This window comes from Pseudoalteromonas sp. CST2 (assembly GCF_028599385.1).
Lineage (GTDB): Bacteria > Pseudomonadota > Gammaproteobacteria > Enterobacterales > Alteromonadaceae > Pseudoalteromonas > Pseudoalteromonas atlantica.
Genome location: NZ_JAQREO010000004.1, coordinates 57672 through 288357 on the forward strand (window position 1 = coordinate 57672; position 230686 = coordinate 288357).

Consider the following 230686-nt stretch of genomic DNA (forward strand, 5'->3'; position numbering starts at 1 on the left):
TAAAGTATTTCAAAAAATGAAACGTAGAGGCATGTAATGGATCATAAGCATTTAAATTACTTTTTAGCGTTAGCTAAAACGCTCCATTTTGCCAGGGCGAGCGAGCTGTGCCATATAAGTGCACCTACTTTAAGTCGTAATATTAAGCAGCTTGAAGATGAGGTCGGCGTTGCTTTATTTATACGCGATAACCGAAGTGTAAAATTAACTAAAGAAGGGGAGTCGTTTATTGATTACGCCACCTCTACACTGGCTAATTGGCAGCGCTTTAAAGCGAATGTGAAAGACCCAACCCAGCATATTTACGGTAATGTGAGTATTTATTGCTCAGTCACCGCCTCGTATAGTTTTTTGCATCAAATATTAGAACAACTCCGCGCGCAGCATCAGCATATAGAAATAACGCTAAATACCGGCGATCCGGCGTTGGCAATAAACCGAGTACTGGATGCCCATGAATCAATGGCTATTGCTGCACGGCCAAGTAAACTGCCTGCCCAAATTGCTTTTGTTAATATAGGTCACTCTCCACTGGTTCTTATTGGACCTAAAATTCAATGCCCGATCAGCGAAAAAATAGCGAAAAACGCCTCACATATTGATTGGTCAGAACTGGAGTTTATTGTACCTGAGCAAGGTTTTTCTAGGCAGCGGTTAGAGCAGTGGTGGCGGAAAAATAATGTGCATGGAAAAATTTATGCACAAGTAGCAGGGCACGAAGCTATGGTGTCTATGGTGAGCCTAGGATTAGGTGTCGCCATGGTTCCCAAAATAGTGCTAGATAATAGTCCGCTACAAGACAAGGTACACGTACTGCCCAGTGAAAATTACCAGCCAGAAGGGTTTGATATTGGTTTGGCGGTGCTAAAAAAAGAACTTAACGACCCTGCAATCAGTGCATTATGGAATATTGCACAAACTTTAGGCGCAAATGTTATTTAAGCTTTTAACGATTAATATAATTCAGTAAATAGTATGATTAACAGTTGCGTATGAGTTTACTATTACTTAACATGAAAGCTTAATAATAAAAAATAATGACGCACGAGAGTTTATAATAATTATGGATCATGCTGTATCGCTCGCTCATTCTGCTCAATGTTTAAAAAAAGCAATTCCTCTGATGGTAAAATACCGAATGCCGGTAACGCCTATCAATTACGCTATTTGGTATTGCTATGTACAAGGCAGTAAGCCAGCATTAAATGCTGAGCTTGATCACGTCATTGCTGAGCAACAAACATGTACTCAAAATAAAGCAAAAGAAATTTTTGATAAGCATTTAAGCGAAGATGACTTAGTGTTTTTTCAAGAAATGGCTGATCGCTTCCATGGCACTATGGAGCAAGTACAGCATGATATAAGCGTTACCCTCGATCATTCTAAAAGCTTTACCACGTCGTTGGTAGATTCTCAAAATGAGTTGGCAAGTTTAGCTAATGTAAATTCGTTTAATGAAATACTCGGTTGTGTTGAACGCTTAACCGACGAGTCGGTGGCTATGCAAGACTATGCGCGAGAATTTCAAACTAAGCTTGCGGTAGCCTATAACGAAATTAAAGATTTAAAAGAAGCACTTAACCTTTCTCAAGAAGCAGCTGATACAGACCCCCTGACAGGCTTTTTTAATAGAAGAAAGTTTGATGATGATATTCAGCAGTTTTGTCAAACCTATTCAGAGCAAGCTGACGAGAGCGTATTGGCGGTACTAATCATGTTTGATATTGACCACTTTAAGCGTTTTAACGACGATTTTGGTCATCAAAAAGGCGATGAAGTACTTAAATTAGTAGCCAAAAAAGTTTCGCAAAATATTTCCGATAGCCTGAATGTTTACCGCTATGGTGGTGAGGAGTTTTGTATTACCGGGTATTTTGACAGCATCAACGAGATTATGGTGTTTGCTGATAAAATTCGTTTAGATATTGCCTCATTAACTATCCGTAAAAAAGACGATGTAAATTCTAAACGTGCAATTTCTGCAAGTTTTGGGCTCGCTATTTTACGTCCATTCACGAAAGGTTCGGTACTTATTGAGCGCGCCGACCGAGCTTTATATATAGCTAAAACACATGGTCGCAACCGTATTGAAATAGCCCCTGACATTTAAATGTGATACGCATGTATAAAAATTGTGAATGATTGTAACCAGGTGGCGCACATTTGTGCTTACCTTGCTAGTATGGGTCACTTACTTATTTACTCATTTAGATTAGGTTAATGCGGCTCAATACTTTTATTTACATTTTTTGCTTTGTGGTGTGTCTTGTTTGCGTGCCTAGCACAGCTTCGCAGGCCTATAACGAACAAGAGTATGCGCAGCAACATATTACTGTTAAAAAGTGGCATGTAAATCTAAGTGTCGGCGCGGGTGTTATTACCAACCCTCTGCATGGCGGAAAAAACGTCCCGCTCCCTGTGATCCCACGCATTGCTTTTTATGGCGAGCGCTGGTTTTTCGATAATGGTCGCCTTGGCTACACACTTGTAGAAAATCAAAAGCATCATTTTAATATCGTTTCAGAACTTAACGCAGAGTCACGCTTTTTTATTGATTGGCATCCTAATAACCTCTTTGTTTTACCAGCAACCGCAGGTGCTTCTGCATTAGCGCAAAATAATCCCCAGCCTAAAAAAATAAATATCGATAATATTGATAATCGCCATTTAGCCCTAGATGCCGGGGGAAGCTATCATTATGTGCAGCAAAACCATGTGCTATCGATACAGTTATTACACGATATAAGTAATGTTTATAACGGTACTCGGGGCGCTATACAATGGCAGTACCACAGTGAAGTAGGGCGTTTAAAGTTAAAGCCAACGCTTGGGGTTAACTATAAATCAGCTGAATTAAACAGCTACTATTATGGTTTAAAAGCACACGAAACCTCATTAGGTAAAATTGACGTTGGTAGTAGCTGGCAACCTTATGCTAAAATCGACGCCAGTTGGCCATTGAGTGAGGCTAACAGTCTTCGTTTTCATGTAGCATATTACGACTATTCAGCTATGGATGGCAGTCCGCTTTTTGAACGTAACTATTCAATGACTGCTTTTATAGGATTCGATCATACTTTTTAATATGAAGTATTTAATGTTGATTGTGCTTACAGTTTTTCTGTTTAGCCCTCCCGTTGTAGCGCAAAATGCGTCTTTAAAGGTCTCTCCCAAAGTGTGTGTTGTGTCTGAGCAGCAAGCGTTTTGCGATCTCGATTTAAAGTTTAATTGGCAGCAACCATCGCCAAGCGATGCATGCCTGTACCAACAAAACAAACTGATTAAATGCTGGCAACAGCAGGCTGTTGGTGAGTTTGAGTATAAAGCGCGTGTTCAGGTAGAGACCATATACTCCTTAATCAATCCTCATACCGGTGTGTTAATTGCTAAAACACACGTTGAAGTGCAAAGTGCTGATGCTAAAAAAAGTAGGCGCAGGCTTCGCTCTCCATGGAGCTATTTTTAATTTAGGAGCAACTCATGCCAAAAATTTTACTTGTTGAAGATGACCTAGGTTTACAACAACTAACAAAAGATTATCTTAAACATAATGGCTTAGAAGTAGACGTATTAAGCCGTGGTGATGAAGTATTTAGTTATCTTGAGAATAACGCTGCTGATTTAATGATTTTAGATATTATGCTGCCAGGTAAAGATGGCTTTAGCGTATGTCGACAAGTACGTGATAAGTTTTCGTTGCCAATTTTAATGCTTACTGCAAAAGGTGAAGACTTTGATCAGGTGATTGGCTTAGAGCTTGGCGCAGATGACTATGTGGTAAAACCTGCAGAACCGCGTGTTTTACTGGCGCGTGTAAATGCATTACTGCGTCGCGGGCAACCCGTGGTTAAGGCCGCAGAAGAGATTCAGTTTGGTGATTTAGTCATTGATAAAACCAGCCGAATTGTTAAATTAAACGAAAACGAAATAGTACTTACATCGCATGAGTTTGAGTTACTATGGCTACTTGCCTCAAATGCAGGCGAAGTACTAAGCCGTGAACATGTTCATCAACATATGATTGGTCGTCAATACGATGGGCTTGACCGTACCGTTGATGTACGCGTGTCACGAATTCGTAAAAAGCTAGGTGATAACAGCGATAAACCTTACCGTATAAAAACCGTGTGGGGGCAAGGTTACTTGTTTGTATCAGACGCCTGGGAAAAATAATATATGAAGGTAAATAAGGAATAATGGGCAAACTATTTATAAGTTTATATGTTTATATCATTGTTTCTTTATTTATTGTTAGTGGTGTTATAGAACAAATTTGGCCTTACGAAGAGACGCAGCAGCAAGTGCTGTTAGATGATGAGTTTGGCCAAGCACTTTGGTTATTATCGCAAACCGATGATGGTCTAGATAAGCTAAAACACAGCTTTGAAAGCCAAGTTATTGCCCGCAAAGATCTTATTTTACCCCTTAAGCAGCAAGCCTCATTAGATAAAAACCATTACCTGTATCTGTATGATAAAAAGCAGCGCATAGTGTGGTATGTTGAGCTTGGTGATAACAAACTACTTCAAATTGGTCCTGTAGGCGTTATAAAAGCACCTGAAAGCTCTGTTATTCCGTATTTAATGTTACTGGCTATTGTAGGGTTACCTGTGGGGCTGTGGAGCTTTTTACTATGGCGTGATTTTTCTAAATTAAGCCATGCGTGCGAAGCGGTAGATGGCTCGCAAGACTTTAACTTAAGCAGTCCTTCTAAATCGTTTTTTTTACCCGTTACTGATACTCTAAAAGTAATGCAGCAGCGCATAGAGCATCTTCTTAGTGCGCAACAAGAACTGACCTCCTCTGTATCTCATGAATTTAGAACGCCCCTTGCACGATTAAAATTTGGTATAGCCATGTTAGAAGAAACACTGCAATCGGAAAAAGGGCAACATTACCTAACTAATATGCAGGCAGATATAAGCGAACTTGAAGCGCTTGTGTGTGAAATGCTTGAATATGCTCGGCTTGATTCGCAGCAACCAAGCTTAGCTAGAAGCGACGTTGATTTGGCTGCCTTAACACAATCGGTCATTAATAAGCTAAATTTTGCAAGCGGCATAGAGTTTAATGCGGTGTTACCACAGGCTCTAGTGTACAAGTGTGATGCGCACTTTATTGCGCGTGTAATGCAAAACTTGGTGGGCAATGCGTTAAAGTACGCTGTTAGTCGTGTTGATGTCACACTCAAAGCGCAGGGTGATGCAATTTACTTTATTGTGGAAGATGACGGAGAAGGTATTTTAAAAAGCGACAGAGAAAGCGTATTTAAACCTTTTACTCGTTTAGATAAAAGCCGTGATAAAAGCACAGGGGGCTTTGGTTTAGGCTTAGCAATAGTGGCAAAAATTGTATCGTGGCATAAAGGGCACTATTCAATCACTGACTCATCGATTGGTGGCGCTAAGTTTATAGTTACCTTACCTAATACCTATCCACAATAATATTTAATCATTTTGTGGGGCCAAATGTGTCGCTACCTACGTTAAAAATTCTCATTTACGATTGCATGGATGCAGAAGGTAGAGCAATGCAGGAGCAATTGCCGAGAACAACTAAATAGCAAATTTTTTGCTTAGCTATCAACACGTTTTTCCATCCTCAAAATAGATCACTTTATTATGCGGATTGGTATAAAAGCAACTTACCTAAAAACGCCAGACATAAAAAAAGCGCCTAAGGCGCTTTTTGTGGTTAAAAACCAAAATCAACAAGTAGCAAAATAGTAGACCCGGCTACGTGGAAAAAGTTCTCAATTATTTTTTATTTTTTTTAAGTAGGGGCATCAGCATTTGCTCAAGCCCGTTTAATTTAACCTCGTACATCATTGCAAGCTGCGCTCCGAGTTTACTTTCTGGAAACCCTTGCTGTTTAAACCACACTAGGTAGGGCTCTGGCAAAAGCAATAAGGGTCTGCCTGCGTATTTTCCAAAGGGCATAATTGTATTAATAGCGAGCTTGAGTTCGGCTGTATCCATAATAAGTCAGTAATTGATAAAACGTATAATAGTAATACTACTGCTTATTAATAATAAACGCATTAAATAGCGGCTGGGTAAGCGGGCAAGTAAACAGAAATAAAATAGGCTGTGACGGGCAAGAAACAGCCTATTGAACGAGGGAGTAGGCCCTCTGATTGAATAAATTTGTGTTGATAAATAAATGCTTACCTTGCATTAATTAGCTGGAGTCTAATTATGCGACATAGGTGCGAAGGCGTTTATTTAAACAACACCGGTAGTTTATCTGTTTTTTTTACAGATAGAGAGAAGTAATGTAAAGGAATGTAAATAAAATGAGTTTTTAAACTAAAACTAATAAAAAAGCCTTATTAAAAATAAGGCGTTTTCATTTGGTTGTTTTTATTGTTTAGTATAAAAGTGCTATTTTTCGAATAGCTCTTGCTTTACGTGCTCGGCAAAACCACTTCCTGCTTCTAAATAAAAGTTATAGGTCGAGTTTACGCCCATTTGTTCAAGCTCTTTTTGTTGATCAGGGTAATTGGCGATAGCTGTTACTTGGCCGTTATAGCCTGAGGCTTGTAATTGCTCTAGTGCAAAAATATTTTGCATATGCTTTGGCATAGCTAACATCACCATTTCAACATGAGAGTGGTTAACGCGCTGCCAAAAGTCAGGGTCGGTGGCATCGGCAAGGAGTACCTTTCTATTGCGTTTAATATGTTTTTCTACCACCTCTGGTTTAATATCAATGCCCGCCACTACATTAGGGTGAGTCGCATTTATTGTTTCGTATGCACCTGTACCTATGCGTCCCATACCAAATATAACGATTTTAGTGTCGTTTAGATTAACGGGTAGCTCTTCAGCTAAGCGGGTTTTGCTTTCGAATTTTAATAACCAGCGCTCAATTTTTACGTATAACTCGTTTGAGCGTTTATTAAGAGGCGATGCAATAACAAAGGTAATAGACACCGCAATAGCCATTACCGCCAGCCACTCTGAGGTGATCATGCCTGTAGAGGCTGCCACAGCACACACAATAAGGCCAAACTCACTAAAATTAGCAAGGCTAAATGCAGTGAGTAACGAGGTGCGTGCTCTGAGCTTAAAGGTATTCGTAAACACATAATAAAGTAAGGTTTTAACTGGCAGCACAAATATAAGGATTAACGCTACAATTAATGAATTCGCTGTAAGCTCTGCGTTTAAACCAATGCTTAAGAAAAAACCGACCAGCAAAATATCTTTTAAATTAAGCAGCGACTTTGAAAGCTCTCCCGCCTTTTTATGTGGCGCAAACATCATCCCCATAATGAGCGCGCCTAAATCGCCCTTTAAACCTGCAAAATCAAAAGCGTTATAACCGGCTACCAACGCAAAGAAAAAGCCAAATAACGGCAATAGCTCACCATGTTTAGAGTGGTTAAGCACTGCATACATAAGTGGGCGCACTAAAGGGAGTGCAATAATTAAAGCAAGAGCCCACATATTAGGTACTTTGCCGGTGCTAATGGCTAAAAATATAACCGCAAAAATATCCTGCATAACTAAAATGCCAATGGCTATTTTTCCGTGTAGGCTTGCCATTTCACCGCGCTCTTCAAGTACTTTTACCGCAAATACAGTGCTTGAAAAGCTTAGCGCAAACCCAACTAATAAGGCACTTTGCCAGCTTAAATCAACAAACATAGGCACAGCAAAAATACCTAGCAGTAACATAAAGCCACTAAATAATGCACTGCTAAAAATAATGTGTAGGGTAGCGGGTGCCCATACTTGGGGCTTGATTAAGCTGTTTACTTTAAGTTTTAAGCCAATACTAAATAAAAGAAGTGTTACACCCAGTGCCGCAATGGTATCGAGTAGTTCGGTGCTTTTATAGCCTGATAAATTTAATGCAAAACCGGCAAGTAAAAAGCCAATAAGGGGAGGAAGTTTTAATTGATAAACACCAAAGCCACAAACAAACGCGGCGGCAAAATAGATTAGTTCCATAATTCTTAATATCACTTCATTTGGGATTGCAGTGTAGCGAAAATTTTATACCATTGAAAATAAAAATAGCCCTAAAAATGAGCGCGTTTAATCAATTACTTGCCCAGCTACGTATAAAAAATGCACATTAAACACGTATTTAATCGTAAATAGCATGTAAATAACATTTTTTCACTGACATTGGCTTTTAAATATGGTTAAGATGCTCTAACGAAGGAGTTTAAGCTTGAGCAACAAACTGAGCCGCTCAGCTTAAGGAGATAGATATGTTTAAAAAGATTTTAGCGTCGGTAGGTATTGGCGCTGCAAAAGTAGATACAATTTTAGAAACTGAGCATCTTCAGCCAGGGCAACTTTTTAACGCTAATATCGTTATAACTGCAGGCGATGTGGCTCAAGAAATTGCTGGCCTTGATTTGTTTTTAATGACTCGCGTTAAAGTTGATGGCGAAGAAGGTGAGTACTTTACTAATCACGTAATTGATCAGTGGCGTATAACCGACATAGGCACCATTGAGCCAGGTGAAGTTAAAAGTATTCCATTTGAAGCGCGCCTTCATCCAGAAACGCCAATTACTGAAATTAATGCCGGTTACAACCAATCACATGTATGGATTGAAACAGGCCTTGATATTGATTTAGCACTAGACCCTACAGATAAAGACCACTTGCATATTTACCCTAACGAAGCTGTTAAAACCTGTATGCAAGCAATGGATAAATTAGGGTTTAGTTTATTAAAAGCTGATGTTGAAAAAGGCCATTTACGTGCGCCTACTTTTCAGTCGGTATCGGGGTGTTATCAAGAGTTAGAGTACAAGCCTAATAGCCGCAGCTTATTTGGTATTCAAGAAATTGAATTATCGTTTGTACCAGAAGCACACAAAACGCATGTTTTAATTGAGCTGGATAGAGCATTTAGAGGCGATGGTTATGTTGATTTAACCATAGAGCACGACCATGTGAATTTATCGCAGTTGTGCGACCAATTAGAGCGTTTGTTTGCCTAAGTGATGCGTAATTTAACTAAACCCAGCTTAGGCTGGGTTTTTTATTTTAGGATTTTATATGTCGTTTAAATGTGCGCATTTTGATGCGCTTGATACGCGTACTTTATTTACGATAATGCGAGGTCGTGTTGATGTATTTGTAGTAGAGCAAACATGCCCTTACCCTGAGCTTGATGAAGTAGACTTTAACCCTAGTACTCAGCATTTATATGCAATTGCAGATAATAGTTTATTAGCTTATGCCCGCTGCTATGAAAAAAATGAGCAGTACAGTGCAATAGGCCGTGTACTGGTTTGCAAAAGTGAGCGAGGTAAAGGGCGGGCTACTGAGCTTGTAAATGCGGCCATAGCATGTTGTAAAAAGCAGTGGCCAGAGCGTCATATTTATATAGGCGCACAAACCTATTTATTAGCATTTTATCGCTCTTTTGGCTTTACAGAAGTAGGGGAGCAATACCTAGAAGATGGCATCCCTCATCAAGATATGGTGTTAAATACACTAAGCTAATTTATTACGAGTAAATTTAAGCTATTAAAAAGCCCACTTAACGCGTGGGCTTTGCTTAATTTAGTACTTAACTTGAACTCGGGTTAGTTAAAAATAACGTTTTAACTTAACACCGAATGTAAAAACACAGCACCAATAGCTATAGGGCACACAAACTTAGTGTATACAGGCCATACTTTCCAAAATAGTGTGTTATGAACCTCAGGGTTACCTTGCTGTATTGCTTTTAGTAGTGAGCCACGGTACCAAATCCAGCCAACAAAAATACAACACATTAAGCCAAGTAAAGGCTGAGCAACTTTAGTTGTTAGGGTGATCACTAAACCAAATAAGCTTCCTAAGTTACATACTATGGTAATGCTTACTGCGCTTATTAGCGCGCCTATTAGCCATGTTGCCTGCAGGCGGCTCATTGCAAAGCGCTCCACAGTATACGATACCGGCGCCTCTAACATTGAAATAGAGGAGGTAAGTGCGGCTATACTCATTAGGGCAAAAAATGCAAAGCCTATAAATAAACCCACAGAGCCCATACCATCAAACAATGCAGGTAGCACTTGAAACACCAGTGTGTCTTCAGAGAGAAGTTTGCCTGTAGATGAAAAAATTTCTACGCCATGAGCTTGTGCGACATACATGGCTGGTATAATTAAAAGGCCCGCTACAAACGCGATAAACACATCAATTAATGTTACATATGCGCCTAGCGTGACTAGGTTTTCTTTTTTACTTATGTAAGAGCCATAAATAATCATCACACTGGTGCCTAATGACAAAGAGAAAAACGCTTGGCCGAGTGCACTTACGAGTAAATTTGCATCAAATATAGATGAAAAATCAGGCACTAAATAGGCTTTAAGCCCTTGCATAGCACCTTCTTGGGTCATAACGTAAGCAATTAGGGCAAATAAAATACCTAAAAGCGCAGGCATCAGACGCTTAGACCATTTTTCTATGCCGTTTTCTACGCCACGACTAATAATAGCCACGGTGAGTATGATAAATACCACTGTAAAAATGATGTTTCGTGTAAGTGACTGCTCACTTAACCACGTTGAAGCTTGATTTGCACCAGCTAATGTAGTGATAGGTTCAATTGTTGCGCTGAGCATCCAGCCTGCCACAATGGCATAAAAACTTAAAATAAAGCCCGCACATAAAATCCCGCCAAAACCCACGATAAAAGCAAAACGCTTTTGCCACGCGTGTGATGTTATTTTTGTTAAAGAAGACACCGCATTAGCTTGTCCGTGGCGGCCAATTATAAGCTCAGCCATAAGTGCGGGGTATGCTAAAAAGAACGCAAGTACCAAATAAGCGACTAAAAAAGCGGCACCACCATTACTTGCTGTTTGGGTAGGAAACCCCCAAATATTACCTAAACCTACTGCAGAGCCTGCGGCGGCCATTATAAATCCAAAGCGAGAGCTAAACTCACCTCTAACTGCGCTCATATTGTTGTACTTCTCTATTTTTTGACGGCGCTGACAATCTACTGGAATTGCAAATAAATAAAAAGTACTTATTTGCCCAATTGTGACAATAATTATCGTCTGGTGTGTCTATCATGCGATGCATTTAATTAATGTTATCAACAGGTTTAGAATAAGGAGTTGATTTTGTGTAATAAATTTTAGGGCCTGTTTACCTTTCGAGGTTAAATTTGCAGCAGTCTGTTTGGTGTTTAGGCAAGGCAGAGCCTATGTAGTGTGGTTGTTCCCCATAAATAGGCGATAACGACGTATAAATGCCAAACAGGCGCTGCCCTAAGGGTTCTGCCTAGGGGCTATTTACTCTTTGTTACTCGGTTTTTACGTAGCCCACTAGGTTACAAACCTCGCGCCGCGATTAAACAGCCCCTAGATAGAACAAATTATAACCCTAAAAGGCCAACAGGCCCTAATTACAGTTGTGTAAATAATATTTTACGAATCGTGATGCTGGCCAATTTTAAGGGTAAAACACGCCCCTTGAAGCCGCGCACTTTTACTAACGCTTACACTGCCGTGATGCCAATCTGCCACTTTTGCAACAATGGCTAACCCTAAGCCATAACTTTTATCAGCACGGTTACGGTGGCTTTCTTCTCTAAAAAACGGGCTAAAAACGTTATTAAAGTTCTCTGGTGCGATGCCTGGGCCATCATCTTCAACCGTAATATATAAATAATGCTCATCGCGCTTTGCACTGACGTAAATAGTGTCTTTTGCAAAGTCGCAGGCATTGCCAATTAAATTACTAATAGCCCGAGCAAGCCAATGTAAGTCAGCAAAAACCATATCGTCACTACTGTTTAGTTGTATTTTAAGTTGGCTGGTTTCAATTTTAGGCGAAAGCTGTGTAAGTAAATCTTCTAGATAGTGCGATAAATTAGTTTGCGAGTAGGTGAGCTGGTTGGCATTTTGCTCAAGGGTTGCAAAGGCTAAATAGCTTTTAAGCATCGATTCCATATGATCGAGATCGTTTTCCATACGCACAAGGTATTGTTTAACTTTAGGCATATCTGCGCTGTCGAGCGCAGCATCTAAGCCAAAGCGTAAACATGCGATAGGGGTTCTAATATCGTGCGATAAGCTCGATGCCATTAATTTGTTCTCCGCCACGAGCTTTTCTATTTGGCTAGCCATGCGGTTAAATGTAAGCTCAACATCTCTTATGTAGGTAAAGTGAGAGACCTTTATCCTCGCTTGCACATCTCCTGCGGCAAATTTTTTAGCCGCATCGTTTAATACTGTTAAGCGTTTAGCAAGTGGGGCAATAATAAAGCCCATAAAAATGCAGAGCCCAGCATAAAACAACAAAGTTAAAATAATATCGTTGCGCTGATCTGTTTCAAAGCCTTTATCTAGGCGCATGGAAAGATGATAAGGCGACAATACTTCGCTACTGTAGAGCATATAAAAACCTTGCTGGTCTTCTAAAATAAGGCCGCTTTGGGTATGCATTTGTAGTATTAATGACGGCGGCAGGGCTAGGGATTCATTATTTTTGTAATCAAGCTTTACATTAAAGTCGTTTGCCAATTGCTTTACATAAGCTGCGCGCTCTGAGGTCGCTACACTACTCAAATGTTTACTAAAGCCGTTGATCATTTGGCTTTGAAGGCTAAATTCATCATGCGGTGTTTGAGTTTGTTGGCTAAATGCATCGATTAGCCAGCCCAATACAACAATAGAAAGCAGCGCACTACCGAGTAGTGAAATGTAAAATTTTTTCATTTAAACCGCCACGGTTACTATTCCCACGCAGTGGCAACAAGTAAATAACCACGCCCCCAAATAGTTTTAATTTTTTCTGGGTTTTGCGGGTCATCATGAAACTTTTTGCGCAGCGCAGATATTAGTACATCAACACTTCTATCAAGCCCATCGTATTCACGGCCTTTGGTTGCTTTAAACACAGCATCACGCGAGACTACTTGCCCTGCATTACTGGCTAAATAGTGCAGTAGGAGGTACTCAGCACTAGAAATAGCCATATCTTGATTATTAAGCGTTACACTGCGTGATTGAGTATCAATACTGAGTGCGCCTACAGTAATCACACTCTCGTTAGTGGTTACTTTAGTCGGTTCGCTGGTAAGGCGCAGCGCTGCTTTTATACGGGCCAGTAATGCGCGAGGGCGCACAGGTTTCATGATGTAATCACTCGCACCTACTTCTAAACCAATTACTTCATCCATTTCATCATCGCGGGCGGTTAGCATAATAATGGGCGCGGTGTAAAAGCTACGTAGCTCTCTGCACACACTTATACCGTCTTGGCCTGGCAGCATAATGTCGAGCAACACTATGTTAGGGTTTAAGTTTTTTACCTGGCTTATTACTTCATCGCCGCGGTGGCAAACATGGGTGGTATAGCCTTGCTCGGTTAAGTACTCTGCAACCCATTGGGCTAAAGAGGTGTCATCTTCAACTAATAAAATAGTGCCGTAATTATCCATAAAGCTTCCTTAGTGCTAGTGGGTTGCCGTGTGTGGATTGAAACTCGCCCTTAAATAACCCTAAGGGCTGCATAGGTTTGGGATTTATGCTGCATTAGTGCCTATATAGGTAAACAACCACACTTTATAAGCGCTGACTTACTTAATTACCAAACACACATTGCTGTAAAATCAATCACGAAGGTCACACCTCTAATTAGAACAAGCGCCAGCGGCGTTTTTTTTGTCTATTTTGATAAACCCACTGCAGTTTAACCTCTGTTGTGGCAATAACTTGGGCTGTATTACTATCAAACAATTCAAAAGAAATACTTTGCTGGGAGTCGAAGGTATATTCAAATACGCCTTGTTGCTGCTTTAACCAGCATTGCATTATATATTTTGATGTTGCGTCTCTTAGGCAGTAATTACCAATAGTTGGTTGCTGCCAGCTAAGCGTTACATCAGCGTAGCAATTACGGCCCTCACGTAGTGCAACACAAGTGTCGGGCAGCGCAATTAATGGGGCCGTTTTATCTGTTGTTTTAGCAGATGAAATAGCAGGGAAGATCAATAATAAACAGATCCATCTAAAATACATAACGTAGGCCTACCTTGGCTTTATGTTGATACCCTTGAGAAATAATGGGGCTGTCGTCTATTTCTTTTGAAAACCACGTTGTTAACCAGCCAGACAAAAATACCCAATCTTGAGAAATAGGGTACTCAGCATGAAACTCAAACATAATACTGGTACTGCCATTAGGGGTGTAAATAGGGCGATTAGCGGTGGCTTCGTCTGCATCTATACCAAAGTAATAGTTAGTAAAACTGCCCGAATAAGCGCTAATACCCACCCCAGATCTAAACTCCCAATTACGCCATGGCAAAATATGGCTAAAAAAGGTGTTAAACACCCAGCCATTATGTGTACCTGTAATATCATGTAAAAACTCAAACGAAATTTGCGAGTTTTCAAAGCGGCGCGTTAATCTTAGCCCAGCATCAAAATCGTAATTACGCGATTTTATACCCGCAAGCTCTTCTATTACACCGTGGTTGTAAAAACCTAAACCTTTGTCATCAAAGCCAGCCTGAGTATTGGTGCCTAATATATCCAAGCCCCAATCAAATTTATCTATAAGGCTGTAACCCACAACTAAGCCGCCGCTTAATTGGTTATGATCAAAGTCGAGATAAAAGTTTTCGTAGGAAATAGCCAGGCTTAAATCGAGTTCAATGCCATCGTCATAGGAATCAAGGCCAATTAGGTAAGAGTCTTCTACATAATAACCAGCCCCAGCGCTCCAATCCCACGCAAAGCCTTGGGTGGGCTCTAGCGTGTTATCAGCATAGTATCGATTGCTTGCCTGGCTTTGAAAGCTCAAAAAACTGGCGCAAAGCAATACGCTATTAATAAAAGTATGCTGTAAGAAAGCGTTTTTCATCCCTGGGGACCTAATTATTATTTGTTATTAAGCGTATTATATTGGTAAGTGAATCCTTGAATCTGTAAAAAAATGTAGTTTTTTACGTTATTGCACTTTTATTTTGTCAATTAAAATACTGCTTAAGTAATATTGCATCATAGGCGTTAAGGCACTCACCTCTGTACGCGTACATGGGCCTTGTAGTTTAGTTAAGCTGCTTAATTTAGTAATAGTTTTAAAGGGCGGTACAGTTACTTCCTTACCTGCGCGCGCTATACGGGCTTGCTCGGTATTTTGTTGATGTACAAATGTTGCCACTTCTAACTCATTAGTAATTTTTTGCTCTTGGGCAAAGCTAAACAATAAAGGCTCACGGTGGAAGCTTGCGCTGTCTATTGATGACTTTGCAAACCATACCACATCGCCAGAGGCGCGGTGCGTAATGCGCATGCTCACTTGCGCTAGTATGGTGGCGCATTGCTGGGTAGGGTATTGCTGCGCTACTTTGGCAAATAAAGGATAAGGGTTTTCAGGTTGAGTTAACGCATATTTTGTATCGTCAGTAAAAGCTAAATCTAACTGATGAATAGCTAACGTGTAGTCACTGTTTTTGCTATCAGTCACTTCTAAGCCTTTATCGTTCAAGGCTTGGGTTATTTGCTTTAATAGCGTGTCTGTTACGCTTGCTTTATCGGTTGTAATACGCACTGTTTGACCGCGTGTTACTTTGTGCGCCGGTAACTGTACAGACTTAACTTTTGGCGATGCGTGCTCTGTTTTATACTCAAGCTGGTAAGTTTCGCTCTTTAATGTTGGCTTTAACGGTAAAGCCAAAGGCTCGGCCGGCTGTTTGGTAATTGCACAACCTGCTGATAATAATATAAAAAGTGATACAACTATAAAACGCATAAATACTTAACATCCACTTAAAAAGCCAATAATCGCAACATTGTACGTTAGTCCTATCAAAACTTCATGATATTATGCACATAGATGTAGTTAAAAAAGAATAAATTTGTAACGAATGAAGTATCTCACTAATTTTATGTATGTTTGGGTCTCTATTTGTCTATCTTTACCGCTTCAGGCAATAGCTAAAGCAGACTCAAGCTGGGATGGATTCGTAAAACAGTATGGACGCTACGCAGAAAAAAAACTCAACAGTAAAGGTATTCCTGGCGCTGCGCTTTCGATAGTGAGTATTGGTAACGCTGATTATATCCACACCATGGGCCGCACTAAGGCAAGAAGTGGCACACAGGTTAACCGCCACACCCGCTTTAGGTTGGCTTCTGTGTCAAAAACATTTGCAGGGTCGTTAACTGCAAAGCTTGCAAGTGAAGGGTTAATAGATTTATTTAAACCGGTAAGTGAGTATATACCTGCCTTTAAAGGCACGGTTTATAAAGATAATTTAAAAGTATTTCACTTATTAAGTCACTCCAGCGGTTTGGTTCCTAATGCGTATGACAATTTAATTGAATCAAGAATGAATTACCCCGATATTGTCGAAAAGCTATTAACAGTAAAGCCCATTTGCGAACCAGGCCAATGCTATGGCTATCAAAATGTGATGTTTAGTTTAATTGATGATGTAATTTACAGCAGTACCAATAAAAAATATGACCAGTGGTTGCAAGAGGGAATTTTTACACCATTAAAAATGAGCGATACCAGCTTAGGCTACGATGCAATGGTGCAGGATAAAAATTATGCGTTGCCGCACGTTAGAGGCAAAAAACGTTGGTACACAGCCAAGCTGAAAAAAAATTATTATAAAGTCGGCCCGGCTGCGGGCGTAAATGCAAGTGCCACCGATATGGCAAAATGGTTAAATGCGCAATTAGGGCAAAACCTAGATGTACTCTCTTTAGATGCACTTGCTACACAAACACGTCCTTATACACTTACAAAAAAAGAGCGTTATAGACGAGTATGGAAAAAGGAATTAGAACAAGCTTATTATGGATTAGGCTGGCGTGTTTATAACTACAACGATGAAACGCTTTATTATCATAGTGGCTGGGTGCAAGGCTATCGCAGTGACTTAGTGGTTATACCGCATTTAAATGTGGGTTTTAGTTTGATTGTTAACGCGGAAACAGGCGTGATAAATGAATTAACTACTGAATTTCTAGACCGTTTATTAAAATACAAACGCACTAAATAAAACAGGCCTAAAATTGCCTAAAATTGCCTAAAAAGCGCCGTGCTTTAAATTTATTGTTTAAAGGTAAAAAGCATAAATAAGTACATATAATAAAAAAACCAGCTTAATGCTGGTTTTTTTATAAAAAGCTCACTGCACAATTAACTTATGCGCGTGGTAATTGAATCTTTTTTTCTGCACTTTGACGATACAATACAACAGTGTGACCTATTGTTTGTAGCTTAGTAGCGCCGGTTTCACGAACGATTGCATCAAAAATAAGTGCTTTTGTTTCACGATCGTCAGTAGGTACTTTTACTTTAATCAATTCGTGAATTTCTAATGCACTTTGAATTTCGACTACTACGCCCTCGGTTAAACCGTTAGAACCTAGTAAAACTACAGGCTTAAGGCTATGCGCCTGACCTTTTAAAAACTGCTTTTGTTTGTTTGATAATGTCATGTTTATACAAATTTTGCTGAATATGGCTTGAATTAAGGGTATTCTAACGCCATCTAAAGAATATTACTAATTAGTTGCGTGTTAATTTATGACAAATAAAAAACATTCAGCCAGTTCAAAGCGATGGCTGAAAGAACATTTTGATGATCAATATGTTCAGCAAGCGCAAAAAAAAGGCTGGCGTTCTCGAGCTGTTTTCAAATTAGATGAGATCCAAAATAAAGATAAACTGCTTCGCCTTGGTATGACCGTTGTTGATTTAGGTGCTGCACCTGGCAGCTGGTCACAATACTTAGCCGAGAAAGTATCTGATAAAGGTCAGGTTGTTGCGTGTGACATATTACCTATGGACTCACTTGCGGGGGTTGACTTTTTACAAGGCGATTTTCGTGAAGAAGCCGTACTTGATGCATTGTTAAAACGCATTGATGGTAAAAATGTTGATGTGGTACTCTCTGACATGGCACCAAATATGAGCGGTAATAACTCGGTAGATCAAGCGGGTAGCATGTATTTGGTAGAATTAGCACTTGATATGTGTCATCAAGTATTAAAGAAAAATGGTGCATTTGTTGTTAAAGTGTTTCAAGGTGAAGGCTTTGATCAATACTTGCAAGACGTTCGTAATAGTTTTAAGGCAGTGAAAATACGCAAACCTGATGCCTCACGTGCCCGTTCTCGGGAAGTATATATAGTAGCGACCGGCTACAAACTGTAGTACAGTTGCTTGGCGTTTAGTTGAATTTAAATTAATTGGATACAAGAGGTTAACCCCTTGAGCGATATGGCGAAAAATCTAATACTCTGGCTGGTTATTGCAGTTGTGCTAATGTCAGTATTTCAGAGCTTTAATGGCGGCGATCAAGTTGATCGTCAAACAAGTTACACTCAATTTGTAAAAGACGTGCGTAGCGGCTCTTTACAAGAAGTTATTATTGACCGTGGAACGGGTAATATTACAGGTACTAAAAGCAGTGGTGAGCGTTTTCAAACCACAATGCCAATGTACGATGAAGACTTAATTAATGATTTACTTAAAAATGATGTAAATGTGAAAGGCGTTCAGCCTGAAGAACAATCGTTTTTAGCAAGTATTTTTATCTCTTGGTTCCCAATGTTGCTGCTTATAGGTGTATGGATATTCTTCATGCGTCAAATGCAAGGCGGTGGCGGTAAAGGCGCAATGTCGTTTGGTAAAAGCAAAGCGCGCCTGATGAGCGAAGACCAAGTTAAAACAACTTTTGCTGATGTAGCAGGTTGTGATGAAGCAAAAGACGACGTAACAGAGTTAGTAGACTTTTTACGTGACCCTTCTAAGTTCCAAAAACTTGGTGGTAGTATTCCTAAGGGCGTACTAATGGTGGGTCCTCCTGGTACAGGTAAAACATTACTTGCAAAAGCCGTAGCCGGTGAAGCAAAAGTACCGTTTTTCACCATTTCAGGTTCTGACTTTGTTGAAATGTTTGTTGGTGTGGGCGCATCGCGTGTACGTGACATGTTTGAGCAAGCTAAAAAGGCTGCACCCTGTATTATCTTTATAGATGAGATTGATGCTGTAGGTCGTAAGCGTGGCGCTGGCATGGGTGGTGGACACGACGAACGTGAACAAACACTAAACCAAATGCTAGTAGAAATGGATGGTTTTGAAGGTAACGAAGGTATTATCGTTATAGCGGCAACTAACCGCCCTGACGTACTAGACCCTGCATTACTTCGTCCTGGTCGTTTTGACCGTCAAGTAGTGGTTGGTTTGCCTGATATTCGTGGCCGTGAGCAAATTCTCAAAGTACATATGCGTAAAGTGCCATTAGGCGATAACGTAGAAGCGGCAGTTATTGCACGTGGTACGCCTGGTTTCTCTGGTGCTGATTTAGCAAACCTTGTAAACGAAGCCGCACTTTATGCCGCACGTGGTAATAAACGTGTTGTAAGTATGGCTGAGTTTGATGCTGCTAAAGATAAAATCATGATGGGTGCAGAGCGCAAGACCATGGTGATGAGTGAGCAAGAGAAAGAAATGACGGCTTACCATGAAGCGGGCCATGCTATTGTTGGCCGTATGGTGCCAGAGCACGACCCAGTTTATAAAGTGTCGATTATTCCACGTGGCCGTGCCCTTGGTGTAACTATGTACTTACCTGAACAGGACCGTGTTAGCCATTCTAAAGAGCTTTTAGAGTCAATGATTTCAAGCCTTTACGGTGGCCGAATTGCTGAAGCACTTATTTATGGCGAAGACAAAGTAACAACGGGTGCGAGTAACGACATTGAGCGTGCAACAGATATTGCACGTAAGATGGTAACGCAGTGGGGCTTGAGTGAAAAACTAGGTCCGTTACTTTACGCTGAAGATCAAAACGAGATGTACATGGGTGGCGGCGGTGGTCGCGCAATGAGCATGTCTGATGAAACAGCTAAAGTAATTGATGCCGAAGTACGCTTATTCTCGGACCGTAATTATCAAAGAGCAGAAGATATATTAAAAGAAAATATTGATATTCTTCATGCGATGAAAGATGCATTAATGAAATATGAAACAATTGATGCTAAACAAATTGATGATTTAATGGCGCGTCAGCCTGTGCGTGAACCACGTGATGCACACGACCGTTTAGACGATAAGCCAACTAAAACAGTCGCACCTCAAGAAAAGCCGGTTGATGAAAGCCAAAAACCGGATGATTCATCGAAAAAAGATGAAACAAACCTTGATGATAAAGCTGAATAATCGTTAAAATAATACTTTAAAAGCCCCGTACTTCGGGGCTTTTTTGTATCAAATAACTAAAAGGTTGGCGATGACTAACATAATAAACCTTCCCCGTGGGCGTAAACTTAATTTAGAAAAACCATGTGTGATGGGTATTTTAAATGTGACCCCAGATTCATTTTCTGATGGTGGAAAGTTTTTAGATACAGCGCACGCGGTGCAACAGGCAATGCAGTTGTTAGACGAGGGTGCAACTATCATTGATATTGGCGGGGAGTCTACACGTCCAGGCGCGCCAGATGTTAATTTAGACGATGAACTTAATCGTGTGATACCTGCAATAAAAGCCATTAGAGCTAAAAGTGACTGCGTTATATCGGTAGATACCAGTAAAGCACAGGTCATGGAGCAGGCGATTTTAGCAGGTGCTGATATAGTTAACGACGTACGTGCATTACAAGAGCCCCACGCACTTAGCACACTCGCTAAGTATCCCGATGTAGCAATTTGTTTAATGCATATGCAAGGGCAGCCACGGACAATGCAAAGTGAACCCACTTATACTGACTTGCTAGCGCAAATTAACCTCTTTTTTGAGCAGCGTATAAGCGCATGCGAAACAGCGGGTATTAAGGTGGAGCAACTTATCCTCGACCCAGGTTTTGGCTTTGGCAAAACCCTAGAGCATAATTTTGAAATACTTGCTAAATTTAATGCATTTAATAAATTTGAACTACCGCTTTTAGCAGGTCTTTCACGCAAGTCGATGATAGGTACTTTGCTAAACAGAAAAACAGATGAGCGATTAGCGGGCAGCTTAGCCGGTGCGCTAATTGCCGCGCAAAATGGCGCAAAAATTATTCGTGTACACGATGTAAAAGAAACAGCAGATGTGCTTGGTGTACTCCAAGCTTGCGAAAAAGGAGCTTTATAATGAGCGAAAGAAAATATTTTGGTACCGATGGGGTACGTGGTTTAGTGGGCACAGCTCCAATTAACCCTGAGTTTGCAATGAAATTAGGCTGGGCCGCAGGTCGAGTTTTGTCTCTAAGTGGAACAAAAAAAGTAATTATAGGTAAAGATACCCGTATTTCAGGTTACATGTTAGAAACCGCGCTTGAAGCTGGTTTAATTGCCGCAGGAATAGATGTCGTACTGCTTGGGCCAATGCCAACGCCCGCTGTAGCATATTTGGCGCAAACGTTTAGAGCCGAAGCAGGTATTGTAATTAGTGCATCGCATAACCCTTATTACGATAACGGGATTAAGTTTTTTAATGGCCAAGGCTTAAAATTGGATGACGACGTTGAGCTACAAATTGAAGCGATGCTTGATGAACCAATGACCTGTGTTGCCTCAGATAAACTTGGTAAAGCCTCGCGCTTAGTAAGTGCTGATGGGCGCTATATTGAATTTTGTAAAAGCCAATTTCCACAAGGCTTATCACTTGAAGGTTTAAAAGTTGTACTAGATTGTGCCAATGGCGCAACCTACCATATTGCACCGTCGGTAATGCGTGAGCTAGGTGCTGAAGTGATTACTCATGCATGTGAGCCTAATGGGGTGAATATAAACCATGAATGTGGTGCTACACACGTTGATACGTTAAAACGCAAAGTGCTAGAGCACAAAGCTGATGTGGGTATTGCTTACGATGGTGATGGTGATCGCGTAATGATGGTTGATCACAACGGTCGCGTATTTGACGGTGATGACTTAGTTTATATTATAGCGTGCCAAGCGGCTGAAGATCATATGCTAGGTGGTGGTGTTGTTGGCACGGTTATGTCGAACATGGGGCTTGAAAATGCATTAAAAGCAAAAGGAATTGAATTCGCGCGCAGTAAAGTTGGTGACCGTTATGTAATGGAAATGCTGCAGCAAAAAGGGTGGAGAATTGGCGGTGAAAGCTCAGGCCATGTATTAAACCTTGATTTAATCACCACGGGCGATGGTATCATTTCAAGCCTTCAGGTATTGGCTGCAATGGTGGCTCAAAATCGCACATTACAAGATTTAGGGGCTGGTTTTACAAAGTACCCAATGAAAATGATTAATGTACGTTACACACCTGGCACAGACCCTACACAAGCACCAGAAGTACAAGATGCGGTTGCGCAAGTAGAGCAAGCTTTAGGCGAAAAAGGCCGTGTTTTACTTCGTAAATCAGGCACTGAACCGGTAGTACGTGTTATGGTTGAAGCCGAACAAGAAAAAATAGTCATAGACAGTGCGCAAAAAATTGCAGCAGTTGTCGAATCTATGAGCAAATAAACTGATTGAGAACAATAACCTCTTGTAACTTAGGGCGAGAAAAGTTAATATCTCGCCCGCTTTCTAATCTGGAGTGGAAAATGGCAATACGTAAGGCAATGGTCGCAGGCAACTGGAAAATGAATGGCTCTTTAGAGCTTGTCACTCAACTATCTGATGCCATTAACAGTGTTAAATCAAATGAGATAGACATTGTTTTATTTCCTCCATTTCCATTAGTATCAGCATTGGTTGACAGTGGTGTTACCACGGGTACCCAAACGCTAAGTGAAAATACCCCAGGCGCCTTTACCGGTGAAGTGGATGCTCAGCTTATTAAAGATTTAGGTGCTAAGTACGTACTCGTAGGTCATTCAGAGCGACGCAGTATTTACAAAGAAAGCAATGCAACCGTAGCCGCAAAATTTGCCCGTGCGCAGCAAGTGGGACTAACACCTATCTTGTGTATTGGCGAAAGCGAGAGCGAACAAGAAAACGGTCAAACCGAACACGTGGTTGCTGCACAAATTGATGCAGTAATTGAGAAATTAGGTGTAGCAGCACTGAAAGATTCTGTGATAGCATACGAGCCCGTTTGGGCCATAGGCACAGGTAAGACTGCATCGCCAGAACAGGCACAAGCTGTTCATAAATTTATCCGTGACAAAATTGCATCATTAGATAGCGATTTAGCACAAGGGCTTACCATCTTATATGGTGGTAGCGTTAACGAAAAAAATAGCGAATTATTATTTGCACAACCAGATATAGACGGCGGCCTTATTGGCGGTGCTAGTCTAAAAGCAGATTCGTTCACTGCAATCTGTAACAGTGCAAAAGGGACCGTATAAGATGTACGAAATTTTATTAGTAGTTTATTTAGTTGTTGCTTTAGCTTTAGTTGGTATGGTTTTAATCCAGCAAGGTAAAGGCGCAGACATGGGTTCTTCATTTGGCGCCGGTGCTTCGGGCACAGTTTTTGGCTCATCAGGTGCAGGTAACTTCATGACCAAAACAACAACAAGCTTAGCAACAGTGTTTTTTGTTTTAAGTATTGTGTTAGGTAACTTAACTGCCGGTCAAATTAAAAAGACCGATGAGTGGGAAAACCTTGAAGCAGCACCTGCAGTAGAAACTGTAGCGCCAGCAGAAGAAGACGTACCTGTTACTCAACAGCAGAGCTCTGACGTACCAAACTAATTTAGCGTAAAGCTAACGTTAAACGACTTATACTCCTCAAGTAAGTCAATAAGTTTAACACCAAAGCGAAAGCTTAAAAATGCGGATGTGGTGGAATTGGTAGACACGCTACCTTGAGGGGGTAGTGCTTTCGGGCGTGGGGGTTCAAGTCCCCCCATCCGCACCAAATTATAAAACCAGTAGCAGCAATGTTACTGGTTTTTTTATGGGAAATTTTCAATTTGCTCACTTATTAATCGTTTGATCCTTTTTGCGTTTATTAGTTGTTTAAAACTCGCTGTATTTGTAAAAAAAACTAGAAATATTACAAATTTAGTTAACACTTATAGGTAATAAGCCGATAATAGATATAGACAACAAAATAAGGTATACACAATGGCTTCAGGCTTCTCTTTTCAAAACCTCAGCATAAGTAAAAAAATACATGCGATTACCAGTATTGCGGTTGTAGCATTTTTAGCAATCGTTTTGATTAATTACTTTGCAATGAATGACAATAGAATCGCACTTGATGAAATGGAAAAGTCTTCATATCAGGTTGTTAAGTTAACATCAGCAAATGTAAGTCTTTTAGAAAAGCTCGATGAGCTTTATACGCAAGCAGTTACATTTGGAGAGCAGGAGTTAGTAGAGAAAGCAGCTGATACATACAATGCACTAAGCAACAACATAAATGCGGTTGAGCAAATAAACGCTTCGTATATTCATAGTGACACGAAAGTTCAGTTAGCAAATTACGAAAAAATATCAGCCAGTATTGCCAATGGCATGGTAAATGGAACAGCTGACTTTAGTAAAATTCAGCAACAAGCACAAAGAAAAACAGCACTGTATAATGATGTGCTTGAAAGGTTTAAAACCGCTCAAGCAAAAGCAGACGATCGCTTTTTTGAATTAGTTGCAAGTACTAAAGAGCGTTCTGATCACGCACTAACACTTATGTTGGTGGTATCTATTGTTTCGTTAATTTTACTGCTATTTATGGCTATTTGGATTGCTAAACGTATTGCTGCCTCTGCAAGTGATGCCGCTAATAACCTGAGTCTGCTCGCAAACGGTAAAGGGTCGCTGAGCACTAATCTGAGCGTAAATTCGGAGGATGAAATTGGTCAAGTATCAATTAACTTCAACTCCTTCATCGCTTTGCTGAAAAAAACAGTACTTGAAGTAATCGCGGTATGTGAGCCTCTAATGGAAAACTCAACTCGCTTAGTGCAAGGAATGGAGCAGGCTGAACGCGCAACCACAAAGCAAACAACAGAGGCTGAGGTGGTTAAACAGTCTATGGAAGAGATGAAGCAAAGCGTGGGTGATATTTCTCAATCGGCGGCAAGTGCATCAAATGCAGCGCAAACCGCAGAAAAAGAGGTAGAACAAAGCAGAACTCAAGTTCAAATGTCGGTCACCGCCTCACGTACGTTAAGTGATGAAATAAATCAAGCTGCCTCAACTATCAATAAGTTAGCTGATGATACAAAAAATGTGTCTCAAATTCTTAATGTGATCACATCTATTGCTGAGCAAACTAATTTATTAGCACTAAATGCTGCTATAGAAGCGGCTCGTGCAGGTGAGCACGGTAGAGGCTTTGCTGTGGTTGCGGATGAAGTAAGAGAGCTTGCATCACGTACAGCACATTCAACGAATGAAATTCGTGAGTTACTAAGCACCTTGACTGAGGCTGCAAATGAGTCTGTGACGGCGATGACATCAGCGCGAGATATGGCCACAGATAATGCAACAGCCGCAGAGAAAACTGGCGTTTCGATAGAAAAAATTGCAGAGCAAATGTTAGAAATAAATGGTATGAACTCACAAATCGCCGCTGCAACAGAAGAGCAAACATCGGTTGCTGCGATGGTTGTAGAAAATGTGACGAATATGCATGAATCGTTTGAAGACACCATGGACTCACTCGCGGCGGTAAGGGATGTAGCGAAAAACCTACACTACCTTTCAGATAACCTTTTAGATGCCACTGCGAAATTTAAAATTGAGTAATATTAACCTGCAATAATACTTAATCATTTTAGAGGCTAAGCTAGGCGCTCGCTGCATAAAAAAATCGTTATTTAGAGCAACTAAATAATAATTTTTTGCTTAGCTTACTACACACTTTGTCTGCCTCTCAATTGCTTATTTATTTAAGGGTATTAGTATAAAGCCGTAATATTTAGATATAAAAAAACCACCTAATCGGTGGTTTTTTTATATCTAGCTACCGCGCTTAAAACGTAGCAACTACCTTAACTTTATCTGTTGCCTTACTGCTGTCTATGTAACCAATTGAGTCGCCATTACTAGCAACAAAATCAATAACAGCCTGGTCAGAATCAAATTTCTCTGGTGGTGTACCTTTACCGGTAAAAACAAGTTTTGACCAATAGGCATTTAATTGGCTACTTGATTTACCAACTACTTTAGAATTGAATTCATCAGCAACAGCGGTACCATTTTGAGTAGCTGGGTTTACTTTATTACCGTCAGCAAATGACTTTGCTTTTCCTAGGTAAATCTTTTTAATAGTATCGGCATCAAGTGCACTTGCATTGCCAGGGTTTACTATTACCGCAACTTCAGCATAGGCGCTAAACGCACTTACCGACAGTACACTGGCTAGGATTAATTTTTTCATATTTCGCTCCAATTAGAATACTAAGTCAACGCCAACAGCTACTACATCAGTGTCAATATCAGTTACGTCATCATCAAAACGACTAAAATCAATTTTAAATGCAGCCGATGGGTGGAAGTCGTATCGTGCACCAATGGTGTATACATTGCTTTGCGCGCGCATACTTTCTAATGCGTAATTTACAGTAGTATTTAATAATGGAATTGACTCAAGCGTATTGAAACGTGATGAATCGTGTTTATCATCATTATTCTCATAAGTTACATGAACAGTTACATCATCGAATCGGTAACCTCCAGATACATAGTATTGTGACTGTTCAGCTAAAATACTGCCTTCTACTTCAAATTGAGTGTACTCAGCATCAAATAAGAAGTTGTCATAATCAACTGAGAAACCAATTCCGAAAAACGTGGTCTCGTCCTCATCAGTTACAAGATCATTGGCAGTATCGGTCAATCCACTCGTGTTTAGAACGTCGATAAGTTGAATTAGGTCGCTGTCATCAGAAGAGATTGAAGTATCAGCAACAATGTATGCGGCTCTCGCACTAAACCAGTCGTAAGAAACACTCCAGTTAACACCACCTAAGTTATTTAACTCAGCAGGTAAGCTATCTCCAAATACATCAATATCACCGTCGAAAGCGCCGTAAAAGCCTTGTAATGTAGAATCCCAGTCACCTAATTGGCTGTTGTATACTACGCTAAGTCCTTCATAAGTAGAAAAAGGAATACCGTATACAGATCTCGGTGGGCGAACCCAGCGATAAGCATAGCCAACGTCTAAAAAGTCAGAGTACTTGTAAAAAGGGACACGCATTTTACCAGCGCTTAATTGCAGTTCATCGCTGTATTCATAGGTAACATAGGCCCATTCGAATGTTGCGTCAAAGTCATCCTCTCCACGCGCAATAATTTGCGCTGTAGCTGTTAGCTTTTCTTGAAGGTCAGCAGAGAGTTGTAAGGCGAACTTACTCTCATTTTTAAATGAGATATCGTCATCATATCCGTATAAAGTTTGATCACTGTCTAGACTTTTGCCACCCACTATAGATGCAAAGCCATTTATACGAACTTCAGCACTCGTGTAACTAGATGCAAGTGCGGCACATATTGCTACTGCTACAGATAGCTTTTTCATATGTATTTCCTATTTGTTATTTAGATGTTGATTTCATGGGGATTATAGAAGTGATTTTAGTTTTTATCTAATAATTTTAGCTAGTTAGTAAAAAAGAAGTGAGCATTTAGTTTATATTGAAGTTTACAATTGTTAATTTTGAGGTTTTTGTAATCAAAGTTGTTGATTTAATTAAAGTTAAAAATTATTTAAATTTATTAAAGTTGTTTAGCTAATAATTTATAAAATAGTAATTGCTGTTTAATTGGTTGTTTATCTCTTATTTATCTTATGTTTTGCTTGTTTATAAACATTAAACATAGCGCTAAAGCGGACTTTAAGAGAGTGATAATAATAAAGAGGCTACCTTTATCGATTACGAGTCACTGAAATGTTTATACCAAACGGTATGCTTAGCTACAGTGTATTTAGTCTTACCCTTTGTTTTGTAATCAAATAACAACTTTCTAAACCTGAATTTTACCTTAACATTACCACTGTATTAGCAAGGTAGTTCAAAGGAAGTGACAGTGATGAAGAGGCTAGCATGGTTAGTATTATGTTGCTTTGCATCCTATGCATATAGTAACGATGAAGTAAGTATTACATTGGTGGGGCATATTTCTCCGGTGTGTGAATTTACCTCACAAAATAATAACCTAGAATTTTCTTCTGATGGCGTTGCTAATACAACATTAGAGATAAACTGTAATTCGCCAATGCGAATATCAATGCAGTCACTTAATGGCGGTTTGAGTCATGAGCAAAGCAGTAGAATAAGTTCATATAATATTAACTGGAAGTTGGAAGGTGCCAACAACAATGTGTCTGTATCGGCACAGGCAACCAAATCGACATATAGTTTTAATATTAATGATATTTTATTTGATAGCATTGCTGAGATTCAGTTAACTCTAGATGAACCCTTGATATATGCAGGAAGCTACCAGGATGTGATCCGCATAGAAATGACACCATCAGTAGTATCGGGTGGCGTGCTTTAAACGCACATTTATTAAACATAACAAACTATATGTCACATGGATAAGGAATATAACAATGAATAAACTAATCGTAATTTCAGCAATCGCAGCACTATCTTCAGGTTCAGCACTAGCAGAAAACTTAAATGTAGGTGGTGCCGTTGAGTCTGTATGTGAAGTAAGCAATATTGCAACAACACACTACTTTCCAGCTCTTGCGTTGGGGAATACAAAAACAGTTAATTTTGACTTGAAATGTAATGATGTGGATGGTGCAACACTTACTTTAACTACTTCTGAGGGACACCTTCAAAACGCTGATCACGAAGACAGAGGTGTAGGATACACTGCTCATTTAACAGCAGGTCCTTATGACTTTACTTTGTCAGCTGAAGATGGAACGAATGATCAGAGTGCTTTTCAAAGCAATGGTGGAAGTAACACATTAGCAACGACAGGCGTAACAGGAATGATTGACCTAGAAGTTACTCAGACTCCTGTATATGCAGGTACGTATGCAGATACTTTAATGCTAACTGTAACAGCAAACTAAAGTTAAATAGAAAAGGCAGTGACTATGCACTGCCTTTATTCAGGAGGGAATTCTATGCATATTTTACTTATCTTTATATTTTGTTTGCTTTCATTTTCAGTCAATGCCTTTCAAGTGAGACCTATGGTAGCCGATCTCAGCTCTCAAGGTAGTCAGTCGCAGCAAACACTTCGAATAATAAACCCATCGGATAAACCCTTAACTATTGATGTTTCTGCTTTTAATATGAGTATAAGTGATAATGGCGTTGAGTCTTTAGAGGTAAACGAAGAAGACTTCTTAATTATTCCTATGACAACGATTATCCCACCGGGAAATAGTCAATCGGTAATCGTTCGATATATTGGGGAGCCCATTATTAACCACTCTAAGTCTTATCGAATCACCGTAGAACAAGTGTCAGTTAACTTGAACGAAAATGCCCAATCTGGTGTTGGTATGTCACTTAGTTTTAGAACGCTATTTAACGTTGTTCCCGATAATGCTAAAGCTAACCTAATAATTAAAGAAAAAAAACAATTAGCAGAAAATCAATGGGGTGTGTCGTTAGAAAACCAAGGGAACAAATATGTACGCCTTTCAAAAGGTCAGTGGAATATTAAATCTAAGGGTAAAGTATTAACTTTAGAAGGAATGGATCTGAGTAGAGCCCTATCAGGTAAAATTTTACTTCCAAATTCAAAAAGTAATATTTCAATTTCAATACCAAAAGAGTTTCAAGCTGCTGATAGTGAGTTAGAGGTTATATTCTAATGTTTTGTGTTCAGTGGCTCTCCCGATGTTTAATGATACTAATATGTAGTATTTCTATATCGGTAGAGGCTCTGGAAGTAACACCTATGGTGGTTACATTATCCCCGGAGAAGCCTTCAAAAATACCTTCCAGTCTAATTTTCAATCAACTGCCTAGAGAGATTGCATTTGACATTGAAATATATGAAATCGATTTTTCTACATCGAGTCCTTCTTTAATTAAGCTGGAAGATTCTCCATTATGGGTATTCCCTCCCTCACTATTTTTACAAGAAGGGCAAGGTCAGAGGATTCAATTTAGATGGATTGGACAGAGGCTCCCACAGCAGGATAAGAGTTATCAGGTCAGTTTAATAGAGCAGCCTTTGGCTTCTAATATCGGAAGTGGTACCTCGCAACTTAAAATATTAATGAATGTAAATTTAGTTGTTCACGTAGACAGGGATATATATTTACCTAACTTAAAAATACTGACTTCTAAAATAGAAAGTGGAGAGGTTTTAGCCCAAGTCAAAAATGAAGGAGAGGGGGCTGCGCGGCTCAGTGACTATAAAATTAAAGTAACTACAAATAAATCCGTTGTAACTACTTTTGAAAAACAAGCTTTATTGGAGAAGGGGTACGATGTTTTTTTTGCGCCTTATGCCACACAGACCATAAAAGTTAAGCTACCTGAACATATTGAAAGCCGTGAGGTAGAGTATTTAAGTTTAGATCTGGTGCAATGAAAACTTTAGCAGTGTTCCTCTTTGCTGTATTTTTTTTACCACTTAGCGTGTTAGCAAAAATAAACCCTTCTAGTAAGACAATTGAACTTAATGTGTCAGTTCAATTAAATAAAAGCCCTATAGGTCAAGTCTCCCTTAAAGTTGATAAAAATGATGCCCTTTTTTTAAAGTGGGACGAATTAGAGCCACACCTTCGCGAAATTTTACTTGAAGAAAAAGAGAGGGAGCTATTTAAGGTATTAAAAGGCAATACTTTAGCGGTAACTTCATTAAGGGAACTAGGTTTTAGTGTTGTGTTTGATATGAGTGATTTTAGTTTGGACGTTGTTGTTCCCGTAGAATTAACCCGCCCGCAAAAATTAAGTGCGCAAATGCAAAGGAAAAGGTTGAAGGCTATTGAACCAGCCAATGCGAGTGGGTTTGTTAACGCATATGCAAGCTACGTTCATCAAGATGATAAGGAGCAACAGCAAGTTCAAGAGCAATACGCATTACGATCCGAAATTGTAGCGAGTTGGCAAGGCTGGGTGGTAGAAAATGAATTCGAATATAATAAAATATCGCAGCCTGCCTCATCAAGTTTTAAGCGGCGAGGAACTCGGCTTATTCATGATTTACCAAATTTAGGTATGCGTCTTTCTCTTGGAGACAACTTTAGCTCTGGTGGCTATTTCCAGAACTCTTCTCGTTTGTTAGGCTTTTCAATAGCACATGATTTTTCTCTATTATCAGACAGGCCCATAAGGCCAACCGCTTCACGTAGCTTTACTCTTCAAAGCCCTTCAAGTGTAGAGGTATATGTCGATGAACGAATTATTCAGCGCCTTAATTTGGTTGCGGGTATTTATTCTTTAGATGACATACCTTTGAGCGAAGGCAGCAATAATATCTCTCTAAAAATTACTGATATAGCTGGCGTTGTACGCTATGTAAACTTTGATGTTGCGACTGGCTTAGATTTATTTGCACAAGGGCAGCTTGAATATGAAATTCACTTAGGCGTTCCTGCTGAGGCTGGCGATAAACTCGAGTATGAACCAGATTCTCCCTTCCTCAGTGCCTATCTGGATTATGGCCTGACCCCAAGTTGGACTGCAGGGGTTACAGCGCAGGGAGATAAATATGCGCAACAAATTGGCTTTAAACAAATCTATGCAGCTCAAATAGGCCAACTGGCATTTGAGGGCGCATTTAGCTTCGCGGAACGCCAAGGATACGCTTACCGTACTGTTTATAGTAGCTATAATATGAGCAACTTAGGAAGTGAGCTAACGCTCGGTTATGAATACAGTTCAAAAGACTTTACAGCTTTAGGTTATCGGTCTCAAGATACGTTTAATAACCGCTATAGAGAACACTATGCACAGGCGAGTTATAGTTATTATGTTAACGATAGAACATTAGCCTCTTTTTTTACAAATATTTCCCGAGATCATCAAAGTGTTCAATTTGATAAATCGCTGGGAGTCAATTTCTCAGGCGACTTGGTAAATAGTCAGTGGAGATATACTGCAGGGGCGCAATGGGATGAGTTAAAAGGTGAGCGAGAGTGGGGTATAAATTTATCATTTACCTATAAATTTAATAACCAGCATAGAGTTAAACTATCCCACCAGTCTAGACGTGATAAAACGAGACTAGAATTTACCCAAGACAGTAATCAGCGTTTTGTCGGTGCTTTGAACTTTCGAGCTGGTTTAGAGAGCAACGAATTAAATAAAACTATCTTTGATTTAAACATGCAATATAACGCAAACCGTTTTGCTGCTAACCTTGAACATGCAAGTTTTTATAAAGATTTAAATGCTCGCTCTGCTTATCATCAAAGTCGTGTAAGCATCTCATCTAGCATAGCTTTTGCAGATGATGCATGGGCATTTGGAAAGCCTATATACGATAGCTTTGCTTTGGTTAACGCCCACAAAAGTTTAGAAAATAAAGTGATTACATTAGGCCGAGTTGAAAATGACTATAGAGCTGATAATAGAGATTTCAAAACTATATTACTTAATGATTTGAGCTCATATGACAATATTAACATTCCTGTTGATATTGATGATCTAGCCCCTGGCTATGATATGGGCTCTGGCATGCTTAGCTTTTACCCTAAATACAAAACTGGACATAAGGCAATAATTGGGACTGCAGCAAATATTTCTGTTATTGCAACTCTTCGAAGTAAGGACGAGAGCCCCTTAGCCTTAATGGTTGGAAAGGCTATTTGTCAAGATAAAGCATCGGCCAAAGAGTATACATTCTTCACAAATAAGCGGGGCCGCTTTGCAATAACTGGCCTTGCTCCTTGTCAGTATAAAGTGACCTTACAAAATAAAGATAGTACTACATTTTTAATAGAGGTTCATGATGCAGAGCAACTTCAACGAAAAGGGGTTATTTATGTTCATTAAAATTGTGTATTTAGCAATAAGTATATTTTTACTAACTATGGCAAGTAGAGTTAATGCTCAGTGTGATGCAAGTATTGGTGAAATTGAATATTTGTTTGATGACCTGTCATTTTATCACGTAAAATCACAAGTCGATGCTGAGAAGACAATTCGAGTAGACACAATAAATACGTCGGATTGTACTTTGTATTTTAGTCTTTCTTCGCAAAACCAAGGATACCTTAAAAGTAAGTCTCAATTTATTGACTATCAAATTCGTCTAGAAAATCAGTTGTTAAGTAGGAGCATTAATCAGGTTAAGCTTAACAATAGCAAAGTAGATATCAGGCTAGTGATCCCCGCAGGGACGCCAGTAAAAGCAGGGCATTACACTGATAGGCTTGAGTTGAGACTCTATGATGAAAATAAGCAAACCGTAGATGAAATAGAAATCGAGATTGAAACTAATATCCAACCCCGAACTAGTTTATCTTTATTAGGTTATAACACTTTTTCTAATACTGTTTATTTGGGAGAATTGAAGCCAGCAGAAAAATACACAATGTTACCTAGCTTACAAATAGTGACGAATACGGATGTTCAACTTAATGTAACCTCAGAGAATAAAAGTCGTTTATTACACTCTATTTTTAGTAATAAGTATGGTATTAGCTATACATTGCAATTAGGCTCAGAAGAAATTAACTTAGTAAAAGCTTCAAGTCTAAACTTTTCGTATTCCGGCCAGACTGAGTTTTTCATTCCGCTTAGCATTCAATTGGAGGACTTCACACGTCAAGCCGCTGGAGAGTATTCGGACGTTATTCGTTTTCAAATAAGCCCACTTAATTATTGACTTTACTTAAGTTTTTTTGGCACCACAGCAATGCTTGTTGTTTGTTTTTTACAGATATTTTTTGATAAATTTTATGTAAATGCACTCTGACCGTGGCTTCACTTATAAATAAGCTATCTGCAATAGCGGTGGAGTGTAGACCGGAGAAAAGCAAGTTTAATACTTTGATTTCTTTACAAGTAAGGTTACTTGATTGCAGGGTGGTTTGCTGTTCAGTGGCTAACATTTGTCTCATCCAGCTGTCTGTCACATCACGGGGAAACCAGAGCTTACCTTGTTCAATAGCTTCAAGGCCTTGTTGAAAAAGGGAGTCATCTGAACTTTCGTAAAAAAGTCCCTTTAAATTAGGCCATTCTTTTAAAGCTAATACGTCACTATTTTTTGGAACATCAAAAATAACTAAGCTTTTATAACCGTTATCTTGCATAAACTTATTGATAAGTTCATAAGTTGTGATTACATTAAGTGCTTGGTAATTAACTAATAAAATGTTGTAGTTAGCTGCTACACAGAAAAGTGAAGTATAGTCTGGACTATTAAAGCACTTTATATAGCGTATTGGAGTATTTTTAATATCCATAATTTCTGTCCGTAGATGCAATAGTAATACTATATTGCTATTTTTGGTTAATATCAATCATAGTGCATAGTTCGATAAGCTATACGAAGCTTTAATTAATGTGCTTTATGGAATAATGGTTCTCTTATATGTAAACATAAAAGGTGCACAAAATTAGAGTGTGTGTAACGTGATTACTTTTTAGCAAAAGGCCCATTTTTTTGTGTAGGTTATCCAACAATAATCAAAAATTATAATTAATTTGTACCTGTATGTTTATTAAATGAAAATTTTTATACATTTCTTCACAAATATGTAATATAATACCCTTCCAGAGGAAAGATGCTATTAGGCGTCTTTTTTTATGCCCAAAACTTATTGCCCAAGCCAATAAGTTCGCATAACTAAATTATACGGTATCCTTTGGAGAATATTTTGAAACTACGCAAACTCTCACAGTTAAGCCTCGCAATTGTCGCTGCACTAACTACCTCAGTAAATGCTGAAGAAGCTAAAACAACAGCAAAACAAGACGCGTTTGAAAAAATCGAAGTTACAGCTCGTAAACGTACAGAGAGCTTGTTTGAATCTCCAACCGCTATCACATCAATTGGTGCTAACCTAATTGATAAAGCCAATATGAGTAACCTAGAAGATATTGGTAAATACGTTCCAAACTTAAATATCACTCGCTACGGTGTAGGTAATGCGGCGCATGCCTCTGTGTTTATTCGTGGTATTGGTCTACAAGATCACATAATTACAACCGATCCGGGTGTAGGTGTTTATTTAGATGGTGTTTACTTAGGTCGTCAAATGGGGTCAAACTTATCGTTACCAAATGTAGAGCGTGTTGAAGTTCTACGTGGACCTCAAGGTACATTATATGGTCGTAATACCTTAGGTGGCGCAGTAAATGTAATTACTAAGCAACCAGGTGATGAAGGGATTGTTTCAACTACAGCTAAAATTGGTAGCCGCGGACGTATTGCTGGCGATGTATACTTTAATAACTCGCTAACAGATGAAGTAAGTATGTCTGCAAGTGCATCATACAAAACGCGCGATGGTGTGGGTGAAGCTGTCAATTTAGCTAACCCAGAAAAAGAAATTGGTGAAGAAGAAGAGTTTAGCGGTCGCGTAGCCCTTAAATGGCAAGCCAATAGCGATTTAGCGTTTACTTTTTCACTTGACGGTGTTGATAATGAGTCGGGTCAATCGCCTTACACTATCGAGTTAACTGAGCCGCTTGATGCAAATGATGTATTTAATGGTGACTTTCCTTTATTAACACAGGATATGATCCCATCTGACCCAGATGATTTAGGCACTACCGTTGCTGGTATTGAATCTACGTCTTACTCAGGGTGGGGTACGTCATTTACTGCTGATTGGGCAATTGATGATACGTACACGGCTAAATTTATTTCAAGTTACCGTACTTCTGAATACGAAGGTGGACTTGATGATGATGCCTCACCACTTAATTTATCTGAGTTCCCAGAAGAGGGTGGTGCAGACCAATACTCGTTTGAAATTCAACTAAATGCGACTTACGATAATATGGACTTTGTATCAGGCCTTTACTTCTTTAATGAAGATGGCTTTACACGTTCAGGTCCATTTGTATTTAGCCCATTCAATACACCTAATGGCTTATTAAACGATGGTGTTACACCTTCATTTGGTGGTTATGGCGATTTTGAAATTAACCAAGAAACAAACTCATACGCTGTATATTTTAATACAAGTTACGATTTAACAGATGATTTAAGTATTGGTGGTGGCCTTCGTTACTCAAAAGATGAGAAAGATGCCGATGCGATTTTCCCAACATTTGCTGAACGTAAATACGTAAGTGCAGAGTTTGACGCTGTAACATGGGATGTAAACGCATCATATCAAATCAGCAATAACATGAATGTTTATGGTCAAATTCAAAAAGGTTACCAAACAGGCGGTTTCCCTCCACGTCCGTTTGGCGGCCCCGATCAGTTTGTATCGTTTGATGAAACTAAAGCAATTAACTACGAAATGGGCTTAAAAGGCCAAGTACATGAAAATGTATCTATGATGTTGGCTGTATTTGTAACAGATTACACTGACCTTGCTTTACCATTTTCTGACCCTACTGCAGGCGGTGGTTTTGTAACGATTGTTGAAAATGCAGGTGAATCTAAAGCGCAAGGTATTGAGCTTGAAACTACCGTTGCCATTACAGACGATTTCACAATTCGCAGCTCTGTAGGTTACTTAGATTCTGAGATTACAGAAGTAGATGCAGGCGTACAAGGTATTGGTAAAGGTGATTCACCAGCATTAACACCACGTTGGACTGTAATGATTGCCCCTTCTTACTTTATGGATTTAGATAGCGGTGCAACCGTTGCATTTAACGCTAACTACTCTTTCAGAAGCGAAATGCAAGGCCAGTCGGTTTACAATGAAAGCGAGACTATTGATTCGCGTGAGTTAGTTGGTTTTAATATTTCTTACACTAACCCTTATGGCGATATGGAAGTAACCTTATACGGTGAAAACGTATTAAACGAGGTTTACGATGTAGGTCGTTTACAGCAGTCAGGTTTTGTTGGTGTAATGCGCAGTAATGACCGTAGCGAGTTTGGTTTAAAATTCAAAAAAGACTTTGAGCTTTAATAACCCGCAATGAGTTAATTAAAAGGTAAGCTTAGGCTTACCTTTTTTTTCGCCTGTAAAAAGAAAAACTTAGATCAACAGCGAATCTTTTTGTAACAAGCGCTATACAATCGTGTAGTGCAATTGCTATTGATATATTTAGTGTGGTGCGAAGGCTAATCGCTAAGTATTAAAAAGCGCCACAGGCATCAACTAGCCTTATTTTTAGGCAATAAAAAAGCCCTCATAGAGGGCTTTTAAACAATCAACATAGGTTTAAATAAAAACCTCTGCCATTCTTATTTGTTAGATTCATTGTATTCACGCGTTAGTCTTGCGTGCTCACTTAAATCTGTCAGGCCAAGCTTTTCGTAGCTTTTTTCCATCATCTCAAGTGCAGGCTCTAAATAGCTGCTTTGCGAGTAATGCTCAACAACGTACTTACCACGATTAGCGGCCGCCAGGTAAGCTTCACGTTCGTAGTAGTAATTAGCCACTTTTAGCTCGTAACGCGCCATGCGGTTTAAAAGCCACACTAAACGACGTTTAGCCTCTGGTGCGTAATCACTCTTTGGAAAGCGTTTTACAAGCGTTGATAAATCGGTAAATGCAACACGTGTACGGTTTGCATCGCGGTCAGCTCTGTCTATGCCAAAATACTCTTGGAAGGCATTTTTATCTGCTTTAATGTTAACCAAGCCACGCATGTAGTACATGTAATCTAAATCTTTGTGGTTTGGGTTTAAACGAATAAAGCGGTCAATGGTCGCTAATGCTTGCTCTGTATTACCTGATTGGTAATGGGCATACACTAAATCCATTTGTACTTGTTTTGAGAAAGGGCCAAATGGGTAGCGTGAATCAATAGCGGTTAACAGCTCAATTGCACGGGCGTATAAACCTGAGTCGAGCGTTTGTTTTGCATCTTCATACAAAGCGTGTGCAGATTTGTTAGGAACGCGTTGGATATCTTCTTGGTCAGGCGCAGAAGAACAGGCCCCTAAAGTAAGTACAGAAGCTGAAAAAACAATGGCGAATGCACGTTTCCCTATTTTATTTATCATTTTATTTGTTACCTTCGATGTCTTCGGCTAGGCCACGGCGGTAAAACCGAGTAAACTATGCGTATTATATTATGCTTTTATTAAAAGCGATTCTAACCCAGTCAGGCACAGCTTGCACTGGTAAATTGGGTAAAGTTACTAATGTCAGAACAAATTTCACTTCAAGCCGAGGTTCCTACCGAGTTAGGTGGTAAACGTCTAGACCAAGTATTAGCGCAATTGTTCCCTGATTATTCACGTTCACGTATAAAAACATGGATATTGGATGATAAAATCACCGTTGACGGTGAAATCTATAACACACCACGAGAAAAACTTCTCGGTGGTGAAGTTGTAAATGTTGAAACCAGCATTGAAGCACCACGCGAATACGAAGCACAAGATATCAAATTAAACATTGTTTATGAAGATGATGATATTTTGGTTATCAACAAACCTATGGGCCTAGTCGTTCACCCAGGTGCAGGTAACCCAGATGGCACAGTGCTAAATGCATTGCTGCATCATTTTCCGGATATTATTAACGTACCGCGTGCTGGTATTGTGCACCGTCTAGATAAAGACACCACAGGCTTAATGGTGGTGGCTAAAACTATTCAGGCGCAAACACATTTAGTTAAAGCACTGCAAAAACGCGAAAACTTTACGCGTGAATACGAAGCTTTATGTAATGGTACTATGACCGCAGGTGGCATGGTTGAAAAGCCGATTGGCCGTCATCCAACGCAGCGTACACACATGGCAGTTCACGAAATGGGTAAGCCTGCCATTACACATTACCGTGTTGCTGAAAAATTCCGTGCTCATACACGTTTACGCCTTCGTCTTGAAACCGGACGTACACACCAAATTCGTGTTCATATGGCGTATATAAACCACCCGTTAATTGGCGATAGAGCCTACGGCGGGCGTCCGCGTCCACCTAAAGGTGCTACGCCAGAGCTGTTTGAAATGTTACGTACATTTAATCGCCAAGCCTTACACGCAGTAAAATTGAGTATTGCGCACCCTATTACGGGCGAGATGATGACCTGGCAAGCGCCTATTCCAGATGACATGGTGGCAATGACTCAGGTGCTTAGAGAAGATACGAAAGCTAACCCTAACATAGAGTATTAATGGCTTTTTTGTCAGCACCTTGGCCTAATTTAACCTCGGTAGGTACGCTCAGTACCACACGAAAAGGCGGCGTGTCAAAGCCGCCTTTTAATAGCTTAAATTTAGGCCTACATGTTGATGATGATCCAGAGCATGTGCTAAAAAACCGTGCTTTGGTTGAGCAATCCCTGCCAAACCCGCCACTGTGGCTTAATCAAGTGCATAGTGGCGATGTGCTCTGCGTTGATGCAGATTTTAATTTTCAAACATTACACAGTGCTGATGCGTTGTATACAAAAGTTAAAAATCAGCCTCTTGCTATTATGAGTGCAGATTGCCTGCCTATTCTGTTTGCAAGTCATGATGGCCATGAAGTTGCAGCAGTGCATGGTGGTTGGCGCGGCCTTGAAAAAGGGATCATAAAAAATACGCTTGCCTGTTTTAGCGCGCCTAGTAAGCAAATATATGCGTGGCTTGGGCCTGCTATTGGTTCTGAGCAATTTGAAGTTGGTGCCGAGGTTGCTACGCGATTTATTGCAAAATCTCCGTTGTTTAAAGAGGCGTTTAAATTACAAAGCAATAATAAATACTTGTGCGATATTTACCTAATCGCTCGCATTGAGCTTGAGCAATTAGGTGTTATTAATATTAGCGGAGGCGATTATTGTACTGTTTCTCAGCCATCATTGTTTTTCTCTTATCGGCGAGAAGGTAAAACAGGGCGTATGGCAAGTTTGATCTGGCGCAAATAAAACACTATTTCCCCACAATATTCTTCTTAACACCTTGAACAATTCTATTAACATACCCATTTATTAAGCAATTAGTTTATTAAATAGGTAAACCCTCATGCGTTTAGATAGATTCACAAGTAAATTTCAATCTGCGCTTTCAGATGCTCAGTCGCTAGCATTAGGGCGCGATCATCAATTTATTGAACCCGTACATTTAATGTATGCGCTTTTACAGCAAAATGGCTCTAGCGTGCGCGCCTTGCTTGCACAAGCCGGCGTGAGTGCGGATGAGCTTAACACCAAGCTTTCTCAAGAAATAGAAAAGCTGTTTAAAGTCGAAGGAGTAGGGGGCGACGTACAGCTTTCTAATAATATGGCTTCGCTTATTAACTTATGTGATAAGTACGCGCAAAAGCGTAAAGATAAGTATATTTCGAGCGAATTATTTGTATTAGCGGCCTGTGACGACAAAGGCCCTTTAGGTGATATTTTTAGAGCGCTTAATATCACTGCAACTAAAATAGAAAGTGCTATAAAAGCAATTCGCGGTGGCCAAAAGGTCGATGACCCTAACGCCGAAGAAACCCGACAAGCACTTGAAAAATACACCATTGATTTAACCGAGCGCGCAGAGCAAGGTAAGCTCGACCCCGTTATTGGGCGAGATGACGAAATCCGTCGCACGATTCAAGTTTTGCAGCGCCGTACTAAAAATAACCCCGTGCTTATTGGTGAGCCAGGGGTAGGTAAAACGGCCATTGCAGAGGGGTTAGCGCAGCGCATTATAAATGGCGAAGTGCCAGAGGGCCTAAAAAGTAAGCGTGTTTTATCGCTAGATTTAGGCGCGCTGGTGGCGGGTGCTAAATACCGCGGCGAATTTGAAGAGCGTTTAAAATCGGTGCTTAACGAGTTGGCTAAAGAAGAAGGCCAAGTGATTTTATTTATTGATGAAATTCACACTATGGTGGGCGCAGGTAAAACCGATGGCGCTATGGATGCTGGCAATATGTTAAAGCCAGCGCTTGCTAGAGGGGAGCTACACTGTGTGGGCGCCACTACGCTTGATGAATACCGCCAATACATAGAAAAAGATGCCGCACTTGAGCGTCGTTTTCAAAAAGTATTGGTTGAAGAGCCCTCAGTTGAAGACACCATTGCCATTTTACGTGGCTTAAAAGAGCGCTACGAGTTACATCACTCGGTGGATATTACCGACCCGGCAATTGTCGCCGCTGCGCATTTATCGCACCGTTATATTAGTGACCGACAATTACCAGATAAAGCTATTGATTTAATTGACGAGGCTGGCTCGTCAATTCGTTTGCAAATAGATTCTAAGCCTGAGTCTTTAGATAAGCTTGAGCGCCGTATTATTCAATTAAAACTTGAAGATAACGCTTTAGCTAAAGAAAAAGACGATGCAAGCCAAAAGCGGCGCAGCGAAATGCAGCAGCTCATCACCGACTTAGAAGCGCAATACCGAGAGCTTGATGAAGTATGGAATGCAGAAAAAGCCTCGTTACAAGGCACGCAAGTAATTAAAGCTGAGCTTGAACAAGCGCGCCTTGATTTAGAGGTTGCCCGCCGAGCGAGCGATTTACAGCGTATGTCGGAGCTGCAATACGGAAGAATTCCAGAGCTTGAGCGAAAACTTGATTTAGCCTCGCAAGCTGAAATGCAAGAAATGAGCTTACTAAAAAACCAAGTAGGCGAGGACGAAATTGCAGAAATACTTTCTCGTTGGACCGGGATCCCAGTATCGCGAATGCTGCAAGGTGAGCGAGAAAAACTGTTAAAAATGGAAGAGCAACTTCACAGTAAAGTGATAGGGCAGGACGAAGCAGTTGTTGCGGTCGCGAATGCGATACGACGCTCTCGTGCGGGGCTTGCCGATCCTAATCGACCAATAGGGTCATTTTTATTTTTAGGACCCACTGGGGTGGGTAAAACAGAGCTTACTAAAGCGCTTGCAGGTTTTATGTTTGATACAGAAGATGCCATGGTGCGTATCGACATGTCAGAGTTTATGGAAAAACACGCGGTAGCACGTTTAGTGGGCGCGCCTCCCGGTTATGTTGGTTACGAAGAAGGCGGCTATTTAACCGAAGCCGTTCGCCGTAAGCCTTATTCTGTAATTTTGCTTGATGAAATAGAAAAAGCGCATCCCGATGTATTTAATATTTTATTGCAGGTACTCGATGATGGCCGCCTTACTGATGGACAAGGGCGTACGGTTGATTTTAAAAATACGGTTATTATTATGACCTCAAATTTAGGCTCGGATATTATTCAAGAGCAAGCGGGCACAAACGACTACGCAACGCTTAAGAGCAAAGTTATGAATGTGCTCGTCAATGAATTTAGGCCAGAATTTATAAACCGTATTGATGAAACCGTCGTATTTCATCCACTTGCCAATGAGCATATTAAAGAAATTGCCGATATTCAGCTTGTTAAATTGCGTGAGCGTTTAACAGAAATGGGCTATTTACTAGAGATAAGTGATGCGGCGCTTGAAAAAATTGCCTCTAGCGGGTTCGATCCTGTTTACGGTGCTCGGCCATTAAAACGAGCTATTCAGCAAACAATTGAAAACCCACTGGCTCAGCTGCTATTAGGGGGAGAGTACAACCCTGGCGATATTGTCGTGATAGATGCAAATGAGCAGGGCCTGATTTTTTCAAAACGCTAATACAGACGCACAATAAGCCGCCAAGCAGGCGGCTTATTGTCTTGCTTTATACTTTAAATGTATACAGTAGGTTGTTTACTTTTTGAGAGCCGGCAACTAATTCTGCAGCATCTTTAGCAACGTCATAACTTAAAGCTAAGTTTTCGTTACTCACCTCTTTTATATTATCTACATTATTAGCAATATCGTGGCTCACCATCTGCTGCTCCTCTGCAGCCGTCGATATACTGTTTGTTAGCAAAGCTATTTCACTAATTTGATTGAATATACTATCGAGCTCTTGGTGTGTTTGCTCGGTTGTTTGTACGCAGCCCTCAGCTTGTAGTTTTGTACTTTGCATTACCTTTGACCAATTAACCAATGTATCCTGTATATCTTTAATCGAGCTGTGAATTTGCCCCGTAGCACTTTGCGTACGAGAAGAAAGAGCACGTACTTCATCAGCAACTACGGCAAAACCACGGCCATGCTCGGCTGCTCTTGCGGCTTCTATTGCAGCATTAAGCGCTAGTAAATTGGTTTGCTCAGCAATACCTTCTATCTCATTCATTACTTGGCCTATTTTATCTGCTTCCTGCGCGAGGTTATTAGCCGTATTGGCAGCATGATCTACGTGAGTTGCCAGCTCAGATACCATTTTTTTGTTATCAGCAATATGTTGTTTTATATCCGCGCAGCTGTACTGAGTCGAATTAACTTTGTCGGCGGTAGTTGTTGTACTGTTCGAAATCTCACCAATAGTGGCGGTCATTTGCGCCATAGCAGTGGCGATTTGTGTAAGCTGTGTGCTTTGTGCCTCAATGCCTTTTTCGGTGAGCGTCGATTTATCATCTAGGTTTTCAGCAATGTTATTAAAGGCATAGGTAGCATCTTTTACGCGCCCCAATACAGTTCTGAGCTTAGCAAGTAACATTTGCTCTTTATAGTCACTCACACTTAGCGGTGAGTTATCGCAAAAAACATAGCGCGAGATAGAGTCAGAATGCTGTTTATAGGTGTTTAATTTAGCAGGGGTTGCCACTAGCTCTTGATAATTTAAGGCCAAAATAAACACGCAAATTAATACGTTGATAACCGCTGCCATGGCTGAAAAGGCAAACCCACTCATTATTAGCCAGCTAAATACAACGGCTAACGTAAGCATTTGGCGCAAGTGTGTGCGCTCTTTAAAATTAAAAGCGGCTTTACCGCTATTTAATTTTTCGTATAGTTTATGGGCTGTTAAAACATGTTTTTTATCTGGTTTTGTACGTACAGATTGATAGCCGACTAACTGATCAGCTTCAAAGATAGGGGTTACAAATGCATCAACCCAGTAATAGCGCCCATCTTTACATCTATTTTTTACTATGGCGCGCCATGAGTGGCCGCTTTTTAGCGTACTCCACATTTCTTTAAATGCTGCTTTGGGCATATCTGGGTGGCGCACAATATTATGATTTTTACCAACGAGCTCCTGGGCACTAAAGCCTGCTACATCGCTAAATGCCTTATTTGCATACGTAATGACTCCTCGTAAATCGGTTGTGGATACTAATTGCTGAGCATCACTAAAGTGAACCTCTTCATTTATTAAGCTTTGATTATGACGCATGTTAGTTTTAACCATCCTTTTTAATTAACTTGTCATTGTATTGGGTAAACAAAAGGAGGTGAAGTAAAGGCGCTGCGCTAAATAAAATTGTCATCAAAATTGCGACTTTTTATGATCTATATCAAATACTGCGTTTAAAATGTTAAAGCTTATGAAGTGAAATCTATTAATTCAGGGTCTTTATGTTTGGGGCGTGAGGGTTTTTGGTTGCTGAATTTACAGCAGTGTGTTTGGTTTTTAGGCAAGGGGTAAGAGCAGGACGCGAAAGCTTTGTTCGGTTTTTACTTATTCTTACATGGATGTAAGTCATTAGAATAACGCAGGGCAGTTATCGAGCCCATTAGGTTACAAATATCGCGCCGCAATTGAATCGCCCTTAGTTTGGACAAATTTCAATTCACAAAGGCCAACACGCCCTAGCAAAGCGATTGTATATTAGCGTGAGCAGTGGCAAGATTAGCTTGCTGGTTGATGCTTGTTGTATCAAGCGCATGCTCAACAGGGTAAATAGCTAAAAATTTTGAAAAATTATATTGTTCTTAACAATTTAATCTTGAGTATGGGCAATTAGCCCCCATAACCCTAAGATTAAGCCACGTGGCCGAGGAAGCATTTTTTGACTATACATGATTTATCTAGCGCGCTAAACGCGTTATCAGCAACACCGCATCAGCACGCAATTAAAGGGATCAAACGTGGTATTGAGCGAGAGTCGTTGCGTATTAAAGGTAATGGCGCCATTTCCACTTTAGGACATCCTAAAGGCGTAGGTAGTGCATTAACAAACGGACATATTACTACCGACTTTTCAGAGTCATTACTTGAATTTATTACCCCTGTTAGTGAATCAGCGACAGAAACCTTAGCGCAATTAAAAGACCTACAAAAGTTTACACTTGAGCACATGGGTGATGAGCTTTTATGGCCCATCAGTATGCCATGCTTTATTGAAGATCAAGATGACATCGTACTGGCTCAATTTGGTAGCTCAAATACTGCGCGTATGAAAACCCTATACCGTGAAGGATTAAAAAACCGTTACGGTAGTATGATGCAAGCGATTGCGGGTGTTCATTTTAATATTTCTTTTCCAGAAACACTTTGGCAATCTTTACACACCTTAAAGCAAAGTGAGCAAAGCCTAGAAGCATTTATATCGGATGGTTATTTAGCGCTTATTCGTAATTTTAAACGCGAGCTTTGGTTAATTAGTTATTTGTTTGGTGCATCACCTGCATTATGTAATTCTTTTTTACAAGGGCGCAAAACTGACCTACCGTTTAAAAAACTAGGTAAAGGTACACTTTATTTAGAAGTAGGAACCGCGCTACGCTTGGGTGATTTAGGTTACACCAACAGTGCGCAATCTTCATTACGCGTAATGTATAACTCGCTTGATGAGTACGTTGCGGGGCTTAAAAAAGCAATCAACACGCCTTCTGACTTATACGGCGATATTGATGACTACACCACAGCAACACCTAAGCAGCTTAATAAAAATATTCTGCAAATCGAAAACGAATTTTATTCGCCGATCCGCCCTAAACGTAATGCTAAAAGTGGTGAAAAACCAACGGATGCATTATTAAGAGCAGGCATTGAATATGTTGAAATTAGAGCGCTGGATGTAAACCCGTTTAGTGAAACGGGCATTGATATAGAGCAAATCCATTTTTTAGATGTGTTTTTAACGTATTGTTTGTTAAAAGACTCTCCAGAAATGCAGTGGAAAGAGCAAGCCCGCAGCACTGAGAATTTAGATACAGTGGTTAATCAGGGGCGTCAGTTAGGTGTTATGCTTAACGACAACAACCAACAGCGTACGTTACAAAGTTGGGGGAGAGAAATTTTTGACCAACTAAGTGAAGTCGCTGAGCATATGGATAAGGCGTATGGAGTGACCTATTACAGCGAAACCATCGCACAAATGGCTACTTGGGTTGATAACCCTGCGCTGACTTTTTCAGGGCGTTATGTGCGCGAGCTAGAAAGTACGGGTATCGATAACGGTTTATTTGCTATTCAATTGGCTAATAAATATAAGCAAAGCCATGCACAAGCCAACTACAATGTGTTTTCTAAAGAATGGCTAGAGCAACAAGTTGTACTCTCGGATAAAGCGCGAGAAGAAATAGAGCGCGCCGACACGCTAAGCTTTACTGACTTTTTAGATGAATATTTTAATGCCAAAGCACCCGCTTAAGTTTTTTTAAGCAAAAAAAAACGCAGCCCAAGGTGGCTGCGTAAATATTCTTCAGGGATGAAACAATGCTATACTGCTGCATTCATATACTCAGACCCACGCTTTTTTAAAAAGTTCAGTGAGATCTTATAAAAATGAAAAAAAATGCAATTATTTTATCTTTTGCCCTCTCTTTAGCTGGGTGTGCCACTGCGCCGCCAAAGCAACCTAATGATCTTTGTAAAATTTTTGAAGAAAAGTCAGACTGGTACTTTGATGCAAAAGATGCACAAGAAAAATGGGGCTCACCTAAACATGTTCTTATGAGCATGATGTACCAAGAAAGTTCGTTTCGTCATGATGCCGCACCACCCATGGAGTATTTTTTATGGATAATTCCGACTGGGCGTGCCAGTGATGCTTACGGGTACTCACAAGCAAAAACTCCAACTTGGTCTGACTATATTCGTGAAACGGGTAACAGTGGGGCTGATAGAGATGATTTTGACGATGCAATCGACTTTATGGCATGGTTTGTTTATAAAACACATAAGGTAAATGGTATCTCTAAGTGGGATGCTTACGCCCAATACTTAAATTATCACGAAGGGTGGGGCGGTTATAAACGCGGTACCTATAAAAAGAAAAAGTGGCTAATGAGTGTTGCTAATAAAGTAAAACACCGCGCAAGTCGTTATGGTGCGCAGCTTAAACGTTGTGAAGAGGAGCTTGATAAAGGCTGGTTTGAGCGACTGCTTTTTGGCTAACTACATATCTTAAAAGCAAAAAAAGGAGCCAAGGCTCCTTTTTTTAATGCATTATTTACACTTACAACTTACGTTGATTTGGCTTAATTTTCACCTGTTTGATCATATTCTCTTTTACCTCTAACACCTCAACAGGGTAGCCGGCTATTTTAAGGCTTAAATTAGCATCTGGAATATCTTCTAGGTATTCTACAATTAAACCGCTGAGTGTTTTAGGGCCATCAAGAGGAAACTCCCAGCCCATCTCTTTGTTTAAGTCGCGCACGTTAGCGCCGCCATCAACAAGGTAAGAGCCATCGCTTTGTGTGGTCACTTCTTCACTTGGCGTACGTGTTTGCGTGGTAGTGAAATCGCCAACCACTTCTTCAAGAATATCCTCAAGGGTTACGAGACCTTGTATGTCGCCATATTCATCAACCACTATACCAATGCGCTCTTTTGATTGTTGGAACTTTAATAGCTGGGTATTTAGGGATGTCCCCTCAGGAATAAAGTAAATCTCACGTACAGCACGCAATAATGACGGTTTATCAAATTGCTCTTTGGTTAAAAGACGAAGAGCGTCACGCGAATGGATAAAACCTACCGCGTCATCAATATTGTCGCGATAAAGTAATACCCGGGTGTGCTGAGCATGAGTTAATTGGCGGCTAATGAGCTTCCAATCGTCGTTAATATCAATCGCCACTATTTCGTTACGAGGGATCATAATATCTTCAACGGTCACTTGCTCTAAGTCTAAAATAGAAGTCAGCATGCTTTGGTGACGAGCTGGCAGTAATGCGCCTGACTCATTCACCACTGTTTTAAGCTCTTCTTTACTCATGCTGTGCTCATCTATTTGTGCTGAGCTGATACCAAACAGACGTAAAATACCGTTGGTCATCCAGTTAACAACAACCACGAATGGGAATAGTATTTTGAGTAACCCTTTGAGAATAATAGAGCTTGGAAAGGCTACTTTTTCAGGGTACAACGCAGCAAGCGTTTTTGGGGTTACTTCTGCAAATATTAGTACCACTAGCGTTAACACACCGGTTGCAATACCAATACCTAAATCACCGTATAAACGAATACCAATGATAGTGGCTACCTGGGCGGCAGCGATATTTACAAGGTTGTTACCAATTAATATTAGGCCAATGAGTCTATCAGGACGGCTAAGTAATTTACTGACTCGTTTAGCTGCGCGATGTTCCTCTTTTGCAAGGTGGCGCAAGCGTATACGATTAATTGACATGATCCCGGTTTCTGAACCCGAGAAATAAGCAGAAAAAAGCACCAATAAACCTAAAATGATAAACAAGGTACTTGTCGATATGTCGTCCAACGATGGATCCTTTTTTTATAAACCAATGCGTATTAAGCTAGAGTGAGCTGACAGAGTCAAGTTAAAACTTATTTAACACCACTTCTTGTATAAAACGGCTGCCAAAATAAGCAAGTGTGAGGATAAATGCAGCGACCATGATGGTAATAACCACAGGTTTACCACGCCAGCCTTTTTTCATGTGCCCAAGCGCAACAGTGACAAAAATAACCCATGCGACAAGCGATAAAATGGTTTTATGGATAAATTCTTTTGCAAACATCCCATCTAAAAACACAAACCCTGTTAATAAGGCAAAGGTAAGTAACACCGTACCTAAGTTTAATAGTTGATAGAGCTGACGTTCTACCACCATTAATGGTGGCAAATGACTATGCACAATTGCTAAATCTTTACGTTTTAAGCGTTTATCAATAAAGTAAAACTGCACGCCGTATAAAGTGGCAATAATTAACACGCAATATGCTAACAGTGATAGCGATATATGTGTGATAAGGCCTATTTCAATATTAAAGCTTTGTAATAAAATATGGTGCGGTATAAACAAACTCGCAATGGTGAGTAGGGCTGCAAAGCCATAGACGACCGGTAATAGCAATGTAGCAGGGAACTTTAACGACACCGCAGTCACCGACACCACAATAACCCAGCAGGTCAGCAGTGCAACATTAACAATACTTAAATCTTGCCCGTCGGAGCGAAACACCGAATTAACCAACAGCAGCATGTGCGCTAGTATAGCCACGGTACTTAAAATAACCGTTACCTTTTGGCTGGGGCCTTGTTGATGAAACAGGCGTGTTAACACGTGAGACGTTGCTAACACATAAAATAAACTGGCAATAATAGTTAAACTAATAATCAGCATTGTGCTTGGGCCACTTATAATTAGAGTCAAATAATTCTTGTTGTTATAAGCACATTGTATTTTATAGCAAAGCAATTGCATAGACCTAAAAAAAGAAACTCAATAAGCTGTGCTTCAATACTGTATTGTGCGCCATCATTTACGGTATACTGTTTTTAATTGAAATTTAATACTATTGCTCCCATCTAATAAGTAAAATGCAAATAAGCGTGAGCTTATTGGGTCAATATAAACGTCTTATCGGAACCGTTACATGTTTGAGAACCTCCAAGAACGATTAGGTAAAACCTTAAAAAATATTAGTGGCCGCGGCCGTTTAACAGAAGACAACATTAAAGATACGTTACGTGAAGTACGTATGGCGTTTTTAGAAGCTGACGTTGCGTTGCCTGTTGTTCGCGAGTTTGTAAAGCAAGTTAAAGAACGTGCCGTAGGTGTTGAAGTAACTAAAAGCTTAAGCCCTGGCCAAGTATTTATAAAAATAGTGCGCGAAGAGCTTGAAAAAGCGATGGGTGAAGCCAACGAAGAGCTTAGCCTAAATGCACAGCCGCCAGCCGTTGTTATGATGGCTGGTTTACAAGGTGCGGGTAAAACAACCAGTGTTGGTAAGCTTGCTAAGTTTTTAAAAGAGCGTAAGAAAAAGTCAGTGCTAGTTGTTAGTGCCGATGTATACCGTCCGGCGGCTATTAAACAGCTTGAAACACTTGCCAGCGAAGTTGACGTGGATTTTTTCCCAAGTGATATTTCGCAAAAACCAGTAGATATCGCCACCGCTGCTATTTCTCATGCTAAAAAGAAATTTATAGACGTTGTTTTAGTCGATACCGCCGGCCGTTTGCACGTAGATAACGAAATGATGGGCGAAATTAAAGACCTTCATAAAGCAATCAACCCAATCGAAACATTATTTGTGGTTGATGCAATGACGGGTCAAGATGCGGCGAATACCGCTAAAGCATTTGATGAAGCGCTACCTCTAACCGGTGTTATTTTAACTAAAACAGATGGTGATGCACGCGGTGGTGCTGCTTTATCTATTCGTCATATTACCGGCAAGCCAATTAAATTTATGGGTGTGGGTGAACGTACGGATGCACTAGAGCCGTTCCATCCCGATCGTATCGCATCGCGTATTTTAGGCATGGGGGATGTACTTTCATTAATCGAAGAAGTCGAAATGAAAGTCGATAAGGAAAAAGCAGCTAAGGTCGCTGAAAAAGTATTTAAAGGCAACGGCTTTACCCTTGATGATTTTGCAGAGCAATTAAAGCAAATGAAAAATATGGGTGGCATGATGTCGATGCTAGATAAGCTGCCTGGTATGCAAAACTTACCCGATGCTGTAAAAGGCCAAATGGGTGACAAAACCTTCATTCAAATGGAAGCAATCATCAGCTCTATGACCAAACAAGAGCGTGCGCGTCCTGAGATTATTAAAGGCTCTCGTAAAAAACGTATAGCCGCAGGCTCTGGTACACAGGTACAAGAGATAAATAAACTGCTAAAACAGTTTACGCAAATGCAAAAAATGATGAAAAAAATGAAAGGTAAAGGCGGCATGCAAAAAATGATGCGCGGCATGAAAGGCATGTTACCACCTGGAATGATGGGTGGCGGTGGCCCTAAATTTTAATGTAGCGCTTAAATAGCCGCTATATAATGTATAACAAAAGGGCTAATTGGCCCTTTTTTGTTGAATAAATTATGCGCGTGGTGCATGATAATCTATTAATTGTGGCTCAGATCACAGTTTAACCTACTAAAGTGGCTTTTTGCTTCACTTCTTACTTGCATTGTTGCTAAAAACTCGTACAATTCCCCAGCTCCCCATACTGGGGAGTAAATCTTATTAATGAAAACAGTCAATCTATTTAGAGGACGGTATGGTAACTATTCGTTTGCAACGTGGTGGCGCTAAAAAACGCCCTTTCTATCAAATTGTGGTTGCGGATAGCCGTTTCTCGCGTGACGGTCGCTTCATCGAGAAAATTGGTTTCTTTAACCCAATTGCTTCAGGTCAAGAAGAAAAACTTCGTTTAGATTTACCTCGTGTTGATCACTGGGTAGGTCAGGGCGCAGGTCTTTCTGATCGTGTAGCTAAGTTAGTTAAAGACGCTCGTAAAGCGGCTTAATAGGCGTAAGTGTAACCATGAGTCAAGAGAACACCTCATCAATTATTGTCGTAGGAAAGCTCGGTGCCCCATATGGTATAAAGGGCTGGCTTAAGGTACATTCATTTACTGATGATCCCCAAGGGATCTTCGATTTCAGCCCGTGGTTGATAGGGCAACAAGGTAAATGGCAGACCTTAGAAGTGGTCGACTGGCGTCGCCACAACAAAGGCTTTATCGCTAAAATTGCGCAAGTAAACGACAGAGACGAAGCAATGGCTTATACCCATGCAGAAATATCTGTTGATTCAGCGCAATTACCAGAACTCCCGCAAGGCGAGTTTTATTGGCGAGATCTCATTGGCATGTCGGTTGTAACTGATAAAGGTTACAATTTAGGCACTGTTGATGACCTGATGGAGACAGGATCGAATGACGTACTGGTTGTTAAGGCAAACAGTAAAGATGCATTTGGTCAAGCTGAGCGTTTGATTCCTTTTTTAACTGATTCAGTAATTAAAGAAGTTAAATACGAAGCGAGAGAAATTACCGTAGACTGGGATCCTGGGTTTTAATGACTCAAACTAGTTCATTATGGGTAGGGGTGATAAGCCTTTTCCCAGACATGTTTGATGCTATTACACACCAAGGTGTCACTGGTCGCGCAGTGAAAAATGGCTTAATTGACTTTAACTGCTGGAATCCACGTGACTATGCTTTAGATAAGCACAGAACCGTAGATGACCGTCCTTATGGGGGCGGCCCAGGTATGTTAATGATGGTTGAACCATTAAAACAAGCCATTCTTGACGCTAAAAAAGCGGCAGGTGATGGCGCAAAAGTAATTTATATGTCCCCGCAAGGGCGCAAATTAGATCAGCAAGGGGCTAGCGAACTCGCAAACTCTGAAAAGCTGATTTTGATTGCCGGTCGCTATGAAGGTATAGACGAGAGAATAATAGAGTCATACGTTGACGAAGAATGGTCAATTGGTGATTTTATTTTGAGTGGTGGTGAATTACCTGCCATGACATTAATTGATGCAGTAGCGCGATTAGTGCCAGGCGTGTTAGGTCATAACCAGTCAGCAGAGCAAGACTCATTTTCGGATGGCTTGCTAGATTGTCCTCACTATACACGGCCAGAAACATTGGACGACAAACAGGTGCCTGCTGTACTACTCAGTGGAAACCACCAAGAGATTGCAAAATGGCGGCTTAAGCAGTCATTAGGCAGAACTTGGCTACGACGTCCTGACTTGTTGCATAACCTAGCTCTGACTGAGGAGCAAGCGGTATTACTCGCACAATTTCAGCAAGAGTACCAAAAAGCTTGTGGCTAGAAGACAGTTACACCTAGGAAAGTGAGAAACATAATGGCAAAAGTAAACCAAAATATTATTAAAGCGCTTGAAGAAGAGCAGCTTAAAACAGACGTACCAGCATTCGGCGCTGGTGATACAGTAGTTGTACAGGTACGTGTAAAAGAAGGTAACAAAGAGCGTCTACAGGCCTTTGAAGGTGTTGTAATCGCTAAGCGTAATCGTGGTCTTCACTCAGCATTCACAGTTCGTAAAATTTCGAGCGGTGAAGGTGTTGAGCGTGTATTCCAAACGCACAGCCCTCTTATTGATAGCGTAACAGTTAAGCGTCGCGGTGCGGTTCGTCGTGCTAAGCTTTACTACCTACGTGAGCGTTCTGGTAAATCTGCACGTATTAGAGAAAAACTTAACTAATACGCGCTGTTTATCAACGCAAAGAAAACGGGTTGCAGCCTCACGGTTGCAACCCGTTTTGGTTTTTAAGCATTAAATAATATACTACCTCTTCACAAAAGCACCCCTCTGTATTAAGTAATCTTCACTCGCCTTACTACATTAGCCTTTTAACCCATACTTGATCCTGTTAGTATTTAACGTATTGATTAGTTTACTTAAATGTAAATATATATTTACGAAATGAGTTGTTTATAGGTGGAATGAGAAACGTGGCTGAATTAAGTGATTTATCACAATTACGAGATGGCATTGATGAATGCGATGCGCAATTAGTTGCTTTACTTGCAAAGCGAAATGCAATAACCCAAAAAATTGGTGCTATAAAGCAGCAAAATGGCGCCCCCCTTCATGCCCCTGAAAGAGAAGCTGCTTTGCTCGCTGCTCGTCGTGATGAAGCGATTAAACAAGGAGTCAGCCCTGAACTTGTTGAAGACATATTAAGGCGCATGATGCGCGAAGCCTATCAAAACCAACAAGCTAAACTTGCCTGTGCCGCCCCTGATTTATCACCTATTGTAATTGTAGGTGGGCAAGGGGCAATGGGCCAGTTATTTGCTCAGCAGTTTATTCGTTCAGGTTATGAAGTTAAGATTTTAGATAAAGATCAGCAAAACGATGCTAAAGCCATTTTAGCTGGCGCAAAATTAGTGATGATCAGTGTGCCTATCAATGCACTTGAGGCCGTTGTTGCTAAGCTACCTAAACTTGATGATGACTGTTTGCTTGTTGATATTACCTCAGTTAAGCAATCACCCATTAAGGCATTAAAGGCGGCGCACTCTGGGCCTGTTGTTGGCCTGCACCCTATGTTTGGCCCTGATATTTCTCACTGGGTTAAACAAACTGTTGTTGTGTGTGAAGGCCGAGCGCATGATGCTGCAAAAGGCTTACTGCAGCAGTTGCAAGTATGGGGTTGCCAACTTGTTGAGCTAGATGCTAAAAAGCATGATGAAGCAATGCAAATAATACAAGTAATGCGCCACTTAACGACCTTTGTTTATGGGCAGTTTTTAGCAAAGCAAAGCCATACGCTTGAGGAACTAAGAAGCTGCTCGTCTCCTATTTATCAGTTAGAGTTGATGATGGTAGGGCGCTTATTTGCACAATCTCCTGAGCTATACTCAGATATAATGTTGGCCCAGTTTGATAATGTTGAGAGTTTATTAGCGCAATACCAAGAGACCTTTGCACAAACTCTTGAAAAGCTAAAAGAGGGAGATAAAGGCGCACTCATCGATGCATTTGCTGATGCTAAAGCATATTTTTCAGACTCGACCGCGCACTTTTTAACGCAAAGCCGTAGCCTGCTAAATAAAGCAAATGACGCCAAGGTATTAGATTAAAAGGGTTAAAAATGCGTAGTTACTTAAGCTATACGTTGAAAGCATTTTAAATGAGCGATTAAAAAAGGGCCTACTTAGGCCCTTTTTAGTATTTGCGTGTTAGGTTAGGTATTAACACTCACAGCTTGTAAAGACTCACTTTGATAACAGCCTAAAACGCGCACATATTGAGTATGCTCTTTTAGCTCCTCTAAGGCATGTTGCACTTGGCTATCGGCAAGGTTTGCTTCTAAGTCTACATAAAACACTTCTTCCCACGGGTTACCCGGTACAGGACGAGACTCTAGTTTAACTAAGTTTATTTGATGTTGCTTAAACACCATTAGCGCATCAGCCAATGAACCTGCTTGTTGTTTAGTGGCCATAATAAGGCTGGTTTTAGTCGGTATTTGTTTAGATACCTGCAGAGGTTTGCGCGCCACCACGATAAAGCGGCTGTGGTTTTCACTTTGATTCGCAAGGTTTGATTTAATCACTTCAAGACCAACGTTTTTACCTGCCTGCGCTGAGCCAATGGCCGCACTATTTGGCGTATTTAAAGCTGATTGTAGAGCACTTGAGGTTGAATCACAGGTTTCATGTTGTAAATCACCGAGGCCTTGTAAAAAGCGACTACATTGAGCAAATGGCTGAGGATGGGCATAAATTTTAGTTAATTGGCTTAATTCAGTATCTGGGGTGGCAAGTAAGCAGTGCTCTACACTGTGTGTAACTTCACCTACAATTGATACTTGAGCATGTTGTAATAAATCAAATACTTCGTTAATACTGCCCGAGCTGGTGTTTTCTATAGGCAGCAAACCAAAATCTGCTTGGCCATTTTCTACTTTGCCCGTAATTTCATCAAACGAGGTACAGCCAATTTCGACTAACTTACCAGGGCGGCGGCTAAAGTATTTATGACACGCTAGCTGACTGTACGAGCCTTGCCCGCCTAAGTAAGTAACGCGATGTGTTTCGCTTAATGCATCGGGGTTTAAGTTTTTTTGCAGCATGGCTTGCTGATGCAGCACAGAGTCTTCCAAAATGGTTTGAAAAACGTTATTTACATAATACGCATCTAGACCAAGCGACTTGCCATAACCAATCAGCTTTTCGAGTAAGGCTAGTTCGCGCGCTTCATCACGAATCGGTTTGTTATTCGCAATTTTATACTCAACAACACCGTGGCTAATACGGCGGCGCTTAGCTAATAACACCAACAGATCGGAGTCTATTTCGTTAATATCGTGTCTGAGCGCGTTTAAAACATCGTTGGTCATTTTGGTTTCCTCATTCCAAAAATAAGTTGCTTGGTGCAACTAAAACAAAAAAGCCTCCCAAGTGGGAGGCTTTGCTATTCGATTGATTTTATCTCACAAACAGTTCAGCCTCTTTTATATAAAGAAGCTAAAAAAAGAAAAAAAAGTGCAAGATAAGATAATTTTCATGCTGTTAATGTATGAGGTGTTACTAGCAAAGTCAACAAGCAAGCCAGTTTAAATAGACATAATGAATAATTATCAGCTCCTAGCTAACATTTAGATAAAATTTACAAATAGTTTATAAATATGAATAGGGATCTGGTATATTTCAGGTATTAGCTAAAAATAACAACAACTAAAATAGTAAGGTTGGCCTGTGGTGTATAGACGCCCTCCATCGCGTTTTGGACTAAATTCTTTAAGTGTAAAGCTGTCGTTGCTTATATCTGCAATTTGTTTAATTGCCGGTGTGTGTGCTGCCGCGCTGATGCTTAAATCTGAAGAAAAACAATTAGTTTTCGAAGAGCATGAAGTACTTAAAAGCTCCACCGAATTACTTATCAGGCAATTTGACGCACTAATCAAAACAAAATCAGCCGTTGCCAAACAGGCTAATAATGTTGTGTCGGAGCAGCTATTTAGTGATAGTTCAGCAATCAATTTATCTAACAAAACCCAGTTACAATTTAATAGCGACGGCACTATACGCAGTGCATCGAGCGACGGCCTTTCAGCCGCATTTCTTCCTCAGCAGCATTATTCTCCTTTTTATAAGCGTTTATTTAATAGCTCAGAGTCGTTATGGAAAGTCATTTCACCAACCTTAATTCACGACTTTTTTAATTTTTATATGATCACCAAAGACGATTTCATTCGTGTCTCGCCTCCCAATTGGGCGTTAAACGCACCGGCTGAACTCAGAGGCTCTAATGGTGCAACATTTAAGTATGTACAAAGTGATTTAAACCCCAGCAGAGAACCTGTGTGGTCTAAGGTTTATTACGATAAAGTATGGCATAAATGGGTTATTAGTTTGCTTGTCCCCTTGTATGTTGATAATGAATTTTTAGGGGTGACCGGCAGCGATATAGATTTAAACACGTTGATTTCATTTTTACCTGTGGGCGATAAAGAAAAACATTTACTGGTATTTGATAAAAAAGGCCAACTGCTTGCGCACCCGAGTCTTAACCCAGCGCTACAAGCAAGTTATGGCAGCAAAGATAAAACAATAACAACAAACGAATTTGTTAATCCGCAATTGCAAGCCATTATAAATGAAGCAATTACCATGAAATTACCAGAGTATGCTAATTCGTTTGTACAAAACGATGAAGCACACATTATTAATATTCGTAAAATTGATAAACTAGACTGGTATATTGGGGTTTATAAAAAACGCTCATCAACGCTCTCTGCTCTGCAAGATTTAAAACTGAAGTTTTTTGGCTTGTTTGTGCTTTATGCGGTCTTGGTTGCCTTATTGTTACACCAAGCGCTGTATCAGCTAGTGCTTCGCAGAATTCACACATTAGTACATGCAGTTACTGGCTTTGGTAAAGGGCAATTACTAACCGAATTCCCGCCAGAGAACAAAGACGAAATAGGCACGCTAAACGGCTCATTTAGAGATATGACCGTAGAAATTCGTAAGCTTATAGATGGGTTAAACCAGCGAATTACAGAAAAAGAAATTGCCGAGAAAGCCGCTAATAGGCTCTCTAAAGCCGTTGCCTTCTCAGGAACCGGTGTGGTGATCACCGATGAAAACTTTGTTATAGAATACGTTAACCCCAAAATGCTTGAGATGACAGGCTACCCAGAGAGCCACTTTAACCGCGCGCCGCTGTTGAATATTATCGCATCTGAGATGGCCATTTTGGTTGAAGATATCAATATCGACCTTCGCAGTAGAAACTACTGGCGTGGTGATACCTTGATTCAGGGCAATGATAAACAGCCTATTTGGGTATCGTTAAGTGTTTCTCCTATTCGCGAAGATGGCGGTGAGATCACCAGTTATGTAGCCTCCGCACAAGATATTTCGTTTGTTAAAGAAAGCCAGCGCAAAATGGAGCAGCTTGCGTACTTTGACACGTTAACGGGCTTAGCAAACCGAACATTTTTTAGAATGCAGCTGCGTAAATCAATGGCTTTGGCTGAGCGCGGCCATTATGCGTTTGCACTTTTTTACTTTGATTTAGATGAATTTAAACGCATTAACGATACTTTAGGCCACGATGCAGGCGATCAGCTACTAATTGAAGTTGCTAACCGCCTTAAAGCACGCTTACGCGCTGAAGATACAATTGCCCGCCTAGGGGGCGACGAATTTGCTGTATTACTCAGTGGTATTGAAAGCCAAGAGCATGCCAGTGATGTCGCAAATACTATTCAAAAAACACTTAATGTGCCTATAAAGCTTGGCAATAACGAAGTAATAGTCAGCGCTAGTATTGGTATTACAATGGCCCCTTACGATAGCCTAGAAGAAGATCAGCTTTTAAAACATGCTGATTTAGCAATGTATGAGGCAAAAGCCAAAGGGCGTAATACTTACCACTTTTATAGCCAAGAGCTTAACGCGGCTGCCAATGAAAGGCTGTTCATTGAAAACGAATTACGCCATGCAATTAAAGAAAAACAGTTTGAGGTTTATTATCAGCCGCAAATAAACTCATTAACTCAGCACGTTGTAGGCTATGAAGCGCTACTACGCTGGTTCCACCCTGTAGAAGGGCTTATATCGCCGACCAAGTTTATTCCTATTGCTGAGGCAACAGGACTCATTGTTGAACTCGGTGAGTGGGTATTACAGCAATCGTGCGAGTTTGCCGTGCGTTTAGCGCAAGATGGACGAGATAACAACGTATCTATTAATTTATCGGCACGTCAGTTTAAAGACGCTAATTTAGTGCCCATGCTCAGCAGTATAATTAAACAAACCGGGGTAAGTGCTAAGCGGTTACACTTGGAGCTTACCGAAAGTATGCTAATGGGCAATGTTGAAGCTGCCATTACGCAGTTACACGAACTAAAAGCACTGGGTATTTCAATATCGATTGATGATTTTGGTACTGGCTATTCGTCGCTAAGCTACTTAAAACGATTCCCGGTCGACATATTAAAAATTGACCGATCGTTTGTAAAAGATATCCCTGCTGATTCTAATGACATGGAAATTACCGCCGCTATTATAGCCATGGCGCAAAAGCTTAAATTAGACGTAGTTGCAGAAGGGGTTGAAACGATTGAACAAGTAGAGTTTTTGCAAAATAATAATTGTTATATTGTGCAAGGGTTTTATTACAGCAAACCGATTGCTGAGAGCGAACTGCCAGCGTTATACAAAAAATTAAACGATGCGCCTAACATTGCTAGTAGCAAATAAAAAGTTGCGGGTTTAGCCACCCGCAATTTTTACTTTAAATTTAAGGGTTTCTAAAATCCCTTTTAATTTTTCGCGATCATCGCCTTGAACTTCAATAATGCCTTCCTTTACCGCGCCACCTTGGCCCATTTTACTTTTTATGGTTTTAGCTAGCTTTTTTAGATCGTGCGCTTTTGGATCTATACCCACAACCAACATCACCCCTTTACCTTTTCGGCCCTTCGTTTGGCGCTCTATGCGGATAAAGCCATCTTTAAATAGTTTTGCAGTGGGTTCTTGCTCAACCTTTGGCTGGCTAATTCGGCCCATATCGGTTGAATATACTAAGCGGTTATCACTCATAATTTACCTAAATAAACGTTTTTATTGATGTATTAAATAATAACAAATTTGCTGGCGAGTGTTTTTATTTTTGCTAAATACTTTTAACAGGTTATATTTAGGTCAAAGGAAATATTATTGGAGTTTATAATGAGTTTAACAAAGAGTTTATCGGTTGATGAAAGTACTTTAACGATACAAATTAAAGGCAAATTTGACTTTAATTTAGTGCAATCATTTCGCCAAGCCTATGCCCAAATTGAGCCTAAAACAAATAAAGTGATTATCGATTTAAGAGAGACCGACTACATGGATAGCTCTGCTCTTGGTATGTTGCTTAACATGAAAAAAACCATTGAAAGCCAGGTACAAACAATAGAGATCAGTAATTGTCAGCCTCAGCTTAAAAAAATACTGCAAATATCACGTTTTGATAAGAAGTTTGATATTAACTAATGACCCACGTACTTATTGTTGACGATCAGGCGCTTAATCGCATCCTGCTCGAAAAAATGCTGCTCGAAGAAAACTATAAAATATCAATTGCGTTTAACGGCCTAGAAGCACTTGAGGTGTTAGAAAAAGAAGCGATTGATATTGTTCTACTCGATGTACTTATGCCGGTAATGGATGGCTTTGAAGCTGCAAAGCTGATAAAGCAGCGATACAACGACGTTTACCTACCCATTATTTTTATTACTTCGCTTGAAGATCAAAGCAGCTTCGAGCGTTGTTTAGAAGTAGGCGGGGATGACTTTATTCAAAAGCCGTTTGAAAAAGTAATTTTAAACGCAAAAATTAAAGCGCACAGCCGTACGCGCGAATTAAGTAAAAAAGCCCATCAACAAAACACCTTACTTGAGTATCATCGCAATCAAATAGAGCGCGAGCACGAAATAATTGAGCACATTTTTAATAACTCGCTCGAAAACCAAGATAAGTTTAAAGACCATTTAGACTTTAGCCTTTCTCCTGCTTCTATGTTTAACGGTGACATGTTTTTAGTCGCGCAAAGCCCAATAGGCAATTTATATTGCATGTTGGGTGATTTTACCGGGCATGGGTTAGCAGCCGCGATTGGAGCATTACCTGCATCACGGGTGTTTTACACTATGGTGCAAAAAGGCATGGCTGTTAACGATATCGCCTCTGAGATCAATATATTACTGCATAATTTACTGCCAGAGCATATGTTTTGCGCGGCGACTATTATTGAGCTCAGTGCCTCGGGCAAAAGTATTTCAGCATGGCTTGGTGGCTTACCAGATGCGTACTTAATAAATACCGATGGTGAAGTAAAGCAAACGCTTGAGTCGCAACACATGGCGCTGGGGATTTTAGACAGCGATGAATTTGAATATGAACTAATTAATTTAGAAGTTGATAAAAACACCCGCTTGGTGCTTTCAACCGATGGCATAATAGAAACTAACAACGACGCCGATATTTTTTATGGTGAGCAGCGCTTTTTAGCAGCACTTAAAAGCAAGCCGATGATCAGCAGTCAGCGTGTTATAGATAATGTAAATACCTTTGCCAATGGCAGTGAGCAATTAGACGACTTAAGCTTAGTGCTGCTTAATTGTTTGCCGCTAACCCCAGAGCCTGAGGCCAAAGAGGCGTATTCTAATTTGGCATTTAACTTTTCACTTAGCTTAAACGCACAGCAAATTAAATGCACAGACCCTGTGTATGATGTTGTTAATGTATTAAGCAGTGTTGAGGGGCTTAGATCGCATCGCTCAAATATATTTTTATTGCTCTCTGAGGCGTATAACAATGCACTTGATCACGGCGTGTTAGGCCTTGATTCAGACATAAAAAAACAAGACGATGGCTTTTTTAAATACTATGAATTAAGAGAGCAAGCACTGAGTAAAATGAAAGAGGCGATGATTATTATTGATATGCGTTATTGCCCAGATACTTTATGTTTGTACTTTATTATTTGTGACTCGGGCAGGGGATTCTCAAGTGACTCTTCTACACGCACCGAACTCAACGCAGAGTTTGGGCGTGGCTTATCGTTACTCGAAGAAGTGGCAGAAAAAGTCACGTATAACGCAAGTGGTAACCAAGTCGAAATGTGTTACAAGTTGCTATAGCTCAGAAAAAATTTCCATGTTATTATCTAAAAAATTTTAGATGTATGGATGGCCAAATGATTTCTTCTTACCTTGATATTGCGCAATTAAATATAGACCCACAATTAATTGCCAAAGAGCTAGAGCTGCTAGAACAGTATATTGCTGCAAGCGCGCTGCCGTCTGTACGTTGGGAATATCAAATTCCTGAACTCGGTGAAGGCGGTGCGTGTAGTTTGTTTGGTTATTTACAAGATGAGCCATTTAAACTTACTGATCACGTGAGCGCGACTTCACAAAACGAGCAAAAACTAGCAAACCTACAAAATATAGTTAATTACATAGAGCAGCAAACACAGGTCGATTGGTATGGTATTTATCAAGCGGTTGACACTGCTCAGGGTCCGCAATTATTAAAGCTGGCGTATCAAGGTGCGCCAAGCCGTCCACTGTTTCCTCTTACTGAAGCATTTGCAGCAGGCAGCAATAATGTACAAGTTGCATTGTCTAAGCGCGGGCGTGTAATTAACAACGTAGAAAACTATTTAGCACAAGGTGGCGAGTACTATACGTGTGACCCTAAAGTGAAAGCTGAAACCTGTTTACCCTTATTTAATGAGCAACATGAATGCGTCGGTATTATAGATGCAGAGGCATTTAGTAACGACTTTTTTGATAGCCGTACACTCGCTGTATTAGTTGCGTGCTGCATTAAAATTCCTCACTTTCTAGTGTAAATATCACTAGCCAAGAAGGTAAGCTTTTATGTTAAGCTTACTACAACAGCCAACCCCTAATTAATGATAAGAGATAGCTAATGTTCTCAGAATTAAAACCATTACCAACAGATCCTATTCTTGGCCTTATGGCAGCCTATAAACAAGATACAAACCCTAACAAGATTGATTTAGGTGTAGGTGTCTATAAAGATGAGCAAGGCAACACACCGGTATTAAAAGCGGTAAAAAAAGCTGAAGCATTTCGTTTAGAAAACGAAACAAGCAAATCTTACATTGGTTTAGCGGGTAACTTAGACTACTGTCAAAAAATGGAAAACCTATTACTAGGTGAGCACCAAGCACTTTTAGCAAACCGCGTACGTACAGCACAAGCACCAGGTGGTACAGGTGCACTTCGCGTTGCGGCTGAATTTGTTAAGCGTTGCAATAAAGACGCAACAGTGTGGGTAACTACGCCAACATGGGCAAACCATATTAGCTTGTTTGAAGCTGCTGGCTTAAACGTTAAAGAATACCCGTACTACGATTACGAAAACAAAGATCTATTGTTCGACGACATGATAAACACCCTTAAGCAAGTACCAAAAGGGGATATTGTGCTACTTCATGCTTGTTGTCATAACCCAAGTGGTATGGACTTAAACGAGACACAGTGGAACACAGTTGCTCAGCTTGCAAAAGAAGTTGGCTTTACACCACTTATTGATATTGCTTACCAAGGCTTTGGCTCATCACTTGAAGAAGATGCACGTGGACTACGTATTTTAGCTGATGCAGTAGAAGAGCTAATTATTTGTTCATCATGTTCTAAAAACTTTGGTTTATACCGTGAGCGTATTGGTGCGTGTTCAATTATTGCAAAAGACACTGCAACCGCTGATATTTCAAATTCAGTGCTATTAAGTGTTGTTCGTAGTATTTACTCAATGCCTCCAGCGCATGGTGCTGACATTGTAAACACTATTTTAAGCAGCACAGAGCTTACACAAATGTGGCACAGTGAGCTTGATGAAATGCGTAATCGTATTAATGGTTTACGTAGCTTAATAAAAGAAAGCTTAGCAGCAAAAGAGATAGAGCAAGACTTTTCGTTTATTGAACGTCAACACGGTATGTTTTCTTTCTTAGGTATTAATAAAGAGCAAATTGCGCGCCTACAAAAAGAATACGGTATTTACATTGTTGGTTCTAGCCGCGTAAATGTAGCGGGTATTAGTGATACTAACATTGAGTATTTCGCAAACGCCGTTGCTGACGTTTGTAAATAATACTATTACTTAACAGTAATAAAAAACCGCCCAGCCTAAACTTTAGGCTGGGCGGTTTTTTTTAGCTGTTATTTATACCAATTAGCCAGCGTTTGCCGCCAATACCAATCCGCAATAATACTTAATTATTTTGCGGGGCTAAACGTGTCGCTACCTGCGTTAAAAAGCTCTCATTTAGAACACCTAAATAGCGATTTTTTTGCCGAGCTATCAACACGTTTATCCACTCTCAAAGTAGATCACTTAATTAAGCGAATTGGTATAACTATAATTACAGCACTATTCGCTATCGATTAAGTCTTCTACGCCTACAATCAGCCACGGTGCATCTGAGGTGGTAGCACGCTGAAGGTGCCAAATCTCTAAAATAGGCTCTTCTTTTTTATCGTCTAAGTCGCGGTATTTGCCTTTAAATTGCACACTTACTTGCCACGAATTTGCTGTTGTTTCAGCGCGTACAAGCTCGGCATCAATAAACATCACCTCAGTCGCTACCCGTTCAATCGCTTCGCGCTCAGTTTTAAACTCTTGAGTTAACGATGGGCTTAAATACTCAGCCATCGTGGCGTAATCAGCATTATTCCACGCAGTTTGCATAGTGTGATAGTGGCTACGTGCGCCTTGTAAAAAGCCATTTACGTCAAAATTAGGGGGTAAATTGAAAGGCACTTGCTCAGTGTGTGCGCTTTGCTGGGTAAAACCACTGTTAGTAGGCTGCTCTGTGGCTGTTTGCTTAAAAGCAGAGTGCCCCGTAGCGTGTGTACCGGCTAATTGCGGGGAGTGGCGAGCGCGCATAAACCCCGTAATAAGTTTAAACAAAATAAAGGCAACGCCTGCTAATAAAATAATTTCTAATAGCTGCATGCCCTCAAAGTTATCTCCTAGCATAGCGGCAATTAAACCGCCGGCTAACAATCCGCCTAATACGCCGGCCATAATGCCTTTTTTACTGCTTTTTGTCTTGGCTGCAGGTGCTGTGGTATCGGCTTTTTGCTTTTGTGTGGTTTGTTGTGTTGCTGGGGTTGTACCGCGTTTACTACTACCAAACTTTTTGCGTGCGTGTGCATCAAAACTTGCTGTACACAGTAGTGCAAGTAATGAAAATATAACGATGATGTTCTTCATGTAATTCCCTAAGTTAAACTGAGCGGTGAGTATAATTAACTTTTCAGTAAAAATTAATAATTACATTTAAAATCAATTGTTTTGGATGAAAAATGAGCGCTGAATAGGCACAAAAAAACCGCTCAGTGTTACTCAGCGGTTTTTAGTCGTTAAGCGCTAGTTACAGCCAGCGAATGGCATTGGTAACCCGCTCGTTGTACACATTAATTGGCGCGCCGGAGTTAGCCACTAAAATAGTATCGGCTTTGTCGCCTCGATTAATATGACCTGCAAAGCGCGCATCATGAAAATCATCTTCGCCAAACCCAAACGACTTATTCTCAGAAGGAACAATAAAGACCGTCATGGGGCCAAAGTCCGACTCAAAAATTAAGTGCAGACCTTTTTCACCTTTAAAGTCGCAAAACATCGCATAAGTAATTTTACCTGGCAGCTCTTCTATATGAGCGCCTAGCAGTGCAAGCTTATCGTTAACGCTTTGTAGGCTAATAGCATTGGTTTTTTCAAGGGCGGTAATTTCATGGTAAACATGGGTTAAAGCATGTTCGCCTGCTTCATGGGCAATGTGTTGCTCTGTGCTAAAAAAGAATGCGCCAATAGCTACAAAAAAAGACGCGGCTAGGGCTAAGTGAACACGGTCAAACTTAAAACGTGAGCGTGCATCTACAACGTTATCCCCAGTTGCTTGCTCTTCTTGCATTGCTTTTTCTTTTAACGAAGTGTTTAAAAGAATACGCTCAGCAAGGTTGTCAGGCACAGGCACATCTAACGCATCTTGAATTTGTTTATCAAAGTCTTTCATATCGCTTATAAAGTTTTGTCGCTCAGAGCTCTCTTTAGCAAACTCTAAAAGCTCCTTATCTAAATCGTTTGGCTGCGCAATAGTGCGTCGACGAAACTCAAGTTCATCCATTATTTTGATGCCCCTTTAAGTTGTTCATCATCACGGCTTAAAGCCTCTTTAAGTTGGTTTCTGGCACGGTACAAACGAGTCATAACCGTGTTTTTATTTAAATCGAGAATCTCTGCTATTTCTTCACCAGAGCACCCCATAACAACTTGCAGAAGTAAGGGTTCTCTGTATTCATCAGATAGCAGCGCAATTTGGCGTTGGATAACCGTTTGCTCCATTTCATCATCTAACGAATGGCTGGTTTCATCGACAAGTGTATCGTTTTCTACATCGCTGTAGTCAAACTGCTTGCGCTCAAAGCGACGTGCATTTTCTCTACGCAAAATAGTCAGCAGCCAAGGCTTGGCGGCTTTTTGATCCAATAATGAGTCAAGCGAGCGCCAAGCACGTAAAAACGTTTCTTGTACTAGGTCATCTGCAATATGTGGGTCACGGCATAACCAATAAGCAAAGCGATAAAGCTCCTTATTATATACATGGACCAAGGCTTCATAGCGCTTTTGTTTCTCTGCCATATCAACTAAGACCTGATTATTTGATTTTTTCTTTCCAAGCATAAGTACTTTTTTAATTAAAATTTATTATTTAATGCATGAAAAGACCTAAATTTATCAAACTAGTTAATAAAGGTCTTTTAATACAGCTTGTTGCGACTTTGTACGTTGAACTTGGTGCTGCTCAATTATGTTAATAATAGCATTAAGATCGACATCTGCACTGCTATTTGCATAAAGAGCTGACTGTAAACGGATAACCTGCGTCGCCAGTTCATCATTATTGATGTTGTGTATTAACGTATCTATCGCAGCCACTTTTTTGCCCGTAAGCTTAATCGCTACCGCATTTAGTTCGCTATAAAATGCATTGAGATTATTTGATTTAGCTGCATTTTTAAGCGCGTTTAATGAAAGCGGTTGGGCTTTATTTACAGATACACTGTTATTTTTTGGCTCATTATTAGTAGAACGGCTTAACCAATAAAAAATTGCAGTGATTATCCAAAAAATATACCCAAGCACGGCAACAATAATTAACCAAAGCGGAATAACACTTTGCGGCGCGGCTATTGCTGTATTGGGCTGCTGTGTATTACTTACTTTATTAGCAGGCAAAGTTGGCTCACCTGTATTAAGGTTGTCGTTTGCAATAGCACCTGGGTTTATAGCATTGGCGCTAGGAGTTACCGTTATAGTGCGCTCAGGCAATGTAGCGTAGCTAATGCGGTTTATTTTGGTGTTATACCAAGGCAGTGTTATTTCTGGGAGGGTATAAGTGCCCGCTTTTTGTGGTAATAACGCAAATGACGCTGTTTGCTGAGATACAACCCGTCCGTTTCTTACGGCATTGTTTGTTTCTACATCATCGGGGTAACTGCGAATTCCCGCAATGGTTTTCATATCAATTTCGGGCAGTTGCTCTTTAGTAACCCCTAATGCGGTTAAGGTAATAGTGCGTGTAATAGGCGTGCCAACTTCTACTGTATTTTCATCAGGCTGCCACTGCTCATCAATATTAACTAACTCACTGGGTAGCCATGCACCTTTATAGTTTTCCGGAATAGGTTTTATCTCAATTTGCTGATCATCTCCTAAAGCCGACACTTCTAATTGGCGGTAATTTTGCTGTACACGGCCTTGAAACGTAGGGCCAACAATGGTGTATACACCACTTTTTTGCGGTTGTAGTAAGTATTCTCGGGTGATCACTAAATAACGTTTACCATCTACAAGCTCATAGCTTTCGGTTTGTTTACCTAATTGAGTAAGCTGTGCATCTTGCATACTGGGCGTACTTAGGCTGCCATCAAGCAGCTCTTTTGCTAGGTAGAGTTTAATCGTATATACGCCAGCTTCTTGAACAAACAACGAGTCACTTGAGAGCGATGTTTTTAAAAAAATATCGTTATTTTTATCAGCATCGGCAGCGCGTTTTGCCACTTTTAATTTTATTGGCTGCGAGCTTAAACCGGCCACGTTAAAAGCCGGAATGGTGTATTCACCTTCATTACGGGTCATTAACTTAACAGACCAGGTTGTTTGCTTGTTAATGCTGCCATTTATAATGTTGGTGCGCGTACTTAAACTTGTTGGCCCAACCACAAAGTCTTTAAGTAACACCGAGGTGTCGGGTTGCTCGCTTTTTATTGTGTCGTCAACTGAAATGTTAAGCATAAAAAATTCGCCAGCAAGGACTGGGTTTTTATCTACACTTGCCTCTAATTTGGTGGCGGCCCATGATGGCATCGCACTTAATAGCAATAAACAGCAAAATAATCGCATTACCATGATTTTTCTACTCCTGTAGGGCGACGTTGATATTGTCTTTTTTGGGCTTCTAATTGCATTTTATTCCGTAATAAAATTGCCGGATCGTCCGGTACTTTTCTTAATAACTGGTTAAGCTGCTGGGCTTTTTCTTTCTCTTCGTTGGTGAGCTCACGCGTTTGTGCTTGCGCGGCTTGTTGTTGAGCGTTTTGCTTTTGCTCATCTGTTAACGTTTGCTGCTGCGCTGTTTGCGGCTGAGTATTTTCAGCTTGTTCTTCGTTTGTTTGCTCAGGCTGTTTTTGCTCTTGATTAGCTTGTGGCTGAGTTTCTAGTTCTGGCTCATTTTGTTTATCTGATTGTGAACCCGACTCAGCACTTTGCTGGCCTTGCTCAGTGTCAGACTCATGATTTGGCTCACCTTGCTGCTCTTGTGATTGCTCGCCTTGACTTTGCTCTGATTGAGAATCGCTATTTTCACCTTGTTGGCTTTGATCTGATTGCTGATTGTTTTGTTGCTCACTTTGATCAGATTGTTGCTGGTTATCTTGCGAATCACCCTCTTGCTGCTGTTGCTGCTGTTGTTGCTCGAGCAACTGCTCAACCAAAGCTTGGTTATCAGCGGCTTCGCTAAAGTTAGGTTGTAGCGTTTGTGCTTGTTTGTAAGCATCTATGGCTTGTTCTAGCTGTCCTGATTTGGCAAGCGCGTTGGCATAGTTATAAAAACCAGTGGCTGATTTATCTTTACTAAAGGCTTCTAGTGCGGCATCAAAATTACCTTGTTGGTACAACGCAGACCCTTTTAAGCTGCTTGAGTCGGCATTGGCGGCCCGTTCAAAATCTTTATTTTTATAAGCATCTAGCGCTTGCTGATCAGTGTTTTTTAAAAAAGAGGGGAGCTCTAATGCACTTGCCTGTTGGGTTGGCAAAACGCTGAGTACTAAAAAGGCACCTACAAATGCTGCACTTCTAAATAAATAAAGGCCTAAGGGCAGTAAAATAAGTAACCCATATATACCTGCGTCTATGCGCCACAGGGCATGGCTTTGTTTTTCATCTTTTAATAACTCACTATTGGCACCTGGTGCAAAAGTGGCTATGTCACTGCTGCTTGGTTGGTAAAGGGCAAACTTTCCACCACTGCGGGTCGCTAGGCTTTTTAAGCGGCTTATGTTAATGGTGGGGATGACTATTTGACCGTAGCTGTCTTTTAAAAAACCGCCTTCAGGTAATTTAATTGGTGCGCCTTGCTCTGTGCCTACGCCATAAATATTTAGCCGATAAGAAGAATTACTGGTAAGGCTTGTAATATCGCTTTGCTCTTCTTGGTCTATGCCATCGGTGACTAATATTATATCGCCATCAATATAGCCTGCTTGCGTTAAAAGCTCTTTTGCCATATCAAGGCCAGCTAAAACATTAGAGCCTTTGTCGGGCATAATGTCGGGGCTTAAACTCGGAATTAAATTAGTAAGCGTAGTGGCATCGTTTGTAAGTGGCGAAATAGTAAATGCACTGCCGGCATAGGCAACTAAAGCGGTGTCGCCTTCTTTAAATAGCTCAATCATATCGAGTGCTTTAAAGCGTGATTGCATTAAACGATTTGGTGCTATATCGGTACTGTACATTGAGTACGACATATCCATTACAATCACACGGGCACTTTTACTTTGAAATACAGGAACCTGTTTTTCTTCAAAGCTAGGGCCTGCACTAAAAATAATAGCTAAACAGCAAAATACAGCGACCAGCCAAAGTGGTTGGCTGGCTTTAGTGTTTGACTCGTTCATAATAAACGGCGCCAAATGAGGGGCAATTAGGTTATCTGCGCTTTGTTTTTTATGCTTAATAAAGGCTATAAAAAACAACGCAAGTGCAGGTATTAAAAGCCACAAAACAGCGGGACGAATAAATGTAAAGTCCATTAGTTAGGCTCCTTTAATGCACGTAAGGTGCTTAACATTACTTTTAAACTAATGAGTAAAATAGCAATAAGTAGTGGGTAGTAAAACAATGAGCTTTGCGGGCGAAATGTTTGCTCATCTGCGCTAATTGGCTCTAATTTATCAAGCTCTGCGTAAATTTGCTGAAGGCCAGCTACATCTTTGGCTCTAAAATATAACCCACCGGTTTGTTCGGCAATGTCTTTTAACAAGCTTTCATCTAAGCTGCCCCCACTCATACCACCCATATTAAATAGGCTAAATCCACGGGGGTTATCTGAGCCAACACCTATGGTATATACTTTTATGCCTTCCTCGCGGGCAAGGAGTAGGGCATCTTCAGGTTTTAAATTACCTGCGGTGTTTTGGCCATCGGTTAATAGCACCACAATACGGTTACTTTTATCTTTGTTGGCAAAACGCTTTACCGATAAACCTAGCGCATCGCCAATAGCAGTGGCACGCCCAACTAAGCCTATTTGAGACTCGCTGAGCATTTTACTTACGGTTTTAACATCGCGAGTCAGTGGCGTTTGTAAAAATGCGGTGTCGCCAAATAATATCAGGCCTAACCTGTCACCTTGGCGCTGCTCTATAAAGTCACTCAATACCGCCTTTACCATAGTGAGGCGGTCAACATATTGGCCGTTGTAAGCCATGTCTTGTTCGGTCATTGAGCCAGATAAATCGACCGCAAGCATTATATCGCGCCCTTCATTAGGTAATGAAATGGGGTCGTCTAACCATGTCGGGTTGGCTGCAGCAGTGACCAGTAATAGCCAAAGTAGCCATTCAAAAATAGTTAGTCTACGTGCGCTTTTTTCAAGGCTTTGGCTGGCTAAGTTATGTTTGGCAAAGCTTGGAATACGTAACCGGGTATGTGCGTTACTGGCAGCAGGTTTTAACAATAAAAGTAATAAGGGCAGAGGTAGTAATAAAAACAACCATGGCCAGCTAAATTCAAACATGTACTGGCTCCTTTAGTTTAAATTGCTTTATGCCTTGGCGTAATTTTTCGTTAAGCGCGTCATTGGTTTGCTGCGCATTATACAGGCTTAAAAGCTCATGCTCGGTAAAGCTTAAACCGGTTAAGGTATTAAGTGTGTTACACCAGTTAGCTGTTGATTGCGTTGCTAGGCGTTTATCGTAATACTCTATTACTAGGCGCTTTAAAATAATATGAAGTGTTTGCGCGCTTTGCTCGTTGTGGCTTAAATCGATTGCGTAGCGCTTAGGCTTTTTAAATTTATAATTTTTGTAAAACCAAAAAGCAGCTGCACACAGTGCTATAAACAACAGGGTAATAATAACCCACCAAGCAGGGGCGAGTGGCCACCAACTAACTTGGCTTGGCGCTATTATATCGTGCAGGCCATCGAGTGGATTGGTTTGCATGGTTATTTTCTCACTAATTGCAGCTCAAGCGGGCTGGCTGCATTGAATGATATTAAGTTAAGACCCGATTTAGTTAAGCGATTTAGACGTGTGCTAAATGCTTGCTCGGCGTTTTTTGCAAAGCGTTCTCTAAAGCTTTTATCCATAAGCGGTAGCGCAAAATCTTGGCCGTTGGCATTAACAGTGACAGCGTTTTTAAACGCGGGGAGCGTATGTTCAAACGGATCACTTATATGACAGCCTATCAGCTCACAGTGGCGGCTTAGTATTTCTAATTGTTTAAAGCTTGCATCATCTAAGCCATTAAAGTCAGAGACTAAATACACTAAGCTGCCAGGTTTAGCTAAGTGGTTAAGGCGTTTTAAATTATCGCTAAAGTTGTTGGTTGCTTGTTTATCTATATTGTTAAGTGCTTGCTGGTGGCTGTCGCATAGATTATGACACAGCTTTAATACCGCTTTTTCGCGGGCGCTGGGCTTTAGTTCTAAATGCGAGTGTTGATTAAACACGATACCGCCAATTCTATCTCCGCGTTGACACGCCGACCACGCAACTAGCGCGCTAATGTGCGCAGCCTGTACCGACTTAAGCAGCAGCTTTGAGCCAAATAGCATAGAGTTTGAAAAATCAGTAAATACAAAAACAGGGCGCTCTTTTTCTTCTTGAAAAAGCTTTGTATGGGTTTCGCCGGTACGCGCTGTTACTCGCCAGTCAATAGAGCGAATGTCATCACCTTGCTGGTAATGACGCACTTCGGCAAACTCCATGCCTCGGCCTTTATGGGGCGCAAGGTATTGCCCAGTTAAACTGTTTTTAATTTTAACTTTAGGTGCCAGCTCTAATAACTGTGCTTTAGCTTTGTAATACAGCAGTTCTTTTAGCGCTAAATTTACACCGTGGCTGTGGCTTTCTTTTAGCCACGCCTTTGAGTCTAATTGTGTTTGCATAACTTAGGGTACGGCTACAAGTTCAACAATGCGGCTTATAACCTGATCTTTAGTAATGCCATCAGCCTGTGCTTCGTAGCTTAAAATAATACGATGGCGCAGTACATTATGTACAACGGCTTGAATGTCATCGGGTGCTACAAAATCGCGGCCATGTAACCAAGCGTGGGCACGGGCACATTTATCAAGTGCAATGGTAGCACGCGGACTTGCGCCAAACTCAATCCAACGGCCAAGTTGCTCATCAAACTTAGCTCCTTCACGAGTGGCAATAATAAGCTGTACTAAATATTGCTCAAGCGGCTCGGCTAAATACAAGCCTAAAATAGCATGGCGAGCTGCAAATAAATCGCTTTGGGTAATTTGTTGCATAACCGCTTGTTGTTCATTGAGTGCTTCACCACGGGTTAATCGCAGTATGTCTAGCTCGTGCTCTGCACCTGGGTAATCAATGCTTAAATGTAATAAAAAGCGGTCTAATTGTGCCTCTGGCAGTGGGTAAGTCCCTTCTTGCTCCAGCGGGTTTTGGGTAGCCATTACCATAAATAAATCGCTTAGCGGGTAGGTGTTTTTGCCTACCGTTACTTGGCGCTCTGCCATGGCTTCTAGTAGTGCTGATTGTACTTTTGCTGGGGCACGGTTTATTTCATCGGCTAAAATAAGGTTATGAAATAAAGGGCCTTTCTCAAACACAAACTCGCTGGTTTGTTGGCGGTAAATATCGGTGCCAGTTACATCGGCAGGTAATAAGTCGGGCGTAAACTGTACGCGCTGGAACGAGCCTTCAATACCTTTAGCAAGGGCGTTAACAGCACGGGTTTTTGCAAGCCCTGGCGGGCCTTCTACTAATAAATGGCCATCAGCTAAAATGGCAATAAGGAGTGCTTGAGTAAGCTCTGGCTGGCCAATAATTTGTGTATCTAAGTACGTTTTTAATTGTTTGAATGCGTTAGCTGCCATAATAAATAGACTTCCTCGTCAGCTGGGTTTGTACCTAATTTATTTTAGGTGATTAATACTGACCTAGTTATAAGGTTTATAAGTGAGTAACTCAAGAGTTAGACTGTATTTTTAAAAATAGTTCGTTATTTTTTAACGGTTTTTAGCGTACCACAAAACTTTGTAAAAACGCGCAAAAAAGCCTATTGTGGTAGTCAATATTAAGCACTATGTATATATCTACCTTTAGTGCTTTTGTATAAATTTGTGTTTATCTATTGGCTTTAGCACACGGGTTGTTTAGAATCGAGGAAAACAAACAGGTCAGACCTGTCAGCGGGAGAGCATAAATGTCTGAGCAAAACATACTAAAAACACCAAAAGGCGACCGTATTGCCATCGTTAGCGGCTTACGTACTCCTTTTGCAAAACAAGCAACAGCGTTTCACCATGTACCAGCCCTTGATATGGGTAAGTTGGTGGTTAACGAAATGCTTGAACGATTAAATTTCGACAAGTCAGAAATCGATCAACTTGTATTTGGTCAAGTAGTACAAATGCCAGAAGCGCCAAATATTGCACGTGAAATTGTTTTAGGTACGGGTATGCCAGTAGGCGTAGACGCGTATTCAGTATCGCGCGCGTGTGCTACCAGCTTTCAGGCCATTGCTAATGTAGCTGAGTCTATTATGGCAGGCTCTGTAAATGTAGGTATCGCCGGTGGCGCCGACTCATCTTCAGTATTACCTATTGGCGTAAGTAAAAAATTGGCAGGTAGCTTAGTTGATTTAAACAAAGCACGTACCTTAGGCCAGCGTTTACAAATATTCTCAAAACTGCGTTTAAAAGATTTATTACCAGTACCGCCTGCGGTTGCTGAGTACTCAACAGGCCTTTCAATGGGGCAAACTGCTGAGCAAATGGCTAAAACACATAACATAAGCCGTGAAGATCAAGATGCACTAGCGCATCGCTCGCATTCACTTGCAACCCAAGCATGGGCCGATGGCAAGTTAAAAGATGAAGTAATGACGGCGCACTTACCGCCATATAAAAGCTTTATTGAAGAAGATAATAACATTCGTAAAAATTCTACAGTTGAAGGCTACGCTAAGCTTAAACCGGTATTTGATCGCCAACATGGCTCGGTTACCGCTGCTAATGCAACACCATTAACCGATGGTGCAGCTGCCGTACTGATGATGAGCGAAAGCAAAGCAAAAGCACTAGGCTACGAAATTTTAGGTTATGTACGTAGCTTTGCGTTTTCGGCAATTGGTGTAGAAAAAGACATGCTAATGGGCCCAGCGCATTCAACGCCTATCGCACTTGATAGAGCAGGAATTACACTTGCTGATTTAGATTTAATTGAAATGCACGAAGCCTTTGCATCGCAAACACTTGCCAATATGAAAATGTTTGCATCAGATAAGTTTGCGCAAGAAAAACTTGGTCGTAGCAAAGCAATTGGCGAAATTAACATGGATAAGTTTAACGTTAACGGCGGCTCACTGGCATATGGTCACCCATTTGCTGCAACCGGTGCTCGCTTAATTACGCAAAGCTTACACGAGCTTAAACGTCGTGGTGGCGGTTTAGCATTAACAACAGCGTGTGCTGCTGGTGGTTTAGGTGCAGCCTTTGTATTGGAGAGCGCATAATGACAGATTCAGTATTTAATTTAACGGTAGATGAAAATAAAATTGCCGTAGTAACCATTGATGTGCCGGGTGAGAAAATGAACACCCTGCGCGATTCATTCGCTGATGACTTAAAAGCTTTACTTGAACAAGCGAAACAAGAGTCAGTAAAGGGGATGGTATTTATTAGTGGTAAAAGCGATAACTTTATCGCGGGCGCTGATGTAAAAATGCTTGATAGCGTGCAAAAGCGTGAAGATGCATTAGCAATTAGTGAACTTTGTCATCAAGCATTTTTTGATATGACAAAACTACCTTATACAACAGTGAGTGCAATACATGGTGCTGCGCTTGGTGGTGGTTTAGAGTTTGCTTTAGCGTGTGATTACCGCGTAGGCACAGATAGCGATATGACTAAAGTAGGCCTGCCTGAAGTCCAACTTGGTTTATTACCAGGTGGTGGCGGTACGCAGCGTTTAACTAAAATTGTAGGCATTCAAAAAGCACTTGAATGGATGCTAACTGGCAAGCAGATTCGCCCTAAGCAGGCTAAAAAAGCAGGCGTATTAGATGATGTAGTACCACAAAGTGTATTACTAAAAGTCGCTAAAGAATTTGCCGCTAAGAAAAAGCCAGCAGATAAAGAGCCAAAGCTTGATAAAGTAAGCAAATTATTAGAGTCAAACCCGTTTGGCCGCAACTTTATCTTTAAAAAAGCCAAAGAAAACGTCCTTAAAAAAACCGGCGGACATTATCCTGCACCGCTTGCAATTATTAAGGCTGTGCGTGCAAGTGTAGAGCTGGATAAATTAAAAGCATACAAAACAGAAGCTGAAAGCTTTGCAACACTTGTAATGAGTGATGAATCTAAAGCGCTTCGCGGTATTTTCTTTGCAACCACTGAAATGAAAAAAGAGTGGCGCAACGACGATGCGCCAGCAATTAGTAAAACAGCTGTTTTAGGTGGCGGCCTAATGGGTGCCGGTATTGCGCATGTAAGCGCAGTAAAAGCCAAAGTCCCTGTACGTATTAAAGATGTAGCAGAGCAGGGCATTAGTAATGCCATGAACTACACTTACAAAATTTTAGATAAGCGCCTTAAACGCCGCATTATGTCTAAAGCTGATATGCAGTTAACAATGAACCGTATTACCGGTACTACCGACTACAGTGGCTTTAAACACATTGATTTAGTAGTAGAAGCTGTTTTTGAAGATTTAGCCTTAAAGCAAGGTATGGTTGCCGATATAGAGCAGCAATGCCAAAGCAATACTATTTTTGCAAGTAACACGTCATCACTGCCTATTTCACAAATTGCAGCACAGGCACAGCGCCCTGAAAACGTGATTGGCCTGCATTACTTCTCGCCAGTTGAAAAAATGCCATTAGTGGAGATTATTCCGCACGAAGGGACTTCACAAGAGACTATAGCGCGCGTAGTTAACTTTGCACGTAAGCAAGGTAAAACGCCCATTGTGGTAAAAGACATGGCAGGCTTTTACGTAAACCGTATTTTAGCGCCTTATGTAAATGAAGCAGCTAATTTAATGCTTGCCGGTGAGCCAATTGAAAAAATTGATGCAGCCCTTGTAGAGTTTGGTTTCCCAGTTGGGCCGCTTGCTTTACTTGATGAAGTAGGGATTGATATAGGCTCTAAAATAGCCCCAATTCTTGAAAAAGAATTAGGCGAGCGTTTTAAAGCGCCAGATGCATTTTCTCGTATGATTGATTCAAAACGCCTAGGCCGTAAAACGGGTAGTGGTTTTTATGAGTACGATAAAAAGAGCAAAAAAGTTGACGAGTCAGTGTATGAGCTATTAGGTGTAACCCCTGCACCGCGTTTAAATAAAAGCGAAATTGCTAAGCGTTGTGTATCACAAATGCTTAACGAAGCCGTGCGTTGTTTAGACGATGGCATTATTGCAAGCCCACGTGATGGCGACATTGGCGCTATATTTGGTATTGGCTTCCCACCGTTTTTAGGTGGACCGTTTAGCTATATGGATAAATTGGGCGCCAGCAAGGTTAGCTCTGAAATGTCTACATTAGCTAATAGCAATGCAAATTTTGCCCCATGCGACACGTTAGTAAGTATGGCTGAATCAGGCGCTAAGTTTTATCAAACGCAGCCTGTTGCAGATGAGCCAAGCCCAGCACCTGTTGCTGAACAAGCTATAGAAGCAGAGCCTTCTGATGAGCAACCTCAAGAAGAGAGCGTTGACTCACCAAAACAAGACTCGTAAAACAGCTTGATTAAAAAAAACCGCATTATATGCGGTTTTTTTATATCTGCTATTTGTAAATATAGAATACTAGGGCGCAATAATAGCAACCCGCAATAATACTTAATTATTCTGCGGGGCTAAACGTGTCGCTACCTGTGTTAAAAACGTGCATTTATAAAACCTAAATTGCCAGTTTTTATTTAGTTATCGACAGGTTTTTACCCTCAAATAAGACTTATAATTAAGTGGCTTGCTATAAAGTATGTTAGCTTAATTTGCAGCTAAGCAGATAAGAGGTAAACCATTATGCAGTTGTTTACAGCACGATTGGCAATGCGCCCACTTCAAAGCAGTGATTGGCCATTATTTTTGCAGTTACATCAAAATCCTACCGTGATCCGTTATTGCTACGATATGCCCAGCGAAGCGTTTGTACGCAGCAGGTTTGAACAACGTTTAAAAAGTTGGGATAGCACTTCTACTCATCCACTTTGCCTTGTGGTAATTGATAAGCATTCAAATGAGCCCATGGGTGTAACGGGGTTTACATACGAACTTGAGCAAGCTGAGCTAGGCTATTTGTTTTTACCCTCGTATTTTAATCAAGGCTTTGCCAGTGAGTCATTGCGTGCCGTGATTGAGTGGGCATGGCAACAATGCGGTATTACACAGTTTAAAGCCGTGGTTACAAAGGGGAATATAGGGTCTGAAAAGGTATTACAAAAGTGTGGATTAACGTTAACTGGCATTAATACTCAAACACACACTATTAATAATACACGTTATGATGATTTGATATACACATTAAAATTGTAGCAAATAGGGCTAGCAAGCTAGCCCGTGATGGTGGTTTCTATAGATGTGCTTCAATTGCTTTACGGTCTTTTTCTGGCATATTCTCAACAACTAATTTGAACGAATTATCGATCATTCTTTCAATTTCGCCTTGTGGAATAGAGCCATCTAATATCACCGTATTCCAAAGCCGCTTGTTCATATGATAGCCAGGGATCACCGCAGGAAAAATATCACGCAATTTAAGTGCTTCATCGGGATCGCACTTTAAATTAAGCCACCAAATAGGATCTCCATCATCATTTACGTCTCCATCATTACCTAAGGCAAGGGTGGCAAACATTTTATGATTTACTTTATAAACATCAACCTCTTGAGCAAATGGTTTTGTCACTTGCACCAAGGGCTTCTTTACTAAATACTCATGTACTGTGTTTTGGTCCATGATCCAATCCTTGAAGTCATACTCGGTAGAGATACCATAGCAGTTTTTTTCGCTTTTGATTATAGGTATTTAGTTTTAAATTAAAAATTTGCAAGTCTATATCAAATGCAGCCCCAAATTAACGTATTTTTAGTTGAACAATACCCAGTTCGTGGTATGTTTCTGGCAATCAAAAAAATAATAGGAAAACCCCCATGCCAAAGGCGAGTGAAGTTAAAAAAGGAACCGCGATTGAGTTTAATAATCGCGTGTTGGTAGTTAAAGATATTGTACGTTCAGTACCGCAAGGTCGTGCAGGCGGTAGTTTGTACCGTATGCGTTTATACGATGTAGTAACAGGTGCGAAAGTAGACGAAACCTTCAAAGACAGCGACATGCTAACCCTAGCAGATTTAACTCGCCGCGAAGCAATGCTTTCGTACATTGATGGCGATGAATACGTGTTTATGGATAATGAAGACTACACGCCGTATAACTTAAACAAAGAGGCGATTGCAGAAGAAATTCAATTCGTTAACGAAGAAACGCAAGGCGTACACGTTATTGTGATTGATGGCTCGCCTGTAGGTTTAGATTTGCCATCAAGCCTAGAGCTGGTTGTTGAAGAAACAGACCCTTCAATCAAAGGCGCTTCTGCCAGTGCACGCTCTAAGCCTGCACGCCTGAGCACGGGTTTAACCATTTCGGTGCCTGAGCATATATCTACGGGCGACCGGATCCGTATTAATACGGTTGAGCACAAATTTATGGGTCGCGCTGAAAAGTAACCCAAGCTATACAATAAAGCTGGCGCTATGCCGGCTTTTTTTATGGCTAAATTTTTAAACTAGGGAATAGTAATCTGCATCAATGCTTAACTTATGCGCTGATAACTAAAATGGCGACTCATTGGTTTATTAAGCCTGCTGCTTTAAAAGTGTGTTATTTGCCGTTAAAATGCGCAGCGTTGTTTTGAGCTCAACTAAGGTGATGTTTGCTTTTCGTTTTTATTAACGCTCTATGTGCTTTGGCCATTTACGTTCAAGCGCTTAAAAAAGGTATGCCAATTAAACGGTGGATTTTATTAGGGGCGCTAATAGGCCCTGGCGCATGGTGCTTATTTGGTTTGCATTACAGGCGTGCTTTTATACGCAACGTAGGCGCTGGTGCGTGTATATGGCGCCCGTAACATTACCTTATTTGCGCTAAATGTTTATTAGCACTAATAAGGCTTGGCGTAGAGTTGCTTTGTTGCTGCTTTAAAAAGGCCGTAAATTCATCTTTTGAAAGCGGTTTTGAATAGAAGTAGCCCTGTACGGTTTCACAATTTAGCGTTTTGAGTATGTCAATTTGGCTTGCTTGCTCCACACCTTCAGCAACCACATGTAAATCGAGGTTTTGCGCAATCGTCACGATAGAGTCAACCATGTTGCGGCCACGTTCGGTTTTCATGTCATCAATAAATGCTTTATCTACTTTTAAGGTATTCAGCGGAAATTGTTTTAAGTACGCTAAAGATGAATAACCTGTACCAAAATCGTCCATGGCTAAATGAATACCACGCGCACTTAGCGAGCGCATAATTGCAATGGCTTCTTGTGGGTCGTCCATTACCGTGCCTTCGGTAATTTCCAGCTCTAAAAAGTAAGAAGGTAGCTCGTTTTTTTGCAATATCACGTCAATACGGGTCGTTAAATCTGGCAAGCTAAACTGCTTAGCCGATAAGTTAACTGCAACGCGGCCGCTAAATAGCCCATCGTCTAGCCATTGTTTTACATCGCGACACGCTTTGTTTAAAACCACTTCACCAATTTCTATTATTTGCCCGGTTTCCTCTGCAATAGGAATAAATACACCGGGGCTAATAACGCCTTTTTTAGGGGTTATAAAGCGCACTAATGCTTCCATTCCGGTAAGTTTACCTGTGCGAATATTCATTTTTGGTTGGTAATACACTTCAAAATGGTTTTCTTTTAGACCAAAGCGCATTAGGTTTTCTATTTGTAAGCGTTTAACCGCTTGGCGGTTCATGGTGTCGTTAAAAAACAGGTAACTATTGCCTTTCTTTTTAGCATGATACATTGCGGTATCTGCGTTTTTTAATAACAGCTCTGGGGTACTGCCATCTTCAGGGAATAACACTATGCCTACGCTTGAGGTAATAGCGAGCTCGTGGCCTGCCATTTTAAATGGGGTCGCAATTGCAGCTAAAAATTGCTTTGCCATGCGAGTAATAACATGAATATCATTAGTATCTGCCATAACTAAGGCAAATTCATCACCCCCTAAGCGGTAAAAAACATCATTCTCACGGGTTAATTTATTTAATCGCATAGCCAGTTTTGCTAATAGGCTGTCGCCTAGCTGGTGGCCTAATGAATCATTAATCTTTTTAAAATTATCTAAATCAAATACCAAAAGGGCATGGTGGGTATTTTGTTTTACTAGCTTTTGAAGGTCGGTAAAAAATAAATTTCTGTTAGGTAAACTGGTCGTACGGTCTCTATTTGATAAATTATGCAGTTGCGATTGTGCATTTTTACGTTCGGTTAAATCTGAATAAACCACTACATAGTTTGTTATTTGGTGTTGATCGTTTTTTATCTCATCAATAGAAATCTCTATGGGCAGTAACACTCGCTCACTATTGCGCAGTTTTACCTCTTGTTGAATTCGCTCCCGCTCTCGCACTATATTTTTAATGTTTTCTGTGTAGCTTTTATCGTAACCAGGTAAGTTAAAAGGCTTTTTGAGATATTGCTCTCTAACGCCACCAAAAAGCGTTAAAAAGCTGGGGTTAATATCAACTAAGTTAAAGTTTTTATCATATATAGCAAGTGCATCAGTGAGTGATTCTACACACTTAGCAAATAAATTGAGGCGCTCTTGTGTTGATTTTAATACTGAAATATCGCGCACTGTGCCGGTCATTCTCAGTGGCGCTAAGTTGGCATCTTTTTCTATTATTTTTCCGCGGTCTAATACCCAGTGCCAATGGCCAAAGGTGTCTTTAATACGGTAAGTGGCTTCAAAAAAAGCAGACTTTTGAGCAAAGTGTTTTTTTAATAAATGCTCTACTGAAGCAATATCATGTGGGTGTATCAAGCTTTTATTTGGCGGAAAACCCATTAACGTTGTTGAATCCATCATGTATTTATCGTTAATACGAATAACTTCGCCAGTTTTTATATTCCAATCCCAAAGAGTATCGCCACTGCCTTCAACCGTGCTTTTTAAGCGCTTTTCCGAGAGGCTGTGCTGTAACCGAGAGCGCTTTAATTTATAAATTACAAATAATAGGTATGGCAAAGCCAGCGCAAGTAGGGCACTGGCAATAATTAAAACGGTGTTGGTATTTATATTAAAGGCGTGTTCAAAGGCAACCGCTGCGGGTGCTAGGCTTAGCAGCAACCAGTAAAAACCACATTTTATTGTTGTTATTTTTATCATTTGTTTTATTACTACTAATTAACAAATGATAATTTAAATCATGCCACTTGCAGAGTCAAAGAGATTGCGAGCAAAGCGACATTTTTTGCGATTTATTTACTTTTGCGCTACTTAATAACTCATACCTTGGCCTATCTTTTGAAAAAGTAGCTATGGCATAGCTTTTCATTTCTTCTAGGCTGAGGGCGTGCAGTGCCTCTAGGAGGCGTTTTTGCATATGAAAGTCATGATCTTTATTGCCTATTGCAAGCCAAAAGCGCTGTGAGCGTAACCGTAAGTTTTTATCTTTTTCAGCAATATGAGTTGTCAAACCTTGTTTATGCTGCTGCCATGTTGTTTCATCCAGGGAGTCTAGGTTAGCAATAAACTGACTTACAAAATGATTATGCCTGTGCAGTAGAGTCTGAGCTTCAAATTTTGGTGATTGAATATAAAAAGCAATACCGGCGCGGGTGTTAAATGGTGCATAGCCAGAGCCAACTAAGTAACCTAGCTGTTGTGTGGTTCTCAGCTCGTTAAAATAGTCTTGGTTAATTATATGATTAAGTGCCATTAATTTAACTTTTTCATCCACTTCTGCACTTTGTGCTTGGTAGTAAATGACCATGGCGTTATCACTGCATGGCAGTTCAAGTTCGCAGCGAGTCACTTGGTCTATCTCGTACAGCGGGCGTGTTAAATCTTCAATAGCCGTGGCATTTTTTAAATGCTCAGCCACTTTTTTATGAAATACTTTCGCGTCTGTTTGTTGCCAATTACCGTGTAAAAACGACTCAACATGTAAGGCTTTAAAAAAGTCGGCTCTAAATTCGTTAAATTGCTGAAAACATGTATTTTTAAGTGCAGTGGCTAACTCGTCGGGTTGTGGGTTCCATGGCATTATTTTAGCACCTAACACGCTAAATAATTCACTCACTGGTTTATTTTGGTTGCTGTTGCGCCAGTGTCTTACCAGTTGTTTTTTGTATTCGGCAAAGCGGCGTGCGCAAATATCAACATTAAATAGCGCATCAAGTAATTGCTCCACCAATTCTAGCTGACTAGTCGATAGCCCAGCGGTGTGCAACGTAAGCCCGCCTTGGTGAGAGGTTAAATGATAGCTTAAACCTGCCAATTCTGCGGGGTAAAACTGCTCGCCAACACTGTCCATAAATAAGTCACTAAAAAGGCGCGTTAATGCCATGTGCTTTACATCTTTTACTGCAAAGTGCGAGTCCATTGCTAAATAAAAATGACCTTTGGCCACTCTAAAGGTGTTGTCTTGTTTAAACCAAAAGTCAAACCCAGGCTCTTTAACTAACAGTAAAGGCTTGGTTTGAGGTTTTTCGACTTCGTATAGCACCACTTCTTTTGTTAAATAGGGGTTTGCTGTGGGCAGCAGCATAGTGCTCAGCGGTTTATTTATGTGCGCAAGCGACTCCAGCCAATGCGGCGAAATTGGCTCAACTTTGTAAGGGGTGTTGTACCACGCGGTGGTGTGCTCTGCCTCTACGCCTGGATGAATAAGTACTAAGCGCATATTATGTGGGTTAAGCCATTGCATCGCCATTTCGTGAGTGGCTTTATTAAAGCCCTCCATTAAGTAATCGCCTTGCACATAGTTAGCTTCGTCGTAGTGCTGCATATTAATGCTTAGGTTACTTACCCAATCAATTAAGCGCGATTTTTCTTGGTTATCAAACGCAATTTGTAACAGGTTTTTTTTATCTTGATATAGGCGCGGTAGTTTGTCGGTGTTATCGTTGATTAGGCAAATATACTCAAACACAATTTCTATTATGTCTTCAAAGTATTCAATGCCTTCATCGGTAAGCGCCATGCTAATGTTAAAATCTTTAAAGTTACTGCCATTTATACCGCCGCCGGCAGAAAGTGCGTTAATCCACCCTTGCTCTTTTAAAATTGAGTACAACGAGCCTGCGCCTTCGTAGCCTAGTAAATGGGCTATAAAGCTGACGGTTTTGTGGCGATAAAAGTCATCGATATTTGGCATAGCAAAACTAATAATGAGTTTTTGCATGTGCTTGTGTGGTTCAATGTGCAGTACTTTGCCAATATCTTGCGCGCGATATAATGGCTCCTCAATAGGGGCTTTAAGCGCACCTTTATGGCCATTAATGCCACTAAAATAGCGATGTGTCCACTGCGCGAGTGTATCAAGCGGTTCGTTGGCACAAATTACCAGTGTCATCCACTGCGCTTGATAGTGCTTATTAAAAAAATCTCTTAACTCGTCACTTATGCAGCGCTCTCTATCGGCGAGGGTATGTAAATTACCCACCGAAAATTTAGCAAAGGGGTGGGCTGGGTTTACGGTTTCTTTATGAGCCTGATAAATACGACGCCCATCATCTTTTATTTTTAATTTAAACTCAGCCTCTATGGCATTACGTTCTTTTTCGGTTTCAGCTGGGTTTAATAATGGGGCAATAAAAAAACGGCTAAATTGCGCAAGTGCTTTTTCAATGGCTTGGTTATTAATATCAAAGTAATAGCACGTGTGCTCAGTGCCGGTCCAGGCGTTGGTGTTCCCGCCCGATTGAGACACAAAATTATTAAAGCTTCCAGAATCAGGGTATTGGTCGGTGCCTAAAAAAAGCATATGCTCTAAAAAGTGTGCAAGGCCTTGCCTGTCAAGGGGGTCATCAAAATGGCCAGCGTTAACCGCCATAGAAGCAGCGGCTTTAGTTGAATCTTTATCTTGCACTAATAATACTTTTAGCCCATTGTCGAGTGTAATGGCGCGGTATGCTCTGTTATCATTGCGGCTGATATTCAAATGATGCTCCTGAAACTAGACGTTTACTTGTTAACAACAGATGATAGCTTCAGGACAGCGAAAAAATAGCGAAAAGATTTACCTGAATATCATGAGAGAATTATTCTTTGGAATAATAGTTAATATAGCGGACAAATGGGCAAACTGGCTACTGTTTTATATTCATTAATCGGTTGATTTTTTATGAAAACAATCTTAATTATGCGCCACGGCGAAGCGACACCGATGCAAGCTAACGACGCAGCAAGAAACCTAACACCGAAAGGCCATGCAGAAGCAGAAAAAATGGGCTTATGGCTACACAAACACTTTTCTGTTGATGCGTTATTGGTAAGTCCTTACTCGCGCGCGCAGCAAACGGCTAAAGAAGTTGAAAAAAACAATGTATTTAAATTTAGTGAAACCTGTAGCGACATAATCCCCGAGGGGAAGCCACAAATAGCAGCTGATTATTTAGAAACACTTATTGCCATGCATCCTCAGTGTAATACCTGGTTGGTGGTCGCCCATATGCCCATAGTGAGTTATATAGTTGATCAGCTCAGCCCGGGTAATATGCCAATTTTTAACACCGCAGCGGTTGCTGTAATTCAGTATGACGAAACCTCACAGCGCAGTGAATATGTAAATATTAACGCGCCTGCCAACATATAGAGAAAAGAGATAACAATGAGTATAGAACGCCTTGAAACGGGTGCGCGCATGAGCCGTATAGTTAAACATAATGGAACCGTTTATTTATGCGGACAAGTATGCAGCGATGCAGAGCAAAACATTAAAGAGCAAACGCAAACTATGCTCGACAAAGTCGAGGCCTTACTTGAGCAGGCAGGGAGTTCTAAAAAGCATATGCTAAGCGCAACTATTTACGTTAAGAGCATGGAATATTTTGCCGATATGAATGCAGTATGGGATGCATGGGTGCCAGAAGGTTATGCACCAGCACGCGCCTGTGTTGAAGCTAAAATGGCGCGCGATGCGCTATTGGTCGAAATTTCGGTAGTGGCCGCACTTAAATAAGCGTTTTATAAAAGCACAGCAAGCCAAAACGAAAAGCTTACTACACTAAGCACCGTTGAAAGCACCACTGCACCGGCGAGCGTAACTTGATGCGTATTTAATTGGCTTGCAATTAAGTACGCATTAACGCCAACAGGCGAGGCACTTAGCAATACCAGTACGTTACGAATTTGCGTATCTAGTACAAACACCCACGTAGCTGCTACACACACAGCAGCAGGCAAAATCAGTATTTTTAACAGTGAAGAAATAAGGGCCGGCTGCCAATTTGCTGCCACCTTATAAAACACCAAATTAGCGCCTAACACAAATAAAGCACATGCAATAGCAGGGCTGGCGAGTAGCTCTAAGGCATTGGCTAAATTCGCAAATAATGTAATTCCCGACACATTTAAAAGTAATCCACAGCCAATACTTAACACTATAGGGTTAAGGACCATGTTTTTAGCAAATTTTGCCCACGAGAAGTCAGCTGTGTTTCCTTTCGCGCCTATTAAATAAGTTAACGCAAAAAGCAGCGTGCTATGAAATGTGATGATCATAAAGGCGATAGCAATCATGTCTTTGCCAAGTGAAGCAATAACAATGGGTATACCCACTAACACCATATTTGAATAACTACCGGCAAGACCAAAAACACTATGCTGTTGATAATTTCCAGCATTGGCTTGTTTAGTTAAATAGTACCTATCAATAAGTATGCCCAAAGCAAATACCGCTAATACAGGAATATAAAAGCTTAAAAATGCTTCGAGGCTAATACTTTGATGCAAATTTATTTGCGACATATTGAGCATTAAAAAGGCGGGTAAGCTCACATAAAAAGTAAATTTACTTAAGCCGGCAATATGCTGCTGATTAAAAAACTTAAAATAACAACAGGTGTAGCCCAGTGCGACAATAAAAATTAAGGGAAAAATAATCGAAAAAATTTGCACGTATTATTCCTTTAATTAGCGTCTAAACTCATCACTTTGTGGTAAATCAATTAAAATCAGCACGGCACCGCGCCCGCCATATTCTAACGGTGCTTGATGCATGGCAATTACATCGGGGTGCTGTACCAAATACTGCGGTACTTTGTGTTTTAAAACACGCTCGCCAATGCCATGCACTATGCACGCGCAGTAATAATGCTGTTTTTTGCACTCGTGAATAAGCCCCGCGAGTTCATCTTTTGCACGTTCTTTATTAAGCCCGTGCAGGTCGAGTGTTAAATCGGGCGCAAAGTCGCCGCGTCGCAACTGTTTTGCTAAAAAAGAGTCGTGGCCATTTTGCACGTAATTAATGGTGCTATTTGTGTCTATATCGGGAATATATTCGTCAGAGAAGAAAAATTCAGACTCAACCTGCTTTTTTTGCTGGGCAAATTGCTTCGCTTGTGACACCTTAGGTTTTGTATCAAACCTATGGGTATCTTGTTTAAACACCTTAGCGCCTGTAATTGTTTGGCGAAAAAGGTCAATGTCGTCATTGCTTAGGGACGATTGTGATGAGATGTCTTTTTTCATAAATTTTACCTAAACAAAAAAACGTAAAAACGCAGCGCAAAAGGCGGTACAATATAAAGGTGAGGGGCAATTGTAATTTGCTCAGCACAGTTAGGCAATGCAATCGTCGCAAAGACTCAAAACAGTCAGTTAGCTAAAACAGGTAAAAAATATGAGTGATTTACAAATAGAAGAAGCAACACTTGATGAAGCTGTTGCAGAACTGTCAACGTTACATGACTGGTTACGCTGGACTACAAGCCAATTTGCAAGTAGTGGAATATTTTTTGGACATGGCACAGATAACGCGTGGGATGAAGCAGTTAGCTTATTACTTCCTGCACTAAGTTTACCTATTGATGCCCCCAAAGAGTTAATGCATGCGCGGTTAACAAGCACAGAAAAAAACCGCCTAGCAGGGTTAATCGCAGAGCGTATAAATGACTGCACGCCGGTTCCTTATTTAACAAACATTGCTTGGTTTGCGGGCATGCCATTTTATGTTGATGAGCGTGTGCTTATTCCGCGCTCGCCGTTTGCTGAACTTATTGCTAATAAGTTTTCACCGTGGCTTGAGCAGCCGCAAAGCGTTAACCGTATTTTAGATTTATGCACAGGCTCTGCTTGTATTGCTATTGCGCTTGCGCAGGCGTTTGAAACGGCGCAAGTCGATGCGGTTGATATTTCGTATGAAGCGCTTGAAGTAGCAGATATAAACATAAACGACTATATGCTAAGTGACCGCGTACTGCCTATTCAGTCAGATGTATTTAGTGGAGTGCCAGGGCAAAAGTATGACCTAATAGTAGCCAATCCTCCGTATGTTGATGCTGAGGATATGGCTGATTTACCACGAGAATTTCATCATGAGCCTGAGCTTGGTTTAGCATCTGGGCATGATGGCTTAGACGTTACACGTACTATTTTAGAGCATGCTAGCAATCATCTAACTGATAACGGTTTGTTATTTGTAGAAGTTGGTAACTCTATGGTACATATGGATGCTTTGTATCCGGGTGCACCATTTGAGTGGGTTGAGTTTGAGCAAGGCGGCTTAGGTGTATTTGTAATAAGCAAAGCGCAGCTTGATACGTATTTTGCAAAATAAATTTTAGGCCGAGCGTATGCTCGGCAACTTTTGTAGTCATTAGGAATGAGGAAAGTTAATGGCAGGTAATAGCATAGGGCAGTTGTTTAAAGTGTCCACCTTTGGTGAGAGCCACGGCGTTGCCCTAGGCGGTGTTGTAGATGGTACTCCCGCAGGCCTTGAGATCACAGAGGCTGACTTACAAATTGATTTAGACCGTCGTAAACCTGGGCAAAGCCGCTATACAACGCAGCGCCGAGAAGACGATCAGATAAAAATTCTTTCAGGTGTTTTTGAAGGTAAAACCACAGGTACCAGCATTGGCTTACTTATCGAAAATACCGATCAACGCTCAAAAGACTACGGTAAAATTAAAGATGTGTTTCGCCCAGGTCATGGCGATTACACTTACTGGCACAAATACGGCCTGCGCGATTATCGCGGCGGTGGTCGCTCTTCTGCGCGTGAAACCGCAATTCGTGTAGCGGCAGGCGCAATTGCTAAAAAATACTTAAAGCAGTTTCATGGTATTGAAGTAAAAGCATGTTTAAGCCAACTTGGGCCAATAAAAGCCGAAAGTTACGACTGGGATGAAGTTGAAAACAACTTATTCTTTTTCCCTGATGCAAGTAAGCTAGAAGCGCTTGATGAATACATGCGAGACCTTAAAAAGCAAGGTGACTCAGTGGGCGCTAAAGTAAAAGTAGTGGCTAGCAACGTACCGGTAGGATTAGGCGAGCCTGTATTTGATAGGCTAGATGCTGAAATTGCGCATTCACTAATGAGCATTAATGCCGTTAAAGGTGTAGAAATTGGCGATGGCTTTGATGTGGTTGAGCAAAAAGGCTCAGAGCATCGTGATGAATTAACCCCAGAAGGCTTTACCTCAAACCACGCGGGTGGCGTACTTGCTGGTATTTCTACAGGGCAAGATATTATTGCCTCTATTGCGCTTAAGCCTACATCAAGTATCACTATTCCAGGTAAAAGCATTAATACTGAAAACGAAGCAGTGGAGATGATCACCAAAGGCCGTCACGATCCGTGCGTTGGTATTCGTGCAATTCCTATTGCTGAGGCAATGATGGCCATTACCTTAATGGACCATTTACTGCGCCAGCGCGGGCAAAACCCACATGTTAACCACGAACATGGACCAATTAACGGCTCTGTTTAACCGTTAATATTTTAAAAAAGCGCGGAGTACCGCGTTTTTTTGTGCCTGTAACTTGCATTTAAGCCTTTCAGGGGTTGTTCAAGTTTGCGCTATATACTGTTTTAAGGAGGAGAGTAATCATGAACGATAATAAGCACGATAACACACACCTTGAAACCCAAGCTGCTATAGCAAGGCTAGAGCGTTTTATTAAGCTTACAGACAGCAGCATTGGCATTCCTTTTACTAAATTTAATATTGGCCTAGAGGCTGTGATTGGTTTAATACCCGTTATAGGGGATGCTGCAGGACTTATTTTATCAAGCTATGTACTGGTAGAGGCGCAGCGATTAGGCGTAAGTAAACGCATAAAAACGAAGATGATCATTAATATGCTGATTGATTTTGTAGGCGGCTTAGTTCCATTTTTTGGCGATATATTTGATGCTTTTTTTAAAGCCAACACCCGCAACACCCGTTTATTAAAAAAACATTTAAATGCGCAGTTAGCTAATTGATAGTAATACTGTTTATTTTAGAGGCTTTAAATTTAGCATTAAGAATAAAAAACAAAGTGTTGTTGGTTGTTTAATCACCTAGTAAGGTAGGGAAGCCTATTCACTTTGGTATATACAAAATGCAATTATTTATCGGTAATAAAAACTATTCTAGCTGGTCATTACGCGCATGGTATTTAATGAGTAAATTTGATGTCCCGTTTGACGAAACCCAGCTTGTGCTCGACACCAGTGACTTTTACGACGAACTAAAACAACACTTCCACGTTCAAAAAGTGCCGGCGTTAATTGATGGTGATTTGCAAGTGTGGGACTCGCTCGCAATTTGTGAATATATTAACGATGCCCATTTATCGGGAGCAGGGTGGCCTAAATATATTACTCAGCGAGCTACAGCGCGCGCATTAAGCGCTGAAATGCATGCCGGCTTTATGGCACTGAGAAACGAAATGCCGATGAATATAAGAGCCACACGTAAAGTAACGCTTTCAAGTGCTGCACTAAAAGATATTCAACGTATTGATGAGATATTTTCCCAGCAGCAAGATATGTTTCCTAATGAATGGTTTTTTGGCGACTTTAGTATTGCCGATGCGATGTACGCCCCCATTGTACTTCGTTTAAAAACGTATCAGATTACCTTATCCCCAGCGGCGCAGCAGTATTGTGATTTTGTGATGCGTTGCCCTGTTTTGCAAAAGTGGATAACCCAAGCACTTAAAGAAACCGATATAGTGCAGTGCGATGAGGCGGGAGTAGAGGTATAACTCGCTCATCACTTTTACTTTAAAGGTAAAAGCCCGTACAATTCGTCTCGTTTTTAGTGCGCTAATTTTGCGCTGTAACCGAGACGAATTAATCAGTTTTTATGCATCATATAGCCGATCTTATATCTATTTTCGATAGTGTTTTTTATCAAAGCCATAACACTCGCTTAGTAAAAGGCGATGATGAGCCTGTTTATCTACCTGCCAATAATACCCATGGTTTTAATCAAATTGTATTTGCCCACGGCTTTTACGCCAGTGCCCTACATGAAATAGCGCATTGGTTAGTGGCTGGCAATAAACGCAGAGAGCTTGAAGATTATGGGTATTGGTACTGCCCAGATGGGCGAGATAAACACCAGCAAGCTGAATTTGAAAACGTAGAAATAAAACCACAAGCCATAGAGTGGCTGCTCAGCACCGCTGCTGGCTTTGATTTTAATGTGTCGGTAGATAACTTGAACGGCGAGCAAAATTGCCGGTTTGATTTTCAGGCGCGAGTACACCAGCAAGTATTAATGTTATTAGAGCAGGGAGTTAACGCACGTACCCATGCATTATTAAAAGCGTTAAGTGATTTTTATAAAACACCGTGGCCGTTAACCGCTCAACAATTTAATTGGCACCACCCTCAGGAGTTACAAAATGCAGTTTAAGTTAGGCTTAATTATTAACCCTGTTGCAGGACTTGGTGGCAGCGTTGCTTTAAAAGGCAGTGATGGCGAAAACACTGCTGCAAAAGCAATTGAGCTGGGTGCGCAAGCCAAAGCTAACAGCCGCACACAGGCAGCCCTAGAAGTACTTGTACCCTATAAAGAGCAGTTAACAATTTATACTGTAAATGGCGATATGGGCGAAAAAGCAGCACGCGCACTAGGCTTTACTGTTGAGGTAGTTTATACCGCCAATACCGTAACAAGCGCTGATGATACAGAGGCTAGCGCAAAGCTACTTAAAAATTTAGGCGTAGATTTAGTCCTGTTTGCTGGTGGCGATGGTACTGCGCGCAATATTTGTCATGCCATAGAAGATACCGTACCAGTGCTGGGTATACCTGCTGGCTGTAAAATTCACTCTGGCGTATATGCAATTACACCTAAAGCAGCAGGGCGCGTAGTAGAAATGCTAGTAAAAGGCGAGCTAGTTACACTTGCAGATGCCGATGTAATGGATATTGATGAAGAGGCGTTTAGGCAAGGCACCGTAAAAGCTAAGCGCTACGGTGAAATGCAAATACCAAGCGAAGTACGTTATGTACAAGCGGTTAAAAATGGTGGTAAAGAAACAGATGAATTAGTACTTGCCGACATTGCAGCGCATGTGGTGAGCGAAATGGATGAAGACACCTATTACATTATGGGTAGTGGCTCAACTGTTGAAGCAATAATGCAAGAAATGGGGCTAGATAATACTTTATTAGGCGTAGATTTAATTAAAGATCAAACCCTAGTTGCGCAAGACTTAACTGCTAAACAGCTACTTGAGTACACGCACGGGCAAGCTACTCAATTAGTTATTACATTAATAGGCGGGCAAGGCCATATTTTTGGTCGAGGGAATCAGCAGCTAAGCCCTGAGCTTATTCGCACCATTGGCAAAGAAAACATTATTGTGGTGGCAACTAAAACCAAATTACACGCGTTGAACGGGCGTCCACTTATTTGTGACACCGGCGACAGCGCTTTAGATGATGAATTAACAGGTTACATTAAAGTAACCACCGGCTATAACGACCATATTATGTATGCTGTCGGTTATGAAAACCAGGAGAAGTAACACAATGAGTTTAGTGAATTATATTGATGCTGCGCAGCAATACTTTGATGATTTAGTAATTAAAGCAACAGATGATGAGCTGTTCGCTGGTGGTTACTTGCGCGGACATTACGACCTTGCCGTAGGTTATGCAGAAGTAGAAGAGCTGACAATTTCTATTGATGAGCTCAACGAAACCGTGGAACAAAGCTTAGTAAAAGCATACCGCAATGGCGAGCTAAACGAAGAAGATAAAACCTTGGTTGTTAGGCTTTGGGAAGAAGTGAAAGCCCTCGCTTAACCGATGTTTAGTTCACAATTATGAAAACGCGGCGACGATAATGAAGCCGCGTTTTTTTATGCTCTATTTGTGCCCATAATAGATTTATTAGTTAATTTACTGTTACACATTAATAGTATATTGTTACTTAAACCTATTTTGGGAGCTTTAAATGAACAATAATAATCAAGCTGCGGTACCTACAGGGTTAATCGCACGTTTTTTAAACTTTGTGGAGCGAGTTGGTAACAAACTTCCCGATCCGGCGATTATTTTCTTATTCGCTATGTTACTTATTTGGTTGTGCTCGTGGTTACTGTCGGGGGTGAGCTTTGACGCGTTAGACCCACGGACAGGCCAAGCCATTGTTGTAAATAACCTATTAGAGGGCGACTCACTCGCCTCGTTTTTATCTTCCATGGTAAAAACCTTTACAGGCTTTGCACCGCTAGGGGTGGTACTGGTTGCCATGTTAGGTGTGGGAGTGGCTGAGCACTCGGGTTATATCAATACAGGCCTTAAGCTAATGCTTAAAGTTACCCCAAGGCAACTGCTAACCCCTTCAGTCATTTTGGTAGCTATTGTAAGCCATACAGCAACCGATGCTGGCTACGTATTAGTGATCCCATTAGCGGGTGTTATTTTCTTTGCCGCAGGGCGACACCCATTAGCGGGTATTGCAGCCGCATTTGCTGGTGTGAGTGGTGGATTTGGCGCTAACTTTATCCCATCAGGAATAGACCCATTACTGCAAAGCTTTACCCAAAGTGCAGCGCAAATTATTAACCCCGATATGTCGATTAACCCCCTTAATAACTGGGCGTTCACTTCTGCCTCGAGTTTATTTATTGTGTTATTAGGCTGGTATATCACTGACAAAATAATAGAGCCTCGGTTAAAAAACACAGCACTTAATGAAGACACCCAAAACTTACCCGCGTTTGATGAAGCTAAAAGTGATGAAAAACGTGCTTTTTTTATAGCCAGTAGCGTAATGATTGCAGGACTTGCTTTACTTGCATTTGTATCCGCTCCTGCCGATTCAGCAATGCGCAGTGCTGATGGCTCACTAACTAATTTTAGATCGCCCCTGATGCAATCTATCGTGCCTTTAATCTTTTTATTATTTTGGATACCCGGTGCCGTGTATGGTTTTACCGTTGGTACCTTTAAAACCTCAAAAGATATGATAGATGCGATGAGTACCGCGATGAGTGGCATGGCTTATTACATTGTAATGGCGTTCTTTTGTGCGTTATTTATTGCTGCGTTTTCTAAGTCTAACTTAGGGGCATTAATGGCCATTGAAGGGGCGCAGCTTTTAAAAGCAATGGAGTTGCCCAGCGCCGTAACAGTTATGGGTATTATATTTTTAACCGGCTTTGTAAACTTGTTCGTTGGCTCAAGCTCAGCAAAATGGGCATTACTAGGGCCTATTTTTGTACCAATGTTAATGCAACTAGGTATATCACCCGATTTAACCCAAGCGGCTTACAGAATAGGGGATTCTAGCTCAAACATAATTACGCCACTCATGCCGTATTTCCCATTGGTTGTGGTGTACTGCCAAAAGTACGTAAAAGATACCGGTATAGGCACGCTCATCGCGCTTATGATCCCTTACTCAATCGCGTTTATGATTGGCTGGAGTATTTTCTTGCTAGGGTATTGGGCACTCGGTATTCCGTTAGGGTTAGATGCGAGTTACGTTTATCCGGCGTTACCTTAACTTAAACCTTAATTTATGAACCTCACTCACTGGAGTGAGGTTTTTTATATAAAAATGCAGTAATGTAAAAAGTAGTGTTAATTACCTTTCTAATTCTCTCACTATATAGCCAAATAAACTGGCCTCACCAACAATATACACATAATCGTTTTTGTTATTCATTATTGTAGATTTATCGTCGTACCATCTAAAGTCGTGCGTTTTGTTAGTTGTAGGGTCTTTAAAGTATAAACGAGTACAACTATCTTCATAATCAGACCCACATTCTTGTACATCAGTGAGGATATATTCCTTATACCAATAATCGCCTTGCGTGTAGTAAGCCCATAACTCAATGGGGGCAGAGAGTATAAAATAGAGAGTTGCATAGATTAACAAAGGGAGTAATGGGTAGGTGAAGATTAATGATAACTTCATTTTTGTATCTGAAAAGCTATCTTTAAGGCGCTCTCTATAGTCACTGCAGCGTCTATATTTTTTGATTACAAGTACATGGAGATAGATAAATGATGCCCCGCAAAAAATAGGCAGCGCTATATAAAAAATAGCCTCATAAATTTTATTTTCGATAAATGGCGGATCGGTAAAATCCATTAACATAAGCATGGCAATGCTCAGTATTGGAAAGCTTATTATTGCTGCAAAGAGCAAGTTGTCATAATACTTTTTCAATGTGAATTCATCCGTGAATTATAGTTTTTTCTTAGTTTACAGAATTTTTATTTTTTTCAAAAGCAGTGGCTTTAAAACAAAAAAACCTTGGCACTTTCGTGGCAAGGTTTTTTATAACGTAAGCTATAAAGCTTAGTTAGATGTGAAGCTCACAGGGCGACGTTCTTTACGAGGACCGCCACGTTTATCACCGCGTTGGTTGTCTTTGTTAAAGCTACGCTTTTTATCACCACTTGGGCGCTCAGCGCGTTCACCACGTGGCTCAGCTGGGCCTTGATCTTGTGTTAGTGTCATACCCATTGGGCGTTTACAAATAAACACTTTTTGGAAGTGATCAAGTACATCTTTAGGCATGTTTTGCGGTAATTGAACCGTACTGTGACTGTCGTGTAGACGAATGTCACCAATAAACTTGCTTGAGATATCAGCTTCGTTAGCAATCGCGCCAACGATGTTTTTAACCTGTACACCGTGCTCACGACCCACTTCGATACGGTAAGTATCCATAGGGCCTGCATCGCGGCTGTTACGCTCGCGAGGTTTACGCTCAGGGCGGTCACCACGTTCGTTACGACGACGGTCATTACGATCGCCACGCTCGTTACGTGTATTACGCTCGTTGCGAGGTTGAATCTTAACTTCTTCAACTTTAATTGGCGACTGTTGCTGTGCTAAACACAGTAACGCACCCGCTAGGTCTTCTAAAGATAAGTCTAGTTTTTGCGCCATGCTAGCAGCAACTTCATTGAAGAACGTAATGTCTTTGTTTTCAAGAGCAAGCGTAAGCTTTTCTTTTAACGCATTAATACGTTTTTCTTCAACTACTTTAGCTGTAGGTAGCTCAACCTGTGCAATTTCAGACTTAGTATGACGAATGATATTTTTAAGTAAATAACGCTCGTTATGCTTAACAAATAAAATTGCTTTACCAGTACGACCAGCACGACCTGTACGACCGATACGGTGAACGTAGGCTTCTGAGTCTTGTGGAATATCGTAGTTGATAACTAAGCTTAAACGGTCTACATCAAGACCACGTGCTGCTACGTCTGTTGCAATAACAACGTTTAGCATACCGCTTTTTAAGCGATCTACCGTGCGTTCACGTGCTTGCTGGTTCATGTCACCATTGAGTGGCGCAGCAGAGAAACCTTCGCGCTCTAGTAACTCAGCAAGTTGCACTGTGTCGTTACGTGTACGTACGAAAACAATAGCACCTTCGTATTGCTCTGCTTCTAAGAAACGAACAATGGCTTTGTTTTTATGTACGTGTGCATTCCAAAACACTTGCTCAACAGATGATACAGTTGAGTTACGCGCAGAAATATGAACCTGTTCAGGGTTATTCATATATTTGCTGCTGATGTTTTGAATTTGCTTAGGCATGGTCGCAGAGAAAAGACATGTTTGCTTTTCGCGCGGTGTTTTTTCCATGATGTTTTCAACATCATCGATAAAGCCCATACGTAACATTTCATCGGCTTCATCAAGTACAAGTGCTTGTAAAGCATCAAACTTGATAGTGCCACGGTTTATGTGATCGATTAATCGACCCGGAGTAGCAACAATAATTTGTGCGCCACGACGAAGTGCGCTTAATTGAATGCTGTAGCTTTGGCCACCGTACAGTGCTAATACTTCAACACCACGAGTACCTTTTGCATATTGTTCAAATGCCTCAGCAACTTGGATCGCAAGCTCACGTGTAGGTGTGAGTACAAGGATCTGTGGCTGTTTCACAGACGGGTCAATATTGTTTAGTAACGGCAGTGCAAATGCTGCAGTTTTACCTGTACCCGTTTGTGCTAGTCCCAGTACGTCCTTTCTTTCTAGCAATAACGGTATACATTGAGCTTGGATTTCAGATGGTGTCTTGTAACCCAACTCTTCAACTGCCTTTAAAATTGCAGGAGAAAGATTTAGAGATTCAAACGTGACTGGTTCTGACATTAATACGCCTCAACGAATTTAAAGAGGCGCGCATTGTATAGGAAATACGAGGCAATTGCTTGTATAAATTACAACTAATTTGTATGTGCTTGATGTTGGTCGAAATTCAACCAGTTTAAATTTTTGATTTTTTAAACTGGTTAACAAGCTATATACAAAGCGTTATTTATATAGGCCTAGATTTTCTTTTGCGTAAGCTTCAAATTCAGTAAATCCACCAATGTGAGTTTGATCTACAAAAATTTGCGGCACAGTTGGGCATGGTTTTCCTGCAGACTTTTCTAAATCCGCTTTGCTAATGCCTTCTTTGATAATATCGATGTAACGAAACTTAAAATCATCACGCTCATTTGATAGTTGCTCGGCAACGTCTTTAGCACGTACACAAAATGGACAGCCTTCGCGGCCAAAAATTACTGTAAGCATAATACTCTCCTCAATTTAGTTGGGTTCATATTAAACGATTAATTAATAATTTAAAGCGCAAAAAATCGATTGGTTAATTCTGTTTTACTGTTAACTCGCTTAATTACTCATTTGCCATGCATTTTGAATTGCAATTTGCAAAAGCGCATTTATGCAAAGGATGTGTAATTTTTAAATTTAATGAATTCATCGTATTAGTAAAGACGCTGCAAGTGGCATGTAAATTGATATTTAACTACAGAGCCATTCTTATTAGGAACGATGATGAGTAATAACAGCCATGTTTTAGAAATTATTCAAGGGGTAATTGCCCGCTTTTGCAAAGCAGACAACACAAATGTGGCAATTACACTCATCAACAAATTACAGTGTAATTATATTTGTTTACAGGTGTCTCCTGAGCAAATGATTATCCAGTGTGAAGCGTTTATTTTGCCTTCGCTAAAAGCCGCTAAAAGCCATTTTTTGCTAACAGTAGAGGCCAATTTACAGGGCATTAATTTAAATTACTGGGTAGATTCGAATCCTCAAATGCACACCATTGATATACACGGTTTACTTGCAACCCGTGAGCCAATTTCAGCGGTAGATACAAACAAAGAGCTTATTAGCGCAGCTAATAGTAAAGTCGACTTAGAGCAAAGTATTCATTACCTAGTTAATTTAAGTGCGCAAAACTATGGTTTAAAACTCGCCGACAGCAACCACACCAACGCTTTAAAAATTGAAGATGCGCGTCACCTATCTGCAGAGCAACTTGCGAGTAATTTTTTAAATAATGGGGCGTCTCAGAGTATAAAAATTTGCGCATTTGATGCGCTCAGTGAGCTGCAAAGCCATCACGCTATTTCTCAACCTGTATTGGCGTGGCCGTTTTTTGATACTGACTTAGTAAATGCGGTTAATAATTTAAATACCCACAGCAAATTATCTGTATTGGTTGCTGATGACAGCTTGCCAAGCCAAGTTGCGACCAAAGTCATGCTTGAAATGCTTGGCTGCGCAGTAACCTGTGCAGAAAATGGCTCAAGTGCCTTACTTATTGCCCAGCAAGAACCTTTCGATTTACTGCTGTTGGATGAGCGTATGCCAGGTATGTTTGGCAGTGATGTAGCTCAGCAGCTCATTAAACAAAACACCCCAAACGATAACACGCCAAAAGTTATTTTAACGGGCATTACTGAGGAGCAACAAATTGCTCAGTTGTTCGAAAAAGGGGTGACGCACTATCTTCAAAAACCGGTAACAAAAGCTGTATTAGAAGAGTTTATTAAGCCTTGGCAAGCTGCCTAAAGGCCCGTTTAGGAGGACGTTATGAACGATTTATCAAAAACAGCTTTGCTGCTCATTGGTTTTCAAAATGATTACTTTTCGCCTGATGGCATTTTATACCAAGTGGTTGAAGAGTCATCAAGAGTAACCGGCGTGGTAAATAACACGTTAGCGCTGCTCGACAAGTACATAGATAAATTTGCATTAGTGCTCAGTACGCCTATTCACTTTACACAAGATTATAGCGAGCTTAAAAACCCAATTGGTATTTTAAAAGTGATTGCCGAAGTAGGGGCTTTTAAAGCCGACTCTTATGGTGCTCAAGGCATTAAAGAATTTGATAAATATGGCAAACGGATTATGCAAATACCCGGTAAACGCGGGTTAAATGCGTTTACTCATACAGAGCTTGCAAATGTGCTTAACAAAAATGGCATCACTAACATTGTTTTAGCAGGCACGGTGACCTCTATTTGCATTGACTCTACGGCGCGCTCTGCTGTAGAGCTTGGCTTTAATGTAACGGTACTTAATGACTGCACATCAAGCAGAACGCCGTTTGAGCAATCATTTTACTGTGAAGAGGTTTTTCCGCTTTATGCCAAGGTGTGCAGCCATACAGAATTAGTAAATGAATGAGGCGCATATGGAAGAAAAAGACGAGCTACAAGTACAAGTTCATTACGCGCTAATAGAGCAGCTTTCTGCAAACACCCGCAGGCAAACTAAGTTACTTGCCTTACTTGATGAGTGTGTATTTGAATGTGATAAACATTTAGTGTTTAGCTACGTGAACGAAGCATGGCTTAATAAGTTGGGTTTTACGCCGGCCATGCTCATAGGTAAAAAAATCACATCTCTGTTAGAGACCAAAGACTCGTTAAAGCTGTCAGCGTATATTGAGTCTATTTTTGAAGGCGTTTTTAGTGCCAGTATAGAGCTGCAAGTAAAAAATAATGACGGCCTTACTAACTGGTTTGAAATGCGCTTGGCCTGCGACGATAGCGGCGGGTTTATTGGCTCGTTACACGACATTCAACGACATAAAGATTACCAATACTTACTCACCCAGCAACAAGAGTACGCTAAGCGACTTTCGTTAGTGGCAAGCCACACCAATAATTTAGTTATAATTACCGACCGATTTGGCAAAATAGAATGGGTTAATAAAAGCTTTGAAACGCTTACTAGTTATAAATGTGAAGAAGTCATCGGGCTTAGCCCCGGTAAACTGTTGCAAGGGCCTAAAACCAGCCTAGAGTCGCGCCAGTTAATGGCTAAAGCGATTAAAAATGCCGAGCCTTTTCAAATAGAAACCGTTAATTATGATAAAAATAAAAACGAATACTGGGTTGCTATTGATGCTACCCCTGTAAAGGATGATGACGGTAATGTTAAGCATTTTATAGCCATAGAAACCAACATTACCCAGCGTGTAAAAGCTGAACAAGCCATAGCAGAAATAGAATATAACTACCACTCTGTGGTCGATAACATCCCTGATATTGTATTGAGGTTAGATGCGCAGGGCGGGTTATTGTTTATGAACAAAGCATGGCAAGATTTTTTCCAAACAGACATAAATAAACACCTTGGCTTACCCATTGCTAATTTTGTAATGGGCGAGGATGTGGAAAAGCTAAATACTGCACTTACAGGCTACAGTAGTGGCAACCGAGAAGTTAAACGTTTAGATATTAGGTTAACCAATGCGCTTAATGAGCCAAATTGGGTTGAAATGACCCTCACACCCATTACTTCATTTAATGGCACACACTTAACGTCTATAGCGGCGACCGTGGTTGATATTCAAGAACGTGTGATAGCTGAACAAATACTCTTAGATGCTAAGCACCAGGCTGAATCGTTGGCTGAGTCTAAAAGTCGCTTTATGGCCAATATAAGCCATGAAATACGCACACCTTTAAATGCAGTGATTGGCTGTGCAGATATCTTACACGACACGGGGCTTACAACAGATCAAAAACGTTACACCCAAATGATTAAAACAAGTTCAGATGCATTATTGAGTATTTTAGATGACGTGCTGACCTACTCACGCTTTGAAGCGCAAGCAATCTCAATAGATAATCAGCCATTTAGCCTCGATATTTGCTTAGAAGAAGCTATTGATATTGTAAGTGAAAGCGCCGTGCAAAAAGGCCTCGAACTTATTTTTGATCTGCACCCTGATGTTCCTGCGCAGGTGGTGGGCGATCATGGTCGTATTAGGCAAATTGCAATAAATTTACTCTCCAATGCCATTAAGTTTACTCAAAAGGGTTCACTTATAGTGACAGCACAGTGTGTTGAGTTTGAAAATAATAAATTTACGTTGCAGCTTAGCTTTAAAGATACAGGAATAGGCATTGCGCAAAACAAGCTCGAGAGTATGTTTAAGCCGTTTATACAATCGGATAACTCTATCACTCGGGAATATGGCGGCAGTGGCTTAGGTTTAGCCATATGTAAGCAAATATGTGATGCTGCAGGGGGCAGCATTACTGTTAACTCGCAGTTTGGTAAAGGGAGTGAATTTATTGTGAATTACCCTTTATTAATAGATACAAGCGAGCAGGTGCAAAGAGAAGGCTTTTCTGCCAGAACTAAAAAGCCCTATGTGTGTGTGATAAGTAAAAACTTGCCATTAAACAAGGCGGTAGAGCATATGCTTACTCGCCATTCGATAGATTTTTCACGCCTTGAAAACATCGAAAAGCTAGACAGTATCGATACGCCCGACGCTATTGTTACCACTAATAAAGCCGATTTAGACGCAGCGCAACAATTTTTAAAAAGTTACAAGAGCCTAAATAAACCGTGTTTATTACTCATAGACCTACTGGGTAAAAACCAAAAAACAGAGGCGCCGAGCTCTGGTATGTTGATGTTTAATGGGCCTTTTAAGCCTTCGCATTTACCCAGAGCGATTGCTGCGCTTGAGGAAGAGCTTTTTCATCTTGATATTATTTTTACTAATAAAAAAGAAACCACACTAAACACAGCCACTATTAATGCTCAGCCATTTAAAGGTACGCACGTACTCGTGGTTGAAGACAATAAAAATAACCAAATTGTGATTCAGCAATTTTTAGAGCAGCAAGGGTGCTTAGTTAAAATAGCCAGTAATGGGCAAGAGGCGATTGAAAAAGTTAAAACGCAAACAATAGATTTAATATTTATGGATATTCAAATGCCAATTTTAGACGGTATTTCTGCCACTAAAAAAATCAGAGAGTTAGCTATTGTCACCCCTATTATAGCGTTAACAGCGAATGCGATTCATGGTGATAAAGAGCGTTTTATTAAAGCAGGAATGAATGACTATTTAGCTAAACCAATTATTAGCGAAAAACTCAATTTGCTCTTAAATCAATACTTACCAAAACTTAATGACGCTAAACACTCTAAGTTAGAGCGCATTAACGAAATTTGGTCATTATTAAAGTAACAAGCAATGCAACCGTGCTTTTAGGTAAATAGTTATAGATGGCCTTAAGGTATTTGTGATTAAAGTTTTTAGTTGTTAAGTAAATAAACATAAATAGTGGGTTTAGCAAAAATTTAACCTCAAAAGGTTAAAATTGACTGTTTTCTCAAAAAAGCGGTGGCGATTGAGTATTGCGTAGTCAATTACTTTTACTGCCTAAAAAGCCTTAATGTATTAAAAAATTATTAAATAGCACTAAAATACTAGTTCTTTTTGATTTTAAATTTTTTTCGGGTTGGTTCTTAATGATTATTTTTAAATTGGTTTGCATTTTGCAAATCAAAATGAAATTGAATCTCATAATGCAAATATCCGCTCAGCTATTTTTTATTCTCCCTATCAAAGTAATTCATTTACCCATTGATTTATAAAGACTTAAATTTTTTATCATCATTAAATTTATTATGGCATGGCTTTCGCAATATAAACACCAAGTAGAGCGAAGTTATCATTGATATAAATTTGCTAAGTAGTTAAATAAATTTTAAGGGTGTCCATTATGCAAACTAATACTAAAGTTAAACAGCAACCAAAAAAAATGTCTTTTGTTCTTACTCCAGAGTTAATGGTGCTGTCTATTATTATTGTTGCAGCTGTTATTGTTGGTGCAACAGCGCTGCGAGGCACCGTTACTATTGAACCTGTTAATAAAGGTAATACAGAGATGTTCACCAATAAATTTAGTAATAGTGATTTAGATAATGCCACTATTGAAAGCAACACATTAAACTACGCTCAAAACATAGATGAGCAATCTGCCCAATCAGGCACACAAGGTTTAAACAACTAAACAATACTTCTCCTTTAGTATTTATTTCGGCTGACTCTAAGCAATTAGGTCAGCCTTTTTATTTTTAAAGCCACTTTATACCCAAACCATCGCTTACTCCTGCTCCCACTTTAAATCAGCTTGCGTGTCAGTGTGATTTGCAAAATGCAAATATACCTATCAATAATTTTAGACTAACAGCCCGCTTTTAACTAATTGAATTTTATGTGTTTATTTTTTATTTTGACGGGGCGTTTTGGTCTGCAATTTGCAATTTATGTAACAAGCTTACGGTGAGCCCTTATTTGTGGAGAAATTTATGAATGCTTTTAAAAGTTTAGAGCCTATCAATACGGTCAACATTGCACGCTGGCATGAACTTGAGCAAATTATGGCTCATGCAATGAAAAACCATTGTTTTAATATGGTGTACCAGCCGCTTGTATCTTTAACAAGTGGGCAATTAGTTGGCTTTGAATCATTAGTGCGCTGCGAATCTTCACGCTATGGTGTTGTTGGCCCAGATGAATTTATTCCGCATGTAGAACAGTCAGGTATGATTTTAGATTTAGGTGATTGGATTTTTAAGCAAACCCTAAGCGATTTAAGCCAAATGAGAAAAATAGGTATGAATGATATAACTATTTCATTGAATATTTCGCCGGTACAAATTATTGAAGGGGATGTGTTTTCTAAAGTAATGAGCTTACTTGATAAGTATAAAATAGACCCCGCAGCCATAAAAGTAGAATTAACAGAAACAGCATTAATAAAAAGTCCGCAGCGTATTGCTAAAACATTTGAGCATTTTCATAAAGAAGGGGTAAAAATTTGGCTAGACGATTTTGGAACGGGCTATGCCTCTTTAGGCCTTTTAAGGCAGTTTAATATTGATGGGCTAAAAATAGATCGCAGCTTTATAAGTGGCATTACAACGAACAATGAAGACTTTACCCTGTGTAGCGCAATTATTGCTATGGCGCAAAGACTCGGGTTAGAAACCATTGCTGAGGGGATTGAACAGCGCGAGCAATTACAAATATTAGAGCAGCTAGGGTGTGATGTAGCACAAGGTTACTTACTCGGAAGACCAAGCAGTTTAGCTAATAATACGGCGACATGGGTAAAAATGTACACTTAACTTAATGTTCAGATTTGCAAAATGCGAAAAACGACTTACTCTAAATGTATAAAGCTTCGTATCACAATAATAAATAAAGGCCTAATATGCCAATACCTGAAGAATATATTGATAACACCATCACTCAAGCTCATGTGCTAGCGCAATTAGAGCAAGATGTTGGCTCACTCACTTTAGTAAGGCTGGTAAACTTATTTATTAATGAATTAGAAGAAATGCGAGTTCGTCTTAAAAATGCAATTGATGAGCAAGATGAAGATAATATTAAAGATATAATGCACGTACTTAAAAATTCTGCGGCGCTATATGGCGCATTAACTTTGGCAGCCCTTGCCAGTCAATTACATGATTACCCCCCCGTTACCATTGAAGAAAATATTCACGCTGCTCAGATCGTTCAACATAATCTAGAAAAAACCCACGCTGCATACCAAGTTATTGCTAATAATATTACCTAAAAGGCTCTGCCATGAACGATTCTCAAAAAAAATCACTGGTTTACATAGTAGAAGACAGCATTGCAAGCGGGGCTCTTTATGCGAGTCAATTAGAGCAAGCAGGGCACGAATGTAAACACTTTACCGATGGCTACTCGGCCTTGGTAGGTATAAAAGAGATGATGCCTGATGTCATTGTCCAAGATGTTTGTTTACCCGATATTAGTGGCTTAGAAGTGCTGCAGTTTGTTAAAAAGCAAGAAAAGCCCGCTAACGTAGTCATGATCACCTCAAATAGCTCTATTGATGTTGCAGTAGAGGCAATGCGTTTAGGTGGTTTTGATTTTTTAGAAAAACCGTTTTCAGGCCAGCGCTTAGTGAGCGCCGTAGATAGCGCGCTTTCGCAAAAAGCACCTCCTGCAGTTAAAATTCAAGAACAAAAAGCGCAAAACACTTCCGGGTTTATTGGTGAATCGTTAGCAATGCAAACGGTGTTTAGGCTTTTAGATAGTGCAGCACGAAGCAAAGCATGTGTTTTTATTACCGGTGAGAGTGGCACAGGTAAAGAGGTGTGCGCGCAAACTTTGCACGACACTAGCCCACGAAGTGAAGGGCCATTTATTGCAATTAACTGTGCTGCTATTCCAGGAGAGTTATTTGAGTCAGAGTTTTTTGGCCATGTAAAAGGGGCCTTTAGCGGAGCGCTAAGTGACAGGAAAGGGGCTGTAGAAGTTGCAAACGGTGGTACTTTATTTTTAGATGAGCTGTGTGAAATGGAGCTCAACCTACAAGCTAAGTTATTGCGTTTTTTACAAACGGGTGCGTTTAATCGGGTAGGTAGTAGCGAGGTTTTACACAGTAATGTAAGGCTAGTGTGTGCAACAAATAGAAGCCCTGTAGTTGAAGTTGCCGAAGGGCGTTTTAGAGAAGATTTATACTATAGGCTTAATGTTATTCCTGTAAAGTTACCTCCGCTACGCGAGCGAGCTGGCGATATAATGTTGCTTGCAAAGCATATTTTAAAGCAAAAAAGTGAAAGTAACGCTAAGTTATTCCATCGCTTTTCAAAAGAAGTTGAAAACCTTTTTTGCAACTACGATTGGCCAGGTAATATCCGTGAGCTGCAAAATGTTATCGAAAATATCGTTGTTATCAACGAGGGTGAGGTAGTTGAGTTAGATATGTTGCCAAGCTCATTTGGTGTTAATTCTGCTATTCCAATCAAAAATACCAGCTCGTCTCAATCTGCAGAGCAAATACAAACTAACTCGCTTATGGGCGTACACGACATAGAGCCCCTTTGGCAGGTTGAAAAAAGGGCAATAGAGTCGGCAATAGCCGTATGCGATGATAACATTCCACTTGCTGCGGCCTATTTAGGCGTAAGCGCCTCGACTATTTACAGAAAAATAAAAGGTTGGAGTTAGCTTTACGTTTCTTACTTACACCTGCCTGGTGTTTATACTGTGCTAATGCTACTTAAAAAGAGCAAGGTGCCTGTTTTATCTAACATTTTATTATTCTGCTTACAGCTTATAATTCTCCTAATCACATTAAACAAGGCTACTTAATAAAAGCTAGCCGCCTGCCATTTCGTTCTCAGTTACATTTTCATGGTTGAAATAAACAAAGATACCCTAAGCTCTATTACTACACCCTAAGTTTAATAGTAAAAGGAGATCATAATGAGTAACGTTAATTTACAGCCAGCGAGTGTAATGCAGCCTTTAGTGGTAAGCGATTTAGATAACAATGACGTGAATTTAGTTGACCGCGTAAGCGACAAGCCTTGGAAAATGATAGTGGTGTACAGAGGCCAGCATTGCCCTAAATGTACCGAGCAACTCAATGAGCTTGCAACAATGCATGACGATTTTGCCAGCGCAGGTGTAGAAGTTGTAGCAGTAAGTGGCGATAGCGAAGAGCAGCTTAAAAAGCATCTTGAAAAAATAGACGTAAATTTCCCTCTTTATTACAATTTAACCATTGAGCAAATGACTGATTTAGGCTTATACATTAGTGAACCGCGCAGTGATGCTGAAACAGATCACCCATTTGCTGAGCCTTGTATTATTGTCTTAAACGAAGATAACCAAGTACAGATGCTTGATAAATCAAATAGTCCATTTGTTCGCCCAAGCCTTAAGCAGGTGCTAGGCGGTATTAAATTTTCACGCGAAAACGACTACCCAATTCGCGGTACTTTTATTAAGTAACGTGTATTGAGTAATTTGATGAATATACGAAGAGGGCACTTTTTTGTGCCCTTTTTTATTTTTTTTCACTTTTTTTAATTTAATTACTTGAAAACTATTTTACTGCCCATAAATAGTTTAGTGAGGACGCCTGATGGGTCCCAAAAAATACAGAAGTTATTGAAATTTATATTATTAATTTAATTATGTTGTACTTGTTCAAACGAAAAGTAACAACATTATATCGCTTAAATATGAGGATATTATTATGCGTACAGTAGACTTATCACCACTTTATCGTTCATTCATCGGCTTTGATCATTTAGCATCTTTAATGGATGCGGCAGCTCGTACAGACAAGCAGCCTAGCTTTCCTCCTTATAATATCGAAGCACTAGATAAAGACAAATACAGAATCACTATGGCCGTTGCTGGTTTTAGTGAAAATGAACTGACCATTGAGTCAGAGAACAACACTTTAAAAGTTGCAGGCACTAAACCAAACAAAGATGAAAATGAAGAGCGCAAGTTTATTCATCAAGGTATTGCGGAACGTAACTTTGAGCGTAAGTTTCAACTTGGGGATCATGTAAAAGTACTCGGTGCCGATTTAGCCAACGGTCTGCTTAGCATTGATCTAGAGCGCGAAATCCCAGAAGCACTTAAACCTCGTAAAATTGAAATTGGCGGTGGAAACCTAATCGAAGGTAAATAATCGCTAATAAACATTTCCCTGATTGTAGCCGCCTCAACTGAGGCGGCTTTTTCGTTTTTATAACTCGTTTATATGCGTTAAATAATAATTTGCTTGGGCTAAGGTCTGCTGTTGAAGTTGGGGTGTTTGTTTATCCCAGTTTCTATAAACCATGCCAATGCGTGAGTTTTTTTCAAGTAATGCGCGGTGTTTATCCATAAATTGCCAATATAAGCTGTTGTAAGGACACGCCTTCTCACCTACTTTTTGCTTAACATCATAATGACAGTTTTTGCAGTAATCGCTCATTTTATTGATGTAGTTACCACTAGCTGCATAGGGTTTAGTGGCGATAATAGCATCATCTGCAAATTGGCTCATGCCACGGGTGTTAGGCATTTCAACCCATTCAATGGCATCAATATAAACCCCTAAATACCACTGGTCGACTTCATTAGGGTCGATGCCTGTTAATAAACAAAAATTACCAATGATCATTAATCTTTGAATATGATGAGCGTATGCGGTGTCTAAGCTCTGCGTTAATGCATGGCTTAAACAGTTCATTTTTACATTACCCTGCCAAAAGTACCCTGGTAACGACTGGTTGGCCTGTAATTGGTTTTTTTGTGCATAGTCGGGCATGTTTGCCCAATATATACAGCGAACATATTCACGCCAACCTAGGATTTGCCTAACAAAGCCCTCTACTTGAGAAATCGAAATTGTGTCGGGATGAGCATTAAATTCGTCAATTACACGCCTAATAACGTACAGCGGGTGGATTAACTTGGCGTTTAAAGCAAATGATAAACGGCTATGGTACAAGCTGGGGTTATTTGTAACTTGGTCGGTCATTGCATCTTGAAACTGGCCGAAATTTTTTAGTAGGTGGATACAAAAATACTCTAAACACGTTTTGGCTTGTTTGCGAGTGAGCGGCCATGGCAGCTGCTGAGGATTTATTTCACCAAAGTAATTTACGTTATGTTTTTTAAGTCTGCTAATGATAGAGCTTACATCGTTATTAAATAATTTTGGCGGGGGGATAGCGTTTAAATCTGCTTTTTTAAATTTGTTTCTGTTATTACTATCAAAGTTCCATTGACCTCCTTGCGGGCTACTCCCATCCATAAGAATAGTGTATTGCTTGCGCATAGCGCGATAAAAGTGCTCCATAGTCACATGTTTGTTTTTTTCAAACCGCTCGTTAATACGTTCAAATGGCAGCATAAAATGCTCGGTGTCATAGGCTTTAACAAGAAGATCAGACTCTTTTTTAAATTTACTTAGCTGTGCTTTGAGACGAAATTCATCAGGGTATTGATAATGTATTTCACTGCAACGATACTGTTTAGCTATGCGCGTGAGTAAATCAGGTAAGGTTTTGTCTTGGTGGGTATCATCTAGGGTAAGGTGAAGTGTGCTGTAATCCGCGCTTTGTAAAGCTGTAGCAAAACGCTCCATCGCATAAAAAAAAGCACATAACTTTTGCACATGGTGCTTAACGTAATTGGTTTCTTGTTTTAACTCGGCAATTAAATAAAGCGTATCAGGCTCTTTTTCTTTAAACCACGAATGCGAAGCATTAAGTTGATCACCTAAAATTAGGCGCAACACTTTATAATGAGCCATAAACCACCTAAATTTAGTTGTACGTAAAAAGCGACAACGTGGATCTAGGTAGTTTGCTCATACGTGTATAAAAGCTAAAGCTTGTATTACTTAAAGCTTACTTGTGCGAAGTTGAGTGATTTTTTGCTCAAGCGAAATAACATTTGTTTTGTTAAACAAAGTTGTATTAGTAAAACTTTCAAAATAACGAAGCGCTTTTTGCCAAGCAAACTGTGTTTGTGCGGTGAATAAACGCCCTAAGTGCTCGTTTAAGGTATCGTAAAAGGCATCGCACAGTAGCGATATTTCTTTTGGTGTAACGCCCATCTTTTTTAAGTATTGCAAGTGAAAGGTTAAAAATGGGGCAACAGAAGATGGGTTATCTAAATGCCTAACTATACGTTCTAAAACACAATATAAAATATAACTTTTTTCGTTAAAATAAGCGGCACTTGGGTACTGCATTGTTATATTTGACTCTTCAAGCTTTGCATGAAAGCGCGCGGTAAACGCATGAAAGTTTGGCTTAACTATATGCAAACTTTTAATTAACTGTGGCTGATAAGTATTCATTAGCAATCTCATTAAATTTTGTAATTTTTATTTTTATCCACATCGGTGAGCTTTTAGTATAGTGCGTTGCTCAAATATCGCACGTAATCTAAACGTAAAAAGCACAAAATTGTATCAGTTTTATGAATTTTAGATATTTTATTTATGAATATATGGCTTTTTACGTACATATTAGTGACGTTACGATTACCATTTTTAACGTCTGCATAATCATAGTACATACTGGTGAAGCTTAAAATGGGGGGTCACTGATTTTATCAAACTTATTAGTTATTATGGTTGCTAATTACCCCGTATATCCTTATAATAGCCGCCATTGTTTAGCGGTTGATTAACCACTAACAGCGATATTGAATTTTAGGTTTAATATCTATTGGCGCGGGATGGAGCAGCCTGGTAGCTCGTCGGGCTCATAACCCGAAGGTCGTCGGTTCAAATCCGGCTCCCGCAACCAATTTTTATAGTAGGTATATCCTTACTAATTCTATATCGCGCATTCTAAGTAATGCGCGTTTTGCGTTTAAGCTAATGTAGTTTAATTTGGTCAGTGTAATGACCCGCAGCCAAGCTTGGCCTGAGGCCACACAGTTTTATGCTTTATTGGTGTGACGCCCCGCTTGGTTCGGGGCGTTGTTGTATCTGCACCATTGATTTATGGCTTTGTCATTAAATCAAAACTTAAACTCAGTATTTTAGGGCTATAAGCCCTTTTTTTGTTTGTATGGAGGATTTTCGTGACAAAACTTGAGCAAGATTTATTAACCATGCTTACGCCTGCAGTAGAAATGTTAGGCTTTGAATTACATGGTCTTGAGTTTGTACAAGCAGGCCGCCATTCTACCTTAAGGGTTTATATTGACCATGAGGATGGAATATCTGTTGATAATTGTGCGGATGCGAGTCGCCAAATTAGTGCGATTTTAGACGTCGAAGACCCAATTACAAATGAATATGATTTGGAAGTATCGTCTCCTGGTGTTGATCGTCCATTATTCAAACAAGATCATTACGAGAAGGCGCAAGGAGAGGAAGTACGTGTGCGTACTAAGCTTCCACAAGACGGTCGCCGTAATTTTAAAGGCGACTTAGTAGCAGTTAGCAGTGATATGATCACACTTAAAAGCGATGGCGAAGAGCACTTAATCATGCTTAGCAATATCGAACGTGCGAACATCATCGCAAAGTTTTAATTCGAGTGCGAAGGAATAGGGCAAGCGAGGCATTACCCATGGCAAAAGAGATATTATTGGTTGCTGAAGCCGTTTCCAATGAGAAAGCGGTTCCAAAAGAAAAGATTTTTGAAGCGTTAGAGTTCGCTCTAGCAACAGCGACAAAGAAAAAACACGATGGCGAAATTGAAGTACGTGTATCAATCGACCGTAAAACCGGTGATTACGACACGTTCCGTCGTTGGCAGATTGCAGAAGTTCAAGAAGATGGTTCTTTAGAAAACCCTTACAGCGAAATCACATTAGAAGCAGCTCAAGTTGAAGAACCTGACTTGCAACTGGGTGATTATGTTGAAGAACAGATTGAATCTATCAAATTCGACCGCATAACTACACAAATGGCAAAGCAAGTTATCGTACAAAAAGTACGTGAAGCTGAGCGCGCTTTAGTTGTAGAAGCTTATAAAGATCAAGAAGGCGAGCTAGTAACAGGTGTCGTTAAAAAAGCAACACGTGATGCAATCGTACTTGATTTAGGTAACAACGCAGAAGCGGTTATTTACCGTGACGATATGCTGCCACGTGAAAATTTCCGCCCGGGTGACCGTATCCGTGGTCTTCTTTACGAAGTTAAACCTGAAGCTCGCGGCGCACAGTTATTTGTAACGCGTTCAAAACCAGAAATGCTGATGGAATTATTCCGCATTGAGGTGCCAGAGATTGGCGAAGAAATGATTGAGCTTCGTGCTGCAGCACGCGATCCGGGTTCACGCGCTAAAATCGCCGTTAAATCTAACGACAAGCGTATTGACCCAGTAGGTGCGTGTGTTGGTATGCGTGGTGCACGTGTTCAAGCTGTATCATCAGAACTTGGTGGCGAGCGTGTTGATATCGTACTTTACGATGACAACCCAGCGCAGTTTGTTATTAACGCAATGGCACCGGCTGAAGTAGCTTCAATCGTAATGGATGAAGACACTCATTCAATGGATATCGCTGTAGAAGCTGATAACCTAGCACAAGCAATTGGTCGCAATGGTCAAAATGTTCGTTTAGCAAGCCAATTAACTGGCTGGGAACTAAACGTAATGACTGTTGAAGACATGCGCGCTAAAAACGAAGCAGAGTCAGATAAGTTAATTAACTTATTTACTGAAAACTTAGATATTGATGATGAATTTGCATCATTACTTATCAACGAAGGTTTCTCAACACTTGAAGAAGTAGCATATGTGCCGGCTTCTGAGTTTTTAGAAATCGACGGCCTAGATGAAGAAACGGTTGATTTACTGCGCTCACGTGCAAAAGATGCATTAACCACTAAAGCGCTTAAAACGGAAGAAAGCTTAGAAGGTGTAGAGCCTGCTGAAGACTTACTTGCGCTTGAAGGCTTAGAGCGTCATCTAGCATTTGTTATGGCAAGCAAGGGTGTAATTACACTTGAAGACTTAGCTGAGCAAGGTATTGATGAATTGGTAGATATTACAGAGCTAACACCTGAAAAAGCAGGTGAGCTAATTATGGCTGCACGTAATATTTGTTGGTTCGCAGACGAGTAATTTATTAACGGAGGTATTACACACTATGGCAGAAGTAAATGTTGAAAAACTAGCCGGCGATATAGGTACAACTGTTGATAAATTGCTTCAGCAATTTTCACAAGCGGGTATCACTAAAAAAGCAGGTGATAATGTAACCGAAGCTGAAAAAGCACAGTTACTTGATCACTTAAGCAAATCGCACGGTGGTACTGGTTCAGATGGCCCAGCACGTATGACTTTACAACGTAAGAGCAAAAGCACATTAAGTGTAACGGGCTCTACGGGTAAGGCAAAAGCTGTTCAAGTTGAAGTTCGCAAAACACGTACTTACGTGAAAAAGAGCGCAATGGAGCAAGAGCAAGAACAGCAACGTCTAGCCGCTGAAGAAAAAGCGCGTATCGAAGAGCAGCAAAAAGCTGCACAAGAAGCCGCTGAATTAAAAGCGAAACAAGAGGCAGAACGTAAAGCAAAAGAAGACGCTGATCGTAAAGCCAAAGAAGAAGCTAAACGCAAAGCAGATGCAGAGCGTAAAGCTAAACAACAGCAGATGACCCCAGAGCAAAGTGCTAAGTCTGAGAAAGATCGCATCGAAGCTGAGCGTCTGCAGAAAGAAGCAGAAGAGGCCGCATTGAAGAAAGCTGAAGAAGAAGCGAAACGTCAAGCAGAAGAGGCAAGAAAGCTAGCTGAAGAAAATGAAGCTCGCTGGAAAAAAGAAGAAGAAGAACGTAAGAAACGCGAAGAAACCGCGGATCACCATCTTACGACTTCTACTTATGCACGTGAGGCAGAAGATGTTGCCGATGCACGTGATGAGCAAGGTTCACGCCGCGCGAAGAAAAAGAAAAAAGCCCCAGCAAAAGATAAATTTGCAGGCGCTAAAGGCCGTAAAGGCAAGCTAAAAGCACCTACATCATTGCAACATGGTTTCCAAAAACCTACTGCCGATGTTAAAAATGAAGTGCGTATTAGCGAAACAATTACAGTAGCTGAGCTTGCATCGCGCATGGCTGTTAAAGGCGCTGAAGTTGTTAAAACAATGATGAAAATGGGTGACATGGTTACCATTAACCAAGTGATTGACCAAGAAACAGCACAACTTGTTGCTGAAGAAATGGGTCACAAAGTTATCATCGTTAAAGAAAACGAATTAGAGCAAACAGTACTAAATGACCGTCATGAAGATGGTAAGTCTGAGCCGCGTGCGCCAGTAGTAACTGTAATGGGTCACGTTGACCATGGTAAAACATCAACGCTTGATTACATTCGTTCAGCTAAAGTTGCATCAGGCGAAGCCGGTGGTATTACACAGCACATTGGTGCATACCACGTTGAAACTAACGGCAACATGATCACTTTCTTAGATACACCAGGTCACGCCGCGTTTACATCAATGCGTGCACGTGGTGCTAAAGCGACAGATATCGTAATCCTAGTGGTTGCAGCTGACGATGGTGTAATGCCACAAACTAAAGAAGCGGTACAGCATGCTCGCGCAGCTGGCGTTCCTTTAATCATTGCTGTAAACAAAATGGATAAAGAAGGCGCAGATCCAGATCGCGTTAAAAACGAGCTAGCTCAGCTAGACGTTATTCCTGAAGATTGGGGCGGTGATACGCAGTACGTTCATATCTCAGCTAAAACAGGCTTAGGTATTGATGACTTACTTGAAGCTGTTCTTATGCAATCTGAGCTTTTAGAGCTTCGTGCTCCATCAGAAGGCATGGCAGCAGGTGTTGTAATTGAATCTCGTCTTGATAAAGGACGTGGTCCGGTTGCTTCTATCTTAGTTCAATCAGGTACCCTTAACCAAGGTGATATCGTACTGTGTGGTCTTGAATACGGCCGTGTTCGTGCAATGAAAGACGAAAACGGTAAAGACATTAAATCAGCAGGTCCTTCTATTCCAGTTGAAATTTTAGGTCTATCTGGTATTCCGGCTGCAGGTGATGAAGCGACTGTTGTTAAAGATGAGCGTAAAGCGCGTGAAGTTGCTTTATACCGTCAAGGTAAATTCCGCGACGTTAAATTGGCTCGTCAGCAAAAAGCGAAGCTTGAAAACATGTTTACTAACATGGCTGAAGGCGATGTATCAGAAGTTAACGTGGTACTTAAAGCAGACGTTCAAGGTTCAATCGAAGCAATTTCAGACTCACTAACTAAGCTTTCTACTGATGAAGTAAAAGTGAAGATTGTTGGTTCTGGCGTAGGTGGTATCACCGAAACTGATGCAACACTTGCTGCTGCATCTAACGCAATCGTAGTTGGCTTCAACGTTCGTGCCGATGCATCTGCACGTAAAGTGATTGATACTGAAAACTTAGACCTTCGCTACTACAGCGTAATCTATGCGCTAATCGAAGAAGTTAAGCAAGCCATGTCTGGTATGCTTGCTCCTGAGTTTAAGCAAGAGATTATTGGTCTTGCTGAAGTACGTGACGTGTTTAAATCTCCAAAAATTGGCGCAATTGCTGGTTGTATGGTTACTGAAGGTACTATTAAACGCAGCGCACCAATTCGTGTACTACGTGATAACGTGGTTATTTACGAAGGTGAGCTTGAGTCACTACGTCGCTTTAAAGATGACGTTCAAGATGTTCGTAACGGCATGGAATGTGGTATCGGCGTTAAGAACTACAACGATGTTCGCGTTGGTGACCAAATCGAAGTATTCGAAACAGTTGAAGTACAACGTACACTTTAATTGCTCGTAAACTAAGATTGTAAATGGGGGCTTTGCCCCCATTTCTGTATCCATTATTTAATTAACTTATTATTTTAATTCAGTAAGTTATGATTTTAGGAAAACAATCATGAGAGAATTTTCTCGCACTGATCGTGTTGCTCAGCAAATTCAAAAAGAAATTGCTGTAATTTTACAACGCGAAATTAAAGATCCGCGCTTAGGCATGGTGACAGTGTCTGCGGTAGAAGTATCGCGCGATTTATCTTACGCAAAAGTTTTTATTACGGTGTTTAATACCGAAGATGAAAACAAAGCAAAAGAAAGCGCAAAAATACTTAACGAAGCAACGGGCTATATCCGCTCGTTACTGGGTAAGCGTATTCGTGCTCGTATAATGCCTGAGCTTAAATTTGTAGTAGATAACTCACTAATGGAAGGGATGCGTATCTCTAACTTAGTGGACTCGGTTATTCGCGAAGATAACGCTAAACATGTTGATGATGAAACTGATAGCGAAGAAGGCACTAAAGACTAATGGCAAGACGCAGTAAAGGCCGTCCGATTGATGGTATTTTGTTGTTAAACAAATCTCAAGGCATTTCATCGAACAAAGCCCTACAGCAAGCTAAAGGTATTTATTTTGCCCAAAAAGCTGGCCATACCGGTGCGCTAGACCCACTGGCCACTGGCATGCTACCTATTTGCTTTGGTGAAGCGACCAAGTTTACCCAATTTTTGCTCGATACAGATAAAACCTATGTGGTAAGAGCAAAGCTAGGTGAGCGTACAACTACCTCTGATTCAGATGGCGAAGTGGTTGAAACCCGTGATGTAAACGTTACCACTGAACAGTTAGCTGCAGAAATTGAAAAGTTTTTAGGCGAGTCAGATCAGTATCCATCAATGTACTCAGCGCTTAAATATGAAGGTAAGCCTTTATATAAATACGCGCGTGAAGGCATTGAAGTACCGCGTAAATGCCGAAAAATAAACGTGTTTAGCTTAACGCTTGATGAGTTTGATGAAGCAAACAACGAAGTACAAATGACCGCCCATGTATCTAAAGGGACGTACATTCGTACCATTGTTGATGATTTAGGCGAAAACCTAGGCTGTGGCGCACATGTTATTATGCTGCATCGCTCAGCGGTTGGCCATTACCCTAAAGATAAAATGGTATCGCTTGAGCACCTTGAAACCTTATTAGCCAAGGCTAAAGAAGAAGAGATTGCCCCTTCTACATACCTTGATGAATTACTATTGCCAATGGATAGTGCATTGGTTGATTTACCCGTTGTAGAAATTAGCAAAGAGCAGGGCGTTTCGTTTAGCCATGGCCAAGCAGTAGTACTAGGCACTGATTTACCCGAAGGGGCAATTAAAGTTCTTGCTGATGGTGTGTTTATTGGCACCGGTGAGCGCAACCCTGACGGGCATTTAAAATCAAAGCGTGGCTTGTCTAATCAGCAACCCGAGTAAACTTTAACTTGTAGTTATTCTCATAGTTGGTAGAATACGCCCGCTTAATCGTTTTGGCTGAATTAGTGATCGGCTAAAGCACCTATTAAATTTAACTTTTGGAGTTATTATGTCACTAAGCAATCAAGAAAAAATCGATATCATTGCTAAATTTGCACGTGCTGAAGGCGACACTGGTTCACCTGAAGTACAAGTAGCTTTACTTACTTTTGATATCAACAAGCTTCAAGGTCACTTTGCTGACCACAAGCATGACTTCCACTCACGTCGTGGTCTGCTTCGTAAAGTAAGTACTCGCCGTAAATTGCTTGATTACCTTAAAGGTAAAGATATCTCGCGTTATACTGCGTTAATCCAAGAGCTTGGCCTACGTCGCTAAGAACTTGATTACGAGAAAAGGAGCTTTATAGCTCCTTTTTTTGTGCCTAAATTTAACGCCTCACACCCCATCATTAACTTAACCTCCCTTTAATATAAATAACACCAACCTTGTGCTAGCACTTAACAATTAAGGCTTGGCAACGCTTGCAACAACTGCGTTAAAATTATCTTTAAGAACAATTTAATAGCGAATTATTCACCTAACTATCTAAAGGTTTTTCATAGCTAAAAATTACACGCTTAATTAAACGCTTTGCGATAAAACAATTAAAAAATAATGTGGCAAAAGCGATTACGTTTTATCTTTGGGTAGGCTCGCAATTTTACGTCGCTTTGGTATATACTATGCGCGTAGATAAATAGGTTATCTGCAGTCATTAAAAATTTTGCCAATTGTAGTACTTAATTGATTTCCAACTGAATACAATTATGTACTGTAATTGGCCCTTTTAATGACACTTATTAATGAAATATAAAAACATTTAAGGAATATTTTAAGTGCAAGCAATTATTAAAGAATTTCAACTAGGTCAACACACAGTTACCCTAGAAACAGGTGCAATCGCACGTCAAGCAGACGGCGCAGTATTAGCAAGCATCGGCGACACGTCAGTATTAGTTACTGTCGTTGGTAAGCGTGAAGCTCAACCTGGTCAAGACTTTTTCCCACTAACAGTTAACTACCAAGAGCGTATGTACGCTGCTGGTCGTATCCCGGGTGGTTTCTTAAAGCGTGAAGGTCGTCCTAACGATGGCGAAACACTTATTGCACGTCTTATTGACCGTCCAATTCGTCCACTTTTCCCAAATGGTTTCGTAAACGAAGTACAAGTTATTGCAACTGTTGTTTCTGTAAACCCTGAAATCCAACCAGATATGGTTGCGATGATTGGTACATCAGCAGCACTTGCTATCTCTGGCATCCCATTTAGCGGCCCAATTGGTGCTTCTCGCGTTGGTTACATTAACGGTGAGTACGTACTTAACCCAACACTAAAAGAGCTTGAAGAAAGCCAACTTGATTTAGTAGTTGCAGGTACTGATAACGCAGTACTAATGGTTGAATCAGAAGCTGACGTACTAGCTGAAGACGTAATGCTAGGCGCGGTTGTATACGGCCATGAGCAATCTCAAGCTATTATCAACGCAATCAACGAATTTAAAGCAGAAGCGGGCAAGCCTACATGGGATTGGTCTGCACCTGAGAAAAACGTATCGCTTGAAGAAAAAGTAGCTGAACTTGCTGCTGATAAAGTAGGTGAAGCTTACCGTATTACCGATAAAGTAGCGCGTAAAGAAGCATTAACTGCAGCAAAAGACGCTGTAATTGAAGCGCTTACAAGCGAGCTTGCTGAAGATGAAACACTTGATAAGCAAGAAGTAGGTAAAGTATTTGGTTCTTTAGAGAAGAAAATTGTACGTGGCCGCATCACTGCTGGTGAAAAACGTATCGATGGTCGCGAACCAGACATGATTCGTGCGCTAGACGTAATGACTGGCGTATTACCACGTACTCACGGTTCTGCAATCTTTACTCGTGGTGAAACTCAAGCATTAGTTACCGCTACACTTGGTACAGAACGTGATTCACAGTTAATCGATGATTTAACGGGCACACACAAAAACCACTTTATGCTTAACTACAACTTCCCTCCATTCTGTGTAGGTGAAACTGGTTTTGTAGGTTCTCCTAAGCGTCGTGAAATTGGTCACGGTAACCTAGCTAAGCGTGGTATTTCTGCTGTAATGCCTACACTTACTGAGTTCCCTTACTCAATTCGTGTTGTATCTGAAATCACTGAATCTAACGGTTCGTCTTCAATGGCATCTGTTTGTGGTACGTCACTAGCTCTGATGAACGCGGGTGTACCAATTAAAGCGTCTGTTGCGGGTATCGCGATGGGTCTTGTGAAAGAAGGTGAGAAGTTTGTTGTTCTTTCAGATATCTTAGGTGATGAAGATCACTTAGGTGACATGGACTTTAAAGTAGCAGGTACTACTAACGGTATCACTGCACTACAAATGGATATCAAGATTGAAGGTATCACACAAGAAATCATGCAAATTGCGCTTAAACAAGCAAAAGCTGCACGTTTACACATTTTAGGTGTGATGGATGAAGCGATTTCTGCTCCTTCTGAAGAATTATCAATGTTTGCTCCTCGCATCTACACTATGCAAATTCCTGCTAAGAAGATTGCTGAAGTAATTGGTAAAGGTGGCGCTACAATCCGTCAACTTACTGAAGAGACAGGCACAACAATTGAAATTGAAGACGACGGTACAATTAAGATTGCTGCAACAGACGGTGAAAGCGCGCAAAACGCAATTACACGTATTGAGCAATTAACAGCAGAACTAGAAGTAGGTACTATCTACACTGGTAAAGTTGTACGTATTGTTGACTTTGGTGCGTTTGTAAACATTCTTCCTGGTAAAGATGGCCTAGTGCATATTTCTCAAATCAGCACAGAGCGTGTTAACAACGTAACTGACCACTTAAGTGAAGGTCAAGAAGTTAAAGTTAAAGTACTAGAAGTAGACCGCCAAGGCCGTGTACGTCTAAGCATTAAAGAAGCAATGGAATCAGCAGCACCTGCAGCTGATGAGTCAAAAGACGCATAATTGCTAAACTTTAACCCGTTAATATACGCGGGATAATAAAAAAGGGGCTGTTTAGCCCCTTTTTTTATGCTTTAATGAAACCTTATTAGACAAGGTCTGTCTTATTTTTATTGCGATATATCTTGGTATTAAGGATTTTAATGATACTCAAACATTTAGCTTTGGCATCTTTTGCTATTTTGTCTTTAAGCGCTTGCCAAACCACGACTGAATCAAAACCTACGCCGATTGTTAATGTGCCTTTTACTGCACCCCTTGCATCTGACTTTAGAAGTGAAATTGCGATTGCACGTTACTCTGAGCTATTAAATCGAGCCGATTTAAGTACCGAGCAACAAGCTAAGCTTTATTATGACCGTGGGGTATTATTTGATAGCTTAGGAATGACCACGTTATCGCGCATTGATTTTAACCGCGCTATAAAACTAAAGCCTGATTTAGCTGAGGTGTATAACTTTTTAGGTATTCAGCACACGTTAATGCAGCAATACGAAAAAGCGTATGAGTTTTTTGACTCAGCCCTTGAGCTTAATGAAGAGCATGAATACGCTTATTTAAACCGTGGCATTGCACTGTATTATGGTGAAAGAGCAAATCTAGCGCAAAGTGACTTTGATGAGTTTTTAGCGCGTTCACCAAACGATCCTTACCGTGTGTTATGGCTTTACCTTGCACAGTCACAAGAGGATAAACAACAAGCATTAGCGGCTCTTAAAACAAATGCTGCAGCCCTTGATGAATCGCAATGGGCGTATCAGTTAATTTCGCTTTATACCGGCGATATGAGTGAGCATACGTTTTTATCGGGTATTAGCGAGGGCGTTAAGTCAGAGCAAGAATACGCACAGCGCTTGTGCGAGGCGTACTTTTATTTAGCCAAAATGCACCAAGCAGCCGGAGAGCAGTTTTTAGCTGCTGATTACTTTAGGTTGGCATTATCCACTAATGTGCATGAGTTTATTGAATACAAATATGCACGTTTAGAGCTTGAGCTTATGGCTGGTGCAGACGCTAGTTAAATACCCGTGTTATCTGATTGGTTTGCTATTTAGCCTGCTTATTGCAGGCTCTAGCAACCAGTTAAGCAGCATTAGCTTTTGGCATGTACTTCACGCTCAGGCTAATCCGCTGCAAAGTTATTGGCAATTTCCCCGTTACTTTTCAAATAATATTGCGCATCTTCCCGAGCTGACATTAGGCTTTTTAGCGCGTAAAAATATCCCATCAGCTCAACACAATTATTCTTTAACGCTTATCAATGCAAGCAAAAACGAGCAAGCAAAGTTATTTTGGCTACAAAGTATTGAGCATGTTGGGCATAACAAGCGCCAACAACTCGCGCATGCTCTTTTAAAGCAAGGTCGCTGGAATGACCTTCAACTATTGTTAACCCAAAACTTACTGCCTAAAGGCGCGGCATTTAACCATTTAGCACTGCACAAAGGGAGTGACTATGAGCAAGTTTTGCCTTCCTTTTTACATCAACTTGGTTTTGCAGCGTTAAATACACGCCCGCCGATTAACAATAGCTGTAGTTACAATGTGCTGCTATTAGGTGTAAATAGAGAAGCCTTGTTTAAGTTATCGAGTTTTGCCGCGCAGTATAATAAAAAACCTGAGCCGCAAAGCAGGGCGTATTGTTTAAGTAAACCGGTTTACGCTGGGGGCGCAATTGACTGTGCTAACACCTCGGGCATGGCTAATTGCCTATGGCAAAACGCGCACTTAAAAGCGCAGTTTACTAACGGCTATGACTACACTGTAATTATGGGTACGAGCGGCAGCGCCAATGTAACAGGTAAAAAAATGCAGCTAAGTACCCAAGCAAACTATAATGTATTTTTGCATGAGCTAATGCACTTTAGTGGTTTTGAAGATGAATATACGCTGCCTATTTCTAAACAGCGCTGGTTGTGTAAACGCCAAGGATACGTGGCCCCAAATTTATATATTTCGCAAGGTGAGGCTGCGCCAAATGGATGGCACAAAAGCTTAAGTTGCCAGCAAGGCGGCGTGGCATATAAGCCAACTAAGCAATGGTCAATTATGCAGTATCAACAACTAGGTTTATCAAAGCGGTACAGGGCTTTGTGGGTTGATCAAATCAATGCTGCTAAAACCGCTCAGCTTGATTAAATTTAAATCGATTAGGCTTGCTATCTATAGACAAAATGGCCGTTTATAAGTATAACTGTACGTATTAATGTCGTTTAAAAACAGACAGTAAAAGCATCTTTTCGTGATGTATAAAACGTAAGGATAAACTTATGATTATAAAAGGCCCTACATTATGACTTTGCTCTGGATACCTTTGTTATCCTTAATTGGCAGTGTTATTTCTTCATGCACCGGCAAACTATCCCGTACGCAAGCTGCAGCTGTCACTGTACTTGCCCCTTTAGCAGCATTAGGTATTACGCTATACCACACCCCCGCTATTTTAGCAGGTGAAACGATTCGTTATGCTGTAACGTGGATCCCCGCTGTTGGACTGGACTTATCATTTCGTCTTGATGGCTTGAGCTTACTGTTTATGTTTATGATTTTAGGCATAGGCATACTGGTAATTACCTACGCACGTTATTATCTGAGTAAAAACGACTCCTTAGCTAAGCTGTATAGTTACTTATTGCTGTTTATGACCGCAATGCTGGGCATTGTTATGTCTAACAATGTTATTCAGCTTTGGCTGTTTTGGGAATTGACCAGCATTAGCTCGTTTTTATTAATTAGCTATTGGTGGCATAAAACAGAAGCACGAAAGGGCGCTCGCATGGCGCTAGCTGTTACCGGTGCCGGTGGCTTAGCATTGCTGGCAGGTTTAATGTTAGTGGCAGATATAGTTGGCAGTTACGACCTAGATGTAATTTTAGCTAGCAAGGCAATTGTTCAATCACATGATTTATACGAAACAGCACTGGTATTAGTTTTGCTAGGTGCATTTACTAAATCGGCACAGTTTCCATTTCATTTTTGGCTACCTCACGCTATGGCAGCCCCAACACCTGTTAGTGCGTATTTACACTCTGCGACTATGGTAAAAGCAGGTATATTTTTATTAGCGCGTTTTCACCCAGTGCTTTCTGGTACAGATACTTGGTTTTTACTGGTTGGTTTAACCGGTTTAACAACGCTTTTGTTTGGCGCTTATATCGCCTTATTTAAACACGATTTAAAAGGCCTGTTAGCGTACTCAACCATTAGCCATTTAGGGTTAATTACCCTGTTATTGGGCTTAGATACTGAGCTCTCTACTGTGGCGGCAATATTCCATATTATTAATCATGCCACGTTTAAAGCCTCGCTATTTATGGCTGCAGGTATAATTGACCATGAAACCGGCACTCGTGATATGCGTAAGCTTAATGGTATGTGGCGGTATTTACCTTATACGGCCACACTTGCCATGGTTGCGGCTGCTTCAATGGCGGGTGTACCATTGCTTAATGGCTTTTTATCTAAAGAAATGTTTTTTGCCGAAACCTTACATCAGCAAGTGCTTGGCTCTATGTCGTGGTTAATCCCGGTGTTAGCCACTATTGCAGGGGCGTTATCGGTGGCTTATTCGTCGCGTTTTATTCACGATGTATTTTTTAATGGCGAGCCAATTGATTTACCACGCCAGCCGCATGAGGCTCCGCGTTATATGCGACTCCCTATTGAAGTATTGGTTGTGCTGTGTGTGCTGGTTGGTTTGTTCCCGCATTTTTCAGTCGATGGCATTTTATCTGCTGCGTCTTTGGCTGTACTTGGTCAAAAGGTACCAGAGTACGAACTGGCTATATGGCATGGTTTTAACTTACCGCTATTAATGAGCGCCATGGCGGTAGTGGGTGGTTTGTTTATTTATATAAATCGTAAATACCTATTTCAATTTCAAGCATCATTACCGCCACTTAATGCTAAAAAAACCTTTGAGCTAATTGTGCTTAAGGTTATTAATTGGTGCCAAAGCAGGGTAAACACTATCGAAAACGGCTCATTACAACGCTACATTTTTGTAATGCTGGCGGTGGTATTGTTATGTGCCGGTTGGCCATTATTTGAAATGCAACAATTAGCGGGCAGTATGCCGCGTATTCCGGTTGATGTGCATAACGCAATAGGTGCAGGCCTACTGATTATAGGTGCTTTTGCTACCGTTATTTGGCATCGCTCACGCGTAGTTGCGTTACTAATGATTTCTATTGTAGGACTCATGGTGTCGGTGGCGTTTACGCGTTTTTCTGCGCCCGACTTAGCGCTTACGCAATTAACGGTAGAAGTAGCAACCGTTATTTTATTAATGTTGGCGTTGTTTTTCTTACCACAACATACGCCTAAAGAGTCTAGCTCATTACGAGTACTCAGAGATTTAGGGATAGCCTCAACTTTAGGTGTTGTGGTGGCAAGTATATGTTATGCATTACTTACACGGCCACTCGAATCGATATCAGATTTTTTCATAGCCAATGCCAAAACAGGAGGTGGCGGTACCAATGTAGTGAACGTTATTTTGGTTGATTTTAGGGGGTTTGACACCCTAGGCGAAATAACCGTATTAGGTATTGCAGCGTTGGGTATATTTAAAGTGCTTTCTCGCATTCCATTGTTCATGCCAGCAAGTGATGGTGAAGGGCGCCCATGGGCACGCGAGCGACACCCTATACTACTTGCCAGTATTTCGCATAGCTTATTACCGCTTGCATTATTAGTATCGGCTTATATTTTCTTACGTGGTCATAACTTACCTGGCGGTGGCTTTATTGCAGGGTTAGTAACATCAATTGCCTTTATATTGCAGTACATGGCTCATGGCTCAGCTTGGATTAGCGAGCGCTTTGCAGTCAACTACCGGAAAATTATTGCATCAGGTATCGGTATTGCCTTGTTTACTGGAGTCGGTAGCTGGTTCTTTGAACGGCCGTTTTTAACTACGTGGTTTGATTATTTCGATATCCCATTTATTGGCAAAACAGAACTTGCAAGCGCAATTGTGTTTGATTTAGGCGTTTATTTAACAGTGGTTGGAGCCACGTTAATGATATTAGCAAGCCTTGGCAACATGACAGCAGATACCCAGAAAAAAGAGGTAAATATTTAATGGAGCTATTGTACGCATCTTGCGTTGGTGTATTAGTTAGTTGCGGGATCTTTTTATTATTAAGAGCGCGCACATTCCCTGTAGTACTTGGGCTTACTATGATTTCATATGCCGTTAATTTATTTTTATTTTCTGCAGGTCGTTTAACGATTAATAAAGCAGTAGTACTGGGTACCGGTGCCGATTATGCTGATCCGCTGCCTCAAGCGTTAGTACTTACGGCCATAGTAATTGGCTTTGCAATGACTGCATTTGTGGTTATTTTAGCTATTCGTGGTCGTGCAGATTTAGGAAGTGATCACGTAGATGGTCACATAGTTAAAAGCCCGGCAGATACTAAGGAGCAAAAATGATTCAACATTTAGCTTCTTTACCTATTTTATTACCTATGCTGGCAGCGGTTATATTACTTTTGCCTCCATGTGGTAAAAGCTTACCAATTCGTCGCATAGCCTCGTCTATTATGGCTATTATTACATTTGCTGTTAGTGTACTGCTTTTACTGCATGTACATAATACAGGGATAAACGTATACGCTATCGGTAACTGGTCTGCACCATTTGGTATTGTACTTGTAGCCGACATGCTTTCTACATTGTTGGTAGCACTTACATCGCTACTAGGCTTAGGCGTTATTTTATATAGTTGTGCTGGCGATGATGCTAAAGGTAACTTTTTTCATCCATTAGTTCATTTTTTAATATTAGGTGTTAATGGGGCATTTTTAACGGGTGACTTATTTAATGTATTTGTATTTTTTGAGGTGTTGTTGATTGCCTCATACTCACTACTTATGCATGCCGGAGATAAACAAAATACCCGTGCAGCGCTCCAATATGTAATATTAAATTTGGTTGGCTCGAGCGTATTTTTAATTGGTCTAGGTATTTTATACGGCGTACTGGGTACATTAAACATCGCTGATATGACGCAAAAAGTAGCCCTGTTGACTGGCGATGATGTCTATTTGGCGAAGGCCGGCGGCTTACTGCTGTTAGTTGTATTTGCTTTAAAAGCCGCATTGCTCCCTTTGCACTTGTGGCTACCAAATACTTATGCCAGTGCAAAGCCTGTGGTTGCCGCTTTATTTGCTATTATGACCAAGGTGGGTGTATACGCCATGCTGCGCATTTATACCGTTATTTTTGGTGAGCAAGCCGGTGAGCTTGAACATATGGCGCAATCGTGGTTATGGGGCTTAGCCATTGCGACTATAGTGGTTGGTGCAATTGGCGTAATGGCTGCGCAAGATTTACGTAAGTTAACGGCAAATTTAGTTGTTGTATCAGTGGGCACGTTAGTCGCTCTAATTGCACTGCAAAACGTAACTGCAACAGCTGCACTGCTTTATTATTTAGTACACTCCACATTAGTCAGCGCTGCACTATTTTTATTAGCTGATTTAATTGCCACACAAAGGGGCAAAGTAGGGGATAGACTGGTTGCCGGACGAGCCGTAAACCAACCTTACTTATTAGGAGCATGCTTTGTAATTGCTGCATTAACCGTAGTAGGTATGCCGCCGCTATCGGGGTTTGTTGGAAAAGTTTGGATCCTCAAAACAACCTTAAATAGCGAGCAAGCCTTACTATTTTGGCCTGTCTATTTAATTGCTAGTTTTGTTTTATTAGTTGCACTTTCTCGTGCTGGTACAAGTCTGTTTTGGGAAAGAAAAGGCAATAAAACAGAAAGCGCCGAGGGCGAAAATGCTCACCCATTACAAGTGATGATAATTGTAGGGCTACTTGCGTGCTCACCTTTGTTAGTTGTTTTTGGCGGACCAATAAGTGAATACATGGTTAGTGCTGCTACGCAATTGCATGACATAAGTGGTGGCATTAATGCAGTTATGAAGGGAGGTGAGTAATGAGGTTACAAGCCCGTTATCGTTGGTTGCCAACGCCGTTTCGTAGTTTGTTTTTATTTTTAATTTGGTTGTTGCTTAATAATAGTGTATCCGCAGGGCATATAGTATTAGCTACGTTTTTTGCGATATTTATACCGCTATTAAGTGTTTCATTACGTGACCCGCAACCCTTAATACTAAAACCAGGTTTGGCACTAAAACAATTACTCATTGTACTTTACGATATAGTGGTTGCTAATTTACAGGTAGCCTTATTAATCGTTGGCCCAGCTAAAAAGTTACGTCCTGCTTTTGTTAAGGTGCCTATAGATTTAATACACGATATGCCCATTACAATTCTTGCCAGTTGTGTATCTCTTACTCCTGGTACAGTAAGTGCCGAGGTATATCCTATTCCTGAGTCACTAGAGGAAGGCGAAAAGCCTAAACAGCGCTATTTACTTATACATGTGCTTGATTTAAAAGATGAAGAGGCACTTATTAAACAAATTAAACAGCGCTACGAAGCTCCCCTAAAGGAGATATTTCAATGTTAGATACTGTGTTACTTATTGTATTTGCCATGATTGGTTTATCGTTACTGTTAAACCTATGGCGATTAATTATTGGCCCCTCAGTGCCTGATAGAGTTTTAGCCCTAGATACTATGTACATTAATGTTATCGCGTTAATTATTTTATACAGTATTAGTATGGGCACTGGTTTGTACTTTGAAGCAGCGTTATTAATCGCGATGCTTGGCTTTATAAGTACTGTTGCAGTATGTAAGTATTTACTACGCGGCGACTTAATTGAATAGGATATTAAAATGATAAGCGAGTGGGTTGTATCAATATTACTACTTTTTGGTGGGCTATTTATTTTAATAGGATCGCTGGGCTTAATTAAATTACCTGATTTTTACATGCGCTTACACGGCCCAACTAAAGCAACAACACTGGGTATGGCTAGCATATTAATTGCTGCAATGGTGTTTTTTGCAACGTCGGTGCACACCATAAGCGTAAAAGAGATTTTAATTACCGTGTTTTTATTAATCACTGCCCCTATTAGTGGGTATATGTTAATAAAATCAGCGATTCATCATAAGCTTAAAGCAAAAGAAGGCACAAAAGGGCTCGATAACGTAGAAGACGATTAGCCCCTGTGCACTGATAAAAAGGCCAAATAAACATGTTTTATTTGGCCTTTTTAGTATGGGTTTACACATTTACCAACTATTTTATACCCGTTCCCATAATTAAGTAATTTATTCTGAAGCTGGTAAAACGTGTTGATAATTTAGTAAAAAAATTAGCTATTTAGTTGTTCTGAATGAGCATTTTTTAACGTAAGTAACGGACCGTTTAGCCCCGCAAAATGAGTAAGTATTATTGCGGATTGATATTAATCATGTGAGTATGGTCTTACTTTTTATATTTAAGGATATGACAATGGCTAAGGCACTATTACTTTCGTTACTTATATTTTCTGGCAGCGTATTGGCTGACGAGGCAACTAAGCAGCAAAAAATAGATGAGCTGATAAACGTGATGAACATGGATGCTATGGTTGACTCTATGTACGGGCAAGTTGAAGGCATGATGAAAAACATGTCTGCACAAATGGGTGTTAAGCCCTCTGAGCAAGCTATTTTTGATAAATACTATGCAGATATGACCAACGTACTTAAAACCGAAATGAGCTGGAAAAAAATGCAGCCGATGATGGTTAACGTTTACGACAAACGTTTTAACGAGCAAGAAATTGCCGACATGCTGGCGTTTTATAAAACTGAAACAGGGCAAAAAATTCTCCAAAAAATGCCAGTAGTAATGCAAGAGTCTATGCAAATGTCGCAAAGCCTAGTGCAAGATGCAATGCCAAAAATTCAGCAAATAGCCGGTGAGCTAAGTGAAGAGCTAAAAGCCTCTCGCCAACAAGAAAATTAATCTCTCTGCCTCTTTTTAAGCGCGCTCATTAGCGCGCTTTTATTTTATCAGCTCCAGTAAATTTAAATTATGCTTTAATACTCCCCTCTATTGACCTGTGTGTCACACATAGGTTTACAATTGAGCTCTAAATCAAAGGGGGCTAAATTATGTATGTTAAGCAATTAGCGAAGTTAATGGGCGTAACGCCTGATACAGTTCGTCATTACACACGAATAGGCCTTTTGACGCCCATACGTAGCCAAAGTAATGGCTATCAACAATATACAAAAGCAGACCGCCAACGTTTACAGTTTATTATAAGCGCCCGAAAGCTTGGGTTTTCCCTAAAAGATATACAGCATATCATTGGCGAGTCAGAACAGGGGCATTGCCCATGCCCACTTACACGGCAAATTATTGCAAAACGTTTAGAAGAAACCGAAGCCTTGTTTCAAGAAACCCTTAAATTACGAGTGCGTATGCAAGCGGCGTTAAAACAGTGGGAAACATCGGCAGACGGCGCTGTTGCAAGTGATGTGTGTAGCTTAATAGAGACGTTTGTTGACCCACTTGTTGAGCCAAACAAAAGCGGAGATGTGCAATGAGTAGCAGTAAAACAACAGAGCAAAACTTTATTATTGAAGGTGCTAATTGTGGCAGTTGTGTAGCCAAAATAGAAAAAGCCCTCAATAGTGTGCAAGGCGCAAACAATGTCGAAATGAATTTTGCAGATCGCACGGTACGCGTAGAGGGCAGCGCGCAGCAAAGCACATTAATTAGCGCCGTTGAAAATATAGGTTATGGCGCAAAACCTATGGATAACACATCAGAGCAAGATGCGCTTGATGAAAAAGCCAAGTCAGACGAGGCACATTACAAAAAGCTAATGCGCAACATGATGCTGGCTTTAGGTGTGGGCGTACCGCTTATGATGTATGGGCTTATTTTTGATATGAGCGTGACAACCACTAACCAGCGAATTGCATGGGGTTTGGTCGGTATTATCACGTTTGTCGTTATGGCTGTAGCAGGTAAGCAATTTTATAAAGGTGCTTGGCAGTCATTTAAAAATCATGGTGCTAACATGGATACGCTTATTGCTTTGGGAACGGGCACTGCGTGGTTATATTCAATGTTTGTTGTACTTGCGCCTAGCTTACTACCTGAGGTTGCAAGGCACGTTTATTTTGAAGCTTCTTCAATGATAATCGGGTTAATTAGTTTAGGCTTGGCTTTTGAAGTGAAAGCGCGTGGGCGTACTTCGCAGGCTATTAAGCGTTTAATTGGCTTACAAGCAAAAACAGCCCGTGTAATACGTGATGGCGCAGAGCAAGATATAGACATTAGTGATGTGCAAAAGGGCGACCATGTAAGGGTACGCCCAGGCGAAAAAATCCCGGTAGATGGTGATGTGCTCGAAGGTAGCAGCAGACTAGATGAATCTATGCTCACGGGTGAGCCTATGCCAGTGAGTAAACAAGCTGGCGATAAAGTGGTTGCTGGCAGCATTAATAAAAGTGGTACATTATTATTTGAAGCCACACATATAGGCCAAGAAACAACCCTTGCCAATATTATTAATATGGTAAAACGCGCGCAAAACTCTAAACCTTCAATAGGGCGATTAGCCGATGTTATATCGGGCATTTTTGTGCCTACAGTAATGATAATTGCGATACTAGCAGCCCTTGCATGGTTGAATTTTGGCCCAGCCCCTTCAATTGCTTATGCAGTGGTAGCGTTAACCACAGTGCTGATTATTGCATGCCCGTGTGCGTTGGGTTTAGCAACGCCTATGTCGGTAATGGTGGGAATAGGTAAAGCAGCCGAATTTGGCATATTAATTCGCAATGGCGAGTCACTGCAAACGACCTCTAAAATTACTACCATGATTTTAGATAAAACCGGCACTATCACCCAAGGTGCACCACAGGTAACAGATGTTGTAACGTTTAATAACGCAGATGAAAATAACGTAATGCAATTAGTTGCAAGCCTCGAAAATAGCTCTGAGCACCCACTTGCGGAGGCGATTACACAGTACGCTCAAAAACAAAATGTAACCTTGAGTAAAGTTACCGACTTTGATGCCATTACCGGTAAAGGTGTAAGTGGAACGGTGAATGAGCAAACACTGTTATTTGGCAATAAAGCGCTTATGGATAAATACGAGATTGCAGTTGATGACGCCACAGAGCAAGCACACACCTTTGCAAATGATGCAAAAACCCCGATGTACTTTGCCTGTAATAACCAACTTATGGCCTTAATTGCGGTGGCGGACCCGCTAAAAGAAGACTCAGTACAGGCAATCAAGCGCCTGCAAAATGAAGGTATTCATCTAGTAATGCTCACTGGCGATAATAAAGCGACCGCACACGCTGTGGCTAAAAAAGTCGGTATTGATGATTTTATCGCAGAAGTGTTGCCAGAGGATAAAGTAAACGAAGTCACTAAACGCCAGCAGCAAGGCGAGATTGTAGGCATGACGGGTGATGGGATCAATGATGCCCCCGCGCTTGCTAAAGCAGATGTCGGTTTTGCAATTGGCACAGGTACAGATGTAGCCATAGAAAGCGCCGATATTACTTTAATGCGTGGCTCACTTCATGGCCTTGCCGATGCTATTGCCATTAGCAGCGCAACAATTAAAAACATTAAACAAAACTTGTTTGGTGCCTTTATTTATAATGTTGCGGGCATCCCTATTGCAGCCGGTGTGTTGTATCCGTTTATTGGTGTACTACTAAACCCAGTAGTGGCGGGCGCAGCTATGGCGCTTTCATCACTGACAGTAGTCACCAATGCTAATCGCTTACGTTTTTATAAACCCAATAAGCGCTAAGGAGTCGATAATGTTTATGATAAATTTACTTGGTGCAGTATTAATAGTGGCCATTATTTATTGGTTTTGGCTTTATAAGCCAAAGCAAATACACAGTAATGATAATACGCAAACCATAGTGGTAGATAACGGCGTTTATCAACCAAGTCATATAAAGGTGGCGGCCAATAAAAAAGTAACACTTACATTTGATAGAAAAGACAGTGCACCGTGCGCCGAAACTATGGTGTTCCCGCAGCTTGATGTAAGTGAAAGCCTTGCAATGGGAGATAATAAAATCACTTTGCCTGCACTAAAAGCAGGTGAGTACGACTTTCATTGCCAAATGAAAATGTATAAAGGTAAGTTAATCGCTGAGTAACCAGTAAGTTGATTAAGTAACATTAATACGGCCTAACTTTATGTTGAGCTAAACAACGGGTTATGTCGTATTAGTGTTAATTAAGCACACTAGATTATTTAATGAATAACTTAAACCCTAAAAAATTACTAAACAGTAAGTGGACTGCCACTCCAGCTATCAACAAAGAAAAACACTTTATCATTGTAGAAGTAGAATACGATGAAGAGGGTAATGTAATTGAATGCATTACCGAGTCGGTATTTTCTAAAAATCAGTACCCAATACGCTGGCGAGATTTAAAAGACACACAAAAATGGCGTCAAGGCTGGAAGTAGTTAAATTGTTTTTATACTTTAAAAACGCCAATTTGTTATGCCCAACTAAATGCAATGCCCAACTAAATGCAATGCGCACCCTTTTTAACCCCTGCCTTTTACTAAATTCGCCATTTGGCAACAAATGCCTGTTTTTTACAGGCTTGCCATGCTTATAAAAAATAAACGCTAAAAACTTTATAAATATCAATACATTTCAATTGGTTATGTTTTAGGTTTTATAACGTTTAATTGTTTTAATTAAGCTGTTCAGCTTTAGTTTATTCTTAAACTTCCCCACATTATGTTTTTAGTTAGCTTTTAGCTCATGTGTGGCTTTTTTATAAATCATAAGTTGTTGATTCTATTGTTTTATTTTAAGTGGCTCATCTAACTGTTGCTAAAAAGCAACAAAAATACCCCTCGAAACTTAATTTTTTCATATACTTATCGTATAACTAATTGTTTATTAAGTAAAAATAAAACATGGCACTGAAGTTGTAATAGCTAAGCTGTATTAAGCAAAACGTGGGTAACGCCAATTGGCTACTCCCCTAACCCTATGAAGGATTTCATTATGAAAAAGGCACAATCAACATTGGTATTAATGGCTTTAGCCTCTTCATCAGCGGCTTTTGCAGTAACAGATTTTGACACACTCGATAAAGATGGCAGTGGCACATTAAGCCCGTTAGAAGCATCTGCTGATGCTGAATTAATGAGTCAGTTTACAAAACTTGATACTGACAAAAACAACGAGCTATCTAAGAGTGAGTTCGACAAAGCATAAGTGAGTGCTTTGAGTAGTTAACGCCCAGTGGCACGTTAATTCTGTGTTGCCAAAGACAACCTAAGTAGGCAAGGGAGCTTACCATAAAGAATAACAAGGACAGTGTAATACACAGGGCATTTTATTATAAACACATAGCGAAGGAATCGTTATGTAAAAGCGATACCCAACTTTGCTTGCAATAGCGCTGGTATTTTCTGGCACATTTGCAAAGTTTGATACCAACACAAACGGTAAACTTTTTAAAGCAGAGGTTTTACAAGCGTAGACGATTAATGCGCTGTGGTGTAAGCATAATTCTGAGTTGCCAAAGACAACCTAAATAGGCAAGGGAGCCTATTAAAAAGAATAACAAGGAAGTGAATTGTAACCACCTCAGTGCAAATTTATACAGGTAATGCATATTATTGAAGGATTACATTATGACTAAGCTGAAAACAACACTTGTACTTATCACCTTGGTGTCATCATCGGTGGTATTGGCAAATACAGAGTTTAAAACACCTATGCAAGGCGAAGGTGGTTTAACAAACCAAAGTGATCAATCAGCAGAGCAAATAATGCAGCAATTAAATATGCAAAGCCGAAATAGCCTAACCGAAAACGATTTTTTTGAATACAAATAACCGATTCTCCCTTTATGGATCTCAGAAAAGGATTTCTTCCCCTTTGCCAAGCACTTAGCCTAAGGAAATGATTATGAAAAAATTTATCGCACTTCTAGCCCTTGCCTCTTCATCAGCGGCGTTTGCCGCGGTCGACTTCAACAGTTTTGATGCCAATGGTGATGGCGTAATTAGCAAAACAGAAGCACAAGCCAACGCACAGTTAGCACGGTTGTTTGATAAGCTCGATACAGATAAAAATGGTGAGCTTTCACAGCAAGAGTTTTCTAAAGTACAATAATTTTATGGCGTAGTTTTACGCGCTTAAAATTTATCAGGTCATACTCACAAAGCAGTTAAGTAACATTTACTTAGCTGCTTTTTTTGTGCATGGCGCAGGCATAACGGCTTTTTCACCAAATAGGTGCAAATGAGCGTATGTTAAAACCTTAACCTTATGAATAAAAACACTTTTTATACTTGGTTTTAAACTTGCTTAGTTAACGCTATAGCAATTGAGTGAGTACACAATTATGGCGCGAATGAGTTATATAAGTAGTGTTGAGCGCTACCATGAGTATGAGCAAGTAATACACAGCTTGCTTGACTCTATTTTAATGAGTATTGAAGATGGGCTTAACAAAAATCGAGATACACGTTTTTTAGTAAAGCAATATCCCTTTTTAGAGCTGCAATATTGTTTAAACGAATCTGGGCTTCAGCAAGGCAATAACGTTTGCTTTAAGCGTGCCTATAAAAAATTAGCCGAGCAAGGTAATCAGCAAGATTTAAGTGAGCGCCCTTACTTTTTACAATCTAAACAAACCGATTCGGTGTGCTTTACCGATCCGTATATTTCTATCGCAACTAATCATTTATGTATTTCGGCTATTAAAGAGCTAAAAAAGCCAATCAACCAGCAGCATTATTTAGTGTTAGACGTATGCTTAACCCAGTTAATTGAGTTTGTAATGGGAGACAGCGCGCGTGCCGGTATTTCGCCTTATTTTAAAGCGGGTTATGGGGTGATTGTGGCGTGTTTATTTACTTTGGTACTCTTTTTACTGAGCATAGTATTTAACGATATATATGCATTATTAACCCACTTTGACTCAGCGTCTGATCCCCTCGAGCCCTTTAGCATTATTATATATATTACTTTAGCGTTGGCTGTGTTTGATTTAGGAAAGACCATTCTCGAAGAAGAGATTTTAATGCATAAGGATATATTTAGGCACTCTTCTACACGGCGCACAATTACCCGGTTTATATCTACCGTGCTAATTGCAATATCTATTGAGGCGCTATTAACCATGTTTAAGGCAGCGTTGGGGCAGGCTGAATACTTATTACCGGCCATTGCGATGATGCTTGCGGTGGTAGGGCTTTTAATAGCCTTGGCTATTTATGTGTATTTAGGGGCCAAAGCCGAAACCTTACTAATGCGGGCGCGCTCAAAGTTAAAATCCTCCGAGTAGGAGGATTTTAATGCGATTGGTATGATTATTATTTAGCTTTAAACTTTACCTGCTAATGCGGCTTATCTTGCTCGCGCTTTGCTTTAAAGTCTGAGTCACTCGTCCATGTAGGCCAATCGCCATTGTTAGCAAGCTGCGTGGCTATATCAACAATAAGCTCTATGTCTTGCTTTACGCCACCTAATGACCACTGCGGCGAGAAATCGTCGGCTTCTTTATGGTATTTATGCGCAATGTAATCAGGGTCGGTATCGCCAAGGCTCATAAATAATAAACTCGGCACACCTTGCTTAGCTAAAGAAAAATGATCTGATCTAAAAAACAAACCGTTTTGCGGGCGAGGGTCCATTTTAACAACGCGACCTTGCGCTTTTGCCGCGTTTGCTAGGTAGTTTTCTAGGGTGGATAAATCGTTACCGTATTGCAAAATGTAATCAGTGCCATCTAGCACATTCATTCCGTCAATATTTAATAGCCCGACCATTTGTTTAGTGGGCACAACGCCACCGGTTGCAAACTCTTGCGAGCCAATGAGGCCAGTTTCTTCTGCGGTAAAATTAGCAAATAAAATAGAGCGTTTAAACGGTGTTTGCTGGTGGATTTGATTCATAATGCGGGCAATTTCGAGTGTGGCCGCTGTGCCAGAGGCATTATCCACTGCGCCGTTATAAATTTTAGGGCCGCTGTCGGTTTGCTTGGTACCAAAATGATCCCAATGAGCACCTATTACCACGTACTCATTAGGGGCGTCGCTTCCTGTAATTTGCGCAACTACGTTATGTGACTTGGCATGCGATACTTCGTTTTTAAATGAAAGGTTGGCTGTTAAATTAAGCGCTGTGGCTTTAAAGTCATCACTTAAAGCCTTTTGTTTTAAATTTTGATAGTTAAGCTGCGCGGCATTAAAAATTTGCTCAGTAGTATTAAGTGTTAGCCAGCCCATAACTGGGAGCTTAGAAACGTTTAGGTTATTGTCCATCAGGGTGTATTTAGTTCCTGTGTTTGAGCTTTCAACCACGCCCCAAGGGTAAGCCGCAGGGGCAGTTTCGTGCACAATAAATACCGCTTTGGCACCTTGGCGTGCGGCTTCTTCGTATTTGTAAGTCCAGCGGCCGTAGTAGGTCATAGCATTACCTGTAAATAACGCATCGTTTTGTGTAGCAAAGCCAGGGTCGTTTACCAATACAATAACGGTTTTACCTTCAACATTAATGTTTTCGTAATCGTTCCAGTTGTATTCGGGGGCATTAATACCGTAGCCCACAAATACAATGTCAGAGTTTCGTACATCTATTACTGGCTGTAATTGCTCTGTACGGGCGGTAAAATCGTTACCTGCTTTAAACTTTAAGTCGCCCACCTGCAATTGCATATTTTGGTTGGCCGTGACCATTGCCATTTTTACCGGCTGTAAAAACTTACCATTATACGCGCCAGTTAAACCCATAGCTTCGTATTGCTCGCTCAAGTAACCCACTGTTTTTACTTCACCATGAGTAAGTGGGCCGCGACCTTGAAAGTCATCAGAGGCTAGCGTTTTTATATGCTGTTTAACGTTATTTAGGCTTACGCCGGGCGTATTTTCTAAAGAAGAATGCTCGCTTGCAGGTTCAGAGCAACCAAAGAGAGCGACTAGCAGGCTTAGGCTAGCGCTTTTAAAAAAAGTAGAGGCCATAGTTTTCTGAATAGTTTTAAAAATTGGCTTTTAATATAAAGGAAGCACTGATGTGAGTCGAATATTTATCATCTTGCCAGTTCTATTTTTCAAAAATTGAAAATTGCCGGTGTAGGGTGTATAAATAATCGACAACAATAAATGGAGCACACACAATGAGCCAATCTAAAAAAAGCGGATACCTGTTTATAGGCAGCGGCGTAGCATTTTTTGCAGCAGCTTTGCTCGCACAGCAAGCGATGTTTTTTGCTTTAGCTGCATCTTTTGTAGTGTTAGGTACAATTAGTATAAAAAAAGCGGCACCCTAGGCGCTTAATATTTTAAAGCGCCGCGCTAATATTAACCTGTTCTATAGCGTACCTTAAAACGTAAAAAACCAGCAAATAGCTGGTTTTAATCATATAGCAAGTAACTAATTACTCATCTGCGTATTTTACGCGAATTTTGCTTTTATCAACGCTTAATTGATTAAGTGCTTTAATAGCGCTTCTACTTTCTATGTCGTTTGGCATTTCTACAAAGGCAAAACCTTTTGATAAACCAGTATCTTTATCAAGCACTAAGTTACAGGTAGTTACTTTACCGTGTGCTGCAAACAACGTGCGAAGGTCTTGCTCTGTGGTAGCGCGAGACAAATTACGAACTAATAATTTCATATATAACCTAAATAAGGGGTTCGCTGAGGATTATCTCAAGTAACTTGGTTTTAACCTAATTTTATTTTTACCCTTTTATTTAAAGTTGTTTTTCACAAATAGCTCTGCTAACAATTATAAAACCATACTGGTAATAAAGATCTAGTTATTAAAACAAATAATTGGTAAGTTATATTTTACTTTATTTACTTACCATTAACCTGGGCTGGTTGTTTATGTCAAAGTTTGGCTTGCGTATTTTAACTATTACTTCTGTTTGTTCTTTGGGTATTTTAGCTGTAGGGTGCGGTAGCTCAGGGTCAAAAAGTGAGCCTGTAAATGCATCGGTTGTAGCGCAAAGCGCCGCGGTTATTAGCGGTCAAACATTTGTAAGTATTGAAAATACCCGCGATATAGCAATTTCAGGTGAACTATCTATAACTGATGCACAAGCCAATGAGGCAGTATTTAAAACGCAAAGCAATAACACCACAACTTATGGTTCATTTAGCTTAACTGAGGATGGTAATTGGTCATATACACTTAATGGCGAGCATGCCACTGTGAGTGCATTAAACGAGGGCGAAACCTTACTTGATGAAATAACCGTCACATCGGTAGATGGCACCGAAGCGACAGTGTCTATAACCATTATAGGCACTGCAGGCCGTGATGATTTTATAGTAACGCAAGAAACAACCCTCAATGCCGATGGCGAAAACACAGGGCTAAGTGCTTATACATTAATAGAAAATGCGTTTAGTGAAGGTGCAATTGAATCGCCTGATATGTATAGCGGTAATCATCAAAATGTTGTGCATATTATTGAAGATACTGACTCAACTGTAGGTAATCACTTTGTGTTTTTAGCACATCGTGATGAAGACCAAGATAAAGATAAGGGCGCAACCGACCGCCAGCGCAACGAAATAAAAGCCTTTGATAAATCGCCCGCCGCAACACTTGCTTTTAAAGACGAAACCGTACAATACAGTTGGAAGTTTAAAGTCTCTAGCGAGCTTGAGCTGAGTAGTAAATTCAGTCACTTTTTCCAAATAAAAGCCCGTAACGACAGCAACGACAATACCAATGGCAACGACGACCAACCTATTATTACGCTCTCTGGTGCACAAAAAAACAGTACAGGTAATCAGCTGCAAGTACGTTATAGCGCAGGCTTTGATGAAAACGGTAACAGCACAGGGCTTGATAAAAACCTTATCGAAACCGACTGGTCACTCATTACTGATGAATGGATAGCGGTATTTGTACAAGCTACTTTTAGTGAAGCGGGGCAATTTGAAATGACCCTAACCCGGTTAAGTGACAACGAAGAGCTATTTAGCATTAGCGAGCAAAACATAGATATGTGGCGTGGCTTTAGCGATGGTGACTTTGCCCGTCCTAAATGGGGTGTCTATCGTTCAATAGTCGAAACCGATAGCCTTCGCGCTGAAGAAGAGCAGGTACGATTTGCTGATTTTGTGATTAAAAAAGGCGTTTTAGCGCAGTAAATATTTGCCTAGTTTTTTATCGTGGCTACTTACACGTTGTTGAATAATAGCCACTATGTGACGGCGTATCCACTGCAAACCGGCATCGTTGTCTTGGCGCTTATGCCAAATAACAGAGACGGGTGTTGGTGGCGTATCAATAGGGCTTTTTAAAACCACGAGCTTATTGGTAAATATTTCCTGCTCAAGCGCTATTGAGGGGAGGACACAAATAAGATCGGTATTTTTAAGAATATTAGGTACATTTGCCGCGTTATTTACCGTCATCGCTACTCGGCGTTTTAATCCTAATACTCTTAGTGCTTGATCAGATGGCCCTAAAATATCGCCCGTAATTGATACTAATAAATGATCTGTATTAGCAAAGTCAGTAATACTTAAAGGGGCATTAGCAAGCGGGTGGTCAGGGCGCATAAGTACAACATATTTAGGCTTTAATAAGTGCTCGGCTCTAATAACGTTTTCAGACAGGGTGTAGCGATTAATTGCCAGTTCGGCTTCGGCGTCTTTAAGTACATTGGCAGCCTCTACCGCCCGATTAGGGATTGCATGGATATTAATGCCTGGGGCCTGCTGCTCAATAATTTTACGAAGAGGCCCCCATATCATTTCTACAAATATATCAGCGGCAGAAATACGAAAAGTGCGCTGCGCTGTCGCTGGGTTAAATTCACTTTGGTTTATAGCATGCTCTAATGATCCAAGTGGCCCCTGTATTTGCCCCCATAAATTGTTAGCAAATGCAGTAGGTTGAATATTTCGGCCATCTTTTATAAATAACTCTTCTCCCCACGCTGCGCGCATACGTGCAAGCGCGTTAGATACCGCAGGTTGTGTCAGCGATAATTGCTCTGCTGCACGAGTGATACTGCCTTCAGTCATGATGGCATCAAAAATCATTAGTAAATTAAGCTCTTGAGGACGCATATAGCACCGTTATAAATTTTAAATGTAAGATTATTTTACATCATTTTTAGTGATGTGTTTTATACAATAATATAATTATTTTTATGCTTTTGCCGCGTTCATAATATAAGCAGATTTTAACACAACTCGTACAGCAAGAGAGTTAACCATGTCAGCTATATATAAATTTACATACACGTTTATTATTGCGCTATTAGCGATAATACTGGGTGCATGCAGCGATAAACCAAGTTCTATTCAAAGTAATGATGATTCTACGCAAGGAGTGGCCGTAGAAGTGGCCGAAGTAATAAGTCAGCGAATAACCGAGTGGGACAGCTTTACAGGGCGGCTAGAGTCGCCGCAAATAGTGTCTTTGCGTCCTCGCGTATCTGGTTATATTGAAGCGGCAGCATTTGAAGAGGGTGAGCTGGTAAATAAAGGCGACACCTTATTTTTAATTGATAGCCGCGAATTTAATGCACAAGTAAACCGCCTTACAGCGCAACTTGATGAAGCAAAAAGCCGCTTAAAACTAGCAAAGCAAGATTTTAATCGAGCTAAAGAGCTATTTAAAAGTAAATCAATATCTAAAGAGTTATTAGAGACCCGAGGCGCAGAGGTTGACCAGGCAAATGCCTACGTAGCACAAAGTAATGCATCCCTTGAGCTTGCACAGCTAAACAAAACCTTTACACGCGTAGAAGCGCCTATTTCTGGGCGAGTGTCTCGTGCGTTAATTACCGAGGGCAACTATGTCAGTGCAGGGCAAACTGTAATGACCTCTATTGTCTCTACAGAGCAAGTATATGCCTATTTTGATATTGATGAAGCAACATGGCTTAACTATCAACAAGCGCACCTTGATAACAATCAATCTACCGCGTTACCTGTGGCGATGCGTTTAGCGAATGAGCAAAATTACCAACACTGGGGCAAGCTTGATTTTGTTGATAACCAAGTAAATACCCAAACCGGTACATTACGCGTGCGGGCTGTATTTAATAATCAAGACGGCGCGATTTTACCTGGGTTATTCGCCCATTTAAAATTAGCCGGGGGCAATACTGAGCAAGGTATTTTAATTGCTGAGAAAGCCATTGGTACCGATTTAAATAATAAATACGTTTTAACGGTTGATGAGCAAAATAAAGTGCAATACCGCGCCATTACTTTAGGCGACAAAGTGGGTGAGCTACGAGTTATTAAACAAGGTTTAAAAAGCGGCGAACGCATAGTAGTTAATGGCTTGCAGCGCGTGCGCTCTGGCGTACTCATTACGCCAGAATTAATTAATATGGCAAAGCAAAGTACTTTAAACGAGTTACAAGCTTGGCAGCAAAAGGTTGATAACCAAAACCGCTTAGCCAATGCCGAGCCAACACTTGAAATAGGCATGTAATAATGAATTTTTCTCAGTTTTTTATTCATCGACCTATTTTTGCAGCGGTTTTATCTATTCTTATTTTTATAGGGGGTGCCATAGCCATATGGCAATTACCTATTACAGAATACCCAGATGTAGTACCCCCCACGGTTGTTGTTACAGCTAACTACCCAGGTGCCAATCCTAAGGTAATAGCCGAAACCGTGGCCACAGTGCTTGAACAAGAGATAAACGGCGTAGAAAACATGCTGTACCAGTCATCGCTTGCAAACTCTGCCGGCACCATGACATTAACAGTCACCTTTGCGATAGGGAGCGATCCCGACGAAGCAACTACCTTGGTACAAAATAGGGTAAATAGAGCAATACCTCGCCTACCAGAGGAAGTACAAAGGCTAGGTGTAGTCACCGAAAAGTCATCACCCAACCTTACCCTCGCGGTACACATAACTTCGCCTACAGGGCGATACGACAGTTTGTACCTGTCTAATTATAGCGATCAATTTATAAAAGATGAGCTAAAGCGCATTAATGGTGTGGGCCAAGTACGTGTATTTGGCGCAGGCGATTACAGTATGCGTGTGTGGCTAGAGCCTAACAAATTAGCGGCGCTCAGTTTAAATCCAAGTGATGTAGTCAATGCTATTCGCTCGCAAAATCAGCAAGCTGCGGCAGGAAGCCTAGGCGCACAACCCATAGGCACCAGTGAGTTTCAATGGCTTATCAATGTAGAAGGGCGCTTAATAGAGCAAGATGAATTTGAAGAAATAATCGTAAAAACGGGCGATAACGGCGAAATTACACTGCTAAAAGATGTTGCTAGAGTAGAGCTAGGTGCAGATAGTTATACCCTTAGGCCACTTCTTAATAATGAATCAATTGCCGCTGTGCCTGTTTTTCAAGCACCAGGCTCTAATGCATTACAAATTTCTGACGATGTGCGCGCTAAAATGGCTGAACTGTCGGCGCTATTTCCAGAGGGTATGAGCTATGAAATAGTGTATGACCCTACCGTATTTGTAAGGGGCTCTATTGAAGCCGTAGTCGATACATTATTTGAAGCGGTTTTATTAGTTGTGTTGGTCATCGTGCTGTTTTTACAAACATGGCGAGCATCTATTATTCCGCTGGTGGCAGTGCCAATTTCATTAGTGGGCACCTTTGCTTTTATGCATTTAATGGGATTTTCACTTAATGCGTTGTCGTTATTTGGCTTGGTGTTAGCAATCGGTATTGTTGTTGATGATGCCATTGTTGTGGTCGAAAACGTTGAAAGAAACATCAGTGAGGGATTAAGCCCCATTGATGCAACCACTCAAGCAATGAAAGAAGTAACAGGGCCTATTATTGCCACTACTTTAGTGCTTGCTGCGGTGTTTATTCCTACTGCGTTTATGAGCGGTTTAACAGGGCAATTTTATCGTCAATTTGCTCTTACAATTACTATTTCAACAGTGCTTTCTGCCATTAACTCACTTACGCTAAGCCCAGCGCTGGCTGCGTTATTACTCAAACCTCATGGGCAAGACAACGATTGGTTAAGTCGTGCCATTAATAAATTATTTGGCCGCTGGTTATTTACGCCTTTTAACAAAATGTTCGATAAAGCCTCGGGTAAATACACAGGAGCCGTTGGCCGAATAGTGCATAAGGGCGGCATAATTGGTGTGCTATACGTTGGTTTGCTGGCCTTAACGTGGCAGCAGTTTGAAAATACGCCAACAGGATATGTTCCGCCGCAGGATAAAATGTATCTCGTCGCTTTTGCGCAATTACCTAATGCAGCATCGCTAGATCGCTCTGAAGCGGTGGTTCGCCAAATGTCAGAGATAATCAGGGCGCACCCAGGCGTTAGTGACGCCGTCGCCTTTGCAGGTTTAAGCATTAATGGTTTATCTATAAACCCAAGTTCGGGAATGATGTTTACACCGTTAGAGCCGTTTTCAAAGCGGCAGGGCCCGCGCATGTCGGCAGCTGAAATAGCGGAAGATTTAAATAAACAACTTAGTCAAATAAAAGGCGCTAATGTTGCTATATTTCCGCCTCCTCCAGTAAGGGGAATGGGCACTATTGGTGGCTTTAAGCTGCAGCTTGAAGATAGAGGCTCATTAGGGTTTGACACCTTGCAGCAAGTAACAAATGAAGTCATTGCTAAGGCTAAAGCCGATCCCGCTCTTGCTAATGCGTTTACCAGTTTTACAACCGACGTACCACAGCTAGATGTGAAGGTAGACCGTAAAAAGGCACTAAGCTTAGGGCTTGAAATAAACACCTTATTTGAAGCAATGCAAGGCTATTTGGGCACAGTTTATGTGAACGACTTTAATTTATTTGGTCGCACGTATCAGGTAAATGTGCAGGCAGATGCACCCTACAGGGAAGATGTAGAGCAAATTAAGCAATTAAAAGTGCGCAATAAAAATGGCGATATGATCCCCCTTGGCGCAGTGCTTAGTATTGAGCATAGTTTAGCGCCAGATAGAGTAATGCATTATAACGGCTATGTTACGGCTGAAGTTAACGGCGTACCCGCACCAGGGTATAGCTCTGACCAAGCTAAAGCCGCAATAGAAAAAATACTCGATGAAACACTGCCAATGGGTATTGCGTATGAGTGGACAGACATAACCTATCAGCAAATTTTAGCGGGCGATACTTCAATGTATGTATTTCCACTTATTGTGTTGCTTGTATTTTTGGTTTTAGCAGCGCAGTACGAAAGCTTACGTTTGCCTGTCGCTATTATTTTAATTGTGCCTATGACATTGCTAAGTGCGCTGATTGGTGTGGCTATTTATGGTGGTGATAATAATATTTTCACCCAAATTGGCCTAATCGTGTTGTTTGGACTGGCCACTAAAAACGCTATTTTAATTGTTGAGTTTGCAAAAGAGCTACAAGATACAGGTATGGATGCATTTAATGCCATTAAAGAGGCGAGCCGGTTGCGATTACGCCCAATATTAATGACCTCAATAGCATTTATTATGGGGGTTGTACCTATGGTGTTCTCATCGGGAGCAGGCTCTGAAATGCGCCAAGCTATGGGCGTTGCGGTATTTTCTGGCATGATAGGCGTAACGGTATTTGGCTTAATACTTACACCTGTGTTTTATTATATACTTAAACGCAGTGGTAAAAATTAAAGCGACAAAAAAGCCCTTAGCAATTTAATTGCTAAGGGCTTTTTAATGCGTTTTAAAAAGTAATTATTTTACTTCTTTACCTGCAGCTTGTTGGTCAGCGTGATAGCTTGAACGAACAAATGGGCCAGAGGCAGCATGCGTAAAGCCAATTTCATCAGCGTATTCTTTCAGTGCGTCAAATTCCGCTGGTGGCACGTAACGTTTAACTGGCAAGTGATGCTTAGAAGGCTGTAAGTATTGGCCAACGGTAAGCATGTCAACGTTATGCGCACGTAGGTCACGTAATACTTCTTCTATTTCACTAATTTCTTCACCTAGGCCAACCATTAAGCCAGACTTAGTTTTTACCTCTGGGTGCGCTTCTTTAAAGCGACGAAGTAATTCTAACGACCATTTGTAATCGGCACCTGGGCGCGCAAGCTTGTACAAACGCGGGGCAGTTTCTAGGTTGTGATTAAACACATCAGGTGGCGTTTCAATTAAAATCTCCAGTGCGCGGTCCATACGACCACGAAAATCTGGCACTAAAATCTCAATAGTAATGGTTGGATTGTGCTTACGGATTTCGCGAATACAATCGGCAAAATGCTGTGCGCCGCCATCACGTAAATCATCACGGTCAACCGAGGTAATAACCACGTAGCTAAGCTTCATGTCTTTAATTGTCAGTGCAAGCTTTTCAGGCTCTGCTGCATCAGGTTTTAGTGGGCGACCATGGGCAACATCACAAAATGGGCAACGACGAGTACAAATAGCACCTAAAATCATAAAGGTAGCAGTACCGTGGTTAAAACACTCAGAAAGGTTAGGGCATGAGGCCTCTTCACATACTGAGTGTAAGCCGTGCTTGCGCATAGCTTGTTTTATACCGTCGATACGCTCGGTAGATTTTGGTAAGCGAATTTTAAGCCACTCTGGCTTGCGCAACATTTCAGTTTTTTCTGTAGGTAAAACTTTAACGGGGATCAACGCCATTTTTTCTGCGTCGCGTAGTTTTACACCTGGTTCCATTTTGACTGGTTTATTCATTCGTTTTCAAACCCTTCAGTATGCTTAACCTGTGTTGCATTAAGCTTCTTTATCATGTGTTTTACCAGCCCTTCACCTGCTTGTGCTAAGTTTTGAGGGCCGTTTAATTCTTTCGTTTGCACCATGTTCATGCCAGCATAACCACACGGGTTGATGCGTAAAAACGGGCTTAAGTCCATGTTAACATTTAATGCTAATCCATGAAACGAGCAACCACGACGAACACGTAATCCTAATGATGCAATTTTACTGTCGTTTACGTACACACCGGGTGCATCGGCTTTTGCGTAGGCTTTAATATCATACTCATTAAGGGTATCAATAATGCACTCTTCAAGCCATGTCACAAGCTCGCGCACACCGATTTTTAAGCGGCGCAAGTTAAATAATACATACATCATTTGTTGGCCGGGGCCATGGTAAGTAACTTGCCCGCCACGGTCTACCTTAATGACTTCTATGTCACCAGGGGCGAGTAAATGCTCATCTTTACCAGCTTGGCCTTGTGTAAATACACTCTCGTGCTCTACAAGCCAAATTTCATCTGGCGAGCTGTCGTCACGGGTGTCGGTATAGGCTTGCATTTTTTGCCAAATTGGCATGTAACGCTGACGGCCTAGTTGGCGTACGATTAAAGTGTTTTCGTTCACAACAAGTCTCAACTATGGCTTAAAGCATATGGCGTACGTCATCAATGTTGCTGATCACGTTGTAAATTTCTTCTATGTGTTTACCGCTTGTCACTGTGGCAACAAACGTTACCGACTCATAATTGCCTTTACTGCTTGGCTTTACTTTTGGTGCGTAGTCACCAGGTGCAATAGGTTGTAATTTAGCTAAAATTTGTTCCGTAAGGTTAACGTTTGCTAAACCCATAACTTTAAATGTGAACGGACATGGGTACTCAAGGTACTCATCAAATTTAGTATTTTTAACAGGTTGAACCACGACGGTGACTCCTCAAACAAAAAATGTTGGCTACGTGAGATAATATCAATCCGCAATAAGACTTAATCATTTTGCGGGGCTAAACGTGTTGCTACCTGCGTTAAAAATGCTCATTTAGAACAACTAAATAGCGATTTATTAGCCAAGTTATCAACACGTTTTTCCAGCCTCAAAATAGATTACTTAATTAACCGAATTGGTATAACGCTAAGCGTGACTGGCAGGTTTAGGGTGATCCTGCTTATATGGGGCGCATTCTAGCATTTTTCAAGCAAAAAAAAACGCCTCATAACAGAGGCGCTTCGTTTAACAGCCCAACGACTGTCGGGTTATTTTTACGTTTACATAATTTGTAAACGTAAGTAGTCGTAAATTTTGCTAAAGAAGCTGCCTTCTTCCACTTCTTCAAGTGTTACTAGTGGGTATTGTGCAATGTCTTCGCCCTCTAGTTGTAAGAATAACGTACCTACTTTAGTGCCTTTCGCTAATGGTGCTTCAAGCGTGTTGTCTAGCTCAAAGTTAGCTTTAAGGTTTTTATGTTGACCACGTGGAATGGTAATTGGGGTATCTTCTAAAATGCCTAACGATACATTTTCTTTATTACCCATCCAAATACGTTGTTCTGCAAAGCTGTCGCCTGCTTTGTAAGGTGTAATTGTTTCAAAAAAGCGAAATCCGTAGTTAAGTAGTTTTTTGCTTTCTACTTTACGTGCGCGCTCGCTTGATGTGCCCATAACAACCGCAATTAAACGCATGTCGTTTTTAGTTGCAGACGTTACTAAGCTATAACCTGCCTCTGATGTGTGACCCGTTTTAATGCCATCAACATCTAGGCTTTCATCCCATAACAAAGAGTTACGGTTATATTGTTTAATGCCGTTGTAAGTAAACGATTTTTGCTTATAAAGTGCGTACTCATCAGGTACATCACGAATAAGTGCAGCACCTAGGGTCGCCATATCACGTGGGGTAGTGTAATGCTCGTCTGTATCTAAACCGTGGCTATTAATAAAGTGGCTGTTGCTCATGCCTAATTTAGCGGCATGGGCATTCATTAAATCAGCAAATGCGCTTTCGCTACCTGCAATGTGCTCAGCCATGGCTACACATGCATCATTACCTGATTGAATAATAATACCGTGGTTAAGCTCATCAACACTTATTTGCTTGCCTACTTCAATAAACATTTTTGACGATTCAGGGAAGTTTTTAGCCCAGGCTTTTTCGCTCACTGTAACCATATCGGTTGGTGCAATGTTACCGGCGTTAATTTCTGTACCAATTACATAACTGGTCATCATTTTAGTTAAGCTTGCAGGGGCTAGCTTTGTATCAGCTTCACCTTCAGCAATAACTTTACCTGTTGTAAAGTCTACTAAAAAATAACCTTTTGCATTAATTTGAGGTGGAGCCGGAATAATTTGGGCGCTGGCTGAAAATACGGCGGCTGTGCAAACTAAGCCGCATACACCTTTGAGGATTTTATGTTTAATTGATTTCATCATACTCATTAATGGTTAAAGTTAAAAATTCGCGTTAGTCCATCTTATACCCAAACTACCCCGAGATGCGAGCGTCGTTGGAATTAAAAACAGCTTAGACAAGGCATTGATTGTCAATAATAGTCACTCTATTGTTCAAATCAATAACGCAGTATAAATCGTTTTTAAACCACGCTTCAGGGCGTTTCACTAAGGCTGATTTTCTGTGTTGTTATTTTTTAAAAGGGATTGCCATTTAAAAAAGAACACCTAGATTTTAAGCCCCAATACAACGCTGAATCCTACATTTTGGCGTGGTTTAGGTATTTGTCTTACTGAGTGTAAAGCAAGAACGCGTTTTGAAATTGGTTTTGTTTTAATTTTTTTAATACGTCTTGTGCATGCTGGGCATCTTTAATCGGGCCCAAATGCAAACGATATATGTTGTCTGCTTTTACTATATTAGTAGGTACTTGATACTGCAGGCGTAATGTAGAAGCTAATGCTTCAATATTGCTAAGCGTACTACCCGCAGCTACCTGTATATATGTTTTACGTGCAGGAATGCTGTCGAGCGTAATCGCCTCTAGCTTAACCTTGGCTGTACCGTGAGTGTAATAGCCTAATTTATAAGCAGCAGCATACGAAAGATCTATTATTCTGTCATCATGAAACGGCCCACGGTCGTTTACACGTACAATCACCGATTTATTGTTAGCAGTATTAGTAACGCGTACAAAGCTTGGCAGGGGTAAGGTTTTATGCGCAGCGCTCATGGCAAACATATCGTAAATTTCACCGTTTGAGGTATGGTAGCCATGAAACTTACGGCCGTACCACGAAGCGATCCCTTCTTCTGTATACCCTTTTTCATCAAGCATTGGTGTATAACGTTTGCCTAATACCTCGTAGGGGCGACTTGCACTGGCACTTTTTTTAACATCCACCACAACGGCATCTTGCATTTCAAGTGCGGTTGGCGCGCGTAAAGGTGCGGCGTCGTGCTCCATATGATAACGACTATTAGAGCCGCTACTACATGCGCTTAACATAAATATTAAGGCTGAAATAAATAACAGCTGGGTAGGCTTATTCATTATTTTAAAAGCATCCTTTTATCTGTCGCAATTGACATAATAATGCCAAATCCGGCCATTAACGTCACCATAGAGGTGCCGCCATAACTAATAAGGGGTAAAGGTACACCTACAACAGGCAACAAGCCCGATACCATACCTATATTTACAAAAATATAAACAAAAAAGGTGAGGGTAAGGGCGCCGGCCAATAATTTACCAAACGCATCTTGCGCGTTTACCGCAATGTATAAACCACGGCCGATAATAAATAAGTACAGGCTTAATAAAACACACACACCAAATAAGCCAAACTCCTCACTTAATACCGAAAATATAAAGTCGGTATGGCGCTCTGGTAAAAATTCGAGTTGTGATTGCGTGCCTTGCAACCAGCCTTTACCTTCTATACCACCAGAACCGATGGCTATTTTGGATTGAATAATATGATACCCCGAGCCAAGCGGATCGCTCTCTGGGTCTAAAAACGTTAATACGCGCTGCTTTTGGTAGTCGTGCATACCGTAGTGCCAAAATGGCCATGCTGCCAGTGCGACAATCGAGCTTAAAAAGCCAATTAAACGCCAGCTTAAACCCGATAAAAACAACACAAATATTCCTGAGCTGGCAATCAAAATTGAGGTGCCTAAGTCGGGCTGTTCTTTAATTAATAAGGTAGGCAGCATCACGATGACAAAGCCAATAATTAGGTGTAATGGACGTGGCGGAAGTTGGTTTCGGCCAATATACCAAGCCACCATCATAGGGACTGCCAGCTTCATAAGTTCTGAGGGCTGAAAGCGAGTAATACCTAAATTTAACCAGCGCTGAGCGCCCTTTGAGCTCACGCCAAATAGCAATACGCCCACCAACATGAGTAACCCAACACAGTAAAGGGGGATCACTAAGCGTTTAAGAGTCGCGGGGGAGAACTGTGCAAGCACTATCATGCCTATAATAGCGCCGCCCATACGGGTGATATGGCGGATCATCATGGCCGAGTCTTGGCCGCTTGCGCTATATACTATGGTGATACTACCTGCCATCATAAGTAATAAGGCAATTAGTAACGGTAAGTCTAAATGCATGCGCATCCATATCGAGCGCTGGGTGTTTAATACGGTCATTGCGCTGTATTCCTAGCAACTTCTATTGGGTTTGCTGCAAAATAGTAATCCATTAGCTCACGTGCAATAGGTGCACCCACAGAGCTTCCGCCACCGGTGTTTTCTACCACAATTGAAACCACAATTTTAGGGTCGTCATACGGAGCAAAACCAATATAAATCGCGTTATCGCGTTGGCGCTCCTTTAGTGATTTCGCATCGTAACGCTCACCTTGGGCAATACTCACTACTTGCGCTGTGCCTGTTTTACCCGCAGGATCATAATTAGCGCCTTTAAATGCACGGTGGGCCGTTCCTGTTACTTTTTTTACGGTATTGTGCATGGCATCGAGCGCGATACGCCAGTTATCAGGGTTATTAAGTACCACCGGCGGTTTTTCTTCGTTATTAATTTGCGTCACTTGGTCTTCTTTTTTAGCCACTTGTGCTAAATGCGGCGGGTGGTTTATGCCTTTATTAACCAATATGTTAGTCGCGTTAGCAATTTGAATAGGGGTGGCAGTCCAATACCCTTGGCCAATCCCCACTGAAATAGTATCGCCACGCCACCACGACTCTTTAAAGCGGCCTTCTTTCCACTCTTTTGAGGGCAGTATGGCTGTGGTTTCTTCGTGTATGTCTATTCCCGATAAGTCACCAAAGCCAAAGCGGGCCATAAAATTACTAATTTTTGTTATGCCTAAGCGGTATGCCGCATCGTAAAAGTAAGTATCGCACGACTCTTCAATCGCTTTGTAAACATCTACATGGCCGTGGCCCCAACGTTTCCAATCGCGCCATTTATGTTCAACATTCGGTATTTGAAAAAAACCAGGATCCCACACCGAGGTGCTTTCACTGACAATGTTTTCTTCAAGTGCCAGTATAGCCATATGCGGCTTTACTGTGGAAGCTGGCGCATAGCGCCCTTGAGTGGCACGGTTAATTAGAGGGCGGTCGGGGTTTAGCAGTGCTTTATAATCTTTACTGCTAATACCATGGACAAATAAATTAGGGTCGTAACTTGGGTTTGAATAAAGTGCTAATACGCCGCCATCTTTGGCATCCATTACTACAACCGCGCCGCGCATATCTTTAAGCGCATGTTGGGCTATTTGTTGTAATCCGATATCTAAGGTAAGTACTAAATCACTGCCCGGCTGTGGGGGGGTCATACTTAATGTGCGAATAACACGCCCGCGGTTATTTACTTCAACGCGTTGAGAGCCGACTTGGCCATGCAAAAGCTGCTCGTAATATTTTTCTATGCCAAGTTTACCAATATCGTGCGTAGCGCGGTAATTTGTGGCTTGGTCTTCTTGTTCTAACTTATTAAGTTCTTTGCGGTTTAGTTTGGCAACGTAGCCTAATGCATGGGTTAGCGTATCGCCATATGGGTAAAAGCGTGCAAGGCGCGCCTCAATGCTAAAGCCCGGAAATTTATGCTGATTAACCGCAAATTGGGCCACTTCGGTTTCATCTAAGCGGGCTTTTAGTACTTGCGACTTGAAACGACGCGTATGCTTTATGTCATCAATAAAGTCTTTTTTTTGCTGCTCGGTAATCGTAATTATTTTGCTAACTTGCTCAAGCGATTTAGCTAAATCGTCGACCTCTTCAGGAATAACCTCGAGGTTATAAACGGGTTTGTTTTCAGCAAGCAGTACACCATTGCGGTCGTAAATGAGGCCACGGTTTGGCGCAATAGGAATTACTTTAATACGGTTATCGTTAGAGCGGGTTTGATAGTCGGTATGTTCTTCTACCTGAATGGTATAAAGGTTAGAAAGTAAAATTGCCACTAAGCCTAAAACAAAAATAAAACCCACAAATGCGCGCCGTGCAAATAAGTTTGCCTCAGCGGAATGGTCGCGTATTGTGGGTCTTTGCTTAATCATAACAAGGCGTTACTCGCGATGATAAGGATGGTTGTTATTTAAGCTCCAGCCTCGGTATAGGCTTTCGGCAACAATAATACGCACTAAAGGGTGCGGTAACGTTAAGTTAGATAACGACCATTTTTGCTCAGAGGCGGCAATGCACTCAGGGGCTAACCCTTCAGGGCCGCCAATAAGCAAACTAACGTCGCGGCCATCGAGCTGCCACTTTTCCATATTTTTAGCAAGCTGGTGAGTATCAAGTGGTTTACCTGTTACCTCTAGGGTAACAATGCGATTGCCTTTTGGAATAGCGGCTAAGGTTTTTTCACCTTCGGTGTGCAAAATGCGTTTAATATCGGCATTTTTACCGCGTTTACCGGCCGGAATTTCTATTAACTCAAGCGCCATATCTTTAGGAAAACGGCGTTGGTACTCTGCAAATCCGCTTTCTACCCACGCTGGCATTTTTGTGCCAACGGCAATCATTTGTATTTTCACGTAATACTTCCAAGCTCAATTAAAAAATAGTGGCGCTTAGCCCCACAGTTTTTCTAGATCGTAATAGCTACGTGCGTGATCTTGCATCACGTGTACAACTACATCACCTAAATCTACCAGTACCCATTCGCCTTCGTCTTGACCTTCGTAACCTAAAGGTTCTTCGCCAGCGTGGCGAGCTTCTTTTGCTACGTTATCAGCAATTGATTGCACATGACGCTTAGAAGTACCCGAACACACAACCATGTAATCGGTAATGTCTGAGCTGTCACGTACGTCTAGTTGTACCACGTCGCGTGCTTTCATATCGTCAATTTTGTCTAGTGCAAAGGCAAGTAGTTGTTTCGAATCCAAGGTATTGTCTCAATTTTAAATTTAATAGCGTGCATTTTAACATGCTAGGGGGTTTTAATCATCACTTTGATAAAGCTGGTGTTGCTTAATGTAGTGACTGACAGGTTCGGGTAATAGTTCATTATTTTTATTGGTTTTTTTTAATTGCTCTCGAATAGTGCTTGAGGCAGCATCAAGGGTTTCACCAAGTAAAAAATAAAGCTTACCAAAGTTGTGTGCGGCAAGTTGCTGTGGCGCTTCAGTGTGGGCATTACTGATATAGCTTTTAAGCGCTTTATTTGGGTTACATGTTTGCCCCGGGCGATGATAAACCACTATATGGCATAGCTGTGTAATTGCTTGCCACTCATACCATTTGTCGAGGTTATTAAATGAGTCCATGCCCATTAAAAAAAGAATTGGCGTATCTGGGTGCTCAGCTCTTAGCTCTTGTAAACTTAACAATGAGTACGAGGGCCCAGTGCGATTAAGCTCTCTTAAATCAAGTGCAAAATGAGGGTAAGGAGCTATAGCGGCATTGAGCATATTAATACGGTGCGCTGTACTTATACCCGGCGCAGCTTTGTGCGCGGGCAGGGCACAGGGCATAAAGTACAACGTGGATAAGTTAAATGTACTTACACACTGTGAGGCCATATTTAGGTGGCCTAAATGCACGGGGTCGAAGGTGCCGCCAAAAATTGCAATCATGTTAAAAATCTTTAGTTAAGTGCGTGGCAAGGCATTGGAATATCAAGCGGCTGGCAAAACTTAATACAAATATGGGCAAGCGCTTGGTAAGGCGCAATTAAGTTACCTTGTTTGTAGCTTGAATCAAACAGTGCAAGCTCACTGCTTATTTGCTCAAGTGTATTAATATTTAAGCGGTTAATCGCATTTTGCACTGGGCCTTGCTGGTTTTTCCAAATCCCACTTTTTTTAAATAACTGTGCGATAGGCTCGCCATTTAAAAGCCCTTGCTGAATAGTGAGCAAACTGGTGAGCTCTTTATTTATAGCCCATAAAATACTCACCACTTCGGTGTTATCGCTGGCCAGTTTATTAAGTACTTTAATTGCTTGCTTGGCGTGGCCATTTAATAGTGCATCACTTAAGTCAAAAATATCAAACTTGGCTTGATTTAATAGCCCTTGCATCACAAGTTGCTGGGTTATTAAGGCATTACCATGCAGTAGCGAGAGCTTTTCGAGCTCCTGAAAACACGCTAACAAATTGCCTTCGGTAGCGTTAATTAAGCTCAATTTTGCTTCGTTTTGCATATTTAGAGAAAGGCGCGCTACTTGTTCATCTAACCAGCGTTTTAAATGATTCCCTGCAAGCGGGTAGCATGGTACAAATACACCGTGTTTATCGAGCGCTTTAAACCAGGCGCCACGTTGTACGTCTTGGCTGGCTTTAGCCCCTTTTACAATTAAAATGGTATCAGGGTTAATTAACTCGACTATTTTTTTAAAGGTATTACTTCCTGGGGTGCCAGGTTTTTGCTGGTTTAAATCAAGCTCAATTATAGTGCGCGCACTAAACAAAGACATGCTTTGATATTGAGCTATAATTTCTTGCCAATCAAACCCTTGCATTAGGGTAAATTTAATTACCTCATCAAAGCCTTGGGCTTTTGCCGTGTCGCGTATTTGCTGCACACATTGTGCTTCTTGAAACGGTTCTTCACCAAACACTAAATAAAAGGGTTTTAAACCTTTATTTAATTCACTCGGTAACTGATTAGCATAACAGCGCATTATAGTTGCGACAGCTCTCTAACAATACGACCACTGGCTTGCTTACGAATTTCGCTAATAAGCAGCTCAAGCTCTTTTGCTTTTGCAAGTGCGTGATCGGGGTCGTCTTGGTAGTTACGATAAAGCTCAAAGCGTTTTTCTATGGCTTTTTCGCCTGGGCGTTTAACAACATAGCTTACCCCGTAGGCAAGCTCGTATTCAGCCACCTGACCATTTTGAAACAACGACAAGGTTTGGCGCTCAATGCTTTCTTTGCGTAAGTAAAGCTGGGCAACATTTTTAGCCGAAGGTGTCAGTTCTACGTTACTGGCTTTAAGCTCTTTTTTAAGGTTTAAAAATAACGATGATTTTTCATCATCACCTTTAAGTGTAAGCGTTTTAAGGTTATCAGGCAGGCTAGAGGCTTTCTTTAAATGAAAGCCACAGCTAGATAACACAAAACACATTAGCACTAAGGCTAATGTGTTTTTAAGGGTGTTAAAGCTAACCATTTAGTTAGCTACCACGTTAAGTAGTTTACCCGGTACGTAAATAATTTTACGAATGGTTGCGCCATCAGTAAATTTAGTTACGTTAGACTCAGCAAACGCAAGTGCTTCTACCTGCTCTTGTGTTGCATCGGCGGCTACAGTTAGCTTAGCGCGTAGTTTGCCGTTTACTTGTACGATGATTAATTTTTCATCTTCAACAAGGGCAGACTCGTCAACTTTAGGCCAGGCTGCATCTAAAATGTCACCCTCTTTACCAAGCTCTTGCCATAACTGGTGCGATAAATGCGGCGTAATTGGCGCAAGCATAATAAGTAGGGCTTCTAATGCTTCGTTAGCAATAGCAACATCTTGCGTATCGTTTAACGGCGCTTTTAATAACTTATTAGAGAGCTCCATAATGGCAGCAATTGCAGTGTTAAACGTTTGACGACGCTCAATATCATCGCTCACTTTTGCAATGGCTTTGTGTAGCTCACGACGCAGTACTTTTTGTGGGTTACTAAGCGCTGATTTATCAAGTGCTTGGTAGCCAACTGTTTTCACATCTACTGCGTATTTCCAAATACGTTTTAAGAAGCGGTGCGCGCCTTCAACGCCTGAGTCTGACCATTCAAGCGTTTGCTCTGGTGGTGCGGTAAACATCATAAATAAACGCACAGTATCTGCACCGTATTGGGCAATTACTTCTTGTGGGTCTATACCGTTGTTTTTAGACTTAGACATTTTGCTCATGCCCGATGAGAACACAGGTTCACCATCTTCTTTGTGCCATGCTTTAGTTACGCGGCCTTTTTCGTCAGTTTCGGTATTTACATCGCTTGGCGAAATCCATACGTCACCGCCTTTTTCATCTTTACGGTAGAACGTTTCGGCAAGTACCATGCCCTGACAAAGTAAGCGATCGAATGGCTCGTCTGAATTTACTAAACCAAAATCACGTAATAACTTATGGAAAAAACGCGAATACAATAAGTGTAAAATAGCGTGCTCAATACCACCTATGTATTGGTTTACTGGTAACCAGTAGTTAGCTGCTGCTGGGTCGAGCATGCCTTCGTCGTGACGCGGGCTACAGTAACGTGCGTAGTACCAAGACGACTCCATAAAGGTGTCAAAGGTATCTGTTTCGTGTGTTGCTGGTACGCCATTTACCTTTGCTTTTGCCCATTCTGGGTCTGCTTTGATTGGCGAAGTAACGCCATTCATAACTACATCTTCTGGTAAACGTACTGGCAGCATTTCTTCGGTGGCGGCTAATTCGTTACCGTTTTCGTCGCTCAGCATTGGGATTGGTGAACCCCAGTAACGCTGGCGGCTAACACCCCAATCACGTAAGCGGAAGTTAACTTTGCGCTCACCCACACCCAGTGCTTCTAGTTTGTCGGCAATAGCGTTAAATGCGCCTTCAAAATCAAGGCCATCAAATTCGCCAGAATTAACTAACACGCCTTTTTCAGTGAATGCTTCTTCTTTTAAATTTACTTCAAGCTCTGAGCCTTCAACCGGTGCAATTACTTGTTTTATGTCTAGGCCGTATGCTGTGGCAAATTCATAGTCGCGTTGGTCGTGAGCAGGTACTGCCATAACCGCGCCTGAGCCGTAATGCATTAATACAAAGTTAGCAACCCAAATTGGAACTTGCTCGCCCGTTAATGGGTGAGTCGCGTAAAAGCCTGTTGCAATGCCTTTTTTCTCCATAGTGGCCATGTCTGCTTCGGCAACTTTGGTGTTTTTGCATTCTTCAACAAACATTGCAATTGCATCGCTGTTTTTAGCGGCTTCTTGCGCAATAGGGTGGCCACCGGCAACGGCTAGGTAAGTTACACCCATAAATGTATCTGGACGTGTAGTGTATACGCTAAACTTTTCGTTGTTGTCGGTACGCGTAAACTCAATGTCTAACCCTTCAGAGCGACCAATCCAGTTGCGCTGCATGGTTTTAACTTGCTCAGGCCAGTCTTCTAACTTGTCTAAGTCATCTAAAAGCTCTTGTGCGTAGTCAGTAATTTTAATAAACCACTGTGGAATTTCTTTTTGCTCAACCACTGCACCAGAGCGCCATCCGCGGCCATCTATAACTTGTTCGTTGGCAAGTACAGTTTGATCAACTGGATCCCAGTTAACCGTTGACATTTTTTTGTACACTAAGCCTTTTTCGTACAGCTTAGTGAAAAACCATTGTTCCCACTTGTAGTATTCTGGGTGACACGTGGCTATTTCGCGATCCCAGTCGTAACCAAAGCCTAATTGCTTAAGTTGGTTACGCATGTAATCAATGTTTTCGTATGTCCACTTAGCTGGCGCTGTTTTGTTTTTGATAGCGGCGTTTTCTGCAGGTAAACCAAACGCATCCCAACCCATTGGTTGCATTACGTTTTTGCCTTGCAGGCGCTGGAAACGAGAAACAACATCACCAATGGTGTAATTACGCACATGACCCATATGCAGTCGGCCACTTGGATATGGGAACATAGAAAGACAGTAATACTTTTCTTTGCTCTCATCTTCGGTGACTTTAAATACCTGGTTTTCTTCCCAGTAACTTTGGACTTTTGACTCTATGTCTTGCGGGTTATATTGCTCTTGCATCTATGATTCCAGACTTCTTGCAAACTAATAAAAAATTGCCGATAGGATACCCCAAATAAAAGCCTAATCACAGCGTATAAGCACGGTTTTGTTAAAATCTCACTTTCAGTGCAGGTTAACCTATACTTATCTATGTTAAAGGCCAACACGCCCTTGATTTTGATGGAGTATAAAATGGCAGATTATAAAACATGGCTTAGCGATTTAACTAATTGGCTAAAAGATGTAAAAGATCACGAAGTAAAAGATGCAATGACCCGATTTGTTGAATCTGAGCAAGCACTTAAAGACCTAGGCAAAGAAAAATACGGACTCTATAAAAGTTATTTGCAGCGCGACATAGAACACGTTCAAGAAAACGAATCGCACTATAATTCGCTTGCATGGCAAGAGCTTAAAGAGTCGTTATGGTATGAGCTTTCACACATAGAAGACAAAACCCAGCTTGAATGGCAGTCCCTTAGCCAAGATTTTAAGCACAATGGGATGTATCACGCAGGCGAATGGATAGCCATGGGCACATTAGTATGTAAGAATTGCACCCATAGTTTTGATATTTATCACGCTACACAAATTACACCGTGCATTGAATGTGATGGTATTTATTTTAGCCGTAAGGCATTACAACCCTAAATATATGTATTAAGTGGCTTGTAGGCCACTTAATACGCCCAAAGCCAGCGAGTATGTTGGTACAAAAAGAAGTTAGAATGACGAAAAAACTGCTGCCATTATCTGTTTCACAGCTCGCACCGAGCATTTCTACTAATCACGTTAGCACGTGTATGAGCAATCCATACCCAGAGCAACTTACCTTTATAGGCCAACAACGCGCCCAAAGTGCGCTCGACTTTTCACTTGGGATGGAGCTGCCAGGCTACAATGTTTATGTAATGGGTGAGGCCGCGCATGGCCGATTTACACTTGTAAAAGACAAACTTAAACAACACGCAAAAGACCGCCCCACACCTAACGAGTGGTTGTATGTTAATAATTACGACGACCACCGCGAGCCAATTGCGCTATTTATGCAAGCAGGGCAAAGCAAGCAGTTAAGTGACGACATAGACTCATTTTTAGATGAAGTACTCGACACCTTTCCGGCAGCGTTTGATAACCCAGCTTATCAACGCAAAAAAAAGTCAATCGAGAGCGAATTTAACGACGCTTACGACAGCGCTATTACCGCAGTAGAAGAAATGGCGCTTGAGCAAAGCGTAGCGCTAATAGAAGAGAAAAACGCCGTAGGTTTTGCGCCTTTAGTTGAAGGCAGGCAGTTAAGCGATAACGAATTTGCCGCCCTAGATGAAGAGCTTCGTGATGAGTTTTTTGAAAAAATAGAAAAACTAGAAGATGCCTTAATTGAAGCGCTGATTGAGCTGCCTCGCTGGAAACGCGAATCAAAAGAAAAACAGCGTAATCTAAAAAAGGCCACAGCCGAGCAAGCTACAAAGCCATTATTAAAAGACTTAGAGCATAAATACGCTGCCCATATTGGAGTGCTGCGCTACTTAAAAGATATTCGTGTAGAAATAATCGACGCAGTACTTGAGTGGCTAGACGATGAAGATGAAAGCGAAGAAAGCAAAGAAGATTTTGACCGTAAAGGCATGCTTACCGACTTTTTTGCGCCTAACATTTTAGTTGAATTTAAAGAAGACGATGCCGCACCTGTGGTGTATGAGCCAAACCCAACCTTTGGCAATATATTTGGCAAAATTGAGTATTCAACATCGCAAGGCTCGCTTATAACCAGTTACCGCTCTATACAGCCTGGTGCATTGCACCGTGCAAATGGCGGTTACTTAATTATGGATGCCGAAAAAGTAATGGCCAACCCGCAAGTTTGGGATGGCTTAAAGCTTTCGCTTAAAACGCACCAAATTAAAAACGACCTACCGTATCAAGACAGCTCAGTAGGCAGCAGCTTTACACTGCGCCCGCAATTAATTCCTCTTGATGTAAAAATTATTTTATTAGGCTCGCGCGATTTGTATTACACCATAGGTGAGTACGATGAAGAATTTGCAGAGCTGTTTAGAGTACTTGCCGACTTTGATTACTATTTACCAAGTAGCGATAAGCTTCAGTACCAATTTATTACTAAAGTGAGTGAGTACTGCCAGCAAACGTTAAAGTGCACAACCACAGAGGCCGCCATGGTGCGGTTACTTAAATTTAGCTACCGCCAAGCAGAGCACCATAATAAATTATCGGCGCGCTTTGCCGATGTGCTTGAACTGGTGGCTGAGGCCAGCTTTTACGCCAAGCAAGATAAGCAAACACTGATTGATGCGCATCATATTGATGAAGCCATTGAAGGTAAGCAGTACCGCACCGGCCAAATAAGCGAAAACATGCTAAGCGATATAAAAGAAGGCCACACGCTTATTGCCACACAAGGTCAAGCCATTGGTAAAGTAAACGGCTTAACAGTGTTGCACATTGGCGATACGTCGTTTGGTACACCCGCGCGTATTACCGCCACCGTATATGCCGGCGCCGATGGTGTAATAGATGTTGAGCGTGAAGCCGAGCTAGGTAAAGCAATTCACTCAAAAGGTGTAATGCTACTTACCGGTTATTTAGGTAACAAATACGCCCAGCACTTTAGTTTAACGCTAAGTGCTAACATAGCTATAGAGCAAAGCTACGGTTATATAGATGGCGATAGCGCCTCACTTGCTGAGTTATGTGCGCTTATATCGGCTATTACCAGTTTGCCTATTAGCCAGTCTATTGCCCTTACAGGCTCTATTAACCAACACGGTGATGTGCAAGCCATTGGCGGTGTAAACGAAAAAATAGAAGGCTTTTTTAAGCTGTGTAAAATGCGCGGCTTAACAGGCGAGCAAGGCGTTATTATTCCTAAATCTAACCAAGTTAACTTAGTACTTGATGATGAAATACTTGAAGCGGTTGAGCGCGGTAAATTTAATATTTACGCAGTAGAAACTGTAGACCAAGCACTTAACTTATTAATGGATATTGATGCCGGTGATATTATTGACGGCGAATACCCAGAGGATTCTGTTAACGGTATTGCTTTAGCACGCTTAAAAGATATAGCCGACATAGTTAATGGCGATAGCGAAGAAGATAAAGAAGCCGATGAAGATGAGGAAAAACACTAAATGATCAATATAATTTTAGCGGTGATCATCGCTATATTTTGTTTTTTAATTTTTCAAAATAGTAAAAAAGCAAAGCAACAAGCTGGCATTAACGCGCAAATTGAAGCCGACTACCTTGTCGCTAACGCAAAAGTTGAGGGCGTAATAGAAACCGCCTCAGGCTTACAGTACAAAGTGCTGCACAAAGGCGAAAGCGAAAATACACCTAACCCTACTAGTAAAGTAAACGTGCATTACCACGGCACGTTAATAGATGGCACCGTATTTGACAGCTCAGTAGAGCGTAAAACGCCAATAAGCTTTGGTTTAAATCAGGTTATTAAAGGCTGGACTGAAGGCTTACAACTTATGAGCCCAGGCGATAAATACATATTTTATGTACCGCACCAATTAGCCTACGGCGAAAAGCGAGTGGGCAGTATTCCACCTGCATCACTGCTTATTTTTGAAGTAGAGCTTTTGGCTATTGAGTCTTAATACACGCGTTAAAAAGTGTTATTAACTCTATAAAAAACCCGTTAGCTAACGGGTTTTTTATTGCGTGTTATTTAAGTTATTTAAGTTATTTAATATTAATACCAATTCGCTTAATTAAGCGGTTTATTTTGATGCTAGAAAAACGTGTTGATAGCTAGGCAATAAATTCGCTATTTAGTCGTTCTCGGCAATTGCTCCTGCATTTCTCTACCTTCTGCATCCATGCAGTCGTAAATGAGCATTTTTTAACACAAGTAGCGACACGTTTAGCCCCACAAAATGATTAAGTATTAATGCGAATTGCTATTATAAAGCGTATGAAAAATACACACTATCTGAGTTCTTTATTTGGTTCAACACTGCGCAAAGGGAATATGTATAAAACGTGAGCATAAAAGTCTTTAAGTACCTATTTTAGTTGCGATTAATTCGAAAAATAAGGATGAATATGAAATTATTTGCATTGCATATGGTAATGATAGTCGTTATCATTCGCGGTGTTTTATACACCTCTTTTCAGGATCAACATGTTTAACCAAAAATACTTGGCGCTTAGTATTGCTGCGTCTTTTTCTGCTTTTTCTAATGTAGCATTTGCCGAGCAAAATAAAGAAATTGAAACAATAGAAGTAACAGGTCGCGCTCAGCAGTTTTACCTAGAAACCGAAAGTAAAATTGGGACTAAAACGGATTTAGATCTTATTAAATTACCGCAATCTGCGCAGGTATTAACCGAGCAGCTTATTATTGACCAAGCCGCGCGCGATATTACCGATTTATACCGCTCAATAGCAGGGGTAAGTGAGTACAGTTATTCAGGCGTTACTTTTCGTGGATTTAGAGACGATGCCAATGTATTTTACGATGGCGTACGCGGCGACCCGTACTCGGGCTTTGGTGTACCCCAATTATTTAATGTAGCGCGTGTAGAAGTATTAAAAGGCCCAGCCTCTGCGTTATATGGTGGTGGTGAGCCAGGCGGTATGATCAACTACGTGACTAAAAAGCCAAGTTATACGCAAAGTAAAGAGCTAAAACTAACGCTTGGCAATTACAACACACATGGCGCCTCACTTGATATGACCGGCGGTTTAACCGACACCATGGCATACAGAGTAGGTGGTTATTACGAAGAGCAAGACAGCTTTCGTAATAACGCAGATTCAAAAAACAGTGAGTTTACCGCTGGTTTATTATTTGATTTAACCGATTCAACCACACTAACCACCACTGTTGATTACATTAAGCAAGACTTAGGCGGTAACCGTTTACGTGGTGTACCGGTGGATGACAACGGCAACTTTTTAGTTGACCCTAGTTACAACGCAAATGAAGCATTTGACTACCAAGACATGGAAGCGTTAGTGCTGCAAGCCGAGCTCAAGCATTACTTTAATGATGATTTTTCTGTAAGTAGCACACTGCGTTACATGGATAACGAACGCGACCAAGCCTACCATGAGTCGCAAAGCTGGGTAGATGTAAACGGCGATGGTGAAGCAAACATTGATGACGAAACCATTAAACGCGAATACCGAAAGCAATACCGCGCCAACGAAGAAACAAGCTTAACCACCGACTTTGTTTATAGCTTTGAGCAAGGCCAATTAATGCACCAAGTATTATTTGGTGGCGACTACCACATAGTCGATACCGAGTACGATTACTTACGCGCCCGCTATGAAGCAGACGGTGTGACTAATTTAAACATATTTGACTTAAATTACGGCGAAACCGACCCAAGTACTTATAACCTTACCGACATGAACCGCGATGGTGTTGAAACCGACCGTTTTGGCGTTTACGTACAAGATGTTGTAAGCATTAACGAGCAATGGACCGTGATTGCCGGCCTCCGTTACGACTATTTTAAAGAGCTAAATAAAGAAACCGGTTACAGTTACTCAGATAACGATGTAACACCGCGCGTGGCCGTTACATACCAACCTGTTGAAAATACCTCGTTATACATAAATTACTCAGAAAGCTTTAACCCAGCATCATCGGGTGACCAAGAAGATGTAGAAGGCGAGGGCAACTTAACCCCAGAAACCGGTAAACAAACCGAAATTGGTATGAAAAACCAATGGCTAGATGGCAAAATTATGAGCACCTTTGCTATTTACCAAATTAATAAAGAAAACGTAGTAATGAGTAACCCAGACGACACGGGCGCGGGCGATGGCATTGCAGCACTTTTAAATATTGGTGAGGTAGAAAGCCGCGGATTTGAAACAACGCTGGTGGGCGATTTAACCGAGCACTGGACGCTAACCGCTAACTACGCCTACAACGATACACTAGTTGTTGAAGGTGTAACCGGCGATACTATTTCAAGCACCTACGGTGATGGCTCTCGCTTTGCTAATGCGCCGCGCCACCAAGCTGGTTTATGGTCGCGTTTTGCGCTTGATAGCATCGACTCGTCTATAGCATTTGGCGCAAATTACGTAAGCGAGCAAATAAGCCAAGATGGCCAAAAAGTTAAACCCTTTACTGTATTTGATATGAGCTGGACTACGCGCTTTGACGATGTTTTATTAAGCGTAAATATTAATAATATATTTGATAAAGAATACGCAGTAAGTGGATTTAGTGAGCGTAACGGTCACTTCCCGGGCAGCCCACGTGAAATAGTAGGCCAAGTAACCTATAAATTTTAAAGCAATTTAAGCGCGAGCTTATCTCGCGCTTATTTTTTATCGCTATTAAAATTAGCGGCTTCTTGCGCTGTGTTAATAGCTGTAATAGGGAAGGGGATCACAATACCTTCTTGGTTATAGCGTTTATGTAGCGCTTTAATAAAAGCAGATTTAACCCAAAACCGATTAAAGTACTCTTTTGCGCGCAGCATTACGGTAAAATTAATGCTTGAGTTATCAAAGGTGTGATACACCACAAAGGTATTGTAATCATCAACCCCCCACTCATGGTCAATTAGTACTTGGCGAGCAACTTCAAGCGTTACTTGCTTTACAAATTCTAGGTCTGAGCTGTAGTGAACGCTTACATCAACAGGTACGCTCAGTTCTTTTTCGGTTAATAATACGCGATTTAGAAAGCTGACTATTAGGAATAATAATCATATTATTTGGCAGCATTTTAACCCACGTAGAGCGCCAACCAATTTTCTCTACAAAGCCTTGCTCCTTTGACTCAAGCTCAATAAAATCCCCCACCCGTATGGGTTTATCTATAACAAGTTGTACGCCCGAAAAAAAGTTTTCAAGGGTGGGCTGCAGGGCAAGTGCCACCGCTAATGACGTAATACCTAACGAGGCAATTATAGGCGTAATAGAAATACCCAAGGTGCCTAACAGCACTAAAGCCCCGACCGATAAAACGCTTACCCTAATAATGCCTTTAATAATACTTTGCGAATTAAAAATTACCGCCGACTCTTTGCTGTAGTAATTAATGGTGCCCACAAAAAAGCGGTCAAAAAATAAAATAATAGCCACTAAGCCCAAAATAATATTAATGGTCGAAAACGAAATATAGCTCGCAACCGGCTCGCCTTGTATTAACAACCCTTGCTCTATAATGGTGAGTAGCACAATAATTGTGCAAAGGGTGAGCGGTTTAGAGATAGAGGCGATAAGTAAGCTATCGAATATAAATTTAGTGTGAGAGGTCCACTTTTTAAGCCAGTACATTATAAAAAAGCGGATGCAAAACAAAGCTATAGTTATAGAAACTAAACAAATAGCAATAACAACCCAAGGTTGCTCTGTTAGGTTGTAAAAAGTAGTAGCAGACATTACTTACCTCTCTTTTATAAACTTAAAAGAGTAAGCAGCAAGTTATGTACCTATATGAATAGTTAGCCAAGGCAAGTAAGTTGAGGCTATTTAAATAGCGTTAAACTGGCAAGCTAATACCTGCCAGTTTAAATGAAGGACTAAGGCCGTATATCTTCCGAGGTTAAATTTATACTTTTTTAGCTATCCACATACCGCCAAGTACGGCTGCAAAAAATAACCAAAATTCCATTTTAAGTGAAGTAAGTTGCACAAGGCCCGGGCCTGGGCATATGCCGCTTAATCCCCAGCCCAAACCAAACAGTACAGAGCCAGTGATTAGCCGAGGGCTAATGTTTTTGACATCACTTAAAGTAAACGTTTCACCAAGCAGTGGTTTATCTTTTTTGGCAACCCAAAACCATGCCAGCATCATTATTCCCATAGCCACAGCCATTACAATAATTAAACTGCCATCCCATTGATTTTGAAAATTTAAAAAGTTAAGTACTTTGTCGGGGTTTGTCATACCACTAATGATAAGCCCTAAACCAAATATAAATCCTAAAATAACATGAATTACTGCTGTCATTTTTTTAACCTACTAGGTTTGCTGTAATTATAGCCACGGCCATAAATGTACATGTTGAAACCCACGAACGGGTAGAAAAACGCGACATGCCACATACGCCATGGCCACTTGTACAGCCATTAGCTAATGAGGTGCCCATACCGACAAGTAGCCCAGCTATAACTATAAGCACAGGCGATAAGCTCAGCTCACCTTCTAATAAAGACGGCGCAAATATACGCACCGCAATACCGGCTAATAATAGCCCTGCAATAAAGTATAATTTCCAACGCGACTCAGCCGTTTGCTTATTAAAAACAGATTTAACAATGCCTGATATACCGGCTATTTTTCCGTATAAAACCAGTAATAGTGCGCACGCTATTCCTATTAAAGCACCCCCTATAGCTGCCGCTATTGGCGTAAACTCTGTAACCATTTTATATTCCCCAAACAACCGACACACCTAGGCCTGATTGCTCCATTTCAATTGATATTTGTTGGTTTGGCGCTAAGTAGTTAGCACCCGATACTTTTTTAGCTGGCGAGTAAAAAGCCATTGCATTTAATTGTACCGTGTTACTAATAGAATGGCTAAAACCCGTAGTAAAATGCCATTCTTGCACACCTGGCGCTAAAATATTAAGTAAAACGTTTGATGAAGGAATAGGTTGCTCTGTATACGAAATACCAAAGCGAATTTTTTGTTTTGCTGTACGCTGCCACTGATAGCCAAGTTTATAAATGGTCATATCGTCCCAACCAAAACCTGCGCCTGCATCGGCACCTAGTGGAGCCGACATTAAATTATCAATCGGGTTAGCAATGCTGTTTACTTCACTGTAATTTATTTTTTGCCAATCAAATACAAGCTGGTTGTTTGGCGTAATTTTATAAGCTGCGCCAATTTGAAGCGAACTAGGTAAATCAAATCCACCTTGCTCTGCAAACAAACCTTTATAGCTATCAAACTCTTGCATAGACACTGATGAGCGGTAACTTGCTCCCCAGCTTAATGACGAGTTTATATCTTGGCTAATACCTAATTGAATACCTAAGCCTGTGCTGGTGTCGGTGCCATTATTAGCAAGGGCTTGGGGCGATTGCGAAAAAGGCGCAAAGTTTCCAAGGCCTGTAGCTTTAAACTGCTGCACTGCATAAATTGGTGATACACCAAGGCGTATTTGCTCGTTAAGTTTGTAGCTTATTGTTGGGCTAATAAACATTTGCTTTAAATCAACACCCGTAGTGCCAGCATAAAATGTGCCTTCAGGCTCTGAATCGGCGCTGTAGTCGGTGTTCATACCGCCATTAGCATAAACTAATAAGCCAATACTTACTTTGTCATTAAGCTGGTGGCCAATAGCAAACTCAGGAATAGCAAATAAAGTGTTATCACTTTTTTGGGTTTTTGCTTGCAGGTAGAATGCGTCAGGGTAAAAGGTATCTACATCGGATGCTGAGTATTTTCGAACAGGCGAAAAAAGCTCCAAGCCCACAGATAATTGCGTGCCATTAGCTAAAAAGGTAGCAGGGTTATTAGCGCCAGACATTAACTCTTCAGATAGCGCAACACCCGCACCCGCCATGCCTTTGTGGGTCATGCCATAACCATGAGTAAAATACCCATTGGTAGCAAATGCGTTAAACGAACCTAAAGTAAGGGTTAGGGCCAAACCAGATACTAACTTATTTTTCATTTTGATAGACATACGTAGTGGGAAAACGCGGACAATAGCTAATTTTCTATATTCAAAAAAGGAATTTAAATCGATTACTTATAGTAAAAAGGAATACTGAACGCGATTGGTAAGCCACTGTTTAGCGCAGTAATTATTAGATGGTTTAATACTGATATTAAATCAATCATTTACCTAAAAAGCACAAAGCGGTGAAAAGGGTTCACCGCTTTCAGGGCTAATTACATAGACTCAAGTGTTTTACCACGGGTTTCTGTAATGTATTTAGCCACAAAAAATATGCTAATAAGTGCCGATAAAGCATAAAATCCGTACGCACCTGCAAGGCCAATATTAGCTAGCATAATAGGGAAGGTCATGGTAATGGCAAAGTTAGCAATCCACTGCGCGCTTGCAGCAACAGCAAGCGCTGCACCGCGAATACGGTTATTAAACATTTCGCCTAATAACACCCACACAACGGGGCCCCAACTTAATCCAAAAAACACCACAAATAAGTTAGCTATAATAAGCGCAAACGTACCCATGTTATCGCTAAGTGCAAGCTTGCCTGCTTCATCAAGGCCTGCGCTACCAAATATATAAGTAAGCGCGCTTAAGCTGATAAACATACCAATACTGCCCACTAATAGCAGTGGTTTACGGCCAATTTTGTCAACAAGGGCAATAGCAATAAAGGTCGATACAATATTAGTCGTACCCGCTAATACATTTATAAATAACGATTGCGACTCGTCAAACCCAGCGGCTTGCCAAAGCTCAGAGCCGTAATAAAACACCACGTTTATACCCACAAATTGCTGAAACACACTCAGCGCAACACCCGCCCATACAATTGGGTGTACTTTTTTACTGCCATCAATAAATAAATCGCGAATACTCGGCTTTTTATTGCTACGTAAGGAGCTTTTAACATCGCTTATTTGCGCAGCAACGTTGTCGTTCGAAATTTTACTAAATACTGTTTTTGCATCGTCTACTTTACCTTGCGCCACTAAATAACGAGGCGACTCAGGAATAAACAACACACCCACTAAAAACAGTATTGCAGGCACAAGCTCAGCCCAAAACATCCAGCGCCAAGCGGCTATATCAAGTATTAAAATATTTTGCGCACTACCTGCTGCATCAGCAATTAAATAGTTACTTAAAAATGCAGCAAATAAACCCAATACAATAGCGAGTTGTTGTAATGTAGCTAAACGACCACGAAGGGCAGGTGGCGCAACCTCTGCAATATAAGCTGGCGCCAATACCGATGCAGCACCAATACCTAAGCCACCAAATAAGCGGTAAAAAATAAACTCGGCCGAGCTTTCGCTAATGCCTGAGCCAAACGCACTAATGGCAAAAATAATCGAGGTGATGATCATAATTGCACGCCGGCCAAACTTATCAGCCAGCGGCCCTGCAGCAAGTGCACCTAAGGCACAGCCAAGTAATACAGACGCTACGTTAAAGCCCGTAGCCACACTGCTTGAATTAAACGCATTACCGAGTGCCGACACTGTGCCGTTAATAACACCCGAGTCAAAACCAAATAAAAAGCCACCAATAGCAGCCACTGCAGAAATAAAAATTACGTAAAAAAGAGAGCATGTGCCCAATGTGTGCGCCGAGCTATTACTGCTCGGCGAGAGAGGTGATGTCATAATTGTGTGTCCTGGTTTTTATTATTGTGTACTTTACTATATTGAGACGTGTGGTGCTGCGTATTTTAAACGAATTTTATCTGGGCTAACTCTTTCATAATCAATATTAAAATTATTGTTTAATACTTCTAGCAGTCCTTTAATATCGCCCGTTTTGAACATGCCAGCTACTTGTACTTTTTTGAGACGGTCATCCTCTGAAAGCTCGAAATCTATATTTGTATAGCGGCTGATTTCAGCCATGGCTTCAGCAAGTGATTCACCTCTAAATATTAAGCTACCTTTACGCCACGATAATCTAGCGGCTACATCCATAGGATCAACTTTTTCGACAGCTTTAGCAATTTTACCTTTGAAGCTTAAATCAAGTTTTTCTCCCTTTGACACCGAAGTTGAACTATTTGATAAATACTGACCTCGTTTATTAGTCCCTTGGGAAAGATTTGGTAACGGTTTGGCACTTTGCTCTGCAACAAGGACTTTGCCATCTGTCACAATCAGTTCTATTTGCTTTTGACCTACTTCTACATTAAATGCAGTACCAACAGCCTGAATAACTTTATCACCAGCGATAACACTTAAAGGGCGCATTTTATCGTGAGCTACGTCTATATGAATTTCGCCACGCAGTAAATTTATTACGCGAGTGTGTTGGGTATACCTCACTTGAACAAAGCTATTTGTGTTTAAGGTGATTTTACTTTTATCAGAAAGCAGTATGTCCTTACTTTCACCTACGTCGGTTTGAAAATTAAGCTGTTTAGCAACCACAGCTGATTGATTAACCGGGTAAAAAAATGAAAAGTTAAACGCTTCTTGAAAAAAGCTAAGTGCAACAGCTAATAAAATAGATGCAGCTGTTGCACCTAACCACACAGGGAGGCGTTTTTGTTTTACTGGTGTTTGTGGAAACAGATCTGACAAGCGGCTGAGGTCGTCCATTTTGTCCCACAGCTGTGCTACTTCAAGTAACACCTCTACATTTTTATAAGATTGTGACAACCATTGCTTTAACGCTTGTTCTTCGAGCTTAGACAGTCCACGATCAAGTTTAGCCAGCCACTCACTTGCTTTATCAAGGCGCGCATCGTCGCTAGTGTTTCGTTCGTTTATATGATGAACATTACTCATTCCTCCCTCCTGCATTTAGCTGCGAAGAAGTATTTGGTTGCCCATAAACACTTTTTGTAGATTGACGCATAAATTGCGTACAACGTTTCATGCCTGTTGCTATATGTTTTTCCACGGTACTTTCACTAAGGTTTAATTGAGCAGCAATTTCTCGCTGCGAATAACCATACACTTTTTTTAATACAAACACTTTACGGCACTGCACAGGTAAAAGCCGTATGGCTTCACAAAAATTAGAAAATTCACTATCGGTGAGTGCTTTTTCGTACATTTCGTCTTGCTGGTGTTCCGCTAAGAGTTGCTCTAACGCTTCCATGTTGTCGATCCCATCGACTAGGCGTATATTGGCTTGCTTTTGGTAATCGAGCGCTAAATTTCGCGCCGTTTTATAAATAAAAGATTTTGGTGAGCTTATGTTTTCAGTGTTTTTAATCTGACAAATTCGCACATAAGTTTCTTGCACTATATCTTCAATTTCATGTGGCGGCACTATACGTGCAACTACATTTGAGAGACTTTTGCGCGAGGCCAAATAGACCTTATAAAAAAGTGTGTCTTTCGTCATTTAGTGTGTGTCTCGTGTGTGTTTACGGCAATTATTGTTATTGTTTTGCCAATACAAACTAAGACGAATGGTAAGAAAAAATCCGCCATTAAATTTAAAAAATAAATAAGTTTTTTTATTTTTAAATTTAATGTTCACTAACCGCAAAGGGCATAAAGCTTGTAATGTAAAGGCGAAGTGTACTACAGTTTTTGCCATTATAAATACCTTACTAAGTACTGGCTCTGTACTTTAGAAACTTTAACTTTTTAATTAATAAGTAAAAAATTGCAATGTGGACTGTATTTTTAATTGTTTAAAAATACAGTTAAAAGCGCAAACAATAAAAATAATAAAGGCATAAAAAAAATTAGCATGGCTAGTCAAAAAAATAATTTATTAAAAAAAAATAAAAAAAATTTATGGAGGAAAATAAAAAGTCACTCGTCTTTGTTCTGTGTGTGGCCAAAAACTATACACAAGGAATATTTACATTTGCCGCTTTGTTTACCGCTTTATGCGCTGGTTTTTAGCTTACTCACCACCGAGGTAAAAGCGAGCGCTGTAAACGATAAAGCTGTGTTTAATATTCCAAGACAAAGGGCCGATTTATCGCTAATAAATTTTGCCGAGCAAGCCGATATTACTTTGCTTTTTCCGCTGGATAAAATTCAGCAGTTACAAACAAATACTATTGCTGGCGAGTATTCAATAATAAACGCATTACAGATTTTACTCGATGGCACAGGGTTGCAACCGCATGTTAGCGAAGATGGGCAAATATCTATTTTAATAGACCCAAGTTTCGAGAGAACTGACAACATGGCTAACTATAAAAAAAATGGCGTGTCCAGTGCTGTGCTAGCTGTACTGAGCACAATGGCAACGCTCCCTGCAGTGGCAGAGACAGCAGCACAAGAACCAGAAATAATTGAAGTACGCGGGATCAGAGGCTCGCTTGGCCGAGCTATGGATGCCAAAAGAGAAGCGGGCGGCGTGGTCGACTCCATTTCAGCAGAAGATATTGGTAAATTTCCTGACACAAATTTAGCTGAGTCTTTACAGCGAATTACGGGGGTTTCAATAGACCGTTCAGGCGGTGAAGGGCAGCTTATTACGGTGCGTGGTTTTGGCCCGCAGTTTAATACTGTGCTTGTAAATGGTCGCCAAATGGCCTCTGAGAATCAAAGCCGTGCGTTTAGCTTTGATACTATTGCATCAGAGCTAGTTAAAAGCTTAGATGTATTTAAAACCTCAACAGCCACTATGCAATCTGGTGGTATTGGCTCAACAGTAAATGTAAATACTGCGCGACCATTTGCGATTAGCGGTTTTAAAGTGGCAGGTAGCGTTAAGGGTATTTACGATGAAAATAGCGAAGAAACTACACCTGAAATTTCTGGATTAATTAGTAATACATTTAATGATGACACATTGGGTGTTTTGTTCGCTGTTTCTCGCCAAGAGCGCGAAACACGCTTAAACCAGGCGCAGGTAGACGGCTGGTTAGAAAACGTGGGCGTCCCAAACCCGCAAACTCAAAGCGGGCAAGCATACACCGGTAATATTTTTTCGCCGCGTAATTACGATCATAAAGTAACAACAGAAACACGTACACGTACCAATGCAAACTTAGTAATACAGTACGCACCTTCAGGTGATTTAGTTATCACTGCTGATGCGCTCTATTCTGATTTTGATGTAGAAGCAGATACAACGTCTTATGGGCATTGGTTTACAGCGCCAAACTTAGAAGGCTTTGGCGGCGCTGCAGGGCCAACTGTTGATGAAAATGGCACTGTGGTTGATTTATATCAAGAGGTAGGCCTTGCCACCGATATGCACGCTAAAAAGTTTGATCGTTTAACCAACTCTAGCGCATTAGGTTTAAACTTTGATTGGCATGTAAACGATAACTTAAATATGAAGTTTGATTTAAGCCACTCAAAAGCTGAGCGTGAGGCTAATAATGGTGGCGGCGATCAGTTATCGTTGATTGGCTATGCTAACCGAGTTCGATTTGAAGTGGATGGCGGTATTTTACCTTATGCGAGTGAGTTTGCCCCTGCTAACCCTAACATTTATAGCGGCCAGCAAGAGCTGGACGGTGTTGCTTATAACCCTGCAGTTACACCTGATGGCGTATCAAACCATTTAGATACAGCCAATAGCCGAGCACATGTAATGCTACGCCGTGGTTGGGCTGTAGAAGATACCGTGGATCAGTTTCGTTGGGATAGCATTTGGCATAACGATGGTACATCTGGCCTAGTCTCGGTCAAATTTGGTGCTATGTATTCAACTGAAACTAAAAACCTTGATCGTTGGGATAACGAAGGTGTTGGTATTCACTGTACTTTTTGTGGTTACCCAGATGACCCAAGTATGGATGGCTTAGCGCAATTTGTATTTGACGCAGGAGATGACTTTTTATCTGATGTGAGCGGCAGCGGTCGTATGCCAACGTCATGGCTTGCACATGATGGTGAGGCAAACTTTGCGTACCTTGAGCAAATAGCTGCAGCGAATGGTCAGCCTATTAGTTTTGATGCAGTTAAGCGTAATAAGTCGTTTGAGATAACTGAAGATACTTTCTCGTTTTATACAGAATTTGATTTTGAAGCTGAACTTGCAGGCATTCCTTTATACGCAACAGCCGGCTTTAGATACGAAAGCACCGATGTAGAAGTAAAAGGCACAGACGAGCCAGTTAGTGCATTAACGATCTTAGATAAAACGGAAATGCTTGCTAACTTTGGCGCCGTAGAAAATATTTCAGCAAGTTCAGATTACGAAGCGATTTTACCTAACTTTAGTGTAAAGCTTGAAATAAGCGATGAGCTAATAGCACGTGCTGCTGTATCACAAACAATTACACGACCAACACTCGATAGTATGTCGCCTGTAACTGTAATCGAAACAACTCGGCAGGGGGGCAATTTGACATCAAGCTCTGGTAACCCTGAACTTGAACCGTTTACCTCTGATAACTTAGATTTATCATTAGAGTGGTATTACGCTGATGCCAGTTATTTATCCGCTGGTTACTTTAGAAAGAATGTTGCTAACTTCATTATCAATACCACTGAAGATTTAACCTTTGAATTGTCCGGTGGCGGATTATTGACTGATCCTTCAACAGGTAACGATGTAGATAGCCCTGATGCAGCCGACTCAACGGCTGTATTTACAAACACCTTACCAAATAATAGCGAATCGGCGATTGTTGATGGCTGGGAAATAGCCTTACAGCATAGTTTTGACAGTGGCTTTGGCTTTATGGTTAATGCAACATTTGTAGACAGTGATGCAGAGCTAGACCCTGCAGATATAACTCAAGTATTTGCATTAACAGGCTTAAGCGACTCTTATAATGTGGTTGGCTTTTATGAGAATGGACCATTTCAAGCGCGTTTAGCCTATAACTGGCGCGATAGCTTCGTACAGTCACTTACACAGCTAAATGGTGATGGTGTGACAATTGTGGAAGATTACGCACAACTTGATGCTAGCGGCAGCTATGACATTACCGAAAATGTATCGGTATTTTTTGAAGGTATTAACTTAACCGAAGAATACGTGCACAAGCGTGGTCGTTTTTCTAATCAATTATTATTGGTTGAAGATAGCGGACGACGTTTTGCGTTAGGTATTCGCGGTAGTTTTTAACTTTAATTAATAAAGTGGCTTTTACATTTAGTAATAGCCACTTTTTAAATATGCCTTTATAGGTAACAAGTATGAACCAGCAAAATAAAAAAATAAAAACAGTGGTTGTCGTTGGTGGTGGTATAGCGGGCTGGCTAACAGCCGGACGATTAGCGGCGCACCATAAAAGTAATACCCCCGATGGCCTTAATGTTGTGCTAGTTGAATCTCCAAATGTACCAATTATAGGTGTCGGTGAAGGCACTTGGCCTACCATGCGTAGTACATTAATAGCACTTGGTATTAGCGAAACCGACTTTATACGTGAGTGCGAAGCAAGCTTTAAGCAAGGTGCAAAATTTGCCAAATGGGTAGATGGCAGCAATGATGATTTTTATTATCACCCATTAGTTTTGCCACAGGGCTTTTCAAAAACAGATATGGCAGGGCATTGGTTAAATAATACCGCTGAGCCAACGTCTTTTTCTAATGCAGTATGTTACCAAGAAGCTATTTGTGAGCAAGGGCTTGCTCCTAAAACAATTCGCACCCCAGAATATGCTGCCTTAGCCAATTATGCCTACCACTTAGACTCGGCAAAATTTGCCGTTTTTTTACAAAAACATTGTACGCAGGAGCTTGGCGTTAAACATTTTTTAGCTGATGTAACACAGGTCAATAGTGCTAAAAATGGCGATATTGCAAGTGTTACCACAAAGCAGCAAGGTGAAATTAGCGGTGATTTATTTGTCGATTGTACTGGTTTTTCATCATTGTTATTAGGCGAGCATTATAAGGTTCCTTTTATGCCTTGCGATGATGTGCTGTTTATCGATACCGCCTTAGCAGTGCAAGTCCCCTATGAGAATGAAGATGAGAGCATTGCGTCTCACACAATTTCAACAGCGCAAGAAGCAGGCTGGATATGGGATATAGGGTTACAACACCGCCGTGGGGTAGGTTATGTGTATTCGAGTAAATACAGTAGCGAAGCACAAGCACGAGAAAAGCTTAAAGAGTATGTTGGCGATAAAATAGAGTCGTTAACAATTAGAAAAATCCCTATTAAAAGTGGCCATCGCTCACACTTTTGGCAGAACAACTGTGTTGCGGTAGGGCTTTCGGCTGGCTTTTTGGAACCGCTTGAAGCTTCTGCATTGGTATTAGTAGAAATGTCAGCGCAAATGATAAGCGAACAACTCCCCCACACCCGCGATATTATGGATATTACCGCCAAGCGCTTTAATGAGACGTTTAGCTACAGGTGGGAAAAAATAATCGACTTTTTAAAGTTACACTATATTTTATCAACCCGTGACGATAACGCATTTTGGCGTGATAACAGAGACCCAAAAACGATTCCTCAAAGCCTACAAGATCTAATGAAATTATGGCAATACCGCGCCCCTGCTGATCACGACTTTACAAGTAACAATGAGGTGTTTCCAGCGGCGAGTTATCAATATGTTTTATATGGTATGGGCTTTAAAAGTGACTACAGCACAACTTCCTATATGCTTAAAGACACTGATTTTGCTAAAAGTCAGTTTGATAAAAATAAAAGCATGATAAACCAAGCAGTCACTAACTTACCTAGTAACCGAGAATTGTTAAATAAAATTAAGAGTCATGGCTTTAGCACTATTTAGCTTAAAAATTTACACATAAAAACAATAAAGAGACACGCATGGAAAATTTAGTCGCATTAGAGCAAAGTGCTCATCAGCATATAAAAATAGACACACAAAAAGCACAATCACACGCTGAAAACATTAATATGATCCCTGTTGTTATGGCAGAACTTAATCAAATTGCCGTTCAGCAGCCTATAGTTTTTGCAAAAAACTCAGAAACAGGGGAGTTTACACTCAATGCTTTATTAGGCTTTGAGCAACATGAGAACTTGTTTTATCAGTACTCGCAGTGGCAGGGAGTATATTTACCGCTTCAGTTACAGCGTCAGCCATTTTTTGTTGGTGATACTCATGCAAAGCAAACTCAATACCCTGTGTGTATTAATTTAAATAGCCCAGCAGTCATTAATAACCAAGCGCAAAGCCAGAATGTTTTAGAACCAATTTATACCCAAAACGCAGAAGAAAGTGGTTATTTAAAAAAAATAAAGCAGTGTTTAGGGCATTTACTACAAGGCGAAATAGACAATAAAAAGTTAATAGATACCTTGTTACAGCATGAGCTACTGCAGCCATTATCGCTTGAGGTAACGTTTCAGAACAGTCAAAAAACAAAGTTAAACGGCTTATACACTATTAATCAAGAAAGACTCGCACAACTTGATAGTGATCAAATTACGCTTTTACATCAACGCGCTTTATTACCCGCTATTTATACTGTTATAACCTCACTTGGCCAAATATACCCATTGATTGAGCGTAAAAATGCGGAGCTTAATTTAGCCGATGATTGATTTTACACTTAACAAAAATATGGTGTTACAGATACACACTGTTGGGGAGGAGCAAACCCCAATTATTGTTATTGATGATTTTGTAAATAATGTAGATGAACTTATTAATTTTGCTGTGTTTTCTCAAAACGCCAGAGAAACATTTTGCGCACAAGAAAGTGATTTTTATCCAGGAGTAAGAAAAGCAGCACCGCTTAGTTATATCGAGCGGTTAAAAGACCTTGCGCCAATTATTAATTCACACTTTGATATGACAGATAAAAGCGAGTTTGATGTAATACTTTCTGCTTTTTCAATTGCATGCACTGAACCTGATGAGCTAAGGCCAATACAAATGCTCCCTCATTTTGATACACCAAATATGAATCAACTTGCTATGGTGCACTTTTTATGTGATGAAACGCATGGTGGCACTTCATTTTATAAGCATAGAGCCCTAGGGTATGAACGCATAACAAAAGAGCGACTTATGCCATATAGGCAAACTATTAAGCAGCAAGCCATGGCGCAAAAGCTTCACAAAAACCCACATTATATAAATGGCAGTACAGCTTTGTTTGAGCAAGTTTACAGTGTAGAGGCAAAGTTAAATCGGGTTGTTATATACCCAAGCAACTTATTGCACTCTGGTAATATAAATGCGGCCAACGATTATGTATGCGATCCAATTAATGGGCGTTTAACTATTAGTAGCTTTGCTGTTTTACGTTAGCTTTTTATTACCTGCTAAAACTTTCAAAGTACTCTTTTTGCAATGCTATAGTCAGTGCTTTAGGGCGAATACCTTGTACTAAGCTGTATACCTCATCTTTTGTGTAACCTGCCGAATTTAAAATAAGCGCAGCGACCAACGCTGTGCGGTCATATTGATATTACCTTTTTTCTTTTACATTAAAAGTTGAATATATCCCCTGAAAGCTGGTTAAAACTAATTAACCAATTAGCACGCGTAATTTATAGCGCAGTTTAGCTTATTCAATTAAAGTGGCTAATTAGTTTATTGAGTATTAATTCTTTTTTGAGGCTAGATGGATGCTAGAGATTGTTGCTACTGAAGACTTAAAGGCTGCCGCACAGTTTACGTTTAACAATATGAAACCCTATTACCAAATGTATGCGGTAGATTGGGATGTAGAAGACGTTTATCAAGCTACCAAAAACCTTAAAAATTTTGATATTTTGTGTAAGGAGCAACACATAGGTGTCGTGCGCTTATCGTTTGATGAAGGGCGTTGCCAACTTCGCGATATTCAGATTGAAACTGCTTATCAAAACAAAGGTTATGGTGCTCACGTTATTGCTAAAGTAGTTGATATAGCTCGACAACACAGTGTCAAATTCATAGACCTCAAAGTATTTCAGCTAAGCCCTGCATTTAAGTTATATAGCCGTATTGGATTTGCAGTCGATAGAAAAGATGATCGTTTCTACTACATGAGCTTGCGAGTCTAATAGCAACAGTATTAAGAGGCGTAAAGTACTCGCTTTCACTACTCTTTAGCTAACTTTAGTCAAGTCCGACTGTATTGCCTTATGCAGGCATTAGTTTTTAGGAGAGCGAGGTGTTCTTAATTGCTGTGTGGTCTGCTCAAAAATTTAAAAGTACATTTAGGCCTGCAGGTTTTGGCTCATTCCTATTTGGTGTTTTTTTGGTTTACATAATTACGATTAGTTACCGCTAATAAGTGGCTAAGCTTATAAAGGGTAACTAATAATGAGCGTTAACATATTCCCCTCACACCTCAAAGTTATTAAAGTATTCTTTTTGTAGTTCTATAGTCAGTGCTTTGGGGCGAATACCTTGTACTAAGCTGTATACCTCATCTTTTGGGTAACCTGCCGAATTTAAAATAAGCGCAGCAACCAACCCTGTGCGGCCAGTGCCGCCTTTGCAATGTATGGCAATGGTTTGTTTTTGCTGTATAGCTTGTAGTATGTCTGCTTTGTGGGTGTTCCAGCTTGATATAAAAGGCTGTTTGGGTGCTTCGTCGTCATTTATAGGTAAATGAAACCAGGTTATATCGTGCTTATTGCACTCACTATTAATTGTTTGTACGTTGTTTTTTTCAAGCTCCTTTTGTGGCATAAGCGATAACAGCATGTGAGTGCCAGCGGCTTTTAATGTGGCGATTGAATCCGCTAGGTTTTGCGTTTTTGTACTAGGGCCTGCTTATCTTTCGAGGTTAACTTTGCAGCAGCATGTTTGTTTTTTAGGCAAGGCAGAGCTTATGTAGTGTGGTGGTTTCCCATAAATAGGCGATAACGCAGTATAAATGCCAAACATGCGCTGCCCGAAGGGTTCTGCCTAGGGGGGATTGACTCTTTGTTGCTCGGCTTTTACTTAGCCCACTAGGTTACAAGCCTCGCGCCGCGATTAAATCTCCCCTAGATTGAACAAATTTAATCCTGAAAGGTCAGCAGGCCCTGAGCAAGGCGTAAAAATAATATTTGCGCCGTTATTAAGTGATAAAACATCGTATGGGTGCGCGCTCATGGTAAGTCCTTTATTTTTAATAAATTTACTTTTATACGCTCACTATAGCGTGTTTTAGTTACAAGTTTAAGATTGAATAATAAACACAAATGCTAGATACTGTTTTTATATACAGTTGTGGCGATGTTATGAAAAAAGAATTACCAGCAAAATACTATTTAGCGCATTTTAGAGAGCTTATTGAGTTTGTAACAAGTAAATGTATGCATTTACTTGAGCCTAAACATAGTGAATTTATTAGTAAAATTAACCAACTAGATGAGCAAAGCCAATGCATGTTGGCGCGTGTGTATTCGCGCAAACCTTATTTAGTGCAGGCGCAATCGCTTAATTATGAAGAAATAACTTCGCCGCATCAGGCTATTTATACGCTAAAAACAGCGGGTATCTTATATGAGCCAAACGCACAGCATTACAAGCAGCTTATAGCGCATTTAACCAAGCCCATGCTGGTGGAGTTACTCAGTAATTACAGTGAGCAAGTAAGCTTTAAGAAAAGCGCAGCTAAAGGGGAGTTGGTCACTATTGCGTGCCAATTTTTTAGTGAGCGCGCAGATGATTTAGCCCCTTTATATAGCCAATATGTGATAAATAACCGTGAAGATTATTACGAGTATTTTGAGTTTTTATTTGCAGGGCGCTTAAGTAGTGGCGATGTAAACCATCAAAACCGCTTTGTTATGCGCGATTTAGGGTTAACCGCTACCCGCGAAGGGCACAGCGAGAGCTTATCGCGCTTTAATACACTCGCTGAGGCACAATCTAATTACGTTTTAAATCGTTACCGTTTAGCGTTTAAAAACATCGGCAAAACAGCCGGTAATACAAAAGATGAAACCTTTGATGACAAAACCCCTTACACCGAGCTTGCGCTTTTAGTATTAGTGCAACCGGCGCACGGTGCACAAGCGCACGATATTAAAAATAAATTGCTGGTTAGGCTGTATAAACAACTTAAAAATACCGATAGCGAACTTGCCTTTAGCCTACTTGAAGGCTGCACCGATTACGCCGAAGCACAAGAAATTCAAATAAGAGAGCAATACCGCCTAGGTAATAAAGCGTGGGTTAAAGCGCAGCTAGAGCAAATTATAGAAAACCCGCTCACCGACGATTTACTGTACTTTGCTGATGACTTTTTAATGCGTAAGTTTAATAAACAAACGCGTTCGCGCTTAAGTACTATGCTGGCCGACACCCAATGTGTACTTGAAATTGACGAAATTTACCGAGGCGATGTAGAGCAAGGCGTAAATGAGTATTACAGTGCAAAAGGGTTAACGGTTTTTAATACCGAAAACACCTTATGGCAAAGCTTGTTTGGCTTAGTATTTTGGCACGAGTTATTTATTGAGTCGCCTTACCCGCCGTGTAATGAATTTGATATTTACCCGCAAGTTTTACAGCTTGGTAATTTTTATGAAGCACAAAGCACGCAAATTGATGCACGTTTAAAAAGCTGTAGCACTAATCAGGCGCTGCTTAATTTGGTATGTAAGCATGCCGCGCAGTATTTTGAGCAGCCCAATGGTTTATTTAGATGGCGCAGCAATTTATTAGAGCCACTAGAGGCACTTATTTTAAACAGCCCGCTTGAAGCGTTAATTGCGCATTTAACGGCCATGAGCAAACACTATTTACAGCTAAAAGACGGCTACCCCGACTTAATGGTTATTAATAATGGCCAAGTACATTTTGAAGAGGTAAAAGCCCCAGGCGATAAGCTCAGGCGCAACCAATTAACCACCATTGATAATTTAAAAAATGTGGGCTTTACAGTACATATTGCTGCAGTTAAGTGGTTTGTAGACCCTAACCGTATTTACAGCGTAGTTGATATAGAAACCACGGGTGGCTTAAAAGGCGGTAACCGCATTACCGAAATTGGCATTGTTAAAGTGCAGCACGGTAAAGTAATTGATACCTGGACGACACTTATTAATCCGCAGCGCCATATCCCAAGCTTTATTACTAAATTGACCGGCATAAGCGATGGCATGGTTTACAACGCGCCTGTATTTGCCGATATAGCACAGCCACTACTAGATAAACTTGCAGGCAGTATTTTTGTAGCCCATAACGTAAACTTTGATTACGGTTTTATAAAAAAAGAATGCGAGGTTGCAGGGCACTTTTTTAAAATGCCAAAAATGTGCACCGTGGTTGAATCGCGCAGAGCGTTTAAAGGCTTAAAGTCGTATTCGCTTGGTAACCTTAGTACGCATTTTAATTTAAATTTAACCAGCCATCACCGCGCATTGGCTGATGCTACCGCCACTGCCGAGCTGTTACTGCTGATCCAAAACAGTGAAACGCTTACGCAGTAAACGAGTAACTTATATTTAAGAGTATGAAACTTAAATAATTAAGTAACGTTATTATAATTTTTTATTTATTTTTGGAATAAAGTGTTTTTGTAAATCGTCTTCTTTATGTCAATCCGACAAACTAGAGGACAAAACAATGACTAAATTAAATAAAATTGTAAGCGTAATGATGTTAAGCGGTGTGTGTACTTTTACAGGTGCAGTGCACGCCGCTGATATTGAACTATCTCAGTCAACGTCGGCGCAGCAACAAACATCTACATCTATTGTACTTTCACAAAACGGTTTAACAGCCAGTGGTAGCAACGAGTCAAACGTATCTAACGATACACAAGTAACGGCTGATGACTCGCAAAACACAGATTCGACGGCGAATAACACGCAAACTCCAGCGCAAGAAAGTAGCGAGGCCGCAGAGCCTGCAAATACATTAGTTGCATCTGCAAGCGGATCTTTAAATAATGCATTAAATGCATCGGCCTCGTCTTTCAATAACTCAGGCAATACAGCGCTTGATACAACAGCCAATACAGCGCTCGATGCAACAACACAGTTAACTTCATCGGCGGGTAATTTAACAACCGCTGTGAGCCAGTCATCATTACTTTCTGTTACCTCTGAACAAGGCGCTCAGCCAGATACTACCGATACACCAGCCGATGCCTCTTTACTTTCAAATGTGGGCAGCGCTACCGATTCAGTTACACAAGCTGATGCAACTAATGCGCTTAATGCGGGTGAGCTTACAAACCAATTAGCAATTACTAATACGGCTGCAAACTCAGTAAGCTCTGCACTGCAAATGGGTGATGCAATTAACACCAGTAATGAAGTAGTAAGCAGTGTTCAGCAATCTTTAATTGCCAGTGTGCAAGACAGTACGGTTAGTAGTTTACAAAGCACAGTACAACAAAGTGTTAGCGGGCAGGTGAGTGCAGCGGTTACTGATCAAATTAGTAACGATGTAGCACTTAGCACCGCAAGTAAAGTAGTAACCAACATTACTAACGATTTAGACCTAGGCCTTTAATACGCCAAGTGCTTGCACAAATGCCGAATGGGGAAACCTATTCGGCCTGTTGGAGAAAAATATGAAAGCAGTTATAACCGCCACATTGTGTGTTTTTAGTGCTCAAGCGGTGCTTGCACAAACTAACCACATTAAAACAGCTGAGCAAAATAAGCCCTTTAAAAGTAACTTTGAGCTAAATGCAGATGCAGAAGTTGGGGTATTAAGTAACTCGGCGCTCTCTGTTCAAGAGCTTGACGATATTTCCTCGCAAAGCGACAGCGGCATAAAAACCGCAGCAGGTGTTAATGCAAAATGGCAAGTAACTAAAAGCGCTAAATTAACCTCAAGCTATAAGTTTGAACAACAAGACTACGATGAGTTTGATCAATACGATTTAGACCTGCATCAATATGGTTTAGATGGCAGTTATAACTTTAATAGCCATGAGGTAGGGGTTCGTTACGATGGCGCAAAAGCAAATGTAGATGGCGAAACATTTTTACATTTTAATCAAGCCAGTGCTTACTATGGCCATTTTTTAAACCCGCATACGTATTTGCGTATGAGTGTAAAAACCAAAGCTAAACGTTTTGCTACTGCAAAAGCACGTAATGCCGACGGCGTAGGTGGCGATATAGCGCTTTATCATTTTATAAATAACGGCCAAACCATGCTAATGGCAGCGCTAAGTGCTGATAAAGAAAATGCCGACGACAACCAATACGACTTTAACGGCTATGGTTTTACTACTAAAGTTACGCACAAATTTACGGCCTTTAATGTGGCTAACAAAGTAGGGGCTGGCTGGCGTTATCAAAATAAAGATTACGATGAGCAAACAACGGATGATTTTTTTGAGCAAATACCGTCGCGAGATGAGCACCGAAATGTCGTTAATGCGTTTTATAACCTAGCTGTGTTTGAGCACGTAACACTCATAGCCGAGGCTGAATATGGCGATTATCAATCAAAGCTTAGTAGCAATACCTATACGCAATCGGTTTTATCGGCGTCAGTTAAAGTGCACTTTTAGGTGGGTAAATGGCACCATAACCAAAGGTGGTGTCTTTGCCTTGCTCGCCTAAGTCGATGGCAAGCGATGTAAGCTCGTTAAGTGCTTTGGTTTTATTATTACCATGCTTTAACAATAAACAACTTAATGCCGCGCTTACATGCGGCGCCGCCATTGACGTACCCGACTCCCTTCCAAATTTTCCATTGCCTTGGCTTGTAACAACATTTACACCAAGGGCTGCAAAGTCTATGTAATCGCCTTTATTTGACCATCTATAAATTTGGTTATTTGCATCAATAGCACTTACCGCTATCACGCTTTTATAGGCACCTGGGTATAACGGCTGCGACGCCGGCCCTTGGTTACCTGCAGCAGCTACAATTAACACGTTTTGTTTTATTGCGGCAGTAATACTTGCTTCTAAAACTGCGTTATTTGGCCCTGTTAGGCTCATATTTATTACGGGTATTTTATTACTGACTAGCCAGTTAAGTGCTTCTACTATGGCAAATAATGTAGCCCCTTGTGCATATTCAGATTGCCTATAAAACACCTCGGCACTGTAAAGCATGGCACTGCCTAAAAGCGGGTTAAGTTTTGCGCCTTTACCTGTAATTAGCCCTGCAATGGCGGTGCCGTGTAAATTTGGCGAGCTTAACCCTTGTGGTAAAAAGCTTTGCGTAGTGATATTTGCACCTTCAAAAGCACTGTGTTTGGTATTAATGGCGCTGTCGATCATGCCAATTTTTACGCTTTGTGTGCAGTAGGGGGCAATAGAGTTATTTGGTGTTACTTTTTCGGTAGGCTCGCCAGTTTGCGCCTGGTATATGTGGTTTCGGTCAAGTATTGCAGACTCATCTAAGTTAAGTGCTTTTAATAACTCACTTTTAGAATTAACACCTTGGGGGGCGTTAAAGCGTACTAAGCTCATGTTAAGTGCGTTGTAATTTTTTACCGATACAATGGTTACATTTTGCTGCTTTAGGGTATTAAGTTGTTGGCTATTTGCCATTAATAACCATTGGCGCTCTATTGCTCTAAAGCCGTTTTCTAGCTCTACTTCAACAAATGCGGTGTTTTGGCTATTTATATTAATGTTAAGCACATTGGGTAAGCTGCTAATTGGCTCACTAATTTGCGCTTTTAGTTCATCAATCGACACTTGTGGTACAGGCACCGGAAGCGGCAGGCGTTGTGCTCGCTCTATAGTTTGCTCAATACGCTGCTCTATTGGGTTTAGTTGCCCAAGCACTTGATCGACGCTTACTATATTGGCTGAGCTCGTTGCGCTAAATATGCAAAGCGAAGTGGCTATTATGTGTTTAACGCGTGTGTTTTTAATATTCATAGTGGGTTACTTCTATTAAATTTACCATGCTTGTAGTTAACGTTTAACACATAAAAATATTTCATTATTCAAATTATTTTGATTATTTGGGAATAAATGTTTTTTTGAATCGTCTTCTTTATAAAAGGGGTAAAAATCAATGAACGAAACATTAAAAACCTTATTGCCCATGCTTAGGCGTTTTGCCTATTCGTTAACGGGTAGTAAAGCAGATGCAGACGATGTAGTGCAAATAACAATTGAAAAACTATTAGTAAAAGGCATTCCGGATGACGTTGAGCCTGCTAAATGGGCGTTTAAAATTTGCCGCAATGTGTGGATAGACGAATACCGCTCACGCAAGGTAAGGCAAAATACGGCCCAGGCCGATGTTTTACCAGAGCCAATTACAAGTAATGAGCACCAAACACTCGAAAACAAACAAATGCTTAAAAATGTAAATACAGCACTTGGGCAATTACCCGAAGAGCAACGCGCCATTGTATCGCTGGTGGCAGTGCAGGGCATGGCCTATAAAGAAGTAGCACATACACTCGATATACCTATAGGCAGTGTAATGAGTAAATTATCGCGAGCACGCAGTACACTTTATAACTTAATAAAACCCGACTTTAAAAAGGAGCAAGTATGAACATTAACGACGAAACACTTAGCGCCTTTTTAGACTCAGAGCTAAGCGAGCACGAAATGGAGCAAGTGCGCAAAGCCCTTGAAACCGATGATGAACTAGTAATGCGACTTGCAGAGCTAAGCGAAGTAGACATGCGAGTAAAAGAGCACGCAACAAGTATTGATGACGCACCCCTTAGTGACTCATTAGCTAAAACGGTTGCAAAGCTTGATACAGCAACGGCAAAAAATACGTTAAATAGCAATGTAGTAACGTTAACGCCTTGGCAAAGGGTTAAGCAGTCGGCTAATAAAAGCTTAGCAATAGCTGCAAGCGTTGCCGTGGTATTTGGTATTGCAATGACTAGTTATTTACAACCCAATGAGTCGCAAAATTTAGTAGCCAGTAACATAGCAGCAGCACTTAATACACAGCTAAGTAGTGGTGAGTATAAGCAAAGTGATGGCTCAGTATTTAGCGCGCAGCTTAGCTTTAAAAATCAGCAAGGTGAGCTTTGTAGGCAGTATGCGCTAAGCTCAAACAATACCATGCAAACAAGCATTGCTTGTAAAACGCAAAGCGGTTGGCAAATAAAAGCGCAAACAGCCGCGCAGCAAAGTGATAATGGCGCGCAATATCAAACGGCGTCTAATAACAGTGAGTTAGATGCTGTTATAGATAGCATGATCAGCGGCGCACCATTAGATAGAGCGCAAGAGCAGCAAGCAATTAGTGCAAAGTGGCAGTTAACCCAATAATAGTTTTTATAAAACGAGGTGAATGATGAAAACATCTATTTTAATTATCAGTATTTTACTTATGGCGGGTTGCGCATCTAAACCCGACTACCGCCCAGCTAATAATGGCTCACAAGGTTATAGCGAGCAAAAAGTTAGTGACGATCAATACCGAGTAGAGTTTAAAAGTGTGTCAAACAACGTAGCCGATGCCGGTGATTATGCATTGTTACGCGCGGCTGAACTTACCCAAGCGCAAGGCTACGACTGGTTTGTTGTAACAAATAAAGAAACCTTTGTTGAGTCTAAATTGCAAGCGCCCGCGTCATCTATTAGTGCAGAACACAGCCAGCAATATGAGCGAAACTGCGGTTTATTAACCTGCGAAACACGCGTACGCCCGAGCAATAGCGTAGGCGTACAAGTGAGCAACAATGATAAACGAAAAGAAGTACACACCCTGATTGACATTAAAATGGGCAAAGGTATTAAACCCAGCGACAACAGCTATAGCGCACAAGACTTAATTGAAAACTTAAGCAAAAAAACGCAAAAGTAAGTGCTTTGTAAAAGCACTTAGCTTGCTTTAGCTAAGTGCTTTTTTCGTGGTAAAAAACCAGTAACCAGCATAGTACCCACAATAACAAATAATGCGCCGAGTAACGTATTTGGCCCTATTTGCTCATCTAAAATTAAATGCCCCCAAAAAATGCCAAATAGCGGAATTAAAAACGTGACCGTTAAAGCTGAGGTTGGGCCTATATCGTCAATAAGTTTAAAAAATAAAATATAAGCAAGTGCGGTACACACCACGCCAAGTGCTAATACGCCGAGCATAACGTTGGTACTAGGTACTTCGCGTAATGGCATAAAAAGTATAAGGGGCAGTACTATAAAACTGGCTGCCCACATAGAGCCGTGTGCGTTATCGAACGGGGCAAGCTTAGGGGCATTTTTTGTATAATGGGATGCAATGGCATAACACAGGGAGGCGCTTAGCGCTGCTGCAATCGCAATAAGTGACTGACTATTTAATACAAAATGATTTTGCCCAACTAAAATTGCCACGCCTATTAAACCCAACAGCAAACCTAACACCATGCTTTTAGTCGGTTTGGTTTTGCTCCAAATTATACCCACCACCGCGCCCCATATGGGCGTTGTAGAATTTAAAATAGATAAAGTAGAGGCACTAATCGTTTGCGCGGCATAAGCAAACAGTAAAAAGGGTAGGGCGGAGTTAAGTGCGCCAATTATAAAAAAGTGCTTTGTGTGCTTAGTAAACGCCAAGCGGCGTTTTAAGTACAGCGCCACAATAAAGAGGGTGAGTGCGGCAAAGCCAACTCTAAACTCTATTAACACCGCTGGGCCTAAGCTGTTTGCTGCCATTCGCATAAATAAAAATGACGCGCCCCAAATTGCAGCCAGAAAAAATAACCGAAGTAAACTTGTTAAGCTCATGATAGTATTTTAATTATACAAATTAATTTACAGAGTAACAGGCTTTGCATTAACTGTAAGCCAGATTCGGTACTCGCATATAAAAATAATAAAAAAGGAATAGTCATGAGCCGATATTTACTGATCACAGCAATTATGGGAGTGGGTTTATTAAGTGGTTGTGGGTCTACGCCTATTAATTTATACGATGATATAACCATGAAAAAACATGAGTACAATGGCATAAAAGCGTATAAAAAAGGTGATTATAAACAAGCTTTTATGTATCTAAAAGACCCTGCAGCACTTGGCTATAAAAGCGCGCAATACACATTGTCGTTTATGTTTTTAAAAGGGCAGTACTTAACACAATCTACTAACATGGGTATGGGGTGGCTAGGCGTTGCAAAAGAGGCTGGAGTTGAAAGTTGGCAGGCGCAATACAATACCTTTTATAACGCGGCCACTTCGGCGCAACAGCTTAAAATAGACGAAACCGTTGCGTTGTACATAAGCCAATATGGTAGTAAAGCACAAAAAATGACGTGCCGTCGCTCAACAACCCCAAGACGCACGTTTGGCGAGATTAAAATTGATTGTAACAAACACGATGGCACTGTGACTAAATACGAAGTGCAAACAAAAGAGTAATGCTAAGCGGTGGCTTGTTTTTGTTCAAAGTCACTTTTTACAATTTCGAGCGCTTTTAATACATCCTCTGGAGCAACCTCGTGCTGCTCCAAAAGCATAATTAAATCCACTGCCAGTTTTACATGTGTAGGGGCGTTATCAAGTGGGCTGGTCATCTAAATCTTTCTTTTTTGAAATTTGGCTAATAGCAACATCAATAGCGGTTTGTACGCGCTCTTCCATGTGAATACGTTCACTTTGTGGTAAATAAAAGGCCATATCTACATCGTATCTAATATAACGTGGCGGCAATTGATTAAGTACCGTGCAACAAAAATCGGCCATTACATCTTCACTGTAAACTTTATCTAGTTTACGTTTAATGATTTCTTCAACTACAATTTTTTCGTAAAAGTTATGTATGTCGTCGTGCAGTCGCATCGTGCTAGCGCCTTTTATAGAGTCCGTTTATTTGAGTGTATACTAAGCACTAAAATAAATCGATAGCAGCTTTAAATAGTTGTTTATGAACATTAATTAACGCATTTAAATTACGTTGATAACCGCCACCTAAAGCGCACATAAGTGGGATGTTATGGGCTTTGCAGTAGTTAACAATAAAATGATCGCGCGCATAAACCCCTTCAAGCGATACGTTAAATAACCCTAGCTCGTCTTTTTCGTAAATATCAGCCCCTGCGTTATATAAAATAATATCGGGGTTATGAATACGCACGCAAAATTCGAGGGCTTGTTTTAACGTTGTTAAGTACTCGGTATCTGATGTGTTGGCAGGTAGGGCGAAGTCGTAATCGGAGTGTTGCTTTAGGCGCGGAAAATTTTGCTCGCAATGGATAGAGCAAGTAATTATAGCGTTATTATGTTGCGTAACTTGTGCCGTGCCATCGCCTTGGTGTACATCACAATCAAATATTAATACGGTATCGGCTTGGTTTGTATTGATTAAATGCGCGCCAGCCACAGCCAAGTCGTTAAAAATACAAAAGCCACTGCCGTAATCGCTATATGCATGATGATAGCCACCACTTAAATTAGCGCTAAAACCATATTTTAGTGCGTATTCGCTGCCTTGAATACTGGCCCCGACTGAAAGTAGCGTACGATCTACTAATTCGCATGAATACGGGAAACCCATTTTTTTAATTGCTTTATTACTGAGCGTGGCGTTTAAAAAATCATTTATGTAGCCTTGGCTATGGCACAGTGCAAGCTGCTCGGGCGTTGCTTTGGTTGGTGTATTAAACTGTGTAGTCCCAAAGCCTAAGCGTTCTATTTCTGCTTTTAGCATTTGGTATTTTTGAATAGGAAAACGGTGGCGCTCAGGAAGCGTTAAAGCACTGTAAAGCGGGTGGTAAAAAAGCTGCATTAGCGTAATTGTTGTTTTTCGACTTGTTGAATTTTATCTTCGGTGGCCGAAATAGCTTTACGGCAGCGGCCTAAACGCGCATGCGTGGTTAAAATTTCCATATTAAGTTTTTGCGCTTGCGCTGGGCTGGCTTTTTCCATTTGTAGTTTACGCTCTTCAATCATTAACACTAAGCGTCGTTCAAACTCGTGGTTTTGTTTAAGCTCGTCGTATAGCTCGTGCGACGATTGCATTATTTTTTTTACGGCTTGCTTATAAACCGTATTTTTTGGCCTAGGTTTGTACTGGCTTTTGTTTTCTTTTGCCCAGATGGGGGTCGATTTAATAACACTAAATACAGCTTGTACTTGATTACCTATGCGCTCGAGTGCATAAGCATAAGCATGGCGATGATCACTGGGTGGTAAGCTGGTAATTTCGTCTTCAATTTCTGCTACGTAGTCAGTTAAGTTCATGCTTTTAGTACTAAATACGCCGCGGTCAAATAAACTAGGCTGCGCCTGCATATAGCGGTTTTTAGAAAACAACTTTGCGCTATCAAATTGCTCAGCTTGTTGTTTAAGCGTAGCAACTTGTTGGCGTAATTTATCTAACGCGTGGGTTTGCATTTACAAATAAGCCTCGTAAATCAGTTTTAATGCTAGCAGTATAACCATAGTGTTAAAAACAGGGCGAATAAACTTACCGCCAAAGCGAATGGCTGAGTGAGCACCAATCCAAGCACCTAACATAATAAAAAAGCCCATGATAAGGCCTAATAAAAAGTTTACATGACCAAGTGCCACAAAGGTAATAAGTGATATAAAATTAGATACAAAGTTCATTGAGCGGGCTAAACCACAGTTAAGCAGTAAGCTCATTTTATAAAATAAACTATTAGATGCGGTCCAAAAAGTACCGGCGCCTGGGCCTGCTACGCCATCAAAAAAACCTAACGCTAAGCCCTGTAACCACTGCTTTAGTTTAAGTATTGGTGTTACTTTTGGTAAATCATCGCCCTGTGTGGTGCTTAAACTACCAAACAAGCTATAACAGGCCACCATAATAATAATGATAGGCAAAAGCTTATTTAAAAATTCAATACTTAAGTGATCGACTATTAACGTACCAATCACAGCGCCTATGGCTGTAGCAAAAATGGAATTTGCCCAAAATTTAGGACTAAATAGATTTTTTTTATAATACGTGTAGCTGGCCGTTAATGAGCCAAAGCTTGCCGCAAGCTTGTTGGTGCCAAGCGTTACATGCGGTGGCAAGCCAGCGGTGAGTAGTGCAGGGACTGTTAATAAGCCACCGCCGCCGGCAATTGCATCAATAAAGCCAGCAGCAAGGGCCGCGGCACATAAAACTGCCAATGTTGTGGGATCTAAAGCAAGTTCAAACATTAATAATCTATTTGTCTTTTAAAAGGTGGTAAGGTGTCGAGCATGGCTTTGCCGTAGCGCTTGGTAATTAAGCGTCTATCGAGAATGGTTATACGGCCTTCATCGCTCTCTTTTCGCAGCAGTCTACCACAGCTTTGTACCAATTTCTTTGCTGCATCGGGCACCGTAATAGACAAAAACGGATTACCGCCTTTACTTTGTACAAATTCGGCTTGGGCTTCTTCTATTGGTGATGTAGGTACTGCAAACGGTATTTTTGTAATTATTAAGTTTTCTAAATATTTACCAGGTAAATCAAGCCCTTCTGAGAGGCTTTGCGTACCAAATAAAATACTACCTTTACCGCTATCAATATTTTGGGTGTGTTTTTTTAATAATGCCTCGCGCGACATTTCGCCTTGCACTAATAAGTTAAAACCTTTTGTTCTAAGAAACTTAGCCACATGGTCCATTTGCCAGTACGATGCAAACAACACCAAATTAGCTTTTTTTGTGTTTAAGTACTCAGGCAAGGTTTGCGCTATATGGTCACTAAATGCTTTGTCGGTTGGCTCAATTTTACTTACCGGAATACGCAAGGTTGCTTGTTTAGGGTAATCAAAAGGTGAGGGCACTTTAATAAACTTAACGCCTTCTTCTTTTGCTAAGCCGCTTTCATAGGCAAAGTGGTCAAACGAACCAAGAGCGCTTAAAGTTGCCGAGCATAGTACCGCCCCTGCGCATTCATTCCATAGCTTGTCTTTTAAGTAGTAGCCAACTTCGATAGGGCAATCACTTAATAGGTGATCGTGATGGTTTTTATATTCTAAACGTTTGATCCACCTTGCGTGAGGTGTGCCTTCGCCTTTATTTGCATAGCTATACCACAGCTTATTTAATTGCTCTAAGCGGTTTATATAGTGTCCGCTTTCGGCTAAGACAGGGTCGGCAACGTAGGGTTTTATATCGCCATCGCTTACATCTTGAGTGAGGGTATCGTGCATTTTATTTAAACAACGCAGTGCATCTAGAGTGGCGTCACTTATATCTTTAGCTTTGTTGTGCAATGATTTTGGTATTTCGCCATGCTCAAAACGATATGTATCGTCTTTTGAGTATTCAAAGTCGGCATTATCGAGAATATCACGCACCACTTTTAAGTCTTTATTAGCATCGTTAATGCTATCGCACAATTTGAAATTTTGACCAATGGCCTTTTGACCCACTAATACCTTAGACATTTTGCCACTAAATTTGGTGAGCTTATCTAGCCAATCAATGGTGCCTTTAATAGTGGCCGCTGCCGATGAAAAGTCGCGGGTAATATGTGCAAGGTGGTGCGCTTCATCTATTACATAAATGGTGTTATCAGGTTCGGGTAAAATTTTACCGCCCCCTAAATCCAAATCTGCCAGTAGCAGTGAATGGTTAATAACAAGCACATCCATTTGCATAAGCTGATTACGAGCAAGCTGAAACGGGCAGGTTTGATGGGCTTTCATTTGGCGTTGGCAAGCGTGTTTATCGCATGCGATTAAGTTCCACACTCTATCGGGTATGGTGTCGGCCCAACTATCTCTGTCGCCTTGCCATTTTTTATTTACATAGGCATCGTAAAGGCCTTTTAAGCATTTAGTTTCCATATCACTTAGCGGCGAGGTAAGTGTGGGCATAAACTCCATTTGCGTTTGGCTATCGCCATTAACAGCGTTATGTAATTTATGGGCACATATATAGCGTTGCCTACCTTTTACTAGGTCAAACTTAAAGTCGAGCCCTGAGTGTTTTTTAAAAAAAGGCAGCTCTTTTGCTATTAATTGCTCTTGCAGGGCCACGGTTGCAGTAGAAATAACCAGCTTCTTTTTTTGAGCAAGGGCTAGCGGTAACCCGCCCAAACAATAAGCAAGCGATTTACCAGTCCCTGTGCCAGCCTCAATAACACATATTCGCTGTTTTTTATGGTATTCGCCAGCCAGTGTTTTTGCTATTTCGGCAACAAGGTAGTTTTGGCTACTGCGTGGGCGGTAATCAGTAAGGTTACTAGCCACATGCTGGTGTACTTGCCTAATTGTTTTTTTTAGTTGGTCAGAAAGCATGGGGAGATAAACCTAAAATATGTATATAATTACAGTGTATGGATTTTAGAGTTATAACCGTGTAACTACAAGCAAGGATGAAATTAATTTAGTAAATTAATGCGGCAATTTTTTAAGTTTATAAATTACTCCCTATTATGGCCTGTTTATATTTTGAGGTTGAACAATTTTCAATCCTTAACGTTCATGGCCCTAAAGTAGAAAAACAAAATATAAGTAAGGTTTATTGATAGTGTATTTAACATCTGGTTTTGTACTTTCTGCACAAGCGCACGATAGCGCTCAGGGTTTACAATATGAAATTTGGTTTGCTACCGATAATGGACCAATAAAGACAATTTCTGAGAATGAAACCGCACTATTTTTTATAAAAAACTCAGATACAAAAGCAGCTCAAGCTATTTTATCTGCCGAATCACTAAACTTTTTAATTAAACCTCTTTCACTTAAAAATTTTCAGCAGCAAGATATGTGTGGCTGTTACTTTTACTCACTCAAACACTTTTATAGCGCGAGCAAAGCGTTAAAAAGTCGCGGTATTACACTTTATGAAGATGATATAAGGCCCATTGAGCGTTATTTAATGGAGCGCTTTATTAAAGGCGGGGCGTGGATCACGGGTAAACGAGTGGATCATGCACATTACACTGAAATTTTAGATGCTAAATTAAAAACCAACGCTGACTATACGCCTGTGCTTTCTAAGTTGTCACTTGATATAGAGTGCAATGAAAGTGGGGTGTTGTTTTCTATTGGCTTGGTAGGCTGTGGTTTAGATTGCGTAATCATGATTGGAGAGCCTGAGCATCACGACCCAGTGATTGGTTATACTATTATATGGTGCGCAGACGAGGTTGCACTATTACAGCAACTTGTAACACTTATTAAGCAGTGCGACCCAGATATTATTATTGGGTGGAATGTTATTGAGTTTGATTTTGCAGTTATTTATGAGCGCTCTGTGGCACTTGGGGTAAAACTATTACTAGGAAGAGGAAACCTTCCTTTATATGTTCGAAAAGGCCATTTTACACGGGTTTCTATTCCCGGGCGCTGTGTAATTGATGGCATTGATACTCTAAAAAATGCCACTTATAGTTTTGAAACTTTTTCACTTGCTAATGTAGCTAAAGAAATTTTAGGTGAGTCTAAATTAATTGAATCTAGTAACAGCTTACAAGAAATTATTCGTCAATTTAATGAAGATAAAATCGCGCTTGCTAACTACAATCGCCAAGACTGCATACTCGTTAATAAAATCTTCGATAAGCTAAAACTTCTCGATTTTGCTGTTATTCGCACACAATTAACAGGCCTTGAGCTGGAAAAACGCGGCGGCTCAGTGGCGGCTTTTGTAAACATGTATTTGCCTTTATTACATCGCAGCGGTTATGTAGCACCTAATATGGGCGACCATGGGCTGACGTTCGAAAGCCCAGGTGGTTATGTTATGGAGTCGGTACCGGGGCTGTATAAAAATGTCATAGTGCTTGATTTTAAAAGCCTGTACCCCAGTATTATGCAAACCTTTCATATAGACCCGCTTGGACTAATAGAAGGGATTGAAAACCCTGAAAACAGTATTGAAGGGTTTAATAACGCATTATTTTCAAGAGAGCAGCACCATTTACCAGCGCTTATAAAAAGCCTAGCGCTACAGCGCCAGCGGGCAAAAGATAATCACGATTTAATGCTATCCCAAGCGATTAAAATAATAATGAACAGTTTATATGGTGTATTAGGCTCACAAGGCTGTCGTTTTTATGACCCTCGACTCTCAAGCTCTATTACTTTGCGTGGTCATGAGATAATGCTGCAAACTAAAAAGTGGATTGAAGAGCAAGGTTACAGTGTTATTTACGGAGATACAGATTCGACCTTTGTAAAACTAACGGATGATTTAAGTGTTGAGGCCTGTAATAAAATAGGTAAACAGTTAGCTAAACACATAAACACATTGTGGCAGCAAAACATACACGCTAAACATAATTTAACTAGCCATTTAGAAATAGAGTTTGAATCGCTTTACAGCCCATTCTTTTTACCCACCATAAGAGGTAAAAGCGTGGGGTCTAAAAAACGCTATGTGGGGCAGTTAATAAAGCCGGATGAATCAAAATTGGTTTTTAAAGGCTTAGAAACCGTAAGAAGTGACTGGACTAAACTGGCTCAACAGTTTCAATTTGATTTATTTACCCTCCTTTTTGATCAACCAGAGCAAATAAATGACCTTGTAAACGATTACATTAGTAAACTTTTACGCGGCGAATTTGATCATTTGCTGGTTTTTAAAAAACGTTTAGGTCAAAACTTAACCGACTATCAAAAAAATATCCCTCCTCATGTACAAGCAGTAAAAAAATTTCAGAAACAAAATAGTGAATTTACGCTAAAAAGAGGTGAATTTGTTACATTTGTTTACACAACCCACGGTGTTGAGCTGTATCAAGGGCTGCATAGCTACGACTACCCATTGTATATAGACAAACAAATTGTACCTCTATTAGAAATGGTTACGCAATTTGTTAACGTTAACGTAAACAGTTTCGAGCTAAAACAGTTCGAACTATTCTAATTTGTACCTATTAATGCAATTTTTGATTACATAACCCACGCTTTAGCTTTATTTTTGTACAGCTATTCCTCATCTAAGCTAAAAAACAATAAAAAAACCTTTTTTAATTAATATTTGGTTAACAGTAGTTGGCTTTTAGATATTTTTTGTTTAGTATTTGGTTTAGTCGCTGTTAACAAACTGTGACAACAAAAAATAATTAAATAATAGTCGCTTCTAACAAGTGGTGACCCAGGGAGAATCAAATGTTAAATAATAAAGTTTCAAAGGCAGTTCGCTTAGCGATTGCGTTTGGTGCAGTATCAACAGCTGCATTTTCGTCAAGTTCATTTGCTGCAGAAGAAGAGTCTGCAGAGAAAGTAGAACGCATCCAAGTAACTGGTTCACGTATCAAACGTACAGATTTAGAGGGTGCTTCTCCGGTAGTATCTATTACTTCTGCTGATATCAAGCTAGAAGGTGACTACACAGTTGCAGATGCACTACGTTCTAGTTCATTAAACTCATTCGGTTCGTTCTCAGAGCGTTCTGGTAGCTCAGCACAATCTCAAGCAACTATCAATTTACGTGGTGCTGGCTCACGTCGTACTTTAGTACTTTTAAATGGCCGCCGTTTCCCAGGTTCACCAACATTAGGTGGTGCTTCTGCTAACCTTAATGCTATTCCAATGGCTGCTGTTGAACGTATCGATATCATGACTGAAGGTGCATCTTCTATTTATGGTTCTGATGCAATGGCAGGTGTTGTTAACGTAATTATGAAAGAGAACTTTGAAGGTTTAACTTTCAACATTGGCGCGGGTCACCGTGACCAAGATGAAGGCACTACTTCAACTGAATTTTCTGTAGTTGGTGGTGTTTCAAACGATAAAGGTAACATTACATTCTCTTTCGATCACCAATCTCGTAAAGGTATTTCAGATGCTGACCGTGACTACACTAAAGCTCAGCTTGGTGATTTAGACGGTGATGGCGACATTGAAGCTTACACTGCAGATACTGTAGGTTGGTCATACTTTGGCGCTACTGTACTTTCTCCAGATTTTGCTACAGCGTCAGCTTCACTTTTATGTGATGATTTAATCTCTGAATACGGTGAAGATACTTTCCGCCGCGTTGATGCAAACGAAGATTGGGGCCCAGGTTCTGAGTACTGTATGTATGCATTCGCTAATGTATCTTACAACACAGCATCAATTGACCGTAACACATTATATGTTAGTGCTAACTACGAGCTAACAGACGACATAGAGTTCTTTGCTCAAACAATGTTTGTACAAAACTCTTCATTTGGTCGTTACGCTCCACCGGCTGCAGCATGGGAAAACATGGCAGCTGATAACCCGCATAACCCATACGGTGAAGACGGTGCATATGGTTTATTCCGTTGGGTAGGTATTGGTACACGTGATGGTAACGTAGATGATTACAACCAAGATTTAACAGCTGGTTTACGTGGTGACTTAGATTGGAACAACGCTTCTTGGGAAGTTTACTACCACCACAATAAAGCAGATAACAAATCTGTAGGTGAGTACTACCTTTCTTACAGTGGTTTAGCATACAACGAAGCTAACGATATCGATTTAGGCTCTGATGAAGGCATTGCCAACATGAAGTCGACTACGTTACAAAACTCAGGCTCTACTTTTGACCAATACTTTGCTGGTTTAGGTTTTGACTTATTTGAACTACCAGGTGGTGCTGTTGCTCACTATGTAGGTGTTGAATATTTTGAACAAACTTACGAAGATATTTACGATGGTCAATCTGAAGCTGGCTTAATCGGTGGCTCTGCAGGTAACTCTTCAATGGGTGACCGTGATGTGACAGCTGTTTTCTTCGAATCAGTACTACCAGTTTCTGATACAGTAGAAGTGAACTTAAAAGCTCGTTACGATGATTACTCTGACTTTGGTGACAACGTTGCTCCAGCAGTATCTGCTCGCTGGCAGGTTGCTGATAACGTAGTGATTCGTGGTTCATACTCTGAGTCGTTCCGCGCGCCAGGTCTAGATTTACTTAATGCAGCACGTACATTCTCTGCTGAATCTGCAATCGATTATAATAACGGTTCTACTACATCACGTCAGTACAACACATACTATACTCAGAACTCAGAACTTGAAGCTGAGACTTCAGATTACATCAACTTAGGTGTGGCATGGGATGTAAACGATAACTTAAGCTTTAAGTTAGATTACTTCCAACTTTCTATTGATAACGTTATTCAGTCTAAATCTCTACAGGGCTTATTATCTGATGAGGCTGCTGGCCTAATCACTGCAGTAGGTGTTGATACAGATACGTCTGATGAAACTTTCTACCTTAAGCGCTCTGCTTCAGGTACGCTAATCGAAGCAGGTACTTCTTACTTTAACGGTGCTGGTTTTGAAATCGAAGGTTTTGACTTCACTATTAATGCAAACGTAGAGACTGATTTTGGTGACTTCCGCTTTAACAATGTTAACAGTGTAACACTTTCGTACGATTCTGAAGTGGGTGGTGTTGTACAAGACACTGCTGGTTGGTCTGGCCAACCTGATCTTAAGTCAGTAGCAACAATTTCTTGGTCACTTGATGATCATACAGTATCTTGGAACTCTACTTACACAGCAAGCACGTCTGAAACTGAAGTTGATGAAGATGGCGATGGTTTCTACGAGCAATCAGGTGATTTAGACAGCTGGTTAATCCATAACTTAACTTACAGCTACAATGCAGGTCCTTACGGCGCTGTAACATTTACTGTAAGTAACTTAACTGACGAAGACCCAGTTCTTTCTTCAGCTGGTACATGGGATAACCAAGACCTTTACAACAACTTTGGTCGTGATTACCGTGTAAACTACTCAATTAGCTTCTAATATTAATTAGAAACAGGTTGATATATAGGGCTGAATTTATTCAGCCCTTTTTTTATGGGGATTTTTTATGGAAAATTATTGGAGTGACTATTGGTCTCAAGGGTATTTAACTTCATTTGGGCAGGATATTAAGAAAAACTATACAGGCAAGCTAAAGCAGAGCTGGACAAGTTTTGCTACTGAGCTTAGTCCACAGTGTAAAATACTAGACATAGGCACAGGCAATGGTGCACTGATACAGCTTATACACGATAGTAGTAAAGATCAGCTGAGCTTTATTGGTATTGATAAAGCAACAGTGGCAAAGAGCGTTACAGGCGTGCCCGACTCTAGTATTTTATCAGATGTAAGTGCAGAGTCCTTACCTTTTGAAAATAATGAATTTGATGCGATAGTGGCTCAATTTGCAATTGAATACAGTGAACTTTCAAAAAGTATTCCTGAATTATTTAGGGTATTAAAACCAGGTGGGTTATATCAAATTGTTTGCCATGAAATAGACTCAGATATAGTTAAACCAAATGTGCTTATACTGGAGTCTGCTGTTCGCGTACGTAGCGACTTGTTAACCCCCTTAAAGCAGCTAATTGATGAGTTAACAAAAGGTGATAATGCTCAGGTAAATAACTTGATAAAAACAATAAATAACCTTATCCAGCTTGAAAGGGAAGTACATCCACACGCAGTTAATGGAACACGGTATCCTGACTTTTTTCAGTTTATTTTGAATAATAGAAAAATAGATTTAGAACGCGCCTATCAATTATTTACTCAAGAGCTTGAGGGGCTGACCTTTAGGCTAAATGACTTAAAGCAAGCGGCGTTAAATTCACAGAAAATTAGCCAGTTGTTATTAGGCAATAGAATATCTAAAGAGGCTTTAGTTGACTCTAATAATGAATATATTGGAACGCTTTACAAGGGACGCAAATAGATAGCTCCATCACTCAAATGTGTTCTGTGCATTAATAACCTAGCAGCTTTGATGGTATTTCATAGGCCGTATGAGCTGCATAACCCACCCCTTCTAGCTTTGTCGCGACTTGTTAAACAATATTTCAATCACATTGTCATTTATAAATTTTAAATTATCTTGTTAATACTTTTAAAAATATTAATAAATAAATTTATTTTGGACTTTATGCCTAAAAATACATCGTTCCGATTTTTGGTATATTTAAATTTAATTGTTTGTCCCTTTTATTGAAATAAACTCTAGTTAATTATATTTAAAGTGGTGTGAATTATTGGTTTTTAATGTGTTGACTATGTTTATATATTGATAATAACATTTACAAAAGAAGCGATGCTTTCACTTCTTATGCTATTCATTTAATAGCTAAAATAATAAATATATAAATAAAATTCTTTCAGGGAGAATCACATGTTAAATAATCAAGTTTCAAAAGCAGTGCGCTTAGCAATTGCTTTTGGTGCAGCATCTGCAGCTGCGTTTTCAGCAAGTTCATTTGCTGCAGAAGAGGGTGTTGCTAAAGTAGAACGTATTCAAGTAACTGGTTCACGTATTAAGCGTACAGACGTAGAGACACCAGTACCTGTGACTATCATCGGTAGAACTGATATAGAGCAAATGGGTGCATTGAACGTAGCTGACGTTTTAAACCAATCACCTGTTGCTATTGCTGGTGCAGATCAATCTAACTCTTCATTCAGTACTTCTGGCGTAGGTTTAAACACAACTTCACTGAGAAACTTAGGTGAAGCGCGCACTTTAGTATTGGTTAACGGCCGACGTTTTGTATCTGGCCGTTCGCCTTCAAGTGGTTATGCCGTTGATTTAAATGCCATTCCTGCCTCAATGATTGAGCGTATCGAAATCTTAAAAAGTGCTTCTTCGGCTATATATGGTACAGATGCTGTAGCCGGTGTAGTAAATATTATCACTCGGGACAACGTAGAGGGTGTGGAAGTTAATGCTCAAACTGGTATATCAGGCGAAGGTGATCGCGAAAAGTACTCGCTAAACTTGACCGCCGGTAACAGATGGGATTCTGGTAACGTAACCGTTGCTATTGGTTATGATGATGACAAAGGACTGAAGCCTTCTGACCGTGCATTTTCTGAGTTTGATGAAGCGATACTACTTGATGAAAATGGTAACGAGTATGTAGGGAAGGTATTCTCTTCGTATACTCCTCAAGGTAGAGTAGGCTCATATAATGCTGATGGCACCCCTTATACAGGGCTTGAAGGTGGTGATGCGTTTAACAGAGCGGATTATCGACAGCTTGTCACGCCTCTTGAAAGAAAGTACGCTGCCCTTAACATCAAGCAAGAAATTAATGATGAAGTTGAATTTTTTGCTGAAATGAACTGGAATTCATCAAAAACTTATAACTCGACTATTGAGCCAACACCATTTTCTACTAATGATGTATTCTTACCAGAGCGTGGCGGAGAAGGTGGGATAAAGCTAAGTAATCCTATGGTTCCGGAGTTACTTCGTGAAAATCTCCTTAATGACGGTTATGGACTAGATGATAACATTCCTGAGCTAGTTCGCCGTATGGTTGAGTTCGGTGCTCGTTCTACTGATTTAGAGCGTGATACTGTTCGAATTGCAACTGGTATAGATTGGATGATCAATGATGACTGGTCATTAAATACTTATGTATCTTGGGGTAAAACGGATCAACGTCAAGACAGTGGTGGCCAAGTTAACATTGAAAGAGCAGCACAAGCTTTTGATGTAGTGCAAAACGACGATGGTTCACTTCAATGTGCAAATGATTTAGCTGTTTTACAAGGTTGTGTACCTTTAAATTTATTTGGTGAGGGTTCTGTTTCAGCAGAGGCTGTTGATTACGTTAAAGTACCTGCCAAAATTGCTGGCCAAACGGAGCAATTTATAGTTTCAGCTTCTTTAGTTGGTGAGTTACCTGTTGAACTTGCAGGCGGTCGAATTGGGGTAGCTATGGGGGCTGAACATCGCCTAGAAAGTGGTTTCTTTAACCCTGGTGATTTAGCCCAAACTGGTGCGTCAAGTACTAACCGCTCACTACCAACTGATGGTAGTTACTACTCTAACGATTACTATGTAGAAACAATATTACCTATTTTAGATAATCTTGAGCTTGACTTAGCTGCTCGCTATTCAGATCACGAAATTGTTGGTGGTCAAACAACATGGAATGCGGGTATTCAATATTCACCAATTGATACATTGAAATTTAGAGCTTCAGCAGCAACAGCTATACGTACACCAAACATTGCTGATTTATTTGGTGGAAGAGGCGAAACTTTTGCTAATGTTACTGATCCATGTAGCGGTGTAACGGCTTCTTCGACAGGTAATGTAGCTCAGAACTGTTTATCAATTCCTGAGATTGCAGCTCGCGTTGCTGCAAATGGCTCGTTTGAATTAACACAAACAGAAGCACAAAGCACTGGTGGTTTCATTGGTGGTAATGAAGAAGTTCAAGAAGAAACTGCAGACACATATAGCTTAGGTGTTGTGTGGCAAGCAACTGAAGAGTTTGCTTTAACAGTTGATTACTATGATATCTCTGTGGAAGATGCTATTTCAACGACAAGCCGTACTACAGTACTAAATCGTTGTTTTGATGTAAGTGCTGCTGACTTTGATTCAACTTGTGGTGGAAATTCTTTACGTGACCAAAATGGTGCTTTAGTTGAAGTTAACTCAGGAACAAGTAACGAAAATAATATTGAAACTGCTGGTGTAGATATTGAATTAGCGTACAAGATTGATACTGAGCATGGTGAATTTGGTGCAAATCTGATTTGGAATCACCTGATAAAATATGATGAAACAGGAATCATAAGTGGTGAAACAGTTGAAAAAGCCGGTCAAGTATTCACACCAGATAACAGAGCTAATCTTAACTTAAGCTACGGCCTAGAAGATTTAAACCTTTCGTGGCGTATGCGTTACTGGGATCGTTCAAAGGATAGTGTTGATGGAGGTAACTTCAACTACACAGACTTTACTCCTCTAGAGAAGTATAACGAATTCCCATCAGTTGTTTATCACGATATTTCAGCGGGCTATAGCTTCTCTGATAGTACAAATGTGACATTAACTGTTCGTAACTTATTTGATAAGCAACCACCAGTTGCTAACCAAAGCTCTTCTAGCGGTGGTACAGGTATTAATACAGTTTCTGAAGCATATGATGTAACTGGTAGATACTTACAATTAAGTCTAACTACTAAGTTTTAATTAGTTATTAAATGTTAAAGCCGTGATTTTAATCACGGCTTTTTTTTAAACTCTAAAAAGTAGCTAATACTTTCTTCTCGTAGCCTATTTTCTATTTTAGGCTTATACTAAAAAGGAATTAAAATCTAACCCTATAATTTAGCGAGATATAAATGAAAGAAGTTCGATCTTTTATTAAAACAGCATCATTAACTGAGCTAGAAAAAGCACAACAATTAATCACTGATGCGATTGCAAAATATACTGAGCAGCTACAAGCTAAACAGGAAGTGTTGGATCTTTTAAAAGAAAAAGGACTTACGTTAGAAGATTTACAAGACGGTACTGCAGATAAACGTACTAAAGTAAAAGCTAAGTATCGTATTGAAGTAGATGGCGAAGTGATTGAATGGACCGGTCGTGGTCGTCGCCCTAAAGCGTTTGAAGGTGTTGATTTACAAAAGCACCTAGCTTAATAAAGTAACAGAGAAGCTACGGCTTCTCTTTTTAATGGCGTATAACTTAATAACTAAACTTAGGCTAAGGCTTACGCTTTGTACGCTAGATTTAATTGGCCAAAACTTACCTTAAACTCCCCGCAGTCGCTTAGTATTTGTTAAACTGCATTTCTGGTTATTCTATTTACTATTTTCATGAGCTATAAATTAAGGCCGTATCAGCAAGAGGCCGTAGAGCGCACTGTTTTACATTTTCGAAAAACAAATGATCCTGCCGTGATTGTACTGCCTACCGGTGCGGGTAAAAGCCTTGTTATTGCAGAGCTTGCGCGTATTGCTAAGCAAAAAATTTTGGTGCTTGCACATGTTAAAGAGTTGGTAGAACAAAACGCACAAAAATATAAAAGTTTTGGTTTAGAAGCGAGTATATTTTCAGCAGGGTTAAAAGAAAAATCACTCAGCCACCAAGTTACCTTTGCCAGTGTTCAGTCTTTATCGCGTAATTTAAATAAATTAAATGAGCATTATTCTTTGCTTATTATTGATGAGTGCCACAGAGTAAATGGTGATAAAAAAAGCCAATATGGAAAGGTTATAAATACGCTCAAAGAATATAATCCTCAGTTAAAAGTATTGGGTTTAACGGCCACACCTTATAGATTAGGAATGGGGTGGATATACCATCATCATTACCATGGTTTTGTAAAAGGTAATAAAGAAAGTCCATTTAAAAACTGTATATTTGAATTACCGCTCAGGTATATGATCAAACATAATTACTTAACGCCGCCAAATGAAGTGGACGCGGCAATTAGTCATTATGATTTTTCGTCCTTGGCTACTAATGCGTTTGGTCAATATACGACTGATGACATGAATGCGCTTTTAAAAAATAGTGAGCGCGCAACGCAAGCTATACTGAAGCAGGTAATACAATGCAGCGAAACCCGCCAAGGCGTGATGATATTTGCGGCAACGGTTATGCACGCGCAAGAAATTTTAACTTATTTACCCGCAGAGCAAAGTGCCCTTATAACTGGCGATACCCCCAATGCAGAGCGCGATAAATTAATAAATCAATTTAAACAAAAAAACATAAAATACCTCGTTAATATTTCTGTTTTAACCACCGGATTTGATGCGCCGCATGTCGATTTTATTGCTATTTTACGTCCCACCGAATCGGTTAGCTTATACCAACAAATTGTTGGCCGTGGGCTTAGGCTAAATGAAGGAAAAACAGACTGCTTAGTTATAGATTACGCAGGCAACGGCTTTGATTTATTTCACCCTGAGGTGGGCGATAAAAAAGGTGATAGCGATAATGAGCCCGTTCAAGTGCTTTGCCCTGGGTGTGGGTTTGCAAATATTTTTTGGGGAAAAACCGATGCTGATGGCAAAGTAGTTGAACATTTTGGCAGGCGCTGCCAAGGTTTATTAGAAGAGGACGAAGGCCATAAAGAGCAATGCGATTATCGGTTTAGGTTTAAAGAGTGCGAACAATGCGGCGCTCAAAACGATATAGCAGCTCGTAAATGCCATGATTGCGGCGCAGTAATGGCCGACCCCGACGACAAGCTACGTAACGCCCTTAATTTAAAAGATGCGTTAGTACTGCGCTGTAGTGGGTTATCAGTGGTAAAACTTAAAGATGACTTAATTAAAATAACCTACTTTGATGAAGATGGTGCAAGTTGCGATGAGGTCTATAACCTTGCCAGTAAAGGCGGGCAGTATATTTTTAATAAACAGTTTGGTAAACGCCTAGGGCAGGGGCAAGCGCCTGTCGAATTTAAAAGTGCTGAGCAGGTTATAAAGGCACAGTTTGATTTAGTGCCCCCCGATTTTGTTATCGCGCGTAAAAGTAAAAAGTATGGCTGGAAGGTATCTGATAAATTATTTGATTACTCTGGCAACTTTAGAAAAGCTAATCAGTTAAGCGGTTAAGCTTAACTGATTTTTGTTAAGCGGCGTCTTCGTCCATTAAACCCCAGCCATCGCCATAGCCATTATAACTATTAGCAATACTTTCAAGGTATTGCTCTGCTTGGCCAAGCAATGTGTGCTCTGGCACCATTTGTACATGAGTAATCACTTCCCACACGCCAGTGTCTTTACATTTTTCAACGTTTGCGCTTTGTACTAATGCATCAGAGATTATTTCTTTGGCAAATTTTTCAGCATCAGCTTGTTGTTCAAATAAAATGAAAAAATCGATTTGGTGCATTTTGCTTAAATCAACGCCAGCAGCGGCTATTTCGGCTAAAAGTTGGCCGTTATCATCATCAGGGAATTGCATTAAAAACTCATTTAAAATTAATTTTGTATTCGTAGCCACTATTGTAACCAAAATATTGCTTTAAAGCGTATTAATTTTAACTTTATAGGCTTTAAAGGGGAGTGAAATTTGGTGCAAGATTACCATTAAGTTAATGTGTTGCTCATTATGGCTATGGTAGTATGCAACTCATTGGTGGTTAAATTTTAAAGAATAAAAAGTAAGGATATTTACTTGTTCAAACAGTTATTACGTTTTGTGTTTTTTTTAGCTTTTTTTATAAGCACTCAAGCCAGCGCTGAGCAAAGGGTAATTGAAGATTACGAAATTAAAGGGATTAGTGGCGAGTTAGAAAGTAACGTTGAGCTCTATTTAAAACAACTGGTTGGCGAAAAACCCACCAGAACCTTGCGCCGCTATGCTAAAAAGCAAGTGCAAAGCAGTATTAAAGCGCTGGGGTATTACAACCCAACGGTAGACATTGAGTTTGATAAAGACGACAAAGAGCTTATCGTTAAAGTAGAGCGCGGCCCTGCAACGCGCATAGAAGCTATTAATATAACGCTTAATGGTGAGGGTAAAAACGACTCGCAATTACAAAACGTTATTAAAAACTTAAATTTAACCCAGGGCGATGTTCTTAATCATGGCAGGTACGACTCAGCTCATAAAAAAATAGAGTCAATGCTATTAGAGCTAGGCTATTTTGATGCTAAATGGCCAGCCCGAAAGCTTGCGGTATCAGTGCAAAAAAACAGTGCCGTTATTACATTTAATATAGATACCGGCGTGCGCTACACGTATGGCAATATAACCATTGCCAGCGAAACCCCCGCAGAAAAATACATTCGTTCACTTGCACCTTTTACCCAAGGGCAAGCTTATAAAGCCACACAAATTGCCGATTATAACCTTGAGCTCTCAAGCACACCGTATTTTGCAAGCGTGCGTATTTATGCCGATATACCAGCAAGAGCCAACGGACAAGTGCCTATAAATATTGATGTGCTACACAAACCTGCTAATAGCTACGAAGTAGGCGGTGGCTTTAATACCGAGCTGGGGCCGAAAGTGCGTTTTAAATGGAGTAAACCCTGGATCACAGAAGATGGGCATTATCTGGAAAGCAATTTAAATGTAGCTGAGAAACAGCAAGATATTTCTATGGCGTACACCATTCCGGTAGATGACCCTAACGACGATTTATGGCGTTTATCAGTGGGTTACAAGTTAGAAGATGAACTTGCCGATGACATATACAGTGAAATACTGACCGGCCAACTGCAACGCCAATGGTTAACTGAAGATAAATGGGTACGCACGGCCTTTTTACGTCGAGACCAAGAAACATACCGCATTGGTGATGAACCAGAAGAAAGCACCGAAATGCTTATGCCCGGTATTAGCTATGCCCGCAAAAAGTCAAAAGGAGGCACAACGCCTTATTGGGGTGAGCAGTGGCTAATTTCGGCTGAGTTTGGTTTAGATGATGTACTTTCAACCACCAACTTAGTGCGGGTGCAGCTGCAGCATGCGTGGCTGCGAACCTATTTAGATAAACACTTAGTTTTTTTAAAAGCGAACGTGGGCGCCATGCTGGTCGATAATATTGAAAACGTACCTTACTCGCTGCGCTTTTATGCCGGTGGTGACCAAAGTGTACGTGGTTTTGCTTATCAGTCTATTTCTCCTGAAGATGAAGACGGTGATTTAATCGGTGGTAAATACTTACTAACCAGTACTATTGAATACAATTACCAATTTGCACAAAATTGGCGTGCAGCTTTATTTGTTGATGGCGGTACTGCCACAAATGACTTTTCGGACGACTTTGAAGTGGGCGCAGGCTTTGGCTTTCGTTATTTAACACCCATTGGCCCTGTAAAAGTAGACCATGCATGGGGGCTTACTAAAGAAAGTAAAAGCACACGTTTAAGCATTACCATAGGGCCAGAAATTTAATGTCAGTATTTAAAAAAATATCCGCCGCCGTCATCGGCGTTTTAATCACGCTTGCCGTTATTATATTTTGTTTGTTATTTACTGCGCCCGGTAATCAATTTATTGCTTATAGTGCCAATAAAATGGTGGACGGCTTACATATCGAGATTAAAAAAGGGCGTTTTTTATATAACAACCCGTTTAATGTGAGCTTTAAAAACCAAAGTACAGATTTTAAAGCGCAGCAGCTTAAAATAGATTTATTTTGGTGGCAGTGCGATGGCCTATGTATTGAAAATGTAAGTGCGCGGTCAATCAAACTTGCCCTTGGCAATGCACCCGAAGCCACGCAACAGAGCACCTCAGAGCCATTAGCTAAAATTACGTTTCCCTTTAATATTGCCGTTAAAAATGTAGCAATAAACGAATTTGTATTAAATCATTCCAGTGCTGATGTAACCGTAAATAACTTTACCCTTGCAGCGAAAGCTGAAGATGCAACCTTAGCACTAAAAAGCCTAACTATTAGTGATGTATTGGTAAAGCTTAAAGAGCAACCCGCCTCATCTAATCAAGCAACGGCTAATCAAGGCCAGGCGCTAACAGCGCTGCCTGCGTTACCAGATATAGAATTTACATCGCCCCTTAATTTACGGGTAGAGCAGTTTGACGTTAAAAAGGTAGATATTGAGCAAGGTGAGCAAACTCACACAATCGAAAATATAGCGCTTGTATTAAATGTAGAAGATGAAAAAGTTAACTTACAAACGCTTAGCGCGCAGTACCAACAATGGCAACTAAATACAGAGTTAACTAGTGAGCTTGCAGGTAACTTACCATTAAACGCTAAAGTAGCGCTAAACAGTGACTTGCACCAAGCGAATTTAGCGTTAAGTGGTGACCTATCTGATTTAAATATAAATTTACACACGACTGGTCAGTACCCATTAAATCTAACGGCAACGGCTAATTTAAAACAAAAAAATTATCCGTTTGAACTTACCGGTAAAGTTGAGCAATGGTTGATCGACGCTCAAAGTAACGAGCTAAAAGTAAATAATGTTGATTTATCAGCCTCGGGTAATGCGGATGATTACACGCTAAGTTTAAAAGCGCATAGCCAATTAGGTGCCTATCCAGCTGTAGTATTAAACACGCAATTAAACGGCTCGCTTAGCCAAGCGCAGCTAAGTACCTTAAGCCTAAAAGCAAACGACAGTAGTGCAATATTTAAAGGTAATGTTAATTGGCAAAAGGGCATACAAGCCGACTTTACCGGTTCGTTAAATAGCTTAAAAGCACAATACTTAACAGATGCGCTTACAAGTAATATTTCTGGCCAGCTAGAAGGGCGCTTTAACAGCGAAGGGCAAAACTGGCACTTGCAAATGGATAATACACAACTTGCAGGTACACTGAACCAAACACCGCTTGAATTTGCCTCAAACTTTACACTTAACAATACGCTAAAAGCCAACATAGACAGCCTGTATTTAAGTAGCGGTGCCAATAAATTAACCTTGAGCGGGCAAGTTGACGACACTTGGCAGGTTGACGGAAAAGTAACACTGACAGGAAATGAGCAAACTAATCTGCCATTTGTTGCAAACGGTAAGGCCGATTTAAAAGTTAGAGGACCCCGTTTAACCCCCGCCGTTGATTTATCGTTATTACTCGATAACTTTATTTATAACGACATAAACGTTAATAAACTCGCCCTTAAAGGTCAGCTCGATACAGCCGCAGATTGGCAAACCGATGTGAGCTTAAACGTAGGCTCAGCAATGGTTGCTGATCAGGTAATTAATAGTGTTGAGCTAACTGCCACTGGCGATAAAACCGACCATCAGCTGGTTGCCGCCATAGATGCAGAGCAAGGCGCTGCTGAACTTGAAGTAACCGGTAAGCTCAATAATGACGTGTGGAATGGCTCGCTCAGTAATATAACGCTAAGTGATAAAAAACTCAGCTTTAGTAATAGTAAAAAAATTGCGGTGATGTTTAATACCCAAACCAGCGATTTTGATGTGAGTGCGCATTGTTGGCGATCAAACAAAAGTGAGCTATGTATTAACACCCTTGCGCAAACTAAAAACTTGGGCCAAATTAATGCTACGTTGAGCAATTTAGCGCTTGAAGAGCTTAAACACTTTTTACCAGATAACATGCGTACGCATGGTGATATAAGCGGCGACTTTGCTGCAAATTGGAACGAGGGCGCATTAAAAACACTTCGCGCTAATTTAAATGCGCACGACCTTGTTGCTGTTCTTACCTCAGAGGAAGACCGGTTTAGATTACCCATCGAAACGCTAAAAGTCAGTGCCTACACTGATTCTCAAACGGGTAAGCTAGAGGCCGATTTACGCTCAAGTGTGCTAGGTAAAATAGCCACCGAAATTAATATTGATGATATTCAAAATCAGCAAACATTAAACGGTCACCTTAATATAGATAAAATATTGCTATCAGACTTACATCCATTTCTCGAAACCCTTGAGCAATTAAAAGGCGATATAACAGGAAACGTGGCAGTTGCTGGCACTTTGCAAGACCCACTATTAAATGGTGAGCTAAATGTCAGTGATATCAATTTAGAAGGTGAGCAGTTGCCGGTGGTATTGCAAAAATCTAATGTAAATATTTTATTTGATAAAACCACCGCCACAATTAAAGGTAATTTAAACGACACCCAAGGCGGTAAAATCAACCTAACCGGCGACGTAGATTGGCAAGGTGCACAGCCTGAGGTAAATGTAAGCGTTAACGGCGAGCAGTTTTTTGTTCGCGCGCAGCAAGGCGTGACGTTTAAAGTATCGCCTGATTTAACCATTGGACTTGCAAATAATGCATTAAAGCTGTCTGGCGAAGTGATTGTGCCTTATGGCAGGGTAATGATTGAAGAGCTGCCAGAGGGCGCCGTTCAAGTGAGTGACGATGAGATTATTGTTGATCAACAAACTGAAACGGCAGAAAACGTGCCGTTTGATTACGATGTAAATTTAAAAGTGATTGTTAAAAACGATGTAAAAATAGAATCGTTTGGTCTTGAGTCGAAGATAGCGGGTGATTTAGCCATCAAAATGAGCCAAGGTGCCCCTATAATTGCCACCGGCGAGCTAAATTTAATTGATGGTACGTATTTAGCTTTTGGCCAAGATTTAATTATTAGTACTGGGCAAATAGGGTTTAGTGGCTCAATTGAGCAACCGTTTTTAAATATTAAAGCCATCCGTAATCCAGACACCACAGCAAACGATGTTGTGGCTGGTGTTACGCTTACTGGTAACGTTGAGCAACCTACCTTAAAAGTGTTTTCTGAGCCGGCAATGGATCAAGCACAAGCGCTGGCCTATTTACTCAATGGGCAGCCGCTAGGCGAGGGCGACAGTTCAAGCGATGCTATGCTTACTCAGTTATTGCTCTCACAAGGGGTGAGCCGTAGTGAAGGCGTTGTATCTAAAGTTGGCGAAACCATTGGTTTATCTGATGTAAGCTTAAGTTCAACGGGCTCTGGCGATAACACTAAGCTTGAAATATCGGGCTATGTAGCGCCTAGCTTACAAGTTAAATACAGCGTAGGGGTATTTGACTCGCTCAGCGAGGTCGCTATTCGCTATCAGCTGCTTTCGCAATTTTATGTAGAGATCACCAGTGGTTTAAATCAAAATGTTGATTTACTCTATAAGTTTGATTGGGACTAAATAGGCAGTATAAGGATTATATGAAAGGACTATATTTAGCAGCACTAATAACAGGATTAACTGGCTGCGCCCAATACACAGAGCAACACGCGGGCACTCAACAAACCCCAACCCGTAGCGCAAGCGAGGTAATAAAGCACGCTAAAGCGCACGAATGGCGAAATGTAGACAAGCAAAATGTTTTAAAAATTACGCTGCCTACAGGGGCGGCTTATGTTGAGCTTAACCCACAGCTTGCAGCTAAACATACTGCGCACATAAAACAACTTGCACGAGAAGGCTTTTATAAAAATACCCGTGTTTATCGTTTTGTTGAAGGGTTTGTAGCACAAGGTGGCGACAGCTCAGGCAATAAAGCAATTAAAACGGCTAATAAAACTGTGCCTGCAGAGTTTTACCATAGCACCACACAGCCGCTTAAAATTACAGAGCTGCAAGGTGATGGGTACGCGCCTGTAACGGGGTTTTTAAACGGTTTTGCTGTCGCACAAAACGCCTCTAATACACAAACTTGGCAGGTACATTGCCACGGTGTGTTTGCCATGGCGCGTGGCAATGAGATAAACAGTGCAAGCACTGAATTTTTTGTCACCATTGGCCAAGGTCCGCGCTACCTTGATAAAAATATTACCGTATTTGGAAGAGTGCTTGAAGGTATGCAGCACTTTAATCGTTTACAGCGTAAGCCTGTTGCTAATACGCCATTTAACCCAATTACAAACATTGAGGTATTAGCCGATATTAAGCGTGATAAAAGCACCTTTAATGTTATGAAAACAGACTCGCAATCATTTAGAGAATTGATTGAGGCGCGAAAAAATCGTACCGAACCTTGGTTTGTATACGCCCATAATTATATTGATGTGTGCGCAATGCCTATTCCGACTAAGCGCATTGATTAGCTTATAACGGGTATAAAAAAGGAGCTTAAGCTCCTTTTTTATGGTGATATTTAAGTCGATTGGTATTACTGGCGATTAATTTTTACCGCAAAAGGCGTATCGTTATAGTGCGTTGAACGATACGGATTTATATCCAGCCCACCGCGGCGTGTATAACGCGCATAAACTTCAAGCTCTTTAATGTTTAGCTGTGTGGTTAAATCACTATAAATACGCTCTACACATTGCTCATGAAACTCATTGTGGGTTCTAAATGAAATTAAATAACGCAAGAGTGCCTCATGGCATATTTGCTCACCAGTGTAACGAATAATTATACTGGCCCAATCTGGCTGCGAGGTAATTAAGCAGTTAGATTTAAGCAAATGACTGTGCAGGGTCTCAGTAACCAGGGTGTCACTTTTTGATTTAAGTGAGTAGGCGTCAATATCGTAGTTATCTATTTCAATATCTAAATCGTCAATACATTGCCCTGGTAATGGCGTGCAAAGTAAGCAGTTATAGTCATCAGGTGCGTATAACGTTACCGCTACATCGCTATTTACCGCATTTGATAAGTCTTCAATTAAATGCTGTTTTACCACCTCAATACTTTCAAAGCGGGTTTGATTAAAGCTATTTAAGTAAAGTTTAAACGACTTAGACTCAATAATATGGCTGCTTTGGCACGCAAAAGTAAACAGCGCCACGGCAACCTGCGGTTTACCTTTAGCGTTTAACCACGAAAGCTCATAACCTGTCCAAATATCTTGGCCTTTAAAGGGCAGCTCGGCTTCGTCAATATTTAAAGCATCACGATTTAACTTGCGGGCAATAGGAAAAAGCAAGCTAGGCGAATATACATCTACGTATTCCGTAGATTGTCCTAACACACTACCTTTAAGGTCTGGAGAATTGCTGTAATCTGTCATGTTTGCTCTTAAATAGTTACAATAGGGACATTATATCTAATTTAAATGAGTTTCGCAGTATGTCTGTTGCAATGCAAATGGCCCAACTTCACACGCAATTTTGTGTAAAAACCGTTAAAAACACCGCTAAATATCCGCTTATGGCACACGATGAACAATGGCCTAGCCCTTGCGAGTTCGGCGAGGTAGACGCACAAGGCAATATTCAATGGAAAAGTGCTTTGCAAACCCCCGCAGGTTCATTATCAGACTTAGCTAGCGCGCTTGAACTGAGCTTCCCAGCAGGGGTTGATGAGTTTTATGGGCACATGTATGGCGGTAGCATTTTAGCCAGCATAGATGGTCACCGTGTGGAGTTATTACAAGCTTGGAATAAAGATGATTTTGACCTGCTGCAACAAAATATTACCGGTCATGTATTAATGAAACGAAAATTAAAGCAGCCAGAAACCCTGTTCATTGGTTTAACTGAGCAAGATGACTTACTGGTTACCGTGCAGGTAAATACCGGTGAGGTATGTTTAGAGTACGTAGGTAAAAAGCCGCATCATGTACTTGCACCCAATATAGAATCTTTTTTAAAAGCGCTTGAGGTTTAGATTAATTAAACCAATGTGCAGTAATCGTTAATTATTGTGCAGTATAAGCCCTGTGCAAGACGCGTTAAAGGTTGCTTAGTTATTACAGAAAAAAGTAACGATATTGTAGCCTTACTCGCCGCCTTTACTTAATTTAATTGAGCATTAAAAAATCAGCTTAGTGCAATGCATTAAGCTGATTTTTTATAAGGTGTGTAACTTTATTTTGCAAAGTACGGGCTTTTAGTTACTGAAAATCCCACGAAACATTAGATACCAACCCACACGGCTCACACCTAAAATCAAATAACCCAAACCACGGCTCTGGTAATTTCCACTCACTATTGCAGCTAGGGCATTTACGCTCAAGTTCTGAGGCTTTATCTACACCGCCTACACGGTATAAATAATAATAAACCGGTTTTTGAGTTAAAAAGCGGATACGTTTAGCAATGTCTTTACCGCGGCGATATAAGTCACTTTGTGTGCTTGATATTTCTTCAAGCGCTGGAAATTCACACCGAGTAGCGCCGTTAATTTGTATTTGATCGCAGGCTTGCCAATCTTCTTGCCATTTTATGAGTGTTTTATAATCCCCATTAGCAATGGCCGGAATAGTAAATAATGGCACGGGTAAAAAGTCATCACCACAATACAGTGGGCTACAGGTATGCACATAGGTTGTGTATAAAATATAGCTTGAAGGCGATTTACAGGTATCGGCACCGTTTGAGTGAATGTCTTGGCCAATAACTTTTATTTTAGGAGCAAGTAAACCTGCACTGTGCAGCTTCTCAATACTGTGTTTAACAAAAGGGCTATTATTTAATGGGTGCATGGCGTCTTCGGTTGGGCACATTACACGGGTAATAAAATAGCCATCTTTTAGTACAGTTGGGAATTCTTCACCCATAATTTGGCCATTAAAACGCAGTGCATTAACTAATCGGTTAATGGCTTGCTCAGCGTGCTCTAGGGTGGTGTCTTGGTAGCAGTCAAACGTTAAATCAACAACGAACATTTATAGTCTCAAATTATTTTTGCTCTAACAGGGCTAGCAACCTATCGAGTTTTTTCTCAATGCGATCGAGTTGAGATGTTTTAGGCTCAACGATGCTCTGCTCAGGGTTTTTCATTAAATTATGAATTGAATCAGGGTTATTTTTATATTGGCTTACTGCGGCAATAATAACCGGCATAGGCACAGGTTGTGCTAAACGGCTTTTAGTTAGGGCAACAGTAGGGGTTTTGCCTTCATCAAGAAGGACTTTAATTGCATCAAATACAACTGCATTCATTAGATTTGTAACTCTTTAATATATAAGCGCAGCAAGTGTTTGCTGCGCGGGTGCTATAGTAGCAACAATACCAAGGCGCATAAAGCCTTGGTATAAGCAGAGGGGGGATTAAACCAATTCGCAATAATACTTAATCATTTTGCGGGGCTAAACGGGTCGCTACCTGTGTTAAAAACTTTTCATCTAGAACAAGCAAATAGTTAATTTTTGCTTAGCTATAAACACGTTTATCGAACCAAAAAATAGGTCGCATAATTAAGCAAATTAGTATTACTTACCTTCTTGGCGAAGCCTCACATCAAGTTCATCAATTACTTCGCTCCACGCGCCATCTTCTGCTAGCGATTCTGCTAAAAAATGCTGCTGTGATTCATCCCAAAAAGGAGCTTGTTGTAAAAGTGTTGTGTCTTCTAGTGAGTGAGAAGCAATAAAATCGTCAATCTGTTGTTCTGAGCTAGGTAAACCCAATTGTGCAAACAACGTTTTCATATCGTGTTTTGTCGTATCCATATTATTACTCCATCTGATTAAATTAAACCAAGCTTAGAGCCAGACTATAGGCTTTGCTAGTTAAACTCTCGCTGAATTGACGGTATTTTTGCTTTAGGTATATAGTTAACTTGCAGTATAGATAAACATTTTCGCCATTCAATTGCTAATTACTTTATATACGGTAAATAGTTTGGCAACGTTGAGGGTAGTAAAGCAAAAAGGATACACAATGACAGTCACCTCTAATGAGCACACATTAAGCGTACAATACCTTGCCCCTGAAGATATAAGCACTGCAGGGAGTTTAATCTATCAGGCTTATCATGATGATCCGCTACTTCAAAATTTATTAGGTTATGATCAACATAATATGGCTGCCTACGAGAAAAAATTACGCTCAGTGATACGCGAAGAGCTCAGTGCTTTTTGGCAAGAAAAACTGCCATTAATAGGCTTGTACCGCGATGATAAATTAAAAGCGGTGGCGTGTGTATTTGAGTCAAGCAGCCAATTACAACCAGAGCGTTATTGGCATTGGCGCTTAAAGTTAATGCTGAGCGCAGGGTATTTGCAAACCAACCAACTAATAGAAAAAGAGCAAACAATACGCACTGCGCTTAATGAGATTGGCGATTACTACTATTTAGCGTTTATTGCGGTAGACCCGCACGTGCAAGGCCACGGGCTTGGGCGCTACCTGTTACGAGGCTTAGATGATTTAGCAACTCAAAACACAGGGGCTAAAGGGCTTGCCGTTTTTGTTACACGCCAAGAGCATAATACGTTTTTTAAATCAGAAGGATTTAGCACTTTTAAAGCACTTGCCTTTAATAAAGTATCCGGAGAGCTTCTTTTTAAACCATATGCAAAGTAAGTCTGTAAGCGATAAGCGCCATTACGGACATATGCCCGTGAGATATATCTTACATTGGCGTGCGCATTATCAGTTACGGTCGTTCAGAAATGCAGCTTTAAAAGGGTAAGCTTTTGTTTTATATGTGGTTTTATATTTTTTCATATATATTACGAAAAATTAATTTTGTTTACCTAGTAGGATGAAACCCAAACTCGCGTAGTATTTAACTTGTCAAGACGACATAGCTTAATGACTAAGCTACTGCCAAGGATACGGAATAGGCAACATAGCAGATGCTAGCAGGAAGCATAAAGGACAAGTTAAAAAGGACGCAAGGACGAACTAGGAAGTGCATGAAGCGCTTAGTAGTTGGAACTACTTAAGGATATTTACGGATGAGGCTACAGGAAGTAGCAGGAGCGTTAGTTTACGCAGGATGGCCAAGGCGGCAAGTGGAAAATGCAGGATGCATTTAAAGTGGCAGGAGCTACTTAAAAGGATGACCAAGGATGATGCTACAGTAAGTAGCCAAGCGTTAGTTTACGTGGGTTAGCCAGGATGGTTATGGATTTTGCAGGATGCAATGTTGAGGGTAAATAGGGTTGTTTACTCGTTCAGGGGATGATAATACGGATTTTGGGTCAAGGATAACAAGCAGGATGCTGTAAGAGTGGGGCGTAACTTTTGTTACGCCTTAGTTTTATGTATTAACTTATTTTAGTGGTTTCACTTTAACCCCACCGGTTTTAACGATTAAAGTTAAATTTTGTGTGGCGGCACAACAACGCTTTTTAGCATTTCATTTTCCATAATTAAAATACCTTGATAGGCATTTTCGCCATCACTTGAAAACTCAAACATAAATTCGCTTTTGATCCCCGGTTTGCCATTTTTTAAAATGCCAAAGCGGCGTTTTGTGCACGCTACGCTCATTAACTGAACCTGTAATTGCTCAGCTTGGCGCGCGGCATGACTGTTAGCAGCTTCTGCTACTTTTCGGTTTAGCCAAAATAAGTAAATTACAGCGCCAATGGCGATAAACGTCCACAAAGTAGCCATTAAGAGAACAACCTTCCAATTGCGCGAGCGAGCGTTTCGCTGCGGTTTTCTTTACGTAATAAGCCTAATAAATGTGGGCGTATAGTGGGTATTGCAACTAAATCAGCAAAGATACTGGGAAATAGCTCGGCAATTTGCTGGTGGTGCGCACAATTATCCATAAAAATATGTAAGCGCTCAGGCTCTTCTAGTTGAGAAAAGCATCGCCCTGCAATCGTTAAAAGTACATCTGAATCAGTGCCAACAGATGAGCTTAATGCAGCATCTACTAGTTGTGTACACAGCCCTTGGGCTTGGCCTTTTGAAAGTGAGCGCAGTGCGGCAGTTAGTGCAATTGTATCGTTATTTTCAATGGCAGTGTGGCCATTGGCGACTAAGAGCTCACTGAGTGATGGCGGTATTTCAACATGCTCAAGCATGGCGCTCAAAGGCTGCAATACCTCTAGTGGTAAATGCGGCCAAGCTTTTTGCAAGTTTGCTAAGTTGTTGTCGTTATTTAAGCGCAGTGCAAAATCGGCAATCCCTTGTAGCGCAACGCTTTGCCAATCATCAAAACCTAAAGCGCCACTAAAGTACAGCTGCGTGTGCTCGTAATATTTAGAGGCTGGTTGCTTTAACAATACTTTAAGTTGGGCGTTAAAAGCCGCTAATTTATTTGCATTAGGGGTAAACACATAAGGGTTATTATCTAGCTTACCATCGGCTTGCTCGCCGGTAATCCCGCTGCCTAGGGCTTCAATTACCATATTAGCGAAATGATCGCGGCTCGCGCTCACTAATTTACTTTGCTCATCAAGTGGAAACTTTAAAAACCATACATAAGGTTCTTTACTTGCTTTGCTATCCCAAAATTGAATAGCCAGCCATGCATGCCCCGCAAGCGGATAAGGATAAGGAACTTGCGCTTGCTCAATAGCTAAAAACTGTTTTTTATCAAGCTTAGTAATATGCCTGCCAATATCAAAAGCACGCCATTGTGTACCGGCGCCATCTAAGAGTTGGCCAAGTGTCGCTATGTGTTCGCTCATCGTTATCTCAATTGTTTTTACTGCAAAATTGCCTCAATTATACGCCATAGCAGGCATTGAGGGAACAGGGTATAATTGCCCTATAATGTAAAAAGAAGAGTGGTTATGTATCAGCAAACGCAGGCTTATTTAAACCAATTAAGCACACTTTTAAAAAAACATAAGCTGTGGCAAAGCACGCCAATAGAGGCGCATAAATTACAATCTCAAGTGCCTTTTTGTCACGATACCATGGCATTTGAGCAATGGTTACAGTTTGTATTTATTGAAAAAATGCAGCAATTAATAACGCTCAGCCAACCATTGCCGCAAAATTTTGCCATTGCGCCTATGGCAGAAATGGCGTTAGTGGATAAAACCGGCAGCGGCGAAATTATAACGCTACTTAGTGAACTTGATGCTTTTTTAGGTAAACCCCATGACTGAAAAGGGTGAAACTGTAGAGTACGGCGAGCTTAATATTCTTTACCAAGACGAATACTTTGTTGCCATAGATAAGCCCGCAGGCTTATTGGTTCATCGCTCTTTTTTAGATAAACATGAAACCCAGTTTGCAATGCAAATGCTGCGCGACCAATTAGGGCAACATGTATTTCCGGTGCACAGGCTAGATAGACCAACATCAGGTGTGCTGCTATTTGCTTTAAGTTCAGAATCTGCCCGAGACATGAACAAGCTATTTATTGAAGGCACTATTACAAAGCGTTATTTAGCGCTTGTACGTGGTTTTGCGCCTGAATCGGTGTTTTTAGATAAACCGTTAAAAGAAGAGCTTGATAAAATAGCTGACAAATTTGCCACGCAAAATAAAGCGCCACAAGCGGCGCAAACACAATTTAATTGTCTGCATCAAGCCACGCTACCAATTCCTATTGGTAAATACCCCACGGTGCGTTACTCGCTCGTAGAGTGTTTCCCAAAAACGGGGCGAAAGCATCAAATTAGGCGCCACCTTAATCATTTATCAATACCTATTATTGGTGATGTAAATCATGGTGATAATCAGCATAATCAATTTTTTAGGGAGCATTTTGCACTGCGGCGGTTAATGCTATTTGCAACGCAGCTTAGTTTTGTGCACCCTTACACGCATAAACCCATCGTAATTAAAGCGCCACTAGGTGAAGACATGCTTAGTATATGTAAGCAACTAGGTTGGCCACAGCAAGAAAAGGATTATTAATGGCACATATTAGTATTTTTGTAGGCAGCGTTAACGGCGGAGCAGAACGTTTAAGCTACGACGTTGCAAATACAATTGAAAAAGCGGGGCACACTGCGAGCGTTATTAGTGAGGCCTCACTTGATGATATAAAAAACGCCTCACATATATTAGTTGTTACCTCTACCACAGGGCAAGGCGATGTACCTAGCAATTTAGCTGGGCTCTACTTTGCTATGAACAGCACATTTCCGATGCTAACCGATAAGCCATTTGGTGTTATAGCCATGGGCGATAGATGCTACGGCGATACGTTTTGCGGTGCAGGGCGCAGCTTTGATGAGCTACTACGTGACTTGCAAGCTAAGCCAGTAGGAAACCGTTTAGAAATAGATGCCTGCGAAGACTTTGAGCCATGGCCTGTAGCAGAGCCGTGGTTAAAAGCATGGCTTGAAAAATTACCAGCTTAGTAACACGAATGCGCAATAATACTTAACCATTTTGCGGGGTTAAATGTGTCGCTAGCTGCGTTAAAAAATGCTCATTTACGACTGCATGGATGCAGAAGGCAGAGCCATGCAGGAGCAATTGCCGAGAACAACTAAATAGCGAATTTATTGCCTAGCTATTAACACGTTTTTCCGGCCTCAAAATAGAGCATTTAATTAAGCGAATTGGTATTAACTGCTTATATGTACAAAAAAAGGAGCGCATGCGCTCCTTTTTTAATTATTAAACCGTTGGTTAACTACTTCTTACATCAACCTTAAGCTTTAACTTTTGGCCAGGCTGTAAATACTTTTGGCCGGCTAAGTTATTCCACTTAATAATTTCGTTTACGGTTAAATTAAATTTAGACGCAATACGAGCAAGCGAGTCACCACGGCGTACTTTGTACGTAATAGTGCGATTAGTACTTGCAGTTGCTTGTGGTTTACTCGCTGATTTATAAACAGTGAGCTTTTGATTTAAGCGCAATACTGAGTTTTTCTTCAGTTTATTCCACGAGGCCAGTTCATCCATGGTGACATCGTATTCGCGACTAATGTCCCACAGGGTGTCGCCACTTTTAACCGTGTGCGACAGCTTAGTACGGGTGGCTTTATTAGCAGCTAAACGCATTTGCTTAGGTAAATGTTCGCTATTAATTGCCCCATCGGTTAAGGGTACTAATAACTGTTGGCCAATACGAATGGTGTTTGACTTTAATTTATTAAGCGAGCGAATAGCACTGGTGCTAGTGGTAAACTTTTTAGCAATAACCGATAGGCTATCTCCGCTCGCCACAGTGTATTGCTGCCAGCGTAAGCGGTCTTTAACATCGGTTTGCGCCAGCTTTTGGCTGAATTGTTCCGCTTTATCGGTGGGTAATAGTAAAAAATGCGGACCGTTAGGGTCGGTCGCCCAGCGGTTAAAGCCTGGGTTTAACCTGTATAGCTCAGTAAGAGTCATATCGGCCATATCTGCGGCCAGTGCTAAGTCAATCTGTGTGCCTACATCAACTACTTCTACAACTTGCGCGTTGATAACCGGTTTCCACTTTACATTAAACTCATCAGCGCGTTTTAATAAATCGGCAAGGGCTAAAAGCTTTGGTACATACGCGGTGGTTTCGCTTGGTAAGTCGAGAGACCAAAAGTCTGTTGGTAAATGCTTTTTACGATTTTTCTTAATCGCACGCATTAAACGCCCTTCGCCTGAATTATAAGCCGCAATGGCGTTTAACCAATCGCCTTCAAGGGTTTTGTGTAAATACGATAAGTAATCAAGGGCAGCACGCGTAGATTGCACTATGTCGCGTCGGCCGTCGTACCACCAGTTTTGTTTTAAATCAAAACGCTCGCCAGTGGCTGGCATAAATTGCCAAATACCCGAAGCACTGCGATTAGAGTAGCCAAATGGGTCAAATGCGCTTTCTACAATAGGTAAAAGGGCGATTTCGATAGGCATTTCGCGCTTTTCAACTTCTTCAACAATAAAGTGTAAGTAAGGTTCTGCGCGTTTTGAAATGCGGTCTAAATAAGCTTGATGACGCGCATAGTAATTACGCTCGGTAACAACAGGGCGGTTTTGCGGTACATCAATAGACAGTTGGTAGCGAATGCGCTCCCACACATCGTCAAAAACGGGGGCGTCTTCGCTCTGCTCAACGTGTTGATATTGGGCGTTTACCATCAATGCATTGTTAATATCGTTAGGGCTTGCGCCTTCTAAGCGCTTATTTGCTTGGGTAGCAGCTTGTGCGTCTGAATCTACGGTTGTTAATGTTTGACAACCACTTAGCGCAAGCGCCAAGGCAATTAATAGAGGAGATTTATTCATATATACCAATACATCAGGTAAAAAAACTCGGCGAATACTACCCGTTATGAGTCAACATTGCCACTTAACGACCAACTTTAACATGTTGATAAAACCATTCGCTATTTTTAAACCAATGGTTTTACCTAGGATATACCTAACCACGATGCTGCAAAATTAATTACAACAGGTCAACATATCTTAACTAAAAGTTGTCTTTGAATCGTCTCAGACTTGCAAAGTTTTCCCATGGTTCATTGTTTTTTGTAACCAACACAAATTCTTTTGGAATTAACTCTGTAATAGTAGGTAGGTCGCTGCGCATAAATGGATTAACTTTAAGCTCTTGGCCTATTGTACTTGGCAGTGTAATTTCGCCCTTAGCACGCTGTGCATCTACTTTGTCGCTGTATTGGAGTAGCTCAGGGTTACGCGGTTCAACGGCTTTTGCAAATGCTAAATTAGCTTGTGTATATTCATGCGTGCAATACACTTTGCAGGTTTTAGGTAGCTCACGCAGCTTATTAAACGACTCCCACATTTGCTCAGGCGTCCCTGCAAATAATCGCCCACAGCCCCCACTAAAAAGCGTATCGCCGGTAAAAGCCAACTCTTCATGAATATAACAAATGTGATCAAGGGTATGGCCAGGGGTGGTAATAATGTTAAAACGCGTACCCAATACCTCAATGCTATCGCCATCAACCAGTGTATTGGTGATCCCCGCAAACGGACTGTTAATAGGACCGTACACTGCAATGTTTGAAAACTGTTTTACAAGCTCGGCTACGCCACCGGTATGATCGCTATGATGATGGGTAATTAAAATGCCACCAAGTTGTAAGTTATGCTCTGCTAAATGCGCTATAACGGGCTGAGCGTCGCCTGGGTCAACCACCCACGCTAGGTCGCTATTATGGGTAGTTAAACACCAAATATAATTGTCAGAAAATGCTTTAATTGCTTTAACTTGCACCATATTAATTTGCTCTATAAAGTGACGTGTAACACCTAGTATAACGAGCTATAAAAATGAAACCAGCCCTTAGTTTTCAAGAAGGACCCAAACCGCTGTCATGGCAGCAGTTCCCTCATGGGGATTATTTACGTGCTGACATTGAACAAAAAATGGATCAATGGCTGCCGCGTATGTTTGGTTACCATATGCTTAAATTAGGTAATTTAAGTGGCGAGCTTAATACCAGCGTAAGCACTATAAAACACCAAGTATGTGTTGCCGAAGAGGGGCCTTACACAGGTGTAATAGCCGATATAGACGAACTGCCTTTTTATGAGCACAGTGTTGATGCGTGTATTTTAAGCCACTGCTTAGAGTATCACTCAGACCCACATCACATATTACGCGAGGCGCATCGCACACTTATACCCGGTGGTTACATTGTTATTACCGGATTTAATCCGTTCAGTTTATGTGGATTGGCGCAAATGTTGCCCTTTAGCGGCCAAAAGCTGCCGTGGACGGGGCGTTTTTTTACGCCTGCGCGGGTAAAAGATTGGCTTAATTTATTGGGGTTTGAAATTATTAGCGATGAGCGCTTTATTTACTCATCTCTTGCGCGTGGTAACAGGCTTTCGCGGTTTGCATTTTGGCGCAGTTTTGCCAAACAGTATTTAAAACCTATGGGGAGTGTGTATATGCTGGTGGCGCGAAAACGCGTGGCTCCGCTTACGCCTATAAAACCTAAGTGGCATGCAAGGCCGCAGTTTTCACCTGTAAAAGGGGCAGGGCTTAGACAAACCTCAAAGCAGCACTTTAAACAGTGTGAGCAAAAAAATAATAATAGTTAAAAAATGTAAGTAGGCACTTTTTAACCCAGCCATGAGCCTTAAACTCATGGCATTAAAAAGTGCGAAAGCTTTGACGGGTTAAGGCTGATACCCTACATCATCAAGTAGGTTGCTACTGCCTGCAGCGTCACGTGCTAAATCGTCAACTATTTCGTTATATTTATGCCCGCTATGTCCCTTTACCCATTTCCATGTAACCGTGTGCTCGCTACAAGCGCTATCAAGTCGCTTCCATAAATCAACATTTTTAACCGGCTTTTTTGCCGATGTTTGCCAGCCCCTTTTTTTCCAATTTGCAATCCACGACTCAATACCCTGCTTAACATATTGGCTATCTGTGGTGAGGTTAACGGTGCAAGGGCGGGTGAGTGATTCAAGGGCAACAATGGCAGCGAGCATTTCCATACGGTTGTTTGTGGTGAGCTTATACCCTTGGCTTAATTTTTTTTCGTGGCCGTTATAAATCATAAAAATACCATAACCACCAGGGCCCGGATTACCTAAACATGAGCCATCGGTGTAAATCTCTACGGTTTTTTGCACTGTTTTACCTTGATATTATGTACAATAAAGTGATTATAGAAAGATACCAGAGTCAGGCTAAATTCGATATGGCACGTAGACAAATAGTTTTAGATACAGAAACCACCGGCATCGACCCCAAACAGGGGCACCGCATTATAGAAATTGGGTGTGTAGAATTAATAAACCGACGTTTAACCGGTAATAATTTTCATGTTTACATTAACCCACAACGCAGCATTGAAGAAGAAGCAATAGATGTTCACGGTATTACCAACGAGTTTTTACGTGATAAACCACTTTATCGCGATATAGCGCAAGAGTTTTTTGACTACATTAAAGGTGCAGAGCTTGTAATACATAACGCCCCGTTCGATGTGGGCCATATGGATAACGAGTTTGCGCTGCTTAACCAAGGCTACCCAAATACGCACGAGTACTGCCAAGTTCTCGACACCCTTAAAATGGCGCGTGACTTGCATCCTGGTCAAAAGAACAACCTAGATGCTTTGTGCCGCCGTTACGATATAGACAACGCAAAACGAACATTACACGGCGCATTACTGGATTCTGAAATTTTAGCCGATGTTTACTTAGCCATGACGGGCGGGCAAACCAAGCTAAACTTAAACCAAAATAAAGATGACGGCAGCGAGCAACAGACTGGTGGCATAAGACGCTTAAGTAGTGACCGAGCACCTTTAGTTGTATTGCGCGCAAACGACGCTGAGCAAAGCGCACACGAAGCACGACTCGATCTTGTAGACAAAGAAGGCGGCCATTGTTTATGGCGCGCTGAATAAGGCCAACTATGAAAACGATGTATTTTATAACTGTACTGTGCGCCACCTCGTTGTTTAGCGCCAGTGCGTTTGCCGTTAAGCAAGTAGAGCAGCTTAAACGCGACGGCGAACAAAATGAAATACCGCTGCTAGATAACCGTTTTCGTATAGACAGCCTATTAGACGAAATAACCTTACTATTTTTTAGAAAGCCAGGTTCGCCCGCGGTTATTTTAGTCAGGCCCGATGGCAGCAAGTACTTTGCCACTAACGCCGTTAAAGATCCCAACCTCGATTGGTTTGATGAGCTTAGTTACGACTTAATCACCATAAAAAAACCGATGGCTGGCCCATGGCAAGTTATTGGCCGCATTTTGCCCGACAGCCGCATTGTGGTGTTAGGGGAAGTGTCTTTAAAAGCACAGCCATTACCTCCTATGTTATTTAGAGGCGAGACAATAAAAATAACGGGCGAAATTTTAAATGATGATGAGCCTATCGATGCTAACTTATTCACAGATGTAGTTAGCCTAAACGTTGACTTTGTAAGTACCAACGATGAAAGCTATGCAAACTTTGGTGCAGGCACTCAAGAAGTTGCCGAATTTAAAGACGATGGCCGCGGCTTTGATGAACGCCCTAACGATGGAGTGTTTACTGGCGAATTTAAATTAGACTTTCCTGCAGGGCAGTGGACACCAGAACTCTATATAGCGACCCCCTTATTACAGCGACGCATTGTGCAAGACCCTATCATTGTACATGAACCGCCATTCAAATCTGAGGTCGCACTGGCAGAGCTTGATACTGACGATCACCAGCTAACTATTAATATAGATAGCAACATAGTTAAACCCGAAACCGTTATTGTGCAGGGAAAAATTTATTACCCTAATAATGAAGAGCAAATGTTTACAATTGACGCGCAAGCGGGTGATACACGCCAACTAGCAATTAAAAACTATGATTGGGGAAGATACAGCGTTGAACTGTCTGTTTTTGGCACTAATATAAACGGTCGTGAGTTTATGGCCACAATACCAACATACAAATTTGAGATAGAAAGGCCAATAGAAGCAGTGCCCGAAATAGACCCTGCTACGCTTATTGATCAAAACCTGGCCTTGGAAGCTGAGCTCGTTGAAGAAAAAATGGCCACTTCTACATTGGTGACTTTAATCGTGGGCTGTAATTTACTCATTTTATTGTTAGGGTGGTTAGCAATTCGTATTTTTGTACAGAAAAAGCCAATCAAATTTAACTTTAAACTGCCTTTTTTAAACAAAAAGAAAGTAAACGATGAGAGCAACGCCGATGCAGAAAAAAATCAAGTCGGCAAAAATGGCTCAAAAAGTGACAAATCAGGTGAAATTTTAAACCTTTCGATGTCAGATGACTAAAAAACCTGTAAAAAAACAAAAAAGCCCTTGACGAAGTAGGGGCTGATTCGTATTATTCACGCCGCTGCAAAGGGAGACCTAAGCAGAAACGAAAATGCGGAGTGGTAGTTCAGTTGGTTAGAATACCGGCCTGTCACGCCGGGGGTCGCGGGTTCGAGTCCCGTCCACTCCGCCAATTTTCGACAATTTGTAAGTAGACGCTGGAGTGGTAGTTCAGTTGGTTAGAATACCGGCCTGTCACGCCGGGGGTCGCGGGTTCGAGTCCCGTCCACTCCGCCAACACTTACACAACATATGGTTGTAAAACATATTCTTATTATGGAGTGGTAGTTCAGTTGGTTAGAATACCGGCCTGTCACGCCGGGGGTCGCGGGTTCGAGTCCCGTCCACTCCGCCAATAAGAAAAAATAACAGTTTAAATACGCGCTGGAGTGGTAGTTCAGTTGGTTAGAATACCGGCCTGTCACGCCGGGGGTCGCGGGTTCGAGTCCCGTCCACTCCGCCACTATTTAAACACTGTTATGTTACAAAATTTGTATGCTGGAGTGGTAGTTCAGTTGGTTAGAATACCGGCCTGTCACGCCGGGGGTCGCGGGTTCGAGTCCCGTCCACTCCGCCAACAAATTTAGTAATGACAAGTAATATGATATCTCTGCGGAGTGGTAGTTCAGTTGGTTAGAATACCGGCCTGTCACGCCGGGGGTCGCGGGTTCGAGTCCCGTCCACTCCGCCATTTGATATCGTAACAAAATTAGTAAGTGCATTACCCCATGCACATACCACTGCGGAGTGGTAGTTCAGTTGGTTAGAATACCGGCCTGTCACGCCGGGGGTCGCGGGTTCGAGTCCCGTCCACTCCGCCACTTGTTATTTCCTCAATAGCAAGCAATAAATAATTTCCTTATTAACTAATCCAAATATAATTTTTTATCAGCTATCAGCTATCAGCTATCAGCTATCAGCTATCAGCTATCTGATCTGACCCCGATAAAGTAGACACGGGGTTTTAATTCATTGATTCATATTGTATGGGGCTAACATTTCCAATCGCCCCATGCATTCGCACTGAGTTGTAGTAATTCTCAATATAAAAACGACTTTGTATTGTCATTTCGCTACGACTCAGTTCATTTAGATTACTCATCCATTCTTTTTTGTACTGAGCAAAAAAACTTTCTGAACAGGCATTATCCCAGCAGTTCCCCTTTCTCGACATGCTAATCGTTACACCTCGCTTGTTCAACCACGATATAGTCTCTTTAGCTCGATACTGGCTCCCTTGATCTGAATGAAACAGTAAACGTTGCCCGTTCGGCTTGCGCACATTCCAAGCCTTCTTTAGTGTTTTAATCACTAAAACCGCATTATTAATTCGACTTGTTGCCCAGCCCACAACTTTGCGTGAGTATAAATCTAAAATGACACATAAGTACTGCCAGCCTTCTTTACAGCGCACCTGAGTTATATCCGATACCCATACACTATTAGGCTCTTCAACATCAAATTGACGAGCAAGTAGATTCTCTGTCGTTATAAAACCCTGCTTTTTATTACCACTGGTGTAGCGACGCTTACCTGATTTAGAGCGATAACCTACGCTTTGTAATAAACGCTGCACTCGGCCTTTACTGCAATCATACCCGTCGGCTATGGCGGCTTGCCACAATTTTCTGTAACTAGGTATGCAGTGCTCTTCATTACTTCTTTTTATTAAAAACTGAAGTAAAAAATCATTTTTTCTTTCAACTGGATTCGACGACTGTTTCAACCATTTGTAATACCCAGCCTTAGAAACAGATAATAACTTACATAACTTGCTTACTGTTTTCTTCACCGTCGTGGTCTTATTAATATATTGAAACCTTATTCTTTTAGACTGTCGAAGTAGGCCCTCGCCTTTTTTAGTACGTCGTTCTCCAACTGTACGTCCTCAAGCTGCTTTTCAAGGTTACGAACTTGACGTTCAAGGTCTTTATATGACTTTTCTGGACCATGGTTTTTAAGTGGCTTAGGCTCTTTTCTTGAGGTCATTTTACTTCTCCAACTTGACAGCATATCGGGATGAATACCGTATTTATTAGCGGTCATTTTAACGGTACCGTGTGAGTCTAATGACTCCTGCACCACTTTTCTTTTAAATTCCTCTGTATGTTTACGAAACGCTTTTACTTTCATGAGAACTGACTCCTAAATAGGTGTCTACTTTTATGGAGTCAGATCAATCAGCTATCAGCTAAATAATCGACTACTTAATGCTAACCTGCTAATATTCCTGACTATTCTTTAATATTCAGCTTCTTATATCTGCATGAATAGCCAAGAATCTAGTCTCACTTTAAAAAAGGAAGCACTAAAATGAGCACACTAGGTCAACAAGTAAAGCAGCTTAGAAATAATAAAAAATTGAGCCAACCTGAATTTGCCCAGCAAGTAGGGATAGAGCAAAATCATACCCAAACTACCTCAAGATGCGAGTTTCAGTTGGAATTAAAAGCGATTTAGGCAAGGCATTGATTGCAATTAATAGTGGTTCTATTGTTAAAATCAATAACGCAGTATCAATCGCTTTTAAACCAACCCTTTGGGCGTTTCACAGGCACTTACTCTCATCGTTGTTACTTCTTAAAAGGGACTGCCATTGTTGCAAAGTAACGCCTTGATATTAAGCCCCTGTGAGACGCTGAATTCTGCATCTTGAGGTGGTTTGGGTATATATCAAAACTTGAAAACGACAAATCAATTCCCTCGAATGAAATATTTAGAGCCTTATTGATAGCATTAGATCTTTCAATTGATGAGTTTATGAAGCCGCTTGTATCAAGTCATGATAAAGCCAGGCTTATGCAGATACCGGATGTTGAGCAGTGGTATAAAAATAAAGCTGTGAGCACTTCAGTAACTCAGCGTAAATTGATTTATTTAGCAATGTTTTTAATTTCGTTTGGGTGTGCACTATTTTATGCAGGCCATAAAAATTATGTGTTTAACGAACATTTTTATGAGTATCGCTCAATTGGAATTATTAAAAATGATGAACCACTCAATGTTTTCAATCATTGGAAAGATTATATAATAGATCCCAGTGCTGAAAAGCGTACAGCAAAACTTAAAGAGATGCTTGCTAGGCGTGTTGAACTTTTTAAATTAATGGATGAGTATATCGGTGAATCATTTGTCGAAGAAGTGACGGGTGGTAAACGTGTTTATACAACAAATGCTGTCCCACGCTACATAACACATGCAGGTAATACCTGGCTTGAGTTTATTGGATTATTTGCAGCTGTATTTGGTTTAGCTTTGGCGGTATTAGAACCAAAATTAACGCGTCACGCATAAAAAGCTGTATGCGAACAAGCACACAGCTTTTATCTTAAATTTAGCCCATAGTTGTATGGGCTTAAGCGCTATTTTAGATAGGTATCTAAAAAGTTTAAGTAAGCGTTAGAGGCTGTTATACGGTTTTCTTTTTTAGTAAAACCATGCCCTTCATCATCAAACAATACATACTCTACTGGCACGCCATTGGCTTTGACTGCGGCAACGAGTTCATCGCTTTCAACTTGTAAAACACGTGGATCGTTAGCGCCTTGTATTACCATTAAAGGTTTAGTGATATTTTTAGCATGAAATAGTGGCGATATAGCCCGATGACGCTCACCGTCTGTTGCAGGGTCGCCCATTTCATCGTATAAGGCTTTTTTAAAACTCTCCCACCATGGTGGAATTGAGTTAAGTGTTCTTACCCAGTTAGTCACCCCAAAAATATTAATACCTACTTTGAATTCTTCTGGTTCAAAGGCAAGTGCAGCTGCGGTCATAAACCCGCCGTAACTACCTCCCATAATGCCAATTTTTTCGCTATCGACCCAATCTAAACTTTGAAGATGCTTTTTACCGTACACAATATCTTGTAAGTCATCTGTGCCGTGCTTTTTATCATCCAAATGAAAAAATGTTTTACCGTATCCTGAACTACCACGGTTGTTAACGGCAAAAATAGCATAGCCATGATTAATTAAGTGCTGCTGTGTCGCGCTGTAACCAGTACGGCTTTGTCCACCAGGGCCACCATGCACCCAAATTAGTGCTGGCACTTTATTAGTGCTACTTGCTTGTTTGGGCTTGTACAAAACACCAGGTACCTCTAGCCCATCAAAACTTTTAAAGCGTACAATTGTGCTTTGTACTAAATTACTTTGATTTATTTCTTTGCTAAGTGAATTAGTTATTTGTTTGGCGCTAATACCACCGACTTGCCATACAAATAAATTACTTGGGGATGTGTCAGAGTTCAAATAAAACGCCATGGTTTTCTCGTCACTTGAGAAATTTACACTGAGTAAATTACCATTGGGTAGGGTGGGCATAGCGACTTGTTTACCTGTACGAGTATCTAAAATAGTTACTTTAGTACTGGCATCGGCATTTACTCCACTTACTTGGTAGCGTCCAGATTTAGAAAAATAAATAAAGTTTACGTCCCATTCGTCTTCTAAAGCCGGGCTATGTTTCTCTGTCGCTAACTCATAGCGCCACACTTGTGAAAACTCGCCTTTTGCGTCTGTAGAGTAATATAAATATTTACCGTCAGTAGAGAAGGTTTCAGGTGTATATTGTGCGGGAGCATCATGCTTAGATATAAGTTGTGGTTTAAGGGATCTTTTATAAGTGTCGAGAATGTATGTATCACTGTCTTTATTGGTATTATTTTTAGATAAAGCAATAAAGCGTCCATCAGGGCTAATGGCGCCAACATCTAATCCGAGTTCATTTTGATAAACAGGAGACATTTCATAGGTTTCACTATCTACGCGATATAAATCCATAAATTTGGCATCACGCTGATTGCTGGTGATAAAAAACTGGCTGCCATCTTTGGTAAAACCTGCAAAGCCAGCTCGTGTTTCAGCGCCAGGGGTTAAATCTTTGATTGAACCGTCAACTTCACGCACGTAGACATGATATCGCTCGTTACCGCCTGAGTCTTTGGTAAATAATACGCGCTCATCATTAGGGAAGTAGCGTACAGGGTAGGTACTGTCTTCAAAATTGGTTAAGCGTTCTTTACTGCCTGTTTTAACATCGACCTCATATAAACTATAAATACCGCTTTCATCGCTACTAACGAGAATTTTTTCACCAGAAGGTGAAAAACTACTACCTATAAAGGATGTAGTATCAAAAAAAGTGTTTGCACTGTATGTCTGTATCGCTTGTGCTGCTGAGGTTT

General features: G+C 40.7%; 205 protein-coding genes, 9 tRNA genes and 3 pseudogenes (1 of these 217 running past the window's edge). 135 read left to right on the forward strand and 82 right to left on the reverse strand.

Features of this window, described 5'->3' with window-relative positions:
* Positions 1 to 36: 36 nt before the first annotated feature.
* The 6 genes from ilvY (at position 37) to PSH41_RS07190 (ending at position 5444) form a co-directional block, all read left to right on the forward strand.
* The gene (gene ilvY, locus PSH41_RS07165) at positions 37 to 942 is read left to right on the forward strand and encodes an HTH-type transcriptional activator IlvY (protein WP_273589001.1); all 906 of its coding nucleotides are present in this window, start codon (positions 37 to 39) and stop codon (positions 940 to 942) included.
* Positions 943 to 1063: 121 nt separating this feature from the next.
* Complete coding sequence (locus PSH41_RS07170) at positions 1064 to 2110, forward strand: GGDEF domain-containing protein (RefSeq protein ID WP_004587362.1); 1047 nt, start codon at positions 1064 to 1066, stop codon at positions 2108 to 2110.
* Between the two features lie 110 nt (positions 2111 to 2220).
* The gene (locus tag PSH41_RS07175) at positions 2221 to 3084 is read left to right on the forward strand and encodes a MipA/OmpV family protein (protein ID WP_282451978.1); all 864 of its coding nucleotides are present in this window, start codon (positions 2221 to 2223) and stop codon (positions 3082 to 3084) included.
* Positions 3085 to 3097: 13 nt separating this feature from the next.
* Positions 3098 to 3466 carry a DUF3019 domain-containing protein gene (locus tag PSH41_RS07180; RefSeq protein ID WP_036963332.1) on the forward strand — a complete coding sequence of 123 codons (369 nt, stop codon included), beginning with the start codon at positions 3098 to 3100 and terminating at the stop codon, positions 3464 to 3466.
* A 14-nt stretch (positions 3467 to 3480) separates the two neighbouring features.
* On the forward strand, positions 3481 to 4173 hold the full coding sequence (locus tag PSH41_RS07185; RefSeq protein WP_273589000.1) for a response regulator: 693 nt from the start codon (positions 3481 to 3483) through the stop codon (positions 4171 to 4173).
* A 23-nt stretch (positions 4174 to 4196) separates the two neighbouring features.
* Positions 4197 to 5444 (forward strand): ATP-binding protein, encoded by a 1248-nt coding sequence (locus PSH41_RS07190; RefSeq protein WP_273588999.1) that lies wholly within the window; start codon positions 4197 to 4199, stop codon positions 5442 to 5444.
* A gap of 312 nt (positions 5445 to 5756) precedes the next feature.
* On the opposite strand, the gene PSH41_RS07195 is transcribed toward PSH41_RS07190, so the two are convergent.
* Both PSH41_RS07195 and PSH41_RS07200 read right to left on the reverse strand, forming a co-directional pair.
* Positions 5757 to 5978 carry a DUF3820 family protein gene (locus tag PSH41_RS07195; RefSeq protein ID WP_138577502.1) on the reverse strand — a complete coding sequence of 74 codons (222 nt, stop codon included), beginning with the start codon at positions 5976 to 5978 and terminating at the stop codon, positions 5757 to 5759.
* A 405-nt stretch (positions 5979 to 6383) separates the two neighbouring features.
* Positions 6384 to 7958, reverse strand: a complete 1575-nt coding sequence (locus PSH41_RS07200) for a cation:proton antiporter family protein (RefSeq protein ID WP_273588998.1) — start codon at positions 7956 to 7958, stop codon at positions 6384 to 6386.
* A gap of 266 nt (positions 7959 to 8224) precedes the next feature.
* Here PSH41_RS07200 and PSH41_RS07205 point away from each other — a divergent pair, with 266 nt between their 5' ends.
* Complete coding sequence (locus PSH41_RS07205; RefSeq protein ID WP_029773443.1) at positions 8225 to 8968, forward strand: sporulation protein; 744 nt, start codon at positions 8225 to 8227, stop codon at positions 8966 to 8968.
* Positions 8969 to 9026: 58 nt separating this feature from the next.
* Positions 9027 to 9476, forward strand: coding sequence for a GNAT family N-acetyltransferase (locus PSH41_RS07210; RefSeq protein WP_273588997.1), 450 nt, complete (start codon positions 9027 to 9029; stop codon positions 9474 to 9476).
* A 101-nt stretch (positions 9477 to 9577) separates the two neighbouring features.
* On the opposite strand, the gene PSH41_RS07215 is transcribed toward PSH41_RS07210, so the two are convergent.
* From PSH41_RS07215 to PSH41_RS07240, 6 genes are all read right to left on the reverse strand, one after another.
* Positions 9578 to 10930 carry a sodium-dependent transporter gene (locus tag PSH41_RS07215; protein ID WP_121637167.1) on the reverse strand — a complete coding sequence of 451 codons (1353 nt, stop codon included), beginning with the start codon at positions 10928 to 10930 and terminating at the stop codon, positions 9578 to 9580.
* A gap of 471 nt (positions 10931 to 11401) precedes the next feature.
* A complete protein-coding gene (locus PSH41_RS07220) occupies positions 11402 to 12694 on the reverse strand; it encodes a HAMP domain-containing sensor histidine kinase (RefSeq protein ID WP_055253011.1) in 1293 nt (430 codons plus the stop codon).
* Positions 12695 to 12711: 17 nt separating this feature from the next.
* The gene (locus tag PSH41_RS07225) at positions 12712 to 13419 is read right to left on the reverse strand and encodes a response regulator transcription factor (protein ID WP_054982162.1); all 708 of its coding nucleotides are present in this window, start codon (positions 13417 to 13419) and stop codon (positions 12712 to 12714) included.
* 196 nt (positions 13420 to 13615) lie between these two features.
* Positions 13616 to 13999, reverse strand: coding sequence for a DUF3019 domain-containing protein (locus PSH41_RS07230; protein ID WP_004587350.1), 384 nt, complete (start codon positions 13997 to 13999; stop codon positions 13616 to 13618).
* Positions 13989 to 14846 (reverse strand): MipA/OmpV family protein, encoded by an 858-nt coding sequence (locus tag PSH41_RS07235; protein WP_004587349.1) that lies wholly within the window; start codon positions 14844 to 14846, stop codon positions 13989 to 13991. The genes PSH41_RS07230 and PSH41_RS07235 overlap by 11 nt, the downstream gene beginning before the upstream one ends.
* 87 nt (positions 14847 to 14933) lie before the next feature.
* Positions 14934 to 15737 (reverse strand): hypothetical protein, encoded by an 804-nt coding sequence (locus tag PSH41_RS07240; protein WP_029773447.1) that lies wholly within the window; start codon positions 15735 to 15737, stop codon positions 14934 to 14936.
* Between the two features lie 136 nt (positions 15738 to 15873).
* Here PSH41_RS07240 and PSH41_RS07245 point away from each other — a divergent pair, with 136 nt between their 5' ends.
* A complete protein-coding gene (locus PSH41_RS07245; RefSeq protein WP_443197748.1) occupies positions 15874 to 16998 on the forward strand; it encodes a serine hydrolase domain-containing protein in 1125 nt (374 codons plus the stop codon).
* Positions 16999 to 17143: 145 nt separating this feature from the next.
* On the opposite strand, the gene yhbY is transcribed toward PSH41_RS07245, so the two are convergent.
* On the reverse strand, positions 17144 to 17440 hold the full coding sequence (yhbY, locus tag PSH41_RS07250; RefSeq protein ID WP_004587346.1) for a ribosome assembly RNA-binding protein YhbY: 297 nt from the start codon (positions 17438 to 17440) through the stop codon (positions 17144 to 17146).
* An 88-nt stretch (positions 17441 to 17528) separates the two neighbouring features.
* Between yhbY and rlmE the strand changes: the two genes are divergently transcribed.
* The 8 genes from rlmE to PSH41_RS07290 all read left to right on the forward strand — a co-directional run bounded on the left by rlmE (position 17529) and on the right by PSH41_RS07290 (position 25604).
* Entirely contained in the window at positions 17529 to 18158 is a 630-nt protein-coding gene (gene rlmE, locus PSH41_RS07255) for a 23S rRNA (uridine(2552)-2'-O)-methyltransferase RlmE (RefSeq protein ID WP_273588995.1), read from the forward strand.
* A gap of 66 nt (positions 18159 to 18224) precedes the next feature.
* Positions 18225 to 20168: an ATP-dependent zinc metalloprotease FtsH gene (gene ftsH, locus PSH41_RS07260; protein WP_004587344.1), complete on the forward strand. Its 1944-nt coding sequence runs from the start codon at positions 18225 to 18227 to the stop codon at positions 20166 to 20168.
* Between the two features lie 70 nt (positions 20169 to 20238).
* Complete coding sequence (gene folP, locus PSH41_RS07265) at positions 20239 to 21084, forward strand: dihydropteroate synthase (protein ID WP_273588994.1); 846 nt, start codon at positions 20239 to 20241, stop codon at positions 21082 to 21084.
* Positions 21084 to 22424 (forward strand): phosphoglucosamine mutase, encoded by a 1341-nt coding sequence (gene glmM, locus PSH41_RS07270; protein WP_004587342.1) that lies wholly within the window; start codon positions 21084 to 21086, stop codon positions 22422 to 22424. Before folP ends, glmM begins: the two co-directional genes overlap by 1 nt.
* 80 nt (positions 22425 to 22504) lie before the next feature.
* Positions 22505 to 23254: a triose-phosphate isomerase gene (tpiA, locus tag PSH41_RS07275; RefSeq protein WP_055253015.1), complete on the forward strand. Its 750-nt coding sequence runs from the start codon at positions 22505 to 22507 to the stop codon at positions 23252 to 23254.
* Position 23255: 1 nt separating this feature from the next.
* Positions 23256 to 23603, forward strand: a complete 348-nt coding sequence (gene secG, locus PSH41_RS07280; protein ID WP_004587340.1) for a preprotein translocase subunit SecG — start codon at positions 23256 to 23258, stop codon at positions 23601 to 23603.
* An 81-nt stretch (positions 23604 to 23684) separates the two neighbouring features.
* Positions 23685 to 23769: transfer RNA gene (locus tag PSH41_RS07285), tRNA-Leu, on the forward strand.
* Positions 23770 to 23978: 209 nt separating this feature from the next.
* Positions 23979 to 25604 (forward strand): methyl-accepting chemotaxis protein, encoded by a 1626-nt coding sequence (locus PSH41_RS07290; RefSeq protein ID WP_248443086.1) that lies wholly within the window; start codon positions 23979 to 23981, stop codon positions 25602 to 25604.
* 226 nt (positions 25605 to 25830) lie between these two features.
* On the opposite strand, the gene PSH41_RS07295 is transcribed toward PSH41_RS07290, so the two are convergent.
* Positions 25831 to 26238, reverse strand: a complete 408-nt coding sequence (locus tag PSH41_RS07295) for a phosphate ABC transporter substrate-binding protein (protein ID WP_273588993.1) — start codon at positions 26236 to 26238, stop codon at positions 25831 to 25833.
* Between the two features lie 12 nt (positions 26239 to 26250).
* Entirely contained in the window at positions 26251 to 27381 is a 1131-nt protein-coding gene (locus tag PSH41_RS07300) for a porin (protein WP_096739942.1), read from the reverse strand.
* A gap of 512 nt (positions 27382 to 27893) precedes the next feature.
* Between PSH41_RS07300 and PSH41_RS07305 the strand changes: the two genes are divergently transcribed.
* From PSH41_RS07305 to PSH41_RS07330, 6 genes are all read left to right on the forward strand, one after another.
* A complete protein-coding gene (locus PSH41_RS07305) occupies positions 27894 to 28364 on the forward strand; it encodes a hypothetical protein (protein WP_024031844.1) in 471 nt (156 codons plus the stop codon).
* Between the two features lie 55 nt (positions 28365 to 28419).
* The gene (locus PSH41_RS07310) at positions 28420 to 28896 is read left to right on the forward strand and encodes a hypothetical protein (protein WP_024031845.1); all 477 of its coding nucleotides are present in this window, start codon (positions 28420 to 28422) and stop codon (positions 28894 to 28896) included.
* A gap of 54 nt (positions 28897 to 28950) precedes the next feature.
* Entirely contained in the window at positions 28951 to 29649 is a 699-nt protein-coding gene (locus PSH41_RS07315) for a molecular chaperone (RefSeq protein WP_064386815.1), read from the forward strand.
* Between the two features lie 86 nt (positions 29650 to 29735).
* A complete protein-coding gene (locus PSH41_RS07320; RefSeq protein ID WP_244151762.1) occupies positions 29736 to 30377 on the forward strand; it encodes a hypothetical protein in 642 nt (213 codons plus the stop codon).
* Entirely contained in the window at positions 30374 to 32785 is a 2412-nt protein-coding gene (locus PSH41_RS07325; RefSeq protein WP_273588992.1) for a fimbria/pilus outer membrane usher protein, read from the forward strand. The genes PSH41_RS07320 and PSH41_RS07325 overlap by 4 nt, the downstream gene beginning before the upstream one ends.
* Positions 32775 to 33620, forward strand: coding sequence for a hypothetical protein (locus PSH41_RS07330; RefSeq protein ID WP_273588991.1), 846 nt, complete (start codon positions 32775 to 32777; stop codon positions 33618 to 33620). The genes PSH41_RS07325 and PSH41_RS07330 overlap by 11 nt, the downstream gene beginning before the upstream one ends.
* Here PSH41_RS07330 and PSH41_RS07335 read toward each other — a convergent pair.
* Positions 33610 to 34200 carry a LuxR C-terminal-related transcriptional regulator gene (locus tag PSH41_RS07335; protein ID WP_029773461.1) on the reverse strand — a complete coding sequence of 197 codons (591 nt, stop codon included), beginning with the start codon at positions 34198 to 34200 and terminating at the stop codon, positions 33610 to 33612. The genes PSH41_RS07330 and PSH41_RS07335 overlap by 11 nt on opposite strands.
* A 414-nt stretch (positions 34201 to 34614) precedes the next feature.
* Between PSH41_RS07335 and PSH41_RS07340 the strand changes: the two genes are divergently transcribed.
* A complete protein-coding gene (locus tag PSH41_RS07340) occupies positions 34615 to 36837 on the forward strand; it encodes a TonB-dependent receptor (RefSeq protein WP_029773462.1) in 2223 nt (740 codons plus the stop codon).
* Positions 36838 to 37115: 278 nt separating this feature from the next.
* Here PSH41_RS07340 and PSH41_RS07345 read toward each other — a convergent pair whose 3' ends face one another.
* Positions 37116 to 37880, reverse strand: a complete 765-nt coding sequence (locus tag PSH41_RS07345; RefSeq protein ID WP_024031852.1) for an outer membrane protein assembly factor BamD — start codon at positions 37878 to 37880, stop codon at positions 37116 to 37118.
* Positions 37881 to 38021: 141 nt separating this feature from the next.
* On the opposite strand from PSH41_RS07345, the gene rluD reads away from it, so the two are divergent.
* From rluD to clpB, 3 genes are all read left to right on the forward strand, one after another.
* Positions 38022 to 38999, forward strand: a complete 978-nt coding sequence (gene rluD / locus PSH41_RS07350; protein ID WP_004587336.1) for a 23S rRNA pseudouridine(1911/1915/1917) synthase RluD — start codon at positions 38022 to 38024, stop codon at positions 38997 to 38999.
* Positions 38999 to 39730, forward strand: coding sequence for a peptidoglycan editing factor PgeF (gene pgeF / locus PSH41_RS07355; RefSeq protein WP_273588990.1), 732 nt, complete (start codon positions 38999 to 39001; stop codon positions 39728 to 39730). The genes rluD and pgeF overlap by 1 nt, the downstream gene beginning before the upstream one ends.
* A gap of 97 nt (positions 39731 to 39827) precedes the next feature.
* Positions 39828 to 42404 (forward strand): ATP-dependent chaperone ClpB, encoded by a 2577-nt coding sequence (gene clpB, locus PSH41_RS07360; RefSeq protein ID WP_273588989.1) that lies wholly within the window; start codon positions 39828 to 39830, stop codon positions 42402 to 42404.
* Positions 42405 to 42450: 46 nt separating this feature from the next.
* Here clpB and PSH41_RS07365 read toward each other — a convergent pair whose 3' ends face one another.
* Entirely contained in the window at positions 42451 to 43998 is a 1548-nt protein-coding gene (locus PSH41_RS07365; RefSeq protein ID WP_273588988.1) for a methyl-accepting chemotaxis protein, read from the reverse strand.
* 616 nt (positions 43999 to 44614) lie between these two features.
* Here PSH41_RS07365 and gshA point away from each other — a divergent pair.
* Positions 44615 to 46201, forward strand: a complete 1587-nt coding sequence (gene gshA / locus PSH41_RS07370; protein ID WP_273588987.1) for a glutamate--cysteine ligase — start codon at positions 44615 to 44617, stop codon at positions 46199 to 46201.
* A 134-nt stretch (positions 46202 to 46335) separates the two neighbouring features.
* The gene (locus PSH41_RS07375; RefSeq protein ID WP_024031857.1) at positions 46336 to 46947 is read left to right on the forward strand and encodes a transglycosylase SLT domain-containing protein; all 612 of its coding nucleotides are present in this window, start codon (positions 46336 to 46338) and stop codon (positions 46945 to 46947) included.
* A 61-nt stretch (positions 46948 to 47008) separates the two neighbouring features.
* On the opposite strand, the gene PSH41_RS07380 is transcribed toward PSH41_RS07375, so the two are convergent.
* Positions 47009 to 48277: an HlyC/CorC family transporter gene (locus PSH41_RS07380; RefSeq protein WP_004587330.1), complete on the reverse strand. Its 1269-nt coding sequence runs from the start codon at positions 48275 to 48277 to the stop codon at positions 47009 to 47011.
* Positions 48278 to 48338: 61 nt separating this feature from the next.
* Positions 48339 to 49145: a cytochrome C assembly family protein gene (locus PSH41_RS07385; protein WP_024031858.1), complete on the reverse strand. Its 807-nt coding sequence runs from the start codon at positions 49143 to 49145 to the stop codon at positions 48339 to 48341.
* Positions 49146 to 49398: 253 nt separating this feature from the next.
* Here PSH41_RS07385 and ffh point away from each other — a divergent pair, with 253 nt between their 5' ends.
* From ffh to tyrA, 6 genes are all read left to right on the forward strand, one after another.
* Complete coding sequence (gene ffh / locus PSH41_RS07390; protein ID WP_024031859.1) at positions 49399 to 50778, forward strand: signal recognition particle protein; 1380 nt, start codon at positions 49399 to 49401, stop codon at positions 50776 to 50778.
* 250 nt (positions 50779 to 51028) lie between these two features.
* The gene (rpsP, locus tag PSH41_RS07395; RefSeq protein ID WP_004587327.1) at positions 51029 to 51277 is read left to right on the forward strand and encodes a 30S ribosomal protein S16; all 249 of its coding nucleotides are present in this window, start codon (positions 51029 to 51031) and stop codon (positions 51275 to 51277) included.
* Between the two features lie 17 nt (positions 51278 to 51294).
* Complete coding sequence (gene rimM / locus PSH41_RS07400; RefSeq protein WP_004587326.1) at positions 51295 to 51831, forward strand: ribosome maturation factor RimM; 537 nt, start codon at positions 51295 to 51297, stop codon at positions 51829 to 51831.
* Positions 51831 to 52598 carry a tRNA (guanosine(37)-N1)-methyltransferase TrmD gene (gene trmD, locus PSH41_RS07405; protein ID WP_004587325.1) on the forward strand — a complete coding sequence of 256 codons (768 nt, stop codon included), beginning with the start codon at positions 51831 to 51833 and terminating at the stop codon, positions 52596 to 52598. Before rimM ends, trmD begins: the two co-directional genes overlap by 1 nt.
* Positions 52599 to 52631: 33 nt before the next feature.
* Positions 52632 to 52991, forward strand: coding sequence for a 50S ribosomal protein L19 (gene rplS / locus PSH41_RS07410; protein WP_004587324.1), 360 nt, complete (start codon positions 52632 to 52634; stop codon positions 52989 to 52991).
* A 251-nt stretch (positions 52992 to 53242) separates the two neighbouring features.
* Positions 53243 to 54376 carry a bifunctional chorismate mutase/prephenate dehydrogenase gene (gene tyrA / locus PSH41_RS07415; RefSeq protein WP_096740400.1) on the forward strand — a complete coding sequence of 378 codons (1134 nt, stop codon included), beginning with the start codon at positions 53243 to 53245 and terminating at the stop codon, positions 54374 to 54376.
* A 104-nt stretch (positions 54377 to 54480) separates the two neighbouring features.
* Here tyrA and PSH41_RS07420 read toward each other — a convergent pair whose 3' ends face one another.
* Positions 54481 to 55638, reverse strand: coding sequence for a chorismate mutase (locus PSH41_RS07420; protein WP_054982179.1), 1158 nt, complete (start codon positions 55636 to 55638; stop codon positions 54481 to 54483).
* Positions 55639 to 55996: 358 nt separating this feature from the next.
* Here PSH41_RS07420 and PSH41_RS07425 point away from each other — a divergent pair, with 358 nt between their 5' ends.
* Entirely contained in the window at positions 55997 to 59011 is a 3015-nt protein-coding gene (locus PSH41_RS07425; protein WP_273588986.1) for a bifunctional diguanylate cyclase/phosphodiesterase, read from the forward strand.
* Between the two features lie 12 nt (positions 59012 to 59023).
* On the opposite strand, the gene PSH41_RS07430 is transcribed toward PSH41_RS07425, so the two are convergent.
* Positions 59024 to 59353, reverse strand: a complete 330-nt coding sequence (locus tag PSH41_RS07430; RefSeq protein WP_024031864.1) for a translation initiation factor — start codon at positions 59351 to 59353, stop codon at positions 59024 to 59026.
* A gap of 129 nt (positions 59354 to 59482) precedes the next feature.
* On the opposite strand from PSH41_RS07430, the gene PSH41_RS07435 reads away from it, so the two are divergent.
* The 4 genes from PSH41_RS07435 (at position 59483) to PSH41_RS07450 (ending at position 63424) form a co-directional block, all read left to right on the forward strand.
* Complete coding sequence (locus tag PSH41_RS07435; RefSeq protein ID WP_004587319.1) at positions 59483 to 59788, forward strand: STAS domain-containing protein; 306 nt, start codon at positions 59483 to 59485, stop codon at positions 59786 to 59788.
* Positions 59788 to 61437, forward strand: coding sequence for a fused response regulator/phosphatase (locus tag PSH41_RS07440; protein ID WP_138577486.1), 1650 nt, complete (start codon positions 59788 to 59790; stop codon positions 61435 to 61437). The genes PSH41_RS07435 and PSH41_RS07440 overlap by 1 nt, the downstream gene beginning before the upstream one ends.
* A gap of 56 nt (positions 61438 to 61493) precedes the next feature.
* Positions 61494 to 62153, forward strand: coding sequence for a GAF domain-containing protein (locus tag PSH41_RS07445; protein WP_273588985.1), 660 nt, complete (start codon positions 61494 to 61496; stop codon positions 62151 to 62153).
* Between the two features lie 80 nt (positions 62154 to 62233).
* On the forward strand, positions 62234 to 63424 hold the full coding sequence (locus PSH41_RS07450) for an amino acid aminotransferase (RefSeq protein ID WP_004587316.1): 1191 nt from the start codon (positions 62234 to 62236) through the stop codon (positions 63422 to 63424).
* A 279-nt stretch (positions 63425 to 63703) separates the two neighbouring features.
* Here PSH41_RS07450 and PSH41_RS07455 read toward each other — a convergent pair whose 3' ends face one another.
* From PSH41_RS07455 to PSH41_RS07495, 9 genes are all read right to left on the reverse strand, one after another.
* Entirely contained in the window at positions 63704 to 64549 is an 846-nt protein-coding gene (locus PSH41_RS07455) for a Tim44 domain-containing protein (protein WP_273588984.1), read from the reverse strand.
* Between the two features lie 160 nt (positions 64550 to 64709).
* Complete coding sequence (locus tag PSH41_RS07460) at positions 64710 to 65462, reverse strand: DUF3379 family protein (RefSeq protein WP_054982184.1); 753 nt, start codon at positions 65460 to 65462, stop codon at positions 64710 to 64712.
* Complete coding sequence (locus tag PSH41_RS07465; RefSeq protein WP_039972214.1) at positions 65462 to 66019, reverse strand: sigma-70 family RNA polymerase sigma factor; 558 nt, start codon at positions 66017 to 66019, stop codon at positions 65462 to 65464. The genes PSH41_RS07460 and PSH41_RS07465 overlap by 1 nt, the downstream gene beginning before the upstream one ends.
* Positions 66020 to 66082: 63 nt before the next feature.
* On the reverse strand, positions 66083 to 67747 hold the full coding sequence (locus PSH41_RS07470; protein ID WP_273588983.1) for a BatD family protein: 1665 nt from the start codon (positions 67745 to 67747) through the stop codon (positions 66083 to 66085).
* Complete coding sequence (locus PSH41_RS07475) at positions 67741 to 69648, reverse strand: vWA domain-containing protein (RefSeq protein WP_273588982.1); 1908 nt, start codon at positions 69646 to 69648, stop codon at positions 67741 to 67743. The genes PSH41_RS07470 and PSH41_RS07475 overlap by 7 nt, the downstream gene beginning before the upstream one ends.
* A complete protein-coding gene (locus tag PSH41_RS07480; protein WP_029773478.1) occupies positions 69648 to 70634 on the reverse strand; it encodes a vWA domain-containing protein in 987 nt (328 codons plus the stop codon). Before PSH41_RS07480 ends, PSH41_RS07475 begins: the two co-directional genes overlap by 1 nt.
* A complete protein-coding gene (locus PSH41_RS07485; protein WP_029773479.1) occupies positions 70627 to 71061 on the reverse strand; it encodes a DUF4381 domain-containing protein in 435 nt (144 codons plus the stop codon). Before PSH41_RS07485 ends, PSH41_RS07480 begins: the two co-directional genes overlap by 8 nt.
* A gap of 2 nt (positions 71062 to 71063) precedes the next feature.
* A complete protein-coding gene (locus PSH41_RS07490) occupies positions 71064 to 72008 on the reverse strand; it encodes a DUF58 domain-containing protein (RefSeq protein ID WP_029773480.1) in 945 nt (314 codons plus the stop codon).
* Between the two features lie 3 nt (positions 72009 to 72011).
* Positions 72012 to 72968 (reverse strand): AAA family ATPase, encoded by a 957-nt coding sequence (locus PSH41_RS07495; RefSeq protein ID WP_273588981.1) that lies wholly within the window; start codon positions 72966 to 72968, stop codon positions 72012 to 72014.
* Positions 72969 to 73297: 329 nt separating this feature from the next.
* On the opposite strand from PSH41_RS07495, the gene fadI reads away from it, so the two are divergent.
* The 3 genes from fadI (at position 73298) to PSH41_RS07510 (ending at position 77628) form a co-directional block, all read left to right on the forward strand.
* Positions 73298 to 74608, forward strand: a complete 1311-nt coding sequence (gene fadI / locus PSH41_RS07500) for an acetyl-CoA C-acyltransferase FadI (RefSeq protein WP_004587306.1) — start codon at positions 73298 to 73300, stop codon at positions 74606 to 74608.
* Positions 74608 to 76830 carry a fatty acid oxidation complex subunit alpha FadJ gene (gene fadJ / locus PSH41_RS07505; protein WP_273588980.1) on the forward strand — a complete coding sequence of 741 codons (2223 nt, stop codon included), beginning with the start codon at positions 74608 to 74610 and terminating at the stop codon, positions 76828 to 76830. Before fadI ends, fadJ begins: the two co-directional genes overlap by 1 nt.
* A 288-nt stretch (positions 76831 to 77118) precedes the next feature.
* Complete coding sequence (locus PSH41_RS07510; RefSeq protein ID WP_273588979.1) at positions 77119 to 77628, forward strand: GNAT family N-acetyltransferase; 510 nt, start codon at positions 77119 to 77121, stop codon at positions 77626 to 77628.
* Positions 77629 to 77665: 37 nt separating this feature from the next.
* Here PSH41_RS07510 and PSH41_RS07515 read toward each other — a convergent pair whose 3' ends face one another.
* A complete protein-coding gene (locus tag PSH41_RS07515; RefSeq protein WP_004587303.1) occupies positions 77666 to 78052 on the reverse strand; it encodes an MmcQ/YjbR family DNA-binding protein in 387 nt (128 codons plus the stop codon).
* Between the two features lie 194 nt (positions 78053 to 78246).
* On the opposite strand from PSH41_RS07515, the gene efpL reads away from it, so the two are divergent.
* The gene (gene efpL / locus PSH41_RS07520) at positions 78247 to 78819 is read left to right on the forward strand and encodes an elongation factor P-like protein EfpL (RefSeq protein WP_273588978.1); all 573 of its coding nucleotides are present in this window, start codon (positions 78247 to 78249) and stop codon (positions 78817 to 78819) included.
* 221 nt (positions 78820 to 79040) lie between these two features.
* Entirely contained in the window at positions 79041 to 79220 is a 180-nt protein-coding gene (locus PSH41_RS07525; protein WP_374274991.1) for a hypothetical protein, read from the forward strand.
* Between the two features lie 2 nt (positions 79221 to 79222).
* Here the strand turns inward: PSH41_RS07525 and PSH41_RS07530 are convergent, their stop codons facing one another.
* Positions 79223 to 81481, reverse strand: coding sequence for a sensor domain-containing protein (locus PSH41_RS07530; RefSeq protein ID WP_024031884.1), 2259 nt, complete (start codon positions 81479 to 81481; stop codon positions 79223 to 79225).
* Between the two features lie 55 nt (positions 81482 to 81536).
* The gene (locus tag PSH41_RS07535) at positions 81537 to 84260 is read right to left on the reverse strand and encodes an insulinase family protein (protein ID WP_273588977.1); all 2724 of its coding nucleotides are present in this window, start codon (positions 84258 to 84260) and stop codon (positions 81537 to 81539) included.
* A gap of 183 nt (positions 84261 to 84443) precedes the next feature.
* Between PSH41_RS07535 and sixA the strand changes: the two genes are divergently transcribed.
* Positions 84444 to 84914 (forward strand): phosphohistidine phosphatase SixA, encoded by a 471-nt coding sequence (gene sixA, locus PSH41_RS07540; protein WP_004587298.1) that lies wholly within the window; start codon positions 84444 to 84446, stop codon positions 84912 to 84914.
* Between the two features lie 15 nt (positions 84915 to 84929).
* Entirely contained in the window at positions 84930 to 85280 is a 351-nt protein-coding gene (locus tag PSH41_RS07545) for a RidA family protein (RefSeq protein WP_121637188.1), read from the forward strand.
* 5 nt (positions 85281 to 85285) lie between these two features.
* Here PSH41_RS07545 and PSH41_RS07550 read toward each other — a convergent pair whose 3' ends face one another.
* Both PSH41_RS07550 and smrB read right to left on the reverse strand, forming a co-directional pair.
* On the reverse strand, positions 85286 to 86218 hold the full coding sequence (locus PSH41_RS07550; RefSeq protein ID WP_055253036.1) for an AEC family transporter: 933 nt from the start codon (positions 86216 to 86218) through the stop codon (positions 85286 to 85288).
* 15 nt (positions 86219 to 86233) lie between these two features.
* Positions 86234 to 86791 (reverse strand): endonuclease SmrB, encoded by a 558-nt coding sequence (gene smrB, locus PSH41_RS07555; protein WP_024031888.1) that lies wholly within the window; start codon positions 86789 to 86791, stop codon positions 86234 to 86236.
* 151 nt (positions 86792 to 86942) lie between these two features.
* On the opposite strand from smrB, the gene prmB reads away from it, so the two are divergent.
* The 8 genes from prmB to PSH41_RS07595 all read left to right on the forward strand — a co-directional run bounded on the left by prmB (position 86943) and on the right by PSH41_RS07595 (position 94062).
* The gene (gene prmB, locus PSH41_RS07560) at positions 86943 to 87878 is read left to right on the forward strand and encodes a 50S ribosomal protein L3 N(5)-glutamine methyltransferase (RefSeq protein WP_004587294.1); all 936 of its coding nucleotides are present in this window, start codon (positions 86943 to 86945) and stop codon (positions 87876 to 87878) included.
* A gap of 58 nt (positions 87879 to 87936) precedes the next feature.
* A complete protein-coding gene (aroC, locus tag PSH41_RS07565) occupies positions 87937 to 89034 on the forward strand; it encodes a chorismate synthase (protein ID WP_024031890.1) in 1098 nt (365 codons plus the stop codon).
* A gap of 119 nt (positions 89035 to 89153) precedes the next feature.
* Positions 89154 to 89531, forward strand: a complete 378-nt coding sequence (locus tag PSH41_RS07570; RefSeq protein ID WP_273588976.1) for a DUF4112 domain-containing protein — start codon at positions 89154 to 89156, stop codon at positions 89529 to 89531.
* Between the two features lie 119 nt (positions 89532 to 89650).
* A complete protein-coding gene (locus PSH41_RS07575) occupies positions 89651 to 90298 on the forward strand; it encodes a glutathione S-transferase family protein (protein WP_024031892.1) in 648 nt (215 codons plus the stop codon).
* A 101-nt stretch (positions 90299 to 90399) separates the two neighbouring features.
* Positions 90400 to 90954: an elongation factor P hydroxylase gene (locus PSH41_RS07580; RefSeq protein ID WP_096739923.1), complete on the forward strand. Its 555-nt coding sequence runs from the start codon at positions 90400 to 90402 to the stop codon at positions 90952 to 90954.
* A complete protein-coding gene (locus tag PSH41_RS07585; protein WP_096739922.1) occupies positions 90944 to 92074 on the forward strand; it encodes an ATP-NAD kinase family protein in 1131 nt (376 codons plus the stop codon). Before PSH41_RS07580 ends, PSH41_RS07585 begins: the two co-directional genes overlap by 11 nt.
* Positions 92075 to 92078: 4 nt before the next feature.
* On the forward strand, positions 92079 to 92354 hold the full coding sequence (locus PSH41_RS07590) for a YfcL family protein (RefSeq protein WP_004587288.1): 276 nt from the start codon (positions 92079 to 92081) through the stop codon (positions 92352 to 92354).
* A 151-nt stretch (positions 92355 to 92505) separates the two neighbouring features.
* Complete coding sequence (locus PSH41_RS07595) at positions 92506 to 94062, forward strand: AbgT family transporter (protein WP_273588975.1); 1557 nt, start codon at positions 92506 to 92508, stop codon at positions 94060 to 94062.
* Between the two features lie 81 nt (positions 94063 to 94143).
* Here the strand turns inward: PSH41_RS07595 and PSH41_RS07600 are convergent, their stop codons facing one another.
* The 3 genes from PSH41_RS07600 to PSH41_RS07610 form a co-directional block, all read right to left on the reverse strand.
* Entirely contained in the window at positions 94144 to 94479 is a 336-nt protein-coding gene (locus PSH41_RS07600; protein WP_273588974.1) for a hypothetical protein, read from the reverse strand.
* Positions 94480 to 94866: 387 nt separating this feature from the next.
* Positions 94867 to 96684 (reverse strand): DEAD/DEAH box helicase, encoded by a 1818-nt coding sequence (locus PSH41_RS07605; RefSeq protein ID WP_004587284.1) that lies wholly within the window; start codon positions 96682 to 96684, stop codon positions 94867 to 94869.
* Positions 96685 to 96846: 162 nt separating this feature from the next.
* Positions 96847 to 97110 carry a GrxA family glutaredoxin gene (locus PSH41_RS07610; protein WP_004587283.1) on the reverse strand — a complete coding sequence of 88 codons (264 nt, stop codon included), beginning with the start codon at positions 97108 to 97110 and terminating at the stop codon, positions 96847 to 96849.
* Positions 97111 to 97371: 261 nt separating this feature from the next.
* On the opposite strand from PSH41_RS07610, the gene PSH41_RS07615 reads away from it, so the two are divergent.
* From PSH41_RS07615 to PSH41_RS07655, 9 genes are all read left to right on the forward strand, one after another.
* Positions 97372 to 98403: a response regulator gene (locus PSH41_RS07615; RefSeq protein WP_273588973.1), complete on the forward strand. Its 1032-nt coding sequence runs from the start codon at positions 97372 to 97374 to the stop codon at positions 98401 to 98403.
* A 21-nt stretch (positions 98404 to 98424) separates the two neighbouring features.
* The gene (locus PSH41_RS07620) at positions 98425 to 99021 is read left to right on the forward strand and encodes an isochorismatase family cysteine hydrolase (RefSeq protein WP_004585874.1); all 597 of its coding nucleotides are present in this window, start codon (positions 98425 to 98427) and stop codon (positions 99019 to 99021) included.
* Positions 99014 to 101833, forward strand: a complete 2820-nt coding sequence (locus tag PSH41_RS07625; protein ID WP_273588972.1) for a PAS domain-containing protein — start codon at positions 99014 to 99016, stop codon at positions 101831 to 101833. Before PSH41_RS07620 ends, PSH41_RS07625 begins: the two co-directional genes overlap by 8 nt.
* 538 nt (positions 101834 to 102371) lie before the next feature.
* Positions 102372 to 102662, forward strand: a complete 291-nt coding sequence (locus PSH41_RS07630; RefSeq protein ID WP_024033795.1) for a hypothetical protein — start codon at positions 102372 to 102374, stop codon at positions 102660 to 102662.
* 298 nt (positions 102663 to 102960) lie between these two features.
* Entirely contained in the window at positions 102961 to 103782 is an 822-nt protein-coding gene (locus PSH41_RS07635) for a putative bifunctional diguanylate cyclase/phosphodiesterase (RefSeq protein WP_223230600.1), read from the forward strand.
* An 86-nt stretch (positions 103783 to 103868) separates the two neighbouring features.
* Positions 103869 to 104240 carry an Hpt domain-containing protein gene (locus PSH41_RS07640; protein ID WP_138577442.1) on the forward strand — a complete coding sequence of 124 codons (372 nt, stop codon included), beginning with the start codon at positions 103869 to 103871 and terminating at the stop codon, positions 104238 to 104240.
* 11 nt (positions 104241 to 104251) lie between these two features.
* Positions 104252 to 105646, forward strand: coding sequence for a sigma-54-dependent transcriptional regulator (locus PSH41_RS07645; protein ID WP_273588971.1), 1395 nt, complete (start codon positions 104252 to 104254; stop codon positions 105644 to 105646).
* 258 nt (positions 105647 to 105904) lie between these two features.
* Positions 105905 to 106435 carry a peroxiredoxin-like family protein gene (locus PSH41_RS07650; RefSeq protein ID WP_054982203.1) on the forward strand — a complete coding sequence of 177 codons (531 nt, stop codon included), beginning with the start codon at positions 105905 to 105907 and terminating at the stop codon, positions 106433 to 106435.
* Positions 106436 to 106682: 247 nt separating this feature from the next.
* A complete protein-coding gene (locus PSH41_RS07655; RefSeq protein ID WP_004585880.1) occupies positions 106683 to 107129 on the forward strand; it encodes an Hsp20 family protein in 447 nt (148 codons plus the stop codon).
* 57 nt (positions 107130 to 107186) lie between these two features.
* On the opposite strand, the gene PSH41_RS07660 is transcribed toward PSH41_RS07655, so the two are convergent.
* Positions 107187 to 108743 carry a cryptochrome/photolyase family protein gene (locus tag PSH41_RS07660; protein ID WP_273588970.1) on the reverse strand — a complete coding sequence of 519 codons (1557 nt, stop codon included), beginning with the start codon at positions 108741 to 108743 and terminating at the stop codon, positions 107187 to 107189.
* Positions 108744 to 108833: 90 nt separating this feature from the next.
* Positions 108834 to 109295: a globin gene (locus PSH41_RS07665; RefSeq protein WP_273588969.1), complete on the reverse strand. Its 462-nt coding sequence runs from the start codon at positions 109293 to 109295 to the stop codon at positions 108834 to 108836.
* 377 nt (positions 109296 to 109672) lie between these two features.
* Here PSH41_RS07665 and PSH41_RS07670 point away from each other — a divergent pair.
* From PSH41_RS07670 to PSH41_RS07790, 25 genes are all read left to right on the forward strand, one after another.
* Positions 109673 to 109749, forward strand: a tRNA-Met gene (locus tag PSH41_RS07670).
* A 280-nt stretch (positions 109750 to 110029) separates the two neighbouring features.
* Positions 110030 to 110485 (forward strand): ribosome maturation factor RimP, encoded by a 456-nt coding sequence (rimP, locus tag PSH41_RS07675; protein WP_004585883.1) that lies wholly within the window; start codon positions 110030 to 110032, stop codon positions 110483 to 110485.
* A gap of 38 nt (positions 110486 to 110523) precedes the next feature.
* Positions 110524 to 112023, forward strand: coding sequence for a transcription termination factor NusA (gene nusA / locus PSH41_RS07680; RefSeq protein ID WP_004585884.1), 1500 nt, complete (start codon positions 110524 to 110526; stop codon positions 112021 to 112023).
* Between the two features lie 25 nt (positions 112024 to 112048).
* Positions 112049 to 114706, forward strand: a complete 2658-nt coding sequence (gene infB, locus PSH41_RS07685; RefSeq protein ID WP_004585885.1) for a translation initiation factor IF-2 — start codon at positions 112049 to 112051, stop codon at positions 114704 to 114706.
* Positions 114707 to 114815: 109 nt separating this feature from the next.
* Positions 114816 to 115223 carry a 30S ribosome-binding factor RbfA gene (rbfA, locus tag PSH41_RS07690; RefSeq protein WP_004585886.1) on the forward strand — a complete coding sequence of 136 codons (408 nt, stop codon included), beginning with the start codon at positions 114816 to 114818 and terminating at the stop codon, positions 115221 to 115223.
* Entirely contained in the window at positions 115223 to 116167 is a 945-nt protein-coding gene (truB, locus tag PSH41_RS07695; protein ID WP_273588968.1) for a tRNA pseudouridine(55) synthase TruB, read from the forward strand. Before rbfA ends, truB begins: the two co-directional genes overlap by 1 nt.
* A 109-nt stretch (positions 116168 to 116276) precedes the next feature.
* A complete protein-coding gene (gene rpsO, locus PSH41_RS07700) occupies positions 116277 to 116546 on the forward strand; it encodes a 30S ribosomal protein S15 (RefSeq protein WP_004585888.1) in 270 nt (89 codons plus the stop codon).
* A 500-nt stretch (positions 116547 to 117046) separates the two neighbouring features.
* Positions 117047 to 119173, forward strand: coding sequence for a polyribonucleotide nucleotidyltransferase (gene pnp, locus PSH41_RS07705; protein WP_024033789.1), 2127 nt, complete (start codon positions 117047 to 117049; stop codon positions 119171 to 119173).
* 140 nt (positions 119174 to 119313) lie between these two features.
* Entirely contained in the window at positions 119314 to 120192 is an 879-nt protein-coding gene (gene nlpI / locus PSH41_RS07710; RefSeq protein WP_029773956.1) for a lipoprotein NlpI, read from the forward strand.
* Positions 120176 to 121309: a hypothetical protein gene (locus PSH41_RS07715; protein ID WP_273588967.1), complete on the forward strand. Its 1134-nt coding sequence runs from the start codon at positions 120176 to 120178 to the stop codon at positions 121307 to 121309. The genes nlpI and PSH41_RS07715 overlap by 17 nt, the downstream gene beginning before the upstream one ends.
* Before the next feature lie 154 nt (positions 121310 to 121463).
* Positions 121464 to 124256: a monovalent cation/H+ antiporter subunit A gene (locus PSH41_RS07720; protein ID WP_024033786.1), complete on the forward strand. Its 2793-nt coding sequence runs from the start codon at positions 121464 to 121466 to the stop codon at positions 124254 to 124256.
* Positions 124256 to 124609 carry a Na+/H+ antiporter subunit C gene (locus tag PSH41_RS07725; protein WP_058547412.1) on the forward strand — a complete coding sequence of 118 codons (354 nt, stop codon included), beginning with the start codon at positions 124256 to 124258 and terminating at the stop codon, positions 124607 to 124609. Before PSH41_RS07720 ends, PSH41_RS07725 begins: the two co-directional genes overlap by 1 nt.
* Positions 124606 to 126123: a monovalent cation/H+ antiporter subunit D gene (locus tag PSH41_RS07730; protein ID WP_273588966.1), complete on the forward strand. Its 1518-nt coding sequence runs from the start codon at positions 124606 to 124608 to the stop codon at positions 126121 to 126123. The genes PSH41_RS07725 and PSH41_RS07730 overlap by 4 nt, the downstream gene beginning before the upstream one ends.
* A complete protein-coding gene (locus PSH41_RS07735) occupies positions 126123 to 126659 on the forward strand; it encodes a Na+/H+ antiporter subunit E (RefSeq protein WP_054982208.1) in 537 nt (178 codons plus the stop codon). The genes PSH41_RS07730 and PSH41_RS07735 overlap by 1 nt, the downstream gene beginning before the upstream one ends.
* Positions 126653 to 126922 carry a K+/H+ antiporter subunit F gene (locus PSH41_RS07740; RefSeq protein ID WP_004585896.1) on the forward strand — a complete coding sequence of 90 codons (270 nt, stop codon included), beginning with the start codon at positions 126653 to 126655 and terminating at the stop codon, positions 126920 to 126922. The genes PSH41_RS07735 and PSH41_RS07740 overlap by 7 nt, the downstream gene beginning before the upstream one ends.
* Before the next feature lie 9 nt (positions 126923 to 126931).
* Complete coding sequence (locus PSH41_RS07745) at positions 126932 to 127264, forward strand: Na+/H+ antiporter subunit G (protein ID WP_004585897.1); 333 nt, start codon at positions 126932 to 126934, stop codon at positions 127262 to 127264.
* Between the two features lie 292 nt (positions 127265 to 127556).
* Complete coding sequence (locus tag PSH41_RS07750; RefSeq protein ID WP_273588965.1) at positions 127557 to 128054, forward strand: DUF2059 domain-containing protein; 498 nt, start codon at positions 127557 to 127559, stop codon at positions 128052 to 128054.
* Positions 128055 to 128203: 149 nt separating this feature from the next.
* Positions 128204 to 128641 carry a MerR family transcriptional regulator gene (locus PSH41_RS07755; RefSeq protein ID WP_024033781.1) on the forward strand — a complete coding sequence of 146 codons (438 nt, stop codon included), beginning with the start codon at positions 128204 to 128206 and terminating at the stop codon, positions 128639 to 128641.
* Positions 128638 to 130881 (forward strand): heavy metal translocating P-type ATPase, encoded by a 2244-nt coding sequence (locus PSH41_RS07760; RefSeq protein WP_273588964.1) that lies wholly within the window; start codon positions 128638 to 128640, stop codon positions 130879 to 130881. Before PSH41_RS07755 ends, PSH41_RS07760 begins: the two co-directional genes overlap by 4 nt.
* A gap of 10 nt (positions 130882 to 130891) precedes the next feature.
* Positions 130892 to 131242: a cupredoxin domain-containing protein gene (locus PSH41_RS07765; protein ID WP_273588963.1), complete on the forward strand. Its 351-nt coding sequence runs from the start codon at positions 130892 to 130894 to the stop codon at positions 131240 to 131242.
* Positions 131243 to 131343: 101 nt separating this feature from the next.
* Positions 131344 to 131559 (forward strand): TIGR02450 family Trp-rich protein, encoded by a 216-nt coding sequence (locus PSH41_RS07770; RefSeq protein ID WP_055017208.1) that lies wholly within the window; start codon positions 131344 to 131346, stop codon positions 131557 to 131559.
* A gap of 556 nt (positions 131560 to 132115) precedes the next feature.
* Positions 132116 to 132328, forward strand: a complete 213-nt coding sequence (locus PSH41_RS07775; RefSeq protein ID WP_004585903.1) for a calmodulin-like protein — start codon at positions 132116 to 132118, stop codon at positions 132326 to 132328.
* A 422-nt stretch (positions 132329 to 132750) separates the two neighbouring features.
* Positions 132751 to 132954, forward strand: coding sequence for a hypothetical protein (locus PSH41_RS07780; RefSeq protein ID WP_064386783.1), 204 nt, complete (start codon positions 132751 to 132753; stop codon positions 132952 to 132954).
* Between the two features lie 73 nt (positions 132955 to 133027).
* Complete coding sequence (locus PSH41_RS07785; RefSeq protein ID WP_029772194.1) at positions 133028 to 133234, forward strand: EF-hand domain-containing protein; 207 nt, start codon at positions 133028 to 133030, stop codon at positions 133232 to 133234.
* Positions 133235 to 133466: 232 nt separating this feature from the next.
* Positions 133467 to 134411: an EAL-associated domain-containing protein gene (locus tag PSH41_RS07790; protein ID WP_273588962.1), complete on the forward strand. Its 945-nt coding sequence runs from the start codon at positions 133467 to 133469 to the stop codon at positions 134409 to 134411.
* A gap of 52 nt (positions 134412 to 134463) precedes the next feature.
* Here the strand turns inward: PSH41_RS07790 and PSH41_RS07795 are convergent, their stop codons facing one another.
* The gene (locus PSH41_RS07795; protein WP_273588961.1) at positions 134464 to 136086 is read right to left on the reverse strand and encodes a M28 family metallopeptidase; all 1623 of its coding nucleotides are present in this window, start codon (positions 136084 to 136086) and stop codon (positions 134464 to 134466) included.
* A 155-nt stretch (positions 136087 to 136241) separates the two neighbouring features.
* Here PSH41_RS07795 and PSH41_RS07800 point away from each other — a divergent pair, with 155 nt between their 5' ends.
* Positions 136242 to 136394, forward strand: coding sequence for a hypothetical protein (locus PSH41_RS07800; RefSeq protein WP_171046485.1), 153 nt, complete (start codon positions 136242 to 136244; stop codon positions 136392 to 136394).
* Between the two features lie 108 nt (positions 136395 to 136502).
* Here the strand turns inward: PSH41_RS07800 and PSH41_RS07805 are convergent, their stop codons facing one another.
* Positions 136503 to 136742: an RNA recognition motif domain-containing protein gene (locus PSH41_RS07805; protein WP_024033770.1), complete on the reverse strand. Its 240-nt coding sequence runs from the start codon at positions 136740 to 136742 to the stop codon at positions 136503 to 136505.
* Positions 136743 to 136957: 215 nt separating this feature from the next.
* Here PSH41_RS07805 and PSH41_RS07810 point away from each other — a divergent pair, with 215 nt between their 5' ends.
* Entirely contained in the window at positions 136958 to 138235 is a 1278-nt protein-coding gene (locus PSH41_RS07810; protein ID WP_273588960.1) for a VCBS domain-containing protein, read from the forward strand.
* Here the strand turns inward: PSH41_RS07810 and PSH41_RS07815 are convergent.
* Entirely contained in the window at positions 138224 to 139162 is a 939-nt protein-coding gene (locus PSH41_RS07815) for a LysR family transcriptional regulator (protein ID WP_096042013.1), read from the reverse strand. The two genes, PSH41_RS07810 and PSH41_RS07815, sit on opposite strands and share 12 nt — an antisense overlap.
* Before the next feature lie 148 nt (positions 139163 to 139310).
* Here PSH41_RS07815 and PSH41_RS07820 point away from each other — a divergent pair, with 148 nt between their 5' ends.
* Complete coding sequence (locus PSH41_RS07820; RefSeq protein WP_273588959.1) at positions 139311 to 140543, forward strand: efflux RND transporter periplasmic adaptor subunit; 1233 nt, start codon at positions 139311 to 139313, stop codon at positions 140541 to 140543.
* Between the two features lie 2 nt (positions 140544 to 140545).
* On the forward strand, positions 140546 to 143674 hold the full coding sequence (locus PSH41_RS07825; protein WP_273588958.1) for an efflux RND transporter permease subunit: 3129 nt from the start codon (positions 140546 to 140548) through the stop codon (positions 143672 to 143674).
* Between the two features lie 63 nt (positions 143675 to 143737).
* Here the strand turns inward: PSH41_RS07825 and lipA are convergent, their stop codons facing one another.
* The 13 genes from lipA to leuS all read right to left on the reverse strand — a co-directional run bounded on the left by lipA (position 143738) and on the right by leuS (position 156865).
* Positions 143738 to 144703: a lipoyl synthase gene (gene lipA, locus PSH41_RS07830; RefSeq protein WP_004585911.1), complete on the reverse strand. Its 966-nt coding sequence runs from the start codon at positions 144701 to 144703 to the stop codon at positions 143738 to 143740.
* Positions 144700 to 145353, reverse strand: coding sequence for a lipoyl(octanoyl) transferase LipB (gene lipB / locus PSH41_RS07835; RefSeq protein ID WP_004585912.1), 654 nt, complete (start codon positions 145351 to 145353; stop codon positions 144700 to 144702). Before lipB ends, lipA begins: the two co-directional genes overlap by 4 nt.
* Before the next feature lie 19 nt (positions 145354 to 145372).
* Positions 145373 to 145651, reverse strand: a complete 279-nt coding sequence (gene ybeD / locus PSH41_RS07840; protein WP_024033764.1) for a DUF493 family protein YbeD — start codon at positions 145649 to 145651, stop codon at positions 145373 to 145375.
* 341 nt (positions 145652 to 145992) lie between these two features.
* Positions 145993 to 147153, reverse strand: coding sequence for a serine hydrolase (locus PSH41_RS07845; RefSeq protein ID WP_004585914.1), 1161 nt, complete (start codon positions 147151 to 147153; stop codon positions 145993 to 145995).
* A 311-nt stretch (positions 147154 to 147464) separates the two neighbouring features.
* Positions 147465 to 148229, reverse strand: a complete 765-nt coding sequence (locus PSH41_RS07850) for a septal ring lytic transglycosylase RlpA family protein (protein ID WP_054982217.1) — start codon at positions 148227 to 148229, stop codon at positions 147465 to 147467.
* The gene (gene rodA, locus PSH41_RS07855) at positions 148229 to 149335 is read right to left on the reverse strand and encodes a rod shape-determining protein RodA (RefSeq protein ID WP_054982218.1); all 1107 of its coding nucleotides are present in this window, start codon (positions 149333 to 149335) and stop codon (positions 148229 to 148231) included. Before rodA ends, PSH41_RS07850 begins: the two co-directional genes overlap by 1 nt.
* Entirely contained in the window at positions 149332 to 151212 is a 1881-nt protein-coding gene (gene mrdA, locus PSH41_RS07860) for a penicillin-binding protein 2 (RefSeq protein WP_004585917.1), read from the reverse strand. Before mrdA ends, rodA begins: the two co-directional genes overlap by 4 nt.
* Positions 151213 to 151221: 9 nt before the next feature.
* Positions 151222 to 151692, reverse strand: coding sequence for a 23S rRNA (pseudouridine(1915)-N(3))-methyltransferase RlmH (gene rlmH, locus PSH41_RS07865; protein ID WP_121637208.1), 471 nt, complete (start codon positions 151690 to 151692; stop codon positions 151222 to 151224).
* Positions 151693 to 151728: 36 nt separating this feature from the next.
* Positions 151729 to 152046: a ribosome silencing factor gene (gene rsfS / locus PSH41_RS07870; protein ID WP_024033760.1), complete on the reverse strand. Its 318-nt coding sequence runs from the start codon at positions 152044 to 152046 to the stop codon at positions 151729 to 151731.
* Positions 152047 to 152100: 54 nt separating this feature from the next.
* Positions 152101 to 152736, reverse strand: a complete 636-nt coding sequence (nadD, locus tag PSH41_RS07875; protein WP_273588957.1) for a nicotinate-nucleotide adenylyltransferase — start codon at positions 152734 to 152736, stop codon at positions 152101 to 152103.
* An 11-nt stretch (positions 152737 to 152747) separates the two neighbouring features.
* Positions 152748 to 153785, reverse strand: a complete 1038-nt coding sequence (gene holA, locus PSH41_RS07880) for a DNA polymerase III subunit delta (protein ID WP_273588956.1) — start codon at positions 153783 to 153785, stop codon at positions 152748 to 152750.
* Positions 153785 to 154276, reverse strand: coding sequence for an LPS-assembly lipoprotein LptE (locus tag PSH41_RS07885; RefSeq protein WP_024033758.1), 492 nt, complete (start codon positions 154274 to 154276; stop codon positions 153785 to 153787). The genes holA and PSH41_RS07885 overlap by 1 nt, the downstream gene beginning before the upstream one ends.
* Positions 154277 to 156865, reverse strand: a complete 2589-nt coding sequence (gene leuS, locus PSH41_RS07890) for a leucine--tRNA ligase (RefSeq protein ID WP_273588955.1) — start codon at positions 156863 to 156865, stop codon at positions 154277 to 154279.
* A 174-nt stretch (positions 156866 to 157039) separates the two neighbouring features.
* On the opposite strand from leuS, the gene PSH41_RS07895 reads away from it, so the two are divergent.
* The 4 genes from PSH41_RS07895 to PSH41_RS07910 all read left to right on the forward strand — a co-directional run bounded on the left by PSH41_RS07895 (position 157040) and on the right by PSH41_RS07910 (position 163139).
* Positions 157040 to 157498, forward strand: coding sequence for a zinc ribbon-containing protein (locus PSH41_RS07895; RefSeq protein WP_004585924.1), 459 nt, complete (start codon positions 157040 to 157042; stop codon positions 157496 to 157498).
* 77 nt (positions 157499 to 157575) lie between these two features.
* Positions 157576 to 159999: a Lon protease family protein gene (locus tag PSH41_RS07900; protein ID WP_241232299.1), complete on the forward strand. Its 2424-nt coding sequence runs from the start codon at positions 157576 to 157578 to the stop codon at positions 159997 to 159999.
* Positions 160000 to 160476 (forward strand): FKBP-type peptidyl-prolyl cis-trans isomerase, encoded by a 477-nt coding sequence (locus PSH41_RS07905; protein WP_029772177.1) that lies wholly within the window; start codon positions 160000 to 160002, stop codon positions 160474 to 160476.
* Positions 160477 to 161003: 527 nt separating this feature from the next.
* Complete coding sequence (locus PSH41_RS07910; RefSeq protein WP_273588954.1) at positions 161004 to 163139, forward strand: TonB-dependent siderophore receptor; 2136 nt, start codon at positions 161004 to 161006, stop codon at positions 163137 to 163139.
* Between the two features lie 29 nt (positions 163140 to 163168).
* On the opposite strand, the pseudogene PSH41_RS07915 reads toward PSH41_RS07910, so the two are convergent.
* The 7 genes and pseudogenes from PSH41_RS07915 to PSH41_RS07945 form a co-directional block, all read right to left on the reverse strand.
* Positions 163169 to 164237 (reverse strand): annotated as a pseudogene (locus PSH41_RS07915) (mechanosensitive ion channel family protein).
* 169 nt (positions 164238 to 164406) lie between these two features.
* A complete protein-coding gene (locus PSH41_RS07920) occupies positions 164407 to 164808 on the reverse strand; it encodes a DUF6691 family protein (protein WP_029772173.1) in 402 nt (133 codons plus the stop codon).
* Positions 164809 to 164812: 4 nt separating this feature from the next.
* A complete protein-coding gene (locus tag PSH41_RS07925; RefSeq protein WP_024033749.1) occupies positions 164813 to 165226 on the reverse strand; it encodes a YeeE/YedE family protein in 414 nt (137 codons plus the stop codon).
* A gap of 1 nt (position 165227) precedes the next feature.
* Positions 165228 to 166487, reverse strand: a complete 1260-nt coding sequence (locus PSH41_RS07930; protein WP_273588953.1) for an OmpP1/FadL family transporter — start codon at positions 166485 to 166487, stop codon at positions 165228 to 165230.
* 221 nt (positions 166488 to 166708) lie between these two features.
* Positions 166709 to 168139 carry a sugar porter family MFS transporter gene (locus PSH41_RS07935; protein ID WP_273588952.1) on the reverse strand — a complete coding sequence of 477 codons (1431 nt, stop codon included), beginning with the start codon at positions 168137 to 168139 and terminating at the stop codon, positions 166709 to 166711.
* Positions 168140 to 168175: 36 nt separating this feature from the next.
* Positions 168176 to 169270 carry a FecR family protein gene (locus PSH41_RS07940; protein ID WP_273588951.1) on the reverse strand — a complete coding sequence of 365 codons (1095 nt, stop codon included), beginning with the start codon at positions 169268 to 169270 and terminating at the stop codon, positions 168176 to 168178.
* Positions 169263 to 169835 (reverse strand): RNA polymerase sigma factor, encoded by a 573-nt coding sequence (locus PSH41_RS07945; protein ID WP_024033745.1) that lies wholly within the window; start codon positions 169833 to 169835, stop codon positions 169263 to 169265. The genes PSH41_RS07940 and PSH41_RS07945 overlap by 8 nt, the downstream gene beginning before the upstream one ends.
* A gap of 354 nt (positions 169836 to 170189) precedes the next feature.
* On the opposite strand from PSH41_RS07945, the gene PSH41_RS07950 reads away from it, so the two are divergent.
* The 4 genes from PSH41_RS07950 (at position 170190) to PSH41_RS07965 (ending at position 176602) form a co-directional block, all read left to right on the forward strand.
* Entirely contained in the window at positions 170190 to 173483 is a 3294-nt protein-coding gene (locus PSH41_RS07950) for a TonB-dependent receptor (protein WP_273588950.1), read from the forward strand.
* Positions 173484 to 173554: 71 nt separating this feature from the next.
* On the forward strand, positions 173555 to 175111 hold the full coding sequence (locus PSH41_RS07955) for a tryptophan halogenase family protein (RefSeq protein ID WP_273588949.1): 1557 nt from the start codon (positions 173555 to 173557) through the stop codon (positions 175109 to 175111).
* 38 nt (positions 175112 to 175149) lie between these two features.
* Positions 175150 to 175890 carry a SapC family protein gene (locus PSH41_RS07960; RefSeq protein ID WP_273588948.1) on the forward strand — a complete coding sequence of 247 codons (741 nt, stop codon included), beginning with the start codon at positions 175150 to 175152 and terminating at the stop codon, positions 175888 to 175890.
* Positions 175883 to 176602 carry a DUF6445 family protein gene (locus PSH41_RS07965; protein WP_154945258.1) on the forward strand — a complete coding sequence of 240 codons (720 nt, stop codon included), beginning with the start codon at positions 175883 to 175885 and terminating at the stop codon, positions 176600 to 176602. The genes PSH41_RS07960 and PSH41_RS07965 overlap by 8 nt, the downstream gene beginning before the upstream one ends.
* 7 nt (positions 176603 to 176609) lie before the next feature.
* Here PSH41_RS07965 and PSH41_RS07970 read toward each other — a convergent pair.
* Positions 176610 to 176750 (reverse strand): annotated as a pseudogene (locus PSH41_RS07970) (protein phosphatase); the annotation flags it as partial.
* 172 nt (positions 176751 to 176922) lie between these two features.
* Between PSH41_RS07970 and PSH41_RS07975 the strand changes: the two are divergent.
* The gene (locus tag PSH41_RS07975; RefSeq protein ID WP_273588947.1) at positions 176923 to 177342 is read left to right on the forward strand and encodes a GNAT family N-acetyltransferase; all 420 of its coding nucleotides are present in this window, start codon (positions 176923 to 176925) and stop codon (positions 177340 to 177342) included.
* A gap of 283 nt (positions 177343 to 177625) precedes the next feature.
* On the opposite strand, the pseudogene PSH41_RS07980 reads toward PSH41_RS07975, so the two are convergent.
* Positions 177626 to 178054 (reverse strand): annotated as a pseudogene (locus PSH41_RS07980) (phosphatase domain-containing putative toxin); the annotation flags it as partial.
* Between the two features lie 419 nt (positions 178055 to 178473).
* Between PSH41_RS07980 and PSH41_RS07990 the strand changes: the two are divergent.
* From PSH41_RS07990 to PSH41_RS08000, 3 genes are all read left to right on the forward strand, one after another.
* Entirely contained in the window at positions 178474 to 180711 is a 2238-nt protein-coding gene (locus PSH41_RS07990; protein ID WP_273588946.1) for an exonuclease domain-containing protein, read from the forward strand.
* A gap of 136 nt (positions 180712 to 180847) precedes the next feature.
* A complete protein-coding gene (locus PSH41_RS07995; RefSeq protein WP_273588945.1) occupies positions 180848 to 181741 on the forward strand; it encodes a hypothetical protein in 894 nt (297 codons plus the stop codon).
* Between the two features lie 61 nt (positions 181742 to 181802).
* Positions 181803 to 182756 carry a hypothetical protein gene (locus PSH41_RS08000; RefSeq protein ID WP_273588944.1) on the forward strand — a complete coding sequence of 318 codons (954 nt, stop codon included), beginning with the start codon at positions 181803 to 181805 and terminating at the stop codon, positions 182754 to 182756.
* On the opposite strand, the gene PSH41_RS08005 is transcribed toward PSH41_RS08000, so the two are convergent.
* Positions 182740 to 184086, reverse strand: a complete 1347-nt coding sequence (locus tag PSH41_RS08005; protein WP_273588943.1) for a S8 family serine peptidase — start codon at positions 184084 to 184086, stop codon at positions 182740 to 182742. The genes PSH41_RS08000 and PSH41_RS08005 overlap by 17 nt on opposite strands.
* Positions 184087 to 184225: 139 nt before the next feature.
* Between PSH41_RS08005 and PSH41_RS08010 the strand changes: the two genes are divergently transcribed.
* The 3 genes from PSH41_RS08010 to PSH41_RS08020 are packed head-to-tail and all read left to right on the forward strand — an operon-like array spanning position 184226 to position 185992.
* Positions 184226 to 184717: an RNA polymerase sigma factor gene (locus PSH41_RS08010; RefSeq protein WP_054982238.1), complete on the forward strand. Its 492-nt coding sequence runs from the start codon at positions 184226 to 184228 to the stop codon at positions 184715 to 184717.
* Positions 184714 to 185454 carry an anti-sigma factor family protein gene (locus tag PSH41_RS08015; protein WP_273588942.1) on the forward strand — a complete coding sequence of 247 codons (741 nt, stop codon included), beginning with the start codon at positions 184714 to 184716 and terminating at the stop codon, positions 185452 to 185454. Before PSH41_RS08010 ends, PSH41_RS08015 begins: the two co-directional genes overlap by 4 nt.
* 25 nt (positions 185455 to 185479) lie before the next feature.
* The gene (locus PSH41_RS08020; protein ID WP_337939742.1) at positions 185480 to 185992 is read left to right on the forward strand and encodes a CC0125/CC1285 family lipoprotein; all 513 of its coding nucleotides are present in this window, start codon (positions 185480 to 185482) and stop codon (positions 185990 to 185992) included.
* 17 nt (positions 185993 to 186009) lie between these two features.
* On the opposite strand, the gene PSH41_RS08025 is transcribed toward PSH41_RS08020, so the two are convergent.
* Positions 186010 to 186894, reverse strand: a complete 885-nt coding sequence (locus PSH41_RS08025; protein ID WP_273588940.1) for a DMT family transporter — start codon at positions 186892 to 186894, stop codon at positions 186010 to 186012.
* A 105-nt stretch (positions 186895 to 186999) separates the two neighbouring features.
* Here PSH41_RS08025 and PSH41_RS08030 point away from each other — a divergent pair, with 105 nt between their 5' ends.
* Positions 187000 to 187524: a hypothetical protein gene (locus tag PSH41_RS08030; RefSeq protein ID WP_024033714.1), complete on the forward strand. Its 525-nt coding sequence runs from the start codon at positions 187000 to 187002 to the stop codon at positions 187522 to 187524.
* A 2-nt stretch (positions 187525 to 187526) separates the two neighbouring features.
* Here PSH41_RS08030 and rsmS read toward each other — a convergent pair whose 3' ends face one another.
* From rsmS to dinG, 6 genes are read right to left on the reverse strand one after another with little or no spacing between them, the layout of a single operon-like run.
* Positions 187527 to 187679, reverse strand: coding sequence for a pleiotropic regulatory protein RsmS (gene rsmS / locus PSH41_RS08035; protein ID WP_024033713.1), 153 nt, complete (start codon positions 187677 to 187679; stop codon positions 187527 to 187529).
* Positions 187663 to 187944 (reverse strand): late competence development ComFB family protein, encoded by a 282-nt coding sequence (locus PSH41_RS08040; protein ID WP_004585951.1) that lies wholly within the window; start codon positions 187942 to 187944, stop codon positions 187663 to 187665. Before PSH41_RS08040 ends, rsmS begins: the two co-directional genes overlap by 17 nt.
* A 49-nt stretch (positions 187945 to 187993) precedes the next feature.
* Positions 187994 to 188890, reverse strand: a complete 897-nt coding sequence (locus PSH41_RS08045) for a histone deacetylase family protein (RefSeq protein ID WP_273588939.1) — start codon at positions 188888 to 188890, stop codon at positions 187994 to 187996.
* The gene (locus tag PSH41_RS08050) at positions 188890 to 189498 is read right to left on the reverse strand and encodes a primosomal replication protein (RefSeq protein WP_138579832.1); all 609 of its coding nucleotides are present in this window, start codon (positions 189496 to 189498) and stop codon (positions 188890 to 188892) included. The genes PSH41_RS08045 and PSH41_RS08050 overlap by 1 nt, the downstream gene beginning before the upstream one ends.
* Positions 189499 to 190275 carry a TSUP family transporter gene (locus PSH41_RS08055; protein WP_024033710.1) on the reverse strand — a complete coding sequence of 259 codons (777 nt, stop codon included), beginning with the start codon at positions 190273 to 190275 and terminating at the stop codon, positions 189499 to 189501. It abuts the gene before it with no gap.
* Positions 190275 to 192350 (reverse strand): ATP-dependent DNA helicase DinG, encoded by a 2076-nt coding sequence (dinG, locus tag PSH41_RS08060; protein WP_273588938.1) that lies wholly within the window; start codon positions 192348 to 192350, stop codon positions 190275 to 190277. Before dinG ends, PSH41_RS08055 begins: the two co-directional genes overlap by 1 nt.
* Positions 192351 to 192582: 232 nt before the next feature.
* Here dinG and PSH41_RS08065 point away from each other — a divergent pair, with 232 nt between their 5' ends.
* The 6 genes from PSH41_RS08065 (at position 192583) to PSH41_RS08090 (ending at position 204380) form a co-directional block, all read left to right on the forward strand.
* Complete coding sequence (locus tag PSH41_RS08065; RefSeq protein WP_273588937.1) at positions 192583 to 194925, forward strand: DNA polymerase II; 2343 nt, start codon at positions 192583 to 192585, stop codon at positions 194923 to 194925.
* 245 nt (positions 194926 to 195170) lie between these two features.
* Entirely contained in the window at positions 195171 to 197792 is a 2622-nt protein-coding gene (locus tag PSH41_RS08070) for a TonB-dependent receptor domain-containing protein (RefSeq protein WP_029774024.1), read from the forward strand.
* Between the two features lie 67 nt (positions 197793 to 197859).
* Positions 197860 to 198726 (forward strand): class I SAM-dependent methyltransferase, encoded by an 867-nt coding sequence (locus tag PSH41_RS08075; RefSeq protein ID WP_273588936.1) that lies wholly within the window; start codon positions 197860 to 197862, stop codon positions 198724 to 198726.
* 477 nt (positions 198727 to 199203) lie between these two features.
* Entirely contained in the window at positions 199204 to 201996 is a 2793-nt protein-coding gene (locus PSH41_RS08080; protein ID WP_273588935.1) for a TonB-dependent receptor domain-containing protein, read from the forward strand.
* 152 nt (positions 201997 to 202148) lie between these two features.
* Positions 202149 to 202451: an H-NS histone family protein gene (locus PSH41_RS08085; RefSeq protein WP_004585960.1), complete on the forward strand. Its 303-nt coding sequence runs from the start codon at positions 202149 to 202151 to the stop codon at positions 202449 to 202451.
* Between the two features lie 177 nt (positions 202452 to 202628).
* A complete protein-coding gene (locus PSH41_RS08090; RefSeq protein ID WP_273588934.1) occupies positions 202629 to 204380 on the forward strand; it encodes a DEAD/DEAH box helicase in 1752 nt (583 codons plus the stop codon).
* 16 nt (positions 204381 to 204396) lie between these two features.
* Here PSH41_RS08090 and PSH41_RS08095 read toward each other — a convergent pair whose 3' ends face one another.
* Complete coding sequence (locus PSH41_RS08095) at positions 204397 to 204732, reverse strand: ribonuclease E inhibitor RraB (RefSeq protein WP_024033700.1); 336 nt, start codon at positions 204730 to 204732, stop codon at positions 204397 to 204399.
* 237 nt (positions 204733 to 204969) lie between these two features.
* On the opposite strand from PSH41_RS08095, the gene PSH41_RS08100 reads away from it, so the two are divergent.
* Genes PSH41_RS08100 through PSH41_RS08110 form a run of 3 tightly spaced genes read left to right on the forward strand, consistent with a single transcriptional unit; the run spans position 204970 to position 211258 of the window.
* Positions 204970 to 206673 (forward strand): autotransporter assembly complex protein TamA, encoded by a 1704-nt coding sequence (locus tag PSH41_RS08100; protein ID WP_443197757.1) that lies wholly within the window; start codon positions 204970 to 204972, stop codon positions 206671 to 206673.
* On the forward strand, positions 206673 to 210356 hold the full coding sequence (tamB, locus tag PSH41_RS08105; RefSeq protein ID WP_273588932.1) for an autotransporter assembly complex protein TamB: 3684 nt from the start codon (positions 206673 to 206675) through the stop codon (positions 210354 to 210356). Before PSH41_RS08100 ends, tamB begins: the two co-directional genes overlap by 1 nt.
* 20 nt (positions 210357 to 210376) lie before the next feature.
* Positions 210377 to 211258: a peptidylprolyl isomerase gene (locus PSH41_RS08110; RefSeq protein ID WP_273588931.1), complete on the forward strand. Its 882-nt coding sequence runs from the start codon at positions 210377 to 210379 to the stop codon at positions 211256 to 211258.
* A gap of 65 nt (positions 211259 to 211323) precedes the next feature.
* On the opposite strand, the gene queF is transcribed toward PSH41_RS08110, so the two are convergent.
* Positions 211324 to 212169, reverse strand: coding sequence for an NADPH-dependent 7-cyano-7-deazaguanine reductase QueF (gene queF, locus PSH41_RS08115; protein WP_273588930.1), 846 nt, complete (start codon positions 212167 to 212169; stop codon positions 211324 to 211326).
* A gap of 59 nt (positions 212170 to 212228) precedes the next feature.
* Here queF and syd point away from each other — a divergent pair, with 59 nt between their 5' ends.
* Complete coding sequence (gene syd / locus PSH41_RS08120) at positions 212229 to 212768, forward strand: SecY-interacting protein (protein WP_273588929.1); 540 nt, start codon at positions 212229 to 212231, stop codon at positions 212766 to 212768.
* Between the two features lie 226 nt (positions 212769 to 212994).
* Here syd and PSH41_RS08125 read toward each other — a convergent pair whose 3' ends face one another.
* From PSH41_RS08125 to PSH41_RS08135, 3 genes are all read right to left on the reverse strand, one after another.
* Entirely contained in the window at positions 212995 to 213768 is a 774-nt protein-coding gene (locus tag PSH41_RS08125) for a Zn-ribbon-containing protein (protein WP_004585968.1), read from the reverse strand.
* A 13-nt stretch (positions 213769 to 213781) separates the two neighbouring features.
* Positions 213782 to 214045 carry a hypothetical protein gene (locus tag PSH41_RS08130; RefSeq protein ID WP_004585969.1) on the reverse strand — a complete coding sequence of 88 codons (264 nt, stop codon included), beginning with the start codon at positions 214043 to 214045 and terminating at the stop codon, positions 213782 to 213784.
* Positions 214046 to 214315: 270 nt separating this feature from the next.
* On the reverse strand, positions 214316 to 214555 hold the full coding sequence (locus tag PSH41_RS08135; RefSeq protein WP_004585970.1) for a DUF2789 domain-containing protein: 240 nt from the start codon (positions 214553 to 214555) through the stop codon (positions 214316 to 214318).
* Positions 214556 to 214766: 211 nt separating this feature from the next.
* Between PSH41_RS08135 and PSH41_RS08140 the strand changes: the two genes are divergently transcribed.
* The gene (locus PSH41_RS08140) at positions 214767 to 215411 is read left to right on the forward strand and encodes a GNAT family N-acetyltransferase (RefSeq protein ID WP_055255230.1); all 645 of its coding nucleotides are present in this window, start codon (positions 214767 to 214769) and stop codon (positions 215409 to 215411) included.
* A gap of 741 nt (positions 215412 to 216152) precedes the next feature.
* Here the strand turns inward: PSH41_RS08140 and PSH41_RS08145 are convergent.
* Both PSH41_RS08145 and PSH41_RS08150 read right to left on the reverse strand, forming a co-directional pair.
* Positions 216153 to 216452: a DUF3301 domain-containing protein gene (locus PSH41_RS08145; RefSeq protein WP_004585972.1), complete on the reverse strand. Its 300-nt coding sequence runs from the start codon at positions 216450 to 216452 to the stop codon at positions 216153 to 216155.
* Entirely contained in the window at positions 216452 to 217480 is a 1029-nt protein-coding gene (locus tag PSH41_RS08150) for a DUF3549 family protein (RefSeq protein WP_273588928.1), read from the reverse strand. The genes PSH41_RS08145 and PSH41_RS08150 overlap by 1 nt, the downstream gene beginning before the upstream one ends.
* A gap of 105 nt (positions 217481 to 217585) precedes the next feature.
* Between PSH41_RS08150 and PSH41_RS08155 the strand changes: the two genes are divergently transcribed.
* From PSH41_RS08155 to PSH41_RS08165, 3 genes are read left to right on the forward strand one after another with little or no spacing between them, the layout of a single operon-like run.
* The gene (locus PSH41_RS08155) at positions 217586 to 217906 is read left to right on the forward strand and encodes a YqcC family protein (protein WP_004585974.1); all 321 of its coding nucleotides are present in this window, start codon (positions 217586 to 217588) and stop codon (positions 217904 to 217906) included.
* Positions 217899 to 218663 carry a tRNA pseudouridine(65) synthase TruC gene (truC, locus tag PSH41_RS08160; protein WP_273588927.1) on the forward strand — a complete coding sequence of 255 codons (765 nt, stop codon included), beginning with the start codon at positions 217899 to 217901 and terminating at the stop codon, positions 218661 to 218663. The genes PSH41_RS08155 and truC overlap by 8 nt, the downstream gene beginning before the upstream one ends.
* A complete protein-coding gene (locus PSH41_RS08165) occupies positions 218663 to 219112 on the forward strand; it encodes a flavodoxin (RefSeq protein WP_024033689.1) in 450 nt (149 codons plus the stop codon). The genes truC and PSH41_RS08165 overlap by 1 nt, the downstream gene beginning before the upstream one ends.
* Positions 219113 to 219386: 274 nt before the next feature.
* On the opposite strand, the gene PSH41_RS08170 is transcribed toward PSH41_RS08165, so the two are convergent.
* Positions 219387 to 220964, reverse strand: coding sequence for a lytic transglycosylase (locus tag PSH41_RS08170; RefSeq protein ID WP_096041966.1), 1578 nt, complete (start codon positions 220962 to 220964; stop codon positions 219387 to 219389).
* A 184-nt stretch (positions 220965 to 221148) separates the two neighbouring features.
* Positions 221149 to 221922: a hydroxyacylglutathione hydrolase gene (gene gloB, locus PSH41_RS08175; protein ID WP_273588926.1), complete on the reverse strand. Its 774-nt coding sequence runs from the start codon at positions 221920 to 221922 to the stop codon at positions 221149 to 221151.
* A gap of 53 nt (positions 221923 to 221975) precedes the next feature.
* Here gloB and PSH41_RS08180 point away from each other — a divergent pair, with 53 nt between their 5' ends.
* Positions 221976 to 222752 carry a class I SAM-dependent methyltransferase gene (locus tag PSH41_RS08180; protein ID WP_004585979.1) on the forward strand — a complete coding sequence of 259 codons (777 nt, stop codon included), beginning with the start codon at positions 221976 to 221978 and terminating at the stop codon, positions 222750 to 222752.
* Positions 222753 to 222830: 78 nt separating this feature from the next.
* Here the strand turns inward: PSH41_RS08180 and rnhA are convergent, their stop codons facing one another.
* The gene (gene rnhA, locus PSH41_RS08185; RefSeq protein WP_004585980.1) at positions 222831 to 223295 is read right to left on the reverse strand and encodes a ribonuclease HI; all 465 of its coding nucleotides are present in this window, start codon (positions 223293 to 223295) and stop codon (positions 222831 to 222833) included.
* Between the two features lie 68 nt (positions 223296 to 223363).
* Here rnhA and dnaQ point away from each other — a divergent pair, with 68 nt between their 5' ends.
* From dnaQ to PSH41_RS08230, 9 genes are all read left to right on the forward strand, one after another.
* Entirely contained in the window at positions 223364 to 224077 is a 714-nt protein-coding gene (gene dnaQ, locus PSH41_RS08190) for a DNA polymerase III subunit epsilon (RefSeq protein ID WP_004585981.1), read from the forward strand.
* 8 nt (positions 224078 to 224085) lie between these two features.
* A complete protein-coding gene (locus PSH41_RS08195; RefSeq protein WP_273588925.1) occupies positions 224086 to 225456 on the forward strand; it encodes a TIGR03503 family protein in 1371 nt (456 codons plus the stop codon).
* A gap of 98 nt (positions 225457 to 225554) precedes the next feature.
* Positions 225555 to 225631 (forward strand) — tRNA-Asp (locus PSH41_RS08200).
* 27 nt (positions 225632 to 225658) lie between these two features.
* Positions 225659 to 225735: transfer RNA gene (locus tag PSH41_RS08205), tRNA-Asp, on the forward strand.
* A gap of 41 nt (positions 225736 to 225776) precedes the next feature.
* A tRNA-Asp gene (locus PSH41_RS08210) sits at positions 225777 to 225853 on the forward strand.
* Between the two features lie 31 nt (positions 225854 to 225884).
* Positions 225885 to 225961, forward strand: a tRNA-Asp gene (locus PSH41_RS08215).
* A gap of 37 nt (positions 225962 to 225998) precedes the next feature.
* A tRNA-Asp gene (locus PSH41_RS08220) sits at positions 225999 to 226075 on the forward strand.
* A 37-nt stretch (positions 226076 to 226112) separates the two neighbouring features.
* A tRNA-Asp gene (locus PSH41_RS08225) sits at positions 226113 to 226189 on the forward strand.
* A 53-nt stretch (positions 226190 to 226242) separates the two neighbouring features.
* Positions 226243 to 226319 (forward strand) — tRNA-Asp (locus tag PSH41_RS08230).
* 143 nt (positions 226320 to 226462) lie between these two features.
* On the opposite strand, the gene PSH41_RS08235 is transcribed toward PSH41_RS08230, so the two are convergent.
* Positions 226463 to 227631, reverse strand: a protein-coding gene (locus tag PSH41_RS08235; protein ID WP_273633950.1) for an IS3 family transposase whose coding sequence is annotated in 2 segments (ribosomal slippage) — positions 226463 to 227361 and positions 227361 to 227631 — 1170 coding nt in all. Because the reading frame shifts where the segments join, the coding sequence is not laid out codon by codon here.
* Between the two features lie 180 nt (positions 227632 to 227811).
* Here PSH41_RS08235 and PSH41_RS08240 point away from each other — a divergent pair.
* Entirely contained in the window at positions 227812 to 227958 is a 147-nt protein-coding gene (locus tag PSH41_RS08240; protein WP_223230549.1) for a helix-turn-helix domain-containing protein, read from the forward strand.
* 267 nt (positions 227959 to 228225) lie between these two features.
* A complete protein-coding gene (locus PSH41_RS08245) occupies positions 228226 to 228792 on the forward strand; it encodes a transcriptional regulator (protein WP_273589953.1) in 567 nt (188 codons plus the stop codon).
* A gap of 68 nt (positions 228793 to 228860) precedes the next feature.
* Here the strand turns inward: PSH41_RS08245 and PSH41_RS08250 are convergent, their stop codons facing one another.
* Positions 228861 to 230686, reverse strand: the 3' portion of a protein-coding gene (locus tag PSH41_RS08250; protein ID WP_273589952.1) for an alpha/beta hydrolase family protein. It continues 94 nt past the right edge of the window; only the last 1826 of its 1920 coding nucleotides appear in the window; its start codon lies off the right edge, out of view; it ends in the stop codon at positions 228861 to 228863.

What these genes read in the sequence shown, in the direction of transcription:
- ilvY (WP_273589001.1), top strand. Translation starts at nt 37, where the DNA reads ATGGATCATAAGCATTTAAATTACTTTTTAGCGTTAGCTAAAACGCTC.
- PSH41_RS07170 (WP_004587362.1), top strand. Translation starts at nt 1,064, where the DNA reads ATGGATCATGCTGTATCGCTCGCTCATTCTGCTCAATGTTTAAAAAAA.
- PSH41_RS07175 (WP_282451978.1), top strand. Translation starts at nt 2,221, where the DNA reads ATGCGGCTCAATACTTTTATTTACATTTTTTGCTTTGTGGTGTGTCTT.
- PSH41_RS07180 (WP_036963332.1), top strand. Translation starts at nt 3,098, where the DNA reads ATGTTGATTGTGCTTACAGTTTTTCTGTTTAGCCCTCCCGTTGTAGCG.
- PSH41_RS07185 (WP_273589000.1), top strand. Translation starts at nt 3,481, where the DNA reads ATGCCAAAAATTTTACTTGTTGAAGATGACCTAGGTTTACAACAACTA.
- PSH41_RS07190 (WP_273588999.1), top strand. Translation starts at nt 4,197, where the DNA reads ATGGGCAAACTATTTATAAGTTTATATGTTTATATCATTGTTTCTTTA.
- PSH41_RS07195 (WP_138577502.1), bottom strand. Translation starts at nt 5,978, where the DNA reads ATGGATACAGCCGAACTCAAGCTCGCTATTAATACAATTATGCCCTTT.
- PSH41_RS07200 (WP_273588998.1), bottom strand. Translation starts at nt 7,958, where the DNA reads ATGGAACTAATCTATTTTGCCGCCGCGTTTGTTTGTGGCTTTGGTGTT.
- PSH41_RS07205 (WP_029773443.1), top strand. Translation starts at nt 8,225, where the DNA reads ATGTTTAAAAAGATTTTAGCGTCGGTAGGTATTGGCGCTGCAAAAGTA.
- PSH41_RS07210 (WP_273588997.1), top strand. Translation starts at nt 9,027, where the DNA reads ATGTCGTTTAAATGTGCGCATTTTGATGCGCTTGATACGCGTACTTTA.
- PSH41_RS07215 (WP_121637167.1), bottom strand. Translation starts at nt 10,930, where the DNA reads ATGAGCGCAGTTAGAGGTGAGTTTAGCTCTCGCTTTGGATTTATAATG.
- PSH41_RS07220 (WP_055253011.1), bottom strand. Translation starts at nt 12,694, where the DNA reads ATGAAAAAATTTTACATTTCACTACTCGGTAGTGCGCTGCTTTCTATT.
- PSH41_RS07225 (WP_054982162.1), bottom strand. Translation starts at nt 13,419, where the DNA reads ATGGATAATTACGGCACTATTTTATTAGTTGAAGATGACACCTCTTTA.
- PSH41_RS07230 (WP_004587350.1), bottom strand. Translation starts at nt 13,999, where the DNA reads ATGTATTTTAGATGGATCTGTTTATTATTGATCTTCCCTGCTATTTCA.
- PSH41_RS07235 (WP_004587349.1), bottom strand. Translation starts at nt 14,846, where the DNA reads ATGAAAAACGCTTTCTTACAGCATACTTTTATTAATAGCGTATTGCTT.
- PSH41_RS07240 (WP_029773447.1), bottom strand. Translation starts at nt 15,737, where the DNA reads ATGCGTTTTATAGTTGTATCACTTTTTATATTATTATCAGCAGGTTGT.
- PSH41_RS07245 (WP_443197748.1), top strand. Translation starts at nt 15,874, where the DNA reads ATGTATGTTTGGGTCTCTATTTGTCTATCTTTACCGCTTCAGGCAATA.
- yhbY (WP_004587346.1), bottom strand. Translation starts at nt 17,440, where the DNA reads ATGACATTATCAAACAAACAAAAGCAGTTTTTAAAAGGTCAGGCGCAT.
- rlmE (WP_273588995.1), top strand. Translation starts at nt 17,529, where the DNA reads ATGACAAATAAAAAACATTCAGCCAGTTCAAAGCGATGGCTGAAAGAA.
- ftsH (WP_004587344.1), top strand. Translation starts at nt 18,225, where the DNA reads ATGGCGAAAAATCTAATACTCTGGCTGGTTATTGCAGTTGTGCTAATG.
- folP (WP_273588994.1), top strand. Translation starts at nt 20,239, where the DNA reads ATGACTAACATAATAAACCTTCCCCGTGGGCGTAAACTTAATTTAGAA.
- glmM (WP_004587342.1), top strand. Translation starts at nt 21,084, where the DNA reads ATGAGCGAAAGAAAATATTTTGGTACCGATGGGGTACGTGGTTTAGTG.
- tpiA (WP_055253015.1), top strand. Translation starts at nt 22,505, where the DNA reads ATGGCAATACGTAAGGCAATGGTCGCAGGCAACTGGAAAATGAATGGC.
- secG (WP_004587340.1), top strand. Translation starts at nt 23,256, where the DNA reads ATGTACGAAATTTTATTAGTAGTTTATTTAGTTGTTGCTTTAGCTTTA.
- PSH41_RS07290 (WP_248443086.1), top strand. Translation starts at nt 23,979, where the DNA reads ATGGCTTCAGGCTTCTCTTTTCAAAACCTCAGCATAAGTAAAAAAATA.
- PSH41_RS07295 (WP_273588993.1), bottom strand. Translation starts at nt 26,238, where the DNA reads ATGAAAAAATTAATCCTAGCCAGTGTACTGTCGGTAAGTGCGTTTAGC.
- PSH41_RS07300 (WP_096739942.1), bottom strand. Translation starts at nt 27,381, where the DNA reads ATGAAAAAGCTATCTGTAGCAGTAGCAATATGTGCCGCACTTGCATCT.
- PSH41_RS07305 (WP_024031844.1), top strand. Translation starts at nt 27,894, where the DNA reads ATGAAGAGGCTAGCATGGTTAGTATTATGTTGCTTTGCATCCTATGCA.
- PSH41_RS07310 (WP_024031845.1), top strand. Translation starts at nt 28,420, where the DNA reads ATGAATAAACTAATCGTAATTTCAGCAATCGCAGCACTATCTTCAGGT.
- PSH41_RS07315 (WP_064386815.1), top strand. Translation starts at nt 28,951, where the DNA reads ATGCATATTTTACTTATCTTTATATTTTGTTTGCTTTCATTTTCAGTC.
- PSH41_RS07320 (WP_244151762.1), top strand. Translation starts at nt 29,736, where the DNA reads ATGGTGGTTACATTATCCCCGGAGAAGCCTTCAAAAATACCTTCCAGT.
- PSH41_RS07325 (WP_273588992.1), top strand. Translation starts at nt 30,374, where the DNA reads ATGAAAACTTTAGCAGTGTTCCTCTTTGCTGTATTTTTTTTACCACTT.
- PSH41_RS07330 (WP_273588991.1), top strand. Translation starts at nt 32,775, where the DNA reads ATGTTCATTAAAATTGTGTATTTAGCAATAAGTATATTTTTACTAACT.
- PSH41_RS07335 (WP_029773461.1), bottom strand. Translation starts at nt 34,200, where the DNA reads ATGGATATTAAAAATACTCCAATACGCTATATAAAGTGCTTTAATAGT.
- PSH41_RS07345 (WP_024031852.1), bottom strand. Translation starts at nt 37,880, where the DNA reads ATGATAAATAAAATAGGGAAACGTGCATTCGCCATTGTTTTTTCAGCT.
- rluD (WP_004587336.1), top strand. Translation starts at nt 38,022, where the DNA reads ATGTCAGAACAAATTTCACTTCAAGCCGAGGTTCCTACCGAGTTAGGT.
- pgeF (WP_273588990.1), top strand. Translation starts at nt 38,999, where the DNA reads ATGGCTTTTTTGTCAGCACCTTGGCCTAATTTAACCTCGGTAGGTACG.
- clpB (WP_273588989.1), top strand. Translation starts at nt 39,828, where the DNA reads ATGCGTTTAGATAGATTCACAAGTAAATTTCAATCTGCGCTTTCAGAT.
- PSH41_RS07365 (WP_273588988.1), bottom strand. Translation starts at nt 43,998, where the DNA reads ATGCGTCATAATCAAAGCTTAATAAATGAAGAGGTTCACTTTAGTGAT.
- PSH41_RS07375 (WP_024031857.1), top strand. Translation starts at nt 46,336, where the DNA reads ATGAAAAAAAATGCAATTATTTTATCTTTTGCCCTCTCTTTAGCTGGG.
- PSH41_RS07385 (WP_024031858.1), bottom strand. Translation starts at nt 49,145, where the DNA reads ATGCTGATTATTAGTTTAACTATTATTGCCAGTTTATTTTATGTGTTA.
- ffh (WP_024031859.1), top strand. Translation starts at nt 49,399, where the DNA reads ATGTTTGAGAACCTCCAAGAACGATTAGGTAAAACCTTAAAAAATATT.
- rpsP (WP_004587327.1), top strand. Translation starts at nt 51,029, where the DNA reads ATGGTAACTATTCGTTTGCAACGTGGTGGCGCTAAAAAACGCCCTTTC.
- rimM (WP_004587326.1), top strand. Translation starts at nt 51,295, where the DNA reads ATGAGTCAAGAGAACACCTCATCAATTATTGTCGTAGGAAAGCTCGGT.
- trmD (WP_004587325.1), top strand. Translation starts at nt 51,831, where the DNA reads ATGACTCAAACTAGTTCATTATGGGTAGGGGTGATAAGCCTTTTCCCA.
- rplS (WP_004587324.1), top strand. Translation starts at nt 52,632, where the DNA reads ATGGCAAAAGTAAACCAAAATATTATTAAAGCGCTTGAAGAAGAGCAG.
- PSH41_RS07420 (WP_054982179.1), bottom strand. Translation starts at nt 55,638, where the DNA reads ATGACCAACGATGTTTTAAACGCGCTCAGACACGATATTAACGAAATA.
- PSH41_RS07430 (WP_024031864.1), bottom strand. Translation starts at nt 59,353, where the DNA reads ATGAGTGATAACCGCTTAGTATATTCAACCGATATGGGCCGAATTAGC.
- PSH41_RS07435 (WP_004587319.1), top strand. Translation starts at nt 59,483, where the DNA reads ATGAGTTTAACAAAGAGTTTATCGGTTGATGAAAGTACTTTAACGATA.
- PSH41_RS07440 (WP_138577486.1), top strand. Translation starts at nt 59,788, where the DNA reads ATGACCCACGTACTTATTGTTGACGATCAGGCGCTTAATCGCATCCTG.
- PSH41_RS07445 (WP_273588985.1), top strand. Translation starts at nt 61,494, where the DNA reads ATGATTTCTTCTTACCTTGATATTGCGCAATTAAATATAGACCCACAA.
- PSH41_RS07450 (WP_004587316.1), top strand. Translation starts at nt 62,234, where the DNA reads ATGTTCTCAGAATTAAAACCATTACCAACAGATCCTATTCTTGGCCTT.
- PSH41_RS07455 (WP_273588984.1), bottom strand. Translation starts at nt 64,549, where the DNA reads ATGAAGAACATCATCGTTATATTTTCATTACTTGCACTACTGTGTACA.
- PSH41_RS07460 (WP_054982184.1), bottom strand. Translation starts at nt 65,462, where the DNA reads ATGGATGAACTTGAGTTTCGTCGACGCACTATTGCGCAGCCAAACGAT.
- PSH41_RS07465 (WP_039972214.1), bottom strand. Translation starts at nt 66,019, where the DNA reads ATGCTTGGAAAGAAAAAATCAAATAATCAGGTCTTAGTTGATATGGCA.
- PSH41_RS07470 (WP_273588983.1), bottom strand. Translation starts at nt 67,747, where the DNA reads ATGGTAATGCGATTATTTTGCTGTTTATTGCTATTAAGTGCGATGCCA.
- PSH41_RS07475 (WP_273588982.1), bottom strand. Translation starts at nt 69,648, where the DNA reads ATGGACTTTACATTTATTCGTCCCGCTGTTTTGTGGCTTTTAATACCT.
- PSH41_RS07480 (WP_029773478.1), bottom strand. Translation starts at nt 70,634, where the DNA reads ATGTTTGAATTTAGCTGGCCATGGTTGTTTTTATTACTACCTCTGCCC.
- PSH41_RS07485 (WP_029773479.1), bottom strand. Translation starts at nt 71,061, where the DNA reads ATGCAAACCAATCCACTCGATGGCCTGCACGATATAATAGCGCCAAGC.
- PSH41_RS07490 (WP_029773480.1), bottom strand. Translation starts at nt 72,008, where the DNA reads ATGCAAACACAATTAGACTCAAAGGCGTGGCTAAAAGAAAGCCACAGC.
- PSH41_RS07495 (WP_273588981.1), bottom strand. Translation starts at nt 72,968, where the DNA reads ATGGCAGCTAACGCATTCAAACAATTAAAAACGTACTTAGATACACAA.
- fadI (WP_004587306.1), top strand. Translation starts at nt 73,298, where the DNA reads ATGTCTGAGCAAAACATACTAAAAACACCAAAAGGCGACCGTATTGCC.
- fadJ (WP_273588980.1), top strand. Translation starts at nt 74,608, where the DNA reads ATGACAGATTCAGTATTTAATTTAACGGTAGATGAAAATAAAATTGCC.
- PSH41_RS07510 (WP_273588979.1), top strand. Translation starts at nt 77,119, where the DNA reads ATGCAGTTGTTTACAGCACGATTGGCAATGCGCCCACTTCAAAGCAGT.
- PSH41_RS07515 (WP_004587303.1), bottom strand. Translation starts at nt 78,052, where the DNA reads ATGGACCAAAACACAGTACATGAGTATTTAGTAAAGAAGCCCTTGGTG.
- efpL (WP_273588978.1), top strand. Translation starts at nt 78,247, where the DNA reads ATGCCAAAGGCGAGTGAAGTTAAAAAAGGAACCGCGATTGAGTTTAAT.
- PSH41_RS07530 (WP_024031884.1), bottom strand. Translation starts at nt 81,481, where the DNA reads ATGATAAAAATAACAACAATAAAATGTGGTTTTTACTGGTTGCTGCTA.
- sixA (WP_004587298.1), top strand. Translation starts at nt 84,444, where the DNA reads ATGAAAACAATCTTAATTATGCGCCACGGCGAAGCGACACCGATGCAA.
- PSH41_RS07545 (WP_121637188.1), top strand. Translation starts at nt 84,930, where the DNA reads ATGAGTATAGAACGCCTTGAAACGGGTGCGCGCATGAGCCGTATAGTT.
- smrB (WP_024031888.1), bottom strand. Translation starts at nt 86,791, where the DNA reads ATGAAAAAAGACATCTCATCACAATCGTCCCTAAGCAATGACGACATT.
- prmB (WP_004587294.1), top strand. Translation starts at nt 86,943, where the DNA reads ATGAGTGATTTACAAATAGAAGAAGCAACACTTGATGAAGCTGTTGCA.
- aroC (WP_024031890.1), top strand. Translation starts at nt 87,937, where the DNA reads ATGGCAGGTAATAGCATAGGGCAGTTGTTTAAAGTGTCCACCTTTGGT.
- PSH41_RS07570 (WP_273588976.1), top strand. Translation starts at nt 89,154, where the DNA reads ATGAACGATAATAAGCACGATAACACACACCTTGAAACCCAAGCTGCT.
- PSH41_RS07575 (WP_024031892.1), top strand. Translation starts at nt 89,651, where the DNA reads ATGCAATTATTTATCGGTAATAAAAACTATTCTAGCTGGTCATTACGC.
- PSH41_RS07580 (WP_096739923.1), top strand. Translation starts at nt 90,400, where the DNA reads ATGCATCATATAGCCGATCTTATATCTATTTTCGATAGTGTTTTTTAT.
- PSH41_RS07585 (WP_096739922.1), top strand. Translation starts at nt 90,944, where the DNA reads ATGCAGTTTAAGTTAGGCTTAATTATTAACCCTGTTGCAGGACTTGGT.
- PSH41_RS07590 (WP_004587288.1), top strand. Translation starts at nt 92,079, where the DNA reads ATGAGTTTAGTGAATTATATTGATGCTGCGCAGCAATACTTTGATGAT.
- PSH41_RS07595 (WP_273588975.1), top strand. Translation starts at nt 92,506, where the DNA reads ATGAACAATAATAATCAAGCTGCGGTACCTACAGGGTTAATCGCACGT.
- PSH41_RS07600 (WP_273588974.1), bottom strand. Translation starts at nt 94,479, where the DNA reads ATGAAGTTATCATTAATCTTCACCTACCCATTACTCCCTTTGTTAATC.
- PSH41_RS07605 (WP_004587284.1), bottom strand. Translation starts at nt 96,684, where the DNA reads ATGTCAGAACCAGTCACGTTTGAATCTCTAAATCTTTCTCCTGCAATT.
- PSH41_RS07610 (WP_004587283.1), bottom strand. Translation starts at nt 97,110, where the DNA reads ATGCTTACAGTAATTTTTGGCCGCGAAGGCTGTCCATTTTGTGTACGT.
- PSH41_RS07615 (WP_273588973.1), top strand. Translation starts at nt 97,372, where the DNA reads ATGATGAGTAATAACAGCCATGTTTTAGAAATTATTCAAGGGGTAATT.
- PSH41_RS07620 (WP_004585874.1), top strand. Translation starts at nt 98,425, where the DNA reads ATGAACGATTTATCAAAAACAGCTTTGCTGCTCATTGGTTTTCAAAAT.
- PSH41_RS07625 (WP_273588972.1), top strand. Translation starts at nt 99,014, where the DNA reads ATGAATGAGGCGCATATGGAAGAAAAAGACGAGCTACAAGTACAAGTT.
- PSH41_RS07630 (WP_024033795.1), top strand. Translation starts at nt 102,372, where the DNA reads ATGCAAACTAATACTAAAGTTAAACAGCAACCAAAAAAAATGTCTTTT.
- PSH41_RS07635 (WP_223230600.1), top strand. Translation starts at nt 102,961, where the DNA reads ATGAATGCTTTTAAAAGTTTAGAGCCTATCAATACGGTCAACATTGCA.
- PSH41_RS07640 (WP_138577442.1), top strand. Translation starts at nt 103,869, where the DNA reads ATGCCAATACCTGAAGAATATATTGATAACACCATCACTCAAGCTCAT.
- PSH41_RS07645 (WP_273588971.1), top strand. Translation starts at nt 104,252, where the DNA reads ATGAACGATTCTCAAAAAAAATCACTGGTTTACATAGTAGAAGACAGC.
- PSH41_RS07650 (WP_054982203.1), top strand. Translation starts at nt 105,905, where the DNA reads ATGAGTAACGTTAATTTACAGCCAGCGAGTGTAATGCAGCCTTTAGTG.
- PSH41_RS07655 (WP_004585880.1), top strand. Translation starts at nt 106,683, where the DNA reads ATGCGTACAGTAGACTTATCACCACTTTATCGTTCATTCATCGGCTTT.
- PSH41_RS07660 (WP_273588970.1), bottom strand. Translation starts at nt 108,743, where the DNA reads ATGGCTCATTATAAAGTGTTGCGCCTAATTTTAGGTGATCAACTTAAT.
- PSH41_RS07665 (WP_273588969.1), bottom strand. Translation starts at nt 109,295, where the DNA reads ATGAATACTTATCAGCCACAGTTAATTAAAAGTTTGCATATAGTTAAG.
- nusA (WP_004585884.1), top strand. Translation starts at nt 110,524, where the DNA reads ATGGCAAAAGAGATATTATTGGTTGCTGAAGCCGTTTCCAATGAGAAA.
- infB (WP_004585885.1), top strand. Translation starts at nt 112,049, where the DNA reads ATGGCAGAAGTAAATGTTGAAAAACTAGCCGGCGATATAGGTACAACT.
- rbfA (WP_004585886.1), top strand. Translation starts at nt 114,816, where the DNA reads ATGAGAGAATTTTCTCGCACTGATCGTGTTGCTCAGCAAATTCAAAAA.
- truB (WP_273588968.1), top strand. Translation starts at nt 115,223, where the DNA reads ATGGCAAGACGCAGTAAAGGCCGTCCGATTGATGGTATTTTGTTGTTA.
- rpsO (WP_004585888.1), top strand. Translation starts at nt 116,277, where the DNA reads ATGTCACTAAGCAATCAAGAAAAAATCGATATCATTGCTAAATTTGCA.
- nlpI (WP_029773956.1), top strand. Translation starts at nt 119,314, where the DNA reads ATGATACTCAAACATTTAGCTTTGGCATCTTTTGCTATTTTGTCTTTA.
- PSH41_RS07720 (WP_024033786.1), top strand. Translation starts at nt 121,464, where the DNA reads ATGACTTTGCTCTGGATACCTTTGTTATCCTTAATTGGCAGTGTTATT.
- PSH41_RS07725 (WP_058547412.1), top strand. Translation starts at nt 124,256, where the DNA reads ATGGAGCTATTGTACGCATCTTGCGTTGGTGTATTAGTTAGTTGCGGG.
- PSH41_RS07730 (WP_273588966.1), top strand. Translation starts at nt 124,606, where the DNA reads ATGATTCAACATTTAGCTTCTTTACCTATTTTATTACCTATGCTGGCA.
- PSH41_RS07735 (WP_054982208.1), top strand. Translation starts at nt 126,123, where the DNA reads ATGAGGTTACAAGCCCGTTATCGTTGGTTGCCAACGCCGTTTCGTAGT.
- PSH41_RS07740 (WP_004585896.1), top strand. Translation starts at nt 126,653, where the DNA reads ATGTTAGATACTGTGTTACTTATTGTATTTGCCATGATTGGTTTATCG.
- PSH41_RS07745 (WP_004585897.1), top strand. Translation starts at nt 126,932, where the DNA reads ATGATAAGCGAGTGGGTTGTATCAATATTACTACTTTTTGGTGGGCTA.
- PSH41_RS07750 (WP_273588965.1), top strand. Translation starts at nt 127,557, where the DNA reads ATGGCTAAGGCACTATTACTTTCGTTACTTATATTTTCTGGCAGCGTA.
- PSH41_RS07755 (WP_024033781.1), top strand. Translation starts at nt 128,204, where the DNA reads ATGTATGTTAAGCAATTAGCGAAGTTAATGGGCGTAACGCCTGATACA.
- PSH41_RS07760 (WP_273588964.1), top strand. Translation starts at nt 128,638, where the DNA reads ATGAGTAGCAGTAAAACAACAGAGCAAAACTTTATTATTGAAGGTGCT.
- PSH41_RS07765 (WP_273588963.1), top strand. Translation starts at nt 130,892, where the DNA reads ATGTTTATGATAAATTTACTTGGTGCAGTATTAATAGTGGCCATTATT.
- PSH41_RS07770 (WP_055017208.1), top strand. Translation starts at nt 131,344, where the DNA reads ATGAATAACTTAAACCCTAAAAAATTACTAAACAGTAAGTGGACTGCC.
- PSH41_RS07775 (WP_004585903.1), top strand. Translation starts at nt 132,116, where the DNA reads ATGAAAAAGGCACAATCAACATTGGTATTAATGGCTTTAGCCTCTTCA.
- PSH41_RS07780 (WP_064386783.1), top strand. Translation starts at nt 132,751, where the DNA reads ATGACTAAGCTGAAAACAACACTTGTACTTATCACCTTGGTGTCATCA.
- PSH41_RS07785 (WP_029772194.1), top strand. Translation starts at nt 133,028, where the DNA reads ATGAAAAAATTTATCGCACTTCTAGCCCTTGCCTCTTCATCAGCGGCG.
- PSH41_RS07790 (WP_273588962.1), top strand. Translation starts at nt 133,467, where the DNA reads ATGGCGCGAATGAGTTATATAAGTAGTGTTGAGCGCTACCATGAGTAT.
- PSH41_RS07795 (WP_273588961.1), bottom strand. Translation starts at nt 136,086, where the DNA reads ATGGCCTCTACTTTTTTTAAAAGCGCTAGCCTAAGCCTGCTAGTCGCT.
- PSH41_RS07800 (WP_171046485.1), top strand. Translation starts at nt 136,242, where the DNA reads ATGAGCCAATCTAAAAAAAGCGGATACCTGTTTATAGGCAGCGGCGTA.
- PSH41_RS07805 (WP_024033770.1), bottom strand. Translation starts at nt 136,742, where the DNA reads ATGAAATTATTAGTTCGTAATTTGTCTCGCGCTACCACAGAGCAAGAC.
- PSH41_RS07810 (WP_273588960.1), top strand. Translation starts at nt 136,958, where the DNA reads ATGTCAAAGTTTGGCTTGCGTATTTTAACTATTACTTCTGTTTGTTCT.
- PSH41_RS07815 (WP_096042013.1), bottom strand. Translation starts at nt 139,162, where the DNA reads ATGCGTCCTCAAGAGCTTAATTTACTAATGATTTTTGATGCCATCATG.
- PSH41_RS07820 (WP_273588959.1), top strand. Translation starts at nt 139,311, where the DNA reads ATGTCAGCTATATATAAATTTACATACACGTTTATTATTGCGCTATTA.
- PSH41_RS07825 (WP_273588958.1), top strand. Translation starts at nt 140,546, where the DNA reads ATGAATTTTTCTCAGTTTTTTATTCATCGACCTATTTTTGCAGCGGTT.
- lipA (WP_004585911.1), bottom strand. Translation starts at nt 144,703, where the DNA reads ATGAATAAACCAGTCAAAATGGAACCAGGTGTAAAACTACGCGACGCA.
- PSH41_RS07845 (WP_004585914.1), bottom strand. Translation starts at nt 147,153, where the DNA reads ATGAAATCAATTAAACATAAAATCCTCAAAGGTGTATGCGGCTTAGTT.
- PSH41_RS07850 (WP_054982217.1), bottom strand. Translation starts at nt 148,229, where the DNA reads ATGAATAAGCCTACCCAGCTGTTATTTATTTCAGCCTTAATATTTATG.
- rodA (WP_054982218.1), bottom strand. Translation starts at nt 149,335, where the DNA reads ATGACCGTATTAAACACCCAGCGCTCGATATGGATGCGCATGCATTTA.
- mrdA (WP_004585917.1), bottom strand. Translation starts at nt 151,212, where the DNA reads ATGATTAAGCAAAGACCCACAATACGCGACCATTCCGCTGAGGCAAAC.
- nadD (WP_273588957.1), bottom strand. Translation starts at nt 152,736, where the DNA reads ATGATTGCAATTTTTGGCGGCACCTTCGACCCCGTGCATTTAGGCCAC.
- holA (WP_273588956.1), bottom strand. Translation starts at nt 153,785, where the DNA reads ATGCGCTGTTATGCTAATCAGTTACCGAGTGAATTAAATAAAGGTTTA.
- PSH41_RS07885 (WP_024033758.1), bottom strand. Translation starts at nt 154,276, where the DNA reads ATGGTTAGCTTTAACACCCTTAAAAACACATTAGCCTTAGTGCTAATG.
- leuS (WP_273588955.1), bottom strand. Translation starts at nt 156,865, where the DNA reads ATGCAAGAGCAATATAACCCGCAAGACATAGAGTCAAAAGTCCAAAGT.
- PSH41_RS07895 (WP_004585924.1), top strand. Translation starts at nt 157,040, where the DNA reads ATGGCAGATTATAAAACATGGCTTAGCGATTTAACTAATTGGCTAAAA.
- PSH41_RS07900 (WP_241232299.1), top strand. Translation starts at nt 157,576, where the DNA reads ATGACGAAAAAACTGCTGCCATTATCTGTTTCACAGCTCGCACCGAGC.
- PSH41_RS07905 (WP_029772177.1), top strand. Translation starts at nt 160,000, where the DNA reads ATGATCAATATAATTTTAGCGGTGATCATCGCTATATTTTGTTTTTTA.
- PSH41_RS07910 (WP_273588954.1), top strand. Translation starts at nt 161,004, where the DNA reads ATGTTTAACCAAAAATACTTGGCGCTTAGTATTGCTGCGTCTTTTTCT.
- PSH41_RS07920 (WP_029772173.1), bottom strand. Translation starts at nt 164,808, where the DNA reads ATGACAGCAGTAATTCATGTTATTTTAGGATTTATATTTGGTTTAGGG.
- PSH41_RS07925 (WP_024033749.1), bottom strand. Translation starts at nt 165,226, where the DNA reads ATGGTTACAGAGTTTACGCCAATAGCGGCAGCTATAGGGGGTGCTTTA.
- PSH41_RS07930 (WP_273588953.1), bottom strand. Translation starts at nt 166,487, where the DNA reads ATGAAAAATAAGTTAGTATCTGGTTTGGCCCTAACCCTTACTTTAGGT.
- PSH41_RS07935 (WP_273588952.1), bottom strand. Translation starts at nt 168,139, where the DNA reads ATGACATCACCTCTCTCGCCGAGCAGTAATAGCTCGGCGCACACATTG.
- PSH41_RS07940 (WP_273588951.1), bottom strand. Translation starts at nt 169,270, where the DNA reads ATGAGTAATGTTCATCATATAAACGAACGAAACACTAGCGACGATGCG.
- PSH41_RS07945 (WP_024033745.1), bottom strand. Translation starts at nt 169,835, where the DNA reads ATGACGAAAGACACACTTTTTTATAAGGTCTATTTGGCCTCGCGCAAA.
- PSH41_RS07950 (WP_273588950.1), top strand. Translation starts at nt 170,190, where the DNA reads ATGGCTAGTCAAAAAAATAATTTATTAAAAAAAAATAAAAAAAATTTA.
- PSH41_RS07955 (WP_273588949.1), top strand. Translation starts at nt 173,555, where the DNA reads ATGAACCAGCAAAATAAAAAAATAAAAACAGTGGTTGTCGTTGGTGGT.
- PSH41_RS07960 (WP_273588948.1), top strand. Translation starts at nt 175,150, where the DNA reads ATGGAAAATTTAGTCGCATTAGAGCAAAGTGCTCATCAGCATATAAAA.
- PSH41_RS07965 (WP_154945258.1), top strand. Translation starts at nt 175,883, where the DNA reads ATGATTGATTTTACACTTAACAAAAATATGGTGTTACAGATACACACT.
- PSH41_RS07975 (WP_273588947.1), top strand. Translation starts at nt 176,923, where the DNA reads ATGCTAGAGATTGTTGCTACTGAAGACTTAAAGGCTGCCGCACAGTTT.
- PSH41_RS07990 (WP_273588946.1), top strand. Translation starts at nt 178,474, where the DNA reads ATGCTAGATACTGTTTTTATATACAGTTGTGGCGATGTTATGAAAAAA.
- PSH41_RS07995 (WP_273588945.1), top strand. Translation starts at nt 180,848, where the DNA reads ATGACTAAATTAAATAAAATTGTAAGCGTAATGATGTTAAGCGGTGTG.
- PSH41_RS08000 (WP_273588944.1), top strand. Translation starts at nt 181,803, where the DNA reads ATGAAAGCAGTTATAACCGCCACATTGTGTGTTTTTAGTGCTCAAGCG.
- PSH41_RS08005 (WP_273588943.1), bottom strand. Translation starts at nt 184,086, where the DNA reads ATGAATATTAAAAACACACGCGTTAAACACATAATAGCCACTTCGCTT.
- PSH41_RS08010 (WP_054982238.1), top strand. Translation starts at nt 184,226, where the DNA reads ATGAACGAAACATTAAAAACCTTATTGCCCATGCTTAGGCGTTTTGCC.
- PSH41_RS08015 (WP_273588942.1), top strand. Translation starts at nt 184,714, where the DNA reads ATGAACATTAACGACGAAACACTTAGCGCCTTTTTAGACTCAGAGCTA.
- PSH41_RS08020 (WP_337939742.1), top strand. Translation starts at nt 185,480, where the DNA reads ATGAAAACATCTATTTTAATTATCAGTATTTTACTTATGGCGGGTTGC.
- PSH41_RS08025 (WP_273588940.1), bottom strand. Translation starts at nt 186,894, where the DNA reads ATGAGCTTAACAAGTTTACTTCGGTTATTTTTTCTGGCTGCAATTTGG.
- PSH41_RS08030 (WP_024033714.1), top strand. Translation starts at nt 187,000, where the DNA reads ATGAGCCGATATTTACTGATCACAGCAATTATGGGAGTGGGTTTATTA.
- rsmS (WP_024033713.1), bottom strand. Translation starts at nt 187,679, where the DNA reads ATGACCAGCCCACTTGATAACGCCCCTACACATGTAAAACTGGCAGTG.
- PSH41_RS08040 (WP_004585951.1), bottom strand. Translation starts at nt 187,944, where the DNA reads ATGCGACTGCACGACGACATACATAACTTTTACGAAAAAATTGTAGTT.
- PSH41_RS08045 (WP_273588939.1), bottom strand. Translation starts at nt 188,890, where the DNA reads ATGCAGCTTTTTTACCACCCGCTTTACAGTGCTTTAACGCTTCCTGAG.
- PSH41_RS08050 (WP_138579832.1), bottom strand. Translation starts at nt 189,498, where the DNA reads ATGCAAACCCACGCGTTAGATAAATTACGCCAACAAGTTGCTACGCTT.
- PSH41_RS08055 (WP_024033710.1), bottom strand. Translation starts at nt 190,275, where the DNA reads ATGTTTGAACTTGCTTTAGATCCCACAACATTGGCAGTTTTATGTGCC.
- dinG (WP_273588938.1), bottom strand. Translation starts at nt 192,350, where the DNA reads ATGCTTTCTGACCAACTAAAAAAAACAATTAGGCAAGTACACCAGCAT.
- PSH41_RS08070 (WP_029774024.1), top strand. Translation starts at nt 195,171, where the DNA reads ATGTTAAATAATAAAGTTTCAAAGGCAGTTCGCTTAGCGATTGCGTTT.
- PSH41_RS08075 (WP_273588936.1), top strand. Translation starts at nt 197,860, where the DNA reads ATGGAAAATTATTGGAGTGACTATTGGTCTCAAGGGTATTTAACTTCA.
- PSH41_RS08085 (WP_004585960.1), top strand. Translation starts at nt 202,149, where the DNA reads ATGAAAGAAGTTCGATCTTTTATTAAAACAGCATCATTAACTGAGCTA.
- PSH41_RS08090 (WP_273588934.1), top strand. Translation starts at nt 202,629, where the DNA reads ATGAGCTATAAATTAAGGCCGTATCAGCAAGAGGCCGTAGAGCGCACT.
- PSH41_RS08095 (WP_024033700.1), bottom strand. Translation starts at nt 204,732, where the DNA reads ATGCAATTCCCTGATGATGATAACGGCCAACTTTTAGCCGAAATAGCC.
- tamB (WP_273588932.1), top strand. Translation starts at nt 206,673, where the DNA reads ATGTCAGTATTTAAAAAAATATCCGCCGCCGTCATCGGCGTTTTAATC.
- PSH41_RS08110 (WP_273588931.1), top strand. Translation starts at nt 210,377, where the DNA reads ATGAAAGGACTATATTTAGCAGCACTAATAACAGGATTAACTGGCTGC.
- queF (WP_273588930.1), bottom strand. Translation starts at nt 212,169, where the DNA reads ATGACAGATTACAGCAATTCTCCAGACCTTAAAGGTAGTGTGTTAGGA.
- syd (WP_273588929.1), top strand. Translation starts at nt 212,229, where the DNA reads ATGTCTGTTGCAATGCAAATGGCCCAACTTCACACGCAATTTTGTGTA.
- PSH41_RS08125 (WP_004585968.1), bottom strand. Translation starts at nt 213,768, where the DNA reads ATGTTCGTTGTTGATTTAACGTTTGACTGCTACCAAGACACCACCCTA.
- PSH41_RS08130 (WP_004585969.1), bottom strand. Translation starts at nt 214,045, where the DNA reads ATGAATGCAGTTGTATTTGATGCAATTAAAGTCCTTCTTGATGAAGGC.
- PSH41_RS08135 (WP_004585970.1), bottom strand. Translation starts at nt 214,555, where the DNA reads ATGGATACGACAAAACACGATATGAAAACGTTGTTTGCACAATTGGGT.
- PSH41_RS08140 (WP_055255230.1), top strand. Translation starts at nt 214,767, where the DNA reads ATGACAGTCACCTCTAATGAGCACACATTAAGCGTACAATACCTTGCC.
- PSH41_RS08145 (WP_004585972.1), bottom strand. Translation starts at nt 216,452, where the DNA reads ATGGCTACTTTGTGGACGTTTATCGCCATTGGCGCTGTAATTTACTTA.
- PSH41_RS08150 (WP_273588928.1), bottom strand. Translation starts at nt 217,480, where the DNA reads ATGAGCGAACACATAGCGACACTTGGCCAACTCTTAGATGGCGCCGGT.
- PSH41_RS08155 (WP_004585974.1), top strand. Translation starts at nt 217,586, where the DNA reads ATGTATCAGCAAACGCAGGCTTATTTAAACCAATTAAGCACACTTTTA.
- truC (WP_273588927.1), top strand. Translation starts at nt 217,899, where the DNA reads ATGACTGAAAAGGGTGAAACTGTAGAGTACGGCGAGCTTAATATTCTT.
- PSH41_RS08165 (WP_024033689.1), top strand. Translation starts at nt 218,663, where the DNA reads ATGGCACATATTAGTATTTTTGTAGGCAGCGTTAACGGCGGAGCAGAA.
- PSH41_RS08170 (WP_096041966.1), bottom strand. Translation starts at nt 220,964, where the DNA reads ATGAATAAATCTCCTCTATTAATTGCCTTGGCGCTTGCGCTAAGTGGT.
- gloB (WP_273588926.1), bottom strand. Translation starts at nt 221,922, where the DNA reads ATGGTGCAAGTTAAAGCAATTAAAGCATTTTCTGACAATTATATTTGG.
- PSH41_RS08180 (WP_004585979.1), top strand. Translation starts at nt 221,976, where the DNA reads ATGAAACCAGCCCTTAGTTTTCAAGAAGGACCCAAACCGCTGTCATGG.
- dnaQ (WP_004585981.1), top strand. Translation starts at nt 223,364, where the DNA reads ATGGCACGTAGACAAATAGTTTTAGATACAGAAACCACCGGCATCGAC.
- PSH41_RS08195 (WP_273588925.1), top strand. Translation starts at nt 224,086, where the DNA reads ATGAAAACGATGTATTTTATAACTGTACTGTGCGCCACCTCGTTGTTT.
- PSH41_RS08240 (WP_223230549.1), top strand. Translation starts at nt 227,812, where the DNA reads ATGAGCACACTAGGTCAACAAGTAAAGCAGCTTAGAAATAATAAAAAA.